At 67.9% G+C, this 164,739-nt stretch carries 147 protein-coding genes and 1 tRNA gene; 80 read left to right on the top strand and 68 right to left on the bottom strand.

Translation table 11 applies throughout. The annotated features are described in order from the left end of the window. Positions 1-197: 197 nt before the first annotated feature. Both ACZ9YD_RS01475 and ACZ9YD_RS01470 read right to left on the bottom strand, forming a co-directional pair. Positions 198-905 carry a 2OG-Fe(II) oxygenase gene (locus ACZ9YD_RS01475; protein WP_465073367.1) on the bottom strand — a complete coding sequence of 236 codons (708 nt, stop codon included), beginning with the start codon at positions 903-905 and terminating at the stop codon, positions 198-200. Then, positions 902-1,936 carry a class 1 fructose-bisphosphatase gene (locus tag ACZ9YD_RS01470; protein WP_465073366.1) on the bottom strand — a complete coding sequence of 345 codons (1,035 nt, stop codon included), beginning with the start codon at positions 1,934-1,936 and terminating at the stop codon, positions 902-904. The genes ACZ9YD_RS01475 and ACZ9YD_RS01470 overlap by 4 nt, the downstream gene beginning before the upstream one ends. A 166-nt stretch (positions 1,937-2,102) precedes the next feature. Here ACZ9YD_RS01470 and ACZ9YD_RS01465 point away from each other — a divergent pair, with 166 nt between their 5' ends. From ACZ9YD_RS01465 to ACZ9YD_RS01455, 3 genes are all read left to right on the top strand, one after another. Next, positions 2,103-3,308: an amino acid aminotransferase gene (locus ACZ9YD_RS01465; RefSeq protein WP_465073365.1), complete on the top strand. Its 1,206-nt coding sequence runs from the start codon at positions 2,103-2,105 to the stop codon at positions 3,306-3,308. Between the two features lie 510 nt (positions 3,309-3,818). Then, entirely contained in the window at positions 3,819-4,274 is a 456-nt protein-coding gene (azu, locus tag ACZ9YD_RS01460) for an azurin (RefSeq protein ID WP_465073364.1), read from the top strand. Next, entirely contained in the window at positions 4,274-6,406 is a 2,133-nt protein-coding gene (locus tag ACZ9YD_RS01455; protein ID WP_465073363.1) for a TonB-dependent receptor family protein, read from the top strand. Before azu ends, ACZ9YD_RS01455 begins: the two co-directional genes overlap by 1 nt. A gap of 308 nt (positions 6,407-6,714) precedes the next feature. Here ACZ9YD_RS01455 and phhA read toward each other — a convergent pair whose 3' ends face one another. Then, positions 6,715-7,617 (bottom strand): phenylalanine 4-monooxygenase, encoded by a 903-nt coding sequence (phhA, locus tag ACZ9YD_RS01450; protein WP_465073362.1) that lies wholly within the window; start codon positions 7,615-7,617, stop codon positions 6,715-6,717. A gap of 130 nt (positions 7,618-7,747) precedes the next feature. Here phhA and ACZ9YD_RS01445 point away from each other — a divergent pair, with 130 nt between their 5' ends. From ACZ9YD_RS01445 to ACZ9YD_RS01420, 6 genes are all read left to right on the top strand, one after another. After that, positions 7,748-8,221, top strand: a complete 474-nt coding sequence (locus tag ACZ9YD_RS01445; protein ID WP_465073361.1) for an Lrp/AsnC family transcriptional regulator — start codon at positions 7,748-7,750, stop codon at positions 8,219-8,221. A gap of 166 nt (positions 8,222-8,387) precedes the next feature. Continuing rightward, positions 8,388-9,797 (top strand): type I glutamate--ammonia ligase, encoded by a 1,410-nt coding sequence (gene glnA, locus ACZ9YD_RS01440; RefSeq protein WP_465073360.1) that lies wholly within the window; start codon positions 8,388-8,390, stop codon positions 9,795-9,797. A gap of 279 nt (positions 9,798-10,076) precedes the next feature. Next, the gene (locus ACZ9YD_RS01435) at positions 10,077-10,781 is read left to right on the top strand and encodes a TorF family putative porin (RefSeq protein WP_465073359.1); all 705 of its coding nucleotides are present in this window, start codon (positions 10,077-10,079) and stop codon (positions 10,779-10,781) included. Positions 10,782-10,809: 28 nt separating this feature from the next. Beyond that, positions 10,810-11,148 carry a P-II family nitrogen regulator gene (locus ACZ9YD_RS01430; protein ID WP_159681228.1) on the top strand — a complete coding sequence of 113 codons (339 nt, stop codon included), beginning with the start codon at positions 10,810-10,812 and terminating at the stop codon, positions 11,146-11,148. Positions 11,149-11,167: 19 nt separating this feature from the next. Beyond that, complete coding sequence (locus ACZ9YD_RS01425) at positions 11,168-12,544, top strand: ammonium transporter (protein ID WP_465073358.1); 1,377 nt, start codon at positions 11,168-11,170, stop codon at positions 12,542-12,544. Positions 12,545-12,705: 161 nt separating this feature from the next. Continuing rightward, positions 12,706-13,410 (top strand): response regulator transcription factor, encoded by a 705-nt coding sequence (locus tag ACZ9YD_RS01420; protein WP_465073357.1) that lies wholly within the window; start codon positions 12,706-12,708, stop codon positions 13,408-13,410. On the opposite strand, the gene ACZ9YD_RS01415 is transcribed toward ACZ9YD_RS01420, so the two are convergent. After that, entirely contained in the window at positions 13,394-14,746 is a 1,353-nt protein-coding gene (locus ACZ9YD_RS01415) for a sensor histidine kinase (RefSeq protein WP_465073356.1), read from the bottom strand. The genes ACZ9YD_RS01420 and ACZ9YD_RS01415 overlap by 17 nt on opposite strands. 229 nt (positions 14,747-14,975) lie before the next feature. Here ACZ9YD_RS01415 and ACZ9YD_RS01410 point away from each other — a divergent pair, with 229 nt between their 5' ends. From ACZ9YD_RS01410 to ACZ9YD_RS01390, 5 genes are all read left to right on the top strand, one after another. Next, positions 14,976-17,531: an ESPR-type extended signal peptide-containing protein gene (locus tag ACZ9YD_RS01410; protein WP_465073355.1), complete on the top strand. Its 2,556-nt coding sequence runs from the start codon at positions 14,976-14,978 to the stop codon at positions 17,529-17,531. An 80-nt stretch (positions 17,532-17,611) separates the two neighbouring features. Next, positions 17,612-19,474, top strand: a complete 1,863-nt coding sequence (locus ACZ9YD_RS01405) for a S8 family peptidase (protein WP_465073354.1) — start codon at positions 17,612-17,614, stop codon at positions 19,472-19,474. A 55-nt stretch (positions 19,475-19,529) separates the two neighbouring features. Next, complete coding sequence (locus ACZ9YD_RS01400) at positions 19,530-19,832, top strand: hypothetical protein (protein WP_465073353.1); 303 nt, start codon at positions 19,530-19,532, stop codon at positions 19,830-19,832. A gap of 48 nt (positions 19,833-19,880) precedes the next feature. After that, positions 19,881-20,141: a hypothetical protein gene (locus ACZ9YD_RS01395; RefSeq protein WP_465073352.1), complete on the top strand. Its 261-nt coding sequence runs from the start codon at positions 19,881-19,883 to the stop codon at positions 20,139-20,141. 56 nt (positions 20,142-20,197) lie between these two features. Beyond that, positions 20,198-20,950: an N-acetylmuramoyl-L-alanine amidase gene (locus tag ACZ9YD_RS01390; RefSeq protein WP_465073351.1), complete on the top strand. Its 753-nt coding sequence runs from the start codon at positions 20,198-20,200 to the stop codon at positions 20,948-20,950. Positions 20,951-21,593: 643 nt separating this feature from the next. Here ACZ9YD_RS01390 and ACZ9YD_RS01385 read toward each other — a convergent pair. The 7 genes from ACZ9YD_RS01385 to ACZ9YD_RS01355 all read right to left on the bottom strand — a co-directional run bounded on the left by ACZ9YD_RS01385 (position 21,594) and on the right by ACZ9YD_RS01355 (position 30,947). Continuing rightward, positions 21,594-23,825, bottom strand: a complete 2,232-nt coding sequence (locus ACZ9YD_RS01385; RefSeq protein ID WP_465073350.1) for an NADP-dependent isocitrate dehydrogenase — start codon at positions 23,823-23,825, stop codon at positions 21,594-21,596. 271 nt (positions 23,826-24,096) lie between these two features. Next, positions 24,097-24,561, bottom strand: coding sequence for a hypothetical protein (locus ACZ9YD_RS01380; RefSeq protein ID WP_465073349.1), 465 nt, complete (start codon positions 24,559-24,561; stop codon positions 24,097-24,099). 25 nt (positions 24,562-24,586) lie between these two features. Next, on the bottom strand, positions 24,587-24,784 hold the full coding sequence (locus tag ACZ9YD_RS01375; RefSeq protein WP_465073348.1) for a LysM peptidoglycan-binding domain-containing protein: 198 nt from the start codon (positions 24,782-24,784) through the stop codon (positions 24,587-24,589). Between the two features lie 78 nt (positions 24,785-24,862). Next, positions 24,863-25,696, bottom strand: coding sequence for an NADPH-dependent 7-cyano-7-deazaguanine reductase QueF (gene queF / locus ACZ9YD_RS01370; protein WP_465073347.1), 834 nt, complete (start codon positions 25,694-25,696; stop codon positions 24,863-24,865). 505 nt (positions 25,697-26,201) lie between these two features. After that, the gene (locus ACZ9YD_RS01365) at positions 26,202-27,515 is read right to left on the bottom strand and encodes a M20 family metallopeptidase (RefSeq protein WP_465073346.1); all 1,314 of its coding nucleotides are present in this window, start codon (positions 27,513-27,515) and stop codon (positions 26,202-26,204) included. A 104-nt stretch (positions 27,516-27,619) separates the two neighbouring features. Further along, complete coding sequence (locus ACZ9YD_RS01360; protein WP_310236724.1) at positions 27,620-27,931, bottom strand: DUF4156 domain-containing protein; 312 nt, start codon at positions 27,929-27,931, stop codon at positions 27,620-27,622. 145 nt (positions 27,932-28,076) lie between these two features. After that, positions 28,077-30,947, bottom strand: coding sequence for a M16 family metallopeptidase (locus ACZ9YD_RS01355; protein ID WP_465073345.1), 2,871 nt, complete (start codon positions 30,945-30,947; stop codon positions 28,077-28,079). A gap of 468 nt (positions 30,948-31,415) precedes the next feature. Between ACZ9YD_RS01355 and ACZ9YD_RS01350 the strand changes: the two genes are divergently transcribed. The 3 genes from ACZ9YD_RS01350 to ACZ9YD_RS01340 all read left to right on the top strand — a co-directional run bounded on the left by ACZ9YD_RS01350 (position 31,416) and on the right by ACZ9YD_RS01340 (position 33,496). Beyond that, positions 31,416-32,120: an SDR family oxidoreductase gene (locus tag ACZ9YD_RS01350; protein WP_465073344.1), complete on the top strand. Its 705-nt coding sequence runs from the start codon at positions 31,416-31,418 to the stop codon at positions 32,118-32,120. 34 nt (positions 32,121-32,154) lie between these two features. After that, positions 32,155-32,619, top strand: coding sequence for a tRNA (cytidine(34)-2'-O)-methyltransferase (locus ACZ9YD_RS01345; protein ID WP_465073343.1), 465 nt, complete (start codon positions 32,155-32,157; stop codon positions 32,617-32,619). A 298-nt stretch (positions 32,620-32,917) separates the two neighbouring features. Continuing rightward, positions 32,918-33,496, top strand: a complete 579-nt coding sequence (locus tag ACZ9YD_RS01340) for an OmpO family porin (RefSeq protein WP_465073342.1) — start codon at positions 32,918-32,920, stop codon at positions 33,494-33,496. Positions 33,497-33,874: 378 nt separating this feature from the next. On the opposite strand, the gene ACZ9YD_RS01335 is transcribed toward ACZ9YD_RS01340, so the two are convergent. The 4 genes from ACZ9YD_RS01335 to ACZ9YD_RS01320 all read right to left on the bottom strand — a co-directional run bounded on the left by ACZ9YD_RS01335 (position 33,875) and on the right by ACZ9YD_RS01320 (position 36,463). Further along, positions 33,875-34,885 carry an NAD(P)H-dependent glycerol-3-phosphate dehydrogenase gene (locus ACZ9YD_RS01335; protein ID WP_465073341.1) on the bottom strand — a complete coding sequence of 337 codons (1,011 nt, stop codon included), beginning with the start codon at positions 34,883-34,885 and terminating at the stop codon, positions 33,875-33,877. A 2-nt stretch (positions 34,886-34,887) separates the two neighbouring features. Then, positions 34,888-35,415: a protein-export chaperone SecB gene (gene secB, locus ACZ9YD_RS01330; protein ID WP_465073340.1), complete on the bottom strand. Its 528-nt coding sequence runs from the start codon at positions 35,413-35,415 to the stop codon at positions 34,888-34,890. A 78-nt stretch (positions 35,416-35,493) separates the two neighbouring features. Continuing rightward, positions 35,494-35,931 (bottom strand): rhodanese-like domain-containing protein, encoded by a 438-nt coding sequence (locus tag ACZ9YD_RS01325; protein ID WP_465073339.1) that lies wholly within the window; start codon positions 35,929-35,931, stop codon positions 35,494-35,496. An 88-nt stretch (positions 35,932-36,019) separates the two neighbouring features. Beyond that, on the bottom strand, positions 36,020-36,463 hold the full coding sequence (locus ACZ9YD_RS01320) for a hypothetical protein (protein ID WP_465073338.1): 444 nt from the start codon (positions 36,461-36,463) through the stop codon (positions 36,020-36,022). Positions 36,464-36,541: 78 nt separating this feature from the next. On the opposite strand from ACZ9YD_RS01320, the gene oleC reads away from it, so the two are divergent. Together oleC and ACZ9YD_RS01310 are read left to right on the top strand one after the other, a co-directional pair. After that, positions 36,542-38,251: an olefin beta-lactone synthetase gene (gene oleC / locus ACZ9YD_RS01315; RefSeq protein ID WP_465073374.1), complete on the top strand. Its 1,710-nt coding sequence runs from the start codon at positions 36,542-36,544 to the stop codon at positions 38,249-38,251. Next, a complete protein-coding gene (locus ACZ9YD_RS01310) occupies positions 38,241-39,824 on the top strand; it encodes a winged helix-turn-helix domain-containing protein (RefSeq protein WP_465073337.1) in 1,584 nt (527 codons plus the stop codon). Before oleC ends, ACZ9YD_RS01310 begins: the two co-directional genes overlap by 11 nt. Here ACZ9YD_RS01310 and ACZ9YD_RS01305 read toward each other — a convergent pair. After that, entirely contained in the window at positions 39,808-40,914 is a 1,107-nt protein-coding gene (locus ACZ9YD_RS01305) for a serine hydrolase domain-containing protein (RefSeq protein ID WP_465073336.1), read from the bottom strand. The genes ACZ9YD_RS01310 and ACZ9YD_RS01305 overlap by 17 nt on opposite strands. A 182-nt stretch (positions 40,915-41,096) precedes the next feature. Here ACZ9YD_RS01305 and oleD point away from each other — a divergent pair, with 182 nt between their 5' ends. From oleD to ubiB, 4 genes are all read left to right on the top strand, one after another. Beyond that, entirely contained in the window at positions 41,097-42,092 is a 996-nt protein-coding gene (gene oleD / locus ACZ9YD_RS01300) for a 2-alkyl-3-oxoalkanoate reductase (RefSeq protein ID WP_465073335.1), read from the top strand. A 72-nt stretch (positions 42,093-42,164) separates the two neighbouring features. Continuing rightward, positions 42,165-42,323, top strand: a complete 159-nt coding sequence (locus tag ACZ9YD_RS01295) for a DUF1328 domain-containing protein (RefSeq protein ID WP_082387634.1) — start codon at positions 42,165-42,167, stop codon at positions 42,321-42,323. A gap of 138 nt (positions 42,324-42,461) precedes the next feature. Beyond that, on the top strand, positions 42,462-43,106 hold the full coding sequence (locus tag ACZ9YD_RS01290) for a ubiquinone biosynthesis accessory factor UbiJ (RefSeq protein ID WP_465073334.1): 645 nt from the start codon (positions 42,462-42,464) through the stop codon (positions 43,104-43,106). Beyond that, positions 43,103-44,791, top strand: coding sequence for a ubiquinone biosynthesis regulatory protein kinase UbiB (ubiB, locus tag ACZ9YD_RS01285; protein WP_465073333.1), 1,689 nt, complete (start codon positions 43,103-43,105; stop codon positions 44,789-44,791). The genes ACZ9YD_RS01290 and ubiB overlap by 4 nt, the downstream gene beginning before the upstream one ends. Before the next feature lie 164 nt (positions 44,792-44,955). Here the strand turns inward: ubiB and ACZ9YD_RS01280 are convergent, their stop codons facing one another. The 3 genes from ACZ9YD_RS01280 to ACZ9YD_RS01270 all read right to left on the bottom strand — a co-directional run bounded on the left by ACZ9YD_RS01280 (position 44,956) and on the right by ACZ9YD_RS01270 (position 47,191). Further along, positions 44,956-46,236, bottom strand: a complete 1,281-nt coding sequence (locus ACZ9YD_RS01280; RefSeq protein WP_465073332.1) for an RNA polymerase sigma factor — start codon at positions 46,234-46,236, stop codon at positions 44,956-44,958. 101 nt (positions 46,237-46,337) lie between these two features. Further along, the gene (locus ACZ9YD_RS01275; protein WP_465073331.1) at positions 46,338-46,745 is read right to left on the bottom strand and encodes a VOC family protein; all 408 of its coding nucleotides are present in this window, start codon (positions 46,743-46,745) and stop codon (positions 46,338-46,340) included. A gap of 32 nt (positions 46,746-46,777) precedes the next feature. Then, positions 46,778-47,191: a VOC family protein gene (locus tag ACZ9YD_RS01270; protein WP_465073330.1), complete on the bottom strand. Its 414-nt coding sequence runs from the start codon at positions 47,189-47,191 to the stop codon at positions 46,778-46,780. Positions 47,192-47,355: 164 nt separating this feature from the next. Between ACZ9YD_RS01270 and ACZ9YD_RS01265 the strand changes: the two genes are divergently transcribed. Continuing rightward, a complete protein-coding gene (locus ACZ9YD_RS01265) occupies positions 47,356-48,180 on the top strand; it encodes a DUF4377 domain-containing protein (protein ID WP_465073329.1) in 825 nt (274 codons plus the stop codon). Positions 48,181-48,301: 121 nt separating this feature from the next. Here ACZ9YD_RS01265 and ACZ9YD_RS01260 read toward each other — a convergent pair whose 3' ends face one another. From ACZ9YD_RS01260 to ACZ9YD_RS01200, 13 genes are all read right to left on the bottom strand, one after another. Further along, a complete protein-coding gene (locus ACZ9YD_RS01260) occupies positions 48,302-48,919 on the bottom strand; it encodes a YbhB/YbcL family Raf kinase inhibitor-like protein (protein WP_465073328.1) in 618 nt (205 codons plus the stop codon). Positions 48,920-48,940: 21 nt separating this feature from the next. Further along, positions 48,941-51,013 carry a tetratricopeptide repeat protein gene (locus ACZ9YD_RS01255; protein ID WP_465073327.1) on the bottom strand — a complete coding sequence of 691 codons (2,073 nt, stop codon included), beginning with the start codon at positions 51,011-51,013 and terminating at the stop codon, positions 48,941-48,943. Positions 51,014-51,312: 299 nt separating this feature from the next. Next, entirely contained in the window at positions 51,313-52,368 is a 1,056-nt protein-coding gene (locus ACZ9YD_RS01250; RefSeq protein WP_465073373.1) for a YheT family hydrolase, read from the bottom strand. A 59-nt stretch (positions 52,369-52,427) separates the two neighbouring features. Continuing rightward, positions 52,428-53,231, bottom strand: a complete 804-nt coding sequence (locus ACZ9YD_RS01245; RefSeq protein WP_465073326.1) for a lysophospholipid acyltransferase family protein — start codon at positions 53,229-53,231, stop codon at positions 52,428-52,430. Positions 53,232-53,277: 46 nt separating this feature from the next. Then, positions 53,278-53,694, bottom strand: coding sequence for a hotdog fold thioesterase (locus tag ACZ9YD_RS01240; protein ID WP_465073325.1), 417 nt, complete (start codon positions 53,692-53,694; stop codon positions 53,278-53,280). A gap of 132 nt (positions 53,695-53,826) precedes the next feature. After that, on the bottom strand, positions 53,827-54,000 hold the full coding sequence (locus ACZ9YD_RS01235) for a hypothetical protein (protein ID WP_465073324.1): 174 nt from the start codon (positions 53,998-54,000) through the stop codon (positions 53,827-53,829). 55 nt (positions 54,001-54,055) lie between these two features. Beyond that, positions 54,056-54,220: a hypothetical protein gene (locus tag ACZ9YD_RS01230; protein ID WP_465073323.1), complete on the bottom strand. Its 165-nt coding sequence runs from the start codon at positions 54,218-54,220 to the stop codon at positions 54,056-54,058. A gap of 31 nt (positions 54,221-54,251) precedes the next feature. Next, positions 54,252-54,416, bottom strand: a complete 165-nt coding sequence (locus tag ACZ9YD_RS01225) for a hypothetical protein (protein ID WP_465073322.1) — start codon at positions 54,414-54,416, stop codon at positions 54,252-54,254. Between the two features lie 39 nt (positions 54,417-54,455). Beyond that, positions 54,456-54,602 (bottom strand): hypothetical protein, encoded by a 147-nt coding sequence (locus tag ACZ9YD_RS01220; protein WP_465073321.1) that lies wholly within the window; start codon positions 54,600-54,602, stop codon positions 54,456-54,458. A 376-nt stretch (positions 54,603-54,978) separates the two neighbouring features. Continuing rightward, positions 54,979-56,925: a phospholipase D family protein gene (locus ACZ9YD_RS01215; RefSeq protein WP_465073320.1), complete on the bottom strand. Its 1,947-nt coding sequence runs from the start codon at positions 56,923-56,925 to the stop codon at positions 54,979-54,981. Continuing rightward, complete coding sequence (locus tag ACZ9YD_RS01210; protein ID WP_465073319.1) at positions 56,925-57,521, bottom strand: YceI family protein; 597 nt, start codon at positions 57,519-57,521, stop codon at positions 56,925-56,927. The genes ACZ9YD_RS01215 and ACZ9YD_RS01210 overlap by 1 nt, the downstream gene beginning before the upstream one ends. Positions 57,522-57,577: 56 nt before the next feature. Next, positions 57,578-58,054 (bottom strand): SixA phosphatase family protein, encoded by a 477-nt coding sequence (locus tag ACZ9YD_RS01205; RefSeq protein WP_465073318.1) that lies wholly within the window; start codon positions 58,052-58,054, stop codon positions 57,578-57,580. A 76-nt stretch (positions 58,055-58,130) separates the two neighbouring features. Then, positions 58,131-58,763 carry a nucleotide-binding protein gene (locus tag ACZ9YD_RS01200; protein ID WP_465073317.1) on the bottom strand — a complete coding sequence of 211 codons (633 nt, stop codon included), beginning with the start codon at positions 58,761-58,763 and terminating at the stop codon, positions 58,131-58,133. 173 nt (positions 58,764-58,936) lie between these two features. Here ACZ9YD_RS01200 and ACZ9YD_RS01195 point away from each other — a divergent pair, with 173 nt between their 5' ends. Both ACZ9YD_RS01195 and ACZ9YD_RS01190 read left to right on the top strand, forming a co-directional pair. Continuing rightward, positions 58,937-60,421: an AAA family ATPase gene (locus tag ACZ9YD_RS01195; protein WP_465073316.1), complete on the top strand. Its 1,485-nt coding sequence runs from the start codon at positions 58,937-58,939 to the stop codon at positions 60,419-60,421. Between the two features lie 41 nt (positions 60,422-60,462). Continuing rightward, positions 60,463-61,011, top strand: a complete 549-nt coding sequence (locus ACZ9YD_RS01190) for a hypothetical protein (protein WP_465073315.1) — start codon at positions 60,463-60,465, stop codon at positions 61,009-61,011. Positions 61,012-61,073: 62 nt separating this feature from the next. On the opposite strand, the gene ACZ9YD_RS01185 is transcribed toward ACZ9YD_RS01190, so the two are convergent. The 5 genes from ACZ9YD_RS01185 to ACZ9YD_RS01165 form a co-directional block, all read right to left on the bottom strand. Next, positions 61,074-61,892, bottom strand: a complete 819-nt coding sequence (locus ACZ9YD_RS01185; protein WP_465073314.1) for a hypothetical protein — start codon at positions 61,890-61,892, stop codon at positions 61,074-61,076. Between the two features lie 115 nt (positions 61,893-62,007). Continuing rightward, the gene (locus ACZ9YD_RS01180) at positions 62,008-63,048 is read right to left on the bottom strand and encodes a hypothetical protein (RefSeq protein ID WP_465073313.1); all 1,041 of its coding nucleotides are present in this window, start codon (positions 63,046-63,048) and stop codon (positions 62,008-62,010) included. Between the two features lie 106 nt (positions 63,049-63,154). After that, complete coding sequence (locus tag ACZ9YD_RS01175; RefSeq protein WP_465073312.1) at positions 63,155-63,379, bottom strand: hypothetical protein; 225 nt, start codon at positions 63,377-63,379, stop codon at positions 63,155-63,157. 232 nt (positions 63,380-63,611) lie between these two features. Next, entirely contained in the window at positions 63,612-65,339 is a 1,728-nt protein-coding gene (gene ggt, locus ACZ9YD_RS01170) for a gamma-glutamyltransferase (protein WP_465073311.1), read from the bottom strand. A gap of 126 nt (positions 65,340-65,465) precedes the next feature. Next, entirely contained in the window at positions 65,466-66,164 is a 699-nt protein-coding gene (locus ACZ9YD_RS01165; protein ID WP_465073310.1) for a helix-turn-helix domain-containing protein, read from the bottom strand. A gap of 177 nt (positions 66,165-66,341) precedes the next feature. Here ACZ9YD_RS01165 and ACZ9YD_RS01160 point away from each other — a divergent pair, with 177 nt between their 5' ends. The 16 genes from ACZ9YD_RS01160 to ACZ9YD_RS01085 all read left to right on the top strand — a co-directional run bounded on the left by ACZ9YD_RS01160 (position 66,342) and on the right by ACZ9YD_RS01085 (position 88,343). Then, positions 66,342-68,369 (top strand): serine hydrolase domain-containing protein, encoded by a 2,028-nt coding sequence (locus ACZ9YD_RS01160; RefSeq protein WP_465073309.1) that lies wholly within the window; start codon positions 66,342-66,344, stop codon positions 68,367-68,369. A 64-nt stretch (positions 68,370-68,433) separates the two neighbouring features. Beyond that, complete coding sequence (locus tag ACZ9YD_RS01155; protein ID WP_465073308.1) at positions 68,434-69,444, top strand: dipeptide epimerase; 1,011 nt, start codon at positions 68,434-68,436, stop codon at positions 69,442-69,444. After that, positions 69,441-70,703, top strand: a complete 1,263-nt coding sequence (locus ACZ9YD_RS01150) for a peptide MFS transporter (protein WP_465073307.1) — start codon at positions 69,441-69,443, stop codon at positions 70,701-70,703. Before ACZ9YD_RS01155 ends, ACZ9YD_RS01150 begins: the two co-directional genes overlap by 4 nt. A gap of 31 nt (positions 70,704-70,734) precedes the next feature. Next, positions 70,735-72,444 carry an N-acyl-D-amino-acid deacylase family protein gene (locus ACZ9YD_RS01145; protein WP_465073306.1) on the top strand — a complete coding sequence of 570 codons (1,710 nt, stop codon included), beginning with the start codon at positions 70,735-70,737 and terminating at the stop codon, positions 72,442-72,444. Positions 72,445-72,546: 102 nt separating this feature from the next. After that, on the top strand, positions 72,547-74,877 hold the full coding sequence (locus tag ACZ9YD_RS01140; protein ID WP_465073305.1) for a TonB-dependent receptor: 2,331 nt from the start codon (positions 72,547-72,549) through the stop codon (positions 74,875-74,877). A gap of 20 nt (positions 74,878-74,897) precedes the next feature. Beyond that, positions 74,898-75,938 carry a DUF1611 domain-containing protein gene (locus ACZ9YD_RS01135; RefSeq protein WP_465073304.1) on the top strand — a complete coding sequence of 347 codons (1,041 nt, stop codon included), beginning with the start codon at positions 74,898-74,900 and terminating at the stop codon, positions 75,936-75,938. Then, positions 75,935-77,050, top strand: coding sequence for a YkvI family membrane protein (locus ACZ9YD_RS01130; protein WP_465073303.1), 1,116 nt, complete (start codon positions 75,935-75,937; stop codon positions 77,048-77,050). Before ACZ9YD_RS01135 ends, ACZ9YD_RS01130 begins: the two co-directional genes overlap by 4 nt. Positions 77,051-77,082: 32 nt before the next feature. Next, complete coding sequence (locus ACZ9YD_RS01125; protein WP_465073302.1) at positions 77,083-78,666, top strand: serine hydrolase; 1,584 nt, start codon at positions 77,083-77,085, stop codon at positions 78,664-78,666. A gap of 648 nt (positions 78,667-79,314) precedes the next feature. Next, a complete protein-coding gene (locus ACZ9YD_RS01120; protein WP_465073301.1) occupies positions 79,315-79,836 on the top strand; it encodes a hypothetical protein in 522 nt (173 codons plus the stop codon). 99 nt (positions 79,837-79,935) lie between these two features. Continuing rightward, positions 79,936-81,030 carry a peptidoglycan-binding protein gene (locus ACZ9YD_RS01115; RefSeq protein ID WP_465073300.1) on the top strand — a complete coding sequence of 365 codons (1,095 nt, stop codon included), beginning with the start codon at positions 79,936-79,938 and terminating at the stop codon, positions 81,028-81,030. Positions 81,031-81,141: 111 nt separating this feature from the next. Next, on the top strand, positions 81,142-82,086 hold the full coding sequence (locus tag ACZ9YD_RS01110; RefSeq protein ID WP_465073299.1) for an alpha/beta hydrolase family protein: 945 nt from the start codon (positions 81,142-81,144) through the stop codon (positions 82,084-82,086). 50 nt (positions 82,087-82,136) lie between these two features. After that, positions 82,137-82,859, top strand: coding sequence for an ankyrin repeat domain-containing protein (locus ACZ9YD_RS01105; protein ID WP_465073298.1), 723 nt, complete (start codon positions 82,137-82,139; stop codon positions 82,857-82,859). A gap of 525 nt (positions 82,860-83,384) precedes the next feature. Beyond that, complete coding sequence (locus ACZ9YD_RS01100) at positions 83,385-84,941, top strand: hypothetical protein (RefSeq protein WP_465073297.1); 1,557 nt, start codon at positions 83,385-83,387, stop codon at positions 84,939-84,941. 114 nt (positions 84,942-85,055) lie between these two features. Further along, positions 85,056-85,718: an ankyrin repeat domain-containing protein gene (locus ACZ9YD_RS01095; RefSeq protein ID WP_465073296.1), complete on the top strand. Its 663-nt coding sequence runs from the start codon at positions 85,056-85,058 to the stop codon at positions 85,716-85,718. 107 nt (positions 85,719-85,825) lie between these two features. Beyond that, positions 85,826-87,475 (top strand): Mbeg1-like protein, encoded by a 1,650-nt coding sequence (locus tag ACZ9YD_RS01090; RefSeq protein WP_465073295.1) that lies wholly within the window; start codon positions 85,826-85,828, stop codon positions 87,473-87,475. Positions 87,476-87,689: 214 nt separating this feature from the next. Further along, positions 87,690-88,343, top strand: a complete 654-nt coding sequence (locus ACZ9YD_RS01085) for an ankyrin repeat domain-containing protein (protein ID WP_465073294.1) — start codon at positions 87,690-87,692, stop codon at positions 88,341-88,343. Positions 88,344-88,599: 256 nt separating this feature from the next. Here ACZ9YD_RS01085 and ACZ9YD_RS01080 read toward each other — a convergent pair whose 3' ends face one another. The 5 genes from ACZ9YD_RS01080 to egtB all read right to left on the bottom strand — a co-directional run bounded on the left by ACZ9YD_RS01080 (position 88,600) and on the right by egtB (position 92,713). Then, a complete protein-coding gene (locus ACZ9YD_RS01080; protein ID WP_465073371.1) occupies positions 88,600-89,241 on the bottom strand; it encodes a tetratricopeptide repeat protein in 642 nt (213 codons plus the stop codon). 238 nt (positions 89,242-89,479) lie between these two features. Then, positions 89,480-90,130: a DUF938 domain-containing protein gene (locus tag ACZ9YD_RS01075; RefSeq protein ID WP_465073293.1), complete on the bottom strand. Its 651-nt coding sequence runs from the start codon at positions 90,128-90,130 to the stop codon at positions 89,480-89,482. 12 nt (positions 90,131-90,142) lie between these two features. After that, positions 90,143-90,430: a DUF3253 domain-containing protein gene (locus tag ACZ9YD_RS01070; protein ID WP_465073292.1), complete on the bottom strand. Its 288-nt coding sequence runs from the start codon at positions 90,428-90,430 to the stop codon at positions 90,143-90,145. A 1-nt stretch (position 90,431) separates the two neighbouring features. Beyond that, a complete protein-coding gene (gene egtD, locus ACZ9YD_RS01065; RefSeq protein ID WP_465073291.1) occupies positions 90,432-91,415 on the bottom strand; it encodes an L-histidine N(alpha)-methyltransferase in 984 nt (327 codons plus the stop codon). After that, positions 91,412-92,713 carry an ergothioneine biosynthesis protein EgtB gene (gene egtB / locus ACZ9YD_RS01060; RefSeq protein ID WP_465073290.1) on the bottom strand — a complete coding sequence of 434 codons (1,302 nt, stop codon included), beginning with the start codon at positions 92,711-92,713 and terminating at the stop codon, positions 91,412-91,414. The genes egtD and egtB overlap by 4 nt, the downstream gene beginning before the upstream one ends. Before the next feature lie 371 nt (positions 92,714-93,084). Between egtB and ACZ9YD_RS01055 the strand changes: the two genes are divergently transcribed. After that, the gene (locus tag ACZ9YD_RS01055; protein WP_465073289.1) at positions 93,085-93,216 is read left to right on the top strand and encodes a hypothetical protein; all 132 of its coding nucleotides are present in this window, start codon (positions 93,085-93,087) and stop codon (positions 93,214-93,216) included. A gap of 262 nt (positions 93,217-93,478) precedes the next feature. Here the strand turns inward: ACZ9YD_RS01055 and ACZ9YD_RS01050 are convergent, their stop codons facing one another. The 4 genes from ACZ9YD_RS01050 to ACZ9YD_RS01035 form a co-directional block, all read right to left on the bottom strand. Beyond that, positions 93,479-94,117: an HAD-IB family phosphatase gene (locus ACZ9YD_RS01050; protein WP_465073288.1), complete on the bottom strand. Its 639-nt coding sequence runs from the start codon at positions 94,115-94,117 to the stop codon at positions 93,479-93,481. Further along, on the bottom strand, positions 94,114-94,509 hold the full coding sequence (locus ACZ9YD_RS01045) for an MAPEG family protein (protein WP_465073287.1): 396 nt from the start codon (positions 94,507-94,509) through the stop codon (positions 94,114-94,116). The genes ACZ9YD_RS01050 and ACZ9YD_RS01045 overlap by 4 nt, the downstream gene beginning before the upstream one ends. Positions 94,510-94,717: 208 nt before the next feature. Continuing rightward, positions 94,718-96,415, bottom strand: coding sequence for a M28 family metallopeptidase (locus ACZ9YD_RS01040; RefSeq protein WP_465073286.1), 1,698 nt, complete (start codon positions 96,413-96,415; stop codon positions 94,718-94,720). A 445-nt stretch (positions 96,416-96,860) separates the two neighbouring features. Next, the gene (locus ACZ9YD_RS01035; protein WP_465073285.1) at positions 96,861-97,604 is read right to left on the bottom strand and encodes a DUF4097 family beta strand repeat-containing protein; all 744 of its coding nucleotides are present in this window, start codon (positions 97,602-97,604) and stop codon (positions 96,861-96,863) included. Between the two features lie 104 nt (positions 97,605-97,708). Between ACZ9YD_RS01035 and gpmI the strand changes: the two genes are divergently transcribed. The 4 genes from gpmI (at position 97,709) to ACZ9YD_RS01015 (ending at position 103,122) form a co-directional block, all read left to right on the top strand. Continuing rightward, positions 97,709-99,256, top strand: coding sequence for a 2,3-bisphosphoglycerate-independent phosphoglycerate mutase (gene gpmI, locus ACZ9YD_RS01030; RefSeq protein ID WP_465073284.1), 1,548 nt, complete (start codon positions 97,709-97,711; stop codon positions 99,254-99,256). A 2-nt stretch (positions 99,257-99,258) separates the two neighbouring features. After that, entirely contained in the window at positions 99,259-100,506 is a 1,248-nt protein-coding gene (locus ACZ9YD_RS01025; RefSeq protein WP_465073283.1) for a murein hydrolase activator EnvC family protein, read from the top strand. A gap of 351 nt (positions 100,507-100,857) precedes the next feature. After that, the gene (locus tag ACZ9YD_RS01020; protein ID WP_465073282.1) at positions 100,858-101,211 is read left to right on the top strand and encodes an endonuclease domain-containing protein; all 354 of its coding nucleotides are present in this window, start codon (positions 100,858-100,860) and stop codon (positions 101,209-101,211) included. A gap of 297 nt (positions 101,212-101,508) precedes the next feature. Then, a complete protein-coding gene (locus tag ACZ9YD_RS01015) occupies positions 101,509-103,122 on the top strand; it encodes a S41 family peptidase (RefSeq protein WP_465073281.1) in 1,614 nt (537 codons plus the stop codon). Positions 103,123-103,197: 75 nt separating this feature from the next. Here the strand turns inward: ACZ9YD_RS01015 and crcB are convergent, their stop codons facing one another. From crcB to ACZ9YD_RS01000, 3 genes are all read right to left on the bottom strand, one after another. Further along, positions 103,198-103,593, bottom strand: a complete 396-nt coding sequence (gene crcB, locus ACZ9YD_RS01010; RefSeq protein ID WP_465073280.1) for a fluoride efflux transporter CrcB — start codon at positions 103,591-103,593, stop codon at positions 103,198-103,200. A gap of 135 nt (positions 103,594-103,728) precedes the next feature. Then, a tRNA-Arg gene (locus tag ACZ9YD_RS01005) sits at positions 103,729-103,805 on the bottom strand. Between the two features lie 210 nt (positions 103,806-104,015). Then, positions 104,016-105,182 carry a nucleotide sugar dehydrogenase gene (locus ACZ9YD_RS01000; protein WP_465073279.1) on the bottom strand — a complete coding sequence of 389 codons (1,167 nt, stop codon included), beginning with the start codon at positions 105,180-105,182 and terminating at the stop codon, positions 104,016-104,018. Positions 105,183-105,428: 246 nt separating this feature from the next. On the opposite strand from ACZ9YD_RS01000, the gene ubiA reads away from it, so the two are divergent. Then, entirely contained in the window at positions 105,429-106,349 is a 921-nt protein-coding gene (ubiA, locus tag ACZ9YD_RS00995; protein ID WP_465073278.1) for a 4-hydroxybenzoate octaprenyltransferase, read from the top strand. A gap of 72 nt (positions 106,350-106,421) precedes the next feature. Here the strand turns inward: ubiA and ACZ9YD_RS00990 are convergent, their stop codons facing one another. After that, a complete protein-coding gene (locus tag ACZ9YD_RS00990; RefSeq protein ID WP_465073277.1) occupies positions 106,422-106,946 on the bottom strand; it encodes a SecDF P1 head subdomain-containing protein in 525 nt (174 codons plus the stop codon). After that, positions 106,946-107,686, bottom strand: coding sequence for a ComF family protein (locus ACZ9YD_RS00985; RefSeq protein ID WP_465073276.1), 741 nt, complete (start codon positions 107,684-107,686; stop codon positions 106,946-106,948). The genes ACZ9YD_RS00990 and ACZ9YD_RS00985 overlap by 1 nt, the downstream gene beginning before the upstream one ends. A 49-nt stretch (positions 107,687-107,735) precedes the next feature. Here ACZ9YD_RS00985 and bioB point away from each other — a divergent pair, with 49 nt between their 5' ends. From bioB to bioC, 6 genes are read left to right on the top strand one after another with little or no spacing between them, the layout of a single operon-like run. Next, positions 107,736-108,812 (top strand): biotin synthase BioB, encoded by a 1,077-nt coding sequence (gene bioB / locus ACZ9YD_RS00980; RefSeq protein ID WP_159681303.1) that lies wholly within the window; start codon positions 107,736-107,738, stop codon positions 108,810-108,812. Then, positions 108,809-109,171, top strand: a complete 363-nt coding sequence (locus tag ACZ9YD_RS00975) for a hypothetical protein (RefSeq protein WP_465073275.1) — start codon at positions 108,809-108,811, stop codon at positions 109,169-109,171. The genes bioB and ACZ9YD_RS00975 overlap by 4 nt, the downstream gene beginning before the upstream one ends. Next, positions 109,053-110,411: an 8-amino-7-oxononanoate synthase gene (gene bioF, locus ACZ9YD_RS00970; RefSeq protein ID WP_465073370.1), complete on the top strand. Its 1,359-nt coding sequence runs from the start codon at positions 109,053-109,055 to the stop codon at positions 110,409-110,411. The genes ACZ9YD_RS00975 and bioF overlap by 119 nt, the downstream gene beginning before the upstream one ends. Then, positions 110,408-111,412, top strand: coding sequence for a multidrug resistance efflux transporter family protein (locus ACZ9YD_RS00965; RefSeq protein ID WP_465073274.1), 1,005 nt, complete (start codon positions 110,408-110,410; stop codon positions 111,410-111,412). Before bioF ends, ACZ9YD_RS00965 begins: the two co-directional genes overlap by 4 nt. A gap of 23 nt (positions 111,413-111,435) precedes the next feature. Next, positions 111,436-112,197 (top strand): pimeloyl-ACP methyl ester esterase BioH, encoded by a 762-nt coding sequence (gene bioH / locus ACZ9YD_RS00960; protein WP_465073369.1) that lies wholly within the window; start codon positions 111,436-111,438, stop codon positions 112,195-112,197. Then, positions 112,194-113,096 (top strand): malonyl-ACP O-methyltransferase BioC, encoded by a 903-nt coding sequence (gene bioC, locus ACZ9YD_RS00955; RefSeq protein ID WP_465073273.1) that lies wholly within the window; start codon positions 112,194-112,196, stop codon positions 113,094-113,096. Before bioH ends, bioC begins: the two co-directional genes overlap by 4 nt. A 71-nt stretch (positions 113,097-113,167) precedes the next feature. On the opposite strand, the gene ACZ9YD_RS00950 is transcribed toward bioC, so the two are convergent. Together ACZ9YD_RS00950 and ACZ9YD_RS00945 are read right to left on the bottom strand one after the other, a co-directional pair. Further along, the gene (locus tag ACZ9YD_RS00950) at positions 113,168-113,959 is read right to left on the bottom strand and encodes an IclR family transcriptional regulator (RefSeq protein ID WP_465073272.1); all 792 of its coding nucleotides are present in this window, start codon (positions 113,957-113,959) and stop codon (positions 113,168-113,170) included. A 67-nt stretch (positions 113,960-114,026) separates the two neighbouring features. After that, entirely contained in the window at positions 114,027-114,701 is a 675-nt protein-coding gene (locus ACZ9YD_RS00945; RefSeq protein ID WP_465073271.1) for a hypothetical protein, read from the bottom strand. A gap of 199 nt (positions 114,702-114,900) precedes the next feature. On the opposite strand from ACZ9YD_RS00945, the gene ACZ9YD_RS00940 reads away from it, so the two are divergent. The 7 genes from ACZ9YD_RS00940 to ACZ9YD_RS00910 all read left to right on the top strand — a co-directional run bounded on the left by ACZ9YD_RS00940 (position 114,901) and on the right by ACZ9YD_RS00910 (position 121,437). Beyond that, positions 114,901-116,142: an MFS transporter gene (locus ACZ9YD_RS00940; protein ID WP_465073270.1), complete on the top strand. Its 1,242-nt coding sequence runs from the start codon at positions 114,901-114,903 to the stop codon at positions 116,140-116,142. Positions 116,143-116,165: 23 nt separating this feature from the next. Next, a complete protein-coding gene (locus ACZ9YD_RS00935) occupies positions 116,166-116,369 on the top strand; it encodes a tautomerase family protein (protein WP_465073269.1) in 204 nt (67 codons plus the stop codon). After that, positions 116,366-117,145: a fumarylacetoacetate hydrolase family protein gene (locus tag ACZ9YD_RS00930; protein WP_465073268.1), complete on the top strand. Its 780-nt coding sequence runs from the start codon at positions 116,366-116,368 to the stop codon at positions 117,143-117,145. The genes ACZ9YD_RS00935 and ACZ9YD_RS00930 overlap by 4 nt, the downstream gene beginning before the upstream one ends. Before the next feature lie 71 nt (positions 117,146-117,216). After that, the gene (locus ACZ9YD_RS00925) at positions 117,217-118,161 is read left to right on the top strand and encodes an acetaldehyde dehydrogenase (acetylating) (protein ID WP_465073267.1); all 945 of its coding nucleotides are present in this window, start codon (positions 117,217-117,219) and stop codon (positions 118,159-118,161) included. Next, a complete protein-coding gene (gene dmpG / locus ACZ9YD_RS00920) occupies positions 118,158-119,204 on the top strand; it encodes a 4-hydroxy-2-oxovalerate aldolase (RefSeq protein WP_465073266.1) in 1,047 nt (348 codons plus the stop codon). The genes ACZ9YD_RS00925 and dmpG overlap by 4 nt, the downstream gene beginning before the upstream one ends. Further along, positions 119,201-119,989: a 2-oxo-3-hexenedioate decarboxylase gene (gene dmpH / locus ACZ9YD_RS00915; RefSeq protein ID WP_465073265.1), complete on the top strand. Its 789-nt coding sequence runs from the start codon at positions 119,201-119,203 to the stop codon at positions 119,987-119,989. The genes dmpG and dmpH overlap by 4 nt, the downstream gene beginning before the upstream one ends. Positions 119,990-120,054: 65 nt before the next feature. Further along, the gene (locus tag ACZ9YD_RS00910; protein ID WP_465073264.1) at positions 120,055-121,437 is read left to right on the top strand and encodes a DcaP family trimeric outer membrane transporter; all 1,383 of its coding nucleotides are present in this window, start codon (positions 120,055-120,057) and stop codon (positions 121,435-121,437) included. A gap of 71 nt (positions 121,438-121,508) precedes the next feature. Here the strand turns inward: ACZ9YD_RS00910 and ACZ9YD_RS00905 are convergent, their stop codons facing one another. Further along, positions 121,509-123,566, bottom strand: a complete 2,058-nt coding sequence (locus ACZ9YD_RS00905) for a TonB-dependent receptor (protein WP_465073263.1) — start codon at positions 123,564-123,566, stop codon at positions 121,509-121,511. A 127-nt stretch (positions 123,567-123,693) separates the two neighbouring features. Between ACZ9YD_RS00905 and ACZ9YD_RS00900 the strand changes: the two genes are divergently transcribed. The 4 genes from ACZ9YD_RS00900 to ACZ9YD_RS00885 all read left to right on the top strand — a co-directional run bounded on the left by ACZ9YD_RS00900 (position 123,694) and on the right by ACZ9YD_RS00885 (position 125,961). Beyond that, on the top strand, positions 123,694-124,449 hold the full coding sequence (locus ACZ9YD_RS00900; protein ID WP_465073262.1) for a YitT family protein: 756 nt from the start codon (positions 123,694-123,696) through the stop codon (positions 124,447-124,449). A gap of 87 nt (positions 124,450-124,536) precedes the next feature. Further along, the gene (locus ACZ9YD_RS00895; RefSeq protein WP_465073261.1) at positions 124,537-124,764 is read left to right on the top strand and encodes a hypothetical protein; all 228 of its coding nucleotides are present in this window, start codon (positions 124,537-124,539) and stop codon (positions 124,762-124,764) included. 65 nt (positions 124,765-124,829) lie between these two features. Then, the gene (locus ACZ9YD_RS00890; protein ID WP_465073259.1) at positions 124,830-125,441 is read left to right on the top strand and encodes a hypothetical protein; all 612 of its coding nucleotides are present in this window, start codon (positions 124,830-124,832) and stop codon (positions 125,439-125,441) included. Between the two features lie 304 nt (positions 125,442-125,745). Next, complete coding sequence (locus ACZ9YD_RS00885) at positions 125,746-125,961, top strand: hypothetical protein (protein WP_465073258.1); 216 nt, start codon at positions 125,746-125,748, stop codon at positions 125,959-125,961. A 20-nt stretch (positions 125,962-125,981) separates the two neighbouring features. Here the strand turns inward: ACZ9YD_RS00885 and ACZ9YD_RS00880 are convergent, their stop codons facing one another. From ACZ9YD_RS00880 to ACZ9YD_RS00870, 3 genes are read right to left on the bottom strand one after another with little or no spacing between them, the layout of a single operon-like run. Continuing rightward, the gene (locus ACZ9YD_RS00880; RefSeq protein WP_465073257.1) at positions 125,982-126,398 is read right to left on the bottom strand and encodes a ketosteroid isomerase-related protein; all 417 of its coding nucleotides are present in this window, start codon (positions 126,396-126,398) and stop codon (positions 125,982-125,984) included. Beyond that, entirely contained in the window at positions 126,395-127,021 is a 627-nt protein-coding gene (locus tag ACZ9YD_RS00875; RefSeq protein ID WP_465073256.1) for a YdcF family protein, read from the bottom strand. Before ACZ9YD_RS00875 ends, ACZ9YD_RS00880 begins: the two co-directional genes overlap by 4 nt. Before the next feature lie 16 nt (positions 127,022-127,037). After that, positions 127,038-128,018, bottom strand: coding sequence for a pyridoxal-phosphate dependent enzyme (locus tag ACZ9YD_RS00870; RefSeq protein WP_465073255.1), 981 nt, complete (start codon positions 128,016-128,018; stop codon positions 127,038-127,040). A 140-nt stretch (positions 128,019-128,158) separates the two neighbouring features. On the opposite strand from ACZ9YD_RS00870, the gene ACZ9YD_RS00865 reads away from it, so the two are divergent. From ACZ9YD_RS00865 to ACZ9YD_RS00855, 3 genes are all read left to right on the top strand, one after another. After that, the gene (locus tag ACZ9YD_RS00865) at positions 128,159-128,905 is read left to right on the top strand and encodes a hypothetical protein (RefSeq protein WP_465073254.1); all 747 of its coding nucleotides are present in this window, start codon (positions 128,159-128,161) and stop codon (positions 128,903-128,905) included. A gap of 383 nt (positions 128,906-129,288) precedes the next feature. After that, positions 129,289-131,178: a tRNA uridine-5-carboxymethylaminomethyl(34) synthesis enzyme MnmG gene (gene mnmG / locus ACZ9YD_RS00860; protein ID WP_465073253.1), complete on the top strand. Its 1,890-nt coding sequence runs from the start codon at positions 129,289-129,291 to the stop codon at positions 131,176-131,178. Positions 131,179-131,333: 155 nt separating this feature from the next. Next, a complete protein-coding gene (locus ACZ9YD_RS00855) occupies positions 131,334-131,699 on the top strand; it encodes a hypothetical protein (protein ID WP_465073252.1) in 366 nt (121 codons plus the stop codon). Between the two features lie 27 nt (positions 131,700-131,726). Here ACZ9YD_RS00855 and ACZ9YD_RS00850 read toward each other — a convergent pair whose 3' ends face one another. Beyond that, positions 131,727-132,968 (bottom strand): acyltransferase family protein, encoded by a 1,242-nt coding sequence (locus tag ACZ9YD_RS00850; RefSeq protein ID WP_465073251.1) that lies wholly within the window; start codon positions 132,966-132,968, stop codon positions 131,727-131,729. 154 nt (positions 132,969-133,122) lie between these two features. Here ACZ9YD_RS00850 and ACZ9YD_RS00845 point away from each other — a divergent pair, with 154 nt between their 5' ends. Further along, positions 133,123-133,998: a LytTR family DNA-binding domain-containing protein gene (locus tag ACZ9YD_RS00845; RefSeq protein ID WP_465073250.1), complete on the top strand. Its 876-nt coding sequence runs from the start codon at positions 133,123-133,125 to the stop codon at positions 133,996-133,998. Positions 133,999-134,004: 6 nt separating this feature from the next. On the opposite strand, the gene ACZ9YD_RS00840 is transcribed toward ACZ9YD_RS00845, so the two are convergent. After that, positions 134,005-135,972, bottom strand: coding sequence for an esterase/lipase family protein (locus ACZ9YD_RS00840; RefSeq protein WP_465073249.1), 1,968 nt, complete (start codon positions 135,970-135,972; stop codon positions 134,005-134,007). Then, the gene (locus ACZ9YD_RS00835; RefSeq protein WP_465073248.1) at positions 135,969-136,994 is read right to left on the bottom strand and encodes an Lnb N-terminal periplasmic domain-containing protein; all 1,026 of its coding nucleotides are present in this window, start codon (positions 136,992-136,994) and stop codon (positions 135,969-135,971) included. Before ACZ9YD_RS00835 ends, ACZ9YD_RS00840 begins: the two co-directional genes overlap by 4 nt. Before the next feature lie 164 nt (positions 136,995-137,158). On the opposite strand from ACZ9YD_RS00835, the gene xth reads away from it, so the two are divergent. Beyond that, positions 137,159-137,950 (top strand): exodeoxyribonuclease III, encoded by a 792-nt coding sequence (gene xth, locus ACZ9YD_RS00830; protein WP_465073247.1) that lies wholly within the window; start codon positions 137,159-137,161, stop codon positions 137,948-137,950. A gap of 124 nt (positions 137,951-138,074) precedes the next feature. Here xth and ACZ9YD_RS00825 read toward each other — a convergent pair whose 3' ends face one another. After that, complete coding sequence (locus ACZ9YD_RS00825; RefSeq protein WP_465073246.1) at positions 138,075-140,426, bottom strand: Tex family protein; 2,352 nt, start codon at positions 140,424-140,426, stop codon at positions 138,075-138,077. Between the two features lie 101 nt (positions 140,427-140,527). Further along, positions 140,528-140,881, bottom strand: a complete 354-nt coding sequence (locus tag ACZ9YD_RS00820; RefSeq protein WP_465073245.1) for a putative signal transducing protein — start codon at positions 140,879-140,881, stop codon at positions 140,528-140,530. Between the two features lie 80 nt (positions 140,882-140,961). Between ACZ9YD_RS00820 and ACZ9YD_RS00815 the strand changes: the two genes are divergently transcribed. The 6 genes from ACZ9YD_RS00815 (at position 140,962) to ACZ9YD_RS00790 (ending at position 145,984) form a co-directional block, all read left to right on the top strand. After that, positions 140,962-142,296 carry a sialidase family protein gene (locus tag ACZ9YD_RS00815; RefSeq protein ID WP_465073244.1) on the top strand — a complete coding sequence of 445 codons (1,335 nt, stop codon included), beginning with the start codon at positions 140,962-140,964 and terminating at the stop codon, positions 142,294-142,296. Between the two features lie 196 nt (positions 142,297-142,492). After that, entirely contained in the window at positions 142,493-143,494 is a 1,002-nt protein-coding gene (locus ACZ9YD_RS00810) for an acyl-CoA dehydrogenase family protein (protein WP_465073243.1), read from the top strand. Then, the gene (locus ACZ9YD_RS00805) at positions 143,482-144,261 is read left to right on the top strand and encodes a PIG-L deacetylase family protein (protein ID WP_465073242.1); all 780 of its coding nucleotides are present in this window, start codon (positions 143,482-143,484) and stop codon (positions 144,259-144,261) included. The genes ACZ9YD_RS00810 and ACZ9YD_RS00805 overlap by 13 nt, the downstream gene beginning before the upstream one ends. Next, positions 144,258-144,860, top strand: a complete 603-nt coding sequence (locus ACZ9YD_RS00800; RefSeq protein ID WP_465073241.1) for an SAM-dependent methyltransferase — start codon at positions 144,258-144,260, stop codon at positions 144,858-144,860. Before ACZ9YD_RS00805 ends, ACZ9YD_RS00800 begins: the two co-directional genes overlap by 4 nt. After that, entirely contained in the window at positions 144,857-145,585 is a 729-nt protein-coding gene (locus ACZ9YD_RS00795) for a glycosyltransferase family 2 protein (protein ID WP_465073239.1), read from the top strand. Before ACZ9YD_RS00800 ends, ACZ9YD_RS00795 begins: the two co-directional genes overlap by 4 nt. A 114-nt stretch (positions 145,586-145,699) precedes the next feature. Beyond that, on the top strand, positions 145,700-145,984 hold the full coding sequence (locus ACZ9YD_RS00790) for a hypothetical protein (protein WP_465073238.1): 285 nt from the start codon (positions 145,700-145,702) through the stop codon (positions 145,982-145,984). Between the two features lie 147 nt (positions 145,985-146,131). On the opposite strand, the gene ACZ9YD_RS00785 is transcribed toward ACZ9YD_RS00790, so the two are convergent. Further along, positions 146,132-148,252, bottom strand: a complete 2,121-nt coding sequence (locus tag ACZ9YD_RS00785; RefSeq protein WP_465073237.1) for a catalase — start codon at positions 148,250-148,252, stop codon at positions 146,132-146,134. Positions 148,253-148,370: 118 nt separating this feature from the next. Here ACZ9YD_RS00785 and ACZ9YD_RS00780 point away from each other — a divergent pair, with 118 nt between their 5' ends. Together ACZ9YD_RS00780 and ACZ9YD_RS00775 are read left to right on the top strand one after the other, a co-directional pair. Further along, positions 148,371-150,899 carry an excinuclease ABC subunit UvrA gene (locus tag ACZ9YD_RS00780; protein WP_465073236.1) on the top strand — a complete coding sequence of 843 codons (2,529 nt, stop codon included), beginning with the start codon at positions 148,371-148,373 and terminating at the stop codon, positions 150,897-150,899. A 145-nt stretch (positions 150,900-151,044) separates the two neighbouring features. Then, positions 151,045-152,076 (top strand): isoaspartyl peptidase/L-asparaginase family protein, encoded by a 1,032-nt coding sequence (locus tag ACZ9YD_RS00775; protein WP_465073368.1) that lies wholly within the window; start codon positions 151,045-151,047, stop codon positions 152,074-152,076. A gap of 243 nt (positions 152,077-152,319) precedes the next feature. Here the strand turns inward: ACZ9YD_RS00775 and ACZ9YD_RS00770 are convergent, their stop codons facing one another. The 5 genes from ACZ9YD_RS00770 to glyQ all read right to left on the bottom strand — a co-directional run bounded on the left by ACZ9YD_RS00770 (position 152,320) and on the right by glyQ (position 161,564). Next, the gene (locus tag ACZ9YD_RS00770; RefSeq protein WP_465073235.1) at positions 152,320-156,267 is read right to left on the bottom strand and encodes a translocation/assembly module TamB domain-containing protein; all 3,948 of its coding nucleotides are present in this window, start codon (positions 156,265-156,267) and stop codon (positions 152,320-152,322) included. Between the two features lies 1 nt (position 156,268). Further along, the gene (locus ACZ9YD_RS00765; RefSeq protein WP_465073233.1) at positions 156,269-158,059 is read right to left on the bottom strand and encodes an autotransporter assembly complex protein TamA; all 1,791 of its coding nucleotides are present in this window, start codon (positions 158,057-158,059) and stop codon (positions 156,269-156,271) included. Between the two features lie 159 nt (positions 158,060-158,218). Further along, positions 158,219-160,411, bottom strand: coding sequence for a glycine--tRNA ligase subunit beta (gene glyS / locus ACZ9YD_RS00760; RefSeq protein WP_465073232.1), 2,193 nt, complete (start codon positions 160,409-160,411; stop codon positions 158,219-158,221). Next, a complete protein-coding gene (locus ACZ9YD_RS00755) occupies positions 160,408-160,659 on the bottom strand; it encodes a hypothetical protein (protein ID WP_465073231.1) in 252 nt (83 codons plus the stop codon). The genes glyS and ACZ9YD_RS00755 overlap by 4 nt, the downstream gene beginning before the upstream one ends. Then, positions 160,656-161,564 (bottom strand): glycine--tRNA ligase subunit alpha, encoded by a 909-nt coding sequence (gene glyQ / locus ACZ9YD_RS00750; RefSeq protein ID WP_465073230.1) that lies wholly within the window; start codon positions 161,562-161,564, stop codon positions 160,656-160,658. The genes ACZ9YD_RS00755 and glyQ overlap by 4 nt, the downstream gene beginning before the upstream one ends. Before the next feature lie 64 nt (positions 161,565-161,628). On the opposite strand from glyQ, the gene ACZ9YD_RS00745 reads away from it, so the two are divergent. Then, positions 161,629-163,476 (top strand): GspE/PulE family protein, encoded by a 1,848-nt coding sequence (locus ACZ9YD_RS00745; protein WP_465073229.1) that lies wholly within the window; start codon positions 161,629-161,631, stop codon positions 163,474-163,476. 193 nt (positions 163,477-163,669) lie between these two features. Beyond that, positions 163,670-164,401 carry a glutamine amidotransferase gene (locus tag ACZ9YD_RS00740; protein WP_465073228.1) on the top strand — a complete coding sequence of 244 codons (732 nt, stop codon included), beginning with the start codon at positions 163,670-163,672 and terminating at the stop codon, positions 164,399-164,401. The last annotated feature ends 338 nt before the right edge of the window (positions 164,402-164,739 follow it).

Here is a 164,739-nt window from a genome sequence, read left to right as displayed (position 1 = left end):
AAACTCGCTGCGCTCAGACATGGGCTGCTCTTCGGCCACGCCAGGCTCCGGTGCTCGGCTCGCTCTACGGCTCGATTTCAGATCAAGAGCTGGAAAGCAAAAAGCAGGAGCAAAAGCAGGAGCCGAAGCCGAGCAACAGCAGCCCTCACCCGACGCGCTGTGCGCATCGACCTCTCCCGGAGGGAGAGGTGTTCAGATCAGGATCCGCCCCCGTACAACGTCTCCGACCGCTGGAACAGAATCCAGCTCGTGGCGATGCACTTGTCCCCGTTCTGCGGCCGGTTGCCGCGATGCGTGTGGGTGAAGGCGGTCGGTGCGATCAGCAGGTCGCCGGTGCGGGGGGTGATCTTGCGTTGCTGGAACAGGAACTCGGTTTCGCCGGCGTCGAAGCCGTCGTTGAGGTAGATCGTCCACAGCAGATGCCGATGCAGGGTTTCGCCGCTGGCGTCGCGTGGGTAGAGCTCGCAGTGCCAGTACGGGTAGCCGCCCTCGCCGGCCGCGTACCACTGCAGGTTGATCGCACCCGGGCGCAGGCAGGTCTGCAGCAGGCCGCCGAGGCGCTGGTCGTCCATCGTCGGGAAGTCGTCGGCTTCCAGGCGGCGCAGTGCACCGTCGGCGCCGGGCTGCTGCAGCATCAGCGGGGCGATCAGGGTCTGCGGATATTTGCGCAGGTAGGCCATCAGGCCGGCGTAGACCGCGACGTTGAGCTGCTGCACCACGTCGGCCCAGTCGGGACGGTCGTTGATCGACAGGTCGCGGCTGCGCTTGAGTTCGGGATACACGCCGCCGCCGATCTCGCCGGCGTGCAGATCCGGGCTGGCCCGCAGCCGCGCGACGATCGCCGCGCAGGCCTCGGCCGACAGCGCGCCGGGCGTGACTTCGATGAAGTCGGCCGGCGCGCTCATGCGGCGGCGCTGTCGTGCTGCAGGTGGTAGCGGGTCGCGGTCTCCACTTCGTCCTTCGAGCCCAGGAACACCGGCACGCGCTGGTGCAGCGAGGTCGGGGCGATGTCGAGGATGCGCGTCCGGCCGTTGGTCGCCGCGCCGCCGGCCTGCTCGACCAGCATCGCCATCGGGTTCGCTTCGTACATCAGTCGCAGCTTGCCGGGCTTGGACGGGTCCTTGCGGTCCCAGGGATAGATGAAGATGCCGCCGCGGGTCAGGATGCGGTGCACGTCGCCGACCATCGCCGCGACCCAGCGCATGTTGAAGTCCTGGGCGCGCGGGCCGTCCTGGCCGGCCAGCAGATCGTTGACGTAGGCCTGCGTCGGCGCTTCCCAGTGTCGCTGGTTCGACATGTTGATCGCGAATTCGCGGGTCTGCGCCGGAATGCGCATGTGGCCCGTCGTCAGTACGAACGAGCCCTGCTCGCGGTCCAGTGTGAACGCATGCGTGCCGTGGCCGATGGTCAGCACCAGCATGGTGCTCGGGCCGTACAGGCAGTAGCCGGCGGCGACCTGGGTGCTGCCGGCCTGCAGGAAGTCGTGGTCCTGCGCCGCGCTGACGCCTTCCGGGCAGCGCAACACCGAGAAGATCGTGCCGACGCTGGCATTGATGTCGATGTTGGAGCTGCCGTCGAGGGGATCGAACACCAGCAGATAGTTGCCGCGCGGGAAGGCATCGGGGATCTGCTGGCAATGCTCCATTTCCTCCGACGCGCACGCCGCCAGATGCCCGCCCCAGGCGTTCGCCTCGAGCAGGATCTCGTTGCTGATCACATCGAGTTTCTTCTGCGCCTCACCCTGCACGTTGATGCTGTCGCCGCCACCGGCGGCTGCGGCCTCGCCCAGCACATCGCCCAGCGCGCCCTTGCCGACCGCCACCGAGATGCGCTTGCAGGCGCGCGCCACGACTTCCAGCAGCAGCCGCAGGTCCGGGGTCACGTGGCCCGAGCGCTGTTCCTCGATCAGATGGCGGGTCAGGGAAATGCTGGGCATGCGCAGGCGGTCCTTGGCGTCGGGGAGACCCGCATTGTCGCGCCAAAGGCCATGGCTGTCCCACGGCGAAGATCGCACCGGTGCGCGCGGGCCGGTATTCTGGGCGGGTTTGGTCGCAGGCGACACGCGCGATCAGGCCCTCCCTCCGTCGTGCAGGCAGTCTCCCGTGTCCTCCTTTTTCGCGAACGTCGAACTCGTCCCCGGTGATCCCATCCTCGGCCTGACCGAGGCTTACAACGCCGATCCGCGCACCACCAAGGTCAATCTGGGTGTGGGCATCTACTACGACGAGGCCGGTCGCATTCCCGTGCTCGACGCCGTGCGCGAGATCGAACAGCGTCTGGCCGCCGAGGCCAAGCCGCGTGGTTACCTGCCGATCGACGGGATGCCCGACTACACCAAGGCCACCCGCGAGCTGCTGTTCGGCGTTGAGTCGCCGCTGCTGGCCGCCGGTCGCGTCGCGACCACCCAGACCATCGGCGGCAGTGGCGCGTTGCGCACCGGCGCCGACCTGCTGAAGAAGCTGCTGCGACACGCGACCATCGCGATCAGCAACCCGAGCTGGGAAAACCACCGAGCGGTGTTCGGCGCGGTCGGCTTCGATGTCGTGGACTACACCTACTTCGACGCCGCCACGCACGGCATCGACTTCGCCGGCATGCTCGCTGACCTGCGCAAGCTCGACGCCGGCACGGTGGTGCTGCTGCACGCCTGCTGCCACAACCCGACCGGCGCCGACCTCACCGTCGACCAGTGGCGCCAGGTCATCGAGGTGCTGCGCGAGCGCGACCTGTTCCCCTTCATCGACATCGCCTACCAGGGCTTCGACCAGGGCATCGAGCAGGACGCCGCGGCGATCCGCCTGCTGGCCGAGTCGGGTATCGCGACCTTCGTCATCGCCAGCTCGTACTCGAAGTCGTTCTCGCTCTACGGCGAGCGCGTCGGCGCGCTGACCGTGGTCTCGGGCACCGCCGAGGAAAGCCGCGCGGTGCAGTCGCAGATCAAGCGCATCATCCGCGCGAACTATTCGAGTCCGTCGACGCATGGCGCCGCCCTGGTCGCCGGCGTGCTTGGCAGCCCGGAGCTGCGCGCGCGCTGGGAGGCGGAACTGGGCGAGATGCGGACTCGCATCCACGCGCTGCGTGCGGGTCTGGTCGAAAAGCTCGCCGCGAACGGCGCACCCGAGTTCGCCTTCATCAGCGAACAGGCCGGCATGTTCTCGTACTCGGGTCTGAGTCGGCCGCAGGTCGATCGCCTGCGCGACGAGTTCGGCATCTACGCTGTCGGCACCGGCCGCATCTGCGTGGCCGCGTTGAGCCTGAAGAATCTGGATTACGTGGCCGAAGCCGTCGCCGCCGTCAGCCGCGGCTGATTGCAGTCGTCACCCTCCCGCTCGCGGGACGGGTGACCGCGTTTCGCAGGAGGGGAGCGCGCGCCGCTACACCCGTTCCCCGGTGATCCGGATCGTCTACGCGCTGTGTCGATGGCGCCCGATGCGGAGTGCGTTGAAACGTCGTGTCCGCGGCGCTATTTGGTGGCTTTCCCATCTGCGGACCGGCATCGCACGTGAAACGCGCGCGCATCGCCGCACGATAGATCAGGTGCTGCGCGGCTCCGTACGGCGCGACGTACACAGAATATTCGCGCCGGTCCGCTCGTGCCGCCGACGCAACCAGCGTCGCGAGATCGATCTCGATGCAGGGCGGGCGACAGGCGGGCGCGACATCGCGCGAAGACATCGTGCCCGTCATGAGAAGTGCTCAGCAGCCTTGCGAGATTCTCCCTGCGACATTCCGTCCCGGGTCGTTCACGCTGGCCTTTGCGACAATGCGCGACGCGATGCGTCGCATCGCATGCCCCCGATCTGCCCCACGGAGATGTCATGCCGAACCGCGCCTTGCGCGGCGCGCTCGCGCTGCTGCTGTTGTTGCCTGCCACTGGCGCGTTCGCGCGGAACTGCGATCTGTCGATCGGCAGCAACGATGCGATGCGCTTCGACACGAACGAGCTGCGTGTCGCCGCCGACTGCACCCAGGTGCGCCTCACCCTGCGCCACACCGGGCGCCAGAGGGCCGCGGCGATGGGCCACAACTGGGTGCTGACCCGCACTGCAGACTATCGCCCGATCGCGATCGCCGGCGGTCGCGCGAATCTCGCCAGCAGCTATCTGCCCGCCGGCGACAAGCGTGTTATTGCACACACGAAAGTCATCGGTGGCGGCGAGACGACGACCGTTACCTTCCCCACCGCCGGTCTGACGCGCGGCGGCGACTACACCTTCTTCTGCTCGTTCCCCGGCCACTGGAACGTGATGCGCGGCAAGCTGGTGTTCGGTTGATGCGCGCGGCCCCCACCGCGCTCGCATCCGCGCTGTCGCTGATCCTGCTCTCGCCCGGCTTCGCGCAGGCGCAGGCGACTGACGATGCCCCCATCACGCTCGAACGCGTGCGCGTCGATGCGACGCGGCTGCGCGGCGTCAGTGACTTCGACACGCCGGCCTCGGTCGATGCGATCCGTCTCGACGACGCAAACAGCAACCGCGCCGGCACCGTCGCCTCCGAGCCGCTGTCGGGCGTGCCAGGCCTGCTCGCGCGCGACCGGCAGAACCACGCGCAGGACACGCAGCTGTCGATCCGCGGCTTCGGTGCGCGCTCCACCTTTGGCGTGCGCGGCGTGCGCCTGTTCGCCGACGGCATTCCGGCGTCGATGCCGGACGGCCAGGGCCAGCTCTCGCATTTCAGTCTCGTCGGCGGTGACCGTATCGAGATCATGCGTGGGCCGTTCTCGGCGCTGTACGGCAATTCCTCGGGCGGCGTCGTGCAGCTGTGGAGCGCGGATGGACACGCGGGTGATCCGTGGCGGTTCAAGGCCAGCCACGGGCGCGACAACACGACCAGTGTGTCGACGCAGCTGCGCGGCGGCACGGAGACGGTCGGCTACAACGTCGCGCTGTCGCGTTTCGATACCGATGGCTGGCGCGATCACAGCGCCGCGCGTCGCGATTCGGCGAACGCGAAACTGCATGTCGATTTCGGTGACCGTCGCCGTCTCGATCTGGTCGCGAACCATGTCGATATCGACGCGCAGGATCCGCTCGGCCTGACCGCTGCGCAGGTGCGCGAGAATCCGCGTCAGGTCGCCGCGGTCGCGAACCAGTTCGATACGCGCAAGACCGTGCGTCAGACCCAGGCCGGCGCGGTCTACGAACACGGCGTGGGCGATGCGCAGACACTGCGCGCGATGGTCTATGGCGGCGAGCGCGCCGTTGTGCAGTACCTGCCGATTCCCCCCGGTGCGCAGGGCAACCCGCTGAGCTCCGGCGGCGTCATCGATCTCGACAACGCTTACGGCGGGCTCGATCTGCGCTGGAGCTGGGAAGGCGAGTGGGCCGGACGCCCGCTCGAACTCACCGTGGGCGCGAACGCCGATCGCCAGCGCCAGGGCCGGCAGGGCTTCGAGAACTTTGTCGGCGACACGCTCGGTGTGCGTGGGCGGCTGCGCCGCGACGAACGCAACACGGTCGAGAATCGCGACCAGTTCGCGCAGGCGTACTGGGCCTTCGCGCCGCGCTGGTCGCTGCTGGCCGGCGTGCGCCACAGCGAGGTCGAGTTCACCTCTCGCGATGCCTTCGTGACCGCGACCAATCCCGACGACAGCGGCCGCATCGCGTTCCGTCAGACCTCGCCGGTCGCCGGCCTCACGTTCGCGCCGCACGAGGATCTGCGTGTGTATCTGTCGGCCGGCCGCGGCTTCGAGACACCGACGTTCAACGAACTCGGCTACCGCGCCGACGGCGGCGCCGGTTTCGCGTTCGATCTGGCGCCGGCGATCAGCGACAACCTCGAGCTCGGCACCAAGTGGCGCGCGCGTTCGGGCGCCACGCTCAATGCGGCATTGTTCCGCGCCGAGACCGACGACGAACTCGCGGTCGCGCGCAATGTCGGCGGTCGCAGCAGCTTCCAGAACATCGGCCGCGCGCGCCGCCAGGGCGCAGAACTCTCGCTGCGCCAGCCACTGGGTGCGTCACTCGATCTGAGCGTCGCCGCGACCTGGCTCGATGCGACGTTCCGCGACGACTATCTCGTCTGCACCGGTGTGGGTTGCACGGTGCCGGCCACGCCGGTCGCGGCCGGCGCGCGGATTCCGGGTGTGCCGGCGCGGCAACTGTTCGCGCGGCTCGACTGGACCGGCGGGCCGTGGAGTGCGGCGATCGAAGGCGTCGGCGTGGGTGATGTCGTCGTCGATGATCTCGCCACCGGTCGCGCTGCCGGCTACGCACTCGTGCATCTGGAAGGCGCACGCCGCTGGCGTTTCGATGCCGGCGAGCTGCGGACCTTCGTGCGTGTCGACAACGTGCTCGACCAGGCCTACATCGGCTCGGTGATCGTCAACGAAGGCAACGGCCGGTTCTACGAGCCGGGTCCGGGGCGCGGCGTACTGCTGGGGGCGCAGTGGACGTGGAATCGGTGACGCGAATGGGTTTTGCTGCGCTCTACCCATCTTACGGAAAAGTGCGTTGTCTTCGTTTGATGCGTTGAATCACGCAACGGGACTTGAACTTGTTGGGTGCGCGATTGGCCGCTCAATGCGTTGGCACACGTTCCGTCATCCCAGCGGCTTTCAACAGACGCATGTCTGGTCAAGCTGGGATCCATGTTCGCAGCGATCTGTCAGTTCGATTTAAAACGCAAGATCAAAATGGGCCCCAGCGTGCGCTGGGGCGACGGGTCATGCAGTGGTGCGATCTGTCGAAGTCACCGCATACGCTGACCCATCAATCAAACATCCCCACCCGCCGTCCATCCCTCGCCCGTGCCGCGATGGAACACGCGATCCTCGTCGCGCACCGTCCCCGCGCCCACCGTGTCCTGCTGCGCCAGGCGCGCATAGATCGGAGTGAAGTCCGGGCCGGTCGCGTCCATCAGCTGTTCGAAGCTGTCGATGACGAAATAGGTCTTCTGGTAGGTGTCGATGCGGTAGCGCGTGCGCATGATGCGTTCGAGGTCGAAGCCGATGCGGTTGGGCGCGTCGGATTCCAGCGAGTAGATCGATTCGCCCTTCGACGACACGATGCCCGCGCCGAAGATGCGCAGGCCGTCCGCCTGCTGGATCAGGCCGAACTCGACCGTGTACCAGTACAGCCGCGTCAGGTTCTGCAGCGCGTCCGGGCCGATGCCATGCGCTTTGACGCCGCCCTTGCCGTAGGCCTCCATGTAATCGGCGAACACCGGATTCATCAGCAGCGGCACGTGGCCGAACAGATCGTGGAAGAGATCGGGCTCTTCGATGTAGTCGATCTGGTCGGGGCGACGGATCCACCACGTCACCGGAAGGCGGCGGTTGGCGAGGTGATCGAAGAAATCGAGTTCTGGGAGCAGGCCCTCGACGCCGAGCAGGGTCCAGCCGGTCGCGGCTTCCAGCACTGCGTTGAGTTCGGTGAACTTCGGAATCGCGTCGGGCGTCATGCCCATCGCGTCCTGCGCCTGCAGGAATTCGTCGCAGGCGCGGCCGACCAGCAACTCGCGCTGGCGCGCATAGAGCGCGGCCCAGGTCGCGTGGTCGTCAGCGCTGTAGGTTTCCCAGGGCTGCTCGACGATGCCGGTGGCGTAGACCGGCACCTTGCCCTTGTCGGTCTGCAGGTTCTCGACGCGGCGCGGGGCGTTCGACGGCTGGGCGGACATAGCGACTCCGGTGGAATTCATCAGATCCACGAAGATAGCGCCGATGCGCCGCAACAGGCTTGCGTCATTGCGCGCCTACGCCGCATACGCGCAATAATCGTGCGTCAATACGCAATTCAGGACAACGATCATGGCTGCTGCCGAGCTCGACCGCACTGACCTGCTGCTGCTGGCCGAGCTGCAGCGCAACGGCCGGCTGACCAATGCCGACCTTGCCGAGCGCATCCATCTGTCGCCCTCGGCCTGCCTCCGCCGGGTGCAGCGGCTGGAACGCGATGGCGTGATCGCCGGCTATCGCGCCGACGTCAGCGCCGAGCGCCTGGGCCTCGGCCTGCAGGCCTTCGTGCGCGTGCAGCTCAAGCACCATGACAGCGCCGCGGTCGCCGGCTTCGCCGCATTGGTCAACGGCTGGGAAGAGGTGATCGCCTGTCACGCCCTGACCGGCGACATGGACTACCTGCTGCAGGTTGTGGTGCGCGATCTCGAACACTTCTCGCGCTTCCTACTCGACCGCCTGCTCAACCAGCCCGCGGTCGACGACGTGAACTCGAGCTTCGTGCTGCGTACGGTCAAGGCCGACCGCGGTCTGCCACTGCCATCCTGACGCACCATCGAGGTGCATCTGTCGGAATAACGCACCAACTACGTAGGTGAATTGGCGCAGCCAGATAGTTCGGAATGTGTAAATGGTTGATTCGATTGGCCCTGCGGAGTTGGCACGGCCATTGCGTTATCCAGGACACAATCAACACGCAAGGCGGTCGTTCCCGATGTCCACCGAAAATCTCGAAAAGCTGATCAAGGACCACAAGATCGAGTTCATCGATCTGCGGTTCACCGATATGCGTGGCGTGCAGCACCACGTCACGTTCCCGAAGTCGATCATCGAGCCCGGCCTGTTCGAGGACGGCAAGATGTTCGACGGCTCGTCGATCAGCGGCTGGAAGGGCATCCAGAATTCCGACATGGTGCTGCTGCCCGACGCGTCCACCGCGTTCGTCGATCCCTTCACCGCCGATCCGACGCTGGTGCTGACCTGCGATATCCTCGATCCGACCACGATGCAGTCCTACGAGCGCGATCCGCGCGGCATCGCGAAGCAGGCCGAGGCGTTCCTGAAGTCCAGCGGCATCGCCGACCAGGCGTTCTTCGGCCCCGAGCCCGAGTTCTTCATCTTCGATTCGGTGCGCTACGCGAACGAGATGGGCCATACCTTCTTCCACATCGAATCGGAAGAAGCGCACTGGAACTCGGCCAAGGAATACGAAGGCGGCAACAGCGGCTATCGTCCCGGCATCAAGGGCGGCTACTTCCCGGTCGCGCCGCTCGACTCGCTGCACGACATCCGCGCCGAGATGTGCAAGACGCTGGAACAGGTTGGCATCGAAGTCGAAGTGCACCACCACGAAGTCGCGAACGCGGGCCAGTGCGAGATCGGCACGCGCTTCAATTCGCTGGTCGCCAAGGCCGACGAACTGCAGACGATGAAGTACATCGTCAAGAACGTCGCCTTCCGCAACGGCAAGACCGCGACCTTCATGCCCAAGCCGATCGTCGGCGACAACGGCAGCGGCATGCACGTGCACCAGAGCCTGGCCAAGGGCGGCACCAACCTGTTCACCGGTGACGGCTACGGCGGCCTGAGCCAGACCGCGCTGTGGTACATCGGCGGCGTCTTCAAGCACGCCCGTGCGATCAACGCGTTCTCCAACGCGTCGACCAACTCCTACAAGCGTCTGGTGCCGGGCTTCGAAGCGCCGGTAATGCTGGCCTACTCGGCGTCGAACCGTTCGGCCTCGTGCCGCATTCCGTACGTCGCCAATCCGAAGGCGCGCCGCATCGAAATGCGCTTCCCCGATCCGATGCAGTCCGGCTACCTGACCTTCGCCGCGCTGATGATGGCGGGTCTGGACGGCATCAAGAACCAGATCGATCCGGGCGGCCCGAGCGACAAGGATCTCTACGACCTGCCGCCCGAGGAAGAGAAGAACTTCCCGACCGTGTGCCACTCGCTGGACCAGGCACTCGACGCGCTCGACAAGGACCGCGACTTCCTCAAGGCCGGCGGTGTGTTCTCCGACGACTTCATCGATGCGTACATCGCGCTGAAGATGAAGGAAGTCACCGCGTTCCGCGGCGCGACCCACCCGCTCGAATACCAGATGTATTACGCGATCTGACGCACCAGCGCGGGGTCGGCCATTGGCCGGCCCCGTTGCGTTTCACCGCCCGACGGCGGCGCCTCCCTCCCCCACGGTGGGCGGCACCGCCGACAGGCGCACGGAGTCAGGGATTCAACCGATGGATTGGACAGCGGCCGCACAGACGCCATAGAGCGTCGGTCGTGGCGACGGCAGCCAGGGGGCGCCGACGTCGAACGTTCCGCCTGCGAAAAGAACAACAACAAACGCAGTACGTACTGACCGGGGAGGGCTTTCCATTCATTTGAGGAGCCTGTCATGTCGTCACGCAAGAACGCACTCGCCACACTGCTGTGCGCAGGTCTGCTGTCCGCCGGTGCCGCGCACGCGGAAGTCTCCGGCTCGATCACGCTGACCAGCGATTACCTGTTCCGCGGCGTCACCCAGACCGACGAAAAACCTGCCCTGCAGGGCGGTGTCGAATGGGCGCACGACAGCGGTTTCTATGTCGGCACCTGGGGCAGCAGCATCAGCTGGCTGTCCGATTCCGATCCCGACATCTCCAGCCAGCTCGAACTCGACGGCTACATCGGTTTCCGCGGCGATTTCGGCGACAGCGGCTTCGGCTACGACGTCGGCGCCGTGCACTACTGGTATCCGGGCAGTTACCCCGCAGGCTTCAACAAGGCCGACACCACCGAGCTCTACGCCGGTGTGAGCTGGAACATCCTCAGCGCCAAGTACTCGTACGCCTTCACCGATCTGTTCGGCATTCCCGACTCCGACGGCAGCAGCAACCTCGACGTCGCCGTCGGCTGGGAGTTCGCACCCAGCTGGACGCTCAACGGCGCCGTGGGCAAGCAGTGGGTTGCCGGCAGCGCGGGCACTGCGACGTACGCGTTCTGGTCGGCAGGCGTGGGCAAGTCGTTCGACAACGGCTTCGACATCGCGCTGAACTTCAACGACAACGACCTGATCGGTCCCGACGACACCATCACCCTCGCCGTCACCAAGTCGTTCTGACGCGGCGCGCGCGCATCTGGAGACCCACATGAAACTGATCATCGCGATCATCCGCCCGTTCAAGCTCGACGAGGTCCGCGAGGCACTCGGCGAGGCCGGCGTCACCGGCCTGACCGTCACCGAGGTCAAGGGCTTCGGCCGACAGAAAGGCCATACCGAGCTCTATCGCGGCGCCGAGTACGTTGTCGATTTCCTGCCCAAGCTGAAGATCGAATGCGCGGTCAGCGACGACGTGTTCGAGGCGGCGATCGAGGCGATCACCAAGGCGGCGGGCACCGGCAAGGTCGGCGACGGCAAGGTATTCGTACTCGCCCTGGAACAGGCCCTGCGTATCCGCACCGGCGAAATCGGCGCCGACGCGCTCTGACCCCACGGAGATGTCTGAAATGAAAAAGATCGAGTCCCGCGGGTGGCAGACCCGGATGCAGGCGCTGTGCCTGATGCTGTTGTGTGCGTGCGCGTTGTTCGGCGTGGCAGGTGGCGCATTCGCGCAGGACCTGCCGGCGGCCGAAACCGCCGTGGCGGTGGTGGAAACGGCCGAGGCCGTGACGTTCGACAGCGGCAACGTGGCGTGGATGCTCACCTCCACGCTGCTGGTACTGCTGATGGTGGTGCCGGGCCTGGCGCTGTTCTACGGCGGCATGGTGCGCTCGAAGAACGTGCTGTCGGTGATCATGCAGGTGCTGGTGGTGTTCTCGGTGGTGATCATCCTGTGGGTGGCCTACGGCTACAGCGCAGCGTTCACCGAAGGCAATGCGTTCTTCGGTTCGTTCACCGAGAAAGCCTTCCTGCGCGGCATCACCGCGGAAACGGATGCGGGCGGTCTGCCGGAATTCCTGTTCATCGTGTTCCAGTCGACGTTCGCCGGTATCACCACGGCGCTGGTCGTCGGCTCCTTCGCCGAGCGCATCAAGTTTTCGGCGGTGCTGCTGTTCTCCATCCTGTGGGTGACGTTCGCCTACCTGCCGATGGTGCACATGGTGTGGAGCGGTGAAGCGGGCTTCCTCGCGCACAAGGGCGTGATCGATTTCGCCGGCGGCACGGTGGTGCACATCAACGCCGGTGTCGCCGGTCTGGTGGGCGCGTACTTCCTCGGCAAGCGTCTGGGTTACGGCAAGGAAGCGATCAAGCCGCACAGCGTGCCGTTCACCTTCATCGGCGCATCGCTGCTGTGGGTGGGTTGGTTCGGCTTCAATGCCGGCTCGGCGCTCGCTGCCGATGCCAGCGCGTCGCTGGCCATGCTCAACACCATGGTCGCCACCTCGGCCGGCGTGGTCGCCTGGAGCATCGTCGAAGCCTTCACCAAGGGTCGTCCGTCGGCACTGGGCGCGGCTTCGGGTGCGATCGCGGGTCTGGTCGGCATCACCCCGGCTGCGGGCACCGTGGGTCCGATGGGCGCACTGGTGATCGGTCTGGCCGCCGGCGCGCTTTGCGTGTGGGGCGTCACCGGTCTCAAGCGCCTGCTGCGCGCGGATGACAGCCTCGACGTGTTCGGCGTGCATGGCATCGGCGGCATCGTCGGCGCCCTGCTGACGGGTGTCTTCAGCGCGCAGTCGCTGGGCGGCACCGAAGTCGATCTCGCGATCGGCGCGCAGGTCTGGGTGCAGTTCGTCAGCGTCGCGTTTACCGTGCTGTGGTGCGCCGTGGTGACCGCGGTGGTGATGCTGATCGTCAAGCTCGTCGTCGGTCTGCGCGTGACCGAGGACGAAGAGCGCGAAGGTCTGGACATCGTCTCGCACGGCGAATCGGCCTACGAGAAATAAGCGCACAACCGGCGTCCGCGCAGCACGCGGACGCCGGCCACGAAAGTGGGGCCAGCGGGCGACGGCGGGGAAGGCCGGCGCCCGCTTTTTTTTGCGCGTGTCTGTCCACGTCGCGCCAGTGGGGCTAGGATGCCGGCCACGATGACCGGCTCCTTTCCGCCATGACCGCGCACGCCCCGTTGCACGTCGCCGTGCTCGAGGACGAGGCCATGTTGCGCGAGCGCATCCTGCTGCCCGGGCTGCACCGCTTCGGCTTCGACGCGGTCGGATTCGAGACCATCGCGTCGCTGCGCGCGCATCTGGAGACGGCCACGGTCGATCTGGTCGTGCTGGATGTCGGCCTGCCCGACGGTGACGGATTCAGCGTTGCGCGCGCGCTGCGCGAGACCCGCCCGCAACTCGGCGTGGTGATGCTGACCAGTCGCGGCGAGACCGGCGATCGCGTGCGCGGCCTGGCCGAAGGCGCCGATGCGTACTTGACCAAGCCGGTCGAGATCGACCTGCTGGCCGCCACGCTGCACAGTCTCGCCCGGCGCATCGGCACGTCTCCCGCGCCTGCGCGCGACCCAGGCCGCGGCTGGCGGATGAGTGCAGACGGCTGGTGCCTGCTGTCGCCGTCCGGCGGCTCGGCGGCACTGACGCAGAGTGAGCGCCGTCTGTGCAGGCGCCTGTTCGATGCACCCGGCGAGCTGGTTTCGCGCGAGCAGTTGATCGAAGCGCTGACCGAACACGTGCACGACTTCGATGCGCATCGCATCGATTCGATGATCCATCGCCTGCGCAGCAAGACCCAGGCGCGCTGTGGTGACGAACTGCCGCTGACCGCCGTCCGCGGCCGCGGCTACATGCTCACGCTGCGGGACTGAGCGGCAGCGCGATCCGGAAGGTGGTGCCCGCGCCGGGCGCGCTGGTCACCTCGATCCTGCCACCGGCCTTGGTCACCAGTTCGTGGACCACCGCCAGGCCCAGGCCGGTGCCGCTGTCGGCAGGCTTGGTGCTGAAGAACGGCTCGAACACGCGCGCGGCCACTGCCGCCGGCATGCCTGCGCCGTCGTCGCGCAGCGCGATCACGACGTCGCTGCGCTCGCTGCGCGCATCGATCGCGAACGTGCCGTTGCCGGGAATCGCATCGCGTGCGTTGGATGCCAGGTTGAGCAGCATCAGTTCGAACTGGCTGCGGTCGAACAGGATCGGCAGCGGTGCGTCGGCGCGCGTGCAGGTCAGCACGATGTGCGCGTCCAGCAACTGGCGCAGCATCGGCTGCAGCGTTTCGATCGCTTCGCCTGCATCGAACACTTCCGCCTGTGCATCGTCGCGACGGCTGAATCGCAGCAGGCGGCGGCTGATCGCCATGCCGCGCCGCGCGGACGCTCCCACAGATTCCAGGCTGTTCTCCAGCTGCGAGGCGCGCTGTGCATCGCTGCCGCCGTCGTCTTCGTGGCGTTCGGCCGAGAAGCCGGCGATGACCGAGAAGATGTTGTTGAAGTCATGCGCCATGCCGCTGGCCATGCGCTCGGTGATTTCCTTTTTCTGCGCGTGGATCAGCTGCGCATGCGTGCGCTCGCGCTCGCGGATTTCCTGCTCCAGCGCTTCGCCACGCGCATTCGATTCGCGCAGGCTTTCGCGCAGTGCTTCGGTGGTGCGGTCGGTGAGGATCGCGACCAGGAAATAGCTGAAGAGCGTCGAGGGCACGTTGTAGAACGCGCGTCCCGGTGTCTCGGCGAACAGCACCATCGCATCGTGCACCGAGCCCACCGCGACCATGGCAAGCAAGGCGACGAACACGATCCACAAGGTACGCCGCCCGAGCACCAGACCACTGAGGATCAGTACCAGCATCTGCGCGAGCTGATCGGGCAGCTGCCGTTCGAAGCCGTTCGCGAACGCGTTGACGAACAGCATCGTCAGCAGCACGACGAGCATCGTGCGCACCGCAGGGCGGAACCTGCCACGCCGGATCATCCACACGCCGACACCTGCGAGCACCGCGATCGACAGGCTGAAACCCAGCGAGATGAGCAGCGCCGGCGCGATCGGGCCCTGCGACAGCGTCGACCACGTCATCGCGACGCCAAAGACGACCATCGCCGGCACGGTGACCGCCAGGAACAGCAGCAGGACCTGGATCACGCGGGCGTTGCGCCGATCGACGACATCGTCGATCGGCGCCCGGTCGAGCCATCGGAGAACAGGATTGGACATGGCGCTCGCGTTGCGCTGCACCACGCGGACGGCGGTGAGATAGCGGTGATCTTCCGGCGAGAAAACGCGGGTGACAAGGGGACTACCGCGCTCGTACGTTCGCTGCACGGGTTTGCCCTACCCGATCGGGATGACAGGGCCAAGACAGACACGGACGCCGGACGTGGCGGGCATGAGCCCGCCGCACGACCGCGTGCGCCTTCACGAAACGCCTGCCGGAGCCACTGAAATGAACCGCATCTACCGCACCCTCTGGAACGCCACGCTCGGCCGCATGGTCGTGGCCTCTGAACTGGCGCGTTCGCGCAACGGCCGCCGGGCCGGCGTACTGCTCGCCAGCCTCGCGCTGGCCCTGCCGATGACCGTGATGGCGCAGGCCACGGCAGTGGGCCTGCAGACGTTCGACACACCGACCGCCGTCGATGCGGGCGATGTCGCACGTTACTTCCAGGCCAGCGGCAGTGCCGACAGCGATGCGGGCGCATACGTGGAAGGCGACAACGCATTGGCCGCCGGCGAAGCCGCTGCGGCGATCGGCAGCGGTGCCACGGCGCTCGGCGGCGGCGCATTGGCGGTCGCCAACGATGCGACCGCGGTCGGCAAGGACAGCCTGGCAACCGGCAGTTCGGCGACGGCCGTCGGCGGCATGCTGCGCCTGGACTACAGCGAGATCGGTAGCTACGGCGTGGTCCTCGATCAGCAGACCATGGCAAATGGTCTGGCTTCGACCGCCCTGGGCGCGGGTGCGCAGGCCAATGGCGACTTCAATACCGCGATCGGCGCGCAGACAGAGACCAGCGGCAAGTCGGCGGTCGCGATCGGCGGCATCGTCGACGTGCTCGAAGATCAGATCGGTGCAGGCTTCGCGGGTTCCGACCTGCAGAACACGCGTGCATCGGGCCGTCTGTCGACCGCGATTGGAGGCGGCGCGCAAGCACTCGAATACGCGTCGACGGCGATCGGCGCACTGGCCAACGCCAGCGGTATCCGCTCGATCGCGATCGGCTACGTGACCCAGGCGAATGGCTACGACGCAACGGCGGTCGGCGATCGCGCGGATGCGGCATACGACTGGGCCACCGCGATCGGCGCGGGCGCGCGCGCCATGGCGGTGAGTGCGAACGCGCTGGGCAGTTTTTCCAGCGCCTGGGGCGAGAACTCGACCGCGGTCGGCTGGGGCGCGTTCGCGTCCGGCGTCAACGCCACCGGCCTGGGCAGCGGCTCGTGGGCGGCAGGCCGCAACAGCATCGCGATCGGCAAAGCGACGGTGTGGAACGGCTACTTCTGGGGTGAGGGCGACCCGATTCTCTACGTCGACAGCATTGCGATGGGTACCGACGCGGAAGTGCACGGGTCACGCTCGGTGGCGATCGGTCCGAACGCGTTCGTCGGCATCCAGGAAGACAGCGGCTTGTGGGCACCGATCGATGGCAGCGTGGCACTGGGTGCGGACTCTTTGGCAGATCGAGCGAACACGATCTCGGTCGGTCGCGCCGGCAAAGAGCGCCAGATCACCAATGTCGCTGCCGGCACCGAGGGCACCGATGCGGTGAACCTGGCGCAAGTGCGTGCCATGACGTCGGGTCTGGGCGAGCTTGCCGAGAACGCAGTCGTCTACGACACCGCTGACAAGGCCACCCTGACACTCGCGGGCAGCGCAGGCACGCGCATCGGCAACCTGACCGATGGCGTAGTGTCGGCCGCGAGCAGTGATGCGATCAATGGTCGCCAGCTGCATGCGGGCCTGCAGAGCGCCGCGGACGTCCTGGGCGGTGGCGCTACCGTCACCGCGTTCGGCGCGTTCACCGCGCCGAGCTACGCGATCCAGGGCACGAACCATGCGTCGATCGGTGCGTCCTTCGCCGCACTCGACGTGGAGATCAGCAATCTCAAGAACCGCGTCGGTGCGGTCGAGACGACGATCGATTCGAATCCGGCGACCAACGATCGCGTCTCGATCGGCGGCGACGCGCCGGCCACGGTCGGCGCCGACACCAACGCGGTCGCGGTGGGTTCGGGCGCAGCGGCGAACGGCAGCAATGGCGTGGCGGTCGGCGGCGATGCCTACGCGCACGGGCCCAATGACACCGCGCTCGGCGGCAACGCGCGCGTCAACGCCGACGGCAGCACCGCGCTCGGTGCGAACAGCAGCATCACCGCGAACGCCACCAATGCCGTCGCAGTCGGCGAGAGCGCATCGGTGACAGCGGCCTCCGGCACCGCGATCGGCCAGGGTGCGAGCGTCACCGCGCAAGGCGCCGTGGCGCTGGGCCAGGGCGCGGTCGCCGATCGTGCGAACACGGTGTCGGTGGGCAGCGCTGCGAACCAGCGCCAAATCACCAACGTCGCCGCCGGCACGCAGTCGACCGATGCGGCCAACGTGGGCCAGCTGCAGGCCGGGGTCACAGAGGCCAAGGCCTACGCTGACACGACGGCCACGCAGGCGGTGTCGACTTCCAAGGCCTACACCGACCAGCGTCTGGCGAGCTGGGGCGACCAGTTCGAGACCTACCGTGGCGATGTCGAGCGTCGTTTCAGCGACGTCGATCGCCGCATGGACAAGCAGGGCGCGATGAGCGCGGCGATGCTCAACATGGCGACGAACGCTGCAGGCACCCAGAGCCCGCGCGGCCGGGTTGCGGTCGGTGCCGGTTTCCAGAGTGGTGAGCAGGCACTGTCGATCGGCTATGCGAAACGGGTCGGCGAGCGCGCGTCCTTCAGTCTCGGCGGCGCCTTCAGCGGCGACGAGACATCCGCTGGTATCGGCTTCGGTATCGACCTGTGATGTTCGGCGGCGGCGTCACCCGCCGTGGCCTTTCCCGATTCGCCCATCCGGGCATCCATTTTTCGTCGGAGACACGCTCCATGCGCATCCAGACCACCCTCGGCGCCGCCATCGCCGCCATCCTGCTGACCGGCGCCGCCCAGGCCGCGCAGCCCCGCCTCGACCGCACCGTCACCCGTGACCTCGCCACGACACAGTCCGCAGGCCTGGGCGGCCAGCGTTTTGTGGTCAAGACCACGGCTGCGGTGGCACCGGGTCGCGCGGCATTGACCAGCGCGCTGGGTACCTCGGTACGCCGCGCCGGACTCGCCAGCGCCGTGCGCGCGAACAGCACCGCGGCCGCGCGGCCTGCCGCCACCGCGCGCGTGCTGCGCAGCATGGGCGCACCGGGCTGGCATGTCGTACAGACCTCACGCGTGCTGACGGAATCGGAGCAGGCAAGCTTCATCCGCGAGCTGTCGGCCGAGCCGGGTGTGCTGAAAGTCGAGGCCGACCGTCTGTACCAGCGCGCCGACGTCGCTCGCAGCACCAGTGCAGTGCGGGCCGCTGCACCGAACGACCCGGGCTATTCGGCTCTGCAGTGGAATTTCCACAACGCCACCGGTGGTGTTCGCGCCGAACAGGGCTGGGATATCTCGACCGGCGAAGGCGTGGTCGTGGCCGTCATCGATACCGGCATCGTGCAGAACCACGCCGATCTCGCGGTCAACGTGCTGCCCGGTTACGACATGATCTCCGACAAGCGCATCTCGCGCCGCGACACCGATGCGCGCGTCGCGGGTGGCTGGGATGTCGGCGACTGGGTCGAAGCCAATTACTGCACCGTCCTCGGTGCATCGCCGCATGCCGCCCAGGACAGCTCCTGGCACGGCAGCCATGTGTCCGGCACGATCGCCCAGCAGACCAACAACAGCCTCGGCCTGGCCGGTCTCGCACACAACGCGAAGGTCATGCCCGTGCGCGTGCTCGGGTCGTGCGGCGGCTACGGCAGCGACATCGCCGACGGCATGCTGTGGGCAGCCGGCGCGCAGGTCGATGGCCTGCCGCTCAACCAGAATCCGGCAGAAGTGATCAACATGAGCCTGGGCAGCGGCGGTCCGTCTGCGTGTCCCACCGTCTACCAGGACGCGATCAACGCCGTGAACAATCTCGGCTCGATCATCGTCGTCGCCGCCGGCAATTCGAGTGCCGATGCGAGCACCTACACGATGGGCGCGTGCAATGGCGTCATCGTCGTCGGCGCCACGCGCGTCACCGGCGGCAAGGCGAGCTACTCGAGCTGGGGCACGCGCGTGGACCTGTCGGCGCCGGGTGGCGGTGGCTCGGTGGACGGTGATCCGAACGGCTACATCTTCCAGGCCATCAACAACGGCACGACGCGTCCGACCACCGAGTACAGCCTGGGCGGCTACACCGGCACCTCGATGGCATCGCCACACGTCGCCGCCGCGGTGGCGATGGTGCAGAGCGTCGTCGACACGCCGCTGGCGTGGGGCGAGATGCGTGACCTGCTGCGACGGACGGCGCGTCCGTTCCCGGCGTCGATTCCGGGCTCCACGCCGATGGGTACCGGCATTCTCGATGTGGCGACATTGCTCAACCGCGCCACCCAGCCGCCGTGCACCGAGAACTGCGTGCCGCCGACAGTGCAGCTGTCGAACAAGGTGGAACTGCGCGGGCTCTCGAACGGCGCCGAAGATGCGGTCTACAGCTTTCAGGCCGAGGCCGGCAAGGTGCTGTCGTTCATGACCTACAGCGGCACCGGCAACGTGTCGATGTACGTCGCCGCCGGACGCGTGCCGACAGCAACCGATCGCGACGGCTTCTCCACGCGCGCCAACAGCAACACCGAGACCGTGCGCTTCACCGCGCCGGTGGCCGGCACCTACTACGTCCGCCTGACCGGCACGTATGCCGGCATGACCCTGGTCGCACGCCAGTAAATCGGAGGTGACTCCCGCGTCGGCGTGCCGACGCGGGAGGCCATCGCCCACGACTATGCGCCCGCCGCCGGATACCCGTTTCGACTGGCTGACGGTCCTGCCGTACTGGGGGCCGACGGACGATGGCTGCGAAGTACTCGAAGTCGCACTCTCCGATTTCGTCCACCGCAGCGGCATGACCGGCACGGACTGGCAGTTCGCGTTCGTCTCCTGGGCCAGTGCGCGACTGATCCGCACGGGTGAGTGGTACGAGATCGCGACACACGACACACGTAGCGGCGTAGACGTGCTGCGCATCGTGCGGGATCCAGGCCAGGTCCTGTCTTCTCTGAACGGTGCAATCGCGACAACCGGCTAGCACCCCACTCCGTCGTGGCGCGAACGCGTCTGCGATGCGACACGATCGATGCAATCAAAGACCCGCCCATCGGCGAACTACGACTGGCTGCTGACCTGGACTGACTGGTCCGCGCGCGAGGATCGCCGGCTCGAAGCCGTGTTCGATCTCGCGACATTCCTGCAGCGCAGTCAGGCCGCGCAAGGCGCCTGGTCGCTCGATTTCCTGTCCTGGAAATGCGAACGCCTCGTCCGTGACGGCTGTTGGTTCGAAGCACGTCTCGAACATCAACAGGACCGCACTGACGTGCGCGTCGTGCTCGATCGCTGATCGCTTGGCCCACTGCACGGGTTGCGCGCACGCGCGCGAGCGGGTGCAATGCGGACATGCGCATCCCAATCATTCTGTTCGCCGCGCTGCTGCTGTCGGCCTGCGCCCACCAGTCGCCCCGCAATCCGCTCGCCACCTGGGTGCCATCGACCAATCACGATGCGCGTCGACCGGTGCTGGTGGTGCTGCATTACACCGAACAGGATTCGGTGCAGCGCAGTCTCGACACGCTGCGTACGTCCAACAGTGGCGGCCGCGTGAGTTCGCATTACCTGATCGGCCAGGACGGCGCACGCTATCAGCTCGTGTCCGATCTCGACCGCGCCTGGCATGCAGGTGCCGGCAGCTGGGGCGCGGTGTCGGACGTGAACTCGGCCTCGATCGGCATCGAACTCGACAACAACGGCCGCGTGCCCTTCACCGAACCGCTGGTCGAGAGCCTGTTGGTGTTGCTGGGCGATCTGAAAACGCGCTGGCGCATTCCGGCCGAAAACTTCATCGCCCACTCCGATCTCGCACCCGGCCGCAAGGTCGATCCGGGCGTGCATTTCCCGTGGAAGCGTCTCGCGCAACATGGCTACGGCGTCTGGCCACGCGACGACACACCGCCTGCGCCGGCGGACTTCGACGTGGTGCAGGCCTTGCGGGTCGTGGGCTATCCGGTGGATGACCTCGATGCGACGTCGCGGGCGTTCCGGTTGCGGTTCCGTGCGCTGGCCGATGGGCCGCTGGATGCGGAGGATCGGCGGATCCTCCATGCGCTGGTGCAGGGGTGGACGATTCCAGCGGATGCTGCCGCGCAGCGGTAGCGCTTCTGCTTTGCTCCTGCCGTTATCGATTCGCCGTGCCGATGTCTGCAGACGCGTAGGGCGGCGGGCATGGATGCCCGCCGTTTTCCGACCGTGCCAGGATGGCGAGTCGGAAAATCCCGGAACAGGTGACACGCCGGCTGAGCTTCGTCGGGGCTGGCCCTTTTCTTTGGTTCCGTTTCTTTTGGGCCAGCAAAAGAAATGAACCCGCTCGCCGTAAGGCGAGTGGAAGCGTTTGACGTTGCTTCTCCTGCCGTAGGCAAACGCACAGGCGTAGATCAAAGGCTTTCGTCCGCTAACGCGGCCGAGTTCATTTCTTTTGGTTGACCCCAAAAGAAACGGAACCAAAGAAAAACGTCTCCCCGACACGTCCGAAGCCCGCGGCGTCACGTGCAGCGGGATTTTCCGACTCAGCATCCTGCCTCGGTCGGAAAACGCCGCACATCCATGTGCGGCGCCCTCCGGGTACGTAGGTTTGGAGCGCCGTCAGGAAAAATCCACGGCAACGGCAACGGCAACGGCAACAGCAACAGCAACAGCAACGGCAAACGCAACTGCAACGCCGAGTCGAAAGCGAAGCGAAACGCACAACGCAACAGGCCCGCCGAAGCGGGCCTGTCGATCACACATTGAAACGGACGTCTTACTGCTTGAGCGAATCGATCGCTGCATTGAGCGTCTTGCTCGGGCGCATCGCCTCGACCACCTTCGCCAGATCCGGATGGTAGTAACCCCCGATCTCCACCGGCTTGCCCTGCGCGCCGTTGAGCTCGGACAGGATCGCCGCTTCGCCGTCCGTCAGCGCCTTCGCCACCGGTGCGAACGTCGCCTTCAGATCGTCGTCGTCGTTCTGGTCGACCAGGGCCTGTGCCCAGTACTGGGCCAAGTAGAAGTGGCTGCCGCGGTTGTCGAGTTCGCCGACCTTGCGTGCCGGCGAGCGGTTCTCGTCGAGGATGCGGCCGTTGGCGACGTCGAGCGCGGCGGCCAGTACCTTGGCCTTCGGGTTGTCGTAGGCGTTGCCGAGATGTTCGAGCGACGCCGCGAGTGCGAGGAACTCGCCGAGCGAATCCCAGCGCAGGTAGTTCTCTTCGACGAACTGCTGCACGTGCTTGGGCGCGCTGCCGCCGGCGCCGGTTTCGAACAGGCCGCCGCCGGCCATCAGCGGCACGATCGACAGCATCTTGGCGCTGGTGCCCAGCTCCATGATCGGGAACAGGTCGGTCAGGTAGTCGCGCAGCACGTTGCCGGTGACCGAGATCGTGTCTTCGCCCTTGCGGATGCGCGCCAGCGAGAATGTCGTCGCCTCGACCGGCGGCAGCACGCGCAGGTCGAGACCGGCGGTGTCGTGATCCTTGAGGTAGGTCTCGACCTTGGCGATCACCTGCGCGTCGTGCGCGCGCGACTTGTCGAGCCAGAACACCGCCGGTGTCTCCGACAGACGCGCGCGGTTCACCGCGAGCTTCACCCAGTCCTGGATGGGCGCGTCCTTGGTCTGGCACATGCGCCAGATGTCGCCGCTCTCGACCGCCTGCTCGAACACCACGTTGCCGTCGCCATCGGTGACGCGCACGGTGCCGTCGCCGGGGATCTGGAAGGTCTTGTCGTGGCTGCCGTATTCCTCGGCCTTCTGCGCCATCAGGCCGACGTTGGGCACCGAGCCCATCGTCGTCGGATCGAGCGCGCCGTGCGTCTTGCAGTCGTCGATGACCGCCTGGAACACATCGGCGTAGCAGCGATCCGGGATCACGGCCTTGGCATCCTGCAGCTTGCCGTCGGCGTTCCACATGCCGCCCGAGTCACGGATCATTGCCGGCATCGAGGCGTCGACGATGACGTCGCTCGGCACGTGCAGGTTGGTGATGCCCTTGTCGGAATTGACCATCGCCAGCGCCGGGCGCGTGGCGTAGAGCGCGTCGATGTCGGCGCGGATCGCGTCCTGCTGGTCCTGCGGCAGGGTCTGGATGCGCGCGTACAGATCACCGATGCCGTTGTTGGCATCGAAGCCGACCTGCGCCAGTGCATCGGCATGCTTCTCCAGCACGTCACGATAGAACGCCTGCACGACGATGCCGAACATGATCGGGTCGGAGACCTTCATCATCGTCGCCTTGAGGTGCAGCGAGAACAGCACCCCCTTGGCCTTCGCGTCTTCGATCTGCGCTTCGATGAAGCTCGACAGCGCCTTGCGCGACATCACCGCGGCATCGACGATCTCGCCGGCCTGCACCTTCACCGCATCCTTGAGCACGGTCGTCGCACCGTCGCTGCCGACGAGTTCGATCTTCAGCGCGCCGGCCTTCTCCAACGTTGCCGAGCGTTCGCTGCCGTAGAAATCGCCTTCTTCCATGTGCGCGACGTGCGACTTCGAATCGCTCGACCACTTGCCCATGCGATGCGGATGCTTGCGCGCGAACGCCTTCACCGACTTCGGCGCGCGGCGATCGGAATTGCCTTCGCGCAGCACCGGGTTCACCGCGCTGCCCTTGGTGCGGTCGAAGCGCGCCTTGATGTCGGTCTCTGCATCGGTCTTGGACACGTCCGGGTAATCCGGCAGCGCGAAACCCTGGCCCTGCAGTTCCTTGATCGCCGCTTTCAGCTGCGGCACCGAAGCGCTGATGTTCGGCAGCTTGATGATGTTGGCTTCGGGCGTGGTCGCCAGCTGGCCGAGTTCGGCGAGGTGGTCGCTGATCTGCTGCGCGTCGGTCAGCACGTCCGGGAACTGGGCCAGGATGCGGCCGGCCAGCGAGATGTCGCGCGTTTCGACCGCGATGCCCGCCGGTTTGGTGAATGCCTCGACGATCGGCAGCAGCGACTGCGTCGCCAGGTACGGGGCTTCGTCGGTGAGCGTGTAGAGGATCTTCGGCGTATCGGACATGCGGGCGTGTCTCGTCTGGAAACGGGGGAATTGCGTGGCCGGCGTGCGTTGCGGCATCCAGTGGCCGCGCGTACCGGCGCGTCCGCGGATCGGCCGGCGAGGGCCGGTGTGTGCGGACGACACAGCCCCTCGATTGTCGCGCGTTTGCACAGGTCGCGGAAGGCGCGCGCCTGCGTGGAGACATACGGGACAGCATGGTGTGCGTGTCCATCTGCCACGAAAAACGCGGCCGGAGCCGCGTTCGTGTCCGAAGTCGTGCGCGCGCTGCGGCTTACTTCACTGAGAACTCGCGCGACTCCACCACCGTGCCGTCGAGCGAGATTTCCAGCTTGTAAGTGCCGACCGGCCAGCCTTCGGGATGGTGGATGTCGAAGGCGATGACCTGCGGGCCGGCGGCGACATCGGCCTCGGTGTTGCGGACCAGCTGGCCCTCGCCGAACGTCCAGCGCGCGGCGAGCTTGGCCGCGCTTTCGCCCTCGGTGGCGACCGACGCATAGATGGTGTCGGTGGTCGCGAACTCGGAGGCCGGCGTCGACACGCGGTTCTGGTCGTCGACGGCGTTGCCGAGTTCGACGCTGGTGACCGTGGCCGGTGCTGGCGGTGTGGGCGCGGGCGGGGGTTCGGGGGCGGTCGGTGCCGGCGGCGGCGCCGTGGTGGGCGCATCGCGGTTGCAGCCGGCGAGCAGCAGTACGCCGCCGAGTGCGGCAGCCAGGGTCAGAACGACGGGTCGGGTCATGGAAACTCCTGGAGTCGGGATTCGGTCACGCGGCAGGCAGTTGCAGCACCTGGCCGGCGTGGAGGGCATCGGGATCGTCGAGGACGTCGCGGTTGGCGTCGAACAGCTCGCGCCAACGGTCCTGCGCGCCGAGTTCGGATTCGGCGATTCCGGACAGGCTGTCGCCCTTGCGCACGACATAGGTGCGCATCGGGTGTGCGTCGGGAATGCGGGAAGACGTCATGGCCGGGCGTGCGTGGAGGCGACGGCGCAGGCTCCCACGCCCCGCGTTAAGAATCCATCGCGCGGGGCGTGCAATCGACTACTGCCGTTCGTCGCGCAGGCGCGCCGGCATCGCATGGCCGGGCGTCGCACGCCACGGATTGATGTCCAGCCCGCCACGCCGCGTGTAGCGCGCTTCGACCGACAGCGTCTCAGGCCGGCAGCGCGCCAGCAGATCGACGAACACGCGCTCGACGCATTGCTCGTGGAACTCGGCGTGATCGCGGAATGACACCAGATACCGCAGCAGCGCGGCGCGATCGATGCGTGGCCCGCGATAGGCGATGTGCAGGCTCGCCCAGTCGGGCTGGCCGGTGACCGGGCAGTTCGACTTCAGCAACGCCGAGGTCAGCTGTTCTTCGACGGTCTCGCCGGCGTCGGACACGAGCAGCGAGGCATCAGGCGGGCCGTAGCTGGCGATCTCGACATCGAGACTGTCGATCGACGCGCCGTCGTGTGCGACGTCGGCCATCGCGGGCAGACCGAACACGACGTCGACGCGCGCACCGGCGGACTGCGACAGGTCTTCGATGACGCGCGCACGGACGGCGTCGGCAGTGTCGAAGCGCGTGTGGTTGAGCGAGTTGAGATAGAGCTTCAGCGACTTCGACTCGACCAGATGCGGCGAATCGGCCGGCACGGTGATCGTCGCCGTCGCCACGACTGGCTTGCCGCGCGCGTCGAGCCAGCTCAGTTCGTAGGCGTGCCAGCGGTCGTGGCCGATGAAGGGCAGCGTCGCGCCAATGCCGATTTCCGCACGCCCGAGCGTGCGCGCGATCGGGAACAGCAGACCCGGATCGTAATGACGCGGATAGGCGACCTCGCGGCCGAGCGGAATGGGCGGCGCGGCCGCAATGGGGGTTCGGGGGGACATGCGGTGATTTTAGCGCCGGGGGATGACGGACGTTGCGTGAGGCGTGGTGCTGGCGGACTGGCAGTCAGGCAGGCGGTGGGTGCGTCAGTGGTGCGCAGCGTCGGGCCGTCAGTGCGTCAGCCTCACTCCCTCAGTGCTGAGTACGTCAGGGACGACTCGATTCCCAGCGCGTCACCCCAGCGCACGCTGGGGTCCATTTCGATCTTCGCGTTTACGCAAGATCGCGCGCTGGGAACAACAGCAAGATGGATCCCGGCGTGCGCCGGGATGACGGTAGAAGCACCACGGAGATTGCGGGCCAAGTCGCTGGATGACCCGCCATTCGGCTGTTGAAAGGCGCTTCCGGCCTGCGCAGGGACGACGGGATGCAGATGGTGACGCGAGATCCGGCTCAACTGATAGCTGCTCTGGCTCTGGCCTCTGCGCTGGCGCTTCTGTTCCAGCCTTTGCCGTCGCCCCGGCGCACGCCGGGGCCCAGCGACTTGCTCTCACGTTCGAAAACGCCTCAACCCTCTCCCGCATCCAGATAATCCAGACTCACCTGCAGCATCGCCCGCAGTCCCAGATCCAGCGCGGACTCGTCGAGATCGAACTGCGGCGAATGGTTGCTCGGCGCAGTCGCCGGGTCCTGGCCTGCCGCCGTCGCGCCGACGAAGAAGAACATCGCCGGCACTTCCTTCGCGTAGTACGCGAAATCCTCGGCGCCCATATTGAGCGGGGTTTCGACGACGTTCTCCGCGCCGGCGACCGCCTGCAGGCTCGGCAGCAGGCGCGCGGTGAGGGCGGGGTCGTTGACGGTGACCGGGTTGCCGGTGGAGTCGGGCACGTGCGCCTCGACGGTGGCGCCATGCGCGGCGGCCACGTGTTCGGCGACGTTCTTGAGGTCGGCGAAGATGTCGCTGCGCACGTCTTCGTCGAAGGTGCGGATCGTGCCGACCAGCTCGACACTGTCTGGAATGATGTTGTAGCGGATGCCGCCCTTGATCGCGCCGAAGCTGACGACCGCCGGCAACGTGGAGATGTTGGTGCGGCGGCTGACGATGGTCTGCGCGGTGCCGATCAGGTCGGCCGCGGCGACGATCGGGTCGATACCGCCCCAGGGCCGCGAGCCGTGCGTCTGCCGTCCGATGACCTTGATGTTGAAACGATCGGACGCGGCCATCAGCGGGCCACCGCGCACGCCGAGCTGGCCGGCCTGCAGCGTCGAGAACACATGCAGTCCAAAGATCGCGTCCGGCTTGAAGTCGCGGAAAATCCCTTCGGCCAGCATCATCGACGCGCCGCCGTCCTCGTCATCCGGCGGGCCTTCCTCGGCGGGCTGGAACACGAACAGCACTTCGCCGGCGAGCTGCTCGCGCATGCCGACCAGCGCTTCGGCCACGCCCATCAGGATCGCAACGTGCGCATCGTGGCCACAGGCGTGCATGACCCCGGTCGGTTCGCCGCGATAGGTCGTGGTCGCGGTCGATGCGAAGGGCAGGCCGGTCTGCTCGGTGACCGGCAGCGCGTCCATGTCGGCGCGCAGCGCGATTTTCGGGCCGGGGCGGCCGCCTTTGAGCACGGCGGTCACGCCGGTATGCGCGATGCCGGTCTTCGGTTCGAGGCCGAGGCTGCGCAGATGCTCCGCGACCTTCGCCGCGGTGCGCGTCTCGCGATTGCCGAGTTCGGGATGCTGGTGGAGATCACGGCGCCAGTCGACCACCTTGGCCTGCAGCGATGTCGCAGCACTGGCGACCTCGGGACGTTGCGCCTCCTGCGCGTGCGATAGGGCGGGCAGGGCGGCACAGGCGCACAGCAGCGCGGTGGCGAGACGATGCATCGGCGAATCCTCGACAGGAGATCACCCGATGCTAGTGGATCGGCGGGCCTTCAGGCGCGTACCGGCACGCAGTGGGCATGCCTACGGGAAGGCGATCCGTATTTTTAGCGTCCGCACTGCCAGGCGCCGAAGCGCTGGCTGCCGCCTGCCGGTTCGCCCAGCGGGCTGATCGTGTCGGCGTTGAGGCCGGGCGCCTCGTTGCGGGCGAGGGTTTCCAGTTCCTCGCGCACGCGCAGCTGGTTGCGTTCGACGAACGCGATGCTGTGCTTGACCGAGACTTCGACCTCGCCACGCTTCTGGCAATCGGCCGGTGCCGCACTGGTCACGCGCACCGCGCTCGCGCCCGGCGCCATGTGCACCCAGGTGCAGCCGACGGCGGACAAAGACAGCAGCATCACAGCCAGGGACTTGCGCATTCGGAATGCTCCGGGAATTGGGTGGGTAAGACGCGATGCCCGCCATTGTGGCGGGCATCGGCTGAGCGGGCGATCACCGCCCTTGGAACCCGTTCAAGTCTGATGCGCGCACCAGTCGGTGAACGCAGCGGAACATTGGACGGGGTTAGCGTGCGACCGGCTTGCCGTCCGCATCGAGCACCTGCACCTCGCCCAGTTCGAGTGCGCGGATCGGCGCCTCGATCTGCTTGAGATCGCCGACGACCACCCAGGTCAGCGCCTTGGGATCGATCGTCGTCGCCACGCCGGCCAGATCGGCAATCGTCATCGATTCGATCTCGGCCTTGCGCTGGAACACGTAGTCGTCCGGACGACCGAAGCGCACGTTGCCGCCGATCGTCGACATCACGGACCACGCGGTCTCGTAGGCACCGGGCAGGCTCAGCGTGTTGATCGCCTGGGCGCGGGCGAGTTCGGCGGCAGTCGCCGGACGATCGCTGTCGGCGAAGTCGGCCAGTTCGCGCTGGATCTCGGCCATCGCTTCGGCGGTCTTGTCGATCTGCACCGGCGCCGATGCCATCCACGGGCGCTGGCCCAGCGTGCCGGTGGCGCCGCTACGGGCACCGTAGGACCAGTGCTTGTCCTCACGCAGGTTCATGTTCAGACGCGCTGTGAAGTCGCCGCCGATCACGGTGTTGGCCATGTCGAAACGGGTCGACGACGCATCGTTGGTCGGCGGAATCACCTGCGCGGCGAAGATGTTCGCCTGCACCGCGCCGGGCTGGTCGATCAGGAACACGCGTGGAGCCGTCGGACGTGCGACCTCGGCCACTTCGATGGCTGCTGGCGCTGCGCCGGTGCCGCGCCAGTCGCCGAAGTGCGCTTCCAGCATCGGCACGATCTCGTCCAGCGTGGTGTCGCCGACGACGATCAGCGTCGCGCCTTCGGGACGCACCCAGTCGCGATGGAAGGCGACCAGCTCATCGCGCGTGAGCTTGGCGATCGCGTCTTCATTGCCGCTGCCGGTGAACGGAATCGCGTACGGATGGCCGGCGCCATAGACCAGCGGCGGCAGCACGCGCATCGCCACGCTCGACGGGCGTGCCTTCTCCTGGGCGATACCGGCGATCCACGTGGCCTTGATGCGGTCGATTTCCTTCTGGTCGAAGTTCGGCCGGCGCAGCATGTCGGCGAACAGCGCCAGCGACGGGTCGAGGTTCTCTTTGAGCGCCGAGACGTAGGCATTGCTGCCATCGAGCGATGCGCCCGCGCCGAGGCTCGCGCCCAGCGCTTCGACGCGGTCGGCGAAGTCCAGTGCGCCCAGACCGCCGGCCCCTTCGTCGAGCACGGTCATCGTGAAGCTCGCCGTTCCCGGCGTGCGGCCCTGGTCGGCGGTGTAGCCGCCCTTGAACTCGTAGCTCAGCTGCACCACCGGAATCTCCGGCCGGCGCGCGAGGATCACCTGCGTCCCGTTTGACAGCGTTGCGCGCTCCTGCGCCGGGAACTTGAGCTCCGGGAACGACGCGGTCTTCGGCACGCCGGTGCTGCGGTCGATGCGGCTGCGCGTGGTCGTGTACTTGGCATCCGGCGCCGGCGGGGTGAACGGCGCGGGGGTGACCGCGGGTTCCTCGGCCAGCGGCGTGCGTGCGCCCGGCACGACGGTGATGGTGTGGCTGCCGACATCGAGCCACTTCGCACCGGCCGCCTTGACGTCCTCGGCGGTGGTCGCGGCGACGTTCGCCAAGGAGGCGCGGAAGCAGCCCGGGTCGCCTTCGTAGACGGTGCATTCGGCCAGTGCATCGGCCTTGCCGCCGAAGCCGCCGATGCGCTCGATGCCGCGCACGAAGCCGGCCCGGAACGAGGTCTTGGCGCGCTCGAGCTCTTCGGCGCTCGGGCCTTCGGTGATCAGGCGCTCGAGTTCTTCGTCGATCGCCGCTTCCACCGTCGCCGGGTCCACGCCCTGCTTCACGGTCGCCATCACGACGAAATTCGAACCCAGCTGCGAGCCGTAGGCACCGGCACTGATGTTGTCGACCAGGCGGTCGTCGTGCAGCAGGCGGCGGTCGAGACGCGAGGCCTTGGCGCCGCCGAGCACGCTGCCCAGCACCTGCAGATGATCGATCTCGGTGGTGCCCAGTTCGGCCACGTTCCAGGCGCGGTAGATGCGCACCTGCGGCACCTGGTCTTCCATCGTCTCGCGGGTATCGGCGCCGCGCTTGACCACGTCGACGGCGGGCTGCGCCATCGTCGGGCCGGCCGGAATGTCGCCGAAGTACTGCGCGACTTTCGTCCGCGCGGTGGCCACGTCGATGTCGCCGGCCAGCACCAGCACCGCGTTGTTCGGGCCGTACCAGGTGCGGAACCACTGCTTGACGTCGTCGAGCGCGGCCGCGTTGAGATCGTTCATCGAGCCGATGACGCCGTGGTGGTACGGGTGGCCCTTGGGATACAGCGCGCGGGTCAGTGTGTCCCAGACCTGGCCGTAGGGCTGGTTCTCGCCCTGGCGCTTCTCGTTCTGCACCACGCCGCGCTGCTCGTCGAGCGCGCCCTGGTCGACCGCGCCGAGCAGGTGGCCCATGCGGTCGGATTCCATCCACAGCGCCATGTCGAGCGCGGTGGTCGGCACGTTCTGGAAGTAGTTCGTGCGGTCGGTGTTGGTGGTGCCGTTCTGGTCGGTCACGCCGACCTGCTTGAAGGGATCGAAAAACTCGCCGTCGTGGTTCTCGCTGGCCTGGAACATCAGATGCTCGAACAGGTGCGCGAAGCCGCTGCGACCGGCGGGCTCATCCTTGCTGCCCACGTGGTACCAGATGTTGACCGCGACGATCGGCGCCTTGCGGTCGGTGTGCACCACCACGCGCAGGCCGTTGGGCAGGGTGAAGGTCTCGTACGGAATGTCGACGCCGGCGGCCTGGGCGGGCGGTGCGGCAAGCGCCATAGGCGCGGCCGCGATGCCAGACAGGGCGAGGCCGGTGGCCAGCGCGAGCAGGGCCGCGCGCGGGCGGGTCGGAGCGGTACGGAGACGGTCGACGGACATGCCGGTCCTTGCAGTTCGGGCGGGATTGGACCCGCATCGTAGCCAGCGGCAGTGCCTTCGGCACGGGCCGCAGGTCATGGTGGGGTCTCTGCTTGCGGTCCAGGCGATCGTCGTAGCGGAGCTAAGTCCTCCCCCGCGCTGCGGGGGAGGGTTGGGTGGGGGCGAACGGCCAAGCTGACGGGTGTCCGGATTCGAGGCATCTGCACCGCGTGCGATCTGTTTCTGCCGTGATCCGGGCGTTCGCCCCCATCCCGGCCTGTCCGGCCCGGCGCAGCGCGCCGGTCGTTCGATCGACTCGCGCGGCGGTGCCGCGCAAGCGAGTCGCTCTCACCCCGCGCGCGTGGGGGAAGGAGCAGATCGCGGACCTGCTTTGGTCTGGCCATGCGCCAGTGCTCTGCGCGGCCTCGCCCGTCCGATCCTCACGACCCGCCCGCTAGCATCGAAGCCCGGTTTTCCCAAGGCACAGCCATGACCCACTGGACCCTCGTCACCGGCGCCAACCGCGGCCTCGGCCTCGAATTCGTCCGCCAGCTGCTGGCCGACGGCGTCCGCGTCGTCGCGACCTGCCGCCAGCCCGGCAAGGCGACTGCGCTCAACACGCTCGCCGCGGAACATCCCGGCCATCTGAAGGTGCTGCCGCTGGATGTCGGCGACGCCCGTTCGTGCGACGAGCTGGTGCGCGAATGGCCGCTCGCCGCGGGCGAGGACGCGCGCATCGGGGTGCTGATCAACAACGCCGGCGTGCTGCACAGCGGCGAGCGCTTCGGCACGCTGACCGCCGACACGCTCGACGACAGCCTGCGCACCAATGTCACCGGTCCGTTGCTGCTGACCCAGGCACTGGCGCCGCTGCTCATCGATGGCGCACGTGTCGCCAACCTGTCCTCGCAACTGGGTTCGATCGCCAACACCGCGCGCTTCGGCACGCCGAGCTACGCGATCAGCAAGGCCGCGCAGAATATGGCGACCGTGCAGTTGGCGCACGCCCTGCACGAGCGCGGCATCGTCGTCGTCGCCCTGCATCCGGGCTGGGTGCAGACCGACATGGGCGGCGCCCAGGCCAGCGAAGTGGCGGAGGATTCGGTCGCCGGCCTGCGCAAGGTCATCGACGGCCTCGGCCCCGACGACAGCGGCCGCTTCCTCGACTGGACCGGCGCGACGCTCCCCTGGTGACCGACAATGGCCGGCCCGCAGCCCGGTCCGGCCCATGTTCGACGTCATCCTGCACACGCCCGAGATTCCGCCCAACACCGGCAACGTGATCCGCCTGTGCGCCAACACCGGCGCGCGGCTGCATCTGGTGCGGCCGCTGGGTTTCGATCTCGACGACCGCAACCTGCGCCGCGCCGGCCTCGACTACCACGAGTACGCGACGCTGCAGGTGCATGACGATCTCGATGCGGCGCTCGCGGCGATCCAGCCCACGCGCCTGTTCGCACTGAGCACGCGTAACAGCGTCCGCTTCGACGCGCCTGCGTTCGCGCCGGGCGATGCCTTCCTGTTCGGCAGCGAGACCCGCGGGCTGCCTGACGCAGTGCTCGGCCGCGTACCCGACGGCCAGCGTCTGCGCCTGCCGATGCAGCCGGGCAACCGCAGCCTCAATCTGTCGAATGCGGTCGCGGTGGTGGTGTTCGAGGCCTGGCGGCAGCACGGGTACGCCGGCTGCCAGTAATACGCCGGCGACGTACGCCCGGCACAGCCGGTCCGGCATCGACTGCAGGCCGGAAGCGAGCAAGTTGGAAACGGTTGCACCGCGACCTGAACACCACGCCAAAAGTTCCTGTACTTGCGAGTTCAATATTCAGCGCGGGTTGCACGCGCAGGTCGAGAATGCGTTTACCGGCCCGGGTGACCGTGCTTCCCCTCCCCTCGAAGCGCATCCCCTCCCTGTCACCCGGGCCGGCATTTTCATCAGCAGAACCCATAAGAGCCGGACTACACGTAGAGACTGGCCGGAGAGAGACACCCGAATGAAGCGCCTTCTGTCGATCGCAGCCCTCGCCGCTGCGCTTCCCTTCGCCGCGAATGCCGCCGAAGGCCTGTCCTACAACTACGTCGAAGGCGGCTACTCGGCCGGCAAGTCCGACATCGCCCCGGTCAACCGTGACGTCGATTCCGACGGCTGGTCGATCCGCGGTTCTGCCGCGTTCCTCCCGAATTTCCACGCCTTCGGCGACTACACCCGCGAGAGCGTCGACAACAGCCCGCTCGACCGCGACCAGTGGCGTCTGGGCGTCGGCTACAACCACGAAGTGTCGCCGCGCACCGACCTGCTGACCCGCGTGGCCTACCAGAAGCTCGACTTCGGCCGCGGCATCAATGCCGACGGCTATTCGGTCGAAGTCGGCGCGCGCACCGCGCTGCTGCCGGCGCTGGAAGGCTACGCACTGGCTGGGTACGAGGATCTCGACAGCGGCTTCGACAGCGAGTTCTACGGCCGCCTCGGCGCGCAGTGGAAGTTCAACCCGAACTTCGGCGTCGCCGGCGACATCAAGCTGATCAAGGGTGGCGACACCCAGTGGTTCGTGGGTCCGCGTCTGACCTGGTAAGCGCCACACCGCTCCCCCGCGGTTTCCGGTCCCCAGCGCTTCCCCGGCGCGTCTCTCTCTCCCGGAAACCGTCAGAACCCGGCCAGCAATGGCCGGGTTCTTTTTTGGGGTCGAAGCGGTCGACGGATTCCAGCGGAAGCTCGCGGCGCCCACTGCTTTGTCCTTCCCCCTACGGGGGAAGGTGCCCGGAGCGCGGATGAGGGGGCTTTCGGCGCTTCTGGCAAAGCCTCGCCCTCACCCGACGCGCTAGCGCGTCGACCCCGGATCAGGTCCGGGGCAAGCTCTCTCCCAGAGGGAGAGGTATTGAGTTTCCGCCAACTGAGACACGACGCTGCCCAAAGCTCAACAGCAGATGGGCTTCGAGCGGGCTACGGCCCGTTATTCAAATTCGGGCTTCTGCTCGCGCGCCATCAAACGCGCCAGACCTTCGGCCGGAGTCATCTCGCCATGCAGCACGGCGCGGACGTTGCTTGAGATCGGCAGTTCGATGCCGTGACGCTCGGCCAGACGCATGACTTCGTCGGCGGTCTGCACCGATTCGACCACTTGGCCGATCGCGCGGACCGCGTCTTCGAGCTTCTCGCCACGACCGAGCGCCAGGCCCAGACGGCGGTTGCGCGACAGGTCGCCGGAACAGGTCAGTACCAGATCGCCGAGACCGGCGAGACCCATCAGAGTTTCCGCACGACCGCCGATCGCCTGGTTGAGGCGCAGCATTTCATTGAGGCCGCGGGTGATCAGGCCGGTGCGGGCGTTGAGGCCCAGCTCCATGCCGTCGGCGGCGCCGGTGGCCACGGCGAGCACGTTCTTCATCGCCCCGCCGAGTTCGGCGCCGCGCATGTCGGTGCCGGTGTAGGCGCGGAACGTCGGGCCGTGCAGCACGTCGGCGACGGTCTGCGCGAAGCCGGCATCGTCGGACTGCACGGTGATCGCAGTCGGCAGGCCGGATGCGACTTCCTTGGCGAACGACGGGCCGGTGACGACGGCCAGCGGCACGTCTTCGCCCACCAGGGCGCCTGCGACTTCATGCAGGAATCGACCCGAGCCGGGTTCGAAACCCTTGGTTGCCCACGACACGCCAACGCCTGCCGGACGCAGCGGCGCCAGCAGTTCCAGGGTCTCGGCGAATGCGTGCGACGGCACGACGACCAGGATCAGGCCGACGCCGTCGAGGGCACGGGCCAGATCGGTGGTCGCGCGCAGGTTGTGCGGCAGCGGGATGCCCGGCAGGTAGCGCGGGTTTTCATGGCGCTGGTCGATCGCCTCGATCTGTTCCGCGTTACGGCCCCACAGCGTGGTGGGGTGCCCGTTGCGTGCGATCAGCGAGGCGAGCGCGGTCCCCCAGGAGCCCGCGCCCAGTACCGCGACCGCGGTCTTGCGGTCGGTCACGCTCAGGCGTTGCCGATCTGATCGGTCGTCGGCTGCTCGTTGCCCGGCTGGCCGCGCTGACGCAGGCCTTCGGCATAGAGCGCGTCGAAGTTGATCGGCTGCAGCAGGAACGGCGGGAAGCCTCCGGCCTGGATCAATTCGCCGATCAGCTGGCGGGCATACGGGTACAGGACGTTCGGGCACTGGGTGCCGAGCAGCGCATCGAGGGTGTTGCCGTCGAAACCGGCCAGACCGAACACACCGGCCTGCTTCACTTCGGCCACGTACACCGTGTTGGCGTTGTCCTCGCCCGTGGTGCAGGTCAGGGTGATCGCCAGCACGACTTCGAACGCGTTGTCGCCGACGCGCTGCACGCTCTGGTTGAGATTCATGTTGAGCTGCGGCTGGGCCTGCTCATTGAAGACCGCCGGCGACTTGGGCGACTCGAACGAGACGTCCTTGACGTAGATCTTCTCGACGCTGAACTGCGCGCCGGCCGGCTGTGCCGGGGCTGCGCCATTGGCGCCGTTGGTGGCCTGTTCTTCGGACATGTAAATCGACTCCGGCAAAAAATGTTGGGTGAGACGGATTGCCGATTATGGCATTCCGTCAAGACGGGACTGCTGCGCTCAGCCGCGGCCCTTGGCCAGCGGCAGATCGGCCTGCAGCCAGCCGCCGATGCCGCCGTCGAGCACGTAGACGTTCTCGAAGCCGGCCTTCTTCAGGCGCTTGGCGGCGTCGCTGGCGGTGCTGCCGGTCTTGCAGACCAGCACCACCGGCAGGGCCTTGGCAGGCGCGAGCTGCTTGCTCTCGGGATCGAACTGGCTCATCTGCACGTTCTTCGAACCCGGGATGTGGCCCTTGTTGAAGTCGGCGGCGGGGCGCAGGTCGACGACCAGCGCGTTGTCGCGGTTGACCAGCACGGTCAGCTCGGCCGGACGCAGGGCCTTGAAGCCTCGGAACAGGCGCGAGATCTCATTGAAGACGATCGCCACCGTCAATGCGGCGAGGATCAGCGACAGCATCTGGTTGCGGCCCAGGAAGGCCAGAAGTTCTTCGAAATTCACGGATGGATCGCGGTGCGTCGGCGGGCGGCGATTGTCGCACACCACCGCGACCGCCCGGCGGCGGGCGCCGAACGCCGGTTTTGCGGGGTCATTCGCCGGCCCATAAGTCCGGCAGGCCGTCGACGATCCACCAGGTACCCGCGGTGGCGTCCCAGCGCCAGCGCTCGGTGTAGCGCACGGTGCGCTCGGCCATGGTGTGGCGGTTGACCACGCCGATCTGGATCTCGCGCACCGCCTCTTCCGCTCCGGCGGTGGCGCTGGTTTCGCGGTAGCCGGTGACCTGCACCTGTTCGTAGCGGGCAAAATCCAGCTCGCTGACCGGATGCGCGGTGCGGTAGTCGGGATCGACCAGCTGCCAGGCGGTCTTCATGTCGTTCCAGCGCACCGCGCCGGTCCACGCGTACTGCGCGCGTTCGAGCGCGGTGCTCTGCTTGCGGGTGCTGGCGCAGCCGGGGAGCAGGACCAGCAGCGCGAGCATCAGCAGGGCGGCCTGGATGCGGAACAGGGACGGACGGCCGGAAGTCGCGCGCATGGCAGGGTCTCGAATCGTGAGGCCGCCATCGTAGCCGCCGCGGCCGGTGCGTGTGTGGCTGCCGGTATCCTCTGCGCGATGGATGTCGACACTTCTCCCCGGGCCGCCACGGTCAATATCGCCGCCGCGTTGCCGCGGCTGGCGAACGCTGCACCCGATCGCATCGCGATGCGCTGCCCCGGCCCCGATGGCCGCTACGGCGATGCGCATGCATTGACCTACGGCGCGCTCGATACGCGCAGCGATGCAATCGCCGCCGGACTCGCCGCGCGCGGCATCGTCCGCGGCACGCGCACGGTGCTGATGGTGCGGCCGACGCCCGAGTTCTTCCTGCTGATGTTCGCCCTGTTCAAGGCCGGCGCGGTGCCGGTGCTAGTCGATCCGGGCATCGACAAGCGCGCGCTGAAGCAGTGCCTAGACGAAGCCGGCGCCGACGCCTTCATCGGCCTTCCGCTGGCGCATTGTGCGCGGGTGCTGCTGGGCTGGGCGAAGTCGGCGCGCGTGCGCATCACCACCGGGCGCTGGGCGCTGCTCAGCGACGCGACGCTGGCCGACGTCGAACGCGCCGGCGCCGGCGCCGGCCCGCAACTCGCCGCGACGGCCGGCGACGATGTCGCGGCGATCCTGTTCACCAGCGGCTCGACCGGCGTGCCCAAGGGCGTGGTCTACCGCCATCGCCATTTCGCCGCGCAGATCGACATGCTGCGCGAGGCGTTCGGCATCGGCGCCGGCGGTGTCGACCTGCCGACGTTCCCGCCGTTCGCGCTGTTCGATCCCGCGCTGGGGCTGACCTCCATCATTCCGGACATGGATCCGACCCGGCCCGCAAAGGCCGATCCGCGCAAGCTGCATGCGGCGATCGAACGCTTCGGCGTCGACCAGCTGTTCGGATCCCCCGCATTGATGGGTGTGCTCGCGAAGCATGGCCAGCCGCTGCCGACCTTGCGCCGCGTGACCTCGGCCGGCGCGCCGGTGCCGCCGGACACGGTCGCCAAAATCCTCGAACTGCTGCCCGACGACGCCCGCTTCTGGACGCCGTACGGCGCGACGGAATGCCTACCGGTCGCTGTCGTCGAAGGCCGCGAGCTGCTGGCGCTGCGCACGCGCACCGAACACGGCGCCGGGACCTGCGTGGGCCGACCGGTGCCGCCGAACGAGGTGCGCATCATCCGTGTCGACGACGACGCCATTCCGGAATGGTCGGACGATCTACTCGCGCCACCCGGCACCATCGGCGAGATCACCGTGGCCGGCCCCAGCGCCACCGATACCTATTTCAACCGGGATGCGCAGACGCGGCTGGCGAAGATTCGCGAGCGGGTCGAGGTTGCCCCCACCCAACCCTCCCCCGTAGACGGGGGAGGGCTCGACACCGGCAGCACGCGCATCGTCCATCGCATGGGCGACCTCGGTTACTTCGATGCCGAGGGCCGGCTGTGGTTCTGCGGCCGCAAGGGCCACCGCGTGGTGACCGCCACCGGCACGCTGTGCACCGAACAGGTCGAGCCGGTGTTCAACGTACACGCCGACGTGAAGCGCACGGCGCTGGTCGGTGTCGGCCCGAAAGGTGCGCAGACGCCGGTGCTGTGCGTGGAGCTGGAGGCTGGTGTCGCGAAGAGCGAACAGGCGCGCATCGCCGACGAACTGCGCCACATCGGCGAAGGCTTCGTCCACACCGGGCGCATCGAGCGCGTGCTGTTCCATCCCGGCTTCCCGGTCGACATCCGCCACAACGCCAAGATCGGCCGCGAGACCCTCGCCGTGTGGGCGGCGACGCGTGTCGGCTGACACCGCGCCTGCGCAGTACCGGCTCGACGATCTGCGCATCGATGTCGCGCGGCAACGCGTTGTCCGCGATGACGGACAGGTGCTGGATGTGGCCGGCCTCAGCTTCCGGCTGCTGCATGTGCTGCTGGGGCAGGGCACGCGCGTGGTCGGCTTCGACGAACTGATCGATCGCGTGTGGGCGCCTGCGCACGTGGGCGAAGAAACCGTCACCCAGCGCGTGCGGCTGCTGCGTCAGGCCCTGGGCGACGATGGCCGGCAGCCGCGCTATCTGCGCTCGGTGCGCGGGCAGGGCTATCAGCTGTGCAGCGAACCGCTGATCGAAGACCCGCTGCAGGCACCTGCGGCCGTGTCCTCCCGACGACCGCGTGCCCTGCGCTTCGCCCTGGCGTCGGCGCTGACACTGTCGTTGCTGGGTGCGCTGCTCTGGTGGCAATGGCCACGGCCGGCGGCACCGGTCGCTTCGCCGCTGCTGGAACGCGCTGCGTACTACGCCGCCATCGGCCAGCCCGCGAACAACGAACGCGCCATCGCGTTGTACCGCCAGCGCCTGCAGGAATCGCCGGACGACACCGGGGCGCAGCTCGGTCTGAGCCGTGCCTACAGCGCACGCCTGTGTCTCTACAGCGGCAGCGCCGACGACGCGGCGCAGGCACTGGCGCTGGCCGAGACGGTGATCGCGCGGGAACCGGATGTCGCGGCCGCGCATGCGGCGCTCGCCTACGCGCACGATTGCCGCGGCGAGATCACCGCGGCGCTCGCCGGCTACACACGCGCCGTGGAGCTGGATCCCACTGCCGACGGCAGCCGCGCGTCGGCTGCGTATCTGCAGGCACGCCAGGGCCATATCGCCGAAGCGCTGGCCGCGAATCTGGACGTGCGCGCGCCGGCGACAGTGCGCTTCCTCGAACTGCAGATCGCCTCGAACCTCGATCTGCTCGGTTACACCGCCGCGGCCGAGGCGCGGTACCGGCGCAGCTTCCAGCTGTATCCGGACAACGTGTTCTCCAATCTGGCCTGGCCCACGTTTCTCTACGAACACGGGCGTCTCGACGAGGCGCACACCGCCTTGACCCAGGCGATGTCGCGCGGCACCGAGCATGCCGGCCTGCACCTGTTGGCCGCCGAACTCGCCCTGTCGCGCGGCGAACCCGACGCGGCACGCGATGCCGTGCTGCGGGCGCGTGCGCTCAGGCCCCACGCCAGCCTGCCCGAGACGATGGCGTGGCGCGTTGGCGCGGCGCCGCTGCCCGATGCCGCCACGCTGCGCGCGCGTGCCGACGCATTGCGCGCCGGACTGGCCAGCGGCGCCGAGCCCTTCGACGGCGTCGAAGCCGCCTTGCTGCAGTCGCAGGCCGGCGACACACCCGCAGCGCTCGATGCACTCGAGGCCGCGGTCACCGCCGGCTTCCGCAATGCCGGTTACCTGCGTGTCTCACCGCTGTTCGCGGATCTGCGCACCGCACCGGCTTTCGATGACGCACTGCGTCGTATCGACACGGCGCTCGCGGCCGAACGCGCTGCGGTGCAGGCGTCCGGCCGGCTGCCCGACGATGCGGTCACGGCATCGCGCTGAGCACGTAATCGGCGAACAGCTTCTGCGACTCGGCATGCATGCCGCGCTGGTTGTAGCGGGTGCGGGTGATCACCACGACCAGCTGCGATTCCGGCACCACGAACACGTAGTTGCCACCGTTGCCGGACATCGCCCAGGCGTGCACCTGCCGGTCGCCCGCCTTGAACGGGAAGCGCCACATCTGGTAGCCGTAGTCGGCATCGAAGGGCGTCTGCGCGTGCACCTGCGCCATCGCCCGCACCCAGTCGGCCGACACGATCTGCCGGTCGTGCCAACGACCGCCATCGACGATCAGCTGTCCGAATTTCGCCAGATCACGGCTGCGGTATTCCGTGCCGCCACCGCCCATGCCGGTGCCGTCAGATGAGCGGTGCCAGCGTGCGGCCTGGATGCCCAGCGGGCGCTCGAGCACGTCGGCCGCGAAGCGTTCCAGCGACAGGCCGCTTGCGCGTTCGACGATCGCGCCGAGCAGGAACGCATTGGCCGTGCAGTAGGCGAAGGCGCGTCCATGCGGACTGTCGGCCGGACGCGTGGTCCACGCCGGGTAGCCACGCTGTGGCAGATCGAGCGCGAACTGGATCCAGTCGGCGCTGACGTACATCCGCTCTTCGTGCCCGGACGAGAATTCGTTGTTGTCGTCGCATTCCCACTGCGCGCTCATCGTCAGCAGGTCTTCGACCGTCGTCGCGGTCTTGAACGCGCCCGGGTGGGCCGGCGTGCGATCGGGAAAGAAGTTGAGCACCGGAGCGTCGACGCCGTCGATCAGCCCGCGGTCGATCGCTGCGCCGACCAGCAACGCGGTCACGCTCTTGGTCAGCGATCGGGTGTTGTGAAGCGTCTCGCGGTCGGCGCCATTGAAGTAGGCCTCGTGGATCAGCGCACCGCGATGGACGACCAGCACGCTGGTGGTATCCGGCGCCTCACCGCCGGCGATGGCGGCATCCAGCGCGGCGAGACGCTCGGTCTTCCAGCCGCGTGCGCCGGCATCGGCGACCGGCCAGTCGGTGACGGGCGAGGGTGTAGCGGCGGCGACGTGCGCTGCGGACAGGGCAAGCAGCGCGGACAGGGCGAGGCGGGACAGGGGATGCATGGATGGACTCCGATCGAGGGAGCCGCACTGCACCGCGTTCCCGGATGAAGTGCCTGATACGCGAATGAAGAATTCTGAAGTGCAGGCGGATCAGCGACTTGCGTCTGTCGATCGCGTCGCCGCGTCGCCAATCCGGGCGCGCCTCGCTATCGTGTGCGGCCCTGCAGCGTGTGGAGTCGGCAATGCGGATCCTGGTCACCGGCGGCGGCGGCTTCCTCGGTCAGGCGCTGTGCCGCGGCCTCGTCGAACGCGGCTTTGATGTCACCAGCTTCAATCGCGGGCACTACCCCGAGCTCGATGCGATCGGCGTGCGCCAGGTGCGTGGCGATCTGGCCGATGCGGACGCGGTACGCGCTGCGGCGCAGGGCATGGACGCGATTTTCCACAACGCGGCCAAGGCCGGCGCCTGGGGCAGCTTTGATAGTTATCACCAGGCCAACGTCGTCGGCACGCAGAACGTGCTCGAGGCCTGCCGCGCGCACGGCATCAGCCGGCTGGTCTACACGTCGACGCCGAGCGTGACCCATCGGGCGACGCATCCGGTTGAAGGCGGCACCGCAGACACCGTGCCCTATGGCGAAGACTTCAAGGCACCGTACGCGACGACCAAAAAGATCGCCGAGCAGGCGGTGCTCGCGGCGAACGGACCGGACCTCGCGACCGTCGCGCTCAGGCCGCGGCTGATCTGGGGGCCGGGCGATCAGCAACTGCTGCCGCGACTGGTCGAACGTGCGCGGGCCGGGCGTCTGCGTTTCGTCGGCGACGGCGAGAACCGCATCGACACCACATACATCGACAACGCGGCGCAGGCGCATTTCGATGCCTTCGACCATCTGGCGCCGGGCGCGGCCTGCGCCGGCCGTGCCTACTTCATCAGCAATGGCGAGCCGACGACGGTGCGCGAGATCGTCAATGCGCTGCTCGCCGCCGCCGGTGCGCCGCAGGTCACCAGGACACTTCCGTTCGGCGCGGCGTATGCAATCGGTGCGATCTGTGAATCGGTCTGGCCGCTGCTGCGTTTGCAGGGTGAGCCGCCGATGACACGCTTCCTCGCCGAGCAGTTGAGCACCACGCACTGGTACGACATGGCGCCGGCGACGCGCGACTTCGGCTACGTCCCGCGGGTCACTCTTCACGAAGGACTCACCCGGCTGAAAGATTCGTGGACAGGTACCTGACCGTCACCTGATCGCGACTCCGCCGGGCATAGGGTGACCCCCGAACCGCTCACGGGAATCAGGAGACCACCCATGCTTCGTTATGCAGTCATTTTTCTTGTCGTCGCCATCATTGCCGGTGTTCTCGGCTTCAGTGGTGTCGCCGGCGCCGCCACCAACATCGCCTGGATCCTCTTCGTCGTGTTCCTGATCCTGGCCGTGATCTCGATGCTGCGTGGCCGCGGACCGTAACGTCCCAGCCCGATACGTGATTCGAAACGCCCGCCTTCCGGCGGGCGTTTTCTTTTGGGGACGCGCCGACCTTCGCACGCGCCAATGTCCCTCGCGCATTGCGCGTAGCGCCACGGAATGGACCGCTACAATGCGGCCATGGCCGGATTCCCTCCTTCTCCTTTCGCGGCGCTCAAGCCGATCGCCGGACGCGCGCTGGAAACCGCGCTCAACCAGGCGCTCGCGCTCGATGCCGACACGCGCACCGCGCTCGCCGGACTCGACGGGCAACGCATCGCGCTGACCCTCGCCTCGCCGCCGATCGCGCTGGAACTGCGCGTCGACGGTGAGCGCCTTCGCGTCGGTCCGGTCGACGACGCGGTGGAGCCCGATCTCGCCGTGCGCACGACAATCGCCGGCGTGCTGTCGCAGCTGCCGTTCCTGCGCCGCGACGACGCGCCGCCGATCGGCAAGGTGCGGGTGTCAGGTGATGCCGAACTCGCGCGCCGGCTGCAGAAGCTCGCCGGGCGTTTCGATCCGGATTGGCAAAAGCCGTTCGTCGCAGTCTTCGGCGAGGTGATCGGCGTGCAGGTCGCCAACGCGTTCGCCAGTGCGCTGCAGCAGGCGCAGGGCCTGGGCCGCACGCTGACTGAAAGCGCGGTGGAGTACGTGACCGAGGAATCGCGCGACGTGCTCGGCCGCGACGAACTCGAAGCCTTCAACGACGACGTCGACGTGTTGCGTGATGACGTCGAGCGACTCGCGGCGCGCGTGTCGCGTCTGTCGCGCGGGCCGGCTGCATGAAGGGTCTGCTGCGCGCCTCGCGTATCGGCCGTGTGCTGCTGCGCTACCGTCTCGACGATCTGCTCAACGACACGCCGGCCGAGCGCTGGCTCAAGCTTGCGCGCCCGTTCGTGCCGCGTGCCTCGGCCGACATCGCCGCGCAGTCGCGGGGCGCGCGGTTGCGTCTGGCGCTGCAGGAACTCGGGCCGATCTTCGTCAAGTTCGGGCAGATCCTGTCGACCCGCCGCGATCTCGTACCGCCGGACATCGTCGACGATCTCGCCCTGCTGCAGGACCGCGTGCTGCCTTTCGACGGCGCGCAGGCGCAGGCGATCATCGAGCGCGAACTCGGCATGCCGATCGCGCTGGCCTATGAGGCCTTCGACACCACACCGCTGGCGTCGGCGTCGATCGCCCAGGTGCACGCGGCGACGCTGCCGGCCGACGATCGCAATCCGCGTCGCGAGGTCGTGGTCAAGGTGCTGCGCCCCACGATCGAGAAGCAGATCGCCGCCGATATCGCGCTGCTGAAGAACCTCGCCGCGCTGGTCGACCGCACGCATCCCAATGCGGACAAGATCCGCCCGCGCGAAGTCGTGGCCGAGATCGAGAACACGCTGGCCGCCGAACTCGACCTCCAGCGTGAGGGCGCGAACGCGTCAGTGCTGCGCCGGTTCTGGACCGGTTCGCAGGATCTCTACGTGCCCGCGCCGGTGTGGGAACGCACGACCCAGCGCGTGCTCACGCTTGAGCGCGTGCACGGCATTCCCAGCGACGACATCGCCGCGCTCGACGCGGCCGGGATCGACCGTAAGGCGCTCGCGGCCAAGGGCGTGCGCGTGTTCTACACGCAGGTGTTCCGCGACAACTTCTTCCACGCCGACGCGCACGCCGGCAACATCTGGGTGGACCCGGACCGCAAGACCAATCCACGCTTCATCGCGCTGGATTTCGGCATCATGGGCCAGCTCTCGCGCGAGGATCAGTACTACCTCGCCGAGAACTTCATGGCGATCTTCCGCCAGGATTACCGGCGCATCGCCGAACTGCACATCCAGGCCGGCTGGATGCCGGGGCACATCCGCATCGACGAACTCGAAGCCGCGGTGCGTTCGGTGTGCGAACCGTATTTCACCCGGCCGCTGTCGGAGATCTCGCTCGGCGAAGTGCTCGGCAAACTGTTCCGCACCGCGCAGCGCTACCAGCTCACCCTGCAGCCGCAGTTGATCCTGCTGCAGAAGACGCTGCTGAGCATCGAAGGCATCGGCCGCCTGCTCGACCCGAAGCTCGACATCTGGGCGGTCGCCAGGCCGGTGCTCGAACGCATCCTTGTCGAACGCTACAGCCCGCAGCGTCTGGGCCGCGAATTCCGCGACCGCCTGCCGGAACTGATCACCCAGGCACCCGACATGCCGCGCCTGCTGCACGGCTGGCTCAAGCAGCAGGTCGAAGGCCGCCACGAACTGCGCATGCGTTCCGACGATCTCGCTGCGCTGACCGCGACGATGCAGGGCATGCAGAAACGCATGGTCGCCGCGATCCTCGGCGTCGGCCTGCTGATCGTCGCCGCGGTGCTGTACGCGCTGGAAGCAGGTGGGCCGAGCTTCGTCGGCCTGCCGGTCGCGACCTGGGTCGCGGGCGTCGGCGGGCTGTGGGCGCTGCTGGCCGCATGGCCGCGGCGCTCACCGGTGTATCTGCGGGATTGAGCGCTCTGAAGCCCTCCTCCGTTCTACGGGGGAGGGTTGGGTGGGGGCAATCCGTCAGCGCTGGCGATATCGAATAGTGCGATAGATCGAGGTGTCGCCCGGATCATTTCGATGCATGCGGAACGTTCGCCCCCACCCAACCCTCCCCGCACGCGGGGGAGGGCTCAAGCGGACTTCTTCGCACGACATTCCGTCGCACGCGCACAGAGCCAGTCCCGCTCGCGCGGATTACGCGCCAGCGAGGCCGCGCGTTCGAACGCATCCGCCGCATCCGCGTGCCGCCCCAGCTTCGCCAGCAGATCGCCGCGCACGCCCGGCAGCAGGTGGTAGTCGGCCAGCGCGTCGTCGCCGGACAACGCATCGACCAGTGGCAATGCAGCTGCTGGGCCGGCGGCCATCCCGATCGCGACCGCGCGGTTGAGCGCGACCACCGGTGAGCCCGTCAGCGCGAGCAGTTGGCCATACAGCGCAGCGATGCGTGCCCAGTCAGTGTTCTCCGCGGCGGGCGCGAGCGCGTGGCAGGCGGCGATCGCGGCCTGCAGTTCGTAGCCGCCGGGCGTCGCGGTGGCGCGCGCGGTCTGTGCCTGCGCCAATGCCGCGAGTCCCGCATCGATCAAGCCGCGATCCCAGCGCGTGCGATCCTGGTCGGGCAACAGCACCGGATGACCGTCGGCATCGGTACGAGCATCGAGCCGCGACGCCTGCAGCGCCATCAATGCGACCAGCGCATGCACCTCGGCTTCTCGCGGCATCAGCGCCGCCAGCACCCGCACCAGCCGCAGCGCTTCGGCGCACAGATCGGGACGCGCCCAGTCGTCGCCGCTGCTGGCGGCGTGGCCTTCGTTGAACACCAGATACAGCACGTGCAACACCGCCGACAGCCGCGGCGGCAGGTCCGCGCGCTGCGGCAGCTCGAACGGCGTGCCGGCGTTCGAGATGGTTTTCTTGGCGCGCACGATGCGCTGGGCGATCGTCGCTTCGGGCACCAGAAACGCGCGTGCGATCTCGTCGGTGGTCAGACCGCCGATCAGGCGCAGCGTCAGTGCGACCTGCGATTCGACGGTCAGCGCCGGATGGCAGGCGACGAACATCAGCCGCAGCACGTCGTCACCGATCACGTCGTCGAGCGCGTCCTGCGCGCGCGCATCGGATTCGCGCTGCGCCTGCTCGATCTCGCGTGCGAGTTCGGCGTGGTGCGCGTCGCGGCGCTGGCCGCGACGCAGGCGGTCGATGCCGCGGTTACGCGCGGTGGTCATCAGCCACGCGCCCGGATTGTCGGGCAGGCCGTCCTGCGGCCAGCGTTCGAGCGCGGCGACCAGCGCGTCCTGCGCCAGTTCCTCGGCGAGATCGAGATCGCGGACCACGCGCATCAGGCCACCGATGATCTTCGGCACCTCGTCGCGCCAGAGCGTTTCGATCGTACGGTGCAGCGTGGCCGTGTCCATGGGCGGCGATGACAGCACCCCCCGCGCCGCACGGCAAGCCGCGCTGCGGCGGGGGACTCGCGCGCGTGCGAAGAGCGGCTGCGGCGCGCACGTTCGCGTACTCATGCGTTCGGGAACGCGGCCATGTCCATGTGCATCACCTCCCACAGATGGCCGTCGGGGTCGGCGAAGCCGTGCTGGTACATGAAGCCGTGATCGACCGGTTCGGCGGTGACCGTGCCACCTGCGGCACGCGCCTTGTCGACGATCGCATCGACCGCGGCGCGATCGGGTTGCGACAGCGCGATGATCGCGCCGACATGGCCCGGCGGTGGCAGCGGCAATTTCGTGAAGCTCTGGAAGAACGGCTTGACCAGCAGCATGACGAAGCTGTCGTCGCCGATGATCATCGCGGTCGCGTTCTCGTCGGTGAACTGTGGATTGAACTGGAAGCCGAGCGCGGTGAAGAAGCGCACGCTGCGGTCGAGGTCTTCGACCGGAAGATTCACGTAGATCTGAGGTCGGTGCATGGCGGTGTTCCTGTTGTTGGATACGGTGAAATTCAGCAGCCTTGCTTCGAACGCATCACCATCCACCCGGTGCCGAAGCGGTCGACGACCATGCCGAAGCGGTGTGCGAAAAAGGTCTCGGCCATCGGTGCACGCACCTCACCGCCGTCCGACAGCGCGGCGAAGATGCGCTCGGCCTCCGCGTCGCTGTCGACGCCCAGATTGACGAACGTGTGGGGCGCCGCCGGCAGCGGCGTGCCCGGCGGCACGTCGGACGCCATCAGGAACTGGTCTCCGATCGCGAGATGGCCATACATGATGCGATCGGGCGCGCTGGGTGCGCTGTCGGAGACGGGCGGCGCGTCGCTGTAGGGCATCAGCACCGGTTCGCCGCCGAGCACGGCGGCGTAGGCCATGAACGCGTCGGCACAGGTGCCGTCGAAGTACAGGTAGGGATCGATGCGCATCGGCGTCTCTTCGAAAGGCCGCCGGCTGGCGGTGTCATGGGAACGACGCACCGGGGCATCGAAAATCGACATCGCTTCGAGCACGGAACGCGCGCCTGCCGACACGGCGCGTTCCGGAGCCGCCCGCTAAGCTGACCGGCCCGTTCCGCACCGAGGAGACGCCGATGCGCCGCCCCCTGATGTTGTTGTTGCCACTCGCCCTGGCCGCCTGCGGCGGGTCCACACCGCCGGAAGGCGCCGCCGCGCCGCCCACGCAGGCCGCCGCCGATGCGATCCCCGACGCCGCGCCCGCCGATCATGCGAAAACGCTTGCGGCCTATCACTGGCGTCTGGTCGATGCGACGAGCAGCGACGGCGCACGCATCGACGCCCTGCTCGATGGTGACGGCGAAGCGCTGCAGCTGGATTTCACCGATCGCGGTCTGAGCGTGTCGAATACCTGCAACCGTATGGGCGCGAACGTGGCGCTCGACGACGACCGCCTGACGGTCGACCAGGTGATCTCGACGATGATGGCCTGCGCCGATCCGCAGCTGACCGCACGCGAGCGCGAGATCGGCCAGCGTCTGCCCGGCACGCATCGCATCGCGCTGCGTGGCGGTGAGCCGCCGCGGCTCACGCTGCAGCTCGAGAATGGCGACGTGCTCGTGTTCGAAGGCGTGCCCACACCGGCCACCCGCTACGGTGGCGAAGGGGAGACGGTATTTCTGGAGGTCGCGCCCGAGCGCGTCGCCTGTAGCCATCCGCTGATTCCCGATCACCGTTGCCTGCAGACGCGCGAAGTGCAGTACGACGACGAGGGCGTGCGCTCGCCGGGCGACGCCGAATGGACGCCGCTGTATCAGGATATCGAGGGCTTCACCTTCGAGGACGGCGTGCGCAACGTCGTGCGCGTGCAGCGCTTCGACGTGGCCGACCCGCCGGCCGATGCGCCATCACAGGCTTACGTGCTGGATATGGTGGTGGAGTCGGAGCGCGTGGATCGCTGACGCGGTGCACCAGGTCCAAGCGACCTGCTGCCCTCACCCCAACTCCTCTCCCCGTGGGAGAGGGGCTATGGGTCTCAAGCAACGTCACTGGCGACGAAGGCAATCGCAACGCCGATCAGGATCAGGGCTTGGCAGGGTTGGGATGCAGCGCATAGCTGCCCCAGGTCGTGGTTTCCGCCAGCACGTGGCCCTGCACCGCGCGCAGCACGTCGCCTGCGGTGAAGCGTTCCGGCACGTCGAGCGTGGTGACATCGAGCGCGAACAGGCGGAAGAAATACCGGTGCGTGCGCAGGTCGTTCGGCGGCGGGTACGGGCCGTCGTAGCCAAACCAGTCGCCGGCCAGATCCGGATCGCCGTCGAACCAGCCGGTGTAGTCGTTGAGCCCCTGGCGCGCGCCGTCGGGCCCCGGCGGATTGCGCTTGCCACCCTTGGTCACGCCGTCGCTGGCGCTGCCCTCGGCGATCGTGCGCAGATCGGCCGGCAGATCGACGACCGCCCAATGCACGAAGGTGCCGCGCGGGTGTTCGACCGGAATCTCGACGCCGTCCTTGCCCGCCAGTGACGGATCGGTCGGCGCGTCGGGATCGAGGCACAGCAGCGCGAACGAACGCGTACCCGCGGGCACGTCGTCCCAGGCGAGATGCGGGTTGCGATTGGCGCCGAAGCCGTCGGGCGCGCCGACGGCGAACGTCGCCGCGATCGGCTGGCCCTGCTCGAAACTGTCGCTGTGAAGTCGCATGGTGTCTCCGCTGGAAAAGGATCAGTCCTGACGGTAGCCCAGGCGCACTGCAACCGGCGTCAGTGCGGCGAACGGGCCGGCCAGTGCCTCGCGGTAGGCGAGCCAGCGCCCGGCCGGAATGCGATCGGGACCCAGCAGTTCGCGAGGCGGCGTCGGGAACGCGGGCACGCCGAGTGCTTCGGCGAAGCGCGCGGCCAGACGTTCGAGATCCTCGCCCGGCGCGTCGGTGCGCACGACGGTGTGCGGGAACAGGTCCTGCTCGATCACATCGGCGATCTGCGACAGATGCGCGGCCAGCCATTGCGCGGCGCTGTCGACATCGGTGATGCGCAAGGCCATCGGCGCGCCGTACGCGAACCACTCGAGCAGCATGTCGCGCGGGTCGCGCAGCGCGAACAGCAGGCGCGCCTGCGGGAGCTGCGGACGCAACGCCAGCAACCAGGCGTTGTCCCAGAACGGGATCCAGTCGACGACCGCGCCGTTGGCGCCGATGCCGCGTGCGGGCAGCTGCGACAGCCAGCCGTGCGCGACCTGCGCGGCGCTGAAATCACCCCGGGTCAGGCGCGCCGGCACGTTGGTGTCCTGGAACGGATCCTGGACCGCGCTCGAGAACCGGTCCGCGCGGAACTCGGGCAGTGCGCGCTGCAGCGCGTTGGCGACGCGGTCGACCTGGGAGCCCGGTGCGCCGTAGAGGAACACCGCAGGTGCCCGCGGGCCCTCGACGGTCGCCAGCTCGGGCCAGCTCGCCGGCGCGGCGGTGAGCGCGGGGGGCAGACCGACCTGCGCCGTTTCCTCGACATTGAGGTCGAGCCACGTCGCGATCGCGTCGGTCGGACGATCCGCCGCGTCCTGGGCCGTGCCGATCCAGCGGCGCAGCATCAGGCGCGCCTGTGGACTTGCGGCCGGCAGCAGGCCTTCGACGAAGGTGACGGCCGCGCCGGGATCGCGGTCCAGCAGGCGGTTGAACAGCAACTGGTTGGCGTTGCCGTGGCCGGGCTGCAGCGTGGTGATCCTGCGCGCGGTCGCTTCCGATGCCTCGTGCGCGCCGGTTCCCGATTCCAGCGCGAGCTGCGCCTGCAGGGCCGGCAGATGATCGGGACGCGCCGCGTTCCAGCGCGCGATGATCGCGGTCGCCGCTTCGCTGCCGAACCCTTCCATCGCCAGACGCGCGACCCACAGGTGATCCAGCTCCGGGGATTTTTCGAGCGCGCCGTCGAGCGTGGCCTGCGTCTCTTCGGTGTTGCCGGTGGCTTCCCACAACAGCAGCAGGCCGTTGGTCGCGCGGTGCGAATCGGGATGTGCAGCGAACGCGGCCTGCAGCAACGGCGTCGCGCGATCGAAGCGCTTCGCCTGCAGTTCGAGCTCGCCGGCGAATGACTGCAGCGATGGCGTCGCGTGCGCGGGATCCGCCAGCAGCACGGCGAGCTCGTCGGCTGCTTCGGCCGGACGCCCCTGCTGCAGCACGATCTGCGCGAGCAGGCCGCGCAGCTGCACCTGACCGGTCTTTTCGATCAGGCGGCGGAACGATTGCTCGGCGAACGCGAAGTGACCCTTGGCGAGATACGCGAAACCGAGCGCACTGATCACCTGCAGATCGTCCGGCGCGCCCTTCGATGCCGCCGACAGCAGCGTCAGCGCGCGATCGTGGTCATTGCGGCGCGAGGCCAGCACGCCTTCGAGCATCAGCGTCCACGGATGCTCGGGTGCGACGCGCGCAGCGAGTTTGGTCTGGCGCTCGGCTTCGTCGAGATCGTTGCGGCCGATCGCCATCTGCGCCTGGACGACATAGGCGCCGAACTGGTTCGGATCGAGCGCGATGGTCTGCGCCAGCGCGGCCTGCGCCCCGCCCAGATCGCGCGTGTCGAGCAGCATGCCGGCGCGCAGGAAATGCAGTTCCGCGTCGTCGGGCATCTGCGCGATCGCTGCATCGATCGTCGACAGCGCGGTCTCGCGCTCACCGATCGCACGGAACGCGAGTGCCGCCGCGCTCAGCGTCTGGATGTCCTTGTGTCCGTCGGCCAGGGCCTGGCGGGCGAGCGCGGCGGCTTCGGCATTCGCGCCGCGGCGCAGGGCTTGGTAGATCTGTTGCGACATGCTGGATATCCCGGCGCGAAGCCGACCAAAGGCAAGGCCGGGCATTGTAGCGGGCGGGGTGGGGCGGGTTCGAAGCGCGGATCACAGGTGTTGAACGCAACGACGCGCGCGGGCAAACCGCTGAGACGCACGACAATCGCGAGCCCGTCGCCCCAGCGCAGGCTGGGGCCCATCTTGTTCTTCGTTCCAGGACCGACGTCGGTGTGGCCCCTGGAATCAAATTGGGCGATGTGCAATCCGGCGGTTGCGAAGCGCTTCCACCTGCAAAGTGCGTGGCCCGTCCAACCGGTACGCGAAACTCAGCCGCCCTGCGCACCTGCGTGGATCGCCGTCGCCAGCCGGGTGCGCTCCGACGACGTCCGCGCCGCATCGGCGTGTGCGTCCAGGCGCGCGGCGACCCATCGCTCGGCGAAACCGTCGAGATGACGGTCGAGCAGGAAGCCGCAATGCCCGCCCCAGCGGCTGATCTCCAGCCGCGCATGCGATGGCAACGCCAGCGCGTGGAAGGCATCCAACGGAATGACCGGATCATCCGCCGACATCAGGATGTCGACCGGCACCTGGAGCGCCGACAGACGATCGCCTGCCACCGAGTAGCCATCGAAATAGTTGTCGAGCGTGCCGAAGTCGGTATGCGTGCGCACCAGCCAATCGGTGAGGTCGCGCAGCCCCAGGCTCAGCGTGGCGTCATCAACGTCGAGATGATCGGGAAACAGATCGCGCTTGCGCCGCAGCGAGGCACGCCAGGTGCGTTCGAAGTGGCGCAGGTACAACTGGTGGTGACCCACCTCCATCTGCAGCATCGTGCGCGCCGGATCGATGACCGGGCAGACCGCGGCGATGCCGGCCAGCTGCAGACCGGCCGCCGGTGCACGCAGCGCGAGTCGCAGCGCGAAATTGCCGCCCAGCGAATAGCCCGCCGCGAGCATCGGCCGCGGATCGAAGCGCGCGGCGATGTCGACTGCCGCGTGCACCACTTCATCGATGCGGTTGGAGTGGAAGATCGCTTCGTTGAGGTGGTGACTGTCGCCGTGGTCGCGGAAATTCAGCCGGAACACCGCGTAGCCGAGATCCAGCATCTGCGCCGCGGTCTGGCGCATGTAGCTCGATTCGCTGCTGCCTTCCCAGCCGTGCAGCAGCAGTACGAGTCCACACGGCGCGCGGCCGGGCACCACGCTGTGCAGGCCGTGCAGGCGCACGCCTTCGCCGCCGTCGACGAGATGTTCAGTGGTCACCGCGCCGGTCGCGGCGAGTGCCTGCGCGCCGCGGCGCCGCCGCCACTGGCTGCTGCCGAGCGCCGTCTGCAGATGCGGATTGCGCAACCAGAACGGCGGCGTGTACTCGCTGCCGCCCACGCGCATGCCCTCCGCGGCGAGATCGCCCGCATCCGTCTCCGGTGACGGACGCAAGAGATTCACTCGCGTGCGTCCAGCGCCGCGACGATGCGCTCGCGCGACACCTCGGCCAGATGTCGGCGGCCTTCCGCGTTGGCCGGCAGGATCGGTTCGAGGAACGCGACCTCGGCATCGCGGCCAGGCTCGCCGAGCAGACGGATGAAGTTCGCGAAGAAGGATTCGCGGGGGCCGAACGCGACGATCGTCTGCGCCGAGCCGTGCCGTCCATAACGCAGCGCCACCGGCTGCACTGGCACGCTGGTGTCTACCGCCGCCAGGAAGATGCGCGCATGGAACGGACCGACCGCATCGCCGCCGCGTGTGCGCCCTTCCGGGAACACCGCGACCGGACGCCCGTCACGCAGCCGAGCCACCATCTCTTCGAGTACGCCGCCCAGCGATTCGGTGCTGCCGCGCTGGTGGAAGATCGTCTCGCCGCGCGCGGCCAGCCAGCCGACCACTGGCCAGCCGGCGATTTCGCGCTTGGCGACGAAGCCGACCATGCGCTGGCTGTGCAGGGCGACGATGTCGACCCAGCTCACGTGGTTGGCGACGAACAGCACCGCGCCTGGCAACGGTGTACCGCTGCGATGCACGCGGAAACCGAACACCCACATCAGCCCGCCCTGCCACCAGCGGATCATGCGGTGGTCGACGCGCTCGCCACTGCGCAGCCGGCGCCGGCCGATCGGCGGCAGCATCGACAGCAGCAGAATCGGCAGATGGATGCACAGGTGCCACAGCAGGACCGGCACGCGCACGCAGTAACGCAACACGCGCGCCGGCATGTCGCCGGCGTCGGCGCGAACGGAAGAAGCACTCATCGGTGCACGATACCCAAACACGGCACCGCGCGCTGTGCGCGCAGGCTCACGGTTTCGGCACTACCGCGAGCGTGAGCCGCGAGATGCACACCAGCTTGCCGGCCGCATCCTCGATGCGGATCTCCCAGACCTGGGTGCTGCGACCGACATGCAGCGAACGCGCAGTGCCGGTCACGATGCCGGCGCGCACGCCGCGCAGATGGTTGGCGTTGATCTCGATACCGACGACGCCGCAGCCCTCGGGCGCGGACAGGCCGCCAGCGCTGCTGCCGAGGGTTTCGGCCAGCAATGCGGAGGCGCCGCCATGCAGAAGTCCGAACGGCTGATGGGTGCGGCTGTCGACGGGCATCGTCGCGCGCAGGAAGTCCGGGCCGATTTCGGTGAAGACGATGCCCAGCGCGGCAATCGCCGTATTGGCGGACATCGCGTTGAGCTGGTCGAGCGAAGTGTCGCTGCGGAACATGCGGGGAAGGCTCCGGGGGAAACCCGGCAGCTTAGGCCGTTGTGGGCCGCCGCGCCGCGCGACCGGCGGAATGGCGCGTCGCGATGGCGCGCGTACCGGTCGCGGATGATCGATGCAGAAGGGCCGCGCGGATCAGACGATGTGGAAGCGCGTCGGCATGGCGCTGTCGCGGACTTCGACACGGAACGGGCTGTCGGCGTGGCTGCGCGCGGCGCGGACCTGGGCATGGAAGCGCGCAGGCTGGGCGACGCAGGCCGGGACCGAAACGAACGTGTCGGCGGAACGGATGGCGTGGATGCGGAACATGGCGGAACTCCTGAGGATCGGTGGAACGCTTCAGGCGCCGGTGCTGATCGGAGGATCAGGCGATGCGGAAGCGCGAAGGGCTGGCATTGGTGACGTAGCTGCGCGGGGCGCCGTAGCTGCTGCTGGTGCCGTAGCCGGTGCCGGGCTGGCGGACGGGGCGAGAAGCGGCCACGGGGACGAGATGGGCGGCGGCTTCGACGATGGCGTGCATGCGGGTCATGGCGGATCTCCTGGGTGGGCGGGATGTCGAATCAGGCGACGCGGAAGCGGGACGGAACCGACGCGGCGGCGTAGCTGCGCGGCGTGCCGTAACCGCTGCTGCGGCCGTAGCCGAGGCCGAACTGACGGGCCTGGCGGAGGGCGACGGGCGGGGCGAGGTGGGCGGCGGCGTGGACGATGGCGTGCATGCGGGACATGGCGAGATTCCTGAAGAGATGCGTGGGATGCGAGATGGATCAGGCGACGCGGAAGCGGGCGGGGCCCGGTGCGCTGTTGTAGCTGCGCGGGGTGCCGTAGCTGCTGCTGCGGCCGTAGCCGAGGCCGAACGGGCGGACGAGAGCAGCGTTGGCGTTGCGGGCGGCGGGGGTGGTCTGGGTCTGCATGGCGGTGTCCTCGGGGTCGTTGTGCTTCGGTGTGTTGGTAGACTACAACACCACTGTTCGATAACACCATGTGCAATGAGTCATGCCCTGCGAATTCATCAGATCTGTTTATTCTGTGTTCATCTAAGTGGCGTGTTAGCGGCCTTTTCGTGCAACCAGGACGGCTGGGCATCGCAGAACGTGACCGTGCGGAGCCGGCCGCGCAGGCGCACGGCCTTGACGGCCGTCAGGGCATCCGGTCACTGGGAATCGAAGGCAGAACCTCGAATTTGCATCGGATCGAGGCGGCATGCAGTCCATCGGGCGGGTCGAACGCAGCGACCCGCCGTCGCCCGCGCCGCGCCGCGCCGCGGGCAGGGTCAACCCGAGTCGCGCTTCAGAGAATCGGCACGAGCCCGGCGCCGAACGCGGTGAAGATCCGCGTCAGCAGGCTGCGGAAGCCGAGGCTCACTTCCGGGAAGTCGCCGACCGCGACGTAGCACTCGCGGAAACCCGGGGCGTCCGGCGGCAACGGCGCCGGGCACTCGGGCCCGGGCTGGAACTCGAAACTGGTCGCATAGCGCGTCGGCCACAGATCGAAGATCGGCAATCGCTCGGAGACCTTGGCCATCGAATAGTCGACGCCCGAGAACACCGGCGGCGGATCGCGCCGCGCGATCGTCCAGGAATTCTCCGGCGACATGTCGCGGCGAATGCTCGCGGCCAGCCGCTGCGCGAAGCGCGCATCGTCGATGACCACGGCGCTCTCGGTATTGAGGTTGTCGCCCCGGGGGTCGAAGTTGTGCGTACCGACCACACCGATGCGGTCGTCGATGACCAGCGACTTCGCGTGCAGACCCATGCGCAGACCCGTGCGGTTCAAGGGCACGCGCCGGTTCACGCCGATCCCTGCGTAGCGCAATGCCGAGTACTCGCGCGTCAGCGGCGCCGCGTTCGCCGGACGCGTGGCCAGGACCTCTTCGCGCGTCGTCGCCGCACCTTCGGCGCCGCTCTCGTCGAGATTGACGCTCCCGTCCGAATTCCACGAAATGCCCACCGCGCCGGTGACCTCCAGATCGATCGGCGCGTCTTCCGGGAACGGCTTGTACTCGTGGATCTGGAAGCCGAAGTCGCGCAGGTGCCGGCGCTTGTACTTGTACGACAACGCGTAGGTGATGAACGAATCCGTCGCCGCCAGGCTGTTGGTCGACACCACGACCTGCGGCGCGTCGGTCTGCGCATGCAGATCGAAGAACATCTGTTCAGCAGGTTTGGACAGCACCAGATACGGCGTCTGCAACAGCACCTCGTCTTGCGCCGATTCGATCAACTCGCGCAACCGGGGCGTCGCGGCGATCGCGGCTTTCGATGCTTCGCGGTTGCGACGATGCTTGGAGGGCAGATCACCGATGAACTCGACCTGCCGCACCTGCAACGCCGTGTCGGCCAGGCGCTCATGCACGAGCGTCGCATCGCCGGCGTCTTCCAGCATCGCCGCCACGCGCTGCGGACGCTCGTAGTTCTGGAACGACACCGGCGGGACACCGTTTCGCAGCAGATGACGCCCGATGTCGGTCAACTGCTCGAGCGGCGTGCTCAGCGGTGCATGCCAGAACGCGATGAAGTTGTCCTCCATCGCCTCGACCACCGGCCCCGCGATCAGCACGTCACGGTCGCGGAAATTGAACGTGTCGCTCCAGTCGAAATAGTCGTCCTGGTAATTGCGGCCGCCGGTGATGCCGACCACGCCGTCGATCAGCAGCGCCTTGCTGTGCATACGTTGATTGAGCCGGCGCCAGCAGCAGGCGGCGGCCAGCGCGTACTGCGGATAACTGATGCGCGCGCGGCTCAGCGCGGGATTGTAGACCCGCATCTCGAAATTGGTGTGCGCGCCGGCGAGCGCGGTCAGAGTCTCGACCGTGCGCATCGCCGCGAGCTGGTCGACCAGCAGCCGCACCTGCACGCCGCGCCGCGCGGCCGCCAGCAGTTCTTCGAGCACGAGATGGCCCGAGTCGTCTTCGTCGAAGATGTAGGTCTGCACGTCGATCGTGCGTTGCGCGCCACGGATCAGATCCAGCCGTGCGAGCAACGCGTCCTGGCCGTACTCCAGCAGCAGCGCGTAATGCTGCGGCGCAGCCGGCGTGCTGCGCGCCACCGCCCGGGTGCCGAGATCGCGCAGTGGCGAGGGCGCCGCGCAGGCGTCAGCGCGATCGCACAGCACCTCGGTCGAACGCGCTTCCACCGCGATATGCGCCGCGGCGTCGCGCTTGGCCGGCGACAACGTGGTGCAGGCGGCGGTCGCCAGCGTCAACGCCAGCAGCAAGGTGCGGGTGACGAGGTGCATCAGCGGGCGTCCAGTGCGCGGATCCGTAGCGTGAAGCGCACCTGGTCGGCGAGGGCGTAGCTCCAGCGGTCCATCGCGTATTGGCTACGCCGCACGTCGCCTTCGCCGACCACGTCGCAGTCGAGGCCCGGGCGCGCGCATTCGGCCGCGGCAATCCGGAAGGTTTCCCGGCGCGCCACGCCACGGATACTCAGGATGCCGGTCATCTCGCCGCCGTCGCGTGCCAGCGTGGCCGGGTAGGGGTCGGACGTGAAGCGGACTTCGGGAAAGCGCGCGGCATCGAACACGCCCGGCCCGCGGGTGATGCGGGTATAGGCGCGGCTGTCGATGATCTCGACGCTTTCGGCATCCAGGATCAGTCGCACCTGATGGCGGCCATCGGCCAGCACGGCGATGTCACCGCGCCAGTCGTCGAAGCGCCCTTCCAGCTGTTGACCCCAGCGGGTCTTGAGGCTGAAACCGATGTCCGATCGCGTGAGGTCGAGCGCGATCGTGTGGCCGGGCGCATCGGTCGATGCAAACGCAGGCGCGACGCAGGCCGCCGACAGGCACAGGCCTGCGAGCATGCGCAGCACAGAGCCGGCGGCGTGGGACATGGGCGAAGTGGCGGTGGTGGACGAAGCGGCAGTGGACGAAGCGGGCGCCGGTGCGCCTACGGCCACCAGAACGCCGACAGTTCGGCGACGGCAGGTTCAACCGCGGCGCCCGTTGGCAAGGTCAGGACCGCAATGCCGCCCGGCGGCATGCCGCGGTATTCGCCGGTCTGGCCGCTGTGCAACAACGCGGCCAAGCGTTCCAGGCCGGGATTGTGGCCGACCAGCAGCAGGCGACCAGTATCGCGGTGCTCGTCGAGCAGCGTCGCCAGGGTGCCGGGCGTCGCTTCGTAGATCGACTGTTCCAGGCGCTGGTCGACGTACCCGATCGCGCCGAGCACCGCTTCCAGTGTCTCGCGCGTGCGGCGCGAGGGTGAACACAGCACGCAGTCGGGCACGAGCTGTTTCTCGCGCAGCCAGCGACCGGCGGCTTCCGCTTCGGCCAGACCTTCGGCCGACAGGGGCCGGTCGATGTCAGCTTGCCCGGGCAGGGCGGGATCTGCGTGGGCGTGGCGGAGCAGGATCAGTTCGCGCATGTGTGGTCGGCGGCCTCGTGTTGTGACTTCATGACGGGCGGAGCGTTCGGATGCGGTGAACGCGTCGGCGGACAGCCTACTTCCGGACCCACTTCAGCAGCGGCGCCCAGTCGTCCTGATGGTCGCGCACCTGCGCCGAATGGTAGTCGAACAGGCTCTTGCCCAGGCCCACCAGCATCACGTAGGCCTGGCTGTCGCGCAGCTGCGCCACCACCGGATACGGCCACTGCGCCAGCAGCGCGAGCGCCTGCTGCGAGGCATTGGTATGCGGCCGCAGGCGGTTCGCGACCAGGCCCACGCGGGTCTGGCCGCGGCGAATGCGCGGATGCTTGGCCAGCGTGTTGAGGAAGCCCACCGTCGCGTCGATGTCCAGCGCCGACGGCAGCACCGGCACGACGATCGCGTCGGCGATTTCCAGATACGCATCCAGATCATCGGCCATCGCGCCGGCGGGCGCGTCGATCACCAGCCGCGTCGCGCCGTCGGGAATCGAGGCCAGCACCTTCTTGTGACGCGCGCTGCCGTCAACCGGCAGCACGGCGGCTTCAAGACCGGCGCGACGCTCGGCCCATCGCGTCGATGACTGCTGCGGATCGGCATCGACCAGGACCGTCGACTCACCGGCCAGCGCGGCGTGCGCGGCGAGATGCGTGGCGATTGTGGTCTTGCCCACGCCGCCCTTGGAACTGGCCACCAGTACCGTCTTCATCGAAGTCTCCGGATCGGTTCGCATCGAGCGTACACCGCCCGTGCGAACCCCGCGACCGCGGGCCGCGCTCACGCGTGGACGGGTCTGTCTCGGGTCGCCGCCCGATCCGGTGTGTGCGGGACACGTGAACACGCCCTACCATCGACATCCCCGATCGCGAGCGCGTCGCGCCCATGAGTGAACTGCAGGACCTGGCCGCGCTGATCCGGGCCAACACGCCGTTGATCGTCGTCGAGACGCCGGACGAGCCGCGCGCGGTCGAGCTGTTCCGGCAGTCGTTGATGCAGGTCTGGCGCGCGCTGTACCGCTGGACGATCACCGAGGGCCTGCGCCGCATCGATCTCGATGGCGAGTCGGAGACCGACACCGCCGCCGATGCCAGCAACACATTGGCTGCGATCCGCGACGCCGACCAGCGCGGCATCTACCTGCTGCTCGATTTCCATCCCTACCTCGGCTACGCCGGCACCCAGCGCCAGCTGCGCGATCTGGTGCAGCGCCGTCATTGCCTGCCGCACGTGATCGTGCTGGTCGGCCACAAGGTCGAACTGCCGGCGGATCTCGAAACCATGGCCGTGCGCTTCCGCCCGCGCCTGCCCGATGCCGACGCGCTGCTGAAACTGGTACGCGAGGAAGCCACGGCCTACCAGCAGGAACACGGCGGCCGCCGCGTCGAAGCCGACGCCGATGCGGTGCGCCAGATCGTGCGCAACCTGCAGGGCCTGTCGCTCGGCGACGCGCGACGGATCACCCGGCAGTTGATCCACGCCGACGGCGCGCTCGCGCACGACGACCTGCCGGCGCTGGCCAAGCTCAAGTTCGAACTGCTCAACAAGAGCGGGCATCTGCATTACGAGTACGACACCGCCGGCTTCGCCGATGTGGCGGGTGCGCGCCGGCTCAAGCGCTGGGTCGAACAACGACGTCGCGTGTTCGTCGAAGGCGACGCGCCACCCGGTCTCGACCCGCCCAAGGGCGTGCTGCTGCTCGGTGTGCAGGGCTGCGGCAAGTCGCTGCTGGCGAAAGCCATCGCCGGCGGTTTCGGCGTGCCGCTGGTGCGGCTGGATTTCGGCACGCTCTACGACAAGTACCACGGCGAGACCGAGCGCAACCTGCGCGAGGCGATCGCCTCGACCGAACAGCTCGCGCCTTGCGTGCTGTGGATCGACGAAATCGAGAAAGGCCTGGCCTCGAGCGGCGACAGCGACGGCGGCGTCTCGCGCCGGGTGCTCGGTTTCCTGCTGACGTGGATGGCCGAGCGCAAGTCGAAGGTGTTTCTGGTCGCGACCGCCAACCAGGTCCACGACCTGCCGCCGGAACTGCTGCGCAAGGGCCGCTTCGACGAGACGTTCTTCGTCGATCTGCCGAGCGCCGACGTCCGCGCCGAGGTGTTCGCCGTACATCTCGCACGGCGCGGCTTCGACGTCGCGGACTTCGACCTGCCATTGCTCGCGATCGAAGCCGAAGGCTTCTCCGGCGCCGAAATAGAACAGGCCATCGTCGCCGCGCTCTACGCTGCGCACGCCGCCGGCGCTCCGCTGTCGCAGTCGATGGTCATCGAATCCCTGCGCGACACGCGCCCGCTGTCGGTGATGATGCGCGAACAGGTCGACGCCCTGCGCAGTTGGGCGCGTGAGCGTACGGTGCCGGCGGATTGAGTCGCGGCCCGAACTAGATGTCCCGATCGGCAGGAGGCCGGATGAAGACTCGACACCTTGCACATTGCGGAATTGCGGCGTGCCTGTTCATGGCACTCGCCGCATGCAGCCATCGCACCGCACAGGTCGAACGCGCGATGGTGCTGCCGCCGATGGGGCAGGTGCATACGGTCGAATCGAATCAACGTTTCCTGATGGCGACGCCGATCCAAGATCCCGATCCGTCGTTTCCGGCAGACGCGAGCCTCGAAGGCGAGTTGCAGGTGTGCGTCGGTTTCGTCGTGGACGCTGACGGCGTGGCCCAGGATATCGTCGCCGATCGCGAGGATATGGGCTGTGCGAATCCCGACGACGCTACTGCAACGCCGTTCGTCGATGCCGTTACCGCAACGCTGCGCAGTTGGCGCTACTTCGGAGCGGCGATCTGCACATTCCCCACTGGCATCGATCCGGACTCGGATCCCCGTTGCGAGGGCGCAGACGCCCAGGTCGATTCTGTGCCGATCCGGCTGCGCTATACGTTCACGTTCTCGTCCGAACGGGGAGGCCGCGTGTCGCGGAAGACGGCCACCACGATGTCGGCCAGATGAGCCCGATCTCCGCGTTTGGGTGACACGCCCGCTCGATCGATCGAACGGGCGCGACCCGGCGCTCAGTTCGTCTCGCTGATCTCCAGCCGGTACGTGCCGGCTTGGCCGAGATGGCCGACGTAGACGTCGTACTCGCCCGGGCGGAACGTATCGACGACTGCGGCATCGAGAGCGCCGGCACCGTCGTCGTCGCACAGCACCTTGCCCGGTCCGGTCACAACGAGACTCGAGTCCGTCGTGCTGGTGATCGCGAGACGCAGCGCCACCGTCGAGGTGATCGTCAGGCGGTGGTCGGGCGTCGAATCGATCATGCCGGTGCAGTGCGCGCCGTAGCGGCTGGCTTCGACCCCGCCGCCGGTCTCGCCGGTGCCGATCTGCGGATCGGGCGTGAAGCCGGCGCCGAGCGTGAAGTTCGCGTACTGCCCGTCGCTGGTTGCGGTGACGCCGCTGCCTTCGGTGAGGGTCAGCGTGTAGCGGCCGGGCTGCTCGATGTGACCGACGTAGACCGCGTAGTCGCCGGGGGTCAGGCGTGCATCGACCTGCGCGTCGAGCTCGCCGGCGCTGTCGTCGTCGCAGAACACGCCGGCGGGACCGACGACGACCAGCGTGGAGTCCGTGGTGCTCTCCACCGACAGGCGCAGATCGAGCGGCGAAGTCACGCGGATGGTGTGGTCGGGGGTGGTGTCGATGACGCCGCTGCACTGCGGCCCGAACCGAGAGGCCTGCGTCGCGCCGCCGGTCTCGCCGTTGCCGGTCTGCGGATCGGGCGTGAATCCAGCGCCGATGGTGAAGGTGTTGTAAGCCTGCGCGGCGACCGGGCCGCTGGCGCAGATGGTCAGCGCCGCGGCCAGCAGGCCGCAGGCAATGTGCATGTTCCGCATCGAATCTCTCCGTCCCCTTGCGGCGGCATGGTGCCGACGCTGGCGAGAGTGTGCGCCTGACTGATTGCGCTGAACAGGGGACGCGGGGCCGCGCGAAACGGCGCGGACGGAGGCCTCAGCGCGGCGGCTGCCAACCGGCTGGCGGTTCCAGAGGAATGCCGGCTTCCTGCAGCGCGCGGGCGATGAGATCGGCTTCGGTGCGGATCGACGGGTCGGCGAGGAAACGCACGAATTGGCCTGCGCCGTCGCGGGGCAGGGCGGCATTGGCGCGGCCCCATTCGAGCATCCGCCAGTCGAAGGTGCGGCGGCGTGCCTGCACGTCGGCACGCTCGGCCTGCGTGATGGCGAGGCGTTCGATCAGGGCCAGGCCGAGCATCTCGCCGAGCTGGGTGTCCGAGCTGTTCGCCATGATTTCGGCCACGTGGCGACAGTCGCGCGCGCGGGTGGGGTTCGCGCCGAGCGTGTCGGCATCGCAGCCCTGCATCAGCGGGTCGAGGCCCGGGAATGCAACCGCGGCCCACAGGCCCATCGCTGTGATCGCGGCATGTTCGGTCGGCACGAATGCGCCGGCGTCGGCGAGCACGGCGCGCTCTGCAGGCGTGGGTGGTGTGCGCAGCAATGCGGCCTGCATCCAGCGCACCTGTTCGAGCATGCCGAGTTCGAACCGCGTCGCGACACGCGCATCGGCGAGCAATGCATCGACGCCGCCACCACGAACCAGCAGCGGCGCTAGATTCTTCAGGTCGGCGCCGAGCCAGCGTTGCGCTGCGCGCAGGCGCGTTGCTTCATCCGCGCCGTAGGCGAGCAATGCGTTGGCGAGGACATCGTTGCCTGCGCGCGCTGCAGCGTCGCGACGCCAGGCGCTGGCCTGTGCATCCGGCGCCACTGGCTGTGAGGGCGCGTCGCTGTCGAGCTGTTCCGGATTCGCATCGGCGAGCCCACGCAACACCGCCGCGAACGCCAGCTCGCGCGGCTGACCAGTGGCGGCCAGTGCGGCGGCGCTGCGCTGCGACCAGCTGCGCCAGGCGGTCTGGTCGGCCGCTGTGTCCTGCTCCGCGACAGGCGCTTCGTCGAACCGTGAGTACGGCGCCTGCGCCTGCGCGACGGGGACGAACAGGGCGACGGCACATGCAGCCGCGAGGATGGGACGGATCATGCGGAGGCCTGGCAGGAACGAGGCGATCAGCATACCGGCGCCGGTCGCGTCCTCGATTCCGTGATGCGGAAGTCCCGAGCCGTCCATACAGGCGCCTCGATATGGATCAGTGCTCGCTGATCGGCGTCGCGTCCACCGAGGCCGTCGCGGTGTCATCGACGCGCCGCGTCATCTGCGGCGCCGCGTCACGCGCCTGACGCAGCCGCGCATGCTCGGCGCGCGACACCGCATCCGACGCGTGTGTCATATCGTCCTGCGCATCGCCATCGGGCTGCATGCCCACGCTCGATACCGCGAGCACCACCAGTCCCGCCGCGATCCATCCGCGCATATCGTCCCGCCCCTTGAATGAGGCGGCGAGAATACCTGCGCGCAGCCGATGCGTCAGAGGTTGAGAAGTAATCGACGCCGTTGCGAGGGCGTCGCCAAGTGTCCATGGCAAGGCGGACAGCGCGAAAACCAGGGAGTTTGGTGAACCAAATGACCGCAGTTTTCGCGCTGTCCGCCGCAGTCATGGGCGCTTGGAGGCGGCCGCAATAGGCGGGCGATTGCTTCTCAGCCTCTCAGTAGCCGGCGGCCTGTCCGTCCTTGCGCGATTCGCTGGCGCCGGTCCAGCCGCCGTAGGGGTTCTTCATGATCGCCTGATAGCCGCCGTAGGGGCCGTGCGAAAAGCGCACCGAATGGCCCTTCTGCATCAACGCGCGCACGGTCTCGTAGGGAAAGCCGGTTTCCAGATCCACTTCGCCGCCGTCGGTCATCGCGGTGTTCTGGCCGGTGGGCTCGGTCGAACCGTCGTGCTGGATGCGTGGCGCGTCGCCGGCTTCCTGCAGGTTCATACCGAAGTCGAGCATGTTGATCAGGATCTGCACGTGGCCCTGCGGCTGCATCGCGCCGCCCATCACGCCGAAGCTCAGCCACGGTTCGCCGTCCTTCGTCGCGAATGCGGGAATGATGGTGTGGAACGGGCGCTTGCCCGGCGCGTAGCCATTGGGATGTTCCTCGCGCAGCACGAACTGCTCGCCGCGATCCTGCAGGATGAAACCCAGGCCCGGCGGCGCCATGCCGCTGCCCATGCCGCGGTAGTTGGACTGGATCAGCGACACCATCATGCCGTCGGCGTCCGCGGTGGTCAGGTAGATCGTGTCGCCTTCGTCGAGCTGTTTCGGCGTGCCCGGCTGCACTTCGCGCAGCGCGGTGTCCATCGAGATCAACGCGCCGCGCTCGCGTGCGTAGTCCTTGGAAATCAGTCGCTCGACCGGCGCCGGATGGAAGGCCGGATCGGCGTACCAGCGCGCGCGATCGGCGAACGCGAGCTTCTTGGCCTCGACGAACAGGTGCACATGTTCGGGGCTGCCGAAGCCGTAGGACTTCAGGTCATAGGGTTCCAGCAGATTGAGAATCTGCAGCGCGGCGATGCCCTGTCCGCTCGGCGGAAGCTCCCACAGTTCGACGCCGCGGTAGCTCGTCGACACGGGTTCGACCCAGTTGCCGGTGTGCGCGGCCAGATCTTCGTAGGCGAGGAAGCCGTCGTTGGCGGCGAAGTAATCGCCGATCACGCGCGCGATGTCGCCTTTGTAGAACGCATCGCGGCCACCGTCGGCGATCGCCTGCAGCGTGTTCGCGAGATTCGGGTTGCGCCAGGTCTCGCCGGTGCGCGGCGCGTGGCCGTCGATCGTGAACTGCTCGGTGAAGCCGGGCCACTTGCCCAGACGCGGCACCGAGCGATCCCAGTAATAGGCGATGACCTCGTGCACGGGGTGGCCTTCGCGCGCATAGCGGATCGTCGGCGCGAGGTTCTCTGCCATCGCGCGCTTGCCGAACCGGCCGTGCAGCGCGAACCAGCCATCGACTGCGCCGGGCACCGTGACCGGCAGCGGGCCGTGCGACGGAATGTCGGTCAGGCCGCGGCGCTGGAATTCCGCCAGGGTGAGTGACTGCGGTGAACGGCCCGAACCGTCGTAGCCATACAGGCGCTTGGTCTTCGGATCCCACACGATCGCGAACAGATCGCCGCCGATGCCGTTGCCGGTCGGCTCCATCAGCCCCAATGCCGCATTGGCGGCAATCGCCGCGTCGACCGCGCTGCCGCCGGCTTTCATGGTGTCGAGCGCGATCTGGGTGGCCAGCGGATGCGAGGTCGCGGCCATTGCATGGGGCGCGTGCACCTCGCTGCGGGTCGCGAACGGCTGGCCGGTGATGCGGTCGGCGGCCTGCGCGGACAGACCCGGCGCCGCGACCAGCAGCAGGACGGACAGCAGGCGGGCGCGGTCACCCAGGACGGATCGGGGCATCGGAACTCTCGAGTCTGGACAGGCGCACACGATACCGTCAGCCAGAAGCGGCGTTGCATCCCCACTCTGGCGGACACGGCGTGCGGCCCTGCCCGCCCCGCGATCCAGCGGGCGTGGCGCGTGCCGTCAGCGTGCCGCCGACTTTTTGGCCAGGCGCTTGACCTGCTGCGCCTGGCGTTTCGGCGTGGTCTCCTGCGCAGCCTGCTCCTCGCCATGCAGGGTGAGCAGTGAAGCCATCAGCTGCTCGTCGGCGCTGGAGCAGACGCCGAGCAGCAACACCTCGTCGCAGCCTTCCGCCGCGATGTAGGCATGGCCCATGTTCGAGTCGATGTACACCCCTTCGCCGGTTTCGAGCACAAGCGGGTCGTAGAACTCGGTGTGCACTTCCATGCGCCCTTCGAGCACGTGGATGTACTCCTCACCGGAGTGACGCACCAGCGCGCCGAACTCGGCGATGGTCTTGGCGCGTACGCGGGTGAGCACGGGGATCATGCGTTTGCGTCGCAGTTCCGGGCACAGGTAGTAGTAGTCGTAGTTGGGCGTGGTGACGCGGATCGCGTCGTCGACGCGACCGACGCTGCGGCGCGCGGTGACCGGCGGTTCCGGCGCCTCGGCCTGTTCGGCGAACAGCTCGGACATGCGCAGGTTGAGGCGCTGGCTGAGCTGAAGCAGCTTGTCGTAGGTCAGTGTCAGCCGGTCGTGTTCGACCTTCGACAGGGTCGACAGCGGAATGCCCGCATGTTCGCTCATCTGCTTGAGCGTCCAGCCCTTGCGGGCGCGCAAGGCGCGCAGCAAGCCGCCGATGGTGGGGTGTGGCGCTGTCATCCTGATGGGGTCCGTTCGTATTCGCTTCGGGATCATCATCGCCCCAGCAGGCGATGGGTGGGAAGGCGCAGGGCCGGCTTCGGCCCGCGCCGGGATACGACATGGGGACTTCCGGCACGGTTGACAATTCTCTGATTGGGATCACTATCGCCAATCAGGACAACTCGGGGCAATCTCATGCGCGTGATTCCAATAGGCCTGCTCGCCGGGCTCCTCGGTGCCGGACTGGCGTTCGCGGCCCCGCAGGAAGCGGCCATTGCCCCCGCGCCCGCGGCATCGCCCCTGCAGCCGTCGGCGCAGCCGGCCGCGTCACCCGTTGTTGCCTCCGACGCCACCGATGCGATCGGCGGAGCGCCAACGTTGACCCGCGGCGATGCCGAGGCCTGGCTGGACGGCTTCGTGCCCTACGCGCTGGCCGCGGGCGACATCGCCGGCGCCGTCGTCGTGGTGGTCAAGGACGGCGAGGTGCTGCTGCAGAAGGGCTACGGCTACGCCGACGTCGCCGCACGCACGCCGGTCGACCCAGCCGCCACGCTGTTCCGGCCCGGCTCGGTGTCCAAACTCTTCACCTGGACGGCGGTGATGCAGCTGGTCGAGCAGGGCAAGCTGGACCTCGATGCCGACGTCAACCAGTACCTCGACTTCGAGATCCCGGCGCGCGACGGCACGCCAGTGACGCTGCGCCAGGCGATGACCCATACCACCGGGTTTGAAGAACAGGTCCGCGCACTGATCACCGCCGACCCCGACGAGATCACACCGCTCGGCGATGCACTGAAGCACTGGGTGCCCGAACGCATCCATGTGCCCGGCGCCACGCCGGCCTACTCGAACTACGCGACCGCGCTGGCCGGCTACATCGTCGAGCGCGTGTCGGGCGAGGCGTTCGACGATTACATCGACCGCCACATCTTCCAGCCGCTCGGCATGGCGCATTCGAGCTTCCGCCAGCCGCTGCCGGCGCCGCTGCTGGCGAACATGTCGGCGGGCTATTCGACGGCTTCCGACGGCGAGGCCAAAGAATACGAGTTCATCAGCCTGGCGCCTGCCGGCAGCCTGGCGTCCACCGGCGCCGACATGGGGCGCTTCATGATCGCGCACCTGCAGGACGGCGCCCTCGGTGACGCGCGCATTCTCGGCGCCGACACCGCGCGCCAGATGCACACCACCGGGCAGGCGTCGATCGGCCCGCTCAACCGCATGATGCTCGGCTTCTACGAGACCTCGGTCAACGGCCATCGCGCGATCTCGCACGGCGGCGACACGCAGTGGTTCCACAGCGATCTGCAGCTCTTCCTCGACGACGGCATCGGCCTGTTCGTATCGATGAACAGTTCGGGACGCGAAGGCGCGACCGGCCATATCCGGTATGCGCTGTCGCGCGGTTTCGCCGACCGGTATCTGCCCGGCACGCCTGCGCAGACGGCCGGCGTGCCGGAGGCGGATGCCAAGGCGCACGCCCAGCAGATCGCCGGCACGTACACCAGCAGCCGCCGCCCGGACAGCAACTTCCTGTCGCTGGCCAACGTACTGGGACCGGTCAAGGTGGTCGCCAACGAGGACGGCACCATCACCGTGGCGATGGCGACGAGTGCAGCCGGCGCACCGAAGCAGTGGCGCGAAGTGGCGCCGTACGTGTGGCAGGACCGCGACAGCACGGACCGCCTCGCGGCCGACGTCGCCGACGGCCAGGTCGTGCGGTTCACCATGGAGCCGTACGCGCCGATCATGGTGTTCGAGCGCATCTCGGCGTGGCGCGCGCTGGCGATGCCGCTGCTGGTCGCGAGCCTCGTGGTGCTGCTGCTGACCGTCGTGGCCTGGCCGGTCTCGGCGCTGGTGCGGCGCTACTACGGTACTCCGTACCGGCTGGCGGGCACCGACGCACGCGCGCATCGCCTGGTACGGATCGCCGCGCTGCTGGTGCTGCTGGCGATGGGCGCGGCCCTGGCGCTCGTCGTCGGGATGCTGAGCAATCTGGCGATGACCAGCCCGGATACCGATGTCCTGATCATCGCCGTGCGGCTCTTCGCCACCGTGGTGCTGCCGCTCGGCGCGGCGGTCGCGGTCTGGAATGCGTGGCAGGTGCTGCGCGGCCGGCGCCGCGTGCTGGCCAAGCTGTGGGCCGTGCTGCTGGCGCTGGCTTGCTTGTTCCTGCTGTGGATCGGCATCGCCCAGCACGTCATCGGCTTCGGCGCGAACTACTGACGACCCGACGCACCGGCGGCATCAGCCGCCGGTGCGTTCGCCCCTGTCCCGACGAGGAACGCGCGTGACTGCCCAGCCGGTCGAACTCGAGCTGCACAACGAACCCTTGCCCCTGTCGGCGCCGTTCCGGATTGCCGGACACGTGTTCTCGGCGATGCCGGCCACCGTGGTGACCCTGCGCGCCGGCGCGCATGTCGGACGCGGCGAAGCCGCCGGCGTCTACTACACGCACGATCATCCCGACACGATGCTGGCCACGCTGGAGGCGATGCGGCCCCGCATCGAGGCGGGGCTCGATCGCGAAACGCTGCGCACGCTGCTGCCCGCCGGCGGCGCCCGCAATGCACTCGACGCCGCGTTGTGGGAACTCGAATCGCAGCAGTCCGGCATGCCGGTGTGGCGACTCGCAGGCCTCGACGGCGTACGCCCGCTGCTCACCACGTTCACCGTCGGCGCCGACGATCCCGCCGTCATGGCCGACCGCGCCGCGGCCTACACGCAGGCGCGCGCGCTGAAGCTGAAGCTGACCGGTGACGCGGAGCTCGATGCAGCGCGCGTCCGCGCGGTACGTGCGCGCTGTCCGGCGGCGTGGATCGGCGTCGATGCCAACCAGGGCTACGACGGCGCGTCGTTGCCGGGCCTGCTGCCGGTGTTGCTGGAAGCGGGCGTGGCGCTGCTGGAGCAGCCCTGCGTCCGCGACCGCGAACACGAGCTCGACGGCATCGCGCGTGCGCTGCCGTTCGCCGCCGACGAAAGCATTCTCGATCTCGCCGAACTCGAAGCGCGCCACCACCACTTCGACGTCATCAACATCAAGCTCGACAAGTGCGGCGGCCTGACCGAAGGGCTGCTGATGGCGCGCCGCGCGCGCGCGCTCGGCAAGCAGGTCATGGTCGGCAACATGTGCGGTACCAGTCTGGCGGCGGCGCCGGCGTTCGTGCTCGGCCAGTTCTGCGATGTGGTGGATCTGGACGGCCCGATCTTCCTCAGGCAGGACCGCACGCCGTCGGTGCGCTACACCGATGGCCACATCTGGTGCGGCGACGAGGTCTGGGGGCCGTCGGCGACGGCATGAGCAGCGTCGCCGACAAGACCTGGTTCGGTCAGCCGCGTGGGCTGACGATCCTGTTCCTGACCAATATGTGGGAGCTGTTTTCCTACTACGGCATGCGCACCCTGCTGGTCTATTACATGACCAAGCAATTGCTGTTCGCGCAGGAAAAGGCGTCCTTCATCTACGGCGCGTACACGGCGATGGCGTACTTCACGCCGATCCTCGGCGGCGCCATCGCCGACCGCTGGCTGGGCAAGCGCAATGCGGTGATCATCGGCGGCAGCATCATGGCCTTCGGGCATTTCGTGATGGCGTTCGAGCCGACGTTCTACATCGCGCTGGCGACCATCGCGCTCGGCAATGGCCTGTTCCTGCCGAGCCTGCCGAGCCAGATCAACGATCTCTACGCCGCCGACGATCCCCGCCGCGGCCGCGCCTACAACGTCTACTACGTCGGGCTGAACATCGGCGGCTTCATGGCGCCACTGGTGTGCGGCACGCTGGGCGAAGTCTACGGCTGGCACTACGGCTTCGGCGCTGCCGGCATCGGCATGTTCATCGGTCTGCTGATCTATGTGTTCGGCCGCCGCTACCTGCCGCCCGAGCCGGCGCGCGGCGTGGCGCGCGTGGTGGATGCGCAGGAGGCGCGCGGCAACCATCGCAAGGTGTGGCTGCTGCTGCTCGGCGTCGGCATTGCCGCGACCATCTTCCGCGGTGCCTACGAGCAAGTCGGCAACACGTTGCCACTGTTGATCGATACCGGCGTCGACCGGGTCGTCGCAGGCTTCACCATTCCGATGACGTGGTTCCAGTCGCTCAATCCGCTGCTGGTGATCAGCATGACGCCCCTGCTGCTGCTGCACTGGCGGCGCCGCGCCGAGGCCGGACACGAGACCGCGCCTGCGCTGCGTATGGCCATCGGCGCGCTGATCGTGGCGGGTGCCTACGTGCTGCTGGCCGCGGTGACGGCCGTCGCCGGCGACACGCGTATCGGCTGGCTGTGGCTGGTCGCGTTCTTCATGATCCTCACGCTGGGCGAGCTCTACATCCTGCCGACCGGGCTTGGCCTGTTCGCCAGGCTCGCGCCGCCGCGTCTCGGCGCGACCACGGTGGCCTCGTGGTTCCTCGCGATCTTCAGCGGCAGTCTGCTGGCGGGCCTGGTCGGCACGCTCTGGTCGAAAGCCAGTCATTCCGGTTTCTTCCTGCTGCTCGCCGGCCTGGCGGTCGTGGCTGCCGCCTTGCTGTGGCGCCTGGATCGCCCGATCCGCGCCCTGCGATGATCCGCTCCATCCCTCACAGGAGTTTTCCGCCATGCCGCGTCTGACGATCGCCCTGCTGCCGCTCGCCCTCGCCGCCTGCAGCGCCGCGCCGGTGGTCGACACGCCCGCGCACTACGACCTGCTGATCCGCAACGGCCTGGTCTACGACGGCAGCGGCGCACCGCCGCAGCGTGTGGATGTGGGGGTGCGGGGCGACCGCATCGCGGCCCTGTTGCCACCGGGCAGCGTTGCGGCGGCCGACACGACGCTCGATGCGCAGGGCCGCGCGGTCTCGCCCGGCTTCATCAACACCCTGAGCTGGGCGACCGAATCGCTGATCGTCGATGGCCGCGGCATCAGCGACACCAAGCAGGGCGTCACGCTGGAGATCTTCGGCGAAGGCTGGTCGATGGGGCCCGTCAACGCGCGCATGAAAGCGGACGCGCTCAAGCAGCAGGGCGACATGCGTTACGACATGCCCTGGACGTCGTTCGGCGGCTACCTCGACTTTCTGCAGCAGCGCGGCATCACGCCGAACGTGGCCTCGTTCGTCGGCGCCACCACCGTGCGCATCCACGAACTCGGCGAGGACGACGTGACGCCGTCGCCCGCGCAACTTGCCGGCATGCAGGACGTGGTGCGCCAGGCGATGCGCGAAGGCGCGCTCGGCGTCGGCAGCTCCCTGATCTATCCGCCGGCGACGTTCGCCGACACCGCCGAGCTCGTCGCGCTGGCGCAGGCCGCCGCGGAATCGGGCGGTGGTTATGTCTCGCACATGCGCAGCGAGGCCGACCGCTTCCTCGAAGCGCTCGACGAGACCATCGCCATCGCACGCGCCACCGGGCAACGCGCCGGGGTGTACCACCTCAAGGCGGCCGGCGAGCAGAACTGGCCGAAGATGGCGCAAGCCATCGCCCGGATCGAGGCCGCGCGCGCCGAGGGCCTGCAGGTCAGCGCCGATATGTATGCCTACACCGCCGGCGGCACCGGCCTGACCGCGAGCCTGCCGCCCTGGGTCCAGGCCGGCGGTCACGACGCGATGATCGCGCGGCTGCGCGATCCCGCGATCCGCGTGCGTGTGCTGGCGGACATGCGCGCGCCCGGTGTGGACTGGGAGAACCTGCGGTTGCTGGCAGGCTCCGACGAGCGCCTGCTGCTGCTCGATTTCCACAATCCGGCGCTCAAGCCGTTGAGCGGGCGCAGCCTCGCCGCCGTCGCGCGCGAGCGCGGCACCTCGCCGGAAGAGACGGCGATCGACCTGATCGTCGAGGACGATTCCCGCATCGGCACGGCGTATTTCCTGATGAGCGAGGCGAACGTCGAGCTCGGCCTGGCGCAGCCTTGGGTCAGCCTGGGATCGGACGCCGAATCGTCGGCGCCCGAAGGCGTGTTCCTCAAATCCAGCACCCATCCGCGCGCCTACGGAAATGTCGCGCGCTTCCTGGGGCACTACGTACGCGACCGCGGGCTGATGCCGCTGGAGGAGGGCATCCACCGCCTGACCGGACTGCCGGCCGCCAACTGGAAGCTCGCCGACCGCGGGTGCCTGCGTGCCGGCTGCTATGCCGACATCGTGGTGTTCGATCCGGCCACGATCATCGACCACGCCACCTACGACACGCCGCAGCGCTATGCGACCGGCGTGGGCGACGTATTCGTCAACGGGGAGCAGGTGCTGCGCGATGGCGAGCACACAGGCGCCACGCCGGGGCGCGTGGTGCGCGGGCCGGGCTGGCGTGACGGGGCGTCCGTCAGCCGGTGACCGGCCCGCACGGGCGGATCCACCATCTTCTCCAACCGTGTTGACAATTCTCTGATTGGGATCATGATCCCTGATCAGGATAATCGTCTGGGGAGACAACCGATGCACGCGTTCCGATCCGCACGTCCGTGGTTCCGCTCACCGTTGTCTCTCGCCATCGCCAGCACGCTGGCCTGCGCCGCCGCTGTCCCCGTGCTGGCACAGGAGCGCCCCACGACGGCCGCCGAAGAGGCGGTCACGCTCGACTCGGTGGTGGTCACCGCCAACAAGCGTGTCGAGAATGTCCGCGATGTCGGCGCGTCGATCAGCGTGATCGGCGAACGCCAGCTGGAGAACATGGCCGCGAGTTCGCTGACCGACTACGCGGCGCTGATTCCCGGCATGCAGGTGCAGAGCAGCGGGACACCCGGCCTGACCTCCGTGTCGCTGCGCGGCATCTCGACGCTGTCGTCCGGCGCGACGGTGGCGACCTACATCGACGAGGTGCCGGTCGGCTCGAGCGGCATCTACCAGAGCGCCGGCTCACTGATGCTGGACCTGCTGCCTTACGACATCAGCCGCGTCGAAGTGTTGCGTGGACCGCAGGGCACGCTGTACGGCGCCGGCGCGATCGGCGGCCTGCTCAAGTACGTGACCCGCCCACCGGACCTGGTCAACGAGGAGTTCCGCGCCGGCGTGGGCCTGCGCTCGGTCTCGGACGGCGGCCAGGATTGGAACGGCCGCGTCGGCGTCAGCCTGCCGCTGCAGGAAGATCGCCTCGGCCTGCGCATGAGCGTCGCGCGCAACGGATTGCCGGGCTACACCGACAACGCGATCGATGGCCGCCGCGACATCAACGACAGCGAGCAGATCGGGGGTCGCGCGGCGCTGTCGTGGGACGGCGACGCGGTCGATGTCGACCTCGGCGTGCTGCACCAGCGCATCGACGCCAGCGACCGGGCCGTGGTCGCCCTCGCGCCCGGCAGCTACGCGCCGCTCGGTGGGGAATTCGAAGGCCGGAACTGGCAGCGGCAACCATTCTCCAAGGAACTGACGCTCACCTCGCTCAGCGTGAACTGGGATCTGGGCTGGGCCGATCTCGTCTCCGCGACCGGCTGGTCGAAGACCAAGACGCTGGACCAGATCGATACCACGGTGCAGTTCGGCGAAGTCGCCGATCTGCTGCTGGGACTGCCCGAGCCGGGCAGCTCGAACGTGCGCTACACCTTCGACCTCGACAAGATCACCCAGGAGTTCCGCTTCAGTTCCAAGACCGGCGGCCGCTTCGAGTGGATGGCGGGCGTGTTCTACACCAAGGAAGACGCACAGCAGAACCAGGTCGCGTGGCTGGGCCAGCGCGATGGCTCGCCGCTGCCGGCGCCGTTCGACGCGGCATTCGGCACCCTGGCGGTGATCGGCCTGCCGAGCACGTACGAGGAAGTCGCGCTGTTCGCCAACGCATCGTGGCGGTTCGGCGAGCGCTTCAAGATCGACGCCGGCTTGCGCCAGGCGCGCAACGACCAGTGGTTCAGCCAGAACGTCAGCGAGGGCATCCTCGCGCCGATCGGCGATGCGCCCGGCGAATCGACCGAAGACGTGTTCACCTGGAGCCTGAGCCCGCAGTTCAAGCTCGCCGAGGACACGATGCTGTACGCACGCGTCGCCACCGGCTACCAGCCGGGCGGCCCGAACGTCGCGCTCCCGGGGATTCCGCCGAGCGTGGACTCGTCGATGCTCGCCAGCTACGAGCTGGGACTGAAATCGCAGACCGCCGATCGCCGCGTGCAGATCGACGTATCCGCGTTCCGCATCGAATGGGACGACATCCAGGTGGCGTCGTCGTTCAACGGCATCGGCGGCCTGGTCAACGGCGGCGAGGCGAGCAGCGAAGGCCTGGAGCTGGCTTCGCAGTTCCGCGCCACCGAGGCCCTGTCGCTCGGCATCAATGCGGCTTACACCAAGGCGCGGGTGAAGAACGATTTTGAAGCCACGGTCATTCCGCAGGGCGCGTTCGACGTCGTGCTCAACACCGGCCTGGCCGGCGACCGCATGCCGTATGTGCCGACGCTGTCGTGGGCGGCGACCGCCGAGTATGCGTTCACGACATCGCAGGGCCTGTCCGGCCAGGTGGGCGGCGTGCTGCGCTTCACCGGAGAACGCTTGAGCGACACCACCGAGCGCCAGCGCGTCACCGCGCCGGGCGACCCCTCCACGGTGTTGCAGGAAGAAGTGACCGCGCCGCTGCGGCTCGACAGCTATCGCGCGCTCGATCTCTACGCCGGCATCGGCCGGGAACGCTGGGAGGTACGCGCCTATGTCAGCAACGTCACCGGTGAGGGCGGCTACTCGTCGATGACGCCGGCGGCCGGCGCGCTCAGCGGCACGTTGGCGTATCTGGCCGCGGTGCCGATCCAGCCGCGGACGTTCGGCGTCGAACTCGACGTCCGGTTCTGAGCCGGACGGACCCGGCCCCCATGCCCACTGCCGCCGCCGTGCCGCACGCTCCCGAGGCGTTGCCGCAGCCGTACCTGCTGTTTCTCGGAGACACCGTCGAACCCGGCTACGCGAAGACCGCGTTCGGTCTGCGCGACTGGGCGCCCGAGCGATGTCTCGGCGAATTCGCCTGCCCGGGCGCGACGGTCAGCACCGGCCTGCCGCGGCTGACCCCCGTCCAGGCCCGTGCGCTGGGCGCGCGCGCGATGGTCATCGGCGTCGCCAACCCCGGCGGACGGATCCCGCCGGCTTGGGTGCCTGCGTTGCTCGATGCCTTGCAGGCCGGGCTCGACCTCGTCGGCGGCATGCATGCCCGGCTGGCCGGCATCGACGTGCTGCGCAACGCGGCCATCGCGCACGGGCAGCGCCTGATCGATGTGCGCGAGCCGCCATCGGACCTGCCCGTCGCCAGCGGCCGAAAGCGCACCGGCAAGCGTCTGCTCACCGTGGGCACCGACTGCGCCCTGGGCAAGAAATACACCGCCCTGTCGCTGGCGCGCGCGTTCCGAGAACGCGGACTCGATGCCACGTTCCGCGCCAGCGGGCAGACCGGCATCCTGATCGCCGGCGCGGGTGTGCCGATGGACGCGGTGATCGCGGACTTCGCGGCCGGCGCGGCGGAATTCCTGTCGCCCGATGCCGATCCCGCGCACTGGGATGTCGTCGAAGGCCAGGGCTCGCTGTCGCATCCGGCCTATGCGGGCGTGTCGCTGTCGCTGCTGCACGGCAGCCAGCCGGACGTCATCGTCGTCTGCCACGCAGTCGGGCGCGAACGCATGCTCGGCCATGCGCATTACCTGGTGCCGTCGATCGAGGAGACCATCGACCTCGCGCTGCGACTGGGCGCCCGCACCAATCCCGCGATCCGCTGCGCGGGCGTCAGCCTCAACACCGCGGCGCTCGACGATGCGGACGCGCAGGACGCGATCGTATCCACCGCTGCCCGCTTGGGCCTGCCGGTCGCGGATCCGGTCCGCGGCGGCGCGGCGTTTGGTCGGCTGGTCGACGCCTGCCTCGCATGACGTCCCGGGCCAGCTGGTTCCAGCGTTACCTGTTGCCGGGCTTCGTGTTCCAGGCTGCGGTGATCGCCGGCGGGTATGCGACCGGGCGTGAACTGGTCGAGTTCTTCCTGCCGGCCGGTCCCTGGGGCGGCCTGCTCGGCATGACGGTAAGCATGCTGGTGTGGAGCGGCGTGCTGATGGTCAGCTTCGAGCTGGCCCGTGTCGCCCGCGCCTGGGATTACCGCGCGTTCTTCAAGGTGCTGCTGGGCCGCGGCTGGTTCGCGTTCGAGATCGGCTACGTGCTGTTGATGCTGGTGATCCTGGCGGTCATGGGCGCGGCCGCCGGCGAAATCGCCTTCAGCCTGTTCGGCCTGCCGAAGGTGGCGGGCTCGCTGGCGATGATCGCCGCCACGGGCGCGCTGCTGTTCTGCGGCAGCGCCGCGATCGAAAAATTCCTGGTCGCCTCGGTCGGCTATCTGTATCTGGTCTACGTGGTGTTCGTGATCTGGGCGGTGGTGGCATTCGGCGACCGCATCGGGACGAACTTCGCGTCGGTGCCGGTCGAGGCCGGGTGGTTCAAGGCCGGCGTGACCTACGCCGGCTACAACGTCGCCACCATTCCCGCGGTGTTGTTCTGCGTGCGCCACTTCGGCCGTCGCCGCGAGGCACTCGCCGCCGGCGCGCTGGCCGGACCGCTGGGCATGCTGCCGGGCGTGGTGTTCTACATCGCGATGATGGGCTACTACCACGAGATCGGCGCCGAGGCCCTGCCGTCGGCGTTCCTGCTGGCGAAATTGCAGGCACCGTGGTTCGAGTGGGTGTTCCAGATCGCGGTGATGCTGACGCTGGTGGACACCGGCGTCGCGCTGCTGCACGCCCTCAACGAGCGTGTCGCCAACACTTGGGCGGAGCGGCAGCGTCCGATGCCGCGCGCGCTGCGTCCGGCGCTCGCGGTGGGCGTCATGCTGATCGCGGTGTATGCCGCCACGGCCGTCGGCCTGGTCGACCTGATCGCCAAGGGCTACGGCACGCTGACCTGGTATTTCCTGGCGATTTACGTACTGCCGCTGATGACCTGGGGCGTATGGCTGCTGTGGCGCCGCAGGTCGATCGGTGTAATCCCCTTGCCTTGAACGACACGTCCGCGAGGACGGGAGACGCCGTCATGTCGAACCCTTTGCCGGCCATCGCCGGAGCGCTTCTGTCGCTGTGCGTTCTCACCGCCGCTGCGGCGCCGCCTGCCGGTTTCGATGCGCGGGTCGAGGCCGCGATGCAATCCCGCGACGTGCCGGGCATGGCGATCGCGATCGTCGAGGACGGCGAGATCGTGCACGCCAAAGGCTATGGCGTGCGTCGGCTCGGCGCGCCGGAGCGCGTGGACGCCGACACCATCTTCCCGACCGGTTCGACCGGCAAGGCGGTGACGGCGGCGGCGCTCGCGATCCTCGTCGACGACGGCAAGCTCGGCTGGGACGACCGGGTCATCGACCATCTGCCCGATTTCCGCATGTACGACCCCTGGGTCACGCGCGAGATGACGGTGCGCGATCTGCTGCTGCACCGCAGTGGCCTGGGGCTGGGTGCGGGCGACCTGCTGTTCATTCCCCGCACCTCGCGCAGCCGCGCCGACATCGTGCGCGCACTGCGGCACATCCGGCCCGCCACGAGTTTCCGCAGCGGTTACGCCTACGACAACATCCTCTACATCGTCGCCGGCGAAGTGGTGGCCGCAGTCAGCGGACAGGACTGGGAAACCTTCGTGCGCGAGCGCATCTTCGCGCCGTTGCAGATGCGCAACGCGACCAGTCACGAGGACGATCGCTTCGCGACCGAGAATCGCGCGCAGCCGCATGCGCGTTTGGATCCGCGCCTGCGCGGCCTCGGCCCGCAGCAGCTGCTGCCGGAACGCGAAGGCCTGGGCCAGGTCGGTGCCGCCGCGGGCGGGTTGTCCTGGAGCGCGCAGGACTTCGCGCGCTGGCTGCAGGTGCAGCTCGCGCTCGGCGCGCTGCCTGACGATCGCGGCCGGCTGTACAGCGAAGCTTCGGCGCACGAGATGTGGACGCCGCAGGTACCTGTGCCGATCCGCCCTTACCCGGCGCCGATCACCGATATCACCCCCCAGTTCTCCGGCTATGCGCTGGGCTGGAACGTGCAGGACTACCGCGGCATCAAAGTCATCCAGCACGGCGGCGCAGTGTTCGGCGTACTGGCCTTCACCGTGCTGGTGCCCGAGCGGAACATCGGCATCTCGCTACAGATCAATTCCGAAGACGTCGACGTCCTGCGGGGGCTGGGTTTCGAGCTGCTCGACCATTACCTCGGCTTCGAGCCCCGCGACTGGGTCGCGGCATTCGCCACCTGGAATCAGGCGCGCCTCGCCGACGGCCTGGCCGCGCTGGACGCGACCGGCGTGCAGATCCGCAGGGCAACCCGGCCGTCGCTGTCGCCAGCCGCTTACGCCGGGACCTACGCCGATGCCTGGTACGGCCCGATCACCATCACCGAGACAGGCGGCAAGTTGCGCATCGACTTCCACCAGACGCCCGGCATGCAGGGCACGCTGACCCACTGGCAGTACGACACCTTCCGGGTGGCCTGGGACGATGCGGCGATCGAGCCGGCTTCCGTTGCCTTCGCGCTGGATGCGGCAGGCAAGGTCGCGCAGATCCGGATGCAGGCGATCTCGCCGACGGCGGATTTCAGTTACGACTATCACGATCTGCTGTTCGAGCCGCAGGCGTTGAAATAGCGCTGCACATCTGTGGCGCGGCAGCCTCCGGGTTTGCTGGATACAAGAGACGGAAGTGCTTGCCGCGGATTCCGGCGACATCGGACTCGCGGACTTGGATCCTTCGACACTCCCTGACACGCGGGCTCTAGGCGACAAACAGAGGCGTCTTCAGGCGCTGCCAGAAACGGACGCTGACTAATTCTGCCGCCAGCTGCGTTTCGCAGCCTGGTCGCACAGTTTGCTGCCGCGTCGCTCGCGGGCTGAATCCCCGCATAAGTCTGACAATTGGGATGCAGTTCGGGTCGTGATCCTGCACTTCAACCGATGGAGTGTGAGCTTCTTGCTCCACACCCGGTCATGCGATCCGGCGCGAATGGACCTCGACCACAGCACAGGAATCCACGGCGCGGTTCGGTCCGATGGCTGATTCTCCTACCTGCGTACACAAGGCGGGCTGACCGTCACTCGGGGCGGCGTTACGCTCGAGGTGATCGCTTCGTGACTAGATGATGGCCCATGCTTGATGTCCCACGAACAACGCAGCGTTCGAACAGAGCGAGAAGCAAACCAACGGCAAGCGCACTGGCCCGGGGTGGAGGCGCATCGCATGGGCCTCGATGTCGATACGGGACATGCGAATCGCTGTTTCCAGAAAGGAAATGCCTGATGTACATCCGTAACTTGGTCGTGATTTCCACTCTGCTGGTTTCGTTGAATGCTTGCGCCGATCCGCACCCCGGTGACACGCAAACACTTCCTGAAATCAGCGGCGGGCATGCACTCGAGTCGGGGGAGACCGTAGACATGGATCTGAAATGCGGTGCCGCAAGTTTTGTTCTTCTCGGCAGCGGCGAGAACGCTCGCGTCGAGTCGCCGGGCAGGGGGTCAACGACATTGCCTGCGCCGCGCGGTATGCAGGGATTCGTGCCGGTGGGCATGGGATGCGCGAAATCCGGGGGCGGCCAGCATTATCTGGTCGTGCAGTACGGCGAGACACCATTCGGATGCAAGGTGTGCGAATGGTTTTTCATCTATGACGCGCAGGGCGCCCCGATGAACGACGCTGTGCCGCCAACGCGTGGGAATGGTGAAATCCTTGAAGCGAACAACGACGGATACGAACGTCTTCTGTCCGACCTCGGTCTGCGCCACCCAACGATCGAGTACCCGGCCGTCACTCCCAGATGATCCGAGTCAACAAAGGGGCCGACGAGGAAGGTCGGAGAGCCCGATCCGACGCTGCCGGAACAGGCAGTACATCGATCTCCCAAGGAAGGAGTTGCAGAGATGACTGCCCCAATCTACGAAGACCTGATTCAGCCTAAAGGCGCCGCGTATCGGACATCCCAGCTCAAGGGATGGAGCCACTACCTCGAGCCGATTAGCGACGATCCGGCAAGACTGTCCGGCAACTCGCGAATATGGGGCGACGCAACCCCGGAGGTGCAGTCGCGAGCGATCGATTCGCTTGTCCAAGCGTCGCGAGAGGCGGGACTCGATGCCCGAAACACGGCGCATGTGCTCGCGATTGCGCGAATCGAATCCGGCTTCAATCCAGACGCTGCCGCTGGCACCACGTCTGCTTCCGGGCTGGGTCAGTTCGTCGACAAGACCGGTCTGTCCTATGGCCTCAACACGAACAACCGCTTCGACGTCGATGCGCAGGCCAGCGCGTTGGTTGCGCATTTCATCGACAACCGGGCCTTGGCAGAACGTCGCGGACAGGACGAGGCCTACATCTACAAGTACCACCACGATGGACCGACGCTGGATTACGGAGGTCTCGCGTTGTCCCGCGCCAAGGTGCTGCCCCTGATCGAGAGCTACGCCCGGTTCGTGGAGGAGCGTTTCGATTTTGAGCGTGCGAACACACCTAGTCCGGGGTTGAAAGACGGTGTCTCGGAGATCAGGCCGGAAGCCCCGGCGTTCACTGAGTTGCTACGCGAGGGCCAGCGCGGAGACGGCGTAGCCGAAATGCAGGCCACCTTGGCAGGGCTCGGCTTCAGAGACGCGTGGGATACGCCGTTGCAGACAGATGGAAGGTTCGGTCCGCGGACCGGTGACGCCGTGCGGGCATTCCAGCAGTCCTACGGGCTGCAGGCGGATGGTGTCGTAGGACCCGAGACGCGCGAAGCGCTCGATAGAGCGCAGCAGTCGCAAGGCCAAGCGTTGTCCAATCTCGGCGCCGTCTCGAAATTCCCCATTGAGGGCTTGCTGTCAGCAGCGCGCACCGGCGACACGGCGACATTGCAAACGGCGCTCGATGATTTCACCGCGACCCGGTTCGGGCAGATGTTCCAGCAGGCGAAAGACCTGGCCTCGCAGGAGCTGGAACGAAATGCGCAGGTCGACGCCCAATCGCAGTGTGGTCCAGAGCGCTGAAACAGAGCTTATGCACTGAATGCGAGGTCACTCCACGCTCGGGTTCGCCCCAGCTGTCGACACGTGCCGGATGTGTCTAACGTCGATATATCGGTGTTGCGGAGATGGGTCATGAGCTTCAACGTGCAGTCGGCAGGCGTTTCGCAGTCGAATTTCCAGGCTTTCTCGCCGCCTGAAGCGCTGCGAGCGCTGCCCACGGGGGCGGCCGCTCCGACCCCGACCGGCAGCTACCAGCTCGAACCCGGCTATCACCCGCAACTCGGCGCCTTGTTCGCGGCGGGTGGCAACGCCGCGAATGCGGCGTCGTTCGACAGCCAGGTGCGTGGTCAGGACGCCAAGGCGATCGATCTGGACCTGATGCAGATCTCGTCCGCGGTCTATGACCCGGCTGTGCAGCAGGTCGGCGACTGGAGCCGGGTCAGCGATGCGGACTTGATGGCCGCGGGTATCGATCCGGCACTGCTGGAGAATGCGCAGAGCGGGTTTCGCGCCGGCATCTATACCGACGGCGACGGCAACCATGTGCTGGCATTCGCCGGGTCCAACGATCTGAAGGACTGGACCGGCGCGAACTTCCGCCAGGGTGTGGGCTGGGATTCCGAGCAGTACGACGAGGCCGTGCAGCTGGCGCAGCTCGCCTCCGCCGCCTATGGCGACGATCTGGCCATCACCGGACATTCGCTCGGCGGCGGACTGGCCGCGACCGCGGCGATGGCCGTCGATGGTGCCGCGGTGACCTTCAATGCGTCTGGCGTGCACGACCGCACCATCGAAGGCCTCGGCCTCGATCCCGCAATGGCCAAGGCCGACGCCGCCGACGGCCAGATCCGCCGTTACAACGTCGATGGCGAAGCCTTGACCAAGGCCCAGCAGGACATCTGGGTGGTCAACAACATTCCCGATGCGCCCGGTCACGAGATCGTGCTCGACGATCCCTCGCCGCTGACCGGATTCGACCGCTTCAATCCGGTTTCGATCGTCTCCCACAGCATCGCCAAGCACATGCAGGACACAGTGATCGAAGCGCTGTCACAGCAGCAGCCGTGGGCGAACTGATCTGATCCGTGTCGACGGGATGCCCGCGGCGGCTGTGTGAGAATGCGGGCATGCGCGCCGCAGTCCTGAGCCTGTTGCTGATGTTGTCCGGCGCCGCCTGCAGTGGAGACGCGATGGACGCTCGAGCCGCTTTCACCGATGCCAGCGCGGCTGCGCTGGCCGATGCCGTCGCCGACGACGATGCCGCTGCCGTGCGCGCGCAGGTGCAGGCCGGCGCCGATCCCAACGCGCGCGGCGACCAGGGCGTGAACCTGCTGCAGATTGCGATGCTGGCCCAGGCCAAGGACGCGTTGACGGCGCTGCTCGATGCCGGTGCTGATCCGAACGCGCCGGGACTCGGTGGCGCAACGGCGGTACATGGTGCCGCGATCGCCGATGACCCCGACTATCTCCGGATCGTGCTCGACCGCCGCGGCGATCCCGATGCCCGACACGGCGAAACGGATGCGACGCCACTGGCCGGGGCAACCGGTCCGCGTACCGACGCGCAGTTCCGCATGCTGCTCGCGGCCGGCGCCGACCCCGGCGCCGTCGATCGCACCGGCAACACGCCGCTGCACAAGGCCGCGATGATCAACGCCGGCGATCATGTGCTGGCCCTGCTCGATGCGGGCGCCGATCCGCTGGCCAAGAACGCCCAGGGCGCGACCTTCCAGCGCTTCTTCTTCAAGACGCCCGATGCCCGTCTCAACGACGCGGCCCGCGCGAAGCGCGAAGCCGTCGTGGCGTGGCTGCAGGCGCATCAGGTGCGGCTTGAGGCAGGCACCGACTGAGCGTGTGGCGGCTCATGGTCCACCACCCGCCGCTGAGCGACTTCGCTGACTGACCTCGCGAACGACCGAGGCGCTGCTCGGATCGGCGCGATCGAGACGGCCGCCGTCTGCAGGGCCCTGCACCTCGCCCCGGGGACCGATACGTGTCGCGTCTGCGCGAAGGTGCGGTTTGCGCCGTGGCGCCGTCTCGAAATGATTGGAAGGATCTGAAAATTCTCGTCACTCCCGCGAAGGCAGGAGTCCAAGGACGTGTGCGCGGACGCTACGAAAGTCCCTGGGTTGACCCGCCATCCGGCTGTTGAAAAGCATATCCGCCGTCGCGGGAATGACGAGGTATCGTTCCGCGACCAGCTGATACAGCGCATCGGCAGAGTGCAGACGCCGCCGAATCGAAGCGTCGCAAGCGCACCGGGCACCCGCCCAGGTCGACTGGACGGTCCCACCCGCCCTAGGAGCCGCCCTAGATGGCAGCCGTCTCCACCCGCGCTAGCGTGAGGTCCTCAAAAGCCCGGGTGGAGCACGGTCATGTCCCTGACCATTGGCGATGGCATTGGTGGCGTCCAGGACACCTGGCGTCCGCAACAGACACCGCTCCAGTCTTACAGCCCGCCGCTGCTGCCCCCGCAGAGCGGCACCTACCGCCCGGACACCAGCTATCACCCGCAGGTCCAGGCGCCGGGCACCGCGCCCGCGCAGGGGCAGGGCGGCGCCAGTCCCTATGCGATTCCCGACGGCAGCACGCTCGACCAGGTTGCCAGCGGCACGCAGGCGCAGCCTTTCGACGTCACGCTGTCGCAGCTCGCCACCGCCGTCTACGGCACGCGCGGCGCGCCGCCTCCGGGTTGGGACGCGGTCAGCGACCAGCAGTTGATGGACCAGGGCGTCGCCGATCCACAGGCCTGGCGCCTGCAGTACCTCGGCGCCAACGACGCGGTGCCGACCAACGATCAGGAGTTCCGCGCCGAGGTCTACACCGACGGTGCCGGCAACTACGTGCTGTCTTATCGCGGCACCGCCGAGGGCGGCCCGGACTGGGAGAACAATTTCCGCCAGGGCCTCGGCTACGAGACCAACGATGGCGACAAGTTCAGCCTCACCGCGGTCAACACCGCGCGCGAGTTCGCGAATGTGTTCGGCGACAACGGCGCCAATTCCTCGAACCTCGCGATCACCGGCCATTCGCAGGGCGGTGGTCTCGCCAGCGTCGGCTCACTGGCGAGTGGCATTTCCGCCGTCACGTTCGATGCGTCGGGCATCCACCCCAATACGCTCGACCGTATGGGCATCGATCCGCAGGCTGCGCGCGACAGCGCCGAAGGCGGCCAGATCCGCGCCTATTCGCTGTCCAGCGATGCGCTGACCAACGTGCAGGACAGCTGGGCGACTGGCATCGTCGCGCCGGATGCGCTGGGCACGCAGATCGTCGTCGATCCGGCCGCCGCGGACATCAACAACATGTTCTCCAATTACGGGCCGATCGAGGGCTTCTCGCCCGGCATGAGCGAAGGCGTCAACATCGGCGTCGAAATCGCCCGGCATCCGCTGACCGGTGCGGTGATGCCACTGGCGGGCCTGATCGGCAACGTCGCGTATGCCGGTATCAGCCACAGCCCCAACGCGCTGACCAACGGCATGATCGAAGCGCAGCCGTGGCAGACGGGCTATGAGAATCCGTCATCGCTCGGTCGCGATCTGCAGAACCTGCTTCCCGATGCGACCAAGGACGACTACGCGCGCAACGTGCATGACTTCGCCACCGACATCGACAACGTGGTCGCCAACGAATTCGCCAACGACCAGTACGTGCAGGGCGGCGTCAGCCTCGCCGGTGACTTCGCCGAAGGCGCGTTCAATTCCGCCGGCGACACCGTCGACGGCTATGCCGACCAGTTGGCCGGCGTGGTCGACCGCAACATCGGTGGCTGGGGCGGTGATCTGCTTTCGGGTGCAATCGACGGCGCAGGCGATGTCGCCGAGTTCACCACCGACGTGGCCGGTCAGGTGACCGAAACCCTGGCCGACGGCGCGGGCTGGGTGGCTCAGGGCGCGACGAACTTCGTCGGTGGCCTGTTCGGTCGCTGAGACTCACGGACCGCGCATGTGCCGTGCGTATGATCGGGCGCTGACATGACCCGCCTCCGCGCCCTGTCCTCGACCGTCCTTCTCCTCTGCGCCGCAGGGTGTGCACAGCCGTCCATGAGCAACGACGCATTCAATACGCCGACGACGGCGCAACTGGCCGATGCCGTCCGCCGCGGCGATGCCGCCGAGATCCGCAGGCAGCTCGAACACGTTGCGCCCGACACGCCGGGCAGCGACGGGGAAACCCTGCTGATGGAAGCGATCCGCCAGCGTCGCGCGGCCAGCGTCGATGCACTCCTCGAAGGCGGCGCCGATCCCAACCGCGTCAACAAGCGCGGCGACACACCGGTGCATGCGGCGGCGTTCTCCGGCGATCCTGCGATCCTGCGCGCGGTGATCGCCAAGGGCGGCGATGTCGACGTGGCCAACCCGCACACCGGCGCGACGCCACTGGTACAGGCGCTGCTGTCGCCGACTGCCGGCCAGGCCGAGGTGCTGCTCGATGCGGGCGCCGATCCCAACCTCGCCGATCGCAATGGCGACACGCCGCTGCACGTCGCCGGCCGCACCAACGGCGGCGCGGCCATCCTCGCGCTGCTGCGCAAGGGCGCCCGGCCGCAGACGGAGAATTCGCGCGGCGTGACCTTCCAGCACGAGTACTTCGGTTTCCCCGCGAACCTGCTCAATGACCGCGCCCGCGCCGAGCGGCGCGAGATCGTTGCCTGGCTCAAATCCAACGGTGTGCCGCTGGAAGCGAACGTCGCCGCGACGTACTGAGCCGCTGTCGCCCTGGACGGCCGCACGGCCACCTAGGGTTCGCACCAGCTGTCCGGCACCGTCCTGCCGCCCTATCGTCGGGACTATCGTTTCCGTAGGTGCGCGCCATGAGCCTGTCCCCGGTATCCGGCAACAACACGTCCGTCGATCCGTTCCGCGATTTCGCGCTCGATCCCGCGCTGCAGGCGTCGTCTGCGCTGCAACCGCGCACGCCCGCGAACGTCGACACCAGCGCAGGCTTCCCGCGCGGCGATGGCAGCTTCGCCGATTCGGTCCGCGGCACCGCCCCGCAGCCCGAGCAGGATCTGCAGTTCGGATTGATGGCGAACGACAGCTACACGCTGACCGGCCCCGATGGCGTCACCGGCACCGCGGCCGAGGCTGAGCTGCAGGCCGCCGGCTGGAACCGGCTCGAACCCAGCGCGGATGGCACGCACTTGGTCGATGCGCAGGGCAACCAGATTCCGATTTCGCCCGATGCGCTGCACGACGCGCAGACCGGCTTCGACGCGGCGATCTATCAGAACGCCGATGGCCAGTACGTGGTCGCCTATCGCGGTACGGACAGCTGGGGCCTGGGCGCGGGCGGCGATTCGCGCGCGAATGGCGGTCAGGGCCTCGGCATGGAGACCGCACAGTATTCGCAGGCCATGGAGCTCGCGAATATTGCGGTGGACACCTTCGGCGATGGCAACGTCGCGATCACCGGCCACTCGCTCGGCGGCGGTCTCGCCTCGGCTGCGATGCTGGCCACCGATGTGCCCGGTGTGACCTTCAATGCCTCCGGCCTGAGCAACAACACGCTCGCCGGCCTGGGCTTCAATCCCAATGCCGCGCGCGGCGAGATCGCCGAAAGTGGTCAGATCCGCCGCTATGTCGTCAACGGGGATCCGCTGACCCTCGCGCAGCAGGACATTCCGATGCTCCCGATCGGCGGCGTGTCGCCGCCGAACGCGGTCGGGACCGAGCTGCGCGTCGCGCCGCCTGAAGGCATGGGCCGCTTCGACATGCTCGGCCTGCACGGCGGCGGTGGCGACAACCCATCCTATGTCGAAGCCCTGCGCCAGAACGAGGCACAGGCGCCCGTCGATCGCTCGGGCACCAATCTGGGCCTGGCGCTCGGCACGATCGAGAACATCGGCGAGCACAACCTCAACCAGTTGGGTTCGCTGGCCAACGGCATCGGCGGTCTGTATTCCGATGGCCGCTCGACCGTCACCGATGCGGTCAGTGGCATCACAGACGCGGTGCAGAACGACTACGGCAATGGCCGCTATGTCGGCGGCACGTTCAGCATCGCCGGTGACGTGGTCGACGGCGTGGTCGGCCTCGGTGGCGATGCGATTTCCAACACCCTCGGCACCGCGGGCGATGTCGTTGAAAACGTCGCCAACCTCGGCGGCAGCGTGCTGCGCGATCTCGGCGACCGCACCGGTTTCGACGCCCCGTTCGACGCGGTCGCGACAGGCGTCGAGTGGACCGGCCGCGCAGTCGACACTGTCGCCGACACCGTCGGTGATGGCGCGCAGTGGGGCCTGGACAAGGTCGGCGACGGTGCCGAATGGGTGATCGATCGTGCCGGTGACGGCGGCCAGTGGGTGGGCGACCGCGTCGTCGACGGCGTGACCTGGACCGGCAACCGCATCGCGGACGGCGCACGCGCGGTGGGCGATGCCGCCAGCTGGACCGGTGACCGCGTGGCGGACGGCGCGCGCTGGGCCGGCGAAAACCTGAATCCGGTCAACTGGTTCCGCTGAGTGCAGCATTTCCGGGCTGAACCCGCGCCCGGACGCCCCGCACGCTGTCACGACGCCCGACTGCCGGTCGGGCTAGGCTGATGGCTTGTACCGCTTCGGAGGCCTCGCCATGATGGGTGTCGCTTCGATCGCGCCATTTCCGCAGTGGCGGATCATCGCCTGCATCGTGTTGGCGCTCGCCGCCAGCGGCGCCTGCGCCAGACAAGGAACCAGCATGACCCAGGACCACGCCTCCGATCCCGCCGCCTCCGCGTTGTCGCGCGCGGCCAGTGCGGGTGATGCCGGAGAGGTCAAGCGCCTGATCGCCGACGGCGCCAATCCCAATGCCAAGGACACGCAAGGCTCGCCGCTGCTGCAGGCCGCCATCCTGCGCGGTGATCGTCGCGCGTTCCAGGCTTTGCTCGATGCGGGCGCAGATCCGACCACAGGCGCCGCGAACGGCAACACAGCCGTGCATCTGGCCGCGATGCAGGACGATGCCGGTTATCTGAAGACGTTGCTGGCCGGCGGTGCATCCGTCGATACCCCGAACACCAAGAATGGCGAAACACCGCTGTTCAACGCGCTTGAGGCGCGCAACGACGACAATATCCGGCTGCTGCTCGAAGCGGGCGCACGCGCGGATGCGACCGATGCCTTCGGCGCGACTCTGCTGCACAAGGCCGCGCGCATCAATGCGACCGGCTGGGTGGTGCGCTTCCTCGAAGCCGGCGCCGATCCGACCGCCCGCGACCGCGTCGGCGTGACCTTCCAGCCCTCGTTCTTCCGCGCGCGCGAGGCGGTGTTGTCGGCCGATGCCCAGCGCGACCGCGAGACCGTGCGCGACTGGCTGGTCGCCCGGCAGATTCCGGTCGAAGACAAGCACTGATCGAAGCAGCCGGGCAACAGAACAGCGGGGCGATGCGTGCCAGGCCCGGCGCATACGCGCGTCGGCCCGCAGGCAGGTTGGCCCAGACTTCCAACGCCCTGGTCCGTCGTTCCGGCGCAGGCCGGGAGCGCGTGACCTAGCGGGCTGAAATCTCGCCCCACACACCGGCCGCAGCATCGCGTTGTGTCGCTCAGCCTTTGCAGACCGGCCGCACGCCGTCTCGCGCGTCCGCAGTTGGAATCAGTCGCGCGTCTGTTTACGGCCAAGCAGGAGGCGCGGCCTGCCATGCCGCGAAGACCTCCGCCAACGTCGCGCGCTCCGCAGCCGTCCAATCGGGCAGCAGCGTCGCATAGCGCGCCGGATCGCGCCACAGCGTCGGCTCGGTGCGCACCGCGGCCGCATACCAACGCACTGCTTCGTCGCGGCGGTCAGTCGACCACAGCGCCAGCGCCAGCGTCGGCGGCGCCCATGACGGCCGCAGCAGCCGACCGTCCAGCGCCTGCTGCCATTGGTCCAGCGCTTCCTGATGATGGCCGCCGCGATACAGGTCCCAACCGTAATTCCACTGCACCGCGCTGCGCAGCGGCGCGCGCGCCGACAGCGATGCGAGTGCCTGCGCGTACATCGCGCGCCCGGTGTCCTCACGGCCGTTGCGCATCAGCGCCTGCGCCAACTGCGCACGCGCCTGGTCGGCATTGCGGGCGTTTCGGTCGATCAACTGCATCAGCCGCGCATGGGTCTGGTCGTCGTCGCCTGCGATCGCGACGATCGGTGTAGTCGTGCGTGCATCGTCATCGAAGTAGAACTCGGCCGGCGCCGGCAACGTCTGTGCGCCGGCCGTCGACGCGAACAGCAGCCCGATCGCGCACAGGTGTGCACGCAGATATCCCATCTCAATCTCCCCTGTGTGTCTGTTCCATGCCGTGCGAGTGACCACGACATCCCCGGGCCGATTGTAGCCACCGCAGAGGGGCCGGCGCAGCAACCGGGTTCACGGATGTCGAGGCCATGCCTGAAGCGCGGTGGCGTGTGCAGGCCGAACACGGGCCCGGGAGCCGGAACCGCTGGAACGCACGCGATCCCGAGCTATGGTTTCGTGGTGCGTGTTCAGGCACGTCCGCGGCAATCGGCGCCCGTCAGCGTCGCCACACCAGACAACGGTTGTTCGCCGGCATCGCGAGGTCGTCCTGCAGACGCAGTCCGATGCGCGATGCGCACGCATCGACCGCCTCGAAATCACGGATACCGGATCGGGGATCGCGCGCCTTGAGCCAACCGTCGAAATCACGGTTGCTGTCACTGGTGTAGCGGCCGCCCAGGTTGAACGGCCCGTACACGACCAGCGTTGCGTCATCGGCAAGTGCGCGGTCGAGGCCGGCGAAGCACGCCTCGACTTCCGCCCAGCCCATGATGTGCAGGGTGTTCGCCGTGAACACGGCGTCGAAGCGGCCATCGGCGGCCGTGGAGACCGGCCAGTCCGCCTGCGTGACATCGAGCGCGAGCGGCGCCGGCGTGTTCGGCAGCGCGGCTTCGTCGAGCCATGCCGCAATGCCGGGCAGGTGCGCCGCGCGTTCCGAGGTCTGCCAGCGCAACCACGGCATGGCTGCAGCGAAATGCACCGCGTGCTGCCCCGTGCCGCTGCCGATCTCGAGCACCTGGCGACTGCGCGCGAACTGCGCGTGCAGAACCCGGAGAATCGGTTCGCGATTGCGATCGCACGCAGGCGAGACGGGTTTGTCGGATGGCATCGGCGGCGTCGTCATGCGCCACACGATACGGCACGCCATCGCGTGCGTTCGTCAGTCGGTCGAGATGCTGTTGTGCCAACGCGGCCCACGCCGCAACCGGATCGGCCCAACGATCGGCGCTCGAGGATCGAGCACGACCTCGGACTGGGTCAACTGAAGGAAACCGTCCGCCGCGAGCGCGACAGCGGTGCGGCGCACGTCCGGCATCGCATCGCGCCACGCATCATCGGCATACAGACGCCGCGCAATTTCGGACGGGCAGATCGACGCATCCGCTGCGCGCGCGGACAGCAGCGCGTGGATGTCCGCTGCAATACGCGCGTCGTCGGGCGTCACCATCTCAGGCCGGCTGCAGCAGCCGCAGGCCGAAGCTGTCGCCCTCGTCGTTCCAGCCGTGGGTGACGCGTAGGCCGGCGTGGGCGACCAGCGCGGAGAACGACGCGTCGGTGTACTTCTGGCTGATCTCCACGTGCATGGCTTCGCCCTCGGCGAAATCGAATGCGTGATCGCCGATCCGCACGGTCTGTGCCCGTTGGCTGACGAGGCTCGTCTCGATCCGCATGCGGTCGCGCGCGTACAACGCACGATGGCGGAACCCGTCGGTCTCGAAATCACTGTCGATCTCGCGATTGAGCCGCGTCAGCAGGTTCACGGTAAATGCCGCGGTGACACCGGCCAGATCGTTGTAGGCGGCTTCGATGATCGCCGGATCCTTGTCCAGATCGATACCGATCAGGGCGCAGCCGCTGTCGCCCATCGTGCCACGCATCGAGCGCAACAGACGCACTGCCTCTTCTTCGGAAAAATTGCCGAGCGTCGAGCCGGGAAAGAACACCAGCGTGCGATGCGCACGCCGGTCGGCATGCGGCAGCGGCACCGGCCGGGTGAAGTCCGCGCACACCGGCAGCATCTGTACATCCGGAAAGCTTTGGCCGAGCCGGGTCACGCTGTCCATCAACGCGGTGCGCGAAATCTCGATCGGCGTATAGGCGACAGGTGCGTCGAGACCTTCGAGCAGCAGCTCGGTCTTGCGGCCGCTGCCGCTACCGAACTCGACGACGTGTACGCCGTCGCCGATCGCCTGCGCGATCGACGGCATCTGCGCTTCCATCAGCGCCAGCTCAACGCGGGTGAGGTAGTACTCGGGCTGCAGCGTGATCGCTTCGAACAGGCGTGAACCTTCCGCATCATAGAAATATTTCGACGGCAATGTCTTTGGCGTGCTCGACAGGCCGGCGATCGCGTCGGCGGCGATATCGTCGGGTTGCGGACGCAGGTCGGTCAGCGCGGCCTGGGCGCGCGCGCGGGCGATAGCGGCATTCATGCGGAATCCTTGGCCAGGCGCAGACCGGCAAACTGCCATCGCGCATCGGAGGGAAAGAAGTTGCGGTAGCTGGCGCGCACATGGTCGGCGGACGTCGCGCAGCTGCCGCCGCGCAGCACCCACTGCGCATCCATGAACTTGCCGTTGTACTCACCCAGGGTGCCGGGCCACGGCCGGTAACCGGGATAGGCGGTGTAGGCACTGGAGGTCCACTCCCACACGTCACCGAACATCTGCTGCAGGCCAGTCGACGCCGTCACTGGCGCGCCGGGATGCAGCCGACCGCTGTCGACGAAGTTACCGTCCACCGGCAGCGAAGCCGCGGCCTGCTCCCACTCGAATTCGGTTGGCAGCCGCGCACCGGCCCAACGCGCGAATGCGTCCGCTTCGTAGTAGCTCAGATGACACACCGGTGCCTGCGGATCGAGCGCACGCCAGCCGCCGAGGGTGAACTCGGTGTCGCCGCCTTCGTGCCAGTACAGAGGTCGTGTCCAGCCGCGCGCGCGCACCACATCCCAGCCGGCGCTCAGCCACACGCCTGCGGTGCGATACCCGCCATCTTCGATGAAGGCCTGGAATTCCGCATTGCTGACCGGCCGGCTGGCCAGCGCGTGCGCCGGTACCAGCACACGATGCCGCGGCGATTCGTTGTCGTAGGCGAAGCCGGCATCGCCGGGCCACGCGGCATGGCCGACTTCAAGAATCGACTCCGGCCGCGCGATCCAGTGCAGCGCTGCGGCGCTGCCCCCGGCGTGCGGCAGATCGTCGCGATACCCGGGATTGAGCGGGTTGCTGAAGAACGCATGCTTGATGTCGGTCAGCAGCAATTCCTGATGCTGTTGCTCGTGCTGCAGACCGAGCTCGACGATGTCGAGCAGGCGCGCATCGAGGTCACCGCCCTGCAGCCGTTCGCGCATGCGCGCTTCGATCGCCTGGCGATAGTCGGACACCTGCGCCAGCGTCGGCCGCGACACGACACCGCGCTGCGGCCGTGGATGCATGGGTCCGGCGCTCTGGTAATAACTGTTGAACAAGTAATCCCATGCGGGATCGAACGGTGCGTACGCCCCGCCGTCGGCGAGCACGAAGCGCTCGAAGAACCAGGTCGTGTGTGCGAGATGCCATTTGGTGGGGCTGGCATCTTCCATGCTTTGCACCATCGCGTCCTCGGCGCCGATTGGCGCAGCGAGTGCGGCGCTGCGGCTACGCACGGCATCGAACCGCTGCGCGAGCCAGCGGCTTCGCGCGTCGATATCGCCGACTCCAAGGGACGGCGGAACAGGGGCATGCAGCGACATCGCGCAAGTCTTCCGAGCCCTGCGTGACGGCGCTGTGGTGGCGCGTCGTGCACCCGCGCTTTGATTCACGCACGGACGACGTCCTGAACAGCGTGCGCGATACCAGCCCGGATAACGGAATTTCTACGATGTGCACGACACCGGCACTACACCGACATGCCGACACTGCGGATCAATATCCAAGAAGGAGCTCACCGATGCGACGTATCGCTCTCCCGCTGGTCGCTGCGATGGCTTTCGCTTTTACCGCCTGCAGCAACGACCCGCCGCCGCCGGATGTGCCGCCTACTGACGCTGCTCCGATGAATGACACCACGATGCCGCCATCTGATCCTGCGACGGATCCGATGAATCCGCCGCCGAGTGATCCGATGTCGCCGACGCCTGTGGATCCGAGCATGCCCCCGCCGATGGATCCGATGACCCAGCCGCCGGCCGATCCCACGACCACACCGCCGGCAACGCCGCCGGTCGAGGGTGATGGCCCGACACGCGGTACCTGATCGACAAACAAGCTGACAAGCAACTGCTGTGTGTATGAGACCGGTGTGACGTCATCGACGTCAGCGCTCCTGGCGCATCTCTCTCTCCGACCGGTCCCACTTGCCGTCCGCTCCTCTCCAGGGCGGGCGGCTTTTTCTTAGGGCCGTCGGTTACACGACAGGGCGCTGGCGTCGACCGGGGCGAGGCACCCTTGTGGAGGGCGGCTCCATCAATTGATCTTGCAGCGGCATCCGGTGGCTTGCAGCGCTTGGAGATTCCGCCCTAGCGCGACGCCCGTATAGGCCATCCAGTTCCGCGATAGGTCGCTTCGTGCGCGAGCGCGAGTAGCGCGTGATCCTCATGCGTATTGCCATGTGCATGCACCTCACGATAGGCAGCGAGGTCGTACCGTTCGAGGACGCGCCGGACCTTCTCGTCGGCCACGCATTGCGCACCCGCATAGCAGCCAGTCAGACGATCGCCATCGCTTTCGAGCGACGAGCACACCAGCGCCACACCCTGCGCTTCGCACCATGGTGCGAGATAGACATCGAAGCCGCCGGATACGACGACGATGGTGTCGCCCTGGGCGCGATGGGCATCGATACGCGCCTGCATCTCGGGCCGCACCAGCGCAGGCAGCACCGTGGCCGCGAAGCGGCCACCCGCGTCTTCGACGGCGGCGCGCGGCAGTCCGCCGAATGCATAGCGGATCAGCAGGGTACGCAGCGCGTGCACCGGCAGCAGCCTGAGCGTGTAGGCCAGCACCGGCAGCACGAACAGCAGCTTGCCGAGGTGCAGGCGTCGTGGCGGCGTGGCGAAGCGCAGGAAATCCGGCAGCGTTTCACGCGTGGTGATGGTGCCGTCGAGATCGAACAACGCCAGTACCGGGCGCGGGTCGTGCGTGTCGCGCACGCTCATGCGACCGACAATGCCGCCTGTGCGATCAGCGCGACCACGCAACCGATCGCGCCGAACCACGCCAGGCTGCGCGCCCAGGCGATATCCGCGACGTAGGTGATGCCGTGCAGCAACCGCAGCACGACGAATGCGATCGCCAGCGTCGCGATACGGTCGTGCGCCACACCGGCAAGCTGCGCGAGCACCACGCCCGCGGCGAATGGCGCGAAGGCCTCCAGTGCATTGAGATGCGCGTTGTAGGCCCGCCGCAGCCGCGGATGGTCCTGGCGCGCGATCCAGCCGCGCGGATCGCGGTTGTCGTAACGGGGCGCCGACGCCTTCGCGAGTGCGACCCAGCAGTAGGGCAACAGCGCGGCGATCAGCACGCACCAGTAGGCAGTGGAGAGCGTCATCGGAAGATCTCTTGGGCAGGAACTGCTGGCTTATCGCACGACGGCATGTGCCATGTCGCCAGAGAAATGTGCAAATCCCTTCCCGGTAAAAGCGGAGACGATTGGGAGAGGGGCTCGAAACCCTCCCCCGCAAGGACGGGGGAGGGCTAAGAAAAAAGGCGGCGACATCACTGCCGCCGCCTTGCATTACGTGCGCGCAGACGACGCCTTACGGCGCGCCACCCGCTTCGCTGCGCATCTGGTCGCGCGCGGCCTTGAAGGGGTTGCCCTCGTACCAGTTCGGCCACTGGCCGTCGTCGGCCAGCGTGCGGCCGACGCCGTACAGCGCTTCGAGGTCCTGCACTACGCCGTCGAGGTTCCAGTCCGCGTTGTATTCGTCGCTGGGCTGGTGATAACGCTTGGCGTAGTCGTCGGTCGCGGCTTTGCCACCGGCAGTACCGCCGTCGACGAGATCGTTGCCGCCCTTCGCATACAGCGCCGGCACGCCAGCCTTGGCGAAGTTGAAGTGATCGGAGCGGAAGTAGAAACCGCCAGCCGTGTTGCCTTCCTCGACCAGCGTGCGGCTCTGCTGGTCGGCGTAGGTCTTGAGGATGTCCTCGAGTTCCGAGTTGCCCTTGCCGGTGACCACGAAGTCACGCGACGGACCGGCGACGCTCATCGCGTCGAGGTTGATCACGCCGACCGTCTGCGCCAGGCCGATGCTCGGCTGCGCCACGTAGTACTTGCTGCCCAGCAGGCCCGATTCCTCGAGCGTGACCGCCAGGAACACCAGCGAGCGCTTCGGCTTGGGTTCGCTGGTGGCGAACTTCTCGGCGATCTCGATGATGCCGGCCACGCCGGTCGCGTTGTCGATCGCGCCGTTGTAGATCGTGTCGCCCTCACCCTCGTGCTTGCCGAGGTGATCCCAGTGCGCGAGATACAGGATCGCCTCTTCCGGCGCGTCGGTGCCCGGCAGGATGCCGACCACGTTGCGCGAGCTCTTCTCGGCAATCGTGCTCTTGAGGTCGAATCCGACCTTCGCGTTGAGCGGCACCGGCTTGAAGCCGCGCGTGTTGGCAGCCTTGATCTGTTCGTCGAGATCGAGACCCGCTTCGGCGAACAGCTGCTTGGCGACGTCGCCGGTGATCCAGCCCTGCGCTGGCAGGCGCGGTTCCGGATCGTCCTCTGCGCGCAGGTCGAACTGTGCGCCCGACCAGGAATTCTTCACCACGTCCCAGCCGTACGAAGCGCCGGGCGTGTCGTGGATGATCAGCGCGGCCACGGCGCCCTTGCGCGCCGCTTCCTCGAACTTGTACGTCCAGCGACCGTAGTAGGTCATCTTCTCGCCGTCGAACAGCGTCGCGTCGTTGGCGTGGAAGCCCGGGTCGTTGACCAGCATCACGACGGTCTTGCCCTTGAGGTCGAGACCGGCGTAATCATTCCAGTTCTGCTCCGGCGCATCGACGCCGTAACCGACGAACACCAGCTCGCTGTCGGCGACGTTGATGTCGGCCTGGCCGGTGCGCGTGCCGATCACCATCTCGTCGCCGAACTTCAGGTCGCGTGTGCCTGCGCTGTTGCTCAGGCGCAGCACGGTCGACGGATCGGCGGTGGTCTCGACCATCGGCACCGTCTGGTACCAGTCGTTGTTGTCGCCGCCGGGCTGCAGGCCGATGCGCTCGAACTGCGCCTTGATGTACTCGACGGTCTTGTCTTCGCCGGCAGTGCCAGGCGCGCGGCCTTCGAACTCGTCGGACGCCAGTACACGCACCATCTCGCCGAAATCGCCGGCGGTGATGTCGGGCGAGAACGTATGGGCGGCCTGGGCATCGGGCGGCGTGGCGGCATCGGGCGCGGCGGTCTTGTCGCCACACGCGGCGAGCACCAGCGCAGCCGGCAGCGCCAACAGCAGAAGGGGTTTGCGCATCCTGGAATCTCCGGAAAATCGTGGAGGCCGCACTATACGTGCGTTCAAGGGGCGATGCTTTGGGGACGATATCTCGCGCCTGTTGCGGCGCGAAGGCGATGCGGAGCGAACGTCAATCGCACCAGCTCACAGCGTGGAATCGGTTGCGTCCCTCTCCCTTTGGGGTGAGGCGGCACGCCTGCGAGCCATCGGTTCGCGTGTCGACGAACGTCCTCTCGCCAGTGCGAGGGCCGGGGCACGGAGCGGAGAGTGGAGTGAGGGTGCTTTTTGAGCGTGCTGCGCACAGCCCCAGCCCTCACCCGAAGCGCTACGCGCTTCGACCCCGGATCACGTCCGGGGCAGGCTCTCTCCCGGAGCGAGAAGTGTTTGATGCCTGCGCGCACAGCGACTTCAAGCTAGACCGCGAAGTGCAATCAAAGACGCAGCCGCAGATCACTCTGTGCCCTTACTCCTGCGGCGCCCGCGCGCTGTCGTAGGGCACCGCCGTCGCGCCGCTGATCGCACCGGTCTTCGCGCTCGTGTGCACGTACAGCGTGACCTCGCGCTTGAACTCCAACGGGCCGTCGACGACCGCATCGGGGCCGATGATCACGCGCGGGTTGCGACGGGTGATCGTCACCGGGAACCAGTTCGACGACGGCTTGTCGATCACCAGCTTGCCGCGCACCTGCGAGCCGGCACCGATGGTGACGTCGCCGTTGACGGTCTTCACGTCGCCGGTGATCTCGGTGCCGATCACACCGATTGCGCCATTGACGGTCGAGACGTTGCCGTCGACGCGACCGCCGCGATCGACGAACACGCCGCCGCTGACGCTCTCGATCGTGCCGCCGACCCGTGCGTCGGTGCCGACGCGGATGCCGCCGTTGACGGTGGTCAGCGACTCGGCCTGCACGCGCGCGCCAATCTGGATACCGCCGTTGACGGTCTCCATGTCCTCGACCACGATCCCGTCGCCCGCGCGGATGCCACCGTTGACGGTCTCCACGTTGCGCGCCCTGGCGCCGTCACCGATGCGGATGCCGCCGTTGACCGTGCTGACGTCGCGATAGGTCTGGCCGGCCTCGGCTTCGACACCGCCGTTGACCTTGGAGATGTCCTGTTGCGCAAAGGCGGCGCCGGTGGACAGCGCGAGCGCGGCGGCGAGCAGCAGGGGGGCGGCGCGGAAGTGCGACTGGGCGGGGAACATGGCCGTGACCTCGTGAATGAAGGGCCGGGCCGGAACCCGTCGACAGGTAGCTTGCCCCCGCTTCGCTACAATCGCATCTGTCTTTGGTCACTGGGTCGATCGTCGTGCCGCACGCCGCCAGCTCCCCCCGTCCGCGCCCCGTCGTCCTGCTGATCCTCGATGGCTGGGGGCACCGCGACGATCCCCGCGACAACGCCCTGGCCCTCGCCGACCTGCCCAACTGGCGCCGGCTGCTGGCCGAGCACCCGACCACGCTGATCCACACCGAGGGCCGCCACGTCGGCCTGCCGGACGGACAGATGGGCAATTCCGAAGTCGGCCACATGAACATCGGCGCCGGCCGCGTCGTCTACCAGGACCTGACCCGCATCGACGCGGCGATCGAGGACGGCAGTTTCTTCGACAACGCCGAGCTGCTGGCCGCGTGCGATGCGGTGCGCGACGGCGGCACGCTGCACGTCATGGGCCTGCTGTCGCCCGGCGGTGTGCATAGCCACGAAGTGCATCTGGCGGCGATGCTCGATCTCGCCGCCAAGCGCGGCGTCGCCCGCGTCGCCGTGCATGCCTTCACCGACGGCCGCGACATGCCACCGCGTTCGGCCGAACCCAGCCTGCGCGCGCTGCAGGATCACTGCGCCGCGCTCGGCAATGCGCACGTCGCCAGCGTGTCCGGCCGCTACTACGCGATGGACCGTGACAATCGCTGGGAGCGCGTGCGCCTGGCCTGGGATGCGATCGTCGACGCGACATCGCCGCACCACGCACCCGATGCGGTCGCCGCATTGCAGGCCGCGTATGCACGCGACGAGAACGACGAGTTCGTGCTGCCGACCGTCATCGACGGCGCCGCGCCGATGGCCGATGGCGACGCCGTCGTCTTCATGAACTTCCGCGCCGACCGCGCACGCCAGCTGACGGCCGCGTTTGTCGATCCCGCATTCGCCGGCTTCCAGGCGCGGCGTCCGCAGCTCGCGCGTTTCGTCTGCCTGACCGAATACGATGCGCGCCTGCCTGCGCCGCTCGCGTTCGCGCCCGACAACCTGCCGAACACGCTCGGTGAAGTGCTCGGCGCGAACGGCCTGACCCAGCTGCGCATCGCCGAGACCGAGAAGTACGCGCACGTGACCTTCTTCATGAGCGGCGGCCGCGAGGATCCCTATCCGGGCGAGGACCGCATTCTCGTACCGAGCCCCAAGGTCGCCACTTATGACCTGCAGCCGGAAATGAGCGCGCCCGAAGTCTGCGCGAAGCTCGTGCAGGCCGTGCGTGATCAGCGCTTCGACGTGGTGATCTGCAACTTCGCCAATCCCGACATGGTCGGCCACACCGGCGTGCTGGCCGCGGCGATCAAGGCCGTGGAAACGGTGGACAAGGCGGTCGGCGAAATCGTCGAGGCCGTGCGCGCGCAGGGCGGCGAACTGCTGGTCACCGCCGATCATGGCAACGTCGAAATGATGCGCGATCCGGAAACCGGCGAGCCGCACACCTCGCACACCGTCGGCCCGGTGGATCTGATCTACGTCGGCAGTCGCGACGTACCGTTGCGTGGCGGCGGTGCACTGCGCGATCTCGCACCGACCATCCTCGATCTGATCGGCGTCGAACAGCCAGCCGACATGACCGGCCGCAGTCTGCTGCAGGCTGCCGGCTGAACATGTCCCGCGGCCGCGCACTGCTGCTGGTCGCGTTGCTCGTCGCGGCACTGCCCGTACTCGACGCCGCGGCGCAGACCAGCCGCGAGACCGAGCGCCGCCTTGAGCGCGTGCGCAAGGAGCTGCGCGATGTCGCTGCCGAACGTCGCCGTCTCGAAGGCCAGCGCGGCGCCGCGGCGCGCGATCTTCGTGCGGCCGACGAACAGGTGTCGACGTCGGCGCGCGCGTTGCGCGACACGCGGATCAAGCTCGCCGAAGAACAGATCGCGCTGGAGAAGCTGCAGGCGCGCCGGGTCGAACTGGAGTCCACCGTCGAGACGCGCCGCGAAGAGCTCGCGGCGCTGGTCCGCGCCGCCTACACCGTCGGCGACGAGGCCGCGCTCAAGCTGATGCTGGCGCAGGACCGCGTTGCCGATGCCGGCCGACTGCTGACCTATCACCGCTATCTGCAGCAGCAGCGCAGCACGCGCATCTCCGAACTCCGTGCGGAGGCTGCGGAACTCGACGGCATCGAAGCGGCGATCCACGATCGCCGCGCCGCACTCGAAGCCGCGCAGACCGAACAACGCGCGCAGCTGGCGAAGGTCGAAACCGATCGGGGCGAGCGCGCGGAAGCGGTCAAGGGGATCGAATCGCGCTTCAGCGATCGCAGCGCACGCGAGAAAGCACTGGGCCGCGACGCCCGGTCGCTGGAACGCGTGCTCACCCAGCTCCGCGAAGCGGCACGTCGCGCCGAAGCCGAACGTCGCGCAGCCGCTGCGGCCGCGCGCGAACGCGAGGCGCGCGAAGCGCGGGAGGCAACTGCGGCAGGGCGTCCGCGTCCACCGCCGCGTCCGCCCACCCAGGTCGCCCGCACGAATGCCCCACAGGTCGGCGGCCTCGGCTGGCCGGTCAGCGGCAGCCTGCTCACTGCTTACGGCGGCAAGCTGCCCGACGGCCGTAGCAGCACCGGCATCCTGATCGGCGCGCCCGCCGGTACCGCGGTGAAAGCCGTCGCCGACGGCACCGTGGTCTTCGCCGAGTGGATGACCGGCTACGGCATGCTGCTGATCGTCGACCACGGCAACGGCTACATGAGCCTCTATGCGCACAACGACGGCCTGCTCAAGAGCGTCGGCAACGCCGTGCGCCGTGGCGACACTGTCTCCAGCGTCGGCAGCTCCGGTGGCCAGGGCCGCAGCGGCCTGTATTTCGAGCTGCGCCAGAACGGCACACCGGTGAATCCGACGACGTGGTTGCAGCGGCGGTGAGTGGTGTCGGCTGAGCGCTGTTAGCCGCCTACCGAAAGCAGCCTCACCCCGACCCCTCTCCCGGAGGGCGAGGGGCTCAGGCCCCGACGCTCGCACCGTACGAGCCCCTCTCCCTTTGGAGTGAGGCGGCACGCTGGCGAGCCATTGGCGCGCGTGACGACGAACGCCCTCGCGTCAGTGCGAGGGCTAGGGCGCGGAGCGGGGAGTTGGGGTGAGGGCAGACGCTCGCAATGCACGATCCCTCGGGCGGATACACCGCGGCAATCCCCCACGCACCCATTCCGCCTCCTCCGAGCGAACCCGCCACCCTCGCACCGCAACACTGCACCCGGATCCCCCGGAGTCCGGCGCATGCAATACACATCCGCCAAGCTTCAGTTCGCGCGCCAGCTCCGCCGCGAATCGACCGACGCCGAACGCCTGCTGTGGTTCCGCCTGCGCGACCGGCGCCTCGGCGTGAAGTTCAGACGGCAGCAACCCGTCGGCCCTTTCATCGTCGACTTTCTGAGTGTCGACGCCGCAGTGATCGTCGAAGTCGCCGGCTCCCAGCATCAGGAAGCGGTCGATGCAGGCCGCACGCGCTTCCTGGAACGTCGCGGCTACTGCGTGTTGCGCTTCTGGAATCACGATGTCCTGGTGCGCACGGAATCGGTGCTCGAAGTCATCCTCGCGAACGTCGACCCTCGCCCCAACCCCTCTCCCTGAGGGATAGGGGCACCAGTACAGCCTCAAACTGCGTTGAGCGATCCATCAGCAGAAGCACGGCAGCGGGCCATGCGCGAGATCGAGCCCCTCTCCCCTAGGGAGAGGGGTTGGGGTGAGGGCCGACGACCGAAGTTCCCCCACAGTGGGCGACAACAGAACCGCTCGCCCACGCACCCCTACCTACCCCACCCACAGAACTGAACATCCCCGCCCGCCTTTAACGCATTCACACACCCTGCCCGCATAATCGATCGACGCGCGACCGCGCGTGTCGCCCGCCTTTCCCCGGAGTCCTGCATGCGCGTGAGTTCACTGACGCTGGCCCTGTCCTTGTTGCTGTCGCCAGCCGCGTTCGCGCAGACCCCGCCGCCGGCCGAAGCGCCATCGCAGGCGCCTGATGTGGCGCCGGACCCCACGCCGCCCGCGACCGCGCCGAGCGACGCACCTTCGGCCGCAGACGACGCCGAAATCTCCGTCGCCGCCAGCGATGACCCAGGTGCGATGGAGCAGGCGTCCAACCGCGTGCCGCTGCAGGAGATCCGCCGCTACGTCGGCGTCTTCAACGCCGTGCGAGAGGCGTATGTGGAACCCGTCGAAGACAGCAAGCTGATGTCCTCGGCCATCCGCGGTCTGCTGCTCGATCTCGATCCGCACAGCGTGTACATGCCGAAAGAAACCGCCGAGGCCTTCGACGAAGGCACCGAAGGTGCCTACGACGGCATCGGCGTCGAAGTGATGTATCTGGGCGACGGCAGCATGCGCGTCATCGCGCCGATCGACGGCACGCCGGCCGAGAAGGCCGGCATTCGTGCGGGCGATGTCATCGTCAGCGTGGACGGCCGCACGCTCACGCCATCCGACAGTGACGGTGGCGGTCCGCTGCGTGGCGCGCCCGGCACCTCGGTAATGGTCGGCGTGCTGCGCGATGGCGAAACCGCGCCGCTGGAGATCCGCGTCGACCGCGAAACCATCCGCGTCGTCAGCGTGCGCGGCCGCATGCTCGAGCCCGGTTACGGCTACATCCGGCTCAGCCAGTTCCAGGTCGACACCGCCGCCGACTTCAATCGCATCGTCGGCGAACTGAAGCAGCAATCCGGCGGCAGCCTGCGCGGCCTGGTCATCGACCTGCGCAGCAATCCGGGTGGTCTGCTGACCTCCTCGGTGCAGATTGCCGACGACCTGCTCGACAGCGGCAAGATCGTCAGCACACGCGGTCGTATTCCGATCAGCGATGCCGAGTTCAGCGCCACGCCGGGCGACCTGCTCGACGGCGCGCCAGTCGTGCTGCTGGTGGACGTCGGCTCCGCCAGCGCGTCGGAAGTCCTGGCCGGCGCCCTGCGCGACAACAACCGCGCCCGCGTCATCGGCAGCCGCACGTTCGGCAAGGGCTCTGTGCAGACCGTGCTGCCGCTCGACAACGGTGACTCGGTCAAGCTCACGACCGCCCGGTACTACACGCCCAGCGGCCGCTCGATCCAGGCCCGCGGCATCGACCCAGACACCATTCTGCGTCCCGAAGGCGCGGAGACCGCCGACCCCAATGGCCCCCGCGCCGCGACCGTCTACACCGAGGCCAATCTGGCGGGACACCTGCAGGGCGACGAAGAAGACGGCTCCACCGGTGGCGAAGCCCTGCCCGGCGACGGCCCCATCAACGCCGCACTGGCCGAACTGAAGAAGCCATGGGTGCCGACCTCGCAGGCGCGCGCCGAAGACGCGCCGCCCGCTGTCGCCCCGGCCACAGAAACGCCTGCGCCCGAACCAACGCCCGCATCGGACGCCGCCCCGGAATCCACGCCCGTGTCGGCCCCCGAGCCCGCTCCGGCAGCAGAACCTTCGGAGACGCCCGAGCCCTCGACGGATTCCGGCGCGCCGCCCGAGACCCCCGAGCCCGCACCGCCGACACCCTGATCAGCTACTCCGTCGCCCCGGCGCACGCCGGGGCCCAGTGACTTCAGCTGTCGCCGCGATCCGGAACGCGCGCCGCTAACTCCCGCGCGTCATCACCCACCACCCAAGGCCGGCCAGCAACACGCCCAGCACCAGGCTCGCGAGCACATACACCGCCGCCATCGCCACATCCCCGCGGCGCAGCAAAGCCAGCGTTTCCAACCCGAACGCCGAGAACGTGGTGAATCCCCCCATGACGCCGACGATCAGCATCGCCCGCACATCGGGCGTAAACCAGCCATGCCGCGCGATCCCGCCGGCCAGCAGTCCGGCGACCAGACACCCCAGCAGGTTCACCGCGAACGTGCCCACCGGAAACCGCGGCGGCGCCTCCGCGGTCGCACCCGCGAACTGCAGCATCCACACCGACAACTGATACCGGCACACCGATCCGAACGCACCGCCCAGCGCGATCAACGCCAACCGGGTCATCGAAGACGTCCCGCACGACACGCGCGCACGCCATCACCACCAGCATGCGGCGGTCGAAAGACGGAAGAATCCGGAAACATCTGCTGCATCGGGTCCTCGACTGCGGGATGACCACCGCACGGAACATCGCAGAAATGGTGCGCCTGGAGGGATTCGAACCCCCGACCAATGGCTTCGGAAGCCACTACTCTATCCGGCTGAGCTACAGGCGCGTCGTCCACGCCGAACCGGAACAACAGGCAGGGCGGTCGCGCATTGTAGCGAAACCACGCATCTGCAGACAGCCCGCTGGACTCGCTTCGAGACGTGTCTGTCGCGCCGGGTCCGGCGGCCCCAATGGGCGCCTGCGCGGATGGGGCGCCGGCACCTCCCGTCTGCCGGTCCCGCAGGAGCCGGACTTCCTAAGGCTGATCACATCGGCGTCAATCGCCGCCGAACAGGTCGCGGCTGTAGACCCTGTCCTCGACATCACGGATTTCGTCGGTCATGCGGTTCGCGACAATCAGATCGGCCTGCTGCTTGAACGCGGCGAGATCGTGGACGACACGTGATCGGAAGAACGTCGGCGCATCGAGCACGGGCTCGTACACGATCACTTCGATGCCTTTGGCCTTGATCCGTTTCATGACGCCCTGGATGGCGGAGGCTCGGAAGTTGTCGCTGCCGGCTTTCATCACGAGGCGATAGATGCCGACGACCTTCGGATTGCGGCGCACGATATCGGCTGCGATGAAGTCCTTGCGCGTCATGTTCGCCGACACGATGGCCTGGATGAGGTTCTGCGGCACCGCGTCGTAATTCGCGAGCAGCTGGCGCGTGTCCTTCGGCAGGCAGTAGCCGCCGTAACCGAATGACGGATTGTTGTAGTGGCCACCGATGCGCGGATCGAGGCAGACGCCCTCGATGATCTGGCGCGTATCCAGTCCATGCGTGCACGCATAGCTGTCGAGCTCATTGAAGTAGGCAACGCGCATCGCGAGATAGGTGTTGGCGAACAGCTTGATCGCCTCCGCCTCCGTCGAGCCGGTGAACAAGACCGGGACATCGGAATTGAGTGCGCCTTCCCGCAGGAGTTCGGCGAACACCTCGGCGCGTTCCGACCGTTCACCAACCACGATGCGACTCGGATAGAGGTTGTCGTGCAGTGCCCGGCCCTCGCGCAGGAATTCCGGCGAGAAGATGATCCTGTCCGTCGCGAACATCGCCCGGACGCGTTCTGTGTAGCCGACGGGCACCGTCGACTTGATGATCATCGTGGCGTCCGGTTCGATCGCCAGAACGTTGGCGATGACCGCTTCCACGGAACGTGTGTTGAAGGTGTTGGTTGTCGAGTCGTAATTGGTCGGCGTGGCGATGACGACGTAGTGCGCGCCGGCGAAGGCCTCTGCAGGAATCAACGTCGCCCTGAAATCCAGGTCTGGACGCGCGAGGTAAGTCCTGATCTCATCATCGTCGAGCGGTGACTCGCGCCGATTGAGCGCGTCGACCCGCGCCGGGTCGATGTCTAGCGCGACGATCGAATGGTGCTGCGCCAGCAGCAGGGCATTCGACAGGCCGACGTAGCCGGTTCCGGCAATGGCGATGCGCATGCGCGTGTCCGGGAAGGCTCGCGGCGATGCTAGGTGGGCAATGTGTCGGCTTCGCGACCGCGCGTGTCGGCTTTGAACGAACTGGTGTCTCCCAGACGCATCGCCATCGCCGTGGCTCACGGTGCGGAGAGGACGGAGTTCCACGCCCACTTGGCTGGTCTGGACCTGACAGACCGACCGGCCGAGATCCATGCCACGGCGCACCGTGCGGCTGCAGATCGACCCCACTGATATCCTCCCGCTGCCATGTACGACTACGAACGCTTCTCCGAACCTGCTGTCCCGCGCTGGCGCGAACGCCTGCGGCACTACTGGGCGCTGGTGCGCGGGGATCGGCCGATCGGGTGGCTGCTGCTGCTCTGGCCAACGTGGTGGGCGCTGTGGGTCGCCGCAGAAGGCATGCCGCCGCTATGGACGCTGTTCGTGTTCAGTGCGGGTGTGTGGTTGACGCGCTCTGCGGGCTGCGTGATCAACGATTACGCCGACCGCTGGCTCGATCCGCATGTCGAACGCACCAAGGACCGGCCGCTCGCCAGCGGCGCGGTGCGGGGCCGCGAGGCCTTGTTGCTGTTCGCGGTGCTGATGCTGGTCGCATTCGCGCTGGTGCTGACGATGAACTGGCTGACGGTCGCGATGAGCGTCGTCGGCATTTTTCTCGCGGCAAGTTATCCCTATCTCAAGCGCCACACCTACCTGCCGCAGGTATATCTGGGCATCTCGTTCGGCTGGGCGATTCCGATGGCATTCGCGGCCGTGCAGGGCACGGTGCCGCCGATCGGCTGGGTACTGTTCGTGGCCAACATCTTCTGGACCACGGGCTACGACACCTGGTACGCGATGGTCGACCGCGAGGACGACATCCGCGCCGGTGCGAAGTCGACGGCGATCCTGTTCGGTGATCTCGACCTGGTCGCGCAGGGCGTGCTGTATACGCTGGCATTCGCGGCGCTTGCGCTGGTCGGGCGCGAGGCCGGTCTCGGGCCGAACTACTGGCTCGGCCTCGGACTCGCGGCGTTGCTTGTCGTCTGGGAATTCCGCGTGGCCCGATATCGCGAGCGCGATGCGTGTTTCCGGGTGTTCCTGCACAACCATTGGGTCGGCATGACGATCTTCGCCGGCATTGCCGCGCACTATGCGCTGCCGCCGCTCACGGTGTGGATGCACTGAGCGGGGCTGTCAGGCGACGCTGCTGAGGCGTCGAAGCCGCCTCATCGCGGCGAGGGCGACGCGCCCGGGTGATCAGTCGGCCAGCTTCTCCGTCAACGCCTTCGCCTGCTCGGGCGCGATCGCGCTGAGCTGGAACTGTCTGCCGAACGGACCGCGGATCGTGGCGATCGACTGCAATTCGTCGTTGACCACGATCCCCAGTGCCTTGCCGACGTTGGCTTCGGTCAGGGCCTGCAGTTTCGCCCCGCCCTTCGCGGTCAGGGCGAACGTCACCACGGGCTCCGGGCCGGTGCTCGCGGTGATCGACTCGATCTCCGTCCCCCGAATCGTCAATGCATGGGCGAGAGACGCTGTACCACCAGTCGGTGTGGTCCAGACACGCTCGCCGGGAATCTGCGCGCGTCCGGTGACAGGGTCGCTCGGCACATAGGCACCGATATGCACTTCCAGATCGCGGTAGTGCGCAGCGACGGACGTGCCGGTGGTGTGTGCCGTGTCCACCGCGGCCGATGCGAGGGTGGTGAACGGCAGTGCGCCCGCAAGGAGCAAGGCGTGAAGCATTTTCAACGACATGTCGGGGTCCTGTGCGAGGCGCATCAACGCACCCTAGCGCAGACCCATGCATCGACGCGGTGCACGCCTGCGCGTCGTAGCGCGCGCGCCGCGGCGTGCAGCGTCGCGCCCGTGGTCATGACGTCGTCGATCAGCACGACATGCGCGGGCATTCCGGGCAGATGCTGGACTGCGAACGCGTTGCGGAGATTCCGTCGACGCGCTTTCGCATCGAGCCGCGACTGTGGCGCGGTCGCACGCACACGGCGCAGGAGATCGGTGCGCAGCGGCAGGTCGTGGCGACGCGCCAGCATGCGCGCGAGTTCCAGCGCCTGGTCGTAGCCACGCTCGCGCAGTCGCGCGGTGTGCAACGGGATCGGCGCCAGCGCAGCGGGCCCCGCGGCGTCTGATGTTGCCTGTGCCAGACAGTCGCCGAGCAAGGCGCCAGCGGCGAGATCGCGATGGAACTTGAACCGCGGCAGCAGCCGGTCGACCGGGAACCCGTAATCGAACGCGGCGATCACCGTGTCCAGCGGAGGCGGGCGCCGCAGGCAGGCGCCGCAGACCGGGTCGTCCGTCGGCAGCGGTTGCGCGCAGCGGGTGCAGGCGTGCGGCATCCATGGCAGTGCCGCTGTGCAGGCCGGGCACAGGTCCAGGCCCGCCGCGCCGGGCTCGCGGCACACCAGGCATCGACCGGGAAGGACGCCGCGCAGCAGGGTCTGGAGCCATCGCCGCCAGGTGCCGTCAACCGGTGGGGCTGGAATCTGGTTGACAGCATCGGGCATGCTTTCCAGACTGCCGGGCTTGTCCCGCCGTCACCGTCGGTAGATCGCCATGTCCGTTGTCAGCCACGCCCGCGAAGCCGCCGGCCAGCCCACTCCTCTTCGTCACGACTGGTCGCGCAGCGAGATCGAAGCGCTGTTCGCGCTGCCGATGCCCGAGCTGCTGTTCCGCGCCGCCAGCGTGCATCGCCAGCATTTCGATCCGGCCGAAGTCCAGGTCAGCACGCTGCTGTCCGTGAAGACCGGCGGTTGCCCGGAGGATTGCAGCTACTGCCCGCAGGCGCAGCGCTACCACACCGGTGTGGAGGCGACGAAGCTGATGGAGACCGATGCGGTGCTGGAGAAGGCCCGCCAGGCCAAGGCCGCCGGCGCCACGCGCTTCTGCATGGGCGCCGCCTGGCGATCGCCGAAGGATCGCGACGTGCCGAAGGTCGCGGCGATGATCCGCGAAGTGAAGGCACTGGGTCTGGAGACCTGCGCGACGCTCGGCATGCTGACCGGCGACCAGGCGCGCGCGCTCAAGGACGCGGGCCTCGACTACTACAACCACAATCTGGACACCGATCCCGAGTTCTACGATTCGATTATCCAGACCCGCGAGATCCAGGACCGCCTGACCACGCTCGAGCACGTGCGCGACGCGGGGCTCAAGACCTGCTGCGGCGGTATCGTCGGCATGGGCGAGACCGGGCGCCAACGCGCCGGACTGCTGCGCACGCTGGCGAATCTGCCCTCGCATCCGGACTCGGTGCCGATCAACCGTCTGGTGCAGGTCGAAGGCACGCCGCTGCATGGTACCGAGGAGATCGACCCGTTCGATTTCGTCCGCACGATCGCGGTCGCGCGCATCCTGATGCCGCGCTCGATGGTGCGGTTGTCGGCCGGCCGCCAGGACATGAGCGACGAGCTGCAGGCAATGTGTTTCCTCGCCGGCGCCAACTCGATCTTCTACGGCGAGCAGTTGCTGACGACCGGCAACCCGGATACCGAACGCGACATGGCGCTGTTCGCGCGTCTGGGCCTGCGGCCGATGCAGGTGCACGTGGATGCCGAGCATCACGATCACCCCGGCACGGCCCACGTCGACATCATCGAACTGCCGCAGCACCCGCGGAGTTTCGCCGCATGATCCCGTGGTTCGCCTGGGCCTACCTCGTGCTGCTGGCACTGGTGGGGCTGAGCGGATTCGCGCTGACCGTGCGCGATGGGCAGTCGAAGCTGCTGGCGATCGCGCGGTTGGCCGCAGTCGGCGTGCTGATGTGGGGCGTCGTGCTGTTTTTCCGTGACGGCGGCGCGCATCTGCTGTTCGCCGGGGCGCTGTTCGTCGCAGTGCTGCTGCTCGCGCACAAGAGCGTGTCCGATGCGCAGGATGCCGCGCGTATGCAGCTCGACCGCTCGGCCCGCATCGGTGTGGCCATCAATGGTCTCGTTGTATTGCCCGCGATCGCGATGGGCGCGCTGGCGATCTGGGCCGGCCGTGGCGCCTGATCGGCCCGACCTGCGCACGCGTGCGCGTGACGCGCGCGAGGCCCGCACGCAGGCGCAGGCGCGTCGCGTGCGGCGCACGGTCGCGCGTCGCGACGGGGTGCGCTGCGAAGTGCTCGATGACGGTGGCGCCGCGCGCTGGCTGCTGAACTTCTGCGGCAACGATTATCTCGGCCTCGCCTCGCACTACCAGGTGTCCGGCGCGCTGCAGGATGCCGCGGCGCTGCATGGCGCCGGCAGTGGCGGTTCGCATCTGGTCAGCGGGCACCATGCCTTGCACGAGGCGCTCGAGCGCGAGATTGCAGACTGGCTGCAGGTGCCGGCCGCGTTGCTGTTCGGCAGCGGCTTCACTGCGAATCTGGCCGTGCTGCAGGGTCTGCTCGGCGAGGGCGATGCCTGTGTGCAGGACCGGTTGAACCATGCCAGCCTGATCGATGCCGCGCGGCTCGCCGGCTGTCGTCTACGCCGCTACCCGCATGCCGATGCGCAGGGCGCGTTGCGTCAGTTGCGCACCTTGCCCGACGGTGCGGCGGTGCTCGCGACCGATGGTGTCTTCAGCATGGATGGCGATATCGCGCCGCTGCGCGAGCTGGCGATCGTGGCGCGCGTGCAACAGGCGCTGCTGTACGTCGACGATGCACACGGCGTGGGCGTGCTCGGACCCGACGGCCGCGGCAGCGTCGCCGATGCCCGGCTCGACGGCGACGCGGTGCCGCTGCAACTGGTGACGATGGGCAAGGCCCTGGGCGGCTGCGGCGCGGTATTGGCGGGCGATGCGGATCTGATCGGCCATCTGGCGGAAACCGCACGTCCCTACATCTACACGACCGCGCTGCCGCCGGCGGTCGCGGGCGCTGCGCTCGCCGCGGTGCGCCTCGCGCGCCAGGAGCATTGGCGTCGCGAACGACTGGCCGCACTGGTGCAGCGCTTCCGCGCACGCGCGCAGCGTCGCGGTCTGGATCTGATGCCGTCCGACACGCCGATTCAGCCGCTGCGCTGCGGCGACAACGCCACGGCGCTGGCGATGTCGCGCGCATTGGACGCGGCGGGTTTCTGGGTCGCCGCCATCCGTCCGCCCACGGTGCCCGAGGGTCAGTCGCGCCTGCGCGTGACGCTCAGCGCCGCGCATGCCGACAGCGATGTCGATGCACTCGTCGATGCACTGGCCGCCGCGCGTGATGTCCATGCGCCCGGCGCCCACGCGCTGCATGCCGACACTGACGCCGCCGTCCACACGCCATGACCGACATGCAGCACGATGCCCGCCGCGCCCTGCTCGCGGTCGGGATCGCACTCGTTTCCGCGCTGTTCTTCACCCTGACCTATGTGCTCAACCGCGCGAGCGCGAGCGGCGGTGGCCATTGGGCGTGGACCGCCTGCCTGCGGTACTTCATCACCCTGCCGCTGTTGCTGCCGCTGATGCCGCTGCAGGGCGGGGCGACACCGGTGCTGCGTGCGATCGCCGCGCATCCGTGGGCGTGGCTGCGCTGCAGTGCGATCGGCTTCCTGCTGTTCTATTGCATGCTCTCGTTCGCAGCGTCGAGCGGCCCGGCGTGGCTGGTCGCCGGAAGTTTCCAGTTCACCGTGATCGCCGGCATGTTGTGCGCGCCACTTCTGTATCGCGATGCACGCCGACGCGTGCCACCCGCCGCGCTCGGCATTGCCGCGGCGATCCTCGTCGGCGTGTTGCTGATGCAGTTCGGCCATGGCGGCCCCGGTCTGGATCGCGCGGGATGGATCGCATTGCTGTGCGTGCTGACTGCGGCGGTCGCGTATCCGCTCGGCAATCGTCTGTTGCTGCTGCATCTCGAACGCACCGGCGAAGACCTCAATGCCACCCAGCGTGTGTTCGGGCTCACGCTCGCCAGCCAGCCGCTGTGGCTGCTGGTCGCGGCGTTCGCCTGGCACGAAGCCGGCACGCCGTCGATGTCGCAGGTGTGGCTGGCGGCAGGCGTTGCGCTGAGCGCGGGCGTGATCGCGACCATCCTGTTCTTCCAGGCGACCGGCATGGTCCGCAACAATCCAGTCGCGCTGGGCGCGGCCGAGGCGATGCAGGCGGCCGAGTTGCTGTTCGCGGCGTTCCTCGGGGCGCTGTTCCTGCAGGAGGCGTGGCCGCAGGGCCGCGCATTGACCGGTGCGGTGGTGGTGACGCTGGGGATCGTGGCGTTCGCGATCGTCGTCGCACGTCCCGCGGCCGGCAGCGCGCGTCGTACACAAGCATTGCGTGGAGACAAGGGCGCATGAACACACTGGACAATCCGCACGGCCTGCACGTCGAAGTGACGGGCGAGGGCGCGCCGCTGGTGCTGCTGCATGGCTGGGCGATGCATGGCGGCGTCTTCGCACCCCTGGTCGAGCGCCTGCGGGCGCAGCGCACGCTGTACCTGGTCGATCTGCCGGGCCATGGCCTGAGCCGCGACAGCACGCTGCCGCTGGCGATCGATCCTGTCGTCGACGCGCTGGCGGATGTGCTGCCGCCCGCGCCGTGGATGGGCTGGTCGCTCGGCGGCCTGTTCGCGTTGCAGGCGGCGGCGCGGCATCCCGATCGCGTGCCTGCGCTGGTCATGCTGTGCGCCAGTCCGCGCTTCGTGCGCGGTCACGACTGGACGTACGGCATGTCGCCGGAGATCTTCCGCGATTTCGCCAAAGGTCTGCGCAGCGATTACCGCGGCACACTGGACCGCTTCATCGCGCTGGAAGCTTTCGGTTCGGACGATGCGCGCGGCGAACTGCGCGCGCTGCGCGCCGAAGTCTTCGCGCGCGGCGAACCGGCCGCGCACGTGCTCGCCGACGGGCTCGGTCTGCTCGAAACCTCGGACCTGCGCGCGCGGCTGGCGAAGCTCGCGGTGCCGAGTCTGTGGCTGTCCGGTCGCCGCGACCGGCTGGTCGATCCGCGCGCGATGCAGGCCGCTGCCGCGCGGGCACCCGATGCGATCGCCCACACCGTCGACCATGCCGGCCACGCCCCCTTCCTGACCCACGCCGACGCGGTCGCCGCGCGGCTGCTCGAGTTCCTCAACGCACCATGAAACCGATCTTCGATCCCCGCCAGGTCCGCCGCGCCTTCTCGCGCGCATCGACGAGTTACGCCGGCGCCGCGGCTCTGCAGCGCGGCGTGGAAGCGCAGCTGCTCGAATCGCTGGAGTATCTCGACGACCGCGTGCCGGGCGTCGTGCTCGATGTCGGCAGTGGCCCGGCGCATGCAGCGCTGGCGATGCGGCAGCGTTGGCCGAAGTCGCGCATCGTCGCGGTCGATCTCTCGCTGTCGATGCTGCAGCAGGCGCCGGTACGCACCGGTTGGCGCGATCGTCTCGGACTGCAGAAACCGGTTGACCGCGTGTGCGCCGATCTGCGCCTGCTGCCGTTCGCCGACAACAGCGTCGACGTGTTGTTTTCCAATCTGTGCCTGCAGTGGGTGGAAGACCTGCCGTCGGCATTTGCCGGCTTCCGTCGCGTGCTCAAGCCGGATGGCCTGCTCCTGGTCTCGACCTTCGGCCCGCAGACCTTGATCGAACTGCGCGAGTCCTTCGGCGTCGCGGACGATGTGGCGCACGTGAGTCCCTTCGCATCGATCGCCGAGTTCGGCGATGCGCTGATGCGCGCCGGCTTCCGCAATCCGGTACTCGACCGTGACGTCGCCACGCACTGGCATCCAGACATGACCGCGCTGATGCGCGAGCAACGTGCGATCGGCGCGACCAATGCACTCGCCGAGCGACGCCGTGCGCTGACCGGTCGCGCGCGCTTCGCTGCCGCCGCCGCGCATTACGAACAGTTCCGCACGCCCGAAGGCCTGCCGGCCAGCTGGGAATGGATCACCGCGATGGCCTGGTCGCCGCCGCACGGCGCCCCGATCCGAGAAGGCGCGGAAGAGCTGGCGCGCTTCGATGCAGGTTCGATTCCGGTGCGGCGACGCAAGACCGATTGAACGCAGCGGCGGTGATCGGTCCGGTGACACGCGATCGCCCGCGCAGATGGCAAGCCCGTCGATCGGTGACGTCAGCCCGCCTGGAAGCCCAGCATCGCCGAGATCTCGCGTGAGGTTCGCAGCAGGGATTCGACGTGCTGTGGATCGGGCGATGCCGGCAGGTAATGGATCGAGCCGACGATCGCGAGTGTGCCGAACAACGAGCCGTCGGCCTGCAGCAGGGGCGCGGCGAGGGCGTTGATGCCGGTGAACAACTGCTCCGGTGCATCGGACCAGCCGCGCGCGCGGACGGTGTCGATCTCCGCGCGCAGTGCGTGCGCATCGGTGATCGACAGCGGCGTGCTCTGTGGCAGCGGCGCGGACAGGAAGCCGTCGCGCACGTCGTCGGGACCGAACGCGAGCACCACCTTGCCCTGCGCACTGGTGTTGTGCGGAAAGCGGCTGCCCGGTCGCAACGTGATCTCGATCGGCGAGGTGCCGCGCAGGAAGTCGATGACGATCACCGCGTCGTCCGCATACGAGGCGATGACGATGGTCTGTCCGACGTCGTCGCGCAGGCGTTGCAGTGCCGGCTTGGCGAGTGTCATCAGATCGAAGCGGCCCACGCACGCGCGGCCCAGCAGATACAGCTGCCAACCAACCCGATAGTGATTGCTCGTCGCATCCTGGGTCACGTAGCCGTGTTCGCGCAGTGCGCTCAGATGCCTGTGTGCGCGCGCCTTCGGCATGCCCAGCAGGTTGGACAGCTGGGTCACGCCCAGGCCCTGCGGCGCGTTGGCCAGCGCCTCGATGACTTTCAGCGAGACGACGGCGGTCGGAAGGGCGGCATCGCCGAGATCGGCGGATGGGTCAGCGTTCTGCATGAGGCGGTGGCGTGGCTCTGGGAATCGATCGCGCGACGTGCGCCGTCGGAGGTTAACCCGCGCGCCTTCAGGCAGGGAGGTCGATGTCGCGCTCGGCGAACACGCGGTACGTCTGCACCTTCGGCGCGTTCGCATCTTCGGGGCGCACGTAGCGGATCGAGCTGCGGCTCCGCACGGCGCGCGGCAACAGGAAGCAGCGCACAAAGTGCGTCGACGTGCGTTCGGTGGTCGGCGCGAGCACTGGCGCAGGCCCGAGTTCGAACCAGGCCTCGCCCGGTGCGTGCGTGTGTCGCGTGCCCTGGGTTTCGATCGAGATCTCGCCGCTCGCACAAATGCGGATGCCCGGGCCCTGATGCACGTGGGTCAGCGCGACGCCACCGGGCGGAAAGCCGACTTCGTCGCAGCGCATCAACCAATCGAAGCGTGGATCGAGTTCGATCTCCGCTTCCAGTTTCAGTGTGGTCGACGTGGAAGGCGCCGACAGCAAGGCGTGATCTGCGGGCGTCGATGCGGCCGTCAGCTCCCAGCGCCAGATCCGCGCTTCACCGTGCTCGGCGATCAGCGTCGTGCTGTCCTGCGAGACGCGTGCCGTCCCGGTGGTCAACCACTGGCCATCGTCTGGACCTTCCACCATCAGACCGCCATCCACCACATACAGCGCACGCGGCGTCGCCGGCAGAAAGACGGGCGGGCAACCCGCAGGCAACAGGTCTTCGTAGAGACGCAGGGTCAGCGCGCGCATGCAACAACTCCTTGTGGGCCACATATCGTATCGATAGTCGATACGAATTGAATGATGTGGATCATTGATCGAGACTTATTGTATATTGATACACGAGTATCGATCAACGATACAAACGTGACACACCCGTCATGCAGGCGCGGACCTGCTGCCAACTCGCTCGGGAGGGCGTGCGATGTCTCAAGACAACAGTGCGGAGATGGGAAGCAACGCCCACGGCGAGCGTTGGTGGAAGGGCGCCAGCAAACAGCAGTGGCGCGCGTTCAATTCGGCCTATCTCGGCTGGATGCTCGACATCATGGATCTGATGTTGTTCGCGATGGTCATCAAGTACGTGATCGTCGACCTGGGCATGGACAAGTCCTCGGCCGGCCTGGTGATGTCGGCGACGTTGATGGCGACGGCCGCGGGCGGTCTGGTGTTCGGCTTCCTCGCCGACCGTCTCGGACGCGCACGCTCGATGATGCTCAGCATCATCTGTTACTCGGTGGGCACCGCGCTGTGCGGTCTGGCCGACACGCTCGGCCAGCTGATGCTGTTCCGGGTCATCGTCGGCCTCGGTGTCGGCGGCGAATGGTCGGCGGGTTCGGCGCTGGTCAGCGAAACCTGGCCGGCGAAGCATCGCGGCAAGGTCATGGCCTGGGTGCAGAGTGCATTCGCAGCCGGTTACGCGGCAGCCGCAGTGGTCGCGGCGCTGGTGATCCCGGTCGCCGGCTGGCGCTGGGTGTTCGCGGTCGGTCTGCTGCCCGCGCTGCTGGCGTTCTACGTGCGCCGCCACGTCAAGGAACCGGACATCTGGCTCAACCAGACCAAGCGACTGAGCTTCGGCGAAACGGTGCGCGAGCTGTTTGGCGGGCAGTACGCGCGCAACACCTGGATTGGTCTGGCATTCACCACCGCGGCGATGTGCGGCTACTGGGGACTGTTCACCTGGATCCCGACGTACCTGGCCACGCCGGTCGCCGAAGGCGGGCCGGGCCTGGACCTGGTCAAGTCGACGATCTGGATCGTGATCATGCAGGTCGGCGCGGCCGCGGGGTTCATCACCTTTGGTTACATCGCCGACCGCATCGGTCGCAAGAAGGCGTTCCTGCTGTTCTTCCTGGCCTCGGCCGTCGTCGTGCCGGTCTTCGCGACCATCCGATCGCCCGACATGCTGATGGTGTTCGGCGTGGTCGTCGCCTACTTCGGTACCGGCTTCTACAGCGGCTTCGCACCGACATTCGCCGAGCTGTTCCCGACGACGATCCGCGCCACCGCGCAGGGCTTCGTCTACAACGGCGGCCGCGCGATCGCTGCCATCGCGCCGTTCCTCATCGGCTTCATTTCCACGCGCTACGGCGTCACCAGCGGACTGGTGACGACGGCCGCGTTCTTCGCGCTGGCCGGCCTGATCGTCTGGATGTTCCTGCCCGAGACCAAGGGCCAAGAGCTCGCCTGACACGACACCGATTGGAGAACCCCATGCCCGTCATCCAGATCACCGTGGTCCAAGGCCGCGATTCCGAACGCGTCGAAGCCTGCATCCGCGAGGTCGCGCGCGTCGTCAGCGAGACCCTCGACGCGCCGCTGCCGTCGATCCGCGTCATGGTTCAAGAAGTGCCTGCGAACCGCTTCGCCGTCGGTACGCGGCTGAAGAGCGATCCGGCGCCGGAGAGTGCGGCATGAGTGTGGCGATCTCGACGCACGCCGATGCCCTGCACGCGGCGCTGCGCAGCGGCCAGCCGATCGATCCGCTGACCGGTCGCGTCGACGGACTCGATCTCGCCGGCGCCTACGCGATCGCGCAGGCCGGCATCGCCCACCGGCTCGCTGAGGGCGAGACCGTCGTGGGTCGCAAGATCGGTCTGACCAGCGTCGCCGTGCAGCGGATGCTCGGCGTCGACCAGCCCGACTTCGGCGTGCTGACCGATCGCATGGACCATTCGCGCACTGGCGCCATTCCCGTAGACGGCATGATCGCGCCTCGTGCGGAAGGCGAGATCGCATTCCATCTCAAGCGCGACCTCGCCGGTCCGGGCGTCACGCTGCACGACGTGCTGCTGGCGACCGAGTCGGTGTCGGCGTGTTTCGAGATCGTCGACTCGCGCATCCGCGACTGGAAGATCGGCATCCTCGACACCGTCGCCGACAACGCTTCCGCCGCGGCCTTCGTCACCGGCGAAGCGCGTGTGTCCCCGATCGGACTCGATCTGGGCGCCTGCGGCATGGCGCTGGAGAAGAACGGCGCGCTGATCTCGACCGGCGCAGGCGCCGCCGCGCTGGGCTCGCCGTTGAACTGCGTGGTCTGGCTGGCGAATCAGCTGGGCCAGCTGGGCAGTGGCCTGAAAGCCGGCGACACGATTCTTTCGGGTGCGCTCGTGCCGCTGACGCCGGTCGCCCGCGGCGACCACCTGCGTCTGCGCGTCGGCGGCATCGGCGCCGTGGATCTGCACTTCGTCTGATCGCGCGTCGATCCCGTTTTTATCGGGCGCCGTCGCGCGTCCGGACCCTTCATCGTTTCGAGGAGTCACACATGCCCATCAAGGCTGCCGTCATCGGTTCCGGCAATATCGGCACCGATCTGATGATCAAGATCCTGCGCCACGGCCAGGCCCTGTCCATGGGCCCGATGGTGGGCATCGATCCGGATTCCGACGGCCTCGCGCGTGCCCGCGCGATGGGCGTCGAGACCTGCGATGCCGGCGTCTACGGATTGACGATGTCGCCCGCGTTCGACGATGTGCAGATCGTGTTCGATGCGACCTCCGCCGCGGCCCACGTCAACAACGACGCCGTACTGCGCGCATCGCGGCCGGGCATCCGCGTCGTCGATCTGACACCGGCAGCAATCGGTCCCTACTGCGTGCCGTCGGTCAATCTCGATGCGCACCTCGATGCCGGCAACGTCAACATGGTGACTTGCGGCGGGCAGGCGACGATTCCGATCGTCGCCGCGGTCGCGAGTGTCGCCACCGTGCACTACGCCGAGATCGTCGCGTCGATCTCGAGCCGCTCAGCCGGCCCGGGCACGCGCGCGAACATCGACGAATTCACCGAGACCACCTCGCGCGCGATCGAAGCAGTGGGCGGTGCGCGCAAGGGCAAGGCGATCATCGTGCTCAATCCAGCCGAGCCGCCGCTGCTGATGCGCGACACGGTCTACGTGCTGTCGGATGACGTGGACACGGCGCGTATCGAAGCGGCGATCGAAGCGATGGTGGCGCGCGTTGCGCGTGACGTACCGGGCTATCGCCTCAAACAGACGGTGCAGTTCGAGCGCATCGAACAGCCGGTCAACGTGCCGGGACTCGGACCGGTGACGGGCCTCAAGACCTCGGTGTTCCTCGAGGTCGAAGGCGCCGCGCATTACCTGCCGGCATACGCCGGCAATCTCGACATCATGACCTCGGCCGCGCTCGCGACCGGCGAACGCATCGCCGCGCAGCTGCAGGCCGCATCGCAGGAGACGCAGGCATGAGCGACAAGACGCTCTACATCTCGGACGTCACCCTGCGCGATGGCTCGCATGCCGTGCGCCATCAGTACACGGTCGCGCAGATGCGGCAGATCGCGGCGGCCCTCGACACCGCCGGCGTGGACTCGATCGAAGTCGCGCACGGCGATGGCCTGCAGGGTGCCTCGTTCAATTACGGCTTCGGCGCGCACTCGGATCTGGAATGGATCGAGGCCGTCGCCGAGACCGTGAGCCGCGCCAAAGTCGCGACGTTGCTGCTGCCCGGCATCGGCACCGTGCACGACCTGAAAGACGCTTATGCCGCCGGCGCACGTGTGGTGCGCGTGGCCACGCATTGCACCGAGGCCGATGTCGCGCGCCAGCATATCGAAGCGGCGAACGCGCTGGGCATGGACGCAGTGGGCTTCCTGATGATGAGCCACATGGCCGAGCCGGCCGCGCTCGCCGCGCAGGCGAAGAAGATGGAGTCCTACGGCGCCTCGTGCGTGTACGTGGTCGACTCGGGCGGTGCGATGGGCATGACCGAGATCCGCGAACGCTTCCGCGCGTTCAAGGACGTGCTCGACGGAGCCACGCAGACCGGCATGCACGCGCATCACAACCTGTCGCTGGGCGTCGCGAACTCGATCGTCGCAGTCGAGGAAGGCTGCGACCGCATCGACGCCAGCCTCGCCGGCATGGGCGCGGGCGCGGGTAACGCGCCGCTGGAAGTGTTCATCGCTGCCGCCTCGAAGCTCGGCTGGCAGCACGGATGCGATCTGTACGCGCTGATGGACGCCGCCGACGACATCGTGCGTCCCTTGCAGGAACGTCCGGTGCGCGTCGATCGCGAAACCCTGGCACTTGGCTATGCCGGCGTCTATTCGAGTTTCCTGCGCCATGCGGAAGCCGCGGCGCAGCGCTTCGGCATCAGCGCCGTCGACATCCTCGTCGAGCTCGGCAAGCGGCGCATGGTCGGCGGGCAGGAAGACATGATCGTCGACGTCGCCCTGGACGTGGCGCGCGCACGTGGCTCGGCGGTCGCGCAGCCGGAGGTGACGGCATGAGCCTGTCGCCCGCCATCATCGAAGAGATCGCCACGCTGCTGCATGACGCCGAGCGCGACGTGCGTGACGTGGTCAAGGTCACCGACGCGCAGCCGGACCTCGATACCGAAGCGGCCTACCGCGTGCAGGACGCGTTGCGTGCCCTCAAGCTCGCGCGCGGCGTGCGACTGGTCGGCATGAAGATGGGCCTGACCTCCTTTGCCAAGATGGAACAGATGGGCGTCGACACGCCGATCTACGGCTTCCTCGGCAGCGACAACGCGGTCAACGACGGCGCGGCGGTGGAGACCGCGTCGCTGATCCATCCCAAGGTGGAGGCCGAGATCGCCTTCGTCATGCGCGACGCCTTGCAGGGCCCGGACTGCACCGTCGAGCAGGTGCTGGCGGCGACCGCATGTCTGCTGCCGGCCATCGAAGTCATCGATTCGCGCTACGAGAATTTCCGCTTCGATCTGCCGAGCGTCATCGCCGACAACACCTCTGCGTCGCGTTACGTGATCGGCTCGAAGGCCGCGACCGTCGACGGCCGCGATCTGGAATCGATCGGCGTCGTGCTCGAAAAGAACGGAGTAGTGGTCGAGGTCGGCGCGGGCGCCGCGGTGCTCGGCAATCCCGCGCGCGCGGTCGCGATGCTGGTCGACATGCTGCATGCGCGCGGGCAGTCGCTGCCCGCCGGCAGCGTGGTGCTGTCGGGTGCGATCACGGCCGCGGTCGCGGTCGAGGCCGGGGACAACGTCCAGGTCCGCATCGATGGTCTCGGCTCGACCGGACTGCGCTTCGTCTGAATCCACGACACACGTTCTGCCCGGCGCCATTCCGGTGCCGGCTGTCGCCCTGGGAGGGGAGCTTCATGTTGAGATCGAACCGGAAGGGCGCGCGCCTGTCGCTCGCCCTGGCCCTCGCGGCCGCCTGCGCTGCGCCGGCTGCGGCGCAGGACATCGACGTCGCCGCGGTCGAAGCGCGTCTGGGCCAGATGGAGCAGGAGATGCGCGAGTTGCGCGCGCTGCTCGAAGCGCATGGCGGCACGGCCGTGTCGCCTGCCGTCGCGCAGTCGTCGGCGCCTGTCGCCACGACGCCCGCCACCGCGTCCGCCCCCGTGGCTGCAGCGCCGACGCAGAAGACTGTGGCGATGCCGGGCGCGGCGCCCGGCACGACCTTCTCCTTCGGCGGCTTCATCAAGCTCGATGCGATGACCACGAGCACAAGTGACGGCAAGATCGCCGACGGCTCGGCCGGTCGCCTGTTCTACTTCCCCGGCGCCACGCCGGTGGCGGCGGACGGACAGGGCGAGCGCAGCACCTACAGCGACATCCACGCGCAGTTCTCGCGCTTCGCGTTCAGCGCCGACACGCTGACCGACAGCGGCAACACCCTCAAGGCCTATATCGAGGCCGACATGTACGGGGGCGGCAGCAACGCGCTGGCCGGCAACGAGACCATCACCAACACCTATGCGCTGACGCTGCGCCAGGCCTACGTCAGCTACAACGGCTGGCTCGCGGGCCAGACCTGGTCGAACTTCCAGGACGTGGCGGCGTTGCCCGATACCGTCGACTTCACCGGTCCATCCGAAGGCACGGTGTTCAGCCGCCAGGCGCAGGTGCGTTACACGCGCGGACCGTGGTCGGTCTCGGTGGAGAATCCACAGACGACGGTGACGCCATACCTGTCGCAGGCCGCGCGCTTCAACAGCGGGGACAACCGCGCGCCCGACGTGACTGCGCGCTGGATCACCCGCGGCGACTGGGGACACTTCACTGTCGCGGGCCTTGCGCGCAGCTTCCGCAATGGCGATGCGACCGCATCGGGCGCGGCGCTCAGTGTCTCGGGCCGCTTCAACCTCGGTGCCAATGACGACATCCGCTACATGGTCAGCGGTGGCGACGGCATCGGCCGCTATCTCGGCTTCGCCCTCGGCAGCGACACCGTGCTCGATGCCGATGGCGGACTGCACAGCCAGAGCGGCTACGGCGGATTCGCCGCGTGGCGGCATGCGTTCAACGCGAAGCTGCGCGGCAACGTCGTTTACTCGATCGCCTCGCTCGACAACGATGCGCTGCTCACCGGCGGCTTCGTCACCGAGCGCGCGCAGTCGTTCCGCTTGAACATGATCTATTCGCCCGCGCCGAAGCTCGACATCGGCGGTGAGATCAGCTGGGCGGACCGCCGCCTGGAGAACGGCCTCGAAGGCGATCTGCAGCGCGTGCATACGCACGTCAAATACAGCTTCTGACCTGCCAGGTCGGCAGCGCGCCGTGCATCCCATGCGGATGCACGGCATCGTGTGCTCTGCCTGTCTGACCGCTACAACCGCAGGCTGAGCGACACGAAGGCGCTGCGACCGGGTGCCGGCGAGAACATCGGCTGCGCCGTGTCCCAGAAGAAGCTGTCGTACCAGGCGTAAGCGTATTCGCGGTCGGTCAGATTCCTGACCTGGACGTCGACGCGCAGGCGTGGATTGATCTGGTACTTCGCGCTCAGGTCGAGCACGGCGAACTTGCCGAACTTCTCCGTCACATTGCGCTCCTCGAGGTAGTAATCGCCCTGCGCGCGTGCCTGCAGTCCGAGTGCGAGCGCATCGGTGGCGCGGTAGTCCACGCCGAGATTGCTGATCGTGCGTGGCGTGGCCGCGACCTCGTTACCTTCGATCGACAGCCCCGCGGCGCGGCTGTCGCGTTCGATCTTCGCTTCCTGGTAGGCGTGCGAGGCGCGCAGCGTCCAGCGCTCGCCCAGCTGCGCATCGATCTGTGCATCCACGCCGCGGCGGCGGGTCTTGCCCAGTACGACGGTCGTGCCGGTGGCTGGCATGTTGGAGACCTCGTTCTCGGCGTCCTGCTGCCACACCGCGATGCGCGCCTGGCTGCCGTCGAACGGCGCGAAGCGCAGGCCCGCTTCCATGCCGGTGTTGGTCGAAGGCTGCATCGCCATCTGGCCCGGCGTCAGGTACGCGGGCGGCGTGGAGCCGGTCAGCACCTGGAAGGTGCGGCCCCAGTTCGCGTAGAGATTGGTGGCCGGCGACAGCGCATAGACCACGCTGAGTTTGGGCTGGCCGATGGTGCCGTAGTCCTGCAGCGGCGCACGCACGCCACCGGGCAACTGCGTCGCGCCGTCGAAGCGGTCGACGCGATAGGCCGGCACGATCTTCAGGGCATCGACCGGCTGCCAGATCGCCTGCACATAGGCGCCGGTGTTGTCGAAGCTGTGGACGTCGTTGTTCTGCACGCGCGCGGGCGGCGCGTTGAAATCGGTCGGCTCGGCGTAGTTGAAGCGCTCGCGTGTGTAGCCGTTGCGCTGCTGCTCGTAGTTGGCGCCGCTCTCGAGGGTGAGCGTGTCGCTGGCGACCCAGGTCAGCGTGGCGAGCATGCCGGTCTGCTTCTCGTCCCAGACGCGGCGCTGCCGAGGCGCATTGCCGGTGGGCAGCTCGCTGAAAGTGACGCGGCGGTCGTCCTCGTAGCGGTTGTAATAGAGCTTGCTGCCGAGCACGAGATTCTCCGCGAGCTTGAGGTCCATGTGCACGCCGATCTGGCGCATGTCGCGGTCGTCGCCATCATTGGCGTTGCGGCGCTGGGACCGGCGCCGGTCGGCGGCCAGTTCGTCGGCGGTCATGAAGCCGGGCTCTTCCGCTTCCTGTTTGTACGCGCGCGCGGTCAGGCCGATGCGCATGCCGTCGTCGAGGCTGCCGTAGAACCACTTGCCGCCCAGCGAATATTTCTCCGACGCATCGTGGTCGCGATAGCCGTTGGATGCCTGCACGCCGATGAAGTAGTTCTGCGCGAAGCCGCCGCGCTCGCGGCCCACCGCGATCTGCGCTTCGCGCGTGTCGAAGCTGCCGTAGGTCAGGCGCGCATCGGTGTAGTCACCACCCTGGCGCGTGCCGAAATTGATGTTGCCGCCGATATTGTGCAGGCCGTAACGCGGATCGTTGGTGCCGCGCACCACTTCGATGTAGTCGATCTCCAGCGGAAACAGCATGTCGATGAAGCGCTGGTTGCCGCTGTTGACGTTGCTCGGAATGCCGTCGATCAGCGTCTTGATGGCATTGAGATACCCCTCGCCGTTGAACGCGCGAAAGCTCACCTTGCCGGACTCCGCGCCCTGGCGCGTCTCGGTCAGCTGCATACCGGGCATCTGACCGAGCAGTTCCCAGCTCTGCGTCACCGTCTTGTCTTCGATCTGCTCGGCCCCGAGCACGTCGACCGACGTCAGCACTTCGTGAGCGGTCAGCTGGCCACGCGCCTGGTGCACGTGCACCGGGCCCATCGTAGTGGTGGTGCCCCGGGATTGGGCATGGACAGCGGGCGAGGACAGGGCGGCAGCGATCGGGGCGGCGAGCAGGGCGGCGGTGAGGCGGCAGATCTTCATGAAGGGCTGGGTGGCCATACTGAACGGGCCGGCATTTTAACATGTAATAACATTACATTTGAGAGCATCCCGAACAGCTCGCAGCAGGTATCCCGCCTGTGGAATGCGCGCTGGAATGCGTGTCGGAATGTCAAGCCTCACCGGCCATCCGGACGCAGTCGGTTATGCTGCAACGCAACATCCACCTCTCGTGCCCGTGTCCGCCATTCACGCCAGTCCGTCCCAACCCGATCCCCACGACGACGCCGAAGCCGAAGCGGCCATTGCCGTCGCTGCGCCGGAGGCCTCGCCGCAACGGCATACGCTGGTCGAGGACGTGCAGGGCCTCGTGCTGGCCAGTCTGGTCGGCGCGCTGGGCATGTCGATCCTGGCGACGGGCGGCCTGCTGGTCGGCGGCATCGCTGGCGTGTCGCTCCTGGTGCACTACTCGACGGGCTGGAATTTCGGCCTGCTGTTCGTGCTGATCAACCTGCCCTTCTACTGGATCGCGGTGCGTCGCATGGGCTGGGAGTTCACTCTCAAGACCTTCCTCGCGGTGGGCGTGACGGGCTTCGTCGCCGATGCGATTCCGCGCTGGGCGCCGTTCGAATCGATGAGCCCCGCGTTCTCTGCGATCTTCGGCGGCGCGCTGGTCGGCATGGGCATCCTGTCCTTCATCCGCCATCGCGCGAGTCTCGGCGGCGTGGGCATCGTCGTCGTCTGGCTGCAGCGCAGCCGAGGCTGGAGCGCGGGCAAACTGCAGATGGGGTTCGACACCGTGCTGATGCTGGTTGCGCTGATGATCGTGCCGCCCGCGCAGGTGCTGTACTCCGCGCTCGGCGTCCTGGTGCTCAACCTCGTGCTGCTGTTCAACCACCGGCCCGGGCGTTACATGGGCGCGTGAGCCGCGTCATCGGGCACAACCATCGGCACAGGTCGCGCGCACGCGCCGATGGCAGCATGCAGACATGTCCACCAGGGAGGTCACGACATGCGCGAGTCGACCGTCATCGTATTCGCCGGGGTGGTGCTCACCGCGCTCGCCGCCTGCGCGAGCACCGAGCCCACGTTTGCGGTCCCGCTGGATTGCCAGCACCAGTTGTCTTCTCAGCCCGCGCGTTATCTGGAAAGGCCGTCGAGCGACGAAGCCGGGCGTCGCATGTTCCCCGATTGTCTGAAGCGGATCCACGACAGCCGTGTCGTGCCTGCGCCGCGATAGATGTTCAGGCGGACGCACCTAGACTCGCTTGCATCGACCCAGCCGGTCCACGGAAAGCCCTTGCGATGCGCCGACTCCTGATCACACCCTTGCTGTGTCTTGCACTCGCCGCGCCGGGCATCGTGTCCGCGCAGCAGTACGAGATCGACCTGTCGCGTCTCGACCCGGCCGCGGTGCTGTCGACCGGAGGCGACGTGTTGCGACGCGCCTCGTCGCAGTCGGTCGACGACTTGTTCCAGGCCGTGCTGCACGCCTCGCGCGAGCCGAAGGAATCGCGCGCGCTGTGTGCGTTGTTCGAACCCGATGCGCGTCGCGATCTCGCGGCGTTCCAGCGCACCGTGGACACGCTCGGCCCGGCCAGTCGCAATCGCTTCGCCAACGCGTTCACCAATGTCGCGATGAGTGGTCTGCAGGGTCAGCCGCAGACCTACGATCCTGCGGTCGCGCAGCAGGTGCTGCGATCCGCGGCGATCACCGCGACGCTGCTGCACGACGGTTTCATGCTGGGAATGACCTCGACCGGAACCGATGATGCGAGTCGTCAGGCGCGGTGCAGGTCCTTCCGTCAGATGGTTGACGTGCTCAAAGACCAGCCACAGCCACAGCGTGTGCTCGCCACGCGCTGGTTGCTCAATGAAGGTCTGACGCTCGTCGCCGACGCACACCCCAACGGCTGATTCGGCGCGTCGACGATGCGGTCCTCCGTGCGACTGTCGGACGTCTCCGCGATGGCATATTCGGATGCTCGCTGCTGGCGTACAGTGAATGTTCTTCATACGCCTGCCATCCGTTGCACTTTGATCGAAGTGCAACGGCGCGATCGGCCGACGTGTATCCACGCCTGATCCAGCCCGACTGTGCGTTGCGCGTCCAGTCCGATTGATCGTGCTCGCCGACCGCGGGCATTCGCGTCTGCGCACGATCACCAAAGGCGGCTGCAGCATGCAAGACGCGACAGTTCCCCCTGCCCGACCCGGGCGGGTGCGTACACCACGTCAGGTGGTGCGCGATCTGCTCAAGCAGTTGCAGAGCCGCCCGTTCAACGGCGCGCGCACCTTCGAATGGACCGTCGACGTGCGTGGCATGACCGAAGAAGGCTTCGAGCAGACCTTGGCGATGCTGGCCTCGCGTGGCTACCGGGCCGAGTACACGCCGAATGACATCCCCGGATTCGCGCACTTCATCCTGCGATGGTGAGCGCGCGCGTGGGGGTGCGATCAGCCGACCTGCGCGATCCAGTCTTCAAGGTTGTAGTAGTTGGTGACACGCGCGATGCGGCCGTCGCGAATGTCGAAGAACGCGCCACCCGGCAGCACGTAGCGCTGACCGTTCGCGGCCGGCAGGCCGTCGTCGTCGGCGATGTACGCGCCGTGCACCACGTACTCGGCCGCGGCGCGTGCGCCATCCATCGACGCCATGACGACGATGTCCTCCAGCCGCTCGCGATAGCTCGCATCTACGCGCTGCATGAAGGCGGCGAAGGCCGCGCGTCCGGTTTCGCGTGCGCCCTGGTTGAGATCGTGCGCGACGTCATCGGTCAGCAGCGCGAGCATCGCGTCGCGATCGCCGGCATTGAACGCGGTGTAGTAGGCCTGCACCAGCTGCAGCGTGGTGGTCTGTGCGGTCTCGGTCATCGTCTGAGCGTCTCCTGGGCCGCGTCCCACAGGTCGCGATGGAAGAAGTACACCTCGCGCAGCAGGAACTCGCGCTGGGTGCGGAAGGTGCGGAAGCGGGTCGACGGGGTCGGCGAACCGAGCGCGTCGATGCCCAGACGTTCGCTGGCCCGCAGCGCACGCGCCATATGCAGCGGATCACTGACGATGATCACGCGATGCAGGTCGTGGTCCTGCAGCAGGCGACGGGTCTCGACGAGATTCTCGAGCGTCGTGCGCGAGCGCGATTCGATGAGAATCGCGGACTCGGGAATGTCCCGGCGCAAGGCATACCGCCGAGCCACCTGGGATTCGGAGAACCGCGCCTTCGCACCGCCATAGCCGCCGGTGAAGATCAGCGTCTTCGCATGACCTGCGCGATAGAGATCAAGGCCGTGATCGATGCGGGCTTCGAAGACCGGCGACGGTTGCGCGTCGTAGGCCGCCGCGCCGAGCACGACGATGGCATCGGCCGGACCCGCCTCGTCGCGATTGCCGACGTGCACGATCCACGCGGCCACGCCCAGCAGCCAGATGGCCAGCAGCAGCACCAGCCAGAAGATGAAACGGAAGAAGCGGCGCATGGGGCCGCGCTTGCGCTTCATGAACTGCGCGCGCCGGTCATGACAGCCACGGCAGGCGATCGGGATCGACGTTGCCGCCGCTGAGCACCAGGCCCACGCGCAGACCGGCGAAGCGCGGGCGGTTGGCGAGCACTGCCGCCAGCGCGATGGCCGACGATGGTTCGACCAGCTGCTTGGTGTGCACCGCGATCCGGCGCATCGCCGCGACCGTGTCGGCATCGTCCACAGCGATCACCTCGACCGGCGTGCCGTCGCTGCTGCGATGCGCGCGCAGGATCTCGAAGTTCGGCGCGCCCAGCAGGCCGCGCAGTCCGTCGCAGACGGTGTCCGGCACGAGATCGTCGACGCGCGCGCCGGACTGCAGCGAGCGCAGCGTGTCGTCGGCGCCACGCGGCTCGGCCAGCACCAGGTGCGTGGCAGGCGACGCGCGCTGCAGCGCCAGCGCCGTGCCGGACGCCAAGCCGCCACCGCCGACCGGCACCACCAGCACGTCCAGCGGCCCGGCCGCGTGCAGCAGTTCAAGCGCCGCCGTGCCCTGACCGGCGATGACATCGTGATGCGTGTACGGATGGATCAGCGTCGCGCCGGTCTGCACACGCAGTCGTTCGCAGGCCGCCTCGCGCGCGGCGAGCGTCGGCGCGCAGTGGTGCAGCACGGCGCCATAGCCGGCAATCGCCGCGAGCTTCGCCGCCACCGCGCCATTGGGCACCACCACATGGCAGACCAGGCCGCGCGACGCGGACGCTAGCGCCAGGGCCGCGCCGTGATTGCCGGAGGAGTGGGTCACCACGCCGTGCGCGGCTGATTCGGTATCCAACGACCACACCGCATTGGTGGCGCCGCGGAACTTGAACGCGCCTGCGCGCTGCAGATGTTCGGCCTTGAAATGCAGCGCGCAGCCGGCGGCGTCGTCCAGCGTGCGGGCGCGCAGCACCGGGGTGAGATGCGCGCGGCCGGCGATGCGCGCGGCCGCGGCCAGCACATCGTCCGGTGTCGGCAGGGAAATCGTGTCCGTCATGGCGCAAGCGTAACGGAGCGACCCTGGGGATTCACAGGCCGGACGCGAGATGAAGCGACCCGCTCGTGGTCGAAACGCTTAAGGGCGGATTCAATGCCGCGGGTGGATTCTGGACCCCTGATCGACAGGGGTGGACCGACATGATCCGCAAGGCTTTTCTGCTCGTTGCCTGCATGACGCTGGCCGGCTGTGCGACCTACGGCTACCGCGGCGGCAGTGGCGATTACTACTACGGCTCGCCCGGCACCACGTACCGTCACTACGGGGCGCCCTACGGCAGCCTCGGCTATGGACGCGGATACGGCTGGTACGGCGGCGCGGGTTACAGCGCGCCTTACGGTCGCTACGACGCGTGGAACCGTTATCCCTATGGCTACGGCGGCGGCTATTACCGCCCGCCGCCGGTGATCGTGCGCCCGGTCTATCCGGGTCGTCCGGGTGGTCATGGCCATCGGCCCGATCGCCCGCCGTATGGGCACGGGCGTCCGGATCGGCCCGACCGGCCGGGCTGGGGCGATGGTCGTCCGAACCGCCCCGATCGTCCCGGCTGGGGCGATGGCAGGCCGGACCGTCCCGATCGCCCCGGCGATGGTCGTCCCGATCGCCCGGATCGTCCGGGCTTCGGCGGTCGTCCGCCGAGCAGCGGTGATGCCGGTCGTCCGGGCCGTCCAGGAGGTTGGGGCGGTCGTCCGCCGCGCGGAGATGGACAGGGGCGTCCCGTCGGACAGCGCCCCGGCCGACCGGAAGGTCAGCCGCGTCCGGACTTCCAGCGTCCTCCACAGGCCGCCCCTGTGAGCCGCCCAGCGCCGGCACGTACGGAGTCGCGTCCAAGCTCGCGCGGCGAAAGGCGGACAACGGTCACACCCCGGCAAGTCGAGCCGATTTAAGACTTGCGCTGGGTGAGACGGCGGAGGAAGCTGGCCTCCGAGTGACCGGCTGCGTCGGTTTCCGACGAAATGGTCACACCCGCTGTCGACTCCCGGCGGGGGATCACCGGATCCCCCCTGTTCCGCCTCCGCCGGGTGTCGGCTCTTGATCCGCGCATCTCCCCCGATGCGCCGGTCACGAGCCCCAAAAAGATGGGGCCGGATGTCCCCCGACATCCGGCCCCGTGCTTCCCCGCAGCGTACTTGGCCAGCCCTGTTCCAATTCCGGCCGCGCCCCCCTTTCAGACGCTTGCCGCTGCGGGTGCCCCGATAACCACGCAGAAACTGTGCCAACTGTGGCTCAGGCGCTGACGTGCGCCGCCGAACTCGCGGATAATCGCCCCATGTCCAACGACTTCCACAGCTACGACGTCATCGTCGTCGGCGGCGGCCATGCCGGCACCGAGGCCGCGCTCGCGTCCGCGCGCGCCGGCGCCCGCACGCTGCTGCTCACCCACAACGTCGAAACCATCGGCGTGATGAGCTGCAACCCGGCGATCGGCGGCATCGGCAAGGGCCATCTGGTGCGCGAGATCGACGCGCTCGGTGGCGTAATGGCGAGGGCCGCGGACGCGGCGGGCATCCAGTGGCGCAGGCTCAATGCATCGAAGGGCCCGGCGGTACGCGCGACACGCTGCCAGGCCGACCGTAATCTCTATCGCGCGTTCGTGCGCCGCGCCGTTGAAGCGCAGCCGAACCTGACGATCTTCCAGTCGGCGGTCGATGACCTCGTCATCGAAGGCGACGCCGTGCGCGGTGCGATCACCCAGACCGGCCTGCGCTTCGACGCGCCGTCGGTGGTGCTGACGGCCGGTACGTTTCTCGCCGGGCGTATCCACATCGGCGAAGCGCAATCGGCCGGCGGCCGCGCGGGTGATCCGCCTGCAGCCACGCTCGCCGCGCGCCTGCGCGAGCGTCCGTTCGTCGTCGACCGTCTGAAGACCGGCACGCCGCCGCGTATCGACGGCCGCACGCTCGACTACACCGCCATGACCATCCAGCCGGGCGACGATCCGCGTCCGGTGTTCTCCTTCATGGGTACGCGCGACGACCATCCGCGGCAGGTGCCGTGCTGGATCACCCACACCACCGAACGCACGCACGAGATCATCCGCGGTGCGCTGCACCGCTCGCCGATGTACTCGGGCCAGATCGAAGGCATCGGTCCGCGTTACTGCCCGTCGATCGAAGACAAGGTCGTGCGCTTCGCCGACAAGACCAGCCACCAGATCTTCGTCGAGCCCGAAGGCCTCGATGTCGCCGAGATCTATCCCAACGGCATCTCGACCTCGCTGCCATTCGACGTGCAGCTCGCGCTCGTGCGCAGCATCGTCGGCTTCGAAAACGCGCACATCACCCGCGCCGGCTACGCGATCGAATACGACTTCTTCGATCCCCGCGGGCTCAAGAACACGCTCGAGACGCGCGCCGTCGCCGGGCTGTATTTCGCCGGCCAGATCAACGGCACCACCGGCTACGAGGAAGCCGCCGCGCAAGGCCTGCTCGCCGGCGTCAACGCCGCGCGCCAAGTGCGCGGTCTTGATGCCTGGAGTCCGCGCCGTGATCAGGCCTACATCGGTGTGCTGGTCGACGATCTGATCACCCGCGGGACCAAGGAACCGTACCGCATGTTCACCAGCCGCGCCGAATACCGGCTGCAGCTGCGCGAGGACAATGCGGATCTGCGCCTGACCGAAGCGGGCCGCAGTCTCGGTCTCGTCGACGACGCGCGCTGGGCCCGTTTCGACGCTAGGCGTGAAGCGGTCGAACGCGAGACCGCGCGTCTGCGCGGCCTGTGGGCGTCGCCGCGGAACACGATCGGCCACGATGTCGTCGCGACGCTGGGGATCGAACTGCGCCGCGAGAGCAACGGGATCGATCTGCTGCGTCGCCCCGAACTCGGCTACGCCGATCTGATGCGCGTGCCCGCGATCGGTCCGGGTGTCGAGGCAGCCGACGTCGCCGAGCAGGTCGAGATCGAAGCCAAGTATTCCGGCTATCTCGACCGGCAGCGCGTCGAGATCGAACGCCAGCAGCGCCAGGAAACCACGGCGATCGCCGAGAGTTTCGACTATGCGCAGGTGCGTGGTCTGTCGGCCGAACTCGCGCAGAAGCTCGTGCAGGTGCGACCGCTCACCGTCGGTCAGGCGCAACGCATCCCCGGCATGACGCCGGCCGCGATCTCGCTGCTGCTGGTGCATCTGGAACGCGCACGGCGCACGCACGCGGCCTGAGCAAACGTCGCGGCACCACGGTGTGTCGTTGCACTGCAACGCGTGCGTCTCGACACAGACGCGTGCGCGGGGTACGCCGCATTCGCATCTGTCGATCATCCGACGTTCCGCGCATCTGTGGTCTGGTACGACTTCGATCAAGCAGGACGAAAGGAATGACGAAGAGACCCGTACTCGTTGGCGCGTGCATTGCCGCCATCACTGGCATCGCGTACTGGGCGGCCGTGTCCGGGATGACGGGCGGTGGCGAGCCCTGGGACGCCGCCGCGTACTGGACGCTGGTGTACCCCGGCGCGCTGCTGCTCTCTGCCATCCTCGGATTCGCGATGCCGGTACGCGCCTGGCTCTGGGGTCTGATCGTGGTCTTCGCCCAGGTGCCGGTCGTGATCGCCGTGGCAGGCGCGGGTCCGTTGCTGCTCGCAGGCGTGCTCTACGCGGCGGTACTGTCGATTCCGGCTGCAGTGATCTCGGGTGTCGCCGGATGGATCCGGCGTCGCATGCGCGGCGCGGCACATTCCTGACCCGACGCACGCTTTCCGCATCGATGCTCAGGGGACGCGGAACGCCGGCAACTCCGCGTCATCCAGACGCGCTGCTGGTTGCACGCGGGTGCGCATCGGCAGTCCGAACAGTGGTCGCAGCCAGCGGATGCGCCGGATCAGCAGTTCGTGGATCAACAGGCAGCCGGCCACGGTGATCGCGAGCACCAGCAGCTGTTCCCACAGCGCGCCGAGGCGCAGCGGAATCAGCCAGTACGCGGCAAGCACGATCAGGCTCTGGTGCAGGATGTACCAGGGATACACCGCCTCACTGGCGTAGCGCAGGCCAGGCCACGGCCGGTTCAACAGGCGGGCGCCCCAGGCGAGCAATGCGAGTAACGCCGCCCACCAGTAAATCGCGTGTGCAACGGTCGACAGGAAGTCCCAGGCCGCCAGCGGCATGAGGCGCAGGAACGGCTCGGACGGCACCAGGCCGGCGTCGATCAGCCTTCCGAGCGCGCGCAGACTGATGTGGATGCTGGCCCCAAGCAGCGCCCACCCCAACAGCAACCACCGCCGCTCGACCAGCGCGGCCCACATCGCATCACGCCGGGCGATCAGCAGGCCAAACGCAAACGCGACACCGTACTGCGCGTGATTGAACCAGTCGCCGATCAGGGCATGCGTGGATTCGAAACGTGGCGCCAGCACAACCATGGCGAACAGCATCCACAGCGGCGGCACCGTCCACAGCAGCCAGCGGCCATGTGTGGTCAGCCAGTCGGCCACAGCCACACCACCGAGCGCACGCAATGCTGGCAAGACCAGCAGCGCGAGCATCGTGTAGACCCACAGGTACGGCAGATACCAGAGATGGTTCCAGGTGAAGCCGTATTCGGCGCCGGTGAAGGTGCCGGCCGGCCACGGTCGCAGCTGCAGGTAGCGCAGCAGGAAGGTGCCGAAGCCGGCATCGTAGGTTCCCAGCATCCGTGCCTCGCACCAGGCCTGCACGGGCACGATCAGGGCGATGCCGAACGCGAGCGGCAGCAGCAGGCGCCAGCTGCGATTGCCGATCAGCCGTGCAGGTGACTGCCGGGCCAGCACCAGGCCGAGCGCGATGCCCGACAGCAGGAACAGCAGCGACATCCGCCAGCGGTTGACCAGCACCATCGGCCATTCGACCCAGCCGAGCAGCGTGGGGCTCTTGATGTGGAAGCCCCAGTCGACCACGTAGACCATGCCCACGTGATAGAGGATCAGCAGGGCGAAGGCGATCACGCGCAGCGCGTCGATGTCGTGGCGTCGGTCCATGGCGGTCTGCGATACGGAAGAGGCCACAACCGTGCCGGGTCGCAATGACGCGCGGTCCCGCCGAGGGCTTCACGGCGCGTCTCCAGGGACGAACCCTGGGGCGGCAGGGACGAATGGGACGGGCTGACGCGCGGCGGCTGCCTAGAATGCGCGCATGTCCGAACGACCACCCGCGTCGCCCACCGGCGCCGAGCGCTATCTCGCCATCCGCCGACCCGTCGAGGTCGGCTACTGGCTCATCACCTATCTGCTGTCCGGGCTGGGCAACAGCGTGACCACGTGGATGGACGTCGAGCGCCTCGGCCTGGGCTACGCCGCCTGGGAGGTCGCGAGCTGGGAGAGCAGCAGTGCCATCGCGCTGCTGATGCTGGTGCCGGCGACGGTGTGGTTCACCGCGCGCTGGCCGGTGCATCTGGACAACTGGCGGCAGCGCCTGCCGCTGTACGCGGTGGCGAGCGTGGTCTGGTCGATGCTGCACGTCGCGTTGATGGTGGCCCTCCGCAAACTGGTCTACGCATGGCACGGCGGGACCTATGTCTTCGGCGATGCCTTCGTCTACGAATACCTGAAGGATGCGCGCACCTTTCTCGGCATCGTCGTGGTGCTGCATGGCTATCGCCTGCTGGTGCGTCGCCTGCAGGGCGAGGCCTCGCTGCTGGCCGCACCTGATGACGACAGCACGCCGGTGGAACCGGTTGAGCGACCCACGCGGTTTCTGGTCCGCAAGCTCGGGCGCGAATTCCTGGTGGCCGCCGACGACATCGAATGGGTGCAGGCCGCGGGCAACTACGCCAACCTGCACGTGCGCGGCAAGGTCTATCCGCTGCGCAGCACGCTGGCCGAACTCGAATCCCGCCTTGATGCCACGCGGTTCCTGCGCGTGCACCGCAGCCATCTGGTCAACGTGGACCGGATCGCCTCGATCGAACCGCTCGACAGCGGCGATGCACGCATCCACCTGCACGACGGCACCATCGTGCCCTGCAGCCGACGCCATCGTGAACCGCTGCGTCTGGCGATGGCGCGCTAGGCGCGCTCAGTCCAGTGGATGCGCTGCGACGTCCTCGTGCAGGATGCGGCGCAGTTCGAGGATCGCAGGCGCGGTCTCCTGCACGCTGTGGCCGGACACGATGACCTTCTCCGACACCGCGTCGTCGAGGTGCGCGCTGGCGTAGGGCACGAGGCCGTCGTCCGATTGCACCAGCGGGATTGCGGGATCGCGCTGGGCGATGATCGTGTGCAGGGTCACGCCCGGCGCACGCGGCAGATCGGCGGCGGCGCGCACGAAGGGATCACTGGCGCTGAGGTTGTCGATGCTGTTGGGAATGCGGCCGGTGCTGCCGTCGGGTGTCTGCGCACTGCCGGCGAGCGTCTGCAGCACATCATCGAAATTCTGCAGGAACGTCAGCGGCAGACGCACGAGGCGCGAGATCCAGCGGCCCGCGCGCGTGCCGGCGATGTCGGTACCGCGATGCGGGGCGGCGATGAAGACCGCGCGCTCGATCTGCGGCATCGGCTCGAAGCGCAGGAACGGCGACAGCCTGCGCTGCACGCGCTGCAGATCGCCCGGCGCGATGTCGCGATGCGTCAGCAGCGCATCCCACAGCGCATCGCCCGAAGACGACACCATCAGCCGCGCGATCACGCCACCCATGCTGTGGCCGACGACCACCATGTCCTGCGAAGCGCGTGCGCGGCGATCGGGATCGAAGTGCGTGAGCGCATCGTCGACCGTGCGGCGGATCTGCGCGTGGTTGAGCGCGATCGGCATGTTGGTCGGGTAGTAGATCTGCCAGATCTGGAAATTCTGCCGCAGCGTCTCGTCGCCGAGCACCTCGTTGGCGACGTTGACCCAGGCCTCGGGACTGCTCGCCAGCCCGTGCAGCATCAGCAGGATCCGACGGTCGGGATCGTAGGGCTGCATCATGTACAGATGCGGCCGGTCGATGCCGTGGTCGCGCCCGAACAGGGTGCGCAGTGATTGCGTCGCAAAGCCGGAGCGCGCGAGCCACAGGCCGTAGCCGGCGGTGAAGTTCGCCGCCAGCGGCACCTGCTGCCCGTGCATCTGCGCCACGCTGTCGACGTAGGGATCGTGCACGCTCATCGCGATGTCGCGGGTGCGCATCAACTGCGCAAGGTCGGTCGCGGGAAAGCGCAACAGCACGGTCAGTGCGGGCGAGGGCATCTCACTGTAATCGCGACGCTGCGGGCGCTGGCGGCGATGCGGAGTCTCTGCTGCGCCGTCGGTGTCGGCGTCAGGCGCGACCATCGTCGTCACCGGATCGGGCTGCATCACTGCGACCAGCTCGGCGCCGAACCCGTCGCGCCGGTACACGCTGCGCAGGCCGGCGAACTGCAGCGACGAGGCAGGAATGAGTTCCTCCGGCATCGCGATGCCGTCGGGCAGGCGCACGCCCTCGAGCGTGGTGCGGATCGTCCAGCCGGCCTGCTGCAAGGCTTCGCCCGCCTCGCCGGGCGCGCCGGCGTAGCGGGCGAACAGCGCGGTCGCCGCCTCCTGCGTGGCGAGGTTGTAGTAGTCGCGAACCTGCGTCTGCCGGTCTTCGAAGGCGCGCTCGCCAGGCGTGCGCGCGCTGAAGAACAGATAGGCGTAGGCGTGGCGCGCGACTTCGAACCACGCATCGAGCTGCGCATCCGACGGCGCTGCGTCGCGCTTGGGCGCGAGTGACAGCGCCCGCTGCATCCACAGCTCGGTCAACGCGGCCATGCGCCGCTCGTCGTTGACGTCGTGCACGTCGGTCAGCGCCTGCAGACAATCGTGTTGCGGTCGCGCGCAGTCGCGATCGTCGAGGCCGGCCACGCGCAGCATCTCGCGCGTCGCGGCACTGAGCTCGCCGGTGGTGAGAATGTCGCCGCGCTTGATCGCGATGTACTCGCCCGGCGGGATCGACTTCACGTCAACCATCGCAAGCGAGCAGCTGGCCAGTGACAGAACGAGCAGACTCATCGCGCTGCGGATCCATCGCGGCGCTTTGTGCGAAGTCATCGGGTCTCGGCCTCCGGAATGCCGGGCACGCCGCGCCGGATCGCACGGGAGAAATCGGGATCGCGATCCGCGGCGCGCGCTCGATAGGTGATGCGTCCCGCCGCTTCCAGCTGGTCGAACGTGCCCTGGCCGGCGAGTCCGCCATGCGCATGCGCGTACTGCCCGAAGTAACCCGACAGCAGCAGGCGGATGTCGAGCGGCAGGCCCGGCGCGATGTGGCGGGCGACATCGAAGACGATCGTCGTGCAGTTGCTGGTCACCGTGTTGTAGAAGCGCGGCGCCTGCTGCAGCGTGCCGGCTTCGTCCACATAGGCGAGGAACAGCGTGCGCAGCTGTTCGCGCGGAATCGCCAGCCGGTACAGATAGACGTCCTCGTCGCGCACGTTGCTGCGCACCCGCACGATGTCGCGCTCGTCGGCGGCGATCAGCACTGCCTCGAACTGCTTGAAGAAGCCGCCGATCGCGGAGAACGATTCGTGACGCTCCTTGCGGATCTCCAGCGAGAACACCACGCGGCTGCCGTCGTCGAAGCCGAACGAGACCAGAGTGTGCGCGATCGCCGGGCCCATCCAGTACGACATCACCAGATCGGCCGAGGCCAGTGTGTCGAGATCGTAGGTGCGCCTCTCCCAGCGCGGCACCGGATCGCCGTCGCGGGTCCAGTCGAAGTTGCGGACGTTGTGCAGGGTCACGCGGCTGCCGTCGACCTCGGCATCGAGCAGGCGCGCGACGTCGTCGGCCCAGTCACGGTCGTGCATCGGCAGTACGGTCTGCCACCATCCCAGCAGCGCCAGCGTGGCGACCAGGCCGGCGCCGAGCACGCGACGGCGTCGCGGGCGCGTCATGCGGCCTGTCACTGCCAGGAGCGTCGCGACACCGAGTGCGCTCCACGGCACCAGCCACAGCCAGCGCATCGGCGCCTGGTACCACAGCGCGCCGATGCCCCACAGCACGAACACGGCGGTGGCGATGCACAGCAGCACGCGCAGGGCCCGGCGCCACAGGGAACGCGGCGTCGCCATCAGCGCACGCGGCCCGGCCCGGGCAGGGCGATGTGGCGCAACAATGTGCAGGGGCGACGTGGTGGCATGCGGCAATTGTGGTGCAGGACGGCATCGTCCCGGTAGCAGCGCCCGTCACCCGGCACGCGGTAGAACGGCAGCAACGCTGTCGACCGGATCCTCGCATGGCCAGGAAGAAGACCCTCAAGCTGGCGACGTTCAACGTCAACGGTATCGGCACGCGCCTGCCGAATCTGCTCGCCTGGTTGGCGCACGAGGCGCCCGACATCGTCGCGCTGCAGGAACTCAAGGCGACCGACGAGGTGTTCCCGGCAGCAGAACTCGAAGCCGCCGGCTACGGCGCCATCTGGCACGGCCAGCGCGCCTGGAACGGCGTCGCGCTGCTCGGGCGCGGCGTGGCGCCGGTGGAAAGCCGGCGCGGCTTGCCGGGCGATCCGGACGACGCGCAGAGCCGCTACATCGAGGCCGCGGTGCACGGCATCATCGTCGGCGCGCTGTACCTGCCCAACGGCAATCCGCAGCCGGGGCCGAAGTTCGACTACAAGCTCGCGTGGATGCAGCGCCTGCACAGGCACGCGAAGTCGCTGGTCGATCTGGAACATCCGGCTGCGCTGGTCGGCGACTTCAATGTCATTCCCACCGACAGCGACGTCTACGACGCGAAGGCCTGGAAAAAGGACGCCCTGATCCAGCCCGAGGTCCGTGAGGCGTACTTCGAGCTGTTGAAGCAGGGCTGGACCGACGCGCTGGCGGAAGTCTTCGGCGACGAACAGGTCTTCACCTTCTGGGACCACTTCCGCCAGCACGCCGAGCGCGACCGTGGCCTGCGCATCGACCATCTGCTGCTCAACCCCGTGCTGGCGGAGCGCCTGGAATCGGTCGGTGTCGATCGCTGGGTGCGGCTTGAACCGCGCGCCAGCGATCACGCGCCCACATGGGTCGAACTGCGTTGCTGACGCGGATCAGGGCGACGATGCGTCCAGACCCGCCGTGGCACGAGGCCGGCGCGCGACGGGCACGACCGATCCGCGGGTGATCACATCCGGGCGTCAGTGCGATGCCCGGACGCCGTGTCTCCGATCAGCGCCCGCGTGCGCGGGCGAACGCGTCGGCCAGTGCGTTGTTGCTCGGCGCTGCCGTGGTCTGCGGCTTGCCGCCGCCGGGACGTCCGCCACGCGGACCGCCCGGGCCACGTGATGCGGTGCGATCCTCGCGTGCGTCGCGTGCAGGCTTTTCGCCCGGCACGTCATCGAGGCGGCGCGTGAGCGCGATGCGCTTGCGCAGTACATCGACCTCCAGCACCTTCACCTTGACGATGTCGCCGGCCTTGACCACGTCGCGCGGATCCTTGACGAAGGTGTCCGACAGCGCCGAGATGTGCACGAGGCCGTCCTGGTGCACACCGATGTCGACGAACGCGCCGAACGCGGCGACATTGCTGACCACGCCCTCGAGGATCATGCCGACCTGCAGGTCCTTGATGTCCTCGACGCCGTCGGCGAACTGCGCGGCCTTGAACTCCGGGCGCGGATCGCGGCCCGGCTTCTCTAGTTCCTTGAGGATGTCGCGCACCGTCGGCACGCCGAACGTCTCGTCGGTGAACTGTTCGGCCTTGAGTCCGCGCACGAACGCGCCATCGCCGATGATCTGCTTCACGTCGCGGCCGCTGCTGCCGGCGATGCGCTCGACCACAGGATAGGCTTCCGGATGCACCGAGGATGCATCCAGCGGCTCGTCGCCATCGGCGATGCGCAGAAAGCCCGCGCACTGCTCGAAGGTCTTCTCGCCCAGACGCGGCACTTTGAGCAGATCCTTGCGACGCTTGAACGGCCCGTTCGCATCGCGATGCAGGACGATGTTCTCGGCCACACCGCTGGACAGGCCGGCGACGCGCGCGAGCAGGGCGCCGGATGCGGTGTTGACGTGCACGCCGACCGCGTTGACGCAGTCCTCGACCCGTGCATCCAGTGCACGCGCCAGACGGTACTGGTCGACATCGTGCTGGTACTGGCCGACGCCGATCGCTTTCGGCTCGATCTTGACCAGCTCGGCCAGCGGATCCTGCAGACGTCGCGCGATCGACACCGCACCGCGGATCGACACGTCGAGGTTCGGAAATTCCTTGGCCGCGGTTTCCGACGCCGAATACACCGACGCGCCAGCTTCGCTGACGACGATCTTCTGCAGCTTGAGTTCCGGCGAAAGCTTGATGACATCGGCGGCCAGGCGATCGGTCTCGCGCGATGCGGTGCCGTTGCCGATCGCGATCAGCTGCACGCCGTGTTCGGCGCACAATTTGCGCAGCGTGTGCACCGACTGGTCCCACTGCTTGCGCGGCTCGTGCGGATAGATCGTGTCGGTGGCGACGAGCTTGCCGGTGGCATCGACCACCGCGATCTTGCAGCCTGTGCGGATGCCGGGATCGAGACCGAGCACGGTCTTCGGGCCGGCGGGCGCCGCAAGCAGCAGGTCTTTCAGGTTGTCGCCGAAGACGTTGATCGCTTCGGCCTCGGCCTTTTCGCGTGCCTTGCCGAACAGGTCGATCATCAGGTGCAGATGGATCTTCGCGCGCCATGCGAGGCGGCAGGCGTTGAGCAGCCAGGTGTCGGCGGCGCGCGATTGCGCGGCGATGCCGGCATGACGCGCAATGCGGCCTTCGGCGTAGGCGTTGCCCTGCTCGGGATCGTTGCCGGGTTCGAGTTCGAGGGTCAGGAACTCTTCGCGCCGGCCGCGGAACAGCGCGAGCAGACGGTGCGAGGGAATCTTCGCCAGGGCTTCGGCGTGGTCGAAATAGTCGCGGAACTTCTCGCCCGCGGTTTCCTTGCCGGGGCTGACCTTGGCGCGGATCACGCCATTGGCCTCCAGCCAGTCACGCAGTTCGCCGAGCAGCGTCGCGTCCTCGCCCCAGCGCTCCATCAGGATGGCGCGTGCGCCTTCCAGCGCGGCTTTCGTATCCGTGACGCCCTTTTCCGCATCGACGAAGCCGGCGGCGAAGGTCTCGGGCACGTGCGTGGGGTCGGCCAGCAGGCCGTCGGCCAGCGGTTCCAGCCCGGCCTCGCGTGCGATCTGCGCGCGCGTGCGGCGCTTCTGCTTATAGGGGAGATACAGATCTTCGAGGCGCGCCTTGCTGTCGGCGGCTTCGATATCGGCGCGCAGTTCCGGCGTCAATTTGCCCTGCTCGTCGATGCTGGAGAGGATCGCCGCGCGGCGGTCTTCGAGTTCGCGCAAGTAAGACAGGCGTGTTTCGAGATCGCGCAGCTGGGTGTCGTCCAGGCCGCCGGTGACTTCCTTGCGGTAGCGCGCGATGAACGGCACGGTCGCGCCTTCGTCGAGCAGCGCGATCGCGGCGATCGCCTGCGCGGGCTGCGCGCCGATCTCGGCGGCGATGGTGTCGGCGATTCGACGGGCGAGGGCGGCATCAGGCTTGGACATCGGTTCCACATCGGGTCGCGGCAGCGGCGCCGCGCGGCGATTGTGGCAACCCGGCCCTGTCGGCGGTACCCGTTGACAAGCGGGTCCAGTCAGCGTCCGCCTCAGTCGCGGCGTCGGCGCCAGGGCAGCGGAATCTGGAACAGCATGAGTGCGATCCACGCCAGGCGACTGGAGCCGCTTTCGCGCGTGTCCGGCAGCGGCGCGTCCGCTTCGGGATCGTCTTCGGCGCCCAGCTGGAATTCGCCGGCATCGAGACGCCGGATGATGTCGCGCGCCTGTTCGAACTGGTCATCGCGTACGTGCAGCTTCACGCCACCGATCGCCAGCCGCCATTCCCAGTTCGCCAGCGCCATGTTGGCGTCGCCCAGATGCACGTCGATGCCCTCGGCCTGCAGCAGGCCGCTGGCGATCTGCGCTTCGATCGGATCTGCATAGCGGGCGACGATGACGCTCATGGGCGGGTGTGTGGACGCGCGTACATGCGTGTGAGGGTACGCTTGCGCACTGAATCCGAATCTCACGTGGAGCCTGGCGCATGCCTGCCTTCGATCGTCCCCCACGCCCCTCGACCCTGCGCACCACGCTCGCCGCGCTGACCGCTTCACTGCTGCTCGCGGCCTGTGGCAGCGATGCGCCCGAGCAGGCGGCCGCGCGCACTGCGACCACGGATGTCACCGCGCCCAGCGAGGTCATCGACTGGGCGTTGCCGGAGACCGGCGCCGGTTCCGCGTCGCCCGATCTCGTCGCAGGACCCGACGGCGTGCTGATGCTGAGCTGGGTGAACTCGCGCGAAGGTCGCCGCCACGTATTCCAGTTCTCGCGCTTCGATCCCGCGCAGCAACGCTGGCGCAATGCGCCGACGACGATCGCGATCGGCAACCGCATGTTTGTCAACTGGGCCGACACGCCGCACGTGCAGGCGACCGCCGACGGCGCGCTGTGGGCGCACTGGCTGCAGAAGAGCGGCGATGCGCCGTATGCCTACGACATCGCGCTCGTGCGTTCGCGCGACGGCGGCGCGAACTGGGGTGCCTACACTGTGCCGCACGACGACGGCACTCAGACCGAGCATGGTTTCGTGTCGATGTGGCCGCAGGCCGATGGCATCGGCATGGCCTGGCTCGATGGTCGCAACACCGTCGGCGTGAGCCATGAAGGGCACGATTCGGCGGAGGGTCACGCATCGCCCGGCGAGGGTCGGCCGATGACGCTGCGCGCCGCGAACTTCGACGCGACGCTGGGCAAGACCGGCGAGCAGGAAATCGATGCCAGCGTCTGCGACTGCTGCCAGACCGCCGCGGCGGTCACCGCGCAGGGGCCGGTACTCGTCTATCGCGGACGCAGCGACGGCGAGGTGCGCGACATCATGGTGACGCGCCGCGAAGGCGATGCCTGGACGACGCCGACGGCCGTGCACGCCGACAACTGGGTGATGCCGGCCTGTCCGGTCAACGGCCCGGACGTGGCGGCGGTGGACACCGGTGTGGTCGTCGGCTGGTACAGCGCGCAGACCGGCACGCCGCAGGTGCAGATCGCACGCAGTGACGATGCCGGTACGACGTTCGCGGCGCCGGTGGTGCTCGACAGCGACTCTGCGGTGCAGGGCCGTGTCGCCGTTGCGCTCGACGGGCAGCAGGCCTGGGCGATGTGGCTGCGCGAAGACACGGCCGGTGCGCAGTCGTTGTGGCTGTCGCGCCGCAGCCCGGATCTGGCGACCGAGTACGAGCGCATCGAAGTCGCGCGTCCGCAGGGTCGCGGTCGCGGTACCGGCTTCCCGCAGTTGCAGGCGGTCGGTGGACAGGCCTATGTCGTCTGGACCGATGTCGTCGACGGCGCGCCGACATTGCGCGGCGTGCGCGTGGTGCGCTGACAGGCGCTGGATGCAGCGGCACCGCACGTGCGCGGTGCCGCGCATCGCTTCGGCATGTTCGGCAGCGCACATAGGGTGCGCAATGCACAGGAATCGGAGAGGTATGGCGTCGCAATGACGCCATGAACGCGCCCGACTCGCGCGCCTGTCACTTCCGCAGGCGCAACGTGGCCGCAAGACCTCTTCTGGATCTTCCGTGCCTCCACTCTCTTCAACGCCGCCGACCGCGGCGTCAATCGCGTGCGCGCCTGAACTGGCGACGTTCGTCCGCGACGCGATGGCGCGTCATGCGCCGTTGCCGCTGCCCGGCCATGGCGACACGCTGACGCGTTGGCGCCAGCTGTCGGACATCGCTGCCGAAGACGTCTGCGGCATCAAGGTGCTGGAAGCGCATTACGACGCGCTGGCGATCCTCAGCGAGCTTGGCGCGCCCGAACGCGCGCTCGATGGCGCGCTGCTGCATGCGGTCTGGGCCGCTGAACCACCGGACGCGCGTCTGGAGTTCACGCCGGGTGTGGACGGTATCGGCAGCTTGAACGGGATCAAGGCCTGGTGCTCGGGCGCGGACCTCGTCGATGCGGCGCTGGTCACCGCGCATATCGGCGAGGCGCGCGTCCTGGTGCAGGTGATGCGCGCCGCGACTGGGATCGAAACGCTGCCGGGTCACTGGCAGGCGGTCGGCATGTCGCGTGTCGAAAGCGGACGCCTGCAGTTCCGCGATGTCGCCGCGGTGCAGATCGGCGCGGCCGGGGATTACCTCGCGCGACCCGGTTTCTGGCATGGCGGTGGCGGCATTGCCGCGTGCTGGTTCGGCGCGGCGACGGCGATTGCAGAAACACTGCGCCGCCATTCGCGCGCAGCGCACAACCCGCATGCGATGGCGCACCTGGGTGCGATCGACATGGCGTTGTCCGCCGCGGCGAGCCTGCTGCGCGAGACCGCAGCCGCGATCGACCACGATCCCGATGCGCCCCACGCGACCGCGATCACCCGCGTGCGCAGCGTGGTGGAACGCGCGGCGACCGAAGTCATCGACCGTGTGGGGCGCGCGCTCGGCCCTAGCCCGCTGTGCGAAGACGGCGCCCATGCGCTGCGTTGCGCCGACCTGACGACCTTTCTGCGCCAGAGTCATGCCGAGCGCGACTGGGCGGAACTCGGCGCCGCTGCGCAGGCGCGGGATGTCACATGGCAGCTGTAAGCATGGACGCGGCGCAGGATACGCCGCGGATCGCGGGCGTTGGTATTCCGGAGTCCGCATGGCGCCGCTGCGCATGGCTGGCCGCGTTGCCGGCAGTGCCGGCGCAGGACTGGCTCGACGGCGTCGCGCGCCTGGTCGTCGTCTCGCCACATCCCGATGACGAAGCGTTGGGCTGCGGTGGATTGATCGCCACCGCGCGCGCGATCGGCCTGCCGGTGCGCGTGGTGTCGGTCACCGATGGCGAAGCCTGTTATCCCGACGCACCTGCGTGGCCGCCGGCACATCTGCGTGCGGTGCGCCGGCAGGAACTCGAACGCGCCTTGGCGTTGCTCGGCATCGACGCCGACGCGATCGACATGCTCGACATCGGCGACGGCCGCGTGGCCGAACGCGAAGATACGCTCGTCGCTGCGCTCGCGCCGCTGCTGCAGACAGGCGATCGCGTGCTGACGACCTGGCGCGGCGACGCGCATCCCGATCACGAAGCCACGGCGCGCGCAGTCGAACGTTCTGCCGCGCAGCGTGGCGCGTACGTCGCGCAGTTTCCGGTCTGGGCTTGGCATTGGCTCTCGCCGGATGCGGCGACCTCACCGCTGCCAGGAGCGCAGCGTCTCGTGCTGACGCCGGCCGCGTGCCGCGCCAAGGCCGCGGCGCTGGCGTGTTTTGCGTCGCAACTGCAGGACGATGCGCCCGGCATGCCGGCGCCGATCCTGCCGCCGCATGTGCTCGAGCGTTTCGATCGCGACTTCGAAGTCGTGTTGCCATGAGCGCCGCGACGCCCAGCGAATACTTTGATGCGATCTACGCGCAGGACGATCCCTTCGGCTATCGCGAACGCTGGTACGAGGCGCGCAAGCGTGCCCTGCTGCTCGCGAGTCTGCCGGCGGCGCACTTTGGTCGCGTCTGGGAAATCGGCTGCTCGAACGGCGAATTGACGGCCGACCTCGCGACGCGCTGCGGCAGCCTGATCGCCACTGACCTCAGCGCACGCGCCGTCGCGCTCGCCACCGAGCGGACGCAGTCGCACGCGCATGTCGACGTGCGCCAGGCGCGGCATCCCGACACCTGGCCCGATGGCCTGTTCGATCTGATCGTCTTCAGCGAGGTGGGCTACTACCTCGATGCGGACACGCTGACGCGCATGGCGCACCAGCTGAAGTCCAGCCTGCGCGGCGATGGCGTGCTGGTCGCCTGCCACTGGCTGGCGCCATTTGCGCAGGCGCCACAGTCCGGTCGCGACGTACACCGTCTGCTGCGCCGCGAACTCGGCATGCAACGCGTGTTCGGCTATGGCGACGCCGATGTGCGGCTCGACGGCTGGGCGTTGAACGCCGCCTCGGTCGCGCAACGGGCGGGCCTGCGATGATCGGCGTCGTCATTCCGGCGCACAACGAAGAGGCCTGCATCGCCGCGTGCCTCGCGTCGGTGCAGATCGCTGCGCACCACGACGCACTCCGCGGCGAAGCGGTGGTCATCGTGGTCGCGCTGGACCGTTGCAGTGACCGTACGGCCGCGATCGTCGCCGCGTATGGCGTGCGCAGCGTCGTCGTGCAGGACGGCAATGTGGGCCTCGCCCGCGCCGCGGGCGCGGCGTTCGTGATCGGCCTGGGCGCCCGCTGGGTGGCGTGTACCGATGCCGATTCGCGCGTGCCGCGCGACTGGCTGGCCTGTCAGCTCGCCTGCGCCGCCGATGCGTTCTGCGGCATCGTCACCGTCGAAGACTGGCTCGACTACGACGACACCGTGCGCATGCATTTCGGCACTGCCGAAGAACAGCGCGACGGCCATCCGCACGTGCACGGCGCGAACATGGGCTTCAGTGCGGCGATGTATCTGCGCTGCGGCGGATTTCCGCCGCTGTCCGCGCACGAGGATGTGGCGATGGTCGATGCACTGCATCGCGCCGGCGCGCACATCGCCCGGCGCGCGACACCCGTCGTGATCACCAGTGCGCGGCGCGTCGCGCGTGCGCAGGGTGGATTCGCCGATTACCTGCTCGCACTCGAGGCACGCACGCGTACGTTCGCGGCGCCGCTGTTCGAGACCGCGGGGCCCGCGTTCGATCCCGGCCCGGACGCCCATGCCGCCTGAGCACGGGATTTCGATGCACCGCCCATGCAACAGGTCCGCACCCGCACGTCCGATTGCATATGGCGTGGGTGGATTCACACGCGATCGATCCCGCGCCACCGAAGATCGACACCGATGACCGCGGAGCGCCAGATGGGCACCTACACGCTGCAATACGACATGGGACTGCGGTGCTGGGTGCTCACCGACACGCAGGGCCAGACGTTGGCGACCTACCTGAGTCGCGCGACCGCGCTGCAGGATGAAGCGGTGCGCGCCGTGATCGAGCGCGGCTGCATCCTGCGGGTACGCAATGCCGATGGCACCTACGAGCCTGCGGATCCGCAGGCGGCGCTTGTACCCGAGGCGGCCGCGGCGATGCCGACGCCCGCACTGGCAACAGGCGCTGCGGCGGTCTGAACGCGCGGACCCATCGCGCCTGCGCGGCTGTCCGATTCACCGCGACACATCGTCCAATCAAAAAAGGGTGCCGCGTGGGCACCCTTCTTCTTCGAGCTATCGAAGACGGGACGCGCCAAGTGGCGACGCCCCGTCCGACACGCCGGCTCAGGCCAGCATGCGCACCTTCTTCTCGCGATCCCACTGACGCGTCTTCGCCTGGGTGATGAAGCCCTTGGCATCGGCCGCGTCCAGGACACCCGCGTCCTTGGCGATGCCACCGGCCTTCAGCACGGCCTGCGCACCAGCGTCGGCGGCGATGGCCTTCAGATGTCCGAACGCATCCCGCACCCAATCCACTGCGGCCGCTTCGCGCGACAGCTGCTTGCCACCATCGGCCGAAAGCACCAGGGCGACCGCATCGAACACCATCGACGGCATGCCGGCGAGCTGGCCGTCGGCAGGCAGACGCTTGCCGTCGGACAGCTTGGCGCCGCCGAGCTTGGGCGCCACGATCTTGACCGTCGCACCCGCACCCTCGGCGGCCTTGCGCAGCGCCTTGACCGTTTCGGCATCGGAACCGTCGTGCACCAGGATGCCGACAGCGCGACCCTGCAGCGTGTCGCGCATGCGGTCGATGATCCGCAGCGCCGGCGAGGCCGGCATGTCCTGCGGGGCGACGCGTGCATCCGGCGCCGGCGGCAATGCGTCCATGCCGAGACCATCGGCGACGCGCTGCGCGAGCGACGGGTCGACGTGGCGCAGGTGACCGACGATGGCCTCGCGCACGTGCGCGGTCTCGACCTTCGACAGTTCGAACACCAGCGCGCTGGCCATATGCGCCTGCTCCACCGCACTCTGGCTGCGGAAGAACATGCGTGCCTGACTGTAGTGATCGGCGAAGCTCTCGGCCCGCACGCGACCCTTGACGCCATCGTCGACGGTCGCGTGGTGGCGATAGCCGGCATCGCGCGAGGCGCGCGGGCTGTCGGCCTGCAGCGAACTCGGTTCGTAGCTCACCCGGCCCTTCGGGACCTGCATCTGCATGTGGCCGTCGCGCTGCTGGTTGGCGAACGGACACTTGGGCGCGTTGACCGGAATCTGGTGGAAATTCGGGCCGCCCAAGCGGGAGAGCTGCGTGTCCAGATACGAAAACAGACGGCCCTGCAGCAGCGGATCGTTGCTGAAGTCGATACCGGGCACGATGTTCGCCGGGCAATACGCGACCTGCTCGGTCTCGGCGAAGAAGTTGTCCGGCCAGCGGTCCAGGGTCATGCGGCCGATCACCTGCAGCGGCACCAGTTCCTCGGGAATCAGCTTGGTCGCATCGAGATGGTCGAACGGGAACGCGTCGGCCTCTTCCTCGGTGAACAGCTGCACCGCGAGATCCCATGCCGGGAAATCACCGGCCTGGATCGCCTCGAACAGGTCGCGGCGATGGAAATCGTTGTCGGCGGCCTGAAGTTTGAGCGCCTCGTCCCACACCGTCGACTGGATGCCCAGCGTCGGGCGCCAGTGGAACTTCACGAACGTGCTGTTGCCGTCCTTGTCGAGCAGGCGGAAGGAATGCACGCCGAAACCTTCGATCGTGCGCAGCGAGCGCGGGATCGTGCGATCGCTCATCGCCCACATGATCATGTGCATCGCTTCGGGCGTGAGCGAGATGAAATCCCAGAACGTGTCGTGCGCGCTGCCGGCCTGCGGATAGCCGCGGTCGGGCTCCATCTTCACCGAGTGCACCACGTCCGGGAACTTCATCGCGTCCTGAATGAAGAACACCGGGATGTTGTTGCCCACCAGGTCCCAGTTGCCTTCCTGGGTGTAGAACTTGACCGCGAAACCGCGCACGTCACGCGGTGTGTCGACGGAACCGGCGCCGCCGGCGACCGTCGAGAAACGCGTGAACACCGGCGTCTTCGTGCCGACCTCGGTCAGCAGGCGCGCGGTGGTGTACTGCGACAACGACTTGGTCAGCTCGAACGTGCCGTGCGCGGCGCTGCCGCGAGCATGCACGATGCGCTCGGGAATGCGCTCGTGATCGAAGTGGGTGATTTTCTCGCGGAGGATGAAATCCTCTAGCAGCGCCGGGCCGCGCGGGCCGGCCTTCAGCGTGTTCTGGTTGTCGGCGACCGGGATGCCCTGGTTCGTCGTCAGCTGCGGATGCGTGCCGCCGGCCTGCTGCTGCAGTTCGTCGCCCTCGCCGCGCAGATCGGTGGCCTCGCGTGCAGGCTTCTTGCCGGTCGACGGCGGATTGCGGGGCGTGCGGGGGGCTGGCGTCTTGCTGGCCATGGATTGGGCTCCGGGGGATGGACAGCGAGCGTGGGCGCGCGCTTGTGAGCGCACCGTGCAGTGGGCGTATTCGGCTTCGACGACGGGCGCGCAACGCGCAGTGGCGATAATCGTCGCCATGACTGCAGAGACTTCCAATCCCGCCGCGCCCGCCATCGCCGACTGCGTGCGCGTGCGCGGTGCACGCGAACACAATCTCAAGAACGTCGATGTCGACATCCCACGCGATGCGCTGGTGGTGTTCACCGGCGTGTCCGGCTCGGGCAAATCCTCGCTGGCCTTCGGCACCCTGTTCGCCGAGGCGCAGCGGCGCTATCTCGATTCGATCTCGCCCTACGCGCGTCGGCTGATCGATCAGGCCGGCGTGCCGCAGGTCGATTCGATCGAGGGTCTACCGCCGGCGGTGGCGTTGCAGCAGGCGCGCGGCACGCCGACCGCGCGCTCGTCGGTCGGCAGTTTGACGACGATCTCAAACTCGTTGCGCATGCTGTACTCGCGCGCCGGCGACTATCCGCGCGGCCAAGCCATCATCTATGCCGATGGTTTCTCGCCGAACACGCCGGCAGGTGCCTGCCCGACCTGCCATGGCCTGGGACGCATCTACGACGCGACCGAGGCGTCGATGGTGCCGGACCGTTCGCTGACGATCCGCGAGCGCGCGGTCGCCGCGTGGCCGGGCGCCTGGCACGGGCAGAACCAGCGCGAGATCCTGACCACGCGCGGCATCGACGTCGACGTGCCGTGGTCGAAACTGCCGAAGAAAACCCGCGACTGGATCCTGTTCACCGACGAGCAGCCGGTCGAGCCGGTTTATCCCGGCTTCGATCTGGACGAGGTCAAGGACGCGCTGAAGCGCAAGACCGAACCGGCGTACATGGGCACGTTCACCAGTGCCCGCCGGCACGTGCTGCATACCTTTGCCAACACCCTGAGCCCGCAGCAGAAGAAGCGCGCCGCGCAGTATCTGATCAGCGCCGCGTGCCCGGAATGCGTTGGCAAACGGCTGCGGCGCGAGGCGCTGTCGGTGACCTTCGCCGGGCTCGACATCGCCGCGTTCTCGCAGCGCCCGCTCGACGAACTCGCCGACCTGCTCGCCCCGGCTGCGGCCGGCAGGACACACGCAAAAGCGCATCCCGAGCAGGCCCTGGCTGCGCAGCGCATCGCGGAAGACCTGCTGGCACGCATCAAGGTGCTGCGCGATCTCGGTCTCGGCTATCTCACGCTCGCGCGCGCCACGCCGACGCTGTCGCCCGGCGAGCTGCAGCGCCTGCGACTGGGCACGCAGATCCGTTCGCAGCTGTTCGGCGTGGTCTACGTCATGGATGAACCCTCCGCCGGCCTGCATCCGGCCGATACGCAGGCGCTGCTGCGCGCGCTCGACCAGCTGCGCGCCGCGGGCAATTCACTGTTCGTCGTCGAGCACGAGATCGAGGTCATCCGCCATGCGGACTGGATCGTCGATGTCGGCCCGGCTGCCGGTGAACATGGCGGGCAGGTGCTCTACAGCGGACCGCTCGCCGGGCTGTCGAAGATCGAGGCGTCGTCGACACGGCGTTATCTGGACGATGACGCTGCATCGATCGCGCACACCACGCGCACCCCGGACGGCTGGCTGCAACTGCGCGGCATCCGTCGCCATAATGTGCGCGATCTCGATGTCGACATTCCGCTGGGCGTGTTCACCACTGTCACCGGCGTCAGTGGCTCGGGCAAATCCTCGCTGGTGAGCCAGGCGCTGGTCGAGCTGCTGGGCGCGCATCTGGGCCAAGGAAGCGGCGACGAAGACACGCCACTGGACCCGCTGGAACGCGGTGTCGAGGCGCCACTGGACGGACGCATCGCTGGCGGCGCGAATGCGATCAAACGACTGGTCCGTGTGGACCAGAAGCCGATCGGCCGCACGCCGCGTTCGAATCTGGCGACCTACACCGGGCTGTTCGACCACGTGCGCAAACGCTTCGCCGACACACCGGCCGCGAAGCGCCGTCGCTACGACGCCGGGCGCTTTTCCTTCAACGTCGCCAAGGGCCGCTGCGCGACCTGCGATGGCGAAGGCTTCGTCAGTGTGGAACTGCTGTTCATGCCGAGCGTCTATGCGCCGTGCCCGACCTGTCATGGCAGCCGCTACGACGCCAAAACGCTGGAGGTCACGCTGCGCGGCAAGCACATCGCCGACGTGCTCGCGATGACCGTGGCCGAGGCGGCCGAGTTCTTCGCCGACGACGCCGCGATCGTGCGTCCGCTGCAGGTGCTGCTGGAAGTCGGGCTCGGCTATCTGCGGCTCGGCCAGCCGGCGACCGAACTGTCGGGCGGCGAAGCGCAACGCATCAAGCTCGCCAGCGAACTGCAACGCGCGCAGCGTCGCGGCACGGTCTACGTGCTCGATGAGCCGACGACCGGCCTGCACCCCAGGGATGTCGACACGCTGATGCGGCAGCTGGGCGGACTGGTGGACGCGGGCAGTACCGTCGTTGTCGTCGAGCACGACATGCGCGTCGCCGCGGCCGGTGACTGGCTGATCGACATGGGGCCGGGCGCGGGCGATGCCGGTGGGCACGTCGTGGCGGCAGGCGTGCCTGCGGATGTGGCGAAGTCGAAGCAGAGTCGCACGGCGCCGTTCCTGAAGCAGGCCCTGGGCCGCGTCTGATCCATCAGGCCCACAGCGCCTGTATGACGCCATAGAGACGACAAGTCTGGCGCGCTGCGCTAGCGTGCGCGGATCACTAGTGCGGACGGAGATGGCAATGACGGGATGTATGCGGATGCAGCGCTATGGACTTGCCGCGTTGCTGATGGCCGCGGTCGCGACGACGCAGGCCGCCACGCCGGAGGACGTCCGCACATCGCCACCGGCCTCTGCGCATGCGCCGGTGCTGGCGATCCACGGCGGCGCGGGCATTGGGCGCGGCGATCTCGACGCGGCCGGTCTGGCCGAGGCGCGTGCTGCACTGGAGACGGCACTGCGCGCCGGCCACGCGAAGCTGCAGGCCGGTGCGCCGGCGATGGACGCAGTCAAGGCGGCGATTACCGTGCTGGAAGACGCGCCGATGTTCAACGCGGGCAAGGGCGCGGTGTTCACCCACGACGGCCGCAACGAACTCGATGCTGCGGTGATGGACGGCGCCAGTGGCCGGGCCGGTGCGATCGCCGGCGTGTCACGTGTGCGCAATCCGATCCTGCTCGCCGATGCGGTGATGACGTCCTCGCCGCACGTGATGATGGTGGGCGAGGGTGCCGAGGCGTTCGCGAAGACGCGGGACATCGCACTCGTCGATCCTGCGTACTTCCGCACCGAGCGTCGCTGGCAGCAGCTGCAGCGCGCCCTGGAAGCCGAACGCACATCGCAGCCGCAGGCTTCGGTGTTGACCGGCGATGCGCGGCCGTACTTCGGCACCGTCGGCGCGGTTGCGCTCGATGTCGAGGGGCTATTGGCCGCAGGCACCTCGACTGGCGGCATGACCAACAAGCGCTACGGCCGTGTCGGTGACGCGCCGATCATCGGCGCTGGCACTTGGGCCGATGCGGGCTGTGCGGTGTCGGGCACCGGCTGGGGCGAGTACTACATCCGCACCGCCGCCGCGCACGAGATCTGCGCGCGCGTGCGTCTGCGCGGCGACGACATCCGCGTCGCGTCCGACGCGGTCATCAACCAGCTGATTCCGGAGGCCGGCGGCGATGGCGGCGCGATCGCACTCGACGCCGATGGCCGCGTGGCATTCCCGTTCAATACATCCGGCATGTATCGCGGCTGGATCGGCGCCGACGGGGTGCCGCATGTCGCGGTGTTCCGCGAGGATGAGATCGTTCTGCCGGATGGGCGTTGACGAAGTCAAAGTGATAGCGGGCAGAGCCAACCCTTCGCCGTCTGGGAGAAGGTACCCAAAGGGCGGATGAGGACCTCTGTGTGGTTTCCGCAGGAAAGGTTTCACCCTCATCCGACGCGCGATGCGCGTCGACCCCGGATCGAGTCCGGGGCAGGCTCTCTCCCGCAGGGAGAGGTGCTGGTCTCAAAGGGGACGAGACAAGGTGGCAACGAGACGAGCAGGCCGCACGCCTCGCGTCATTAATCAGAGCTCCTTCCGCCAGTTCACCGAACCGCGGTTTTCCAAGGTGCTCGACTCGATCTCCGCATCGAAGCCCGCGCGCAGCAGGTACTTCAGCGTCAGCACCTGGCCGGTGCCCAGCAGCGACACGCCGAAGCCGACATAGAGTTTCGGTGAGAGCTGCTTGCCGAACCCGAGCACGCTGCCGCCGAGGGCGCGCGACTGGCTGATGCCCGCATTTTCGAGGCCGATCTTGTCGCCCAGTTGGCCGGCAACCAGGTTGCCGCCGGCATTGAGCGCGGCCGCGGCGGCGTCGATCTGCTGGCCTTCGTCGCTGGTCAGGCTTGATGCGGAACGGCCCAGTGCCAGATACGACAGCGCCTGGGACGCATCGCTCGACGGGTTGGTCCACACGTTGACCTGCGGCGCCGATGCGCGGCCGCTGACATCGATGCCGGCGGTGATGTCTTCGGCTTCGATCCGGCGCTCGGCGCGCACGTCCAGCATCGGGTCGGAGACGGGGCCGTTGTTGAAGACCAGATTGCCGCGCGTGACCCGCAGCTCCTGGCCGTAGGCCTTGTAGCGGCCGTCGACCGCGAGGCGTCCGTTGCCGGTCATCTCACGACCCGGCACCGCGCGCACACGCAGCTCACCCTTCATGCGGCCGTCGAAGCCGAAGCCGCGCAGGCCGACGTTGTCGCCGACGGTCAGGGTCAGATCGAGTTCCAGCGCCGACGCTGTGCTGTTCTCCTCCGTGTCGACCGGATCGAGCACGACCACGTCGGGCGACACCGACACGCCTTCGCTCAGGCGTTCCAGATCGAGCAGCGCGACATCGACGAACACCTTGCCGGTCACGTTGAGCGGTTGCAGCGCGGTGTAGCGCACGGTGATGTCGGGCGAGGCGATGATGTGCATGTCACTGGTGTCGGCCACCAGTACGTCGGTACCGCTGATGGTCAGCACGACCGGCGTGCCTTCGCCCTGCCAGCCGATGCCGCCGCCGATGTTCAGCGTGCCCTCGCCGGAGCGCACGCTGCCGGCGAGACGCGCGGTGCCGTCGGGCAGCGCGTCGAGATTGATGTTGCCGTCTTCGAGTGCGATCGCCAGCGACGGGATCTCGGTCGAAAAATCGGCCAGCCGCGCCTGGCCACCGATCGTCGGCTGCGAGCGCGTGCCACCGATCGTGACGTCGGCGGTGAGGCGGCCGGTGGGCTCGACGATATCGGGCGAGAACAATTCGACGAACGTCAGGTCCTCGACGTTGGCGACCAGCGAGCCCGACAGCGGCGCATACGCATCCCAGCCGTTGGTCACCTGGGCCTGCACACGGCCGACCTCGTTGAGCGTCGTCGACAGCGTTGCGCTGAGCCGGTTGGCATCGAACTCGGCGTCGAGGCGGAAATCGTCATAGGTCACCACGTCGTTGCGTGCGCGCTCGGACGTGCGCACGCCGCCGCTGGCCGAACGGATACTGGCGTTGCCGACGAAACCGTTGCCGACCGGACGCGCGCTGCCTTCGAGCGCGATCTCGCCACGCAGCACGAAGGGACGGCCGCCGTCCTGCTCGGGCAGATACGGTGTGGCCAGTGCGAGCGGCAGGCCGGTGCCGGTGATCGACACGCCCTGACGCGGCCAGTCGGCGCTCGCGCACAGCGAGCCGCCGCCACTGGATGCGAAGCAGCTCTCGGTCAACGTGTAGCGCGTGCCGATCTGGCGGAACTGCGCCGGCGACTGCAGCGCCCAGCGCGCGCCGGTGGCCGGTGCGATGCGCAGATCGGCGAGTGTGCCCTGCCAGTTGCCATTACGGCTTTCGGCGTTGCCTGACAGATCCACCGTGCCGATCTCGCCACGCGCGCTGGCCTCGAGCTGGAGTTTCTCGATCGCGCCACGCGCCGCGAGGCGCACCTCGTCGAGTGCGATGCCGGCATTGACGCCGGTCGCGACGACATCGAGCGAACCGGTGTCGCTGCGCCACGGCAGGTTGCCCTGGATGCGTGCGCTGGCAGCCGCGTATTCGCCGTAGCGCAGCGCGCTGCCGGTGAGGTCGGCGGCGATGTCGGGCGCGGTGCGCGCGCCGGTCACGCGCACGGTGCCGCGCAGCACGCCGCCGGTATCGGGCAGGAAGTCAGCGAGCTGCAACGGCGACAGCGTCGCGTCGATATCGAGGCGATCGGTCACGGTCGCGGTCGCATCGACGCGGCTGTTGCCGAGCGAGAGCGCGACTTCGCCTTCGAAATCGGTGCGGCCGGTCTCTCCGGCATCGGTCGCCGGGCCATGCATCGCGAACGTCGCGCGGCCATCGAGCCGGCGACCGCGCAGCGTGCCGCCCAGATCGCTAGCGTCCACCGCGACTTCCAGACCGCCGTCGTCGCGGGTGTTGCCGATTGTGGCGAACGTGCCGTTGACCGCGCCCTTCCAGTCGCGGGCGAAGTAACCGGGATCGAAGCCGGCCAGCGTTGCATCGAGATTCCAGCCGAGCGCCGGCGCCCATGCGACTTCGCCGCTGGCATCGAGCGTGCCGGTCGGCATCGTCACGCGCGCGGTCTGCAGGCGCATGCGCTCCGCATCGCCGCGACCGTCGAAGTCCACGTTCGCGCGCAAGCCGTCGCGCTCGACAGTGGCCTTGCCGATCGCCGCCCATGCCGCGGTGCTGCCGGCGAACCCGAGGTCCGCGTCGGCGATGATCGGGGGCGCGGGTTCGGCGGCCTCCGGGTCGGCGCCGAACTGCAGGCCGCGTGCATTGGTCGCGAAGCGGAAGCGCACATCGCCCGGCTCGGTGACGTCGGCAAACCCGCGCAACGTGACCCGGCCGTCGAAGATGTCGACGATCAGCGGGTCGAGATCCAGACGCTGGTCTTCCAGCTTCACTTTGGATGGCTGCAGCACGACGCGGATCGGATTCGCATCCGCCTCGCCGTATGTCGCGTTGCCCTGCAGTTCTGCGGCGCCGCCCTGGCCATCGGCGCGGATGTCGAACGCCAGCGGCGTGCCGGGTTCGCCACTGCCCATCAGCAGTGCGGGATCCAGACGGGTGCTGTCGGCGCGCAACGCCCAGCCGGGATTCTCGCGGCCGCGCAGGGTCAGCACGGCTTTCAGCGGTTCGGGTACGTGGCCGACCACGGCGATATCCAGACGCGACAGATCGCCGCGCGCGACCAAACCGATACGCGGACGCGTGCGCGCCGGCGGCGCGGGCATCAGCGCGCTGGCGGTGACGTCCATGCGGTAGTCGTCATCGGGCGCGTAGACACCGTTGGCGGTGAACAGGCCGCGGTCGCTGTCGACGACGATATTCGCGAGATTCAGTTCACCCTGCTGCGCGTCCAGACCGCCGCGCACGCTGCGGATGTCGATCAGCGATGCACCGGCCTGCTCGACGCGGAACCCATCGATGCGGATCGTGTCGGCCTGCAGCGACAGCGGCAGCTCGATACGCGGCAGCGAATCGGGCCAGCGCGGCAGCTCGAACGGCGTCTCCACCGACGGCGGCATCGACAGCACCGCGTTGTCGATATCCAGCACGTCCAGCCGCAGGCGTCGGCCGACCAGCGGCATCACCGCCGGATCGATCGTCACCCGCTCGGCTTCGAACACCAGCACGCGTGGCTCGTCGCATTCGCCGAAGGGCACCGGCTGTTCATCGACGTCCGGGCAGCTGCGCTGCACGTAGCGCACGTCGTACATCGTCAACGGCCCCGAGGCCGGGCCCTCGGCCGCGCGCCAGGTCAGTTCGGTACCCGCGGGCAGGCGCGAGGCGACCTGATTCAGCAGGAAATCGCGGCCGCCGAACGTGGTCAGCAGCCACCACACGACGATGACCAGCATCACGATCAGCGCGGCGATGCCGATCGCGCTGCGGAGCGCGAGCTTGCGCGCCCGTGCGCGTCGGCGCGCGCGCAATTCGGCGATGCGCGCTTCGCGCTCTTCCGGGGTCAGATCGTTGGGCAGGCGGTGACGACCAAACGCCATGTCAGAACTCCGCGCCGATCGACAGACCGATCGTGAATGACGAATCAGGGTTGTCGAGACCGCGTGCGATGTCGAGTTTCAACGGGCCGACAGGCGATTTGTAGCGCGCGCCAATGCCCACGCCCGTGCGCCATTCCGGCGAGCCGCCGTCGAAGGCGTCGCCGCTGTCGACGAACACCGCCGCGCCGATGGTGTCGGTGAAATAACGCTCGAACTCCACGCTCGCGGTGACCAGGTTCTTCGCGCCGACCGAATAGCGGCCGAAATCGGTGTCGATGCGCGGGCTGACCTCGCGGAAGTTGTAGCCGCGGATGCTGCGGTCGCCGCCTGCATAAAAACGCAGGCTGGGCGGCATTGCGACCAGTGCATCGGTGAAGGTGTGGCCGATCTCACCGCGCACGATCAGGCGATTGGATTCGCCGATGCCGCGGAACCAGCTCGCGCGCGCGTGGATCTGCCCGAACGAGGCATCCGAACCGACGCCCTCGAGCCCGCCGCGCAGCATCAAAGAGCCCCCGATGCCGCTGGTCGGGAACAGGCGATCGTCGACGTCGATGTACTCGGCGCGCAGAGAGGGATACGCGAACGTCGCGTAGCGGTACTGCTGTGGCGCCAGCGCGCCTTCGCCGTCGTCCGCCTCGCGGAACAGCCAGCGCTCGCGCAGCACGTGCATCGAGGCGATGAGGGCGAGAAAATCGTTGTACTGGCCGCTGCGGCTGGCGACGAACTCGACCCGGCGGGTATCGATGTAATCCGTCTGTTCGTCGGCGAACTGCAGGCTGGCGGTGTACCAGCCGTCGAGCCATGCGAAGGCCGGAATGCGGTATTGCACGGTGGCGGTCTTGCGCCGCTGCGCGTAGTCCACCTGGGCCAGCGCCTTGTGCCCGCGCATGTTGACGTAGCGGCGCTCCATGCCCAGGCGCACGCCGGCGCCGCTGTCGGTGCCATAGCTCACGCCCGAGGTGTAGATGCTGCGCTTGGCCGGGGTGAGCGTGACCTTGACCGGCACTTCGCGGCGTTCGTTGGCTTGGTCGACCTGCGGCTCGATGTCGATGTCGGAAAAATAGTCCAAGCGCCCGAGCGACGAGCGCAGGCGATCGATACGGCCCTGGTGGTAGTAGCTGCCTTCTTCCCAATAGACGAGGCGTTCGAGCAGGTCGGTGTTGATGATCTGCTCGGGCGTCTGCTCGAACGTGGTCGCGCCCATGTTGTAGCGGTCGCCACTGTTCCAGACCACATCGATGTCGGCGGCGAAATCGGCGCGGGTGACTTCGACGCGGCGCGAGGCGAACTCGGCGTCGAAATAACCACGCTCGGTCAGGCGACGGCTGAGCTGGTTGCGGCTCGCGTCGTACTGGGGGTGGCTGAACACCGCGCCTTCGCTCGGCACGAAGCGGGCGATGTCGCGCGCCAGATAGCGGTCCTGTCCACCCTCGCCGATGATCGCGATATCGCTGTTGCGCACACGCACCGGCTGGCCCGGATCAACGACCACACGCACCGCAAGTGCATCACCGGTGCGGTCGCGCTGCACGTCGATGGTGGGCGAGTAATAGCCGAACGGTTCGAGCGCCTTGCGGGTCTCGCGTTCTGCCTCGCGCAGCAGATACCCCATGCGACGGCCGGAGATGTCGCGGCCCACCGCGTCCTGCAATCCGAGCGAGACGCGGACGTTTTCGGTCATCTCCTCGTCGAGGCCGACGATATCGACGCGTTCGACGCGCGCAGCGTGCGCCGCGGCCGACGCACACAGGAGAAGGACGGCGGCGAGACACATATGAACGCGAGGCATTACGCGAGGATACCGGAGCCTCGTCAAGAGACGATTAACGGGGCGTCACGCAACGCGCTTCGACAGCCCGGAACACGCGGTGCGTCATTCTCGACGGCGCGGTCATGAAGGATCCGAAGTGCCTGGGCTCGACGGCGCCTCAGGCACATCCCGACGCGTTCAGCTCGACAGATGCTCGATCGCGGCCACGCTGCCCAGGTGCTCGGACAGGCGCTTGAGCAGTGCGAGACGATTGGCGCGCAGCGCGGCGTCGTCGGCATTGACCATCACGCTGTCGAAGAACGCATCGACCTGCGGCCGCAGCCGCGCCAGATGCGTCAGCACCGACACGTAATCACCATGCGCGAGCGCGTGACCGGTTTCGCCACGCACCGCTTCCACCGCTTCGGCCAGCGCGGCTTCGGCCGGCTCGCGCAGCAGCGCGGGATCGACCTCGCCCGGAATCGCGATATCCGCCTTGCGCAGGATGTTGCGGATGCGCTTGTCGGCCGCGGCGAGTGCTTCGGCTTCGGGCAATGCGGCGAAGGTGCCGATGGCATCGATGCGGCGGTCGAGGTCGTAGAGCGACTTCGGTTGCAGCGCCGCCACGGCGTTGAACTGCTGCACGGTCACGCCCTTGTCGGCGTAGTAACCCTTTAGGCGATCGAGAATGAAGTCGTAAAGCTCATCTCTCAAAGAGGAACTCATTGAGGCAGATGCGGTTACGCCCCCCTGAGTCTTGATCCCAGCTTCTTTTGCTGCTGACAGGGCATCGATCTTTTTGGAGGCGCTCACACTCACCAAGGAGTGTTGAACGTTAGAAAGCGAGATCGAGATCATCTGGTCGATGTCCAGATCGAACCCACTCTCAATCAACGTGCGCGCCAGACCCAGTGCATTCCGCCGCAGCGCGAACGCATCCTTGTTGCCGGTCGGCTTGAGGCCCGCCGCGAAACCGCCGGCCAATGTATCGAGACGCTCGGCGATCGCGAGTACCTTGCCCAGCGGCGACAGGGGAATGTCATCGCCGGCGAAGCGCGGCTGCCAGGCTTCGTCGAGTGCGTTCGCGAGCGACGCGCGATCGTCGTTGGACAGGCCGGCGAGCGCCGCGTCCTGCTTCGCGTAGTAACGGCCCGCGATGCCCTGCAGTTCCGGAAACTCGTTGACCATGCGCGACTGCAGATCGGCCTTCGACAGCAATGCAGCCTGCTTTGCGAGTGCGGCATCCACACCGACCTGCGGCGCGATCACTTCGGCCAGCGCGGCAACGCGCACGGTCTTGTCGGCCACGCTGCCCAACTTGGCCTGGTAGGTCACGGTTTTCAGGCCGTCGTTCATCGCCGACAGACCCTGCTTGAGGTCTTCGTCGAAGAAGAACTTGGCATCGGCGAAGCGCGGGCGGATCACGCGCTCGTAGCCCTTGGCCACTTCGGCCTCGTCCTTGGAGACGATATTGGCGATGCCGATGAAGTGTTCGGTCAGCTTTCCATCGCGCAGCACCGGGAAGAACTTCTGGTTCGCTTCCATCGTCGCGATCAGCGCTTCCTGCGGCACGGCGAGGAACTCGGCCTCGAAGGTGCAGGGCACCGCCTTGGGCCATTCGACCAGGCACACGACCTGCTCGAGATTGTCGGCTTCGATGCGCGCATCGCCACCGACGGCGCGCGCGGCGTCTTCGACCTCGCGCACGATCTCGGCGCGGCGCGCATCGGCATCCACGATGACCTTCGCGTTGCGCATCGCCTCGACGTAGTCGCCCGGCGCTTCGATCTCGACTGCGCCGTCGTGCATGAAGCGATGACCGCGACTGGTGCGGCCGCTGCGCACGCCGAACAGTTCGGCGTCGACGATCGCTTCGCCATGCAGCAGCACCAGCCAATGCACCGGACGCGCGAATGCATAGGGGTGGGCGCCCCAGCGCATCGGCTTGGGAATCGGCATCGCCGCGATCGCCTCGCGCAGCACGTCCGGCAGCAATGCCGCCGTCGCGGCGCCCGGTGTCACCGCGCGGTGCACGAATCGCTCGCCCTTGGCGTCGCTGGTCTTCTCGAGCGCCGTCCAGTCGACACCGGCCTTCGCCGCAAACCCCTGCAACGCCTTGGTCGGATTGCCGTCGGCATCGAGCGCGATGCTGAGATACGGTCCCAGCACTTCCGAGCGCTGCTCGGGCTGCTCGCTCGCGACACCCGGCAGCAGCACGGCGAGACGGCGCGGCGTGTACAGCGGCTTCGCGCCTGTGTGGTCGATCGAGACGCCACGCTTGTCCAGCGCCGCGATCACGCCGTCGTAGAACGCCTGTGCCAGGCCGGGCAGGGCCTTGACCGGGAGTTCTTCGGTGCCGAGTTCGATCAGCAGGGGCAGGGAGGCGGTCATGGCAGGTCGTTCCGGATCGAAAGATGCTGGCTGAGGTCTCGGCCAGTCGGGATGTCACGTCGCCCGCGTGCGCGCTCGCCGTTGAGCACCAGCAATACAAACCCGGCGACAGGCATGAGCAATAGCCCGAAGAAGAACCACAGCCAGGGATTACGCTGGGTCTGTTGTGCCCAGTACGCAGCGAAGAACGCGAAGGCGGATGGCGCGGTGAACAGGACGATCACGAACGCGCCCAGCGTCTCGGTCATGCCGCGTCCCCGGTGCGCTTCAGCCCCGGAAAACCCATCGCTTCGCGCTGCGCGTAATAGGCCTTGGCGACTGCCTGCGCCAGCGTGCGCACGCGCAGGATGAAGCGCTGGCGTTCGGTCACGCTGATCGCGCGGCGCGCGTCGAGCATGTTGAAACTGTGGCTGGCCTTCATGACCTGCTCGTAGGCCGGCAGCGGCAGGCCGAGTTCGACCAGCTTCAGCGCTTCGGTTTCGCATTCGTCGAACCGCCGGAACAGCACGTCGACGTTCGCATGTTCGAAGTTGTAGGTGCTCTGCTCGACTTCGTTCTGGTGGTAGACGTCGCCGTAGGTCACCGGCGTGCCGTCGGGACCGTGCGTCCAGATCAGGTCATAGACGTTGTCGCAGTTCTGCAGGTACATGCACAGGCGCTCAAGACCGTAGGTGATCTCGCCGAGCACCGGCTTGCACTCGAGGCCGCCGGCCTGCTGGAAGTAGGTGAACTGCGTGACTTCCATACCGTTGAGCCAGACTTCCCAGCCCAGACCCCAGGCGCCGAGCGTCGGCGATTCCCAGTTGTCCTCGACCAGGCGCAGGTCGTGCACCTGCGGGTCGAGTCCCAGTGCCTTCAACGAATCGAAGTACAGCTCGACGATGTTGTCCGGATTCGGCTTCATCGCCACTTGGTACTGGTAGTAGCGCTGCAGACGGTTCGGGTTATCGCCATAACGGCCGTCGGTCGGGCGGCGGCTGGGCTGCACGTAGGCGGCGTTCCACGGCTCGGGGCCGAGTGCGCGCAGGAACGTGGCCGGATGGAAAGTGCCCGCGCCGACTTCGAGGTCCAGCGGCTGGATCAGCACGCAGCCCTGCTTGGCCCAGTAGGTGTTGAGCGTGAGGATCAGCTCCTGGAACGTCGGTCCGGTCATCGAGAAAATCGCGTCTGCGGCGGCGCGCTAGTATAGCGGGCCGCATCAAAGCGCCCGACGCACCGTGCGCCATGGAGGACCCGGCTTGAACGATCCGCGCGCTCCCCAGCATTCGACCGGCATCCGTGCACCCGCCGTCTTCGGTGGCCGTCTGCCACCTGGCCGCCTCACCCTCGAACCCGTGATCGACGCACTGCTGGCCGATGGTCTGCTGACGCCTGCTGACGCCGACCGCGCACGCGTAGGCGGTCGCAACACGCGCGGCCTCGACACCGTGCACCCGCTGGTGCTGCTGGCCAATCTCAAGCTGCCCTCGGCGCGCCGGCCCGGCACCGAGCTCGGCCTCGAAGCGCTGACCGAATGGCTGGCGCAGGCCACCGGACACGCCTATCTGCGCATCGATCCGACCAAGATCGCGGTCGGCGACGTCACCGATCTGTTCTCGCACGCCTACGCCAAGCGCCACCGCATCCTGCCGGTCGACGTCACACCCGATCGCGCGCGTATCGCCACCAGCGAGCCGCTGGCGCTGGACTGGCTGACCGACATCCAGCGCCTGCTGCGGCGCGAGATCGATCTGGTCATCGCCAATCCGCTGGACCTGCACCGCTACACGATGGAGTTCTTCGGCGTCACGCGCTCGATCCGCGGCGCCAAGGACGGACGCGAGACCAGCAGCAATGCGCCGACGTTCGAGCAGCTGGTCGAACTCGGCCGCTCGGGCGACGTCAACGCGGACGACCACCACATCGTCCACATCGTCGACTGGCTGTTGCAGTACGCCTACGAGCAGCGCGCCTCGGACATCCATCTCGAACCGCGCCGTGATGTGGGCCGCGTGCGTTTCCGCATCGACGGCGTGCTGCACAAGGTCTTCGAGATGCCGCCGCCGGTGATGACCGCGGCGGTCAGCCGCATCAAGGTATTGGGCCGCATGGATCTCGCCGAACGCCGGCGTCCGCAGGACGGCCGCATCAAGACGCGTTCGCCCGGCGGGCGCGAGGTGGAGATGCGTCTGTCGACGATGCCGACTGCCTTCGGCGAGAAGGTCGTGATGCGCATCTTCGATCCCGATACCGCGTTCAAGCCGATCGAACACCTCGGCTTCGATGCCGGCGAGGCGGCGGCATGGAACGATCTCGTGGCGCGTCCGCACGGCATCGTGCTGGTCACCGGTCCCACCGGTTCCGGTAAGACGACGACGCTGTATTCAACGCTGAAGAAGCTGGCGTCCGACGACGTCAACGTTTGCACCGTCGAAGACCCGATCGAAATGGTCTCGGTCGAGCTCAACCAGATGCAGGTCCACAACGCAATCGATCTGACCTTCGCGCAGGGCGTGCGCACGCTGCTGCGCCAGGACCCCGACATCATCATGATCGGCGAGATCCGTGACCTCGACACCGCGCAGATGGCGGTGCAGGCTTCGTTGACCGGTCACTTGGTGTTGTCGACGTTGCACACCAACGACGCGCCGTCGGCGATCACCCGCCTGCTCGATCTCGGCCTGCCGCACTACCTGATCGCCTCCACGCTCAACGGCGTGCTCGCCCAGCGTCTGGTGCGCACGCTGTGCCGGCACTGCAAGCATCTGCAGCCGGTCGATCCTGAGGGCTGGCGCGCGCTGCTCGGCCCCGACAGCGACGTGCCGCCGCCGGAGACCGCCTGCGGACCGGTCGGGTGTCTGGAGTGCCGCAACACCGGTTATTTCGGCCGCGTCGGCATCTACGAACTGATGCCGATCACGCCCGCGCTGCGCGCGAAGATCCAGCCGGACATGGCGCTGTCGGGCTTCAGCCGGACGGCCGTCGGCGAAGGCCTGCGCACGCTACGCATGGCCGGCGCCGAAAAGGTCGCGCAAGGCGTGACCACGGTGGAAGAAGTGATGACGGTGCTGCCGCCGCGGGAGTAGGCGGCTCGTGCCTCGTGGCGTGTGCTTCGGTGCGAGCGCGGTACGCGGCAATCTAAGCACCTCTTCGTCCGGGAGAGGTCGACGCGCTAGGCGCGTCGGGTGAGGGCAGGATCGTCGAGGCGCGATTCAACACCAGCGCCCGCCCGTCCCGATCCGCTACGCTGCGCCGTCTTCCTGCTCCGGCTGCCCCTCGATGTCGCCCGACCGCCGCTTCCTGATCGTCGAAACCGGCCAGCCCGTGCCCTCGATGCGCCGCTATGGCGGATTCCCGCACTGGATCCGTGTCGCCGCAGGCCTGTCGGAGCATGACGCGGTCGTGGTCGATGTCGAACACGGTGCCGCGCTGCCCAGCGCGGACGATTTCGCCGGCGTCATCGTCACCGGCTCCGGCGCGATGGTCACCGACCGCGCCGACTGGAGCGAACGCAGCGCCGCCTGGTTGCGCGATGCCGCGCATGCCGGCGTGCCGGTCTTCGGTATCTGCTACGGCCACCAGCTGATCGCCCACGCGCTCGGTGGTGAAGTCGGCCCCAACCCGCGCGGCCGCGAGATGGGCACGTTCGAGATCGAAACGAACGACGCGGCCTCGCACGACCCGCTGTTCGCCACAGCCGCTCCCGGTTTCCTGGCCCAGACCACGCATCTCCAGAGCGTCCTGCGCCTGCCCGAAGGCGCGACCCTGCTCGCCCACTCCGTACTCGAACCGCACCACGCGTTCCGCTGGGGCGAGCGCGTCTGGGGCGTGCAGTTCCACCCGGAGTTCAGCGCCACCCACATGCGCGGCTACATCCGCGCGCGCTCGGGGCCGCTGTACCAGGAAGGTCTCGATCCGGTTGCGCTGGTCGCGGGCGTGCGGGCTGCGCCCGAGGCGCGGGCGGTGTTGCAGCGATTCGTACGTTTTGCAGGCGCGTTGCCGCGCGACTGATTCTGTCGCCGTCATGCCCGCGCAGGCGGGACTTTCAACGGACGCATGTCCGGTAATCCAGGGACGGTGCTCGGCTTTGCAGTTGCTCTGCCGTGCCGTTGCCTTTGCCTTTGCCTTTGCCTTTGCTTTGGCTCCGCTGTTGATTTGAATCGAGCCGTAAAGCGAGCCGAGCATCGCAGGACGGCGGGGTCGAAGAGCAGCCCATGTCTGAGCGCAGCGAGTTTGGGCTGCGTGCCCCGTCGTCCGAGAAGCGCAGGGGAACGCCGCGGCTGTATCGCGGCGGATCGCGTCCGGCGAAGACGGTTTTGCTTACTTTTGCCAAGACAAAAGTAAGCCGC

This window comes from Luteimonas sp. AC640a, from assembly GCF_979256585.1.
The sequence above is the reverse complement of the archived record's forward strand: the minus strand, read 5'-3'. Positions and strand labels throughout refer to the sequence as shown.

Excerpts from the sequence above, each read along its gene's own strand:
- ACZ9YD_RS00790 (WP_465073238.1), top strand. The coding sequence starts at position 145,700 with ATGACCGCGGAGCGCCAGATGGGCACCTACACGCTGCAATACGACATG.
- ACZ9YD_RS01125 (WP_465073302.1), top strand. The coding sequence starts at position 77,083 with ATGTCGAACCCTTTGCCGGCCATCGCCGGAGCGCTTCTGTCGCTGTGC.
- ACZ9YD_RS00850 (WP_465073251.1), bottom strand. The coding sequence starts at position 132,968 with ATGGACCGACGCCACGACATCGACGCGCTGCGCGTGATCGCCTTCGCC.
- ACZ9YD_RS01245 (WP_465073326.1), bottom strand. The coding sequence starts at position 53,231 with ATGAGTGCTTCTTCCGTTCGCGCCGACGCCGGCGACATGCCGGCGCGC.
- ACZ9YD_RS01220 (WP_465073321.1), bottom strand. The coding sequence starts at position 54,602 with ATGCAGACCCAGACCACCCCCGCCGCCCGCAACGCCAACGCTGCTCTC.
- ACZ9YD_RS01455 (WP_465073363.1), top strand. The coding sequence starts at position 4,274 with ATGCGCGCGGCCCCCACCGCGCTCGCATCCGCGCTGTCGCTGATCCTG.
- ACZ9YD_RS01255 (WP_465073327.1), bottom strand. The coding sequence starts at position 51,013 with ATGTCGCAACAGATCTACCAAGCCCTGCGCCGCGGCGCGAATGCCGAA.
- ACZ9YD_RS01340 (WP_465073342.1), top strand. The coding sequence starts at position 32,918 with ATGAAGCGCCTTCTGTCGATCGCAGCCCTCGCCGCTGCGCTTCCCTTC.
- ACZ9YD_RS00835 (WP_465073248.1), bottom strand. The coding sequence starts at position 136,994 with ATGGCGACGCCGCGTTCCCTGTGGCGCCGGGCCCTGCGCGTGCTGCTG.
- ACZ9YD_RS00740 (WP_465073228.1), top strand. The coding sequence starts at position 163,670 with ATGTCGCCCGACCGCCGCTTCCTGATCGTCGAAACCGGCCAGCCCGTG.
- glyS (WP_465073232.1), bottom strand. The coding sequence starts at position 160,411 with ATGACCGCCTCCCTGCCCCTGCTGATCGAACTCGGCACCGAAGAACTC.
- ACZ9YD_RS01095 (WP_465073296.1), top strand. The coding sequence starts at position 85,056 with ATGAGCAACGACGCATTCAATACGCCGACGACGGCGCAACTGGCCGAT.
- ACZ9YD_RS01240 (WP_465073325.1), bottom strand. The coding sequence starts at position 53,694 with ATGTTCCGCAGCGACACTTCGCTCGACCAGCTCAACGCGATGTCCGCC.
- ACZ9YD_RS01235 (WP_465073324.1), bottom strand. The coding sequence starts at position 54,000 with ATGTTCCGCATCCACGCCATCCGTTCCGCCGACACGTTCGTTTCGGTC.
- ACZ9YD_RS01390 (WP_465073351.1), top strand. The coding sequence starts at position 20,198 with ATGCGCATCCCAATCATTCTGTTCGCCGCGCTGCTGCTGTCGGCCTGC.
- ACZ9YD_RS01105 (WP_465073298.1), top strand. The coding sequence starts at position 82,137 with ATGCGCGCCGCAGTCCTGAGCCTGTTGCTGATGTTGTCCGGCGCCGCC.
- ACZ9YD_RS00800 (WP_465073241.1), top strand. The coding sequence starts at position 144,258 with ATGAGCGCCGCGACGCCCAGCGAATACTTTGATGCGATCTACGCGCAG.
- ACZ9YD_RS01350 (WP_465073344.1), top strand. The coding sequence starts at position 31,416 with ATGACCCACTGGACCCTCGTCACCGGCGCCAACCGCGGCCTCGGCCTC.
- ACZ9YD_RS00895 (WP_465073261.1), top strand. The coding sequence starts at position 124,537 with ATGCGCGAGTCGACCGTCATCGTATTCGCCGGGGTGGTGCTCACCGCG.
- glnA (WP_465073360.1), top strand. The coding sequence starts at position 8,388 with ATGTCCACCGAAAATCTCGAAAAGCTGATCAAGGACCACAAGATCGAG.
- ACZ9YD_RS01260 (WP_465073328.1), bottom strand. The coding sequence starts at position 48,919 with ATGCGACTTCACAGCGACAGTTTCGAGCAGGGCCAGCCGATCGCGGCG.
- ACZ9YD_RS00880 (WP_465073257.1), bottom strand. The coding sequence starts at position 126,398 with ATGACCGAGACCGCACAGACCACCACGCTGCAGCTGGTGCAGGCCTAC.
- ACZ9YD_RS01395 (WP_465073352.1), top strand. The coding sequence starts at position 19,881 with ATGCAATCAAAGACCCGCCCATCGGCGAACTACGACTGGCTGCTGACC.
- ACZ9YD_RS01140 (WP_465073305.1), top strand. The coding sequence starts at position 72,547 with ATGCACGCGTTCCGATCCGCACGTCCGTGGTTCCGCTCACCGTTGTCT.
- ACZ9YD_RS00875 (WP_465073256.1), bottom strand. The coding sequence starts at position 127,021 with ATGAAGCGCAAGCGCGGCCCCATGCGCCGCTTCTTCCGTTTCATCTTC.
- ACZ9YD_RS00990 (WP_465073277.1), bottom strand. The coding sequence starts at position 106,946 with ATGCGCCTCGCACAGGACCCCGACATGTCGTTGAAAATGCTTCACGCC.
- ACZ9YD_RS00890 (WP_465073259.1), top strand. The coding sequence starts at position 124,830 with ATGCGCCGACTCCTGATCACACCCTTGCTGTGTCTTGCACTCGCCGCG.
- ACZ9YD_RS01360 (WP_310236724.1), bottom strand. The coding sequence starts at position 27,931 with ATGCGCAAGTCCCTGGCTGTGATGCTGCTGTCTTTGTCCGCCGTCGGC.
- ACZ9YD_RS00805 (WP_465073242.1), top strand. The coding sequence starts at position 143,482 with ATGGCAGCTGTAAGCATGGACGCGGCGCAGGATACGCCGCGGATCGCG.
- bioB (WP_159681303.1), top strand. The coding sequence starts at position 107,736 with ATGTCCGTTGTCAGCCACGCCCGCGAAGCCGCCGGCCAGCCCACTCCT.
- mnmG (WP_465073253.1), top strand. The coding sequence starts at position 129,289 with ATGTCCAACGACTTCCACAGCTACGACGTCATCGTCGTCGGCGGCGGC.
- ACZ9YD_RS01165 (WP_465073310.1), bottom strand. The coding sequence starts at position 66,164 with ATGACAGCGCCACACCCCACCATCGGCGGCTTGCTGCGCGCCTTGCGC.
- ACZ9YD_RS01215 (WP_465073320.1), bottom strand. The coding sequence starts at position 56,925 with ATGCACCTCGTCACCCGCACCTTGCTGCTGGCGTTGACGCTGGCGACC.
- ACZ9YD_RS01355 (WP_465073345.1), bottom strand. The coding sequence starts at position 30,947 with ATGTCCGTCGACCGTCTCCGTACCGCTCCGACCCGCCCGCGCGCGGCC.
- ACZ9YD_RS00945 (WP_465073271.1), bottom strand. The coding sequence starts at position 114,701 with ATGCGCGCGCTGACCCTGCGTCTCTACGAAGACCTGTTGCCTGCGGGT.
- ACZ9YD_RS00935 (WP_465073269.1), top strand. The coding sequence starts at position 116,166 with ATGCCCGTCATCCAGATCACCGTGGTCCAAGGCCGCGATTCCGAACGC.
- ACZ9YD_RS01190 (WP_465073315.1), top strand. The coding sequence starts at position 60,463 with ATGAAGACTCGACACCTTGCACATTGCGGAATTGCGGCGTGCCTGTTC.
- ACZ9YD_RS01090 (WP_465073295.1), top strand. The coding sequence starts at position 85,826 with ATGAGCCTGTCCCCGGTATCCGGCAACAACACGTCCGTCGATCCGTTC.
- ACZ9YD_RS00840 (WP_465073249.1), bottom strand. The coding sequence starts at position 135,972 with ATGACTTCGCACAAAGCGCCGCGATGGATCCGCAGCGCGATGAGTCTG.
- ACZ9YD_RS01110 (WP_465073299.1), top strand. The coding sequence starts at position 81,142 with ATGAGCTTCAACGTGCAGTCGGCAGGCGTTTCGCAGTCGAATTTCCAG.
- ACZ9YD_RS01270 (WP_465073330.1), bottom strand. The coding sequence starts at position 47,191 with ATGCGCATCGATCCCTACCTGTACTTCGACGGCACCTGTGCCGACGCG.
- ACZ9YD_RS01175 (WP_465073312.1), bottom strand. The coding sequence starts at position 63,379 with ATGCGCGGATGGATCGCGGCGGGACTGGTGGTGCTCGCGGTATCGAGC.
- oleD (WP_465073335.1), top strand. The coding sequence starts at position 41,097 with ATGCGGATCCTGGTCACCGGCGGCGGCGGCTTCCTCGGTCAGGCGCTG.
- egtD (WP_465073291.1), bottom strand. The coding sequence starts at position 91,415 with ATGAATGCCGCTATCGCCCGCGCGCGCGCCCAGGCCGCGCTGACCGAC.
- ACZ9YD_RS01280 (WP_465073332.1), bottom strand. The coding sequence starts at position 46,236 with ATGGACACGGCCACGCTGCACCGTACGATCGAAACGCTCTGGCGCGAC.
- ACZ9YD_RS01415 (WP_465073356.1), bottom strand. The coding sequence starts at position 14,746 with ATGTCCAATCCTGTTCTCCGATGGCTCGACCGGGCGCCGATCGACGAT.
- ACZ9YD_RS01100 (WP_465073297.1), top strand. The coding sequence starts at position 83,385 with ATGTCCCTGACCATTGGCGATGGCATTGGTGGCGTCCAGGACACCTGG.
- ACZ9YD_RS01475 (WP_465073367.1), bottom strand. The coding sequence starts at position 905 with ATGAGCGCGCCGGCCGACTTCATCGAAGTCACGCCCGGCGCGCTGTCG.
- ACZ9YD_RS01265 (WP_465073329.1), top strand. The coding sequence starts at position 47,356 with ATGCGCCGCCCCCTGATGTTGTTGTTGCCACTCGCCCTGGCCGCCTGC.
- ACZ9YD_RS00780 (WP_465073236.1), top strand. The coding sequence starts at position 148,371 with ATGACTGCAGAGACTTCCAATCCCGCCGCGCCCGCCATCGCCGACTGC.
- ACZ9YD_RS00950 (WP_465073272.1), bottom strand. The coding sequence starts at position 113,959 with ATGCAGAACGCTGACCCATCCGCCGATCTCGGCGATGCCGCCCTTCCG.
- ACZ9YD_RS01230 (WP_465073323.1), bottom strand. The coding sequence starts at position 54,220 with ATGACCCGCATGCACGCCATCGTCGAAGCCGCCGCCCATCTCGTCCCC.
- dmpH (WP_465073265.1), top strand. The coding sequence starts at position 119,201 with ATGAGCCTGTCGCCCGCCATCATCGAAGAGATCGCCACGCTGCTGCAT.
- azu (WP_465073364.1), top strand. The coding sequence starts at position 3,819 with ATGCCGAACCGCGCCTTGCGCGGCGCGCTCGCGCTGCTGCTGTTGTTG.
- ubiA (WP_465073278.1), top strand. The coding sequence starts at position 105,429 with ATGTACGACTACGAACGCTTCTCCGAACCTGCTGTCCCGCGCTGGCGC.
- ACZ9YD_RS00795 (WP_465073239.1), top strand. The coding sequence starts at position 144,857 with ATGATCGGCGTCGTCATTCCGGCGCACAACGAAGAGGCCTGCATCGCC.
- ACZ9YD_RS01055 (WP_465073289.1), top strand. The coding sequence starts at position 93,085 with ATGTCGCCGACGCCTGTGGATCCGAGCATGCCCCCGCCGATGGATCCG.
- ACZ9YD_RS01135 (WP_465073304.1), top strand. The coding sequence starts at position 74,898 with ATGCCCACTGCCGCCGCCGTGCCGCACGCTCCCGAGGCGTTGCCGCAG.
- ACZ9YD_RS01375 (WP_465073348.1), bottom strand. The coding sequence starts at position 24,784 with ATGACGTCTTCCCGCATTCCCGACGCACACCCGATGCGCACCTATGTC.
- ACZ9YD_RS00855 (WP_465073252.1), top strand. The coding sequence starts at position 131,334 with ATGACGAAGAGACCCGTACTCGTTGGCGCGTGCATTGCCGCCATCACT.
- ACZ9YD_RS01225 (WP_465073322.1), bottom strand. The coding sequence starts at position 54,416 with ATGTCCCGCATGCACGCCATCGTCCACGCCGCCGCCCACCTCGCCCCG.
- glyQ (WP_465073230.1), bottom strand. The coding sequence starts at position 161,564 with ATGACCGGACCGACGTTCCAGGAGCTGATCCTCACGCTCAACACCTAC.
- ACZ9YD_RS00930 (WP_465073268.1), top strand. The coding sequence starts at position 116,366 with ATGAGTGTGGCGATCTCGACGCACGCCGATGCCCTGCACGCGGCGCTG.
- ACZ9YD_RS01115 (WP_465073300.1), top strand. The coding sequence starts at position 79,936 with ATGACTGCCCCAATCTACGAAGACCTGATTCAGCCTAAAGGCGCCGCG.
- ACZ9YD_RS01040 (WP_465073286.1), bottom strand. The coding sequence starts at position 96,415 with ATGCGCAAACCCCTTCTGCTGTTGGCGCTGCCGGCTGCGCTGGTGCTC.
- ACZ9YD_RS01020 (WP_465073282.1), top strand. The coding sequence starts at position 100,858 with ATGCAATACACATCCGCCAAGCTTCAGTTCGCGCGCCAGCTCCGCCGC.
- ACZ9YD_RS00985 (WP_465073276.1), bottom strand. The coding sequence starts at position 107,686 with ATGCCCGATGCTGTCAACCAGATTCCAGCCCCACCGGTTGACGGCACC.
- ACZ9YD_RS01045 (WP_465073287.1), bottom strand. The coding sequence starts at position 94,509 with ATGACGCTCTCCACTGCCTACTGGTGCGTGCTGATCGCCGCGCTGTTG.
- ACZ9YD_RS01075 (WP_465073293.1), bottom strand. The coding sequence starts at position 90,130 with ATGGCGTGCCGTATCGTGTGGCGCATGACGACGCCGCCGATGCCATCC.
- ACZ9YD_RS01430 (WP_159681228.1), top strand. The coding sequence starts at position 10,810 with ATGAAACTGATCATCGCGATCATCCGCCCGTTCAAGCTCGACGAGGTC.
- ACZ9YD_RS00820 (WP_465073245.1), bottom strand. The coding sequence starts at position 140,881 with ATGAGCGTCATCGTCGCCCGCTATGCAGATCCGATCGAAGCGCAGATC.
- ACZ9YD_RS01070 (WP_465073292.1), bottom strand. The coding sequence starts at position 90,430 with ATGGTGACGCCCGACGACGCGCGTATTGCAGCGGACATCCACGCGCTG.
- ACZ9YD_RS00940 (WP_465073270.1), top strand. The coding sequence starts at position 114,901 with ATGGGAAGCAACGCCCACGGCGAGCGTTGGTGGAAGGGCGCCAGCAAA.
- crcB (WP_465073280.1), bottom strand. The coding sequence starts at position 103,593 with ATGACCCGGTTGGCGTTGATCGCGCTGGGCGGTGCGTTCGGATCGGTG.
- ACZ9YD_RS01035 (WP_465073285.1), bottom strand. The coding sequence starts at position 97,604 with ATGTTCCCCGCCCAGTCGCACTTCCGCGCCGCCCCCCTGCTGCTCGCC.
- ACZ9YD_RS01200 (WP_465073317.1), bottom strand. The coding sequence starts at position 58,763 with ATGAAGACGGTACTGGTGGCCAGTTCCAAGGGCGGCGTGGGCAAGACC.
- bioF (WP_465073370.1), top strand. The coding sequence starts at position 109,053 with ATGCCGCGCGTATGCAGCTCGACCGCTCGGCCCGCATCGGTGTGGCCA.
- ACZ9YD_RS00845 (WP_465073250.1), top strand. The coding sequence starts at position 133,123 with ATGTCCGAACGACCACCCGCGTCGCCCACCGGCGCCGAGCGCTATCTC.
- ACZ9YD_RS01130 (WP_465073303.1), top strand. The coding sequence starts at position 75,935 with ATGACGTCCCGGGCCAGCTGGTTCCAGCGTTACCTGTTGCCGGGCTTC.
- bioC (WP_465073273.1), top strand. The coding sequence starts at position 112,194 with ATGAAACCGATCTTCGATCCCCGCCAGGTCCGCCGCGCCTTCTCGCGC.
- ggt (WP_465073311.1), bottom strand. The coding sequence starts at position 65,339 with ATGCCCCGATCCGTCCTGGGTGACCGCGCCCGCCTGCTGTCCGTCCTG.
- ubiB (WP_465073333.1), top strand. The coding sequence starts at position 43,103 with ATGAAGGGTCTGCTGCGCGCCTCGCGTATCGGCCGTGTGCTGCTGCGC.
- ACZ9YD_RS01015 (WP_465073281.1), top strand. The coding sequence starts at position 101,509 with ATGCGCGTGAGTTCACTGACGCTGGCCCTGTCCTTGTTGCTGTCGCCA.
- ACZ9YD_RS01180 (WP_465073313.1), bottom strand. The coding sequence starts at position 63,048 with ATGATCCGTCCCATCCTCGCGGCTGCATGTGCCGTCGCCCTGTTCGTC.
- ACZ9YD_RS01145 (WP_465073306.1), top strand. The coding sequence starts at position 70,735 with ATGCCGCGTCTGACGATCGCCCTGCTGCCGCTCGCCCTCGCCGCCTGC.
- ACZ9YD_RS01025 (WP_465073283.1), top strand. The coding sequence starts at position 99,259 with ATGTCCCGCGGCCGCGCACTGCTGCTGGTCGCGTTGCTCGTCGCGGCA.
- egtB (WP_465073290.1), bottom strand. The coding sequence starts at position 92,713 with ATGTCGCTGCATGCCCCTGTTCCGCCGTCCCTTGGAGTCGGCGATATC.
- ACZ9YD_RS01205 (WP_465073318.1), bottom strand. The coding sequence starts at position 58,054 with ATGCGCGAACTGATCCTGCTCCGCCACGCCCACGCAGATCCCGCCCTG.
- phhA (WP_465073362.1), bottom strand. The coding sequence starts at position 7,617 with ATGTCCGCCCAGCCGTCGAACGCCCCGCGCCGCGTCGAGAACCTGCAG.
- ACZ9YD_RS01400 (WP_465073353.1), top strand. The coding sequence starts at position 19,530 with ATGCGCCCGCCGCCGGATACCCGTTTCGACTGGCTGACGGTCCTGCCG.
- ACZ9YD_RS00925 (WP_465073267.1), top strand. The coding sequence starts at position 117,217 with ATGCCCATCAAGGCTGCCGTCATCGGTTCCGGCAATATCGGCACCGAT.
- secB (WP_465073340.1), bottom strand. The coding sequence starts at position 35,415 with ATGTCCGAAGAACAGGCCACCAACGGCGCCAATGGCGCAGCCCCGGCA.
- ACZ9YD_RS01380 (WP_465073349.1), bottom strand. The coding sequence starts at position 24,561 with ATGACCCGACCCGTCGTTCTGACCCTGGCTGCCGCACTCGGCGGCGTA.
- ACZ9YD_RS00770 (WP_465073235.1), bottom strand. The coding sequence starts at position 156,267 with ATGGCGTTTGGTCGTCACCGCCTGCCCAACGATCTGACCCCGGAAGAG.
- ACZ9YD_RS00900 (WP_465073262.1), top strand. The coding sequence starts at position 123,694 with ATGTCAAGCCTCACCGGCCATCCGGACGCAGTCGGTTATGCTGCAACG.
- ACZ9YD_RS01435 (WP_465073359.1), top strand. The coding sequence starts at position 10,077 with ATGTCGTCACGCAAGAACGCACTCGCCACACTGCTGTGCGCAGGTCTG.
- ACZ9YD_RS01445 (WP_465073361.1), top strand. The coding sequence starts at position 7,748 with ATGGCTGCTGCCGAGCTCGACCGCACTGACCTGCTGCTGCTGGCCGAG.
- ACZ9YD_RS00910 (WP_465073264.1), top strand. The coding sequence starts at position 120,055 with ATGTTGAGATCGAACCGGAAGGGCGCGCGCCTGTCGCTCGCCCTGGCC.
- ACZ9YD_RS01160 (WP_465073309.1), top strand. The coding sequence starts at position 66,342 with ATGCGCGTGATTCCAATAGGCCTGCTCGCCGGGCTCCTCGGTGCCGGA.
- ACZ9YD_RS00865 (WP_465073254.1), top strand. The coding sequence starts at position 128,159 with ATGATCCGCAAGGCTTTTCTGCTCGTTGCCTGCATGACGCTGGCCGGC.
- ACZ9YD_RS01150 (WP_465073307.1), top strand. The coding sequence starts at position 69,441 with ATGAGCAGCGTCGCCGACAAGACCTGGTTCGGTCAGCCGCGTGGGCTG.
- queF (WP_465073347.1), bottom strand. The coding sequence starts at position 25,696 with ATGTCCCCCCGAACCCCCATTGCGGCCGCGCCGCCCATTCCGCTCGGC.
- ACZ9YD_RS01385 (WP_465073350.1), bottom strand. The coding sequence starts at position 23,825 with ATGTCCGATACGCCGAAGATCCTCTACACGCTCACCGACGAAGCCCCG.
- ACZ9YD_RS00825 (WP_465073246.1), bottom strand. The coding sequence starts at position 140,426 with ATGTCCAAGCCTGATGCCGCCCTCGCCCGTCGAATCGCCGACACCATC.
- ACZ9YD_RS00785 (WP_465073237.1), bottom strand. The coding sequence starts at position 148,252 with ATGGCCAGCAAGACGCCAGCCCCCCGCACGCCCCGCAATCCGCCGTCG.
- ACZ9YD_RS01085 (WP_465073294.1), top strand. The coding sequence starts at position 87,690 with ATGACCCAGGACCACGCCTCCGATCCCGCCGCCTCCGCGTTGTCGCGC.
- ACZ9YD_RS01195 (WP_465073316.1), top strand. The coding sequence starts at position 58,937 with ATGAGTGAACTGCAGGACCTGGCCGCGCTGATCCGGGCCAACACGCCG.
- ACZ9YD_RS01210 (WP_465073319.1), bottom strand. The coding sequence starts at position 57,521 with ATGTCCCACGCCGCCGGCTCTGTGCTGCGCATGCTCGCAGGCCTGTGC.
- ACZ9YD_RS01120 (WP_465073301.1), top strand. The coding sequence starts at position 79,315 with ATGTACATCCGTAACTTGGTCGTGATTTCCACTCTGCTGGTTTCGTTG.
- ACZ9YD_RS01305 (WP_465073336.1), bottom strand. The coding sequence starts at position 40,914 with ATGCATCCCCTGTCCCGCCTCGCCCTGTCCGCGCTGCTTGCCCTGTCC.
- ACZ9YD_RS00975 (WP_465073275.1), top strand. The coding sequence starts at position 108,809 with ATGATCCCGTGGTTCGCCTGGGCCTACCTCGTGCTGCTGGCACTGGTG.
- ACZ9YD_RS01410 (WP_465073355.1), top strand. The coding sequence starts at position 14,976 with ATGAACCGCATCTACCGCACCCTCTGGAACGCCACGCTCGGCCGCATG.
- ACZ9YD_RS00815 (WP_465073244.1), top strand. The coding sequence starts at position 140,962 with ATGCCTGCCTTCGATCGTCCCCCACGCCCCTCGACCCTGCGCACCACG.
- ACZ9YD_RS00965 (WP_465073274.1), top strand. The coding sequence starts at position 110,408 with ATGACCGACATGCAGCACGATGCCCGCCGCGCCCTGCTCGCGGTCGGG.
- ACZ9YD_RS00755 (WP_465073231.1), bottom strand. The coding sequence starts at position 160,659 with ATGACCGAGACGCTGGGCGCGTTCGTGATCGTCCTGTTCACCGCGCCA.
- ACZ9YD_RS01290 (WP_465073334.1), top strand. The coding sequence starts at position 42,462 with ATGGCCGGATTCCCTCCTTCTCCTTTCGCGGCGCTCAAGCCGATCGCC.
- ACZ9YD_RS01320 (WP_465073338.1), bottom strand. The coding sequence starts at position 36,463 with ATGCGCGCGACTTCCGGCCGTCCGTCCCTGTTCCGCATCCAGGCCGCC.
- ACZ9YD_RS01470 (WP_465073366.1), bottom strand. The coding sequence starts at position 1,936 with ATGCCCAGCATTTCCCTGACCCGCCATCTGATCGAGGAACAGCGCTCG.
- ACZ9YD_RS00775 (WP_465073368.1), top strand. The coding sequence starts at position 151,045 with ATGGCCGCGGTCGCGACGACGCAGGCCGCCACGCCGGAGGACGTCCGC.
- ACZ9YD_RS00905 (WP_465073263.1), bottom strand. The coding sequence starts at position 123,566 with ATGAAGATCTGCCGCCTCACCGCCGCCCTGCTCGCCGCCCCGATCGCT.
- ACZ9YD_RS01425 (WP_465073358.1), top strand. The coding sequence starts at position 11,168 with ATGAAAAAGATCGAGTCCCGCGGGTGGCAGACCCGGATGCAGGCGCTG.
- ACZ9YD_RS01275 (WP_465073331.1), bottom strand. The coding sequence starts at position 46,745 with ATGCACCGACCTCAGATCTACGTGAATCTTCCGGTCGAAGACCTCGAC.
- ACZ9YD_RS01405 (WP_465073354.1), top strand. The coding sequence starts at position 17,612 with ATGCGCATCCAGACCACCCTCGGCGCCGCCATCGCCGCCATCCTGCTG.
- ACZ9YD_RS01185 (WP_465073314.1), bottom strand. The coding sequence starts at position 61,892 with ATGCGGAACATGCACATTGCCTGCGGCCTGCTGGCCGCGGCGCTGACC.
- ACZ9YD_RS01345 (WP_465073343.1), top strand. The coding sequence starts at position 32,155 with ATGTTCGACGTCATCCTGCACACGCCCGAGATTCCGCCCAACACCGGC.
- ACZ9YD_RS01295 (WP_082387634.1), top strand. The coding sequence starts at position 42,165 with ATGCTTCGTTATGCAGTCATTTTTCTTGTCGTCGCCATCATTGCCGGT.
- xth (WP_465073247.1), top strand. The coding sequence starts at position 137,159 with ATGGCCAGGAAGAAGACCCTCAAGCTGGCGACGTTCAACGTCAACGGT.
- dmpG (WP_465073266.1), top strand. The coding sequence starts at position 118,158 with ATGAGCGACAAGACGCTCTACATCTCGGACGTCACCCTGCGCGATGGC.
- ACZ9YD_RS01000 (WP_465073279.1), bottom strand. The coding sequence starts at position 105,182 with ATGCGCATCGCCATTGCCGGAACCGGCTACGTCGGCCTGTCGAATGCC.
- ACZ9YD_RS00870 (WP_465073255.1), bottom strand. The coding sequence starts at position 128,018 with ATGACGGACACGATTTCCCTGCCGACACCGGACGATGTGCTGGCCGCG.
- oleC (WP_465073374.1), top strand. The coding sequence starts at position 36,542 with ATGGATGTCGACACTTCTCCCCGGGCCGCCACGGTCAATATCGCCGCC.
- ACZ9YD_RS01420 (WP_465073357.1), top strand. The coding sequence starts at position 12,706 with ATGACCGCGCACGCCCCGTTGCACGTCGCCGTGCTCGAGGACGAGGCC.
- ACZ9YD_RS00765 (WP_465073233.1), bottom strand. The coding sequence starts at position 158,059 with ATGCCTCGCGTTCATATGTGTCTCGCCGCCGTCCTTCTCCTGTGTGCG.
- ACZ9YD_RS01365 (WP_465073346.1), bottom strand. The coding sequence starts at position 27,515 with ATGCATCGTCTCGCCACCGCGCTGCTGTGCGCCTGTGCCGCCCTGCCC.
- ACZ9YD_RS01050 (WP_465073288.1), bottom strand. The coding sequence starts at position 94,117 with ATGAGCGTGCGCGACACGCACGACCCGCGCCCGGTACTGGCGTTGTTC.